The 230686-nt window shown below is 67.3% G+C and carries 186 protein-coding genes, 1 pseudogene and 2 CRISPR repeat arrays (2 of these 189 running past the window's edge); of the genes and pseudogenes, 97 read left to right on the top strand and 90 right to left on the bottom strand.

Going from position 1 to position 230686, the window contains the following annotated elements:
* Positions 1-1044, bottom strand: the 5' portion of a protein-coding gene (locus RYH79_RS16705; RefSeq protein WP_370901437.1) for a cobyric acid synthase. Its footprint begins 771 nt before the window's first position; the window shows 1044 of its 1815 coding nt (coding positions 1-1044); its start codon is at positions 1042-1044; its stop codon lies beyond the left edge, outside the window.
* Positions 1045-1337: 293 nt separating this feature from the next.
* Between RYH79_RS16705 and RYH79_RS16700 the strand changes: the two genes are divergently transcribed.
* Both RYH79_RS16700 and RYH79_RS16695 read left to right on the top strand, forming a co-directional pair.
* Positions 1338-2375 (top strand): ABC transporter ATP-binding protein, encoded by a 1038-nt coding sequence (locus RYH79_RS16700; protein ID WP_370901436.1) that lies wholly within the window; start codon positions 1338-1340, stop codon positions 2373-2375.
* A complete protein-coding gene (locus RYH79_RS16695) occupies positions 2372-3172 on the top strand; it encodes an ABC transporter permease (RefSeq protein ID WP_370901434.1) in 801 nt (266 codons plus the stop codon). Before RYH79_RS16700 ends, RYH79_RS16695 begins: the two co-directional genes overlap by 4 nt.
* Positions 3173-3445: 273 nt before the next feature.
* Here RYH79_RS16695 and RYH79_RS16690 read toward each other — a convergent pair whose 3' ends face one another.
* Positions 3446-4753: a phospholipase C/P1 nuclease family protein gene (locus RYH79_RS16690; protein WP_370901432.1), complete on the bottom strand. Its 1308-nt coding sequence runs from the start codon at positions 4751-4753 to the stop codon at positions 3446-3448.
* 177 nt (positions 4754-4930) lie between these two features.
* Between RYH79_RS16690 and RYH79_RS16685 the strand changes: the two genes are divergently transcribed.
* The 3 genes from RYH79_RS16685 (at position 4931) to RYH79_RS16675 (ending at position 7075) form a co-directional block, all read left to right on the top strand.
* Positions 4931-5920 (top strand): hypothetical protein, encoded by a 990-nt coding sequence (locus tag RYH79_RS16685; protein ID WP_370901430.1) that lies wholly within the window; start codon positions 4931-4933, stop codon positions 5918-5920.
* Positions 5921-6006: 86 nt separating this feature from the next.
* Positions 6007-6384, top strand: coding sequence for a hypothetical protein (locus RYH79_RS16680; protein ID WP_370901428.1), 378 nt, complete (start codon positions 6007-6009; stop codon positions 6382-6384).
* A 211-nt stretch (positions 6385-6595) separates the two neighbouring features.
* Positions 6596-7075: a hypothetical protein gene (locus RYH79_RS16675; protein WP_370901426.1), complete on the top strand. Its 480-nt coding sequence runs from the start codon at positions 6596-6598 to the stop codon at positions 7073-7075.
* Between the two features lie 118 nt (positions 7076-7193).
* Here RYH79_RS16675 and RYH79_RS16670 read toward each other — a convergent pair whose 3' ends face one another.
* Positions 7194-8426, bottom strand: coding sequence for a beta-ketoacyl-[acyl-carrier-protein] synthase family protein (locus RYH79_RS16670; RefSeq protein WP_370901424.1), 1233 nt, complete (start codon positions 8424-8426; stop codon positions 7194-7196).
* A 226-nt stretch (positions 8427-8652) separates the two neighbouring features.
* Here RYH79_RS16670 and RYH79_RS16665 point away from each other — a divergent pair, with 226 nt between their 5' ends.
* From RYH79_RS16665 to RYH79_RS16655, 3 genes are all read left to right on the top strand, one after another.
* Positions 8653-9885 carry an LLM class flavin-dependent oxidoreductase gene (locus RYH79_RS16665; protein WP_370901422.1) on the top strand — a complete coding sequence of 411 codons (1233 nt, stop codon included), beginning with the start codon at positions 8653-8655 and terminating at the stop codon, positions 9883-9885.
* A gap of 105 nt (positions 9886-9990) precedes the next feature.
* Entirely contained in the window at positions 9991-12453 is a 2463-nt protein-coding gene (locus tag RYH79_RS16660; protein ID WP_370901420.1) for an efflux RND transporter permease subunit, read from the top strand.
* A gap of 52 nt (positions 12454-12505) precedes the next feature.
* On the top strand, positions 12506-13060 hold the full coding sequence (locus RYH79_RS16655) for a GNAT family N-acetyltransferase (protein WP_370901418.1): 555 nt from the start codon (positions 12506-12508) through the stop codon (positions 13058-13060).
* On the opposite strand, the gene lanM (RYH79_RS16650) is transcribed toward RYH79_RS16655, so the two are convergent.
* The 4 genes from lanM (RYH79_RS16650) to RYH79_RS16635 all read right to left on the bottom strand — a co-directional run bounded on the left by lanM (RYH79_RS16650) (position 13061) and on the right by RYH79_RS16635 (position 19437).
* Complete coding sequence (lanM, locus tag RYH79_RS16650) at positions 13061-16186, bottom strand: type 2 lanthipeptide synthetase LanM (RefSeq protein WP_370901416.1); 3126 nt, start codon at positions 16184-16186, stop codon at positions 13061-13063. It abuts the gene before it with no gap.
* Positions 16187-16342: 156 nt separating this feature from the next.
* The gene (locus tag RYH79_RS16645) at positions 16343-16477 is read right to left on the bottom strand and encodes a hypothetical protein (RefSeq protein WP_370901414.1); all 135 of its coding nucleotides are present in this window, start codon (positions 16475-16477) and stop codon (positions 16343-16345) included.
* Positions 16478-17660: 1183 nt separating this feature from the next.
* Positions 17661-18434: an ABC transporter permease gene (locus tag RYH79_RS16640; RefSeq protein ID WP_370901412.1), complete on the bottom strand. Its 774-nt coding sequence runs from the start codon at positions 18432-18434 to the stop codon at positions 17661-17663.
* A complete protein-coding gene (locus tag RYH79_RS16635) occupies positions 18427-19437 on the bottom strand; it encodes an ABC transporter ATP-binding protein (protein ID WP_370901410.1) in 1011 nt (336 codons plus the stop codon). Before RYH79_RS16635 ends, RYH79_RS16640 begins: the two co-directional genes overlap by 8 nt.
* A gap of 229 nt (positions 19438-19666) precedes the next feature.
* On the opposite strand from RYH79_RS16635, the gene RYH79_RS16630 reads away from it, so the two are divergent.
* The 6 genes from RYH79_RS16630 (at position 19667) to RYH79_RS16605 (ending at position 24381) form a co-directional block, all read left to right on the top strand.
* Positions 19667-20653 (top strand): quinone oxidoreductase family protein, encoded by a 987-nt coding sequence (locus RYH79_RS16630; RefSeq protein ID WP_370901408.1) that lies wholly within the window; start codon positions 19667-19669, stop codon positions 20651-20653.
* 130 nt (positions 20654-20783) lie between these two features.
* On the top strand, positions 20784-21032 hold the full coding sequence (locus tag RYH79_RS16625) for a phosphopantetheine-binding protein (RefSeq protein ID WP_370901406.1): 249 nt from the start codon (positions 20784-20786) through the stop codon (positions 21030-21032).
* A gap of 3 nt (positions 21033-21035) precedes the next feature.
* Positions 21036-22259: a beta-ketoacyl-[acyl-carrier-protein] synthase family protein gene (locus RYH79_RS16620; RefSeq protein ID WP_370901404.1), complete on the top strand. Its 1224-nt coding sequence runs from the start codon at positions 21036-21038 to the stop codon at positions 22257-22259.
* Complete coding sequence (locus tag RYH79_RS16615; RefSeq protein WP_370901402.1) at positions 22252-22710, top strand: holo-ACP synthase; 459 nt, start codon at positions 22252-22254, stop codon at positions 22708-22710. Before RYH79_RS16620 ends, RYH79_RS16615 begins: the two co-directional genes overlap by 8 nt.
* Positions 22707-23636 carry an ACP S-malonyltransferase gene (locus RYH79_RS16610; RefSeq protein ID WP_370901400.1) on the top strand — a complete coding sequence of 310 codons (930 nt, stop codon included), beginning with the start codon at positions 22707-22709 and terminating at the stop codon, positions 23634-23636. Before RYH79_RS16615 ends, RYH79_RS16610 begins: the two co-directional genes overlap by 4 nt.
* Complete coding sequence (locus RYH79_RS16605; protein WP_370901398.1) at positions 23626-24381, top strand: 3-oxoacyl-ACP reductase family protein; 756 nt, start codon at positions 23626-23628, stop codon at positions 24379-24381. Before RYH79_RS16610 ends, RYH79_RS16605 begins: the two co-directional genes overlap by 11 nt.
* A 145-nt stretch (positions 24382-24526) precedes the next feature.
* On the opposite strand, the gene RYH79_RS16600 is transcribed toward RYH79_RS16605, so the two are convergent.
* Positions 24527-26419 (bottom strand): methyl-accepting chemotaxis protein, encoded by a 1893-nt coding sequence (locus RYH79_RS16600; RefSeq protein WP_370901396.1) that lies wholly within the window; start codon positions 26417-26419, stop codon positions 24527-24529.
* Positions 26420-26911: 492 nt separating this feature from the next.
* Here RYH79_RS16600 and RYH79_RS16595 point away from each other — a divergent pair, with 492 nt between their 5' ends.
* The 3 genes from RYH79_RS16595 to RYH79_RS16585 all read left to right on the top strand — a co-directional run bounded on the left by RYH79_RS16595 (position 26912) and on the right by RYH79_RS16585 (position 32832).
* Entirely contained in the window at positions 26912-29227 is a 2316-nt protein-coding gene (locus RYH79_RS16595) for a hypothetical protein (protein ID WP_370901394.1), read from the top strand.
* A 202-nt stretch (positions 29228-29429) separates the two neighbouring features.
* A complete protein-coding gene (locus RYH79_RS16590; RefSeq protein ID WP_370901392.1) occupies positions 29430-31211 on the top strand; it encodes an L-aspartate oxidase in 1782 nt (593 codons plus the stop codon).
* A 184-nt stretch (positions 31212-31395) separates the two neighbouring features.
* Complete coding sequence (locus RYH79_RS16585) at positions 31396-32832, top strand: cytochrome P450 (RefSeq protein WP_370901390.1); 1437 nt, start codon at positions 31396-31398, stop codon at positions 32830-32832.
* On the opposite strand, the gene RYH79_RS16580 is transcribed toward RYH79_RS16585, so the two are convergent.
* Positions 32736-37028, bottom strand: coding sequence for a PAS domain S-box protein (locus RYH79_RS16580; RefSeq protein ID WP_370901388.1), 4293 nt, complete (start codon positions 37026-37028; stop codon positions 32736-32738). The genes RYH79_RS16585 and RYH79_RS16580 overlap by 97 nt on opposite strands.
* Before the next feature lie 116 nt (positions 37029-37144).
* Here RYH79_RS16580 and RYH79_RS16575 point away from each other — a divergent pair, with 116 nt between their 5' ends.
* The 3 genes from RYH79_RS16575 (at position 37145) to RYH79_RS16565 (ending at position 38521) form a co-directional block, all read left to right on the top strand.
* Positions 37145-37657, top strand: a complete 513-nt coding sequence (locus tag RYH79_RS16575) for a hypothetical protein (RefSeq protein ID WP_370901386.1) — start codon at positions 37145-37147, stop codon at positions 37655-37657.
* An 83-nt stretch (positions 37658-37740) separates the two neighbouring features.
* Positions 37741-37878: a hypothetical protein gene (locus RYH79_RS16570; RefSeq protein WP_370901384.1), complete on the top strand. Its 138-nt coding sequence runs from the start codon at positions 37741-37743 to the stop codon at positions 37876-37878.
* Between the two features lie 157 nt (positions 37879-38035).
* Complete coding sequence (locus RYH79_RS16565) at positions 38036-38521, top strand: cupin domain-containing protein (protein WP_370901382.1); 486 nt, start codon at positions 38036-38038, stop codon at positions 38519-38521.
* A 772-nt stretch (positions 38522-39293) separates the two neighbouring features.
* Positions 39294-40601: a CRISPR direct-repeat array (repeat unit 31 nt; unit sequence GCTTCAACCCCTCGTGGGGTCCTTCTGGAAC).
* Between the two features lie 118 nt (positions 40602-40719).
* Here the strand turns inward: RYH79_RS16565 and cas2 are convergent.
* The 7 genes from cas2 to RYH79_RS16530 form a co-directional block, all read right to left on the bottom strand.
* Positions 40720-40980 (bottom strand): CRISPR-associated endonuclease Cas2, encoded by a 261-nt coding sequence (cas2, locus tag RYH79_RS16560; RefSeq protein WP_370901380.1) that lies wholly within the window; start codon positions 40978-40980, stop codon positions 40720-40722.
* A 552-nt stretch (positions 40981-41532) separates the two neighbouring features.
* A complete protein-coding gene (locus RYH79_RS16555; protein WP_370901378.1) occupies positions 41533-44271 on the bottom strand; it encodes a CRISPR-associated endonuclease Cas3'' in 2739 nt (912 codons plus the stop codon).
* Positions 44268-45053: a type I-B CRISPR-associated protein Cas5b gene (gene cas5b, locus RYH79_RS16550; protein ID WP_370901376.1), complete on the bottom strand. Its 786-nt coding sequence runs from the start codon at positions 45051-45053 to the stop codon at positions 44268-44270. Before cas5b ends, RYH79_RS16555 begins: the two co-directional genes overlap by 4 nt.
* Entirely contained in the window at positions 45053-46057 is a 1005-nt protein-coding gene (gene cas7b / locus RYH79_RS16545; protein WP_370901374.1) for a type I-B CRISPR-associated protein Cas7/Csh2, read from the bottom strand. The genes cas5b and cas7b overlap by 1 nt, the downstream gene beginning before the upstream one ends.
* A 2-nt stretch (positions 46058-46059) precedes the next feature.
* Positions 46060-48216 carry a TM1802 family CRISPR-associated protein gene (locus tag RYH79_RS16540; protein WP_370901372.1) on the bottom strand — a complete coding sequence of 719 codons (2157 nt, stop codon included), beginning with the start codon at positions 48214-48216 and terminating at the stop codon, positions 46060-46062.
* A complete protein-coding gene (locus RYH79_RS16535; protein ID WP_370901370.1) occupies positions 48213-48992 on the bottom strand; it encodes a CRISPR-associated endoribonuclease Cas6 in 780 nt (259 codons plus the stop codon). Before RYH79_RS16535 ends, RYH79_RS16540 begins: the two co-directional genes overlap by 4 nt.
* A 237-nt stretch (positions 48993-49229) precedes the next feature.
* Positions 49230-50669: a CRISPR direct-repeat array (repeat unit 31 nt; unit sequence GTTTCAGGAGGACCCCACGAGGGGTTGAAGC).
* A gap of 168 nt (positions 50670-50837) precedes the next feature.
* Complete coding sequence (locus RYH79_RS16530; protein WP_370901368.1) at positions 50838-51746, bottom strand: DUF7351 domain-containing protein; 909 nt, start codon at positions 51744-51746, stop codon at positions 50838-50840.
* A 99-nt stretch (positions 51747-51845) separates the two neighbouring features.
* On the opposite strand from RYH79_RS16530, the gene RYH79_RS16525 reads away from it, so the two are divergent.
* Positions 51846-53417: a serine hydrolase domain-containing protein gene (locus tag RYH79_RS16525; protein ID WP_370901366.1), complete on the top strand. Its 1572-nt coding sequence runs from the start codon at positions 51846-51848 to the stop codon at positions 53415-53417.
* Positions 53418-53606: 189 nt separating this feature from the next.
* Positions 53607-54581, top strand: coding sequence for a DEAD/DEAH box helicase family protein (locus RYH79_RS16520; RefSeq protein ID WP_370901364.1), 975 nt, complete (start codon positions 53607-53609; stop codon positions 54579-54581).
* Positions 54582-54881: 300 nt separating this feature from the next.
* Here the strand turns inward: RYH79_RS16520 and RYH79_RS16515 are convergent, their stop codons facing one another.
* Positions 54882-55214 (bottom strand): hypothetical protein, encoded by a 333-nt coding sequence (locus RYH79_RS16515; protein ID WP_370901362.1) that lies wholly within the window; start codon positions 55212-55214, stop codon positions 54882-54884.
* Positions 55215-55468: 254 nt separating this feature from the next.
* On the opposite strand from RYH79_RS16515, the gene RYH79_RS16510 reads away from it, so the two are divergent.
* From RYH79_RS16510 to RYH79_RS16440, 15 genes are all read left to right on the top strand, one after another.
* Positions 55469-56902: a hypothetical protein gene (locus RYH79_RS16510; protein ID WP_370901360.1), complete on the top strand. Its 1434-nt coding sequence runs from the start codon at positions 55469-55471 to the stop codon at positions 56900-56902.
* A complete protein-coding gene (locus RYH79_RS16505) occupies positions 56899-57768 on the top strand; it encodes a hypothetical protein (RefSeq protein WP_370901358.1) in 870 nt (289 codons plus the stop codon). Before RYH79_RS16510 ends, RYH79_RS16505 begins: the two co-directional genes overlap by 4 nt.
* Positions 57769-58325: 557 nt before the next feature.
* A complete protein-coding gene (locus RYH79_RS16500; RefSeq protein ID WP_370901356.1) occupies positions 58326-59567 on the top strand; it encodes a Cdc6/Cdc18 family protein in 1242 nt (413 codons plus the stop codon).
* A 744-nt stretch (positions 59568-60311) separates the two neighbouring features.
* Entirely contained in the window at positions 60312-60521 is a 210-nt protein-coding gene (locus RYH79_RS16495) for a hypothetical protein (RefSeq protein ID WP_370901354.1), read from the top strand.
* 583 nt (positions 60522-61104) lie between these two features.
* Complete coding sequence (locus RYH79_RS16490) at positions 61105-62361, top strand: CapA family protein (protein WP_370901352.1); 1257 nt, start codon at positions 61105-61107, stop codon at positions 62359-62361.
* A gap of 232 nt (positions 62362-62593) precedes the next feature.
* Entirely contained in the window at positions 62594-62728 is a 135-nt protein-coding gene (locus tag RYH79_RS16485; RefSeq protein WP_370901350.1) for a hypothetical protein, read from the top strand.
* A gap of 231 nt (positions 62729-62959) precedes the next feature.
* Positions 62960-64909, top strand: coding sequence for a type 2 lanthipeptide synthetase LanM (lanM, locus tag RYH79_RS16480; protein WP_370901348.1), 1950 nt, complete (start codon positions 62960-62962; stop codon positions 64907-64909).
* A 6-nt stretch (positions 64910-64915) separates the two neighbouring features.
* Positions 64916-66187 (top strand): lanthionine synthetase LanC family protein, encoded by a 1272-nt coding sequence (locus RYH79_RS16475; protein WP_370901346.1) that lies wholly within the window; start codon positions 64916-64918, stop codon positions 66185-66187.
* Positions 66184-67494, top strand: a complete 1311-nt coding sequence (locus RYH79_RS16470) for a DUF6895 family protein (protein WP_370901344.1) — start codon at positions 66184-66186, stop codon at positions 67492-67494. The genes RYH79_RS16475 and RYH79_RS16470 overlap by 4 nt, the downstream gene beginning before the upstream one ends.
* A 91-nt stretch (positions 67495-67585) precedes the next feature.
* Entirely contained in the window at positions 67586-68194 is a 609-nt protein-coding gene (locus RYH79_RS16465) for a sporulation protein (RefSeq protein ID WP_370901342.1), read from the top strand.
* A complete protein-coding gene (locus RYH79_RS16460; RefSeq protein ID WP_370901340.1) occupies positions 68184-69266 on the top strand; it encodes an ABC transporter ATP-binding protein in 1083 nt (360 codons plus the stop codon). The genes RYH79_RS16465 and RYH79_RS16460 overlap by 11 nt, the downstream gene beginning before the upstream one ends.
* Before the next feature lie 34 nt (positions 69267-69300).
* Positions 69301-70044, top strand: a complete 744-nt coding sequence (locus tag RYH79_RS16455) for a heme exporter protein CcmB (RefSeq protein ID WP_370901338.1) — start codon at positions 69301-69303, stop codon at positions 70042-70044.
* Positions 70045-70293: 249 nt separating this feature from the next.
* Positions 70294-71166, top strand: coding sequence for an ATP-binding cassette domain-containing protein (locus RYH79_RS16450; RefSeq protein WP_370901336.1), 873 nt, complete (start codon positions 70294-70296; stop codon positions 71164-71166).
* Positions 71153-72817, top strand: a complete 1665-nt coding sequence (locus RYH79_RS16445) for a hypothetical protein (RefSeq protein WP_370901334.1) — start codon at positions 71153-71155, stop codon at positions 72815-72817. The genes RYH79_RS16450 and RYH79_RS16445 overlap by 14 nt, the downstream gene beginning before the upstream one ends.
* A 240-nt stretch (positions 72818-73057) precedes the next feature.
* Positions 73058-75127: a hypothetical protein gene (locus RYH79_RS16440; protein WP_370901332.1), complete on the top strand. Its 2070-nt coding sequence runs from the start codon at positions 73058-73060 to the stop codon at positions 75125-75127.
* Here RYH79_RS16440 and RYH79_RS16435 read toward each other — a convergent pair.
* Positions 75117-75326 carry a hypothetical protein gene (locus RYH79_RS16435; protein WP_370901330.1) on the bottom strand — a complete coding sequence of 70 codons (210 nt, stop codon included), beginning with the start codon at positions 75324-75326 and terminating at the stop codon, positions 75117-75119. The two genes, RYH79_RS16440 and RYH79_RS16435, sit on opposite strands and share 11 nt — an antisense overlap.
* Positions 75327-75625: 299 nt before the next feature.
* Here RYH79_RS16435 and RYH79_RS16430 point away from each other — a divergent pair, with 299 nt between their 5' ends.
* The 3 genes from RYH79_RS16430 (at position 75626) to RYH79_RS16420 (ending at position 78302) form a co-directional block, all read left to right on the top strand.
* Entirely contained in the window at positions 75626-76402 is a 777-nt protein-coding gene (locus RYH79_RS16430) for a transcriptional regulator TbsP domain-containing protein (protein ID WP_370901328.1), read from the top strand.
* Positions 76403-76865: 463 nt separating this feature from the next.
* Positions 76866-77822 carry a hypothetical protein gene (locus RYH79_RS16425; protein ID WP_370901326.1) on the top strand — a complete coding sequence of 319 codons (957 nt, stop codon included), beginning with the start codon at positions 76866-76868 and terminating at the stop codon, positions 77820-77822.
* A gap of 33 nt (positions 77823-77855) precedes the next feature.
* The gene (locus RYH79_RS16420; protein WP_370901324.1) at positions 77856-78302 is read left to right on the top strand and encodes a hypothetical protein; all 447 of its coding nucleotides are present in this window, start codon (positions 77856-77858) and stop codon (positions 78300-78302) included.
* Positions 78303-78372: 70 nt separating this feature from the next.
* Here the strand turns inward: RYH79_RS16420 and RYH79_RS16415 are convergent, their stop codons facing one another.
* Entirely contained in the window at positions 78373-78519 is a 147-nt protein-coding gene (locus RYH79_RS16415) for a hypothetical protein (RefSeq protein ID WP_370901322.1), read from the bottom strand.
* Between the two features lie 44 nt (positions 78520-78563).
* Here RYH79_RS16415 and RYH79_RS16410 point away from each other — a divergent pair, with 44 nt between their 5' ends.
* Complete coding sequence (locus RYH79_RS16410) at positions 78564-79865, top strand: RNA-guided endonuclease InsQ/TnpB family protein (protein WP_370901320.1); 1302 nt, start codon at positions 78564-78566, stop codon at positions 79863-79865.
* A gap of 81 nt (positions 79866-79946) precedes the next feature.
* Here RYH79_RS16410 and RYH79_RS16405 read toward each other — a convergent pair whose 3' ends face one another.
* Positions 79947-80354 carry a PQQ-binding-like beta-propeller repeat protein gene (locus RYH79_RS16405; RefSeq protein WP_370901318.1) on the bottom strand — a complete coding sequence of 136 codons (408 nt, stop codon included), beginning with the start codon at positions 80352-80354 and terminating at the stop codon, positions 79947-79949.
* Between the two features lie 99 nt (positions 80355-80453).
* Here RYH79_RS16405 and RYH79_RS16400 point away from each other — a divergent pair, with 99 nt between their 5' ends.
* Positions 80454-82052 (top strand): S41 family peptidase, encoded by a 1599-nt coding sequence (locus RYH79_RS16400; RefSeq protein WP_370901316.1) that lies wholly within the window; start codon positions 80454-80456, stop codon positions 82050-82052.
* Positions 82053-82483: 431 nt separating this feature from the next.
* Entirely contained in the window at positions 82484-83284 is an 801-nt protein-coding gene (locus tag RYH79_RS16395; RefSeq protein WP_370901314.1) for a transcriptional regulator TbsP domain-containing protein, read from the top strand.
* A gap of 251 nt (positions 83285-83535) precedes the next feature.
* Here RYH79_RS16395 and RYH79_RS16390 read toward each other — a convergent pair whose 3' ends face one another.
* From RYH79_RS16390 to RYH79_RS16365, 6 genes are all read right to left on the bottom strand, one after another.
* On the bottom strand, positions 83536-84348 hold the full coding sequence (locus tag RYH79_RS16390; protein ID WP_370901312.1) for a transcriptional regulator TbsP domain-containing protein: 813 nt from the start codon (positions 84346-84348) through the stop codon (positions 83536-83538).
* A 100-nt stretch (positions 84349-84448) separates the two neighbouring features.
* Positions 84449-85252 (bottom strand): transcriptional regulator TbsP domain-containing protein, encoded by an 804-nt coding sequence (locus tag RYH79_RS16385; RefSeq protein WP_370901310.1) that lies wholly within the window; start codon positions 85250-85252, stop codon positions 84449-84451.
* Positions 85253-85716: 464 nt separating this feature from the next.
* The gene (locus tag RYH79_RS16380; protein ID WP_370901308.1) at positions 85717-86613 is read right to left on the bottom strand and encodes a hypothetical protein; all 897 of its coding nucleotides are present in this window, start codon (positions 86611-86613) and stop codon (positions 85717-85719) included.
* Positions 86610-87572, bottom strand: a complete 963-nt coding sequence (locus RYH79_RS16375; RefSeq protein ID WP_370901306.1) for a hypothetical protein — start codon at positions 87570-87572, stop codon at positions 86610-86612. Before RYH79_RS16375 ends, RYH79_RS16380 begins: the two co-directional genes overlap by 4 nt.
* The gene (locus RYH79_RS16370; RefSeq protein ID WP_370901304.1) at positions 87569-91057 is read right to left on the bottom strand and encodes a hypothetical protein; all 3489 of its coding nucleotides are present in this window, start codon (positions 91055-91057) and stop codon (positions 87569-87571) included. The genes RYH79_RS16375 and RYH79_RS16370 overlap by 4 nt, the downstream gene beginning before the upstream one ends.
* Positions 91054-92823, bottom strand: coding sequence for a DEAD/DEAH box helicase (locus RYH79_RS16365; RefSeq protein ID WP_370901302.1), 1770 nt, complete (start codon positions 92821-92823; stop codon positions 91054-91056). The genes RYH79_RS16370 and RYH79_RS16365 overlap by 4 nt, the downstream gene beginning before the upstream one ends.
* A 143-nt stretch (positions 92824-92966) precedes the next feature.
* Here RYH79_RS16365 and RYH79_RS16360 point away from each other — a divergent pair, with 143 nt between their 5' ends.
* Positions 92967-93839, top strand: a complete 873-nt coding sequence (locus RYH79_RS16360; RefSeq protein WP_370901300.1) for a hypothetical protein — start codon at positions 92967-92969, stop codon at positions 93837-93839.
* 4 nt (positions 93840-93843) lie between these two features.
* Positions 93844-96744 carry a DEAD/DEAH box helicase gene (locus RYH79_RS16355; RefSeq protein WP_370901298.1) on the top strand — a complete coding sequence of 967 codons (2901 nt, stop codon included), beginning with the start codon at positions 93844-93846 and terminating at the stop codon, positions 96742-96744.
* Positions 96745-97183: 439 nt separating this feature from the next.
* Here the strand turns inward: RYH79_RS16355 and RYH79_RS16350 are convergent, their stop codons facing one another.
* The 3 genes from RYH79_RS16350 to RYH79_RS16340 form a co-directional block, all read right to left on the bottom strand.
* The gene (locus RYH79_RS16350) at positions 97184-99025 is read right to left on the bottom strand and encodes a S9 family peptidase (RefSeq protein ID WP_370901296.1); all 1842 of its coding nucleotides are present in this window, start codon (positions 99023-99025) and stop codon (positions 97184-97186) included.
* Positions 99026-99177: 152 nt separating this feature from the next.
* The gene (locus RYH79_RS16345; protein WP_370901294.1) at positions 99178-99882 is read right to left on the bottom strand and encodes a CPBP family intramembrane glutamic endopeptidase; all 705 of its coding nucleotides are present in this window, start codon (positions 99880-99882) and stop codon (positions 99178-99180) included.
* Complete coding sequence (locus RYH79_RS16340) at positions 99879-100466, bottom strand: TetR/AcrR family transcriptional regulator (protein ID WP_370901292.1); 588 nt, start codon at positions 100464-100466, stop codon at positions 99879-99881. Before RYH79_RS16340 ends, RYH79_RS16345 begins: the two co-directional genes overlap by 4 nt.
* Positions 100467-100666: 200 nt before the next feature.
* Here RYH79_RS16340 and RYH79_RS16335 point away from each other — a divergent pair, with 200 nt between their 5' ends.
* Complete coding sequence (locus RYH79_RS16335) at positions 100667-101119, top strand: pyridoxamine 5'-phosphate oxidase family protein (protein ID WP_370901290.1); 453 nt, start codon at positions 100667-100669, stop codon at positions 101117-101119.
* A 204-nt stretch (positions 101120-101323) separates the two neighbouring features.
* Entirely contained in the window at positions 101324-102733 is a 1410-nt protein-coding gene (locus tag RYH79_RS16330) for a carotenoid oxygenase family protein (RefSeq protein ID WP_370901288.1), read from the top strand.
* Positions 102734-103014: 281 nt separating this feature from the next.
* On the opposite strand, the gene RYH79_RS16325 is transcribed toward RYH79_RS16330, so the two are convergent.
* Entirely contained in the window at positions 103015-103662 is a 648-nt protein-coding gene (locus tag RYH79_RS16325) for a hypothetical protein (protein ID WP_370901286.1), read from the bottom strand.
* 445 nt (positions 103663-104107) lie between these two features.
* Between RYH79_RS16325 and RYH79_RS16320 the strand changes: the two genes are divergently transcribed.
* Together RYH79_RS16320 and RYH79_RS16315 are read left to right on the top strand one after the other, a co-directional pair.
* Complete coding sequence (locus RYH79_RS16320; protein WP_370901284.1) at positions 104108-106192, top strand: hypothetical protein; 2085 nt, start codon at positions 104108-104110, stop codon at positions 106190-106192.
* Between the two features lie 46 nt (positions 106193-106238).
* A complete protein-coding gene (locus RYH79_RS16315; RefSeq protein WP_370901282.1) occupies positions 106239-107816 on the top strand; it encodes a sensor histidine kinase in 1578 nt (525 codons plus the stop codon).
* Between the two features lie 131 nt (positions 107817-107947).
* On the opposite strand, the gene RYH79_RS16310 is transcribed toward RYH79_RS16315, so the two are convergent.
* Both RYH79_RS16310 and RYH79_RS16305 read right to left on the bottom strand, forming a co-directional pair.
* The gene (locus RYH79_RS16310) at positions 107948-108739 is read right to left on the bottom strand and encodes an ABC transporter permease subunit (protein WP_370901280.1); all 792 of its coding nucleotides are present in this window, start codon (positions 108737-108739) and stop codon (positions 107948-107950) included.
* Positions 108736-110034: an ABC transporter ATP-binding protein gene (locus RYH79_RS16305; protein ID WP_370901278.1), complete on the bottom strand. Its 1299-nt coding sequence runs from the start codon at positions 110032-110034 to the stop codon at positions 108736-108738. The genes RYH79_RS16310 and RYH79_RS16305 overlap by 4 nt, the downstream gene beginning before the upstream one ends.
* An 840-nt stretch (positions 110035-110874) precedes the next feature.
* Between RYH79_RS16305 and RYH79_RS16300 the strand changes: the two genes are divergently transcribed.
* Positions 110875-112218: an orc1/cdc6 family replication initiation protein gene (locus RYH79_RS16300; protein WP_370901276.1), complete on the top strand. Its 1344-nt coding sequence runs from the start codon at positions 110875-110877 to the stop codon at positions 112216-112218.
* 1533 nt (positions 112219-113751) lie between these two features.
* Positions 113752-114960, top strand: coding sequence for an inorganic phosphate transporter (locus tag RYH79_RS16295; protein WP_370901274.1), 1209 nt, complete (start codon positions 113752-113754; stop codon positions 114958-114960).
* On the opposite strand, the gene RYH79_RS16290 is transcribed toward RYH79_RS16295, so the two are convergent.
* Positions 114943-115290 (bottom strand): hypothetical protein, encoded by a 348-nt coding sequence (locus tag RYH79_RS16290; RefSeq protein ID WP_370901272.1) that lies wholly within the window; start codon positions 115288-115290, stop codon positions 114943-114945. The two genes, RYH79_RS16295 and RYH79_RS16290, sit on opposite strands and share 18 nt — an antisense overlap.
* A gap of 966 nt (positions 115291-116256) precedes the next feature.
* On the opposite strand from RYH79_RS16290, the pseudogene RYH79_RS16285 reads away from it, so the two are divergent.
* The 3 genes and pseudogenes from RYH79_RS16285 to RYH79_RS16275 form a co-directional block, all read left to right on the top strand.
* A pseudogene (locus RYH79_RS16285) lies at positions 116257-116370 on the top strand (universal stress protein); the annotation flags it as partial.
* 127 nt (positions 116371-116497) lie between these two features.
* Positions 116498-117361, top strand: a complete 864-nt coding sequence (locus RYH79_RS16280; RefSeq protein WP_370901270.1) for an amidohydrolase family protein — start codon at positions 116498-116500, stop codon at positions 117359-117361.
* 44 nt (positions 117362-117405) lie between these two features.
* On the top strand, positions 117406-117852 hold the full coding sequence (locus RYH79_RS16275) for a PaaI family thioesterase (protein WP_370901268.1): 447 nt from the start codon (positions 117406-117408) through the stop codon (positions 117850-117852).
* A 90-nt stretch (positions 117853-117942) separates the two neighbouring features.
* Here the strand turns inward: RYH79_RS16275 and RYH79_RS16270 are convergent, their stop codons facing one another.
* The 7 genes from RYH79_RS16270 to RYH79_RS16240 all read right to left on the bottom strand — a co-directional run bounded on the left by RYH79_RS16270 (position 117943) and on the right by RYH79_RS16240 (position 126487).
* A complete protein-coding gene (locus RYH79_RS16270) occupies positions 117943-119106 on the bottom strand; it encodes a phenylacetate--CoA ligase family protein (protein WP_370901266.1) in 1164 nt (387 codons plus the stop codon).
* A 63-nt stretch (positions 119107-119169) separates the two neighbouring features.
* Complete coding sequence (locus tag RYH79_RS16265) at positions 119170-120216, bottom strand: branched-chain amino acid ABC transporter permease (RefSeq protein WP_370901264.1); 1047 nt, start codon at positions 120214-120216, stop codon at positions 119170-119172.
* A gap of 129 nt (positions 120217-120345) precedes the next feature.
* Entirely contained in the window at positions 120346-121299 is a 954-nt protein-coding gene (locus RYH79_RS16260) for a branched-chain amino acid ABC transporter permease (protein ID WP_370901262.1), read from the bottom strand.
* Positions 121300-123420: an AMP-binding protein gene (locus RYH79_RS16255; protein WP_370901260.1), complete on the bottom strand. Its 2121-nt coding sequence runs from the start codon at positions 123418-123420 to the stop codon at positions 121300-121302.
* Between the two features lies 1 nt (position 123421).
* Positions 123422-124288: an ABC transporter ATP-binding protein gene (locus RYH79_RS16250; RefSeq protein ID WP_370901258.1), complete on the bottom strand. Its 867-nt coding sequence runs from the start codon at positions 124286-124288 to the stop codon at positions 123422-123424.
* Positions 124289-124388: 100 nt separating this feature from the next.
* On the bottom strand, positions 124389-125243 hold the full coding sequence (locus tag RYH79_RS16245; protein WP_370901256.1) for an ABC transporter ATP-binding protein: 855 nt from the start codon (positions 125241-125243) through the stop codon (positions 124389-124391).
* Positions 125240-126487, bottom strand: a complete 1248-nt coding sequence (locus RYH79_RS16240) for an ABC transporter substrate-binding protein (protein WP_370901254.1) — start codon at positions 126485-126487, stop codon at positions 125240-125242. The genes RYH79_RS16245 and RYH79_RS16240 overlap by 4 nt, the downstream gene beginning before the upstream one ends.
* A gap of 119 nt (positions 126488-126606) precedes the next feature.
* On the opposite strand from RYH79_RS16240, the gene RYH79_RS16235 reads away from it, so the two are divergent.
* Positions 126607-126996, top strand: coding sequence for a universal stress protein (locus RYH79_RS16235; protein WP_370901251.1), 390 nt, complete (start codon positions 126607-126609; stop codon positions 126994-126996).
* Positions 126997-127101: 105 nt separating this feature from the next.
* Here the strand turns inward: RYH79_RS16235 and RYH79_RS16230 are convergent, their stop codons facing one another.
* From RYH79_RS16230 to RYH79_RS16220, 3 genes are all read right to left on the bottom strand, one after another.
* Complete coding sequence (locus tag RYH79_RS16230; RefSeq protein ID WP_370901249.1) at positions 127102-128580, bottom strand: polysaccharide biosynthesis protein; 1479 nt, start codon at positions 128578-128580, stop codon at positions 127102-127104.
* A gap of 187 nt (positions 128581-128767) precedes the next feature.
* Positions 128768-129004 (bottom strand): hypothetical protein, encoded by a 237-nt coding sequence (locus RYH79_RS16225; RefSeq protein WP_370901247.1) that lies wholly within the window; start codon positions 129002-129004, stop codon positions 128768-128770.
* Between the two features lie 109 nt (positions 129005-129113).
* The gene (locus RYH79_RS16220; RefSeq protein WP_370901245.1) at positions 129114-129920 is read right to left on the bottom strand and encodes a helix-turn-helix transcriptional regulator; all 807 of its coding nucleotides are present in this window, start codon (positions 129918-129920) and stop codon (positions 129114-129116) included.
* Between the two features lie 274 nt (positions 129921-130194).
* Between RYH79_RS16220 and RYH79_RS16215 the strand changes: the two genes are divergently transcribed.
* Positions 130195-131160, top strand: coding sequence for a DMT family transporter (locus tag RYH79_RS16215; RefSeq protein ID WP_370901243.1), 966 nt, complete (start codon positions 130195-130197; stop codon positions 131158-131160).
* A 183-nt stretch (positions 131161-131343) separates the two neighbouring features.
* A complete protein-coding gene (locus RYH79_RS16210) occupies positions 131344-134985 on the top strand; it encodes a DUF4350 domain-containing protein (RefSeq protein WP_370901241.1) in 3642 nt (1213 codons plus the stop codon).
* A 250-nt stretch (positions 134986-135235) separates the two neighbouring features.
* Here the strand turns inward: RYH79_RS16210 and RYH79_RS16205 are convergent, their stop codons facing one another.
* On the bottom strand, positions 135236-135403 hold the full coding sequence (locus tag RYH79_RS16205) for a hypothetical protein (protein ID WP_370901239.1): 168 nt from the start codon (positions 135401-135403) through the stop codon (positions 135236-135238).
* Positions 135404-135527: 124 nt separating this feature from the next.
* On the opposite strand from RYH79_RS16205, the gene purT reads away from it, so the two are divergent.
* Positions 135528-136742, top strand: coding sequence for a formate-dependent phosphoribosylglycinamide formyltransferase (gene purT, locus RYH79_RS16200; protein WP_370901237.1), 1215 nt, complete (start codon positions 135528-135530; stop codon positions 136740-136742).
* A 72-nt stretch (positions 136743-136814) separates the two neighbouring features.
* Here the strand turns inward: purT and RYH79_RS16195 are convergent, their stop codons facing one another.
* Positions 136815-137855: an NAD(P)-dependent alcohol dehydrogenase gene (locus RYH79_RS16195; protein WP_370901235.1), complete on the bottom strand. Its 1041-nt coding sequence runs from the start codon at positions 137853-137855 to the stop codon at positions 136815-136817.
* Between the two features lie 154 nt (positions 137856-138009).
* On the opposite strand from RYH79_RS16195, the gene RYH79_RS16190 reads away from it, so the two are divergent.
* The 4 genes from RYH79_RS16190 to RYH79_RS16175 all read left to right on the top strand — a co-directional run bounded on the left by RYH79_RS16190 (position 138010) and on the right by RYH79_RS16175 (position 141818).
* The gene (locus RYH79_RS16190; protein WP_370901233.1) at positions 138010-138489 is read left to right on the top strand and encodes a hypothetical protein; all 480 of its coding nucleotides are present in this window, start codon (positions 138010-138012) and stop codon (positions 138487-138489) included.
* Between the two features lie 239 nt (positions 138490-138728).
* Positions 138729-140738: an ABC transporter ATP-binding protein gene (locus RYH79_RS16185; RefSeq protein WP_370901231.1), complete on the top strand. Its 2010-nt coding sequence runs from the start codon at positions 138729-138731 to the stop codon at positions 140736-140738.
* Between the two features lie 213 nt (positions 140739-140951).
* A complete protein-coding gene (locus RYH79_RS16180; RefSeq protein ID WP_370901229.1) occupies positions 140952-141524 on the top strand; it encodes an archaellin/type IV pilin N-terminal domain-containing protein in 573 nt (190 codons plus the stop codon).
* 159 nt (positions 141525-141683) lie between these two features.
* Positions 141684-141818: a hypothetical protein gene (locus RYH79_RS16175; RefSeq protein WP_370901227.1), complete on the top strand. Its 135-nt coding sequence runs from the start codon at positions 141684-141686 to the stop codon at positions 141816-141818.
* A 229-nt stretch (positions 141819-142047) separates the two neighbouring features.
* On the opposite strand, the gene RYH79_RS16170 is transcribed toward RYH79_RS16175, so the two are convergent.
* Entirely contained in the window at positions 142048-142221 is a 174-nt protein-coding gene (locus RYH79_RS16170) for a hypothetical protein (RefSeq protein WP_370901225.1), read from the bottom strand.
* Between the two features lie 154 nt (positions 142222-142375).
* Between RYH79_RS16170 and RYH79_RS16165 the strand changes: the two genes are divergently transcribed.
* The gene (locus tag RYH79_RS16165) at positions 142376-143578 is read left to right on the top strand and encodes an MBL fold metallo-hydrolase (RefSeq protein WP_370901222.1); all 1203 of its coding nucleotides are present in this window, start codon (positions 142376-142378) and stop codon (positions 143576-143578) included.
* Between the two features lie 27 nt (positions 143579-143605).
* Here the strand turns inward: RYH79_RS16165 and RYH79_RS16160 are convergent, their stop codons facing one another.
* The 3 genes from RYH79_RS16160 to RYH79_RS16150 all read right to left on the bottom strand — a co-directional run bounded on the left by RYH79_RS16160 (position 143606) and on the right by RYH79_RS16150 (position 144853).
* Positions 143606-143809 carry a hypothetical protein gene (locus tag RYH79_RS16160; RefSeq protein WP_370901220.1) on the bottom strand — a complete coding sequence of 68 codons (204 nt, stop codon included), beginning with the start codon at positions 143807-143809 and terminating at the stop codon, positions 143606-143608.
* A 236-nt stretch (positions 143810-144045) separates the two neighbouring features.
* Entirely contained in the window at positions 144046-144666 is a 621-nt protein-coding gene (locus tag RYH79_RS16155; protein ID WP_370901218.1) for a DsrE/DsrF/DrsH-like family protein, read from the bottom strand.
* A 1-nt stretch (position 144667) separates the two neighbouring features.
* Positions 144668-144853 carry a sulfurtransferase TusA family protein gene (locus RYH79_RS16150; RefSeq protein WP_370901801.1) on the bottom strand — a complete coding sequence of 62 codons (186 nt, stop codon included), beginning with the start codon at positions 144851-144853 and terminating at the stop codon, positions 144668-144670.
* 284 nt (positions 144854-145137) lie between these two features.
* Between RYH79_RS16150 and RYH79_RS16145 the strand changes: the two genes are divergently transcribed.
* A complete protein-coding gene (locus RYH79_RS16145; RefSeq protein WP_370901216.1) occupies positions 145138-145650 on the top strand; it encodes a YeeE/YedE family protein in 513 nt (170 codons plus the stop codon).
* A complete protein-coding gene (locus RYH79_RS16140) occupies positions 145647-146108 on the top strand; it encodes a DUF6691 family protein (RefSeq protein ID WP_370901214.1) in 462 nt (153 codons plus the stop codon). Before RYH79_RS16145 ends, RYH79_RS16140 begins: the two co-directional genes overlap by 4 nt.
* 279 nt (positions 146109-146387) lie before the next feature.
* On the opposite strand, the gene katG is transcribed toward RYH79_RS16140, so the two are convergent.
* The 3 genes from katG to RYH79_RS16125 form a co-directional block, all read right to left on the bottom strand.
* Positions 146388-148523 carry a catalase/peroxidase HPI gene (gene katG, locus RYH79_RS16135; protein WP_370901212.1) on the bottom strand — a complete coding sequence of 712 codons (2136 nt, stop codon included), beginning with the start codon at positions 148521-148523 and terminating at the stop codon, positions 146388-146390.
* A gap of 613 nt (positions 148524-149136) precedes the next feature.
* Complete coding sequence (locus RYH79_RS16130) at positions 149137-149319, bottom strand: hypothetical protein (protein WP_370901210.1); 183 nt, start codon at positions 149317-149319, stop codon at positions 149137-149139.
* Positions 149320-149581: 262 nt separating this feature from the next.
* Entirely contained in the window at positions 149582-150394 is an 813-nt protein-coding gene (locus tag RYH79_RS16125) for a transcriptional regulator TbsP domain-containing protein (RefSeq protein WP_370901208.1), read from the bottom strand.
* Positions 150395-150534: 140 nt separating this feature from the next.
* On the opposite strand from RYH79_RS16125, the gene RYH79_RS16120 reads away from it, so the two are divergent.
* Entirely contained in the window at positions 150535-151779 is a 1245-nt protein-coding gene (locus RYH79_RS16120; protein WP_370901206.1) for a GNAT family N-acetyltransferase, read from the top strand.
* Between the two features lie 83 nt (positions 151780-151862).
* Here RYH79_RS16120 and RYH79_RS16115 read toward each other — a convergent pair whose 3' ends face one another.
* Both RYH79_RS16115 and RYH79_RS16110 read right to left on the bottom strand, forming a co-directional pair.
* Complete coding sequence (locus tag RYH79_RS16115; RefSeq protein WP_370901204.1) at positions 151863-153659, bottom strand: Rieske (2Fe-2S) protein; 1797 nt, start codon at positions 153657-153659, stop codon at positions 151863-151865.
* Between the two features lie 72 nt (positions 153660-153731).
* Complete coding sequence (locus RYH79_RS16110; protein WP_370901202.1) at positions 153732-157772, bottom strand: tetratricopeptide repeat protein; 4041 nt, start codon at positions 157770-157772, stop codon at positions 153732-153734.
* Positions 157773-157958: 186 nt separating this feature from the next.
* Between RYH79_RS16110 and RYH79_RS16105 the strand changes: the two genes are divergently transcribed.
* Positions 157959-158774, top strand: coding sequence for an SDR family NAD(P)-dependent oxidoreductase (locus RYH79_RS16105; RefSeq protein ID WP_370901200.1), 816 nt, complete (start codon positions 157959-157961; stop codon positions 158772-158774).
* 29 nt (positions 158775-158803) lie between these two features.
* On the opposite strand, the gene RYH79_RS16100 is transcribed toward RYH79_RS16105, so the two are convergent.
* The 3 genes from RYH79_RS16100 to RYH79_RS16090 form a co-directional block, all read right to left on the bottom strand.
* Complete coding sequence (locus tag RYH79_RS16100) at positions 158804-160423, bottom strand: hypothetical protein (protein WP_370901198.1); 1620 nt, start codon at positions 160421-160423, stop codon at positions 158804-158806.
* 3 nt (positions 160424-160426) lie between these two features.
* Entirely contained in the window at positions 160427-161272 is an 846-nt protein-coding gene (locus tag RYH79_RS16095) for an ABC transporter ATP-binding protein (protein WP_370901196.1), read from the bottom strand.
* Positions 161273-161480: 208 nt separating this feature from the next.
* Positions 161481-161867, bottom strand: coding sequence for a helix-turn-helix domain-containing protein (locus tag RYH79_RS16090; protein WP_370901194.1), 387 nt, complete (start codon positions 161865-161867; stop codon positions 161481-161483).
* Between the two features lie 294 nt (positions 161868-162161).
* Between RYH79_RS16090 and RYH79_RS16085 the strand changes: the two genes are divergently transcribed.
* The gene (locus tag RYH79_RS16085) at positions 162162-163028 is read left to right on the top strand and encodes a hypothetical protein (RefSeq protein WP_370901192.1); all 867 of its coding nucleotides are present in this window, start codon (positions 162162-162164) and stop codon (positions 163026-163028) included.
* Positions 163029-163165: 137 nt separating this feature from the next.
* The gene (locus RYH79_RS16080; RefSeq protein WP_370901190.1) at positions 163166-164092 is read left to right on the top strand and encodes a hypothetical protein; all 927 of its coding nucleotides are present in this window, start codon (positions 163166-163168) and stop codon (positions 164090-164092) included.
* 127 nt (positions 164093-164219) lie between these two features.
* Here the strand turns inward: RYH79_RS16080 and RYH79_RS16075 are convergent, their stop codons facing one another.
* Together RYH79_RS16075 and RYH79_RS16070 are read right to left on the bottom strand one after the other, a co-directional pair.
* The gene (locus tag RYH79_RS16075) at positions 164220-164834 is read right to left on the bottom strand and encodes a phosphatase PAP2 family protein (protein ID WP_370901188.1); all 615 of its coding nucleotides are present in this window, start codon (positions 164832-164834) and stop codon (positions 164220-164222) included.
* A 174-nt stretch (positions 164835-165008) separates the two neighbouring features.
* Positions 165009-165962: a DUF8108 domain-containing protein gene (locus RYH79_RS16070; protein WP_370901186.1), complete on the bottom strand. Its 954-nt coding sequence runs from the start codon at positions 165960-165962 to the stop codon at positions 165009-165011.
* A gap of 306 nt (positions 165963-166268) precedes the next feature.
* On the opposite strand from RYH79_RS16070, the gene RYH79_RS16065 reads away from it, so the two are divergent.
* Both RYH79_RS16065 and RYH79_RS16060 read left to right on the top strand, forming a co-directional pair.
* A complete protein-coding gene (locus RYH79_RS16065) occupies positions 166269-167954 on the top strand; it encodes a hypothetical protein (protein WP_370901184.1) in 1686 nt (561 codons plus the stop codon).
* A gap of 68 nt (positions 167955-168022) precedes the next feature.
* Entirely contained in the window at positions 168023-169306 is a 1284-nt protein-coding gene (locus RYH79_RS16060; RefSeq protein WP_370901182.1) for a DUF6498-containing protein, read from the top strand.
* A gap of 29 nt (positions 169307-169335) precedes the next feature.
* On the opposite strand, the gene RYH79_RS16055 is transcribed toward RYH79_RS16060, so the two are convergent.
* The 3 genes from RYH79_RS16055 to RYH79_RS16045 are packed head-to-tail and all read right to left on the bottom strand — an operon-like array spanning position 169336 to position 172346.
* Entirely contained in the window at positions 169336-170331 is a 996-nt protein-coding gene (locus tag RYH79_RS16055; RefSeq protein WP_370901180.1) for a hypothetical protein, read from the bottom strand.
* Positions 170301-171152 carry a hypothetical protein gene (locus RYH79_RS16050; RefSeq protein ID WP_370901178.1) on the bottom strand — a complete coding sequence of 284 codons (852 nt, stop codon included), beginning with the start codon at positions 171150-171152 and terminating at the stop codon, positions 170301-170303. Before RYH79_RS16050 ends, RYH79_RS16055 begins: the two co-directional genes overlap by 31 nt.
* A gap of 18 nt (positions 171153-171170) precedes the next feature.
* Positions 171171-172346, bottom strand: coding sequence for a chymotrypsin family serine protease (locus tag RYH79_RS16045; protein WP_370901176.1), 1176 nt, complete (start codon positions 172344-172346; stop codon positions 171171-171173).
* Positions 172347-172577: 231 nt separating this feature from the next.
* On the opposite strand from RYH79_RS16045, the gene RYH79_RS16040 reads away from it, so the two are divergent.
* From RYH79_RS16040 to RYH79_RS16020, 5 genes are all read left to right on the top strand, one after another.
* On the top strand, positions 172578-173297 hold the full coding sequence (locus tag RYH79_RS16040; RefSeq protein WP_370901174.1) for a hypothetical protein: 720 nt from the start codon (positions 172578-172580) through the stop codon (positions 173295-173297).
* A 30-nt stretch (positions 173298-173327) separates the two neighbouring features.
* Entirely contained in the window at positions 173328-175067 is a 1740-nt protein-coding gene (locus tag RYH79_RS16035) for a spermidine synthase (protein WP_370901171.1), read from the top strand.
* Positions 175064-175750, top strand: coding sequence for a DUF2617 family protein (locus tag RYH79_RS16030; protein ID WP_370901169.1), 687 nt, complete (start codon positions 175064-175066; stop codon positions 175748-175750). The genes RYH79_RS16035 and RYH79_RS16030 overlap by 4 nt, the downstream gene beginning before the upstream one ends.
* Positions 175751-175840: 90 nt before the next feature.
* Positions 175841-177973 carry a pentapeptide repeat-containing protein gene (locus RYH79_RS16025; protein WP_370901167.1) on the top strand — a complete coding sequence of 711 codons (2133 nt, stop codon included), beginning with the start codon at positions 175841-175843 and terminating at the stop codon, positions 177971-177973.
* Between the two features lie 77 nt (positions 177974-178050).
* Entirely contained in the window at positions 178051-178599 is a 549-nt protein-coding gene (locus RYH79_RS16020; protein ID WP_370901800.1) for a GNAT family N-acetyltransferase, read from the top strand.
* 280 nt (positions 178600-178879) lie between these two features.
* On the opposite strand, the gene RYH79_RS16015 is transcribed toward RYH79_RS16020, so the two are convergent.
* Together RYH79_RS16015 and RYH79_RS16010 are read right to left on the bottom strand one after the other, a co-directional pair.
* Positions 178880-180022, bottom strand: a complete 1143-nt coding sequence (locus tag RYH79_RS16015) for a DUF7504 family protein (RefSeq protein WP_370901165.1) — start codon at positions 180020-180022, stop codon at positions 178880-178882.
* A gap of 99 nt (positions 180023-180121) precedes the next feature.
* Positions 180122-183064 carry a PAS domain-containing protein gene (locus tag RYH79_RS16010; RefSeq protein ID WP_370901163.1) on the bottom strand — a complete coding sequence of 981 codons (2943 nt, stop codon included), beginning with the start codon at positions 183062-183064 and terminating at the stop codon, positions 180122-180124.
* A 141-nt stretch (positions 183065-183205) separates the two neighbouring features.
* Between RYH79_RS16010 and RYH79_RS16005 the strand changes: the two genes are divergently transcribed.
* Positions 183206-184627 carry a hypothetical protein gene (locus RYH79_RS16005; RefSeq protein ID WP_370901161.1) on the top strand — a complete coding sequence of 474 codons (1422 nt, stop codon included), beginning with the start codon at positions 183206-183208 and terminating at the stop codon, positions 184625-184627.
* A gap of 27 nt (positions 184628-184654) precedes the next feature.
* Here the strand turns inward: RYH79_RS16005 and thiC are convergent, their stop codons facing one another.
* The 3 genes from thiC to RYH79_RS15990 form a co-directional block, all read right to left on the bottom strand.
* The gene (gene thiC / locus RYH79_RS16000) at positions 184655-186133 is read right to left on the bottom strand and encodes a phosphomethylpyrimidine synthase ThiC (RefSeq protein ID WP_370901159.1); all 1479 of its coding nucleotides are present in this window, start codon (positions 186131-186133) and stop codon (positions 184655-184657) included.
* 69 nt (positions 186134-186202) lie between these two features.
* On the bottom strand, positions 186203-186412 hold the full coding sequence (locus RYH79_RS15995) for a hypothetical protein (protein WP_370901157.1): 210 nt from the start codon (positions 186410-186412) through the stop codon (positions 186203-186205).
* 84 nt (positions 186413-186496) lie between these two features.
* Positions 186497-186709, bottom strand: coding sequence for a hypothetical protein (locus RYH79_RS15990; protein WP_370901155.1), 213 nt, complete (start codon positions 186707-186709; stop codon positions 186497-186499).
* Between the two features lie 191 nt (positions 186710-186900).
* Between RYH79_RS15990 and RYH79_RS15985 the strand changes: the two genes are divergently transcribed.
* From RYH79_RS15985 to RYH79_RS15970, 4 genes are all read left to right on the top strand, one after another.
* Positions 186901-187110, top strand: a complete 210-nt coding sequence (locus tag RYH79_RS15985) for a hypothetical protein (RefSeq protein WP_370901153.1) — start codon at positions 186901-186903, stop codon at positions 187108-187110.
* Between the two features lie 91 nt (positions 187111-187201).
* Positions 187202-188515 (top strand): ATP-binding protein, encoded by a 1314-nt coding sequence (locus RYH79_RS15980; RefSeq protein WP_370901151.1) that lies wholly within the window; start codon positions 187202-187204, stop codon positions 188513-188515.
* A 63-nt stretch (positions 188516-188578) separates the two neighbouring features.
* Entirely contained in the window at positions 188579-189310 is a 732-nt protein-coding gene (locus RYH79_RS15975; protein WP_370901149.1) for an SDR family NAD(P)-dependent oxidoreductase, read from the top strand.
* A 341-nt stretch (positions 189311-189651) separates the two neighbouring features.
* A complete protein-coding gene (locus tag RYH79_RS15970) occupies positions 189652-190026 on the top strand; it encodes a CBS domain-containing protein (protein ID WP_370901146.1) in 375 nt (124 codons plus the stop codon).
* Between the two features lie 8 nt (positions 190027-190034).
* Here RYH79_RS15970 and RYH79_RS15965 read toward each other — a convergent pair whose 3' ends face one another.
* From RYH79_RS15965 to RYH79_RS15930, 8 genes are all read right to left on the bottom strand, one after another.
* Positions 190035-190631, bottom strand: a complete 597-nt coding sequence (locus RYH79_RS15965; RefSeq protein WP_370901144.1) for a hypothetical protein — start codon at positions 190629-190631, stop codon at positions 190035-190037.
* Complete coding sequence (locus tag RYH79_RS15960; protein WP_370901142.1) at positions 190624-190884, bottom strand: hypothetical protein; 261 nt, start codon at positions 190882-190884, stop codon at positions 190624-190626. Before RYH79_RS15960 ends, RYH79_RS15965 begins: the two co-directional genes overlap by 8 nt.
* Positions 190881-191081 (bottom strand): hypothetical protein, encoded by a 201-nt coding sequence (locus RYH79_RS15955; RefSeq protein ID WP_370901140.1) that lies wholly within the window; start codon positions 191079-191081, stop codon positions 190881-190883. Before RYH79_RS15955 ends, RYH79_RS15960 begins: the two co-directional genes overlap by 4 nt.
* Complete coding sequence (locus RYH79_RS15950) at positions 191074-191562, bottom strand: PadR family transcriptional regulator (protein WP_370901138.1); 489 nt, start codon at positions 191560-191562, stop codon at positions 191074-191076. The genes RYH79_RS15955 and RYH79_RS15950 overlap by 8 nt, the downstream gene beginning before the upstream one ends.
* Positions 191559-191693 carry a gas vesicle protein GvpD basic region 2 domain-containing protein gene (locus RYH79_RS15945; protein ID WP_370901136.1) on the bottom strand — a complete coding sequence of 45 codons (135 nt, stop codon included), beginning with the start codon at positions 191691-191693 and terminating at the stop codon, positions 191559-191561. The genes RYH79_RS15950 and RYH79_RS15945 overlap by 4 nt, the downstream gene beginning before the upstream one ends.
* Before the next feature lie 334 nt (positions 191694-192027).
* Positions 192028-193365, bottom strand: coding sequence for a carboxypeptidase regulatory-like domain-containing protein (locus RYH79_RS15940; RefSeq protein ID WP_370901134.1), 1338 nt, complete (start codon positions 193363-193365; stop codon positions 192028-192030).
* A 26-nt stretch (positions 193366-193391) separates the two neighbouring features.
* A complete protein-coding gene (locus RYH79_RS15935; RefSeq protein ID WP_370901132.1) occupies positions 193392-194933 on the bottom strand; it encodes an Hsp70 family protein in 1542 nt (513 codons plus the stop codon).
* Positions 194934-195039: 106 nt separating this feature from the next.
* Positions 195040-195762, bottom strand: coding sequence for a nucleotide exchange factor GrpE (locus RYH79_RS15930; RefSeq protein ID WP_370901130.1), 723 nt, complete (start codon positions 195760-195762; stop codon positions 195040-195042).
* A gap of 247 nt (positions 195763-196009) precedes the next feature.
* Between RYH79_RS15930 and RYH79_RS15925 the strand changes: the two genes are divergently transcribed.
* The 5 genes from RYH79_RS15925 to RYH79_RS15905 all read left to right on the top strand — a co-directional run bounded on the left by RYH79_RS15925 (position 196010) and on the right by RYH79_RS15905 (position 200490).
* Positions 196010-197299, top strand: coding sequence for an outer membrane protein assembly factor BamB family protein (locus RYH79_RS15925; protein ID WP_370901129.1), 1290 nt, complete (start codon positions 196010-196012; stop codon positions 197297-197299).
* Between the two features lies 1 nt (position 197300).
* Positions 197301-198077, top strand: a complete 777-nt coding sequence (locus RYH79_RS15920) for a hypothetical protein (RefSeq protein WP_370901128.1) — start codon at positions 197301-197303, stop codon at positions 198075-198077.
* A gap of 89 nt (positions 198078-198166) precedes the next feature.
* Positions 198167-198997, top strand: a complete 831-nt coding sequence (locus RYH79_RS15915; RefSeq protein ID WP_370901126.1) for a hypothetical protein — start codon at positions 198167-198169, stop codon at positions 198995-198997.
* Entirely contained in the window at positions 198994-199689 is a 696-nt protein-coding gene (locus tag RYH79_RS15910; protein WP_370901124.1) for a hypothetical protein, read from the top strand. Before RYH79_RS15915 ends, RYH79_RS15910 begins: the two co-directional genes overlap by 4 nt.
* Before the next feature lie 27 nt (positions 199690-199716).
* Positions 199717-200490, top strand: coding sequence for a hypothetical protein (locus tag RYH79_RS15905; RefSeq protein WP_370901122.1), 774 nt, complete (start codon positions 199717-199719; stop codon positions 200488-200490).
* A gap of 28 nt (positions 200491-200518) precedes the next feature.
* Here the strand turns inward: RYH79_RS15905 and RYH79_RS15900 are convergent, their stop codons facing one another.
* On the bottom strand, positions 200519-200944 hold the full coding sequence (locus tag RYH79_RS15900) for a hypothetical protein (RefSeq protein ID WP_370901120.1): 426 nt from the start codon (positions 200942-200944) through the stop codon (positions 200519-200521).
* Between the two features lie 115 nt (positions 200945-201059).
* On the opposite strand from RYH79_RS15900, the gene RYH79_RS15895 reads away from it, so the two are divergent.
* The 3 genes from RYH79_RS15895 (at position 201060) to RYH79_RS15885 (ending at position 203448) form a co-directional block, all read left to right on the top strand.
* Entirely contained in the window at positions 201060-201974 is a 915-nt protein-coding gene (locus tag RYH79_RS15895) for an FAD-binding protein (RefSeq protein WP_370901118.1), read from the top strand.
* Entirely contained in the window at positions 201971-202813 is an 843-nt protein-coding gene (locus RYH79_RS15890) for a DUF7260 family protein (protein ID WP_370901116.1), read from the top strand. Before RYH79_RS15895 ends, RYH79_RS15890 begins: the two co-directional genes overlap by 4 nt.
* Positions 202814-203262: 449 nt before the next feature.
* The gene (locus RYH79_RS15885) at positions 203263-203448 is read left to right on the top strand and encodes a hypothetical protein (RefSeq protein WP_370901114.1); all 186 of its coding nucleotides are present in this window, start codon (positions 203263-203265) and stop codon (positions 203446-203448) included.
* Here RYH79_RS15885 and RYH79_RS15880 read toward each other — a convergent pair whose 3' ends face one another.
* Positions 203449-205476, bottom strand: coding sequence for a hypothetical protein (locus tag RYH79_RS15880; RefSeq protein WP_370901112.1), 2028 nt, complete (start codon positions 205474-205476; stop codon positions 203449-203451).
* Between the two features lie 184 nt (positions 205477-205660).
* Between RYH79_RS15880 and RYH79_RS15875 the strand changes: the two genes are divergently transcribed.
* Positions 205661-206260, top strand: coding sequence for a hypothetical protein (locus RYH79_RS15875; protein ID WP_370901110.1), 600 nt, complete (start codon positions 205661-205663; stop codon positions 206258-206260).
* A gap of 6 nt (positions 206261-206266) precedes the next feature.
* Complete coding sequence (locus RYH79_RS15870; RefSeq protein ID WP_370901108.1) at positions 206267-206992, top strand: hypothetical protein; 726 nt, start codon at positions 206267-206269, stop codon at positions 206990-206992.
* 20 nt (positions 206993-207012) lie between these two features.
* Here RYH79_RS15870 and RYH79_RS15865 read toward each other — a convergent pair whose 3' ends face one another.
* From RYH79_RS15865 to RYH79_RS15840, 6 genes are all read right to left on the bottom strand, one after another.
* Complete coding sequence (locus RYH79_RS15865) at positions 207013-207576, bottom strand: GNAT family N-acetyltransferase (protein ID WP_370901106.1); 564 nt, start codon at positions 207574-207576, stop codon at positions 207013-207015.
* Positions 207577-207653: 77 nt separating this feature from the next.
* Positions 207654-208955, bottom strand: coding sequence for a hypothetical protein (locus RYH79_RS15860; RefSeq protein ID WP_370901104.1), 1302 nt, complete (start codon positions 208953-208955; stop codon positions 207654-207656).
* Positions 208952-209662: a hypothetical protein gene (locus RYH79_RS15855; protein WP_370901102.1), complete on the bottom strand. Its 711-nt coding sequence runs from the start codon at positions 209660-209662 to the stop codon at positions 208952-208954. The genes RYH79_RS15860 and RYH79_RS15855 overlap by 4 nt, the downstream gene beginning before the upstream one ends.
* Positions 209663-209732: 70 nt before the next feature.
* Complete coding sequence (locus tag RYH79_RS15850; protein ID WP_370901100.1) at positions 209733-210422, bottom strand: HNH endonuclease; 690 nt, start codon at positions 210420-210422, stop codon at positions 209733-209735.
* Between the two features lie 80 nt (positions 210423-210502).
* On the bottom strand, positions 210503-210652 hold the full coding sequence (locus RYH79_RS15845; protein WP_370901098.1) for a hypothetical protein: 150 nt from the start codon (positions 210650-210652) through the stop codon (positions 210503-210505).
* Positions 210653-210708: 56 nt separating this feature from the next.
* Positions 210709-212607 carry a S9 family peptidase gene (locus RYH79_RS15840; protein ID WP_370901097.1) on the bottom strand — a complete coding sequence of 633 codons (1899 nt, stop codon included), beginning with the start codon at positions 212605-212607 and terminating at the stop codon, positions 210709-210711.
* A 576-nt stretch (positions 212608-213183) separates the two neighbouring features.
* Here RYH79_RS15840 and RYH79_RS15835 point away from each other — a divergent pair.
* On the top strand, positions 213184-213366 hold the full coding sequence (locus RYH79_RS15835; RefSeq protein WP_370901095.1) for a DUF8107 family protein: 183 nt from the start codon (positions 213184-213186) through the stop codon (positions 213364-213366).
* A gap of 91 nt (positions 213367-213457) precedes the next feature.
* On the top strand, positions 213458-214288 hold the full coding sequence (locus RYH79_RS15830; RefSeq protein ID WP_370901093.1) for a hypothetical protein: 831 nt from the start codon (positions 213458-213460) through the stop codon (positions 214286-214288).
* Between the two features lie 34 nt (positions 214289-214322).
* Here the strand turns inward: RYH79_RS15830 and RYH79_RS15825 are convergent, their stop codons facing one another.
* Entirely contained in the window at positions 214323-215975 is a 1653-nt protein-coding gene (locus RYH79_RS15825) for a PGF-pre-PGF domain-containing protein (RefSeq protein WP_370901091.1), read from the bottom strand.
* Positions 215976-216252: 277 nt separating this feature from the next.
* On the opposite strand from RYH79_RS15825, the gene RYH79_RS15820 reads away from it, so the two are divergent.
* Together RYH79_RS15820 and RYH79_RS15815 are read left to right on the top strand one after the other, a co-directional pair.
* Complete coding sequence (locus RYH79_RS15820) at positions 216253-217695, top strand: DUF5305 family protein (RefSeq protein WP_370901089.1); 1443 nt, start codon at positions 216253-216255, stop codon at positions 217693-217695.
* Between the two features lie 164 nt (positions 217696-217859).
* Entirely contained in the window at positions 217860-219596 is a 1737-nt protein-coding gene (locus RYH79_RS15815) for a S8 family peptidase (protein WP_370901087.1), read from the top strand.
* A 115-nt stretch (positions 219597-219711) separates the two neighbouring features.
* On the opposite strand, the gene RYH79_RS15810 is transcribed toward RYH79_RS15815, so the two are convergent.
* From RYH79_RS15810 to RYH79_RS15785, 6 genes are all read right to left on the bottom strand, one after another.
* The gene (locus RYH79_RS15810; RefSeq protein WP_370901085.1) at positions 219712-221508 is read right to left on the bottom strand and encodes a right-handed parallel beta-helix repeat-containing protein; all 1797 of its coding nucleotides are present in this window, start codon (positions 221506-221508) and stop codon (positions 219712-219714) included.
* 80 nt (positions 221509-221588) lie between these two features.
* On the bottom strand, positions 221589-223958 hold the full coding sequence (locus RYH79_RS15805) for a right-handed parallel beta-helix repeat-containing protein (protein WP_370901083.1): 2370 nt from the start codon (positions 223956-223958) through the stop codon (positions 221589-221591).
* Between the two features lie 157 nt (positions 223959-224115).
* Entirely contained in the window at positions 224116-225339 is a 1224-nt protein-coding gene (locus RYH79_RS15800) for a LamG-like jellyroll fold domain-containing protein (protein ID WP_370901081.1), read from the bottom strand.
* Between the two features lie 48 nt (positions 225340-225387).
* Complete coding sequence (locus RYH79_RS15795; protein ID WP_370901079.1) at positions 225388-225981, bottom strand: hypothetical protein; 594 nt, start codon at positions 225979-225981, stop codon at positions 225388-225390.
* Positions 225982-226075: 94 nt separating this feature from the next.
* The gene (locus RYH79_RS15790) at positions 226076-228496 is read right to left on the bottom strand and encodes a right-handed parallel beta-helix repeat-containing protein (RefSeq protein WP_370901077.1); all 2421 of its coding nucleotides are present in this window, start codon (positions 228494-228496) and stop codon (positions 226076-226078) included.
* 227 nt (positions 228497-228723) lie between these two features.
* The gene (locus RYH79_RS15785) at positions 228724-229353 is read right to left on the bottom strand and encodes a hypothetical protein (protein ID WP_370901075.1); all 630 of its coding nucleotides are present in this window, start codon (positions 229351-229353) and stop codon (positions 228724-228726) included.
* A gap of 363 nt (positions 229354-229716) precedes the next feature.
* Here RYH79_RS15785 and RYH79_RS15780 point away from each other — a divergent pair, with 363 nt between their 5' ends.
* Both RYH79_RS15780 and RYH79_RS15775 read left to right on the top strand, forming a co-directional pair.
* The gene (locus RYH79_RS15780; RefSeq protein ID WP_370901073.1) at positions 229717-230394 is read left to right on the top strand and encodes a hypothetical protein; all 678 of its coding nucleotides are present in this window, start codon (positions 229717-229719) and stop codon (positions 230392-230394) included.
* 51 nt (positions 230395-230445) lie between these two features.
* Positions 230446-230686 carry the start of a S26 family signal peptidase gene (locus RYH79_RS15775; protein WP_370901071.1) on the top strand. It continues 854 nt past the right edge of the window, so the window shows 241 of its 1095 coding nt (coding positions 1-241); it begins with the start codon at positions 230446-230448; the stop codon falls past the right edge of the window.

The following is a 230686-nucleotide window of genomic DNA, read 5'->3' as shown; positions in this document are numbered from 1 at the left end:
CACTCCGTCGTCGCCGACGACCGCTCGGTCACCCGCGTTCCCTGCCGACACGGCTCCGGTGTCGTCGGCCGACGGCGTCGGGATCGACAGACTGTCCTCGGCCGGGAGCCCGGGGTCGTCGTACGGGATCACGCCGACGACCGGCACGCCGGTCCGATCTTCGATCTCCTCGATCCCCGGCTCCAAGAGCGACGGGTCGCCTCTGAACTTCGTGACGACCGCGCCGACGACTCGTTCGCGGACGTCCGCCGGGAGGAGTTCGACGGTGCCGTAGAGGCTGGCGAACGCCCCGCCGCGCTCGATGTCGACGACGAGCAGTACGTCCGCGTCGGCGAACCTGGCTGTCTCGAGGTTCGCCAGGTCGCGGTCTTGGAGGTTGATCTCGGCGATGCTCCCGGCACCCTCGGCGACGACCACGTCGTTGGCGGCCGCGAGTCTGTCGTGTGCCGTCTCGGCGGCCGCGCGGGCGTCGGTCCAGTGGTCGTCGTAGTAGCTGCCGGCCTCGTAGTGACCGACCGCGACCCCGTCGACGACGAGTTGACTCTCTGCGTCGCCGCGGGGCTTCAGCAACACCGGGTTGCTGTCGGTCGTCGACGCGGTGCGAGCCGCCCGGGCCTGGACGTACTGCGAGACACCGATCTCCCCCCACTGTGTCTGGTTCGCCGTGTCGTCGCCGGCCACGGTACTGTCGTCGGTCGCCGTGTCGTCGCCGGCCGCGGTACTGTCGTCGGTCGCCGTGTCGTCGCCGGCCGCGGTACTGTCGTCGGTCGCCGTGTTGTCGCCGGTCGTGGTGTCGTCGTCGGTCGCGTGGTCGGCAGTCGTCGCGTGATCGTCGGCCGTCGTAGAGCCGTCGGCCGCTCCCGCTGCGATCGGGACCGCGCGGGCGTTGTTGCTCATGTTCTGTGCTTTGAACGGCACGACGGAGCGGCCGCAGTCCGCGAGGTGACGACACAGCCCCGCCGCGACGGTGCTCTTGCCGACGTGAGAGGCGGTCCCGGCGACGAGGAGGGTCCTGGCCTCGTCGCTCGACGAGTCGTCGCTCACCGGTCACCCCACCGACTGCCACGCGTCGCTCCCCGTGTCCGCGAGCGTCTGCCCGTCGGGCGGGCGTGTCGGGGCTCCGAGTCGGAGGCTGTCACGTCACTCGCCAGTCCCGGCGGCCACTTCAGCGTCGTGGTCACTCGGTCGAGACGTGAGCGGGAGAGCCGAGAGCCGAGAGTGGTGCTCGGTGCTCGGCACTCGGTGCACCCGTTTGCGACGACGGCGTCGAGGTCGCGGACGCGACCCCTCGGGTGCCCGGGGTTCTTCACTGTCGAACTGGTACGATGTACCGTACGATGGCGAGCCAGCAGGAGCGAGACGAGTCGTGGTCGGGAGCCGGAGACGGGAGTGCCGACACGACCCGAGAACGACGACAGCACGACGAGCGAGGAGCCGAGCCGGCGATCGCCGTCGAGGGGCTGACGAAGCGGTTCGGCGACGGCGACGACGCCGTCACCGCCGTCGACGACATCTCCTTTTCCGTCGAGTCGGGGTCGGTCGTCGGCCTACTCGGCCCGAACGGCGCCGGGAAGACGACGACCATCAAGTGTCTGTTGGGGATGATCCTGCCCGACGCCGGCTCCGTGCAGGTTGCCGGCGTGGACGTGCTCGCGGAGCCGCGGTCGGCGTACCGTCACGTCGACGCGATGCTGGAGGGTGCACGGAACGACTACTGGCGGCTCACCGTCCGCGAGAACCTGCGGTACTTCGCCACTATCGGCGGCGTGAAGTCGGACGACGTGACCGACCGCCACGACAAGCTGTTGGAGCAACTCGACCTCGCGGACGAGGCCGACACCGCCGTCCGCAACCTCTCGCGCGGGATGAAACAGAAAGTGTCGTTGGCGAGCGTGTTGGCGACCGACGCCGACGTGGTGTTCTTGGACGAGCCGACCCTGGGGCTGGACGTCGAGTCGTCGCTCACTCTCCGCAGCGAACTCCGACGGATCGTCGCCGAACGGGGGCTGACGGCGCTCGTGACGAGCCACGACATGGACGTGATCGAGGACGTCTGTGACCGGGTCGTGATCGTGAACGACGGCCAGATCGTCGCCGACGACGCCGTCGACGGCCTGATGGGCGGTCTCGACCCGGGTGGGTTCCGCGTCGAGAGTCCGGACCTCCAGGGCGCGGCGCTGGCGGCCGTCCGGGACGGATTCGACGTGCGCGAGGTGCGCAAGCGTGGCGACCACACGACCGTCGAGGTGGCGACCGACTCCGACGGGTTCTACGACCTCGTCGACGTGCTCCGCGCGCAGGACGTCCACGTCTCGTCGGTCGATACGGTGGAGTCGGACCTGGAGTCGGCGTTCTTGGAGGTGACCCGCGAGTGAGCGACACTGTCGAGCGGCCACGACGGGCGAGTGTCGTCGACCTGACGCTGGCAGTGTTGAAGCGGGAGTACCTGATCTTCGTCCGTTACCCGGCCGACGCAGTCGGTGGGGTCGTCGTCTCGTTGTTGTTCTTCGGTCTGTTGTTCTACGGCGGGCGGGCGTTCGCCGCCCAGGCGCTGGCCGACTCCATCGAGGGGCTCGTCGTCGGGTACTTCCTGTGGACGCTGTCGGTGGGCGCGTACAGCTCCGTCGCCAACGACATCGGCAGCGAGGTGCAGTGGGGGACGTTGGAGCGTCACTTCATGACGCCGTTCGGGTTCGCGCCCGTCGCGCTCGCCAAGGGCGTGGCCAAGGTGGTCCGATCGTTCCTCGTCTCGGGGGTGATCCTGGCGGTCATGCTCCTGGTCACGGGGACGACCCTGCGAGTGCCGGTCGTCACCGTCGTGGTCGTCGCCGGGCTGTCGATTCTCTCGGTGCTCGGGCTCGGCTTCGCCGCCGGGGGGCTGTCCGTGTTGTACAAGCGGATCGGCAGTTGGCTGGGGCTCCTCCAGTTCGTCTTTCCCGTGCTGATCGCGGCCCCGGCGTTCGAGCTCGGCCCGACGCGGTTCCTCCCGTTGGCGCAGGGGAGCAGTCTGCTCCAACGGGCGATGTTGGAGGGGACTCGACTGTGGCAGTTCCCGCCGGCGGAGCTCGTGACGCTCCTCGGCGTCGCCGTCGTGTACGTCGGCGGTGGGTACGCCGTCTTCCACTACGCCACCCGGCGGGCGCGCCGGCTGGGCGTGCTCGGAGACTACTGACCCGCGTGAGGTGCGAGGCGGGTCGTCACCTCCAGACGGTCTCGTAGCCGGCGTCACGGACGACCACGTCGCCCGAGTCCAGACCGTACTTCTCGCGGAGTTCTGTGGAGTCGCCGCCTGGGTCCCCTCGTGGTACGTTCGGACCGGCTCGTACGCCGTAGTACGCTCTGTGGGAGTTCGACCTCACAGTGACCGACTGTCCGTGTCGACTCTCTCGGTCACGAGACGGAGATGGGCGTCGCGGTGGGGGAGAGCCGCTACCGACGCGACGAGCTACCAGTTGTAGTCGTTGTGGTTGTAGAGGAAGCCGCGGAGGTAGTTGCCGGCCTCGCTCATGCAGTTGTGGGTCTTCTCGAAGACGTTCCGGCCGTTGTCGTTCCACTCCCACGGGCTGTCCTTCCCACCGTTCAGCACGGACTCGAAGATGTCCGGGCCGTACTTGCCGGCGAACGTGGACAGGTCCTTACACCCCTGCGCCACGTCGGAGACGTAGTACGGGTAGCCGGACTTGAAGTCGTCGACGAACGGGTCACCGACGTAGTACACTGCGTCCTCCAGGTTCTCGTTGATCTCCTCCTCGTAGGCGTAGTGGATGTCACGCCGGGGATCGAAGTTGGTCGGATCCGTGTACGTCGGCGAGTAGTTGAGCTGCTCCCAGACGGCGCCGCTGTGGAACGGGACGCTCATGTCCTGGAGGTAGTGAGCGGCGTACCCCAGGTTCCTGGCCTTCTCGGAGGCCGTGTAGGCGTTGTTGGCCTGCTGGACGAAGTACTGTGCCTCGCTGGGGGCGCCGCCGAACTTCGGCGCGGAGATCTCGTAGCCGGCGATGGTGACCGACGGCGGGTCGCCGAGGTAGAAGTGGAACGGCGGGTGCTTCGCCTCGCTGTCGTTGCCGAGTCCGCGCACCGCAGCCCCGATAGCGTCTTCCACGTAGTCCGGAATCGGGACCGGCAGCCAGTCCACCTGGCAGGACTTACACCCGAACTGGTCCGGGTCGTCCGTGTTGCTCCGGAGCGTGTCCCGGTAGCTGTTCGTGATGTTGAACTCGTCGAGGACGTACGCCGCCTGCTTCCGGTGGGTCTTCGCGTACCAGTTCGTCGACACGTCCTGGCTGTCCCCCTCGGCGGCGAACCCGTCGAGCACCGCGCCGGCCGTCTCCGCCACCTCGACCTGCCGGTCGTGGCTCAGACTACTCACACGGCGGTCGGTGAGGTGGTAGGTGTGTTCCTCGCCGGCGCGCGTGGAGGTGACCTCCGACTGCTCGACCGTGTACGTGCTCCGGAGGCTGTCGATGCGGTCACTGTGGGTCTGGACGTCGTCGCTGGCGACCGGGGCCTTCCGGAGCAGCTCGTCGATCCGGTCGCGGTCCAGCGTCAACAGCCACCAGTGGTGGTTGACTGCGTCGTACACGTCGTCGCCGACGGTGACGTACTTCGTGTCCGGATACGGGAGCTCGACGTCCTCCGGTTCGACCCGTCTGTCGTCGGAGACCGCGCCGGTCACGGTCGACATCCCGGTCAGTGCCGCCCCCGCACCGATCGTCTTCAGTACGTTTCGTCTTCGAGTGTGTGGTTCTCGCATTGCACTCAAAACGTGTTACCGAGTGCACTTAAGCATTACCCAAACTGTTCGGATTTATCTTGTAACAGTGCGTAACTGTCTCGGGAGCCGGGAACGAGAGCCCGTCCGAGCGGCACGTCGTCGTCGTCGTTCGACAAAAACAGAAGCTATTCAAGCCATAAACCGAATCCGAAACGTGTGCAACGTCTCACGAGACGGCGGCTGTGCGGTGTGGGAGCGGCTGTCGGGGGGAGTTGGCTCGGCGGCTGTCTGTCGGTGAGTCCCGGCGGCGAGGTGTCGTTGTTCGCCGGCGACGAGGGGCTCGCAGATGTGTTTCTCCTGCGAGAGTCGCTCGGAGCGCCACACGTCGCCCGGCACGTCGAGACGCTCCGGCGGACGCTCGTCGACACCGGCAGCGTGGAGACGCTGGAGACGACGATCGACGGCCGCGTGTCGCACCCGGACACGAGCGTGTCGCCGGCGGTCTCACGCCCCAGGTTCGTCGAGGCGGACGGCTACTACCGCATCTCGCCGACCGAGGCGACTCCGACGACCGTCGACGAGTGGGTGGTCTGGTTCGAACCGGTCGACGCCGCGCCGGACGGCGTCGAGTCGATCGACACCCGCGTGGCCGAGGCGGACCGCTTCGACGCACAGATCCTCCGGCGGGCGAAGGCCACCCTCGGAACGGCGCTGGCGGCAGACGAGACTCTCGGCGACCGCCCGCTCCGCGACCGCGGTTACGTCCTGTTCGATCCGACGACGCCCGAGGAGACGGCGCTGGTGCCGAACCCGCCGTTCGAGCACGCGGTCTTCGAGGGCGAGGAGAACTTCCTGCCGGACGAGCAACCGGTCCGGCTCCGGGTACGGCGAGGCCCCGTCGAGACGACCCGGTACACGAACACGGTCGAACGGGTCGCCGACGACCGCGCCGACTTCGCCGACTACCTGGACGCGAACGTGTTGGACGCGACGTTCGACGCCGACGACCTCCCCGCGGACCGACGGGAGATTCTCGACACTGCCGCCGGCGACGGCTACCGCGAGGACGGTACCCCGTCGGAGCCGTTCCGAACGCTGTTGGAACGTCTCGGGGTCGAGACGTTCGAACACGACGACCGATTCACCCGGACGGTGACGTACCGCTACGCCGGCACCGTCTACGCCGCGACGTGCACTGTCGACTGAACGGGGCGGGGCGGCGCCAGCGCAACCCTCCTGGGTGTGCGACACCACAGACGACTGTGGGTGTTCCCGTCCCGGCGGAACCGACGGTGTACGTCGAACGACACGCGGACTACACGAGCTACGCCTGGGAGGCAGGGGGTCTCGGACGGTTCCTGACGGCCGTCGTGAACGCCGGCGCCGAGACCGACGACCCGACAGTGGCTGTCGACACACGGTCCGTCGCCGGCCGGCAGTCGCGCCCGGTCTCGGCCGTCGACGTGACACCGGACGTGACGTACGTCCGGTTCGAGTCGGTCGACGACTGGCGACTGGCGTGGGAGCGCCGGACGACCCCCGTGGTCACGCTGGACGGGGCCGTGTCACCGGCGCACTGTCGGCGACTCCACCGCGCGACGACCGAAGACGCCGCCTGGCCGTCGGCGGCGTGGGATCGTCTCGTAGAGTTGCTCGACGAGGAGGGGTGAGGGGTACATGACGGTGAGCGGACGGAACGGTGCCAGTCGAGCGACGAACGCAGCCTAGACGGCGGGGGGCTAGCGACCACGGAGTCGGTTGGCGACGGCGTCGTCGTGGACATCGACGAGGGTCGTGTCCGTCGGCCGGGTCGGGTGGTTCGTTCGCGGAGAGTGCGACAGGTTGGAAGACTGCTGCTCCGTCGGTCCGAACCTGTCTCCGGTGCGACGGAGACAGCCCTTCACCAGGGTCGTCGCCCGCGGCGTGGTCGGCGTGAGCGGCTGTGCTGCGTTCGGCGCCGACGGGCCGGCGACCCTCCGCGTCCGAGACTGGCGCGACCCGTCGACGCGGGCCGGGCTGTCGGTGACGCCCGAGACGCCCGGCACACGAGAGTGTCGTGACCCGGAGACGACGGCAGCGGGCGAGACCGTCACGATCACGCCCGAGGAACTGGTCGAGGTGACGACGATCCGACCGGGCGCGTACGCGGCAGTGCTTCCCGGCGGAGGTCACGGAGCGACGCGGTGTCTCCGGCACGAGGGCGAGTCGGCGTACACGTTCGTCGCCGACGAGCAGGTGATGTCCGTGCCGGAGTCGACGAGCGCCGATCCGGCCGACCGACCGGCGGACCGCTCCGTCGACAGCCGTCCGGAGGCGGCGGGGCCACCGTTCGACAGTCTCACAGGTTCGCCCGCCCGGTAGTGGCGGTTTCGGAGCGAACGGGACGGCCGCTCGTCGGGCGTTCGAGCGTGACCGACTCACACAGTGGCTGTCGAGAGGCGTCTCGGCGGGCGCTGGTGAGGACGCCGGTCGACGGCGCTCACCGGTCCGGTGTCTCGAACACGATGGAGCCGTTGGTCCCACCGAAGCCGGCGGAGTTGGAGACGACGGTGTCGACCGACTCGTCGGTCGGGGTCGTGACGACCGGCGGGGTGATCTCCGGGTCGGGCGTCTCGACGTTCGCCGTCGCGGGGACCGTGTCGCGGTCGACGGACAGTGCCGTCACGGCCGCGTCGATCGCACCTGCCGCACCGTACGTGTGTCCGATCGCTCCCTTGACCGAGGTTATCGGAGTGTCTTCTCCGAGAACGGTCTCGACGGCGTTGGCCTCCGCCGTGTCCCCCGCGACCGTCCCCGTTCCGTGTGTGTTGACGTAGTCGACGGCGTCGGGAGAGACGTCGGCCTCCGACAGCGCCATCTGCATCGACCGTTGGAGTCCGTGCCCGTCAGTCGGGGGACTGACTGGGTGGTGTGCGTCGGCCGTCGCACCGACGCCGGTGACACGGGCGTACGGCTCGACACCCCGGTCGCGCGCGTGAGCGGCGGTCTCGACGATCATCACTGCCGCCCCTTCGCCGAGCGCGAGTCCGTCACGGGACTCGTCGAACGGGCGGACGGCGTCCGGTCCGGCGCGGCTCGTGTACGCCCGTGGGGCGGCGGTCATGGCGATACCGTAGTAGTTGAGGACGGCTTCGGCTCCGCCGACGAGCATCACGTCGGCCCGGCCGCGGCGCAGGTCGGTTACTGCGGCGTCGAGAGCGTGTGTGCCGGCCGCACAGGCAGTCGCCTGCGTCCGGTTGGGACCACGTGCTCCGACGGTCATCCCGACGTGGCCGGCCGCGAGATTCCCCAACGACTTCGTCGCGAGGTACGACGACACCCGCGACCGATCCGTGTCGTACTCCGCGAGGATCTCGTCGAGTCCACCGAAGACGGAGGCGACGCTGACGCCCACTCGGTCGGCCGTCCAGTCGGGTCCGTCCGGGTCGAGCGCGGCGTCGATCAGCGCCTCTTCGGCTGCGTCGAGCGCGAACGCGGCGTACCGCCCGGTCGTGCGGCGGTCGTACCCCGACACTGTCTGCGGGTCGAACTCGGTCGCTCTGCCGACGACGTGGACGTCGTACTGCTCCGTGACGGCTGGGTGAACCTCCGTCGGTGGCGTCAGGCGACTGTCTCCGTCTCTGATCGTCTCCCAGGTCGTCGAGCGGCTCTCGCCGCCGGCGGTCAGCAGCCCGACGCCGGTGACGACGGGTGACTCGTCGTCACCGAGCACGGCTTCCCACCTCCAGAGGGGCTCGACAGCTACGTTGCACACACTCACTCCATACCGGTGTGACTAAAGTCCTCCCGTTCCCGGGCACAAACTAATTCGAGTGGTGCGGTCGGCTGCTCGACTGGGATCCTTGGCTCACACGTCACCCGACGATGAGATTCTTCTCTCGTCAGATAAGTGACCTTCTGACAAAAGAAATTTACTTGTGGCAGAGGTTATGTGACCCATGGTGACCATCGGCTGTCACTGTGAAGGGTTCATCGGCTATCCGACCACAGAGTACGACAACGGGTACGTGGGTCCGGACTCGGACCTCGCGGAGCTGCGGGAGTCGCACCGACGAGCGACGGAGACACAAGTCGAGATGGCGGTCGCCGCAGAGGAGTTCGGCTACGACTTCGTCGTCCACTCGGAGAACCACTTCGACCCGCTCGTGCAGACCGCTCCAGACCCGTTGCTCGTCCAGGCGTTCGTCGCTGCGCGGACGGACGAGATTCGGCTGTTGCAGGCGGCGATCTCGCTCCCGCAGCGAGACCCGGTGAGACTCGCCGAACAGGCGGCGACGATCGACGTTCTCTCCGGCGGACGGCTCGACGTCGGCGTGGCGACCGGGTCTGGCGACCGGGAACGAGCGCTGTTCGAACCGGAAGGGGAGCCGGGAGAGATCTTCGACGAGTACGAGTCGTTGCTGCGTGCAGCGTGGGCCGACGGTCCGGTCAGCCACGAGGGAGAACAGTCGACAGTTCCGCCCGCGGGCCTCGACTGGGGTGACGACCTGGAGTACTCCTACTTCGCCGCGGGTGAAGACCGTGATCTCGGGTCGTTCGTGGGGATGGACGGCGAGGAGACAGTGCAGACCGGCCTCCACGTCACACCACTCCCCCAGCAGCGCCCCCGGCCACAGATGTGGCAGGTCACGGTCTCGCCGGACACCGCCGCCGGCGCGGCACGCCGCGGTGCCAACGTCTGTACGTACTGTCAGTACTTCGACGACCTCGCCGAGATGGTCGACCGGTACCACGAGGCGGCTGCCGCGGCCGACTGGCCGGACCGACGCCCGTCGCTCGACGGTGAGCCGTTCGGGCGTGGGTGGGACCCGCAGCGGCGCCGAGGCGTCGTCGCCGAGATACAGTGTTTCGACACGTCCGTGGCGAGCGAGTCGGAAGTCGACGAGTGGCGAACCGGACAGGAGGTGCTGTTGAGCGTTCGACGGTCCAGTGCCTCCGAAGAACAGGCGGCGAGTATTCCCATCGACGCGGACGCGGTAATCGAGTCCGGCGACGCCCCCATCGTGGGTGACACCGACCACCTGGTCGAACGGTTCTCCGAGCTCGCGTCGGTGTGTGACTACGACGACCTGGCGATCATTCCGAGCGTCGTCGTCCCGGGTCTCTCGCGGTCCACCCGGCTGGAGCAGTACGAGTCGTTCGCCGACCGCGTCGCCCCTCGGTTACCGTAGACGGTGATTTGTCGTCAAATACCGAAAAGCTGAATTACTGTTCGAATCTTTTCAGCATACGAAAATACAAATGATCGAATGTAGACGACAGTCGGAGGGTGCATCGTGAGCGTCGTGAGCCGACTCGCGTCGGTCGTCGCCGGCCGGAGCAAGCTGACGGTGGCCGTCACTCTGGTGTTGTTGGCCGGCCTCGCCGTCGGTGCCGCCAGTATTCCGAGCGCCGACGGGGGTTCACTCCAGGTGAACTCGACTGCAGAACAGAAGTTAGACTACATCGTCGACAACTATCCGGTCGGCGGGTCGAACCAGACGGTGTACGCCGTGTACGTCCGCGACGGAGACGGAGACGTCCTCGACCGGGACTCGCTTCGCCGTTCACTCGAGTTCCACAGACGCGTCACCGACAACGAGACTGTCGGGGGGGTGATCCGAGAGGACGGGCAGACTGCGAGCATCGCCGTCGCGGTCACCTCGCAGCTGACCGGCAACCCCGCTGCCAGCTACGAGAAACGGTTCACGGCGTTAGAACGGGCAGACGCCGACCAGATAGACGAGATCGAGCGAGAACTGCTGTCGGCGGAGAGTCGGGCACTGCAGTTGATGCCGAACAGCTACGAGCCCGGCACGGCGACGGCGACCGGGCGACGGATAGTGTTCGTGGTGCCCGACGACTCGCTCGCGTCGGAGGACAGTGGCGGAGCGACCGCAGAACGTCTCGGTGAAGTGTTGTTCGCCGAGCTCCCGGCGACAGCCGAGAGTGACTACTTCATGCTCTCTGGTCCGGCGGGCGACGGGACGTTCTCGCGGGTGAACCAGGACATCCTCGAACTGACCGGACCGATCGCACTGCTGGTGATGATCCTCACCATGATCGTCGCCTACCGTGACCTGGGTGACATCCTCGTGGGGCTGTTCGGCGTCCTCTCGTCGCTGGTGGCGACGGCCGGACTGATGGGGTGGCTGTCGATTCCGTTCGGCACCGCCGGCACCATCGCGGTCATCCTCATCATCGGGCTCTCCATCGACTACAGTTTCCACATCTTCATGCGGTTCCGGGAGAACCACGAGCCGGGTGAGGGACGGCGTGGCCCGATGCGTCGAGCGCTGTCGGCCGTCGGTGTCGCGCTCGCGCTCGTGACCGTGACCACCGCGGTCGGGTTCCTCTCGAACGTGACGAACCCGTTGTCGGACGTGCGGAACCTGACGGCCGCGATGTCTCTCGGAATCGTCGCCACGTTCTTGGTGTTCGTGACGCTCGTTCCGGCGGCGAAGCTGGAGCTGGACGGTCTCAGAACACGGTTCCTCTCGGGGCCGGACAATCAGCCGGTCGGTAACGGGGACCGAGTCGCGGGCGTACTCACCGCCGGTGTCTCCGCCGCTCGGCTGTCCGCGGTGGCGGTCGTCGTCGTCGCGGTCGTCGCCGGCGCCGGTGGAGTGTTCGCGTGGACGCAGCTCGATCAGAGCCTCCAGACGGGGATCAGCGAACCGGACGACTGGTCACAGGAACTACCGGAGCCGTTGGGTGTCGAGCAGTACCCGTTCCTCGAGAACCGTGCGTACGTCGAGGAGACGTACCTCTCGTCCGATCCGGAGTCGCGCCCCACACAGATCCTGATACAAGGGTCGGTGGCCGATCCAGAGGCGCTCGAACGACTCGACGAGAGTCGGGAGGCGGCCGCAGAGAGCCCCGTCGCCTTCCGTCGCCAGGGTGGGCTCGCCGAGACGACCGGACCGTTGACGGAGATGCGGCGGGTCGCAGACGAGAGTGACCGGTTCGGTGACGTGTTCGAACGGGCGGACACGGACGACGACGGCGTCCCAGAACAGAACGTTACCGGCGTCTACGACGCGTTCTACCGTGTCGCACCCGACACCGCGGCGAGTGTCGTCGAACGGGAGGGCGACGAGTACCGGTCCCTCCGGCTGGTGGTGGAGACCGAACAGACGAGCGACGCGGTGGTGGTCGACAACACGATACGAGAGACTGTCCAGCCGGTGGGCGAACTCGACGGCGTGGGCGCGTACGTGACCGGCCGGCAGTCCATCACGGCCGCGCTGTTGCGTGCCGTGATCGGCAGCGTGTTCCAGACCGTCGTGGTCTCGCTCGTAGCGGTGTTGCTCCTGTTGGCGCTCGTGTACAGAGTCGTCGAGGGGAGCGCACTCCTCGGTGTGATCGCGTTCGTCCCCGTCGCGCTCGTGGTCGCGTTGATCTCACTCGGGATGCTGCTGTTGGGCGTCCCGATCACGTTGTTCACCGCGCTGATGATCGGGCTGGTGATCGGCCTCGGGGTGGACTACTCCATCCACGTGACGGACCGGTTCGCGGACGAGGTGACGGGTGACGACGAACCGTTCGACGCGTTGGAACGCTCCCTCAGAGGCACCGGTGGAGCGTTGCTCGGGTCGACGATCACGACCGTCTCCGTGTTCGGAACGCTCGCCATCTCACCGTTCGACCAGACGTCGAACATCGGTTCCGTCGTCGGGCTCGCGCTCGTCGGTGCCTTCCTCGCCAGCGTGTTCGTCCTTCCGTCGCTGCTGGCATTGTGGCATCGCTTGCACGAGTGAGTTTCACTCTTATCCGTCGGTTTTAAGTAGTAGAAATTCCTCTCTCTTTTCGATGCCGGGTGCAACTTTCATCGAGGGGAGACACGTCGAGCTGTGTACCGTCGAAGAAGAGGACATCCCGTTTCTCCGGAAGTACCTGAACCACCCGGAGATACAGCAGTACTACACGGATCTCCCTCACAACGAGGCGCGGGTCAGAGAACGGTACGAGACCATCGACTGTGGCGAGAACGTCGGGCTGCTGATGGTACCGGTCGACGAGTCCGATCCGGTGGGCTACGTGCAGATTGCGCCGATCGACTGGCAACACGGGACCGGCGGGCTCGGGATCTGGGTAGCACCGGAACAGCAGCCGTCGCGGATCAGCGTCGACGCGACGGTCCAGATCGTCGACTACGGGTTCCGACAGCTCGGTCTCCACCGGCTGGAGATCGAGACGATGGAGACCAACGCACCGATTATCGAGGGAGCGAAGGGCGTCGGTTTCACACAGACCGGGCGGAAACGAGAGATGGTGACGTTCGACGGCGAGGAGATCGACGTCGTGTTGCTCGACATGCTGCGTCACGAGTGGGACGGCACTGAAGCGGTCTGGGAGAGTATGTAGTCACTCGACGGCCAACAGCGACGGAACTGTCGAATCGAGTAGTCGGCAGGCGGCGTACCCGACCCCGGGATCACCCAAGAACAGCGTCGGATTGTACCACTGGTCGGTGTCGTACGCGAGCGTAGAGTCGTCGTCGCCGCGTGCGAGGCTGCGTGCGGCCAGCGCCCGCCCGCGACGTGCGAGCAACGGTCGGTTACACAGTTCGTCGACGCGCCGTGTCACGGCTGCGTGACCGAGGTTGCCACAACAGAGGTGGTCACGGTCGTGGAGCTTCCCCGTCTGCATCGACTCCACGGCACGGTCCAAGTCCCGTCGGTACGCCGGTCTGTCGTCGACCGCGATCAGCTCTGCACGGGTGAGCGCGATCCCGGCAGCACCGGCACACCACCCCCGTCGGTACGTCCCGAGTCGGAAGTCCGGCCAGCCTCCTCGTTCGGAGTCGTACAGGTCGCGTTCGAACTGGAGCGCATCTGCGGCCGCCTGCTTGAACCGTGGCGCGTCGACTGTGGCGCCGACTCGCCCCAGCGCGAGTGCGATCCCGGCGATCCCGTGGCCGGCGCCGACGAGTGCACGCTCGGGACCGTCGTGCGTCTCCCAGACGCGAACACCGTCGTGGTCGATCCGTTCCGACAACAGGTGATCACAGAGGTCGACTGCAGTCTGGCGGTGCCGGCTGTCGTCTGTCGCGTCCGCGAGTGTCGACAGCGCCAGCGCGCCGCCGGCAGCCCCCCCGATCAGGTCGTACACGTCGTCGTCGCCGACGAGCTCGGGGACGGTGTCTGCGACCCGCACGGCAGCGTCGAGGAATCGGTCGTCGTCTCGGAGACGCCACAGGTTCACCAGCGCGTACACGAACGAGCCGCGGCCGTGACAGACGCCGAGTTTCTCCGTGGGGAGGTCGTCTGCCCGCACGCTGTCGAGGACCGGCGCGACTGCCTCGTCGGTGATCGTGGCCGCACGCCGTGCCACTGGTCCGGACAGAACCCGTTGTGCGGCTGCCCCGAACGTCGCCAGCCCGAGGCGTCCGCCGTACAAGTCGTCTCGGAGGTCGTGTACGTGGACCCCACCCGGGCGGCCCTCTCGGACGTACCAGCGCGTGGTGCCGTCGTCCGTCTCGACGGCGGCATCGTGGACTCGGTCGACGACACCGGCGACGACACTACGGAGTCGGTCGTCTGTCAATCGCGGGGCTGTCGCCGGCGCCGATGGTGGGTCCGGGAGACGGAGTTCACGAGGCTCGTAGGCCAGTTTGAGGTAGTCCGCCTGTTCTCGGAGTGTCGACTCGCCGAGCTCGGCGACGTGCGCCAGCAGTTGCTCGAACGGCGTCTCTTCGAGGACACCCGGGACGGTTCGACCGCCACAGGAGACCGCCGTGTCGTCCGTCTGGATCGTCAAGCGCGGCACGTCGCCACGGTCGATGGCAGCACGCTCGGCCCGGAACAACGCCGTTCGTCGCTCGTCTGCGGCCGTGAAGTCGACCCGCTTGAGCAACGTCTCGACGCGAACGTCTCGCTTCCCCCCAGAACGGAGGTACTCCGTCGTGACGAGCGGCCGTCGGACACGAGTGTACTCCATCGTGCTGCGGAGGAACGTCCGGATCTCGACGCTCTCGAACCCGGACAACGGGCCGCTCGGGTCGGCGAGCCGGTCGCGTTCCGCGGCGACCACGCTCGCCGCCTGCTCGAACCCCGCGAGTATCTCCGTCCCGTAGTCGTCCGGACCGTGTGGCTGGCCGTCGACCGTCGGTTGGTTCCGGCCGTCGTGTGTCGTCGTGTGATCGAACGTGAGTTCCATCTCGTCGGTGTTGACGGCCTGGAAGTTCCGGGTGGGGATCGACGTCTCGCGTTCCCCCGGGTCGTCGAGCCCACCGACACCCACGATGTCGTCTTCGGCGGTGACGACCGGGAACAACCCCGTCGAGAGAACGGACTCGTCGACGATCTCGGCCAACTCGGGCTGGCCGAACCCACCCTCGTCCGGGTACGCCGGGCGACAGACCGTCTCTAGGTCGATCAACGCGGGTCGTTCGCCGACGGCGACCAGGTTCTGGTAGTTGCCGTCAGTGAACCGGAGCACGTACGACAGGCAGGCGAGCGTTCCGATACGACGGTAGTACCGTTCGACCGCGGCCTCGTCTTCACAGTCGCGTTGTTCGAGCCACTCGACCCAGCCGTAGCCGTCTCGTGTGACGACCGTCGCGCGGTGTGGGAGTGAGAGATCGGTCTCGGTGGCGAGCCACTCACAGAACTCGTCGAACGCTGCGTGCGCGTCGACCGGCCGTGGCTTGTACGCGAGCGTCAGCCCGGAGTCGAACTCGACACGAGAGACACACTCCCCGCCGTCGTGTGGGTCTCCGGTCGCCGAGACATCGACGACTGGTCCCGGCGCCGTGCCCTCGTCGAACCGGTCGGCCAACGTGGCGCGGTCTGCACGGGCGCGTTCCGCCAGCCGTACGACGCGGTCGCGCCACTCGGACACGATCGTCGCCGTAAGCCGTCCGGCGACGGGGTACCGTTCGAAGAACCCGGCGAGCCCGTCTGCGGTGAGTCGGGCCACGAACGCGGAGTAGCGCGGGCGACCCGTCCCCGTCGGAACGTCGGTGACAGAGACGACACCCTCCGCCTCTGGGTCCGCGGCGAGTTTGAACTCGACGAACAACGCCTGTGCGAGCACACGGCGGAGCCGCCCGGCGAGTTCCGCACGGAGATCCGAGACCGCCGACGGAGCGAGCACGGGCCCGAACTCACACGGCTCGGCGGCAAACGACACGATCGGTTCGACGACGTGTGTGAACGGTGCCTCGTCTTCCCGGTCGTCCGACGGGGACAGTTCCTCGTCGAGCAACGAGTCGACGAGCGCGCGGAGAGTGTCGACCCATCCCGCGTCGCTGTCTGGCACTGGGTCGGCGATCGACGCCGTCGGCGACGCGTCGAGGTGTGTCAACCGGGCGGCCCACGCGCCGTCGTCGGCCGGTGCCAGCGACGCTCGCCACTCCTCGCGGAGTGACGCCGAGTCGATGACGGGGGGAACCGAGTCGTCGCTGTCGCCGCCACCGAGCCGGTCGTACAGCGGTGTGGCCCGGGCGGTGAGTGTCGCAGTGTCGAGGGGTATCTCGTCTCGTGACATCGTATCGAAGCTGTTCGTGAAGTGCTCACGAACACGGTAAGTACATTCAGCTACTACGAACGTAAACCTACCGAGTTTTTTGTGCACTAATTCGACACAGACTACAAAAAGGTGTGGGGCGCCCGTCGGAGGCGTCGGCGTCGGGTCGGCCGGTGATCAGATGCCCGTGCAGCCGTCCTTGTCACAGGAGTCGCAGACACAGGAACCGAACAGTTGTCGTTCGTTCGACCCGTCGACTGCTGGGGCGGTCGGTGTGTAGTTCTCCTCGACTCGGGTTGTCGCTTCCGACATACCCCACAGTTACAGTCAGCAATACATAAGTATTTGGTTACAGTAGGTCAGTTTAGGGAGCGTTGGTGGATACCACCGTTCGAAGAACTGAGGTGTCGAACCCGACCGACGCCGGTCGGGAGGGGGCGTTACGCTTGGCAGGTGTCGCTGGTGCAGGAGCCGAACAGCTTCCGCTCGTTCGATTCGTCGACGGTCGGGACGTTCGGCGTGTACTCCTCCTCGACTCGGGTTGTCGTTTCCGACATACCCTACAGTTACAGCTACTAGCGTATAAGTATTTAGCTAGAGTTAATCAGTTTAGGTGGCGCTCAGTGAGCACCGTCGGTAAAAAACTGTAGTGCCGGAGGCCGATCGACGCTGGTCGATCGGAGTTAGTTCTCTTCGCAGGAGTCGCTGACACAGGAACCGGTGAGCTGTCGGTCGTCTGTGTCCTCGACGGTCGGCGTGCTGGGCGTGTACTCCGTCTCGATGTCAGTGTTGATCGACATTGCAACCGTCCATTCCGGAGCGTGTGAGTTAAATCTGGTGGATAAAATCGGAACTTACAGTTCAGTCAGGAAATTGTTCGGGAGGGTGCAATTACTCTCGCTAGTCGTCCACTGTCGTACCGGAGAGAAGTCTGTGAGAGAACCGAGCGCTACGGGTCGCCCTCGGATCAGTCGTTACACGTCCCGCTGATGCAGGAGCCGGTGAGCTGTCGGTCGTCTACGTCCTCGACGGTTGGTGTGCTAGGCGTGTACTCCGTCTCGATGTCGGGGTTGTTCGACATTGCAACCACCAATTTAACTCAGTTGAACTTAACTCTGTCGTCAGCTTCAAAGATTTTGTCGGAAAAAGAGGCAACCGATCAGAGTCACCGGTTCTCGTCGAAGCGGTGACCGGTCGATCGACTGCCCTCTGTGGGAACTGGACCGCCGGTCGGTCGGAGTTAGTTCTCTTCGCAGGAGTCGCTGACACAGGAACCGGTGAGCTGTCGGTCGTCTGCGTCCTCGACAGTCGGCGTGCTGGGCGTGTACTCCGTCTCGATGTCGGTGTTGATCGACATTGCAACCGTCTATTCCGGAGCGTGTGAGTTAAATCTGGCGATTAGAAGTGGTTTTTTGTTATAGGCAATAAAACAGATCTCCCGTCGGAGAGGAGATAGAGTCAACTCGCGACGGAAGAGTCGGCGGCGTTTGGGTGTTCAGTAGTGCCCGACGACACCTCGGGCACGCGCGACGCTCACGAGCCGGAGCATGACGAGGTGGCCGAGTCCGAAGTACCCGACCCCCGTTGCGACGAGAATCGCCAGCTCCGTCGGCGGGAGCTCCCAGATCACGACACCGTCGCGCATCACACGCTGGAGCAGCCAGCTAGACTGAGTCAACGGGAGTAGCTTCAGTGCCGGGATCTGCTGGACCGGCGCCGCCACCAGTCCGATGAAGGCGAACTGGACCGCGTTGAACAGGTTCGAGATTCGCTTGTACAACACTGCTGCGCCACCGAACACGAACCCGACGCCAGAGACCGACGCCACGCCGAACAAGATGATCGGGACGACGCTCGGCAGGTGGACGGACAGCGTCACGCCGGTGGTCAGGACGGCCGCAACCAGGATCACACCGCCGAAGAACGCACCCACGAGCAGTTGTGCGGCGGCGATGAACGTCGCGAGGCGACCGAAGCCGGCGTCACACATCATCAGCTGTTCGAGCGTCCCCCACGAGGCCTCCTTGGAGAAGGCGTTCGCCAGTTCGTTGTAGGCGGTAAACGCCATCGTGACGAGGAAGTACCCGACGACGAGGGAGTCGACGGAGTTGTCGAAGGCCCCACCGGCGACCGTCCGCCCGCCCAGGAACACTAACAGGAAGAATCCGTACAGTGTGAAGAGGTACGCGACGGTGTTGAGTGGGTACCGGTACAGGAGTAAGAGCCGCTTTTTCAGCACTCCGACGAACAGATCGAGTGACTCACGCATTTGCCGTCTTCTCCGAACGGTCGTCCGTTCGTTCCTGTTCCCTGGTCAACTGGAGGTACACTTCCTCGAAGTCGAGCTGTGCGGTCTCTATGTCGGGCGAGGCCGCGTCGTGTTCCGCGATGACTCCGGTGAGGGAGTGCATCGCCGCGGAGTTCTTGATCGAGAGTTCGATCTGGTGTCTGTCACCGATGGCCTCGTGGGTGGACACTCGGAACCGCGACTCGATCGTGTCCAACAGTTCGGCCGGTGGGCTGGTAAGCGTCACCGTCACGGTCTGGGTCTCGAAGAGGTCCATCAGTGAGGCGACCGACTCGTCGGCGACGACCACACCGTCCGAGAGGATCACCGCCCGGTCGCAGATCTCCTCTACGACGGCCATGTCGTGGCTCGACACCAGAACGGTCGTGTCGCGTTCCGCGACGATCTCCTGGAGCTGTCGTCTGAGTTCGAGTGAACTCTCGACATCCAGTCCGAGAGTCGGCTCGTCTAACACCAGCAGGTCCGGCTCCTGTGACAACACCGTGACGATAGACGCCTTCTGTTTCATTCCCCGCGAAAGCTCGTTCACCGTCTTGTCGACGCGGTGGGCGATGTCGAACGCCTCGTACAGCTCCTCGTTTCGCTGTGCGCGAGAGCCCGGAGTGTTTCCCGCCAGTCGGGTGAAGAACTCCACGTTCTCCCTGACGGTGAGTCGCCAGTACATCGTCCGAGCGCCCTCGAGAACGGCCGCAGCCCGGCTCGCCACCGCCTTCGACCGCCCGGTGACGTCTTCGTCCCCCAAGACGACGGAGCCGGCTGTCGGGGTCACCAACCCGAGAATCATCTTGATCAGCGTCGTCTTCCCGGCTCCGTTGTGCCCCAGTAGCCCGGTGATCGAGCCTCGCTCGACGCCGAAACTGACGCCGTCGACCGCCGTAACGGCTTCCTCACCGCTGCCGTACGTCTTCTGTAAGTCACGCACGGTGAGGATATCGGATCTGTCTTGCTTATCGTTCTGACTCACAGAAGGACATTACAATCCTCGAATTTAAAACTACTCACAGAGTACGACTCGGGCGGACGAACCCGCGGTCGGCGGGTGTCTCGGGAGCGCGCGTGAGGGAGTCTGTCGGTCGGCGGCGTGACCACCACACGACGGTCGGTGGGCCCGTGCGTACCCGGATCCGCTCGTAGCCAGTATATTGATCGTTCGATTCACAAGAGCTAAGCGAGCGTAGGTGAGAACAACGACTGTGCGAGCAGTTGTCGCAGACGACCACGGCGGGCCCGAGGTACTGCGGGTGACAGAGCGGGCCGTCTCCGAGCCGGGTCCGACGGAAGTACGAATCGAAGTCGCGTACACGAGTGTCAATTTCGCGGACATCGAGAAACGACGTGGGACGTATCCGAACCGAGAGGCCATTCACTCGCCGGACCCACCGTACGTACCGGGAATGGAGGCTGCCGGGCGCGTCGCCGACGCCGGGAGCGACACGGACTACGACCCCGGTGACCGCGTGTTCGTCGTCGTCGAGCCGGAGTGTTACCGGGAATCGATCACCGTTCCAGCGACGCGCGTCCACAGAGTTCCCGACGGTGTCGGCCTCGAGGTCGCGAGCGGGACAGTTCAGTTCCTGACTGCACACAACGCTCTGTTCGCGTGTGGAGGGCTGACGGCTGGAGAGACGGTGTTGGTCCACGCCGGGGCGGGCGGCGTCGGGACTGCGGCACTCCAGCTGACCGACAGTGTCGACTGTACGGTGTACACTACTGCCAGTACCGAAGAGAAGCGGGAGTTGACGCGAGAGCTGGGTGCCGACCGGGCTGTCGACTACACGACGGAGTCGATTCGACAGGTGGCAGCCGACGAGCTCGACGGCGGGTTCGACCTGGTGCTCGACGGCGTCGGTGGGAAGACGTTCCGACGGAGCGTCCGAACGCTCGCTTCGGGGGGGAGACTCGTGACGTACGGACTGGCGAGCGGTGACGTGCCGAGCGTCGCCGCGCCCCGGCTGTTGTTCGACAACCGTTCGGTCGTCGGCTACCACCTGGAAGACGCCGAGACGAACCTCCCACAGCGAGTGGCGTCGGCACGCGAGGCGGTGCTCGACGGGTTCGCCCGCGACGAGTTGGAACTCGTGACCGACAGGTCGTTCCCACTGCGACGGGCCGACGACGCACACCGACACGTAGAAGACAGGGAGAGCGTCGGGAAGGTGTTGCTCGAAGTGGGCCAGTAGTCGACGAGGACCGACCCGAAGCGTCTGCGCTGTCGTCCCGGAGGGACGGTTTTTGTCGTTCTGTGCCCACAACTGATTGTCGATTTACCGAACTACTTATCAACCGAGAGGATAAATAACTCTCACACACATGCAACTCTCGGACGAGGCGAGCGAAACGGTAGACGAGATCGTCGCAGACGCGTTGTTGGTCGACGAGTCGGAGTTCGACGACGACACGCCCTTCGACGACGACGGGCTAGCTGCGGAGTCGTTGGACATCGTCGAGATGGCGGAGCTCGTCGAGGACGAACTCGGCGTTCACGTTCCAGACGAGGACTTAGAGGAGCTGACGACCGTCGGCGCGGTGAAGTCCTACGTCGCCGAGCGGCGAGACTGACGGATGAACGACGTGGTTGTCACCGGCCTGGGCACGATCACTCCCGTCGGAGGGTCTCTCTCGGAGACGTGGGAGTCGTTGCTCGGTCACGAGAGCGGCGCCGGTCCGATCACGCAGTTCGACCTCGACACCTACGGGTACGACTTCCGAACACGGGTCGGCTGTGAGGTCGCCGCGGACCCGTCGGCGCACCCGTCGGTCGACGAGCGCAGCGCGGGTCGTCACGCACAGTTCGGGGTCGTCGCCGCCAGCGAGGCAGTTGCAGACGCTGGGTTCGACGCCGACGACGGACCGGACTGGGACCCGACCCGTGCCGGGGTCAGCTACGCGAGCTGTCTCGGAGGACAGTTGGAGATCGACGAACACCAGCTCCGTATGCGGGACGGAGGCCGCCCGGACACCCGGTTCTCGATCCAGTCGCTGACCAGCAGTGTCGCCGGTCACGCGAGTGTCGTGTTCGACGCACGTGGACCGAACCGGGCGCCATCGACAGCGTGTGCGGCCGGGACTCACGCGATCGCCGACGCCGTCGACGACGTTCGGCTCGGGCGTGCCGACGTGATGATCGCCGGGGGAGCCGACGCCGGGGTCTGCTCTACCGGGCTCGCGGCGTTCGACTCGCTGCGGGCGATGAGCAGCCGGAACGACGCCCCGACGGCGGCGATCAGGCCGTTCGACGCCGACCGCGACGGATTCCTCCTGGGCGAGGGCGCCGGTGCGCTCGTGTTGGAGTCGGCGAGCCACGCCGCCGAGCGTGGCGCGACGGCGTACGCGGCGGTCACGGGTGTCGGTCGGTCCGCCGACGCAGACCACCTGATCAGGCCGGCCAGCGACGGACGCGGGCTGATCGCGGCGATCGAACGGGCGTTGGCCGACGCCGACCGTTCGCCGGCGGACGTCGATCACGTCAACGCACACGCCACGGCGACTCCTCGTGGTGACGATCACGAGGCGTTGTGTCTCCACGAAGTGTTCGACGATCCGCCGCCGGTGACGGCGAACAAGGGGAACGTCGGGCACACCCTCGGCGCGAGCGGGGCAATCGAGGGGGCGATCTCGGCCGCCTCGATCCACGAGGGGACGATCCCTCCGACGGTGAACCACGAGACACCGGACTGTGGCGTCGACGTGGTCACGGAGCCGCGCGACGCGGATCCGGAGGTCGTGCTCGCGAACTCCGCCGGCTTCGGCGGGACGAACGGCGCAGTGGTGTTCGAGCGTGTCTGAGCCGCCCTCGCCGCCGGTGACCGACCTCCCGAACGTCCGGGTCGAGACGGGCGTCGACACGGTGTCGATCGGACGGATCCGCGGACTCGTCGCCGACGAGGCGACCGGGTTCGTCGACCGCGTGTTCACCACCGAGGAACGGGCCTACTGTGACGGGACCAGACACCCGGCCGAACACTACGCCGCCCGGTGGTGTGTGAAGGAGGCTGCCAGGAAGCTGGTGGACGATCCCGGCCGGGTCGCGTTCCGTGACGTTGCGACCCACCGGACGGAGACGGGCGCCCCACGGCTCGCCGTCGCGGACACGGCGAGGCGAGCACTGACCGAGACGGTGGGTGCACCACCGTCGACGGCTGCCGTCGACACGGCCATCAGCCTGACCCACGACCGCGAGAGCGACACGGCGACGGCGGTCGTCACCGTCGCCGTCGGCGGAGGTGGTCCGTCGTGACCGAGACGGCGCTGCTGTGTCCCGGTCAGGGGAGCCAGACGAGCGGGATGGGAGCGGCCTTCTACGATGCCTGGCCCGAGTTCCGCGAGGCGTTCGCCCGTCTGGACGGGTCACTCGACCTCGACCTGGAGACACTGGTGTTCGAGAGCTCCGACGACAGGCTCCGAGAGACACGCTACACACAGCCGGCGGTGTTCGCGGTCGGCGTCACGGCAGCACGTGCGACCGACCGACGGTTCGACGTCGACCCGACGTTCTTCGCGGGTCACAGTCTCGGTCACTTCACTGCACTCGCCGCCGCGGGGGCGCTCCCCGCGGGTGCCGGTGCCGAACTCGTCGCCGAACGTGGACGGCTCATGCAGCGTGCTGGGGAACGAGACGGCCCGGGGACGATGGTCGCGGTCCTGTTGACCGACCCCGGAGACGTCGCGGAGGTGTGTGCAGACTACTCGGACGTCTCCGTCGCGGTGTACAACGGCCGGCGACAGACGGTCGTCAGCGGCGCGACCGACCAGGTCACGGCCGTTCGGGAGGAGCTGTCGGAGACACACACTGCCAGGTTCGAAGAACTGGACGTCGGCACCGCCTTCCACTCGCCGTTGATGTCCTCGGCGGTCGATCCGTTCGAGGCCGCGCTGGCTGAGACAGCGTTCGAGACTGCGGACGCGCCCGTCGTCTCCGACGTGACCGGCGATCCGTACACGGACGGGAGTCGGGCTCGGTCACAGCTGGCAACCCAACTGACGAACCCCGTCCGGTGGACGGACGTGGTCGCGCACCTCGACGAGGCGGGTGTCGACAGGTACGTCGAACTCCCGCCGGCCGGGACACTCGCGGCGCTCGTCGAGCGCGCCGGTGTCTCCGGAGAGGTAGTGACGCTCGACGAGCCGACGGACGCTCGCGAGGTGTTCGACAGTGTGGCCTGACGGTGACGACACGGTCGCCGTCGTCACGGGTGGAACGCGCGGGATCGGTCGCGCGGTCGTCCACTACCTGGCCGAACGAGGCGTGTCCGTGGTAGCGACGTACTGCGCCGACGAGACGGCAGCCGCACAACTGGAGTCGGAACTGGGGTCGTTCGACACGGAGAGTCGAGTGCACCAGTTCGACGTGGGTGACGCGGACGCGGTCGCGGCGGCGTTCGAGGCGGTCCGCGAGGAGTTCGGACCGGTGGACGTGCTCGTCAACAACGCCGGGACGATGGCGAACGGGCTGTCCGTCCGCCTGTCCGACGACAACTGGGAGCGTGTCGTGCAGACGAACCTCTCGGGGGCGTTCTACTGTTCCCGGGCCGCGCTGGGTCAGATGTTGCGCAGCGACGGCGGGTCGGTGGTGAACGTGAGCAGCGTCGCCGCGCTTCGTGGGTGGTCCGGACAGGCCAACTACGCTGCCAGCAAGGCGGGACTAGTCGGGCTCACTCGGTCACTCGCCCGTGAGTACGGGAGCCGTGACGTACGCGTCAACGCCGTCTGTCCGGGGTACACGGAGACGCAGTTGTTGACGTCCGGTCCGTACGACGACGCCGAGGCGGTGCTCGCCGAGGAACCCATTCCACAGGACCGCCTGGCAGACCCGGAAGAGGTCGCCGAAGTGATCGGGTTCCTCGCCAGTCCCGCCGCCTCGTACGTCTCCGGAGCGGTGCTACGGGTCGACGGCGGGCTGTTGGCGTGACCTCGACGTGCCCGTCCGACTCCCTCCCCGACACCCGGCCGTCGTCGGCGCCGTAGTGCCCGTCCCGGCACCGAACGCAGACGGTCCGCGTCGTCGACACGCCCGCCGACTCGGAGGCGGTGTAGAGAGTCCACCTCCACCGACGTCACCGCGAGCCGGCCACCCCGGCCGGCCCACCCGCCGACCGCGGAACGTCGACGCCGTCACTCGCGTCCGTCTCCGCGGTCGTGAACGTCTCCAGTGACGTCTGGAGCGTGTCGGCCTGCCGAGCGAGTCGTTCGACCTCCGAGACGATGGCCTGCGCCTCCGACGTCTGTCGAGTCGCCGCCTCGGCGATGTCGCTCACGGCCTCGACGGTCTCCTCGCTCCCGGTCTGCACCTGATCGACGACGCTGACGGTCTCCTCGATGCTCGCGGCCTGGTCGTCCGTGGCGCGACTGATCTCCGTCACGCCGTCCGTCGTCGCCGCGGCCTGCTCGGCCAGTGTGTCGAACTGTTCGCCGGCGGCCGTGACGGCCGTCTGTGCGTCGTCCGCGTGGCTCGCCGCCCGAGTGGCCGTCTCCCTCACGGTCTCCGTCTGTTCGCGTGCGCCGGCGATCAACGACTCGATGTCGCCCGCGGCGGCCCGCGTCTCCTCTGCGAGCGACTTCACCTCGTCTGCGACGACGGCGAACCCGTCGCTGCCGTCCGTGTCCGCGCGGGCGGCCTCGATGTTGGCGTTCAGCGCGAGCAGGTTCGTCTGGGCGGCGATGTCGCCGATCAGCGCCGTGATCTCGTCGATTTCGTCCATCCGTTCGTCCAGCGTCTCGACGGTCGCGACGGTGTCGCCGATCGTCTCCCGGACGTCGTCGGCCGCCGCGACGGCGTCTTCGATGGCCGCTCGCCCGTCGTCGGCGGTGCCGGCCATCTGCGTCGCCGTCGTCTCCACCTCCGAGGCCGAGGCGGCGACCTCTTCGACCGTCGCCGACAGCGTGTTCATCTCGTCGGCCGCCTGCGCGAGGTCGTCTCGGTGGGCCGTCACCTGGCGTTCGACCTCGTTGACCGTCCGCCCGACCGTCTCGCTGGTCGTCTCCACCGTCGTCGCGGCGCTCACGGCCGAGTCGGAGCCGTCGGCAACGTCGTCCGCGAACGACTGCGTCTCGACGACCGTCTCGTCGAGCGCCACCAACATCCGGTTGACCGACTCGGCGACGGCCCGCATCGACTCGTCGTCCGCGTCCTCGTCCAACCGGACAGTCAGGTCGCCGTCGGCGGCCCGCGTGATCGTCTCACGGTACGACTCTGCCGTCGACTCCAGACGCTGTTTCAGTGCGGTGATCTCCGCCTCGCGGCGCTCCGCCTCTGCCTGTGCCGTCTCGGCGTCGGCGACGAGTTCGCGTTGCCGTTCTGCCTCCGCCAACTGCTCGCGCGCCTCGCGGCGTGACTGCTCGATCGACTGCCAGTTCGACAGCTCGGAGACGGCCAGCATCGAGACGAACAGACCGTGGATCCCGCCCCAGACCCAGGGGTTCCCGGCACCGGCGGCGTGGTTGTACACCCGACTCGCGTCGAGGACGGTCGCGAACGCCCCGTGACCCAGGACCACGTAGCCGACGCCGGCCGCGAACGGCAGCCAGTCCTCGTAGCTCGCCAACACCCCGACGGCGACGAAGAAGTGGAAGTGGGCCTCGATGTACCCTCCGGAGAACTGGACGAGCGCCATCGACGCCAGCATCCAACCGAACGCCGACAGGAGCGTGCGGATACGCCGCCGCGGTCGGCTACTCCAGGCTGCGGCGACGACGACGGCGAGCAGCCCCAACTCCCCGGCGACCAACCACGTCGGCGTCGCCGGGATCGTCGCCTCCGCGACCGGGAGCGTCCCCGTGAACAACCCCAGCGCCGCCAGGAAGGGGACGTGTGCCGCCAGCGCGAGCAGGATCTTTCGGTGGCGACCACGCCACATCTCGTCGCTCATCGACCGACCGTCCGGCACGTTTCGGAGGAACGCCTCCACGCGCCCCAGGCTCGTTCCTCGACTCACCCCTGTGTCACTCATTTCTACGGGCACCTCGAACCCCTGGTGTTAACCACTATCGGTTCTGAACCCACGCAAAGACAAAACGGTACGAACAGAGGTTTAAAATTCGGAGCCAGACAGATCATGCTGTTCGGTAGTCGACGGAGAGACGTCCCTCGGGGAACTGCGCGAGGCGTTCGAGTGTACAGAGTCGTCGTTCGCGGTCGAGGGAGCCGTCACTCCTCACCGACCCCGTAATCGGCGAACTCTCGCTCCGCCCCGGTCGCCGTCGTGTCCGGGATTAATCGGGGCGTAACGGCCGACAACCGGCTCGATACGCCTCGCAACCGAGTCAATACTAATCGACCCACCGTCTTGGGGACCGTTGTCGATGGACGTCAGCGAGGCGACTTCGTACTGTAGACGTGCGGACAGCAGAGTATCGACGGACCGAGGGTGTTCACGACGGCGTGGCGACGGGCGACGCTACGACGCCGTCGGAGACGACTGTGACAGCTACACGGGTGAGCGATGAAGCGACGCAAGCTCCTGTTGGGGGTCGGCGGCCTGGCCGGGGGTGCCGGTGCGGTCGGCTCCGGGGCGTTCTCGAGTGTTCGCGCACGACGCGACGTGTCCGTGTCGGTCGCTCCCGACGCGAGCGCGTTCCTCACGCTCCGGCCGTCGACGGGGCCGAACGGGGAGTTCGCCGCCGCCGACGGGAACGAGCTCGGGCTGTCGTTCACGGACACGGAGACGGGTGGCGAGGGGCTGGGGACGGACTCGACGTACGAGTTCGACGACGTGTTCGAGATCCAGAACCGGGGGACACAGTCGGTGTACGTCTGGGCGACACCACAGTTCGACGGGTCGGCCTTCGACCCCGGTGATCTGTCGTTCTACGCCAGCGGCACGGGTGACACCCCGCTCCGGGCGACGGCGGCCGCTCCGTCGGTTGCGACCGGCGACACGCTCGCGGTCGGTGTCGCCGTCGACACGGACGGGGTCGACACGGACCAGACGCTGCCCGTCGTCATTCGGGCGAGTGCCGACCCGCCGGGCGGCGGAGGTGGGGCAGACGACGCGGCGAGTGATTCGACACTCCAACGGCGGGTGGACGCGGAGTTTCGGACGCGGGAGGCGTACTCGCGCGAACACCTCCTCGTCACCGCCGACACCAGCCCGCACGCGTCGAACGAGCGGGTCGCCGAGGAGTCGGTCGTCGGGAAGTTCGGGAAGTCACTCCCGCACGACTCGACGACCGGGCTCCCGGCGAGCGCCGCCTACGACAGTCTGGTCGCCGCCGCGGAGTCCGGCGGCGAGACGGTCGGGTACGACGAGATCCCGCAGGCGTTCGAGAACGCGACCGGCGGCGACGTCCCCGAGACGGTCGACCTCGTCGAGGCGGTGGACGCACTCGACTCCAGGCCGCTGGCGCAGCCGGAGACGGCGTGGACGTACCTCGCCGCCGGGAAGTCGACCGGGACCCTCCGGATCGCGACCCCGCCGAGGATCGACGACCCGGAGGCCGGCGCGGAGATGGTCGAGCTCTACTGGCGCGCCCTCACCCGTGACGTGAAGTTCCGCAACTACGACAGCCACGAGGACGTCCAGGCAGCGGCCGACGAGCTCGACGGGCTCGACGCCTACGCCGGTCCGGGTGCCGACGGGACGGTCGACGCCGACAACGTGTTCCGTGGGGTCACGCCGGGCGCGACGACGGGGCCGTACATCTCTCAGCTCCTGTGGAAGGATCGGCCGCTGGGCAGCGGTATCGAGACGCAGCGGATCGAGGTACCGCCACCGGGACGAGAGTACGCGACGTCCGTCGAGGACTGGCTGAAGCTCCAACGCGGGGTCGCTCCCTCGCTCGACGACGATCTCGACGGGATCCGACTCCAGTCGGAGCGTCGGTACGTGATCACCGGGCGAGACATGGCAGAGCGCGTCCACGGCGACCCGCCGTTCAGGCAGCTCCAGAAGGCCGCACAGGTGTTGGTGTTCGGGACGAGCACGCCGTTGGACGCGGGGATACCGTACAGCCTGCAGCCGCTCGACGGGGCCGCCCCGGACGGGAGCCCGCGGACCGCCTCGGCGTTCACCGCACAGACCACGCTCCCGTTCAACGACTTCGGGCCGTTGTACGTGGAGAAGCGAGTCCTGGAGGCGAGCGAGGTGGGACAGAAGGCCGCCTGGCACAAGAAGTGGAACGTCCACCGTCGACTCCGTCCCGAGGAGTACGGCGGGCGGGTCGAGGCGACACGCGACGGGAGCCCCCTCGAGAGTCCCGCAGGTGTCGACCTGTCGTCGTCGCTCCCGGACAACCTGCTCGACTCCGACGCGGTCGCGGAGACGGGCAAACGCTTCGACACCGACACGCTCCTGCTCCCACAGGCGTACGCCGAGGGGTCGCCGGTCCACCCCTCGTACCCGGCGGGCCACTCCGTCGTCGCCGGTGCGGGCGTCACCGTCATGAAGGCGTTGTTCGACGGCGACCACACCTTCCCCGCCGACGAGAAGGTCGTCCCGACGAGAGACGGGCGAGAGCTCGTAACTGCCGCAGAGCTCCCGGAGTCGGGGCTCCGGGCGGACGAGCAGGACATCGACGACGAGCTCACCGTCCGAGGGGAGTTGAACAAACTCGCCTCCAACATGGCACTCGGACGGAACAGGGCGGGAATCCACTACCGGACGGACGGCATCGAGGGACTCCGTCTGGGGGAGGCTGCGGCGATCAGCTACCTGGAGGATCAGCTGAGTCTCCCCCGACGACTCCCGGGCGACGACGTCGAACTGTCGCTGGAGACGTTCGACGGCGAGACGAGGACGATCACTCCGACGGTGGAGTGACGACCGGCGGCGCTGCCGTCTGGGTAGGGGAGAGTCAGACGGTCGTCGTCGAACCCGTCCCGACCGTGCCTCGCCCCAGTGGTAGAGTGACCGGAGACGATAGGAGACGACACGTCTGCCGCTGGCGCCCCGCACGTCCGCGCGTGTGCGCGGTCGCGCACGCGTGCCGCTGGTATATCCCTATCGTGTTCTAAAGGTACATGTGAGTACACCGGAGGACACGGCGAGTGCAGTCGACTACGAGACGGAGTCGGTCGGCGTACTCGTGATCGGAGCGGGCGCGGCGGGCGCCAGAGCCGCTATCGAGCTCGCGGAGCGTGGCGTCGACGACCTGCTCGTCGTCGGGAAGCGCGGGCACGGCGACGCACACACGACGTGGGCGCGCGGCGGTATCAACGGCGCACTCGGCACCCACGACCCGGAAGACGACTGGGCGATCCACGCCGCGGACACGCTGAACGAGGGGCACTTCGTCAACGACCCCGCGAAGGTGGAGACGGTGACGCGAGCGATGCCGGACCACCTCCGCGAACTTGACGACTGGGGGATGTCGTTCTCCCGGACGGACGACGGCGAGATCGACCAACGCTACTTCGGCGCACAGTCGTTCCGCCGGACCGCCTTCGCCGGCGACCACACCGGCGAGTCGTTGCTCGACACGCTCGTCGGCCGGGCACAGGAGCTGGAGGTTCCCTACCGCGAGAACCTCCTAGTGACGAAGCTCGCCGCCGACGGCGACAGAGTCTACGGTGCCGTCGGTGTCGACCTCGACACCGAGGAGCCGACGCTGATCGAAGCCTCGGAGGTCGTGCTCGCGGCGGGTGGCTACGCGGCGATCTACGACCGTCACACCTCCCGCGACGACGAGAACAACGGTGACGGGCCAGCGCTGGCGTTGGACGCCGGCGCGTCGCTGATGGACACGGAGTTCGTCCAGTTCCACCCGACCGGGATGGCCGTCGACGAGTCCGACCCGGAGTGGGCGCCCTGGCGCGGCCGGCTCGTCACGGAGGCTGTCCGCGGCGAGGGTGGTCGACTGTACAACGCCGAGGGCGAGCGGTTCATGGAGCGGTACTCTCCCGACCAGATGGAGTTGGACGCCCGCGACGTGGTCGCTCGCGCCATCGCACAGGAGGTGCGCGAGGGCCGCGGCACGGAGAACGACGGTGTCTACCTCGACATCTCTCACCGAGAGGCGGACTTCGTCCAGGAACGGCTCCCTCGGATGTACGAACGCTTCCAAGACTTGGGCGTCGACCTCTCCGAAGAGCCAGTAGAGGTGGCGCCGACGGCCCACTACGGGATGGGTGGCGTCGCCGTCGACGACTACGGGGAGACGGACGTGTCGGGACTGTTCGCCGTCGGCGAGACGATGGCGGGCGTCCACGGCGCCAACCGACTCGGCGGCAACAGTCTCGCCGAGACGGTCGTGTACGGTGCCGTCGCCGGCGAGCGAATCGCCGCCCGCGACCCGGAGCCGGGGACGGTTCCGGCGGCGGTGCGTGAGTCACTCGTCGAGCCACACGTCGCCGGGCTCACCACGCTGGCCGACAGCGACGGCGAGCACGAGCCGCGCGCGGTGCTCGACGACCTCCAGAACCTCCTGTGGGACCACGCGGGGCTGCTCCGAGACGGCGACCAGCTCCGGGAGGGGTTGGACCAGCTCGCGGAGGTCAGAGATGCCGCCGAAGAGATGGCTGTCGGTCCGCTGGGGAGCCGGTCGTTCGAGTTCGCCGTGGACGTGGGATTCTCGCTGACGGTCGCGGAGACAGTCATGCGGGGGGCGCTCGAACGCGACGAGTCCCGCGGCGCCCACTACCGCACGGACGCCACCGATCCCGATCCGGAGTGGCGCCGGAACATCCACTACCACGCCGCGGACGTCGGCGTCACGACGACCACCGAGCCCGTCGGCGAGCCGAGTGAGACGGTCCAGACGGCACTCGACGAGGGGCACGAGCTCGACTACCACCAGCTGGAGTAGTCGGACGCCCCCTCGCAGCCACCTGCCGACGGGTCGCTCGCAGAAGCCACCGCCGAACGTGCGGGTCCGACCACGTCGGCGGACGGTGGCGACAGGTGGTGGTCGGTGTTCCGGTAGTCCGAGCGGACCGTCTGTCTCCTCTGGGCTCCACACGTACTTCCGGCTGGCGAGCGACAGTCGGGGTGTGTCACAGCCGCCGCGTGCCCCCGGCCACTGGCCGCTCGTCGGACACACAGTCTCGTTTCTCCGGTCGCCGTTGTCGACGCTGGACCGGTGGGGCCAGACGGACGCGCCGGTGGTCTCGGCGTCCGTCGCCGGGCGGCAGGTGGTGGTCGTCACCGATCCACGAGTCGCTCGGCAGGTTCTCGTCGACGCCTCCGAGGAGTACCAGAAGGCGGAGATTCTCCGAGAACGTCTCGGAACGCTCCAGGGCGGGAGTCTCGTCCTGTTGGAGGGAGACGCCTGGCGAGACCGGCGTTCGGTGGTCGGGTCGGCGTTCACCGCCGACCGAGTGTCGACCGTCGACAGCGTCACCGCGGCGTACGCGGACGGGGAGCTGGCCGACTGGCCGACCGACGCGACGGTCGACCTCCAGGCGACGGCTCGTGACCTCACGCTCGCCGTGCTCGCGCGGGCGTTGTTCGGGTTGGACCTCCGGGGCGGCGACACCCCGATCCACGCGGCTGCCGACGACGTGCTCGCCCGGCTCCGGCTGGACTCGCCGTCGACGTACCTCCCGGAGTGGGTGCCGACACCGACCAACCGCCGGTTCCGACGCGCCGTGGCGACGCTGCACGCGCGTCTCGACGAGACTGTCGAGCGGCAGCGTCGCTCCGACGGGAGCCACGACGGTCACCGCGCCCGCGACGACCACGACGACCACAGTGACCGCGGACTCCTCGGGACACTCGTGGCTGCCGGACTGCCGACGGAGACGATCCGGGACGAACTGATCGCGTTCCTGTTCGCCGGGTTCGACTCGACCGCGACCGCGCTGTCCTGTACGCTCGGGCTGCTCGCGGCCCACCCGCGACGACAGTCGTCACTGGCGGCGGCGGTCGACCGGAGCGTCGGCGACAGGTCGCTGGCGGACGCCTCGCCGATCGACTGTGAGCCACTCGACGCGGTCGTCCGAGAGAGTCTCCGGCTGTACCCGCCGCAGTATCTCCTGTTCAGGGAGCCACTCTCCGACGTGTCGCTCGGTGGAGCACAGGTGACCGCCGGGACACCGGTCGTGCTGGCCCCGTGGCTGTACCACCGCGACAGTCGGTTCTGGGACGACCCGGAGACGTTCCGCCCGCAGCGGTGGCTCGACGGCCGAGACGGGCGAGGGAGCGCTGCAGACGACGAGGACGGAGACGGGACCGCCGAGGGCAGGGGTGTCGACGGCGGCGGGCCGGGGCTCGCCGGCGACGACCGCCCGACTGCCGCGTACGTCCCGTACGGCGTCGGCCCGCGCAGTTGTATCGGCCGTCGGATGGCCGACCGGATGCTGCGGACCGCCGTCGCCGCGGTCTGTCGGCGCTACCGGCTCACGCCGGTCGACGAGCTCACCGTCGCCGGCGGCCCGACGCTCGCGCTCGACGGGGGCGTGTCCGTCCGTGTCCAGCCACGCGAGTGACCGGCTCGTCGCGCTGGGAACGGCAGGCAGGACGGACACCACCGAGACGCTCGGGATTCCACAGAAGGGCCCGTACCCGAACGTGGACGAAGGTCACACGAGGCGGTTCGTGTTCGAACGCGTGTCACAGTGCGACGGGAGAGACTCCCGGCGTGTCTCAGCCGGAGGAGCCAGGCACGGCGAGAGTTCCTCGGAAGTCCGTCGGCAGACGGAGACACACGCGTCCCGTCGTCACCCGGGTCGACCGAGATGTCGCCGCCGGCTTGTGTGACGATCATCCGAACCATCCACAGGCCGAGACCCTGTCCGTGTATCAGAGACGTCTCCTCTCCGGTCTCGAGCACCTCTGCCTCGCTGTCCGGCATCCCGGGACCGTCGTCGTACACGTCGATCTCGACCCACCCCTCCTCGGGACGTGTGGCTGTCACTTCCAGTGTGGCGTCGTCAGTCACACTGGCCGCGTTCTGGAGCAGTTCACCGACGGCCTTCTCGACGCTCGTCGGAACCTCGAGTTGCTCGCTGTGTAGATCTGTGTCGACCGTGACCGACGAGTGCCGCTCGCGGACAGTTCCCACGGCCCTGGCGACCAACTTCTCGAGTCGTGCCGTCCGTTGATCCTCGGGCTCCGTCTGGAGCATCTGTCGGATCTCTTTCACTCGTTCGGTCATCGACCGCCACCGGTCGATGATACCGTCGATCCGCTCGAACTGTTCGGATCGCGTCTCCGGGTCGGGCTCTTCGGCCATCAACTCCGACCAGCCACGGACCTTACTCAGATCGTTCCGCATGTTGTGACGCAACACTCGTTGGACGACCTCGAGGTGTTGCCGGCGCTGACGTTGGAGCGTCACGTCACGCCCCTCCGCAACCAGCAACACCACTTCACCACTGTCGTTACGGACGGGCTTCAGCGAGAAGTCGATTGTCGCCAGCCCGTCTGCACCCCGTACCTCGGTCTCGTAGCGGACGAACTCTCCGTTTCTCGCCTGAACGATGGCGGCCTGGATACGATCGTACACCGTCTCGGAGTGGTTCCACCACAGCACGTCCGGGAACTCCCTGCCGACGATCTCCTCGCGTTCGATCCCACCGAACTTCAGTGCCGACTCGTTGGCCTCGATGACCGTCCCGTCGGGCTGGAGTAGTCCCGTGAACTGGAACGTCTGGTTGAATATGCTCTCGAACCGGCGCATCTGTTCTCTCATCTCCGTCACGTCACGCAAGTACAACAGCATCCCGTCGATCGCGTCGCTGTCGAGCATGTTCCGGCAGTGAATCTGGAGATTACGCCACTCGCCGTCGGGCGTTCGGAACCGGCACTCGACTTCTACCTCCGACTCTGCTCCGTCGACGGCGGTGTAGAACGACTCGATGGCCGTCTCACGCTCGTCCTCGTGGACGTAGTCGAAGAGGTTCTGATCGACCAGCCGCTCCGGGTCGCACCCGAGGACCCGCTCGGCCGAGCCGCTGGCGTACGTGATCCGTCCCTCCGTGTCGGCGATCGTCACCACGTCTTCGGACTTCTCGACGAACTGCTCCGTGCGTCGGCGTTGTCGTCGCCGGTCGGTCAGGTCGCGGACGACGACAGCGTACCCCCGGAACTCCCCGTCGTCCTCCAGTGTCGCGTACCGCACGTCCCCGTAGAACTGTGACCCCCCGCGTCGGGTGTACCACCCTTCGTCGGAGTTCTCGCCCGCGACTCGTGCCTGTTGTAACAGCCGCTCCGCGACACTCTGCCGATCCTCGGGGAGTAGTTCCTCGACAGCCATGCCCGTCGCGTCCGTCGACTCGTAGCCGAACAACGACTCGGCACCGGTGTTCCACCGCTGAACCCGACCGTCCCCGTCGAGAACGACGAAGGCGTACTCGTCGAGACTGTCGATCAGCAGCCGGAGCTGCTCCCGTTCTTCGGACAGTTCGGCGCGGGCGGCCTCGCGGCTGATCTCGTAGCTGATCCACCGGCGTAACAGCCCGACGAACGATCTCTCCGTCGGGGAGAACGGTCGGTCACGCGCCGACGGTCCGGCAAAACAGACCGTTCCGTGGGTGTCGTCGTCGACGTGGATCGGTCCGCCGACGTACGACCCCAACGCGAACCGTTCGTAGGCGGGGTCGTCTCCCCACCCCTCCGCCGTGGCGTCGAGGACCGTCATCAGCTCGTCTCGTTCCACCGTCCGCCGGCAGTACGACTCCGGGAGCGGACACGACGCGCCAGGTTGGAGTCCTCCGTGGTCGCCGTGTGCGTGGGTGATCGTCTGCGTGCCACCGTTGGTGACGTCGGTCTCGATCTCGGTGAGGAACCCGTACGGGAGTTCGAGATAGTCGGTGCCGGCCTCCAGCAGGGCGTCGATCTTCTCCGAGCGCGACAGTGACTGGTCCGTCGTCACCTCGTACATTCGTTCGAGCACGTCGACAGTCGCCCGTCGTCGCTGTTCTCGCTCCAGCCGGTCCGTCTCGTCGCGGACCGTACACACCAGTCGGTCGTCGTCGAGCCGCGTCAGCGACAGTTCCGCCGGGAACGTCGACCCGTCCGGTCGAGAGCCGGTGACCATCCCCTGCCACTCCCCGTCCGTGTCCAGCGTGGAGAACGCCTCGGTATCGATCCGTCGAGCCTCCTCGTCGTCGTACAACTGCCGCCAGGTCTCGCCGAGCAGTTCGCTCCGGTCGTCGAGACCGTACATCTCGGCGTGTGTCTCGTCGGCGTACGTGTACTCGTCGCCGTCGAGAATCGCGACGCCGTCGCTGGCCTCCTCGACTGCCCGTTGGAACGACTCCAGCTGCTGACGGCGCTCCGTTCGCTCGGTCACGTCGCGGATCACACCCGCCGTTCCGCGGAACTCGTCGTCCCCGATCACTGCGATCCGGTTCTCGACGACCTTCGGGTCGCCGTCCGCGGTCCGGAGCTCGAACTCGGCGGTGGTCGACCGGTCGTCGCTCGCGAGGAGGCGCTCGATCTGCTCGCGGATCCGAGCGACGTCCGCCTCGTCCATCCCGATCGACGGGGAGTCTCCGACGACCTCTGGACCGTAGCCGAACTCCCGGAGTGCAGCCTCGTTGACGAAGCTGAACCGACCGTCGCGGTCGAGCGCGTACACCGGGTCGTCGACCGCCTCGATGATCGTCTCGTAGCGTTCCAGCTCCTCGATCCGTCGGTGCCGTTCGATCTCTCGGCCGACCCACTCGGCGATCAGCTCGACGTACTCTCGTTCGTCCGGCTCGAACGCCCGGTGTGGTGTCGGTGCCGAGAAGTTCACCGTCCCGTACGTCTCGCCGTCGACTGTCACCGGAACACCGAGGTACGATCGGACGGTGTCCGACGCGAGGTGTGACCGGTGGTCGGAGTTCGCCAGGCCCGGGAACGCGGTCACCGTCGAGTGGTTCTCGACTGTCGTCGCACACACCGTCCGATCCAGCTCGTAGACGGTCCCGACCCCGTGGGAGTCGGTCGGGTCGACGGCCGCCGCCACCTCGTAGTCCGTCCCGTCGACGTGGGCGAGGAGCCCGGTTTCGAGGCCGACGTACTCACACCCGAGCGAGAGGAGCCGGTCGACCGTCTCCGCGAACGACGCGTCGTCGACCGTCGCCTCGTGGAGTCGGCGGAGCGCACCCGTGTCGACATCTCTCCGAGCGTCGGGCGTCCGGCCGTCGTCCGCTTCGGTCTCGCCCGTGTCGTCTCCCGCGGCGGTCTCGTCTGTGTCGTCTCCCGCGGCGGTCTCGTCTGTGTCGTCTCCCGCGGCGGTCTCGTCCGTCTCTCGGGGGTTGTCGGCAGCCGAACGGTCGGTGAGAACGCGTTCGAGGTGTGGGCCAACGGCCTCGACGAGTGCGACGGCCCGGTCGGCGAACCCGTCGGGCACACGAGTGACGACTTCGACAGCGGTCTGGTCGCCGACGGGAACGAGCAGTTCGGTCGTCGACTGCTCGTCCGACCGGGTGTCGAGTGTCGACTCCGTCAGCGGCCCCGTCGGGGGGAGTCGTCGAGACGCGACCGTCGAGCGGTCGGAGTGTTGTGCGTTCCCCACGATTGCCCAGTCGTCGTCGTCCCTCACCCAGACCCGCACCGTCGGGTCGTCGAACGGAATCTGGAGCAGCTCTGTCGTCCGTCGTACTGCTTCCTCCTCCGTCTCCGAGAGGAGGAGTTCGTCCACCCGGGACAGACACTCTCCGAAGTCGGATGAACTGACGTGCACGTTTGCCACGGAACGTGACGACGCGTCCTACCAGTATAAGTGCGACGGCGACACAATACAATCTGACCTCGTATTAAGTCGTACAAGAACGCACGTCTATTTCTACGCTCGGAGGACCCTACGTAGTGGAACTCGCGAGAGCACCGGTCGTCGTCCGCCGTGGCAGGAACGAGTCTCTACGTCGGAACTCGACGATGGAGTACGAGACGGGTGTGTACGGAGAGACGGGTGCCGAGCGTGGGTCGTCGGCAGGTCGGCGGGATGACGGCGATACGGGCGAAGAGACGAGAACGACGACGGTCGTCGTGACGGTCGGTGCGTTGCCGGACGGGTTCGAGAAGGCGAGCGTCGTGGTCGAGACGGAGACGGCCGCGACCGTCCGAGAGATCCAGCCGGCGCTCGTCTCCGACGATCGGACCCGAGTCGTCCGTCGGGCCGACCGCGGCCGAACGACTCGCGTCCAGTTCGTCGACCTCGCCGACGCCGTCGGTGCGACGGCGGAGGCGACGACACGAGCGGTCACGGTCCGCCTCCCGCGTGCACCGGCCGGGGTACAGGAGTTCGCGTTCACCGTCAGCCACGACAGCGTGTCGCTGTCGGAGGTGTCCCCGGGTGCCATCGACGGCGAGGAGTTCTAGGTCGTCGAAGGCGACAGTGGCTCTCGGCGGGTCCGTGTAGGGGAGCCGACCGCTCGCAGTCCGTCCGGGAGCGGTCCGACCCGGTGACCCTGTTCACGCCGACGTTCGCGGCGGCGGTCGACCCCGAGCGTCTCTCCGTCGCGGCCGAGACGCTCGTCGCCGACGACGGGAGCTCCCCGACGGAGCAGTGGAGGGTCCAGGCGACGACGCCGTCGGAGTAGCGCGACGCGAGGACTCTCCGGCGGCGTAGATACGCCCACACGCCCGGTGGAGTCACGCGAACGGAGACACTCCGTGTGGCTACATCCCCCGCCGAGATCCGAGTAGCCGCCCCCTCGCTCGTGAAGGCTTATCGTCGCCGCTCCCGTCCACCCGGGCGTGACCAGGGTGAACGAGGCGACACTGGACTGGGAACGGGTCGACGAGGAACGGACCGGGCTGCGGCGCAAACGGCTGGGACGTGCCGCCGGCGGCGACGAACTGGGGTGTAGTCTGTACGAACTCCCGGCCGGCGAGCAGTCGTGGCCGTACCACTACCACACGGGCAACGAGGAGTCGGTGTACGTCCTCGCGGGTCACGGCGGCGTTCGACTCCCCGACGAGACACTGTCCGTCTCGCCGGGCGACTACGTGGCGCTCCCGGCCGGTCCCGACCACGCCCACAGCGTGTTCAACGACGGCGACGAACCGCTACGGTACCTCGTCGTCTCCACGATGCGGGACCCCGACGTGACCGTCTACCCGGACTCGGAGAAGGTCGGCGTGTTCGCCGGCGCACCACCCGGCGGCGAGGGAGAACGAACCGTCCACGGCTACTACCGACGCGACGACGAAGTGGACTACTGGCTCGACGAAGAGGACTGATCGCCCTCGGAGCGATCCCCCCTAGCGGTAGTTCGCAGGTCGGCCGCCGGGCCACGCCGCTCTGCTGGCGCACTCGAGAGGGGATCCGACCGACGGTCAATATCGTGACGGCGACACCGACCGACAGAGAGTACTGTCGGCAGTCGACCCCTCTGCGGTCGGTCTCACGGACGCGGTCCGCGCGGTCTACGGCCACCTCGCCGGCGAGAACCCCGCCCACACGGTCGACGAGTCCCGCGACCACGTCGACACGCCGGCCACCGACGACGATCCGGGGGGGGTTGTGGCCCCCGTCTTCACCCGTCTACTCGGTGCGCTTGATGACTGACATCGGTAGCCGGTGAGTCGTCCTCAGTCGTCGAGGAGCCGAAGAGAGCTTTGCTCCCGTCGGCCACGCCCCGCCGATGGACGACTCTCGCCCTCCAGAGCCGTTCGGCGGTACCGGCGCGGACGGTGCGGACACGACTGCCGAGATGGAGACACAGAGTCGTCGGCGGTCGTGACAGCGACGCTACGGGCTCGACGTGGCTGGCAGCTGTGCGACTCTTCTACCACCTCGTCGTCGCTGGGGTGTTGCTCGTGGGCTGCTTCCGCGTCGGTGACGAACTCGGGGCGCTCGGGCTCCGGGTGTTCCTGTTGCTGCTGTACGTCGCCGTACGGGTGTCCCTCGTGCCGGCGCGGGTGGTCGCCGGTGACGGTGTCCTCGCTGTCTCCCTCGTGGGGTCCTTCTGGAATCAAGAATGGAATAGATCTGTTCACGCTTCCCGACCGCGCTTCAACCCCTCGTGGGGTCCTTCTGGAACCGGGCACCGCTGTCGCGTGTTCTTCGACTCGTGGGTGCTTCAACCCCTCGTGGGGTCCTTCTGGAACATGAAGAACGAAATCTTCTCTGGGGCCCCCAGCGTGTCGCTTCAACCCCTCGTGGGGTCCTTCTGGAACTTGCACGTCCGTTATGTCATGTTACTGATACGGTTCGCTTCAACCCCTCGTGGGGTCCTTCTGGAACAATAAGGTGTCTACCTCCTCGAACGTACTGGAGGCGCTTCAACCCCTCGTGGGGTCCTTCTGGAACCGTCCAGATCATGGCGAGTGTTCACTGGCGGGCCGTCGCTTCAACCCCTCGTGGGGTCCTTCTGGAACGCTTCGGGGTCGGAGCCTGGACCGGTCGGACCCGCGTGCTTCAACCCCTCGTGGGGTCCTTCTGGAACACTCACGTCTCTCACTCATGGGGAGAGACTCCCCGAGCTTCAACCCCTCGTGGGGTCCTTCTGGAACACAGAGACGACTCCCGCCACTCGCGTCCCCGTCTCTGGCTTCAACCCCTCGTGGGGTCCTTCTGGAACACCTCGCAGATCCGTGCAGGGTGGATGTCAGTGCGGAGCTTCAACCCCTCGTGGGGTCCTTCTGGAACCTGGTTCGTCGTCGTCCTGGCCGTCGTCGATGCGCTCGCTTCAACCCCTCGTGGGGTCCTTCTGGAACCGGTGGGTACGGCTGTGTGACCAGGCCGGCATCCCGGCTTCAACCCCTCGTGGGGTCCTTCTGGAACCGCCCCCCGAACCTCCTGGGGCGTCCGACCACACCAGCTTCAACCCCTCGTGGGGTCCTTCTGGAACGGGTCGACTCCGATCTAGAGCGGGTCGACTCCGATGCTTCAACCCCTCGTGGGGTCCTTCTGGAACAAGACCGTGGTGTGCAAGGACTACTCTAAAGCAAGGCTTCAACCCCTCGTGGGGTCCTTCTGGAACAACACGGTCGTCCCGACGGACGGAACTACCACTACCGCTTCAACCCCTCGTGGGGTCCTTCTGGAACTCGGTGTCAGTCGCCATTGCAACCTAACCAATGGCCTGCTTCAACCCCTCGTGGGGTCCTTCTGGAACACGACGACACCGAGGATACTGACGCGTCGGCGGAGCTTCAACCCCTCGTGGGGTCCTTCTGGAACACGTTCGTGACCTATGATGAGTCGGTTCAAAAGTGGGGCTTCAACCCCTCGTGGGGTCCTTCTGGAACGCGGGCGGCGCGCGAGCCGGCGACGGGCGTGCGCTCGCTTCAACCCCTCGTGGGGTCCTTCTGGAACCATATCGATATACACGGCTACAGCGTCTAATAACCCCGGTTCTCACGCCAGAATTTCATGACCCCTCGATTCCCCCTCAGCCCCCGGGGGGTCGATGACGGAGACCCCCTGCTCCCGGCTACGTGAACCGACTCCCCGGTTCCTCGGCGTCGCCGAGAACAGTGCAGTCGACACTGGCAGCAATCTCGGCGGTGAACACGTACAGAGAGTCGTCGGGCTCCAGTTCGTCGCGTATCTCGCCTTTCACCGTCGCAAGCTGCCCCTCGGTCAACTCACCGTGGAACACCGAGTTCTGGATGTGTTCGAGGTACCGACGGAGTAGCTTTCGGTAGATCCGTGTCCGTTCGGCAGACACGTCGTACGTCACTAGAACGAACATTACCACCACCGCCTCGTCGGGTGGTACGTCTCACCCGTGAGTAGGTGCTTCTTCAATGAGCTTCAATCCCTCGTGGATCCCATCTGGAACCCCCCCGTACCTGATACCCGTCCAGCGACTCGCTGCCTCAACCCCCCGTGGGGTCCATCTGAAACGTTGACCGAGGACGGACGGAAGCGCGTCTTGGAGTTACTTCAACCCCTCGTAGAGTCCTCCTGAAACCACGTACGTATCTCCCCCGTCAGGTCCTAAACCTTGTCCTCACACCGACCAGATTTCGTGACTCCTCGATTCCTTCCTCAGACTCCGGAAGATGGATGATAGAGGGGCCCCCTCGCCCAGCTACGTGGACCGACCCTCCGGTTCTTCGGCGTCACCGAAAAAGTGCATTCGACACTCGCCGCGATCTCGGCGGTGACTGAGACTGCGAGTGGTCTCCCCTTCGTCCGTCACGAATTTCGATCTCTCCTTACCAGTGAGTACCTCCTCGGTTAGATCACCGTACAAGCCAGGCCATCGAACAGCTTCAGTCGATGGGTGCTGCCTGTCGAGTCACTCGGGGTCAGCCCCGTCGACGATTCCGAGGTGTGGATCGAATCCAGCGGGGATTTCGGTTCCGTCGACGAGGAAGACAGGCGAGTCGTAGACCGAGACACGCTCGCTGGCGGGAGTGTCGAGGATCTCTCCAAGTCGGCGCCGACTCACACTGAACTGCAACTGCTGTGCCTCGCCGAACAGTCGTTGTACCGTGTCCCAGGCCTCGTTCTCGACGGCGGACCGGAGCCGATTCATCAGCTCAATCTCCTCGGGGATTCGGGCGAACAAAACCTCGACCCGATCGTCGCGGTTCTCTATCAGCGACGCACTCCGGAGGGTCTGTGAGGCTGCACTGTCGACGGCGTCGACGAGCGAGCGGTCTCCAGGGTCACCCCCATGGATGCGTTCGTAGAACTCTTCCACGACGGGGCCGATCATCGTCGTCTCTTCGACCGTCCGGTCGGCGTAGTCGTACGGCACTGACCGGACTGTCGGTACCAGCCGGTCACCGTCGATAGCGTAGATGACCTCGGAGGGAGGCCGCTCGGATCGAGCCGCTGGCGGCGCTTCGAGTCGCCAGACGGAGACCGTGCTGGGACTCGCGGATTCGAGGCTCCGGTTACACCGTCCACCAGACTGTACGAGCGACGGAACCGGAGCTAAGTCGCGGTACACACGGTCGAAACTGAGATCTACTCCAGCCTCGACGACCTGCGTCGCAGTACAGATCACGCATGTTTCCTCGACTACATCACTCTCGCGGAGGAACCTGATGAGCCGGAGTCGGTCCGGGGGCCGGACCACGGCAGAGAGGTGAACGACGAGAACAGTGTCCGGTTCTGCAACACGTTCGGCAACCCGGGCCTCGAACTCGCTTCGCTCCGGATCGGCGAAGTCGTCCGGGTAGCACTCGTTGTCAGTTACCCACTCGTGGAGGCACACACCGAGTGAGACGACTGATCCGTCTCGGACGTGGAGAGCATCCGTGATCGCGGTGTCGAGACAGCGAGCACTGTCGATGGTGTTGCACACCGCGAGGGCTGTTTCTCCCTCGGACGTGTCGTCCACGAGGAGTTCGGCAGCACCTGAATGGGAGAGTACGCCGCCGGAGGCGCGACCAGACGAGTCGTTCTCGTCGGTGGAACTCGCCGACTCGTCGCGGTCTCGGACTGTCGTCGCCTGGCTGTCAGGGTCGACACCGTCGACTGACGGGTGAACGGTGTACTCGACACGCGGGTTGTCGGCTAGGAATCCTAGAGGACCGTCCCGGTGTTCGACGAGTCGATGAACTTCGTTCTCGGCTTCTTCGTCGAAGATCCGCGGCTGGGTCGCAGTCATCGACAGGACGACCGCGTCGAACTGGTCGACTAGCACGTCCGCCAGTCGGCCGACGACCGGCCACCACTGTACGTCCAAGAGCTGCGGCTCGTCGATCACAACGACGCTCTCCTGTAGCGACGGGAGCTTCGGCGCCTGGTTCGACGTCGGGCCGGCGAGCGACTCGAACAGTTGCACGAACGTCGACAGCACGGTGTTCGCTCGCCACGACCTCCCGAGGAAGAATTCGGCCGGAACGTCCCCGTCGTCGTCTTCCTCCTCGGCCACCAGTTGCGCGTCAATGTCGATCCTCGTCTGTTCTAGATAGTGGTCGACGAGCAGACTGTCCGCCCGCCCGGCACGCCTGTACACGTCTCGGATCGTGTCGGCGGTCTGGTCCACGATAGACGTGTACGGGAGGACGTACGCGAGGGTTCGACCGTCGGCATGGTCTCCCTCCGCGGCGGCCGTAGCCAATTCGAGCCCCGCCCAGACCCCCGCGTGTGTCTTTCCGAACCCGGTCGGGAGCTGGATCGTCCCGAGGAACCCGCCCCCGCTGTCCTCGCACTGGTTCACCGCACGGTCCCGCACCTGTCGTTGGACCGACGTTCGAATCCGGTCCAACTCCGATGTCTGTCCACCGCCACCGAGTTCGTCGATAGCGGTCTCCACGACACCGGGAGACGGGAGTTCGCGCTCGAGTCCGGGCGAGATCTGCTCGGTCGGCGTCCGAGTGTGCGGTCGGAACTCCCGTTCGAGCACGATCGACCTGTCAGCGAGCTTCAGCGCCCCCGTGAGGAGGACGAGCGTCCCGTACGCGGTGTCGGGTGGCCGTCGTTCGACCCTCCCGAGGTCGTACGCGAACAGCCGTTCGTCGAGGTACTCCTCAAAGTCGGCGAGAGAGCCGCCGCCGCCGGAGGCCGTGCGGACGATCCGCTCCGCGTACGCCGGAATCCGGGAGCGGACGTTGTCGACTTGCTCGCCGACTCTGTCGAGGCGGTTGTTCACCGGCGGCCTGTCGGCTGCGTACCGATCGGTCTCGTTCTGTATGTCGGCCGTCGCTCGGTGGTGTGCCACAGCGGCGTGGAACCCGACGCTACACGTAGTCTCGCTGTACCCTCGCCGATCGAGCGCGTAGTGCGCCAACACGGCACCGAGAAGCGAGTGGTACGTATACTGTTCCGGCTTCCCGACAGTCGTGGACCGTTCGTCGAAGTTCGCCTGGAACCACTCGGTGAGTTTCCCGAAGTCGTGAGTCCAGCCGAGCGTCGCCGCCACCGGGCGGAGTGGTTCTCCACCCCGGGTTCGACGGTCTGCTCCGATCAGGGCGGCCGCCCTGCCGGCGACATCCGCGAGGTGCCGGTGGACGAGTTCGGGGCCATCGCCGTCCGGCGGGCGTGACCACAGCTCCGCCGGGTCGGTGAAACGACCGGTCAATGGAACACGACCCGGTCGTCGAGTTCGTCCGAGACGGGTGTCCCGACTGGCACGTCGTCCCCGACGTCGAAGGCACCGCCGTCCTGCCGCATCGTGTAGGTCGTGAACGCCGTCGTCCGGCGTCCTCCGGAGTCGACTGCCTCCATGAACGTCGGGACGCGCTCCCGGAGGAACGTCACTCCGGCCACGGGCCGCACCCGAGAGTCGTCGTCCGGAAGCACCGAGTCGACGGCCCGGTTCGAGGTCTGTTCGAGTTCGTGACGGCCACGGAACGTGACGGTGGCCAGACACTCCGAGAGTCCGAGCGACGGGGTGTACACCGACTGGCCGGCCTCCAGCGTCGCTGCCAACTCTTCGTACGTCTGCTGGTCGTCCAACTGGAGGTAGATCCGGTACGTGACCTCGCGCAGGATCTCGTAGGGATTCCGCTGTCTGGACTGGAGCGATCTGGGATTCACTGTGACGATTCCGGTGTCGTCTTCGAACGGCTCACCGATGTCGCTCAAGTTCTTCGGCGCGGTGGAGAGTTCCGACCGCGGGAGTGACATCGTTCGCAGTTCCGTCTGTGGGACGATTCCGACGGCAGACACGCCCCGCCCGAACGTGTCGTAGTACGTGTCTCGCCCGAGCCCGAGCACTGCCGCGAACAGTCCGGCGACCGTCGTCCGTGGGATGGCGTGGTAGGTCTGGCGGGTGCTGTTTCCCCCAACCTTTCGGAAGTGGGCGACAGGTCCACCGACATCCACGACGAGACACTCGTCTGGGGGGTCGGCTGGTGCCATCACTCTTCGGCGGTTTCGACATCTTGGTAGACTCCGATCGGAGCCACCGAGATGCCACTGACGGATTCGATTGCACTCCCGACGGACTCGTACGTCTCACCGTCACCTCCAGTGACAGACATCCGGCGGTCTTCCTCCACATGGACGGTCTCAATAGCCTCCGAGTGGTTCGACAACTGCTCGACGAACCCGGAGATGTCGACGGCGTAGTCTTTGATCGTTCGGACATCGGCCAGCGGCCCCTCGGTAGACATGTCGAACGTCTCGTCGAGATTCCCGATATGAAAGTCGTCGCGGACGTACTCCACGCGGAGGTACAGTCGGGGCTGCTGTCCGACCTTGCTTCGGGTCATCGTCTGGTTCGAGAGTGCTCGCCACACCAGCGTGTCGAGGCGTTCGACATCGGACTGCGTCAGCCGGGTGTCGGTGGCGGCGTTCTCGTTCACCACGCCGGTGAACCCGACGAGCGCGTACTGTAGCCGCTGATCGGTTGCGAACGTTCCTTGCTCGGCGTCGTCACTGCTGTAGATAACCGTTGTGAGGCGTTGTGTCGCCTCGTTCACCTCGACTGGATTGTAGCTTCGGCCGGTCTGGAACTGCACCGGTCCGACGAACTGGGTGGGAAGGTCTTCCGTCACGTCGGAGTTGACCGAGATCGTGGCACCGAAGTACCGGACATCGGTTGCTGCCTCTAGGAACGCTCGCTCGGGGTCGATTCCCTCGTCCATCCGTGTCGCGACCTCGTCGTACAGGCGCTCGCGGGTCGGCTTCTCGCCCAACTGCGAGGAGTTCTGAATCAGGATCGGTTCGCCGTCGGCGTACAGTTGGTCCCTGATATACCGTTTGAGACGGACATCGGTGACGATCGCCTGGTCGGTTGCCGGGTCGATCCGTGGTCGATTGTCACTACTCAGTGGGTCGCCGTTGGGGTTGCAGTCGCGGGCGTCGTACAGCAGGACGATCTCCGAGCGATTCTCCGGTGGGGTGTAGTCTGTGTCGGACATGGTCACTCTGTGGCCGCCGGCTGATTCGCCTTCGGTGCGGGCTCTTCCTCGCTCTCTTCTTCGTCGGCGTCTGGGCTCGTGTCGGAGTAGCCGTAGGAGATGCCGAGGGCGTAGTGCATCCGGACCTCGTCCGTCGAGAGCGACCACTCAGACGGCTCCGTCCGGTGGAGGAGATCGGTGAGGCGGGTCTGGTACCGGAGATTCATCACACCGGTGTTGTCCTCCATGTCCGAGTAGTCGTTGTTCTTGCCGATCACCTTGTGGACGATCCGCGGGACGTTCCGCTTGGTGACGTTCTCCACGGGGTACCGTCGGATCATCGTGTTGTACCCCTCGCGCATCTGGTAGGCGCTGAGCCGTCCCACCAAGGCTCCGAGGAGGAAGCACGTCTGTCGTTCCGGTTCTTTGAGGAGCGGGTGGTTCTCGATGAACTGTTCGAGCAGGCCGTCGCGGGATGTCGTCTCGTCTGGCATCTGTGTATCGGGGTCGATTGCGGGGAGTGCTTCCCCGTCAAGCGTGTCGCACGCCACGAGTGTACTCCACTGTGCGTGCTGCTTTGCGAGCAGGTAGAACGGGAAGTCACGATTTCGGCTGTCGTCTCCGAGGAGGTCGTTCTGTTTCTCTACGATCCGTCTGACCAGGCTCTCCCGGTACCGTGACGCCGGGATCGACTTCTCGCTCATCAGTGCGACGAGACACTGTACCTGGACATCGTCTGGCCCGAAGATGGGGTCGTTCGAGTTCCTCTGCGGGTTGTACAGTGTCTCGTCGAAGTACTGTCCGGAGAGGACGCTCTCGGGCAGCCGAACGTTCTCGGGGTCAAGCAGTGAGAACCGATCTTGACCGCCGCCAGAGCGGAAGACACCGCGCCAGTCGTCGCTGGCGTGGGGCCACTGCCCGAGAACTTCGACGTGTCGGTCGCCAATCGTCACCGGGCTGAGCCCGTCGATCTCACCACGCTCTGTGAGGATTTTGTCCTTCTCGTCGAGATCTGTCGCAACGACGATCTGATACAGCTTGAGACGGTCGGCGAACCGCGACCGCTCGTTCAGTCTGTCGGCGAGCAGCTCTCGGAACCGCTGGTCACCGTTCAGCGCGGTGTCGAGCAGTCCTGCGAGCCGACGAACATCGTCTGCGTCGTCGGTCGAAGACAGATACGGGAGGTACCTCATCTCGATCCCGACATCCTGGAACCCGTTTTCCCCCGTGACGTAGAGATCGACAGAGCAGGAGGCCGTGTACGCCTGTCCAGCAGCGACGTTCGCGGCCGTCTCCTCGGAGAGCGGCCGGACCTGGTACCCCTCGTCGGGGTCGAAGTTGGGGAACTTCTCCATCTGCTTCCCGTGAAAGTACTCGACGGGAGACCCGGGCGTCGCCCCGAGCGCGGTTCCAACCTTGCCTGTGACGTAGTCTGCCGCCTCGCCAGAGGAGTCGTTCGCCTCTGAGTAGCCCTTCATCCGCTCTGTCTTCTTGGCCACCATCGCTTCGTTGACGATGGGGATCTCTCCGGGGTACCGGAACAGACCCTTCGGCTCTGTCTTGATCTTCAGCGAGACGAGGCCCTCGAAGGACCCCCCAATCGTCTCGACCCGCTCTTCGACGGTCTCCCTCACTCGCTCTACTGCCGCGTCGTCGCCACCGAGCGCACGGAGCTGGTCGATCACGGTCTCGTCGTCAGACTCCTCCGCGGTCCGACTCACCTCGTCGTCGGTCGGCCACCGGGTGAGCCGGTCGGTCGAGTACTTGGCCGTCTTTCCCGCCTTCTTCCCGTTCGCGTGGTGCGGGATCGAGTGGGCGATGATTTTCCCGCGCTTCTTGATCGGCCGTGTGTACCCCACCCGGACCGCTTTCTCCCAGGTGAGTCGCTCCAGGGTGACGAGTTCGTCTGCGAGTTTCGGCTCCTCGCCGCTGAGGTCAACGTGAACGTTCAGCAGCGAGTCCTCTTGGTCGTACAGACCCTGGATCTTGTCGTTGTCCGGGGTCATGTGCGTGACGTGCTCCGCCGGGACATCTCCCGGGACTCGTTCTGTGACGAGCATCGAGTTGATACGCCCGTACACCGCGACCACGTCGTATACCGACGACGGCGGGCGGTCGAGCGTGAGCGCCAGGAGTTGATCGTCCGAGACATCCGCGAGTGGCAGATCCTGAACGCTCATGAGCCCCCAGAGTCCTCCTTGATATTCAGGAAGCCGAAGCCCATCGCGTTCCGCTCGGCGAGCCCGGCGTCTAACGCGAGGTTCAGGTGACGACGGTGATCGTCGTCACGGACTTGGTAGCCGAACTTCCACTTGCTGAGGATCCACGTCTCCTCTTCGCCCTCGGTGACTGTCACGGGAAGCGCGAACGTCTTGATCAGTTCGTAGCTCTCGAACAGACTGTCCGTCACGTCCGACGGACCTGGAAGGTCCTCGGGCGCGAAGTGGCCGTGCTTCCAGTCGAGGTTGTTCTCGACCTGTGTCTCGAACGGATCGATCGTGTGCTCCGGCTTCCAGAACTCCGACTGGTCAGAGTCCACGTCGATCCCGTAGTCGTCGAATCGCCACGGCGGGATTCGGACGAGAACCCCCGTACCGGTCTCGATCACACCTTTCGTCCCGGGCTCGCCCACGTCCGGCGCGAGCACGCTCTGGTCGGTGATCTCGAAGGGCATTTCGCCGACGTTCAGCTCCGGATTGGCGTCGAAGTCGGCGGCAATCTCGCCGAGGAGGTCTCGGTTCGGTGACGCGACGAGCAGCGTCCGTTCGTCTCCCTCCTGCATGTCGTAGGGGGGAAACGGATTCGAGAACACGAGTCCCGTCGGCGCCTCACTGCCGTGTCGGTCGTCGAACGCCGTCCCGTCCAGCGCACCCCACATCCGCCCACGGAGCTTGTGATGGTACGTGTGGTCGTACGCCGCGTCCGCCCGTGCACGGAGCCGGGCTAAGAGCCGCATCTCGTCTCGTCTCCTCTCGTCACTCTAATTGTCACGAGTAACGGTCCAATTGTCTGTCCGAGTCATAAATCTAATCATTGGGTTCTCGACCTGGAGTTCGGTTACTCGAGGGGAAATCACTCAGCTGTCCGTCCACACTTCATCGACCCCCGGGGGTCTGAGGGAGAATCGAGGGGTCGTGAAATCTGGTCGGTGTGAGGACAAGGCTTAGTACCTGACGGGGCAGATGAGGGCATGGTTTCAGGAGGACCCCACGAGGGGTTGAAGCCGCACCGATGCGGGGTGGTTGGAGTGAGCCGGGCCGGTTTCAGGAGGACCCCACGAGGGGTTGAAGCAAGATCACCGGACGAGATGGGGAACACACGCTGACGAGTTTCAGGAGGACCCCACGAGGGGTTGAAGCTTCACCATCGGGCCAGGAAGCCTCGGCGGCGGGGGCGTTTCAGGAGGACCCCACGAGGGGTTGAAGCAGCGCGCCGCCGATGTTCCGAAACGAGTTAAATCCGGTTTCAGGAGGACCCCACGAGGGGTTGAAGCGACCGCTCGATAGAGCAGGTGCTTCGCGGCTGTCAGTTTCAGGAGGACCCCACGAGGGGTTGAAGCTCCCGGCTGTTGCCGCGGCCGGCGGGCGCCCGGCGCGGTTTCAGGAGGACCCCACGAGGGGTTGAAGCGTCCCACACTCCCGACACTGCGCGTCGTCGTGTGGGTTTCAGGAGGACCCCACGAGGGGTTGAAGCATCCGTGCGGGGTTGCCGTTGATGGCCCGAGCCGCGTTTCAGGAGGACCCCACGAGGGGTTGAAGCCCGACGACGACGTACCGCCTTACCGACACCGCAGGGTTTCAGGAGGACCCCACGAGGGGTTGAAGCGCGCCACCGCCGGAGTCAAGCGCCGGCACCGCGTCGATTTCAGGAGGACCCCACGAGGGGTTGAAGCACGCGGGTGATCACTAGTCCCGCGACGGCGACGTTGTTTCAGGAGGACCCCACGAGGGGTTGAAGCCGGGGACGCGCTGGGAGCAGACTGTGGGACCCCACTGTTTCAGGAGGACCCCACGAGGGGTTGAAGCGAGGAGCGGAAACAGGAGTTCCAGGTTGAGACGTACAGTTTCAGGAGGACCCCACGAGGGGTTGAAGCTCGTTGCGCCCCTCGGCGCTCGCGTTCCAAAACATCGTTTCAGGAGGACCCCACGAGGGGTTGAAGCGGTCTCGGAATCTGGCTGAGGATGGACGTATGATCCGGGTTTCAGGAGGACCCCACGAGGGGTTGAAGCGGGATGGGCGCGTGGTTGAGGATGGACGCATGATCCAGTTTCAGGAGGACCCCACGAGGGCTTGAAGCACACTCCCGACGCCGCGACTCGCGTGCCGTCGAACGTGTTTCAGGAGGACCCCACGAGGGGTTGAAGCGACGCCCCGCGCCGCCGTGAGCGACGCGGGAGCGGGGTTTCAGGAGGACCCCACGAGGGGTTGAAGCACCGACACAACACCGATCCCGACGGCGTCGGCGCCGGTTTCAGGAGGACCCCACGAGGGGTTGAAGCATCGCCGGCATCGTCGGCACCGAAAGCAACGTGAGCGTTTCAGGAGGACCCCACGAGGGGTTGAAGCTGGCGAGCGAGACGTTCGACGACCTCGGCGAGCTGCGTTTCAGGAGGACCCCACGAGGGGTTGAAACAACCCCGACAACGTACGGTAGCGCCACCTCCACGATGTTTCAGGATGACCCCACAAGGGTGAAGTGAGGACGTAGTCACGAGAGCGGAGAGTGTGGTCGGAACGCGCCGGCGACGCCAGCACGACGAGTCCCGACCGACGGTGATCGTGGTGAGTCTCGTCGCCGTCCTCACGTCTCGACGTCACAGACCGTGCCGTCGTCGTCGAGTCGAAGTCGGACGCTGTCGTCTCCGACGGAGACCTCGACGGCGACTCGGAGCGGGTCTCGGCTCGCGACGTGGCTCTCGGCGTGAGTAGCGAGCACACGCCGACCAGTCTCGCGGACGTCGATGTCGTGGCGCCAGCACAGCGAGACGACGGCGGGATGGTCGATCACGCACCCCGCAGGCGTGTTCGAGAGCTCGAGCCCACAGCGTTGACAGGTTCCTTCGAACCAAGCCTCGTCGTCGACGGCGAGTTCGGCGTCGACGGGGCCTTCACAGTCGGGACAGACTCCGGCGCGGAACGACTCGGTGTAGAGCGTCCCCCGACGGAACCCCACCCGACAGGCCGTTGCGACGCCGACGCGGTCGACGACCTCCGGGCCCACGTCGAAGGCGGTGGTGTGCGTCGAGCAGTCGATTCGGAGGCGACCGTCGGTGTACTCGACGGTCGCCGGCGTGCCACAGACGGGACAGTCGGCTGTCGCGTCGACCTCCGTCGTCTGTTCGGGGTCGAACCGTTCGGCGACGACGACGGAGAGGAGTCGTCGCCCGACGGTCGACAGCCGGTAGCCCGCGTCCGTTCGCTCGACCGGCCCGCCGACGAGCCGATCCAGGTGGTAGTTGAAGTTTCCCGGGTCGTCGTGGCCCACGCGCTCGCGGAGTGTCGAGAAGGCGAGCCCTCCCTCGTCCGATTCCTCCCGGGCGTACTGCCCGAGTGTCGCCAGGATCGCCGCGCGGTCCGACTGGCCGACGAGGTCGAACATCGCCGTCGACAGCTCCTCCGAGGGCTCACCGCCGTCGGTGACGCCACGCGGCGATTCGAGCGTTCGCCTGCCGCCGTCCGTGCGGTGACTCGGGTCTTCGGAGTCGTCCACGCTCCGCCGTGACGCTCCCACCTCACTCGAAACTGTCGGCCAGCGTATAGTAACGCGCTGCTGGGAGCGTTGAAGTTGGTGTCGCCACTGGCGTAGTGTGTGAACGACGACCGAGACGACGACGGCGAACACGGACACACCAGACACTCTCCAGCCGAGCGCGAGAACGCGGGAGAGGCGAGGAGCGACGCCACCACGGGTTCCAGGACAGGCGACGCCACCACGGGTTCCAGGACGGACGGAGGCACCACGAGTTCCGCGACGAGCGACGGCGCTGCGAGGATCACGACGGGCGACGACGCTGCGAAGATCACGACAGAGACGTTCGACGACCGGACCACGTCGTGGTTCGCGGACGCAGACTGCGTCGGCGCGAGTGTCGTCGTGACGGACGGCGACGATGTCGTGTACGAGCGCGGCCTGGGGTCGTGTGGCCCGGACGGTCCGGCGACGACGGCAGACACACCCTACGGCGTCGGGTCGGTCTCGAAGCCGGTGACGGCGTCTGCGGTCCTGCGACTGGTCGACGACGGGGCGCTGGCGTTCGACGACGAGATCGCCGCGTTCCTCCCGTGGTGGGACCCGCCGGGTGAACCGGTGACGGTCTACGAGCTCCTCACCCACACGTCCGGACTGCCCGCCGACGGTATGGAGATCCTGGCGTTCGGATCGACGCTGGGGATCGACGACGACGGGCGGGTCGAGACCTGGGAGGAGTTCCGGGCGTTCGTCACCGAGGAGTTCGACGCTCGGCGAGAACCGGGGTCGTTCGCGTACTACAACTCCGGGTACGTGGCGTTAGGGGGCGTGATCGAACGAGTGACTGGCGAGTCGTTCGACGACGCTGTCGACCGACTCGTGTTCGACCCGTTGGGCGTCGACGCGACGTACGACGCGGACGCGCTGGCAGAGCCGGAGGCGGCGACACCGTGTCGCTCCGGGCCGGACGGACCGGAGCCGACGACGTTGCCGGGGACGGCGCTGATAGATCCGGCGGGCGGGCTCGTCGCCTCGCCGCGGGCGCTCGCCTCCTTCGTCACCGCTCACGCGACCGGCGAGTTCCCGGTCGAGTCGTCGTTGCTCGACGCGGCCCACCACGGACACGCCGACTGGCGGACGTACGCCGACGGCCAGACGAGCGGCGTCGGCTACGGGTGGGAGACGACGCCGTTCGGGGACGACACGCTCGTCGGCCACAGCGGGTCGACCGGCGTCTCCGGGGGGTACGCGGGGTTCCTCCGCGACCGCGAGGTCGGTGTCGCCGTCGGGCTGACGGGTCGGCCGTCCGCGTCGCCGGTGACGTTCGCGCGAACGCTCCTGGCGGACGCCGTCGGACGCGACCCCATCGGCGTCGACCGGGACCGAGCGCTCGAACGTGCCGTCGCCGGACTCCCCGGCCGGTACACGACGGCGAACGGCGTCCGCCAGGCGACCGTCCGCTGGACCGGGGACCGACTGCAGCTGGAGTTCGACGGTGTCGGGCCGATACCGGCCGAGACCCGGCCGCTGGTCCCGCGGTCGTTCGACCCCGACGCCCCCGTCTTCGAGTCCGTCGACGACGACGGCGAGGTAGAACGGGCCGCGTTCCACGTCGCCGACGACGGCGTGACACTCGACTTCGGGTGGTTCCGGTTCGAACGGACCGGCGACGCCGACAGCGAGGCCGTCTGAGGCGGCGTGTTCGAGCGTTCGGTGTGTGCCGCGCGCAGCCTCGACCAGAACCGTGCCACATCACCTCTGGCGGGGCGCCGACGGCGTGGGCGGCGGGTCGTCGTTCGTCGTCGGGTCGGGTCGCGTTCGGGTGTGCAGACACCTGCCGACGGGGTGCCCGCTCTCTCGGGTCGAGAGGAAAGACAGTACGTGTCATCTATCGTAAAGTCCGGCGTGGAGCACGGCGGTCGGTCCGAGGAGGGTCCGCGGTCGTCTGCTCGGCGTCCAATCGACGACGGGGTGGAGACAGTCGTCGCCAGTCACGGCTGCCGGGTACGACTCCGGCACCCCGGAGGCGTCGACGGCGTACGAGGAGCGATTCGACACCAGCTCCCCGACGTGTCGTTCGAGCCGTCGGCGTCGACAGGGGGGTACACCGTCGCCGTCGAGACGGGGTCTGCGGGTCTGATCACCGACGACCGACACTGTCGGCTCACCGTCCCAGAGGAGGCAGTCGACCCGGTCGACGTCGCCGTCCTCGTCGCCCGGGCGATGGAGTTCCTCTACCTCCGGGCGGGTCGTTACTCGCTGCACTCGGCGACCGTCACCGACGGCGACCGGGCGATCGTGCTGACTGGCGAGCCCGGGTCGGGGAAGACCACTGTCGCGGTCGGGCTGTGTCGGGGCTACGGGCTGTCGCTGGTGGCAAAGGACCGGACGCTGATGGACGGCGACACCGTCGTCGGCGGGGGGAAACGACTGGCGCTGAGTGATCGCGTTCTCCGTGACGACTTCGGGGTCGATCCGACGACGGTCACGCGACACGACACCGCGGGCGACCTCGACCCGGCGGCGCTGGACGTCGACACCGCTCCAGCCGAGACGACGGTCCCAGTCGCGCGAGTGATCCACCTCGACAGGATCGCCACCGCGACGGAGTGGGGGCAACTCGACCGTACGAGAGCTCGGATTCAGTTGTCTCGTCGCGGCGCGTTCTTCGCCCGACTCCACCCGACACTGCTCACCGGGCCGGGGATCACCGTCCCCGTGTTGGAGTCCGACGACGACGCCGCTCGGCGGCTCGGCGCCGTCGAGGAACTGGTCGCGTCCGCGCCCGTCTCGACGCTCGTCGGGCGACTCGACCCCGTCGTCGACGCCGTGTACGACAGGGTGTTCGAGCAGTAACCGACTCGTTCCCGTCTCGGTGCCGGTCGCACTGGGGAGGGCGGCTGTCGAAGGACTCTACTCGGACACGGCGCCGGCACACCGGGCGACGAGTGACGGCGGACTCGGGGCAGATCCCTCGCCGGGGTCGGACAGTCAGCCCGGCGGGACCGGCCGTGCGTGTGGATCTCTCGGTCGAGACTGGCGACGGGCTCCCCGACCCGCTCTGTGTTCTCCGCCGTCGAGCCACGACGACACACTGTGCGGTGGCGAGTCGACAGCAGCGAGGCCGGACCCGCTCGGGAGCGACGACGACAGCCGTCACTCCCAGACAGCGTCGTAACCGGCGTCACAGACGACACCGTCGGTGGTGAGAGTCGCGTCCGTTCTCTGTGCACGGTGGCTGACGACGATCAGTCCGTCGCGGACGCTGAACCCGTGCCCGAGCTTCGGGTACTCGGTCAGTTCCTCGTCGTCGACCGGGGCGACGGAGACGAGACCGTTGCCGATCAGTGCCCGGTAGACGTTCTTCGGCGTCGCCGAGAGCGTGGTCTCGCGGACGTTCTCGTCGCGGAAGACGGAGCACAGCACCTCGGCGAGAGCCGTCCTCGGTGCCTCGACGACGCTCTCACCCACTTCGGTCTCGACGAACACTCGGCCAGCCCGCTGCGGGAGCGCGTCGACGAGGTGGACAGGAGTGCGACGGCGTCGGCGGTGTACGTCGCTATCAGCCGTCCTCGTAGTTACGGTCGCGTCGGTCGGGGACACGCTGACGCGACGCCTCGGCAATCTCCTCGCGTGTCGCCGACACTCGCGTGCTCCGTGTGGCTACACTATCGTCTTGTTCTGTTTTGAACACAGCTATCTATCGGTACTACTAAATCGATACGTGCTCTACTGGAACTCACATGAACTTCACCGAAGGAGAGTCCGGAACACTGAGCGTGATCGACGAGTTCCGGGACACGGTACAACTGGAGTTCGACGCCGACGCGGAGCCAGGACTCCGGTCCGACGGCCCGGGACTGACCGCGTTCACGGAGGTGGGCTACGACCCGCAGGAGCGTCACCACACGGAGACGACGGGCTTCACCGCGCCGCCGGTGGCCGCGACGGTGGTCGACCTCGCCGCCGACGGCCCGGAGCACCGCCAGCTCACCGACGGCGACACCGCGGCCGTCGGCCCGGACACGGCCGTGATCCTCCGAACGCCCGTGCTCGTCCACGTCCGCGCCGACGGGACGGGCCGAGTGCGGCGGACGGCCGAAGCGGTCGAGGTCGAGTTCGACCAGCCGACCGAAATCGAGATCGGCTTCGAGAGTCGCCACCAGGACTCGCCCGGCTCGATCTACGTCGAGGAGAGTCTCGACGGCGTCGCACGCGGGCTCTCCGCGCTCGGGTGTAACACGCAGACGACCACGCCGGACCGCAGCTTCCCGAACGTTCGCAAGCAACCGCCACGGATGCGGTTCCGCGACAGAGAGTCCGTCGACGGCGCGCTCGCGGACTGCCCGGACACGGACACGGAGGTCGTCGTTCCCGGAACCGACGACGACGGACTGGCGCACCTCCTGCCGACGGCCGGACTGCTCCACTACCTCGGTGCCGAGGCGACGGTCGATCCGGACGCGAGCGGGACCCACCTCCGCGTCGGCCCGGAGACGTTCCACCTCGGCGACGACCCCGAGACGACCGACCAGACGGCCTCGGCGCTCCTCCGGACGGTGTTCTTCCTCGACTGTCTCGCTCGAACGGGTGGCCCGTACGGCACGGACCTCGTCGAGCGCGAGCTCCTGGACGAACTCGGACTCGACGCCGTCCGGCTGTACGACACCCCGCTCGCCGAGCGGGTTCGGCGGTACCTCGACACGACGGGCGTCCTCGGCGGCGACACCGGCGGCGGCGACGGAGACGGAGGCAACGCCGGCGGCGACTTCCTCGACCGGCTCCCGGAGTGGCACCTCGGACTCCACGTCGATCCGGAGCTGGAGCGCGTGCCGGCGCTGTCGCACTACCTCGGTCGACTGGCCGACGTGTACAGCCCCAGCGGCGCGCAACTGGAGACGCTGACGGATCGTGGCCGGTGGTCACAGCGGACGACCCGGAGCCGCCAGGGGTACACCGCCGGCGACGTGATGATCGGGCCGGAACAACGTGCCCGGACGGTCGGGTGGCACGGTCCCCGGCGGGCGCTGCAGGCGTTCAACGTCGTCGGGGACGGGCTCCCGCGGCTCCGACCGCTGACGGACGGCGACCTCTCGGTGACGGTCGTCCAGGCGTCCGAGCAGACTCGACACTCGGCCGTCGGGTTGAAGCGCCCTTGCTGCGACCGTCGGACGTGAACAGGAGACGGTTCCTCCGCGGTGTCATTGCGTCGGTGTCCGCGGTGGGCGTCGCCGGCGCGGCCCGCGTGTTCGAGGTCGAGCAGGTCGACTTCGAGGTGATACACGACCGCCCGGAGCGGGCGTACGCGCTCGGACGCGCCGGGGTGGTCGACGCCGAGGAACTGGATCGCTCGGCGGAGACGGCGGCGCTGTCGTCGTTCGCGCCGTCGGTAGCGGAGGCGCTCCGGACGGTCGCCGGGGTGGCCGACAACTGTGGAGACTGCGACGGGGTCGGCGATCCGAGCGCGGTCCGCGAGGCGCTCGCGGGCGTCGAGTGGGTCGTCGGGTTCGGCGACGACCACGCACGGGCGTTCGCGGTCGTGCCGACGCAGGCCGACGGGCCGCCACCCGTGGCCGTCGAGGCGGCGGCCGCGGACGGGCTCGTCGGTCCTGGCGCGCCGGCGACGTTCGCGCTGACGGCGCGTAACCGGAGCGACCGCGCCGTGGTGGTGTTCGGCGGACCACCGGAGCCGTTCGGGCACGTCACTTTCGAAGCGGTCGACGGGCGCGGCTCCGAGTTCGTCCCGACGTTCTTCCCCGACGCGCCGCTGTCGCACCTGCCGCCACTGCGGAGTCTCGCGGTCCAGTCGTCGTTGAGCCACGAACGGTACGACCCCGGTGCGGCGACGACCCGCCGGTACCAACTCCGGGCGACGGAGCGGACCACGGCACCGGGCCGCTACGAGGCGACGGGCTCGTTCCGCTTCGGGACGCTCGTGCCGTCCGTGCTCGACACCGACGGCGTTCAGATCCCGACGACGGCCCCGGCCAGCGTGTGGTCCGTCGAGTGGACGCTCGGCGTTCGGATTGCCTGGGCGTGGTGAGACGGAGGCTCGAAGGACCAACCCCCACCCCACTGTTTCATGTGTTCTCGGGGGAGGGTGGGGAGGGGGGTCGCGTCACCACGGTAAACTGTTGACGAAACTACACTTAACGCCGTTTTCTAATTAGCGTTCGGTGCTGTACGTACTGTGGCATTATAGTCTTTTCTGCCACAGTAATAGTCTGTGAACCCCTCCCCCCCGTTCAGACGAGCAGAACACATGAAACAGTGGGGTGGGGGTTGCCGGCTCTCGTTCCCTCGAGAACCTCGACAACGTGAACCCAAGTGGTCCGTCTCACAGGTGGCGATGAGTCCCGACTGCTGCAGTGTTCGCCGGCACCCGATCCCGAGAACAGATGAAACGGTGGGGTGTTCGTTCGGAGTGTTCGCCCGCCAGCTCGGCGAGGCAGACGCTCGACCGGAAGACAGACTGGACGACCGCCGTCCCCAGGAACAGATGAAACAGTGGGGTGTGTGATACGGTACAGATGAAACACATGAAACAGATGAAAGCGTGGTTGCTGTGGTATTAAGTGAGTTCCCTTCGCGTGTCGACGCATGGAGCCTCTGACCCCGGGCGACGGCATCTTTCACGACGAGGACGCCCTCCGCGACCACTTTCCCGAGCGGATTCTCGAACGGGACGAGAAACTGGCCGAGTACCAGAACAAGTTCAAGGAGGTAGTCAGGAACAAGCGCCCGCGGAACGTGTTCGTCTACGGCCCGACCGGGGTGGGCAAGACGATCGGCACGAAGGCAGTCCTCCAGAACATCGAGGAGAGTATCGAGGCGTTCGGCTACGAGGACTCTCGGTTCGTCGAGCCGAGTCTCCGAACAGTCCACCTGGAGTGTAAGGATCTCAACACCTCGTACCAGGTCGCAGCCCACCTGTTGAATCTCCTCCGGGTGGAGAGTGACGGCGACCAGATCAGCACGACGGGCTACCCAGAAGGCGAGATCTATCGGATGCTGTTCGACGAGCTCCGACGCGTCCCCGAGACGCACGTTCTCATCGCTCTCGACGAGATCGATAATATCGGCGACAACGACAACATCCTGTACAAGCTCCCCCGGTGTAACAACGACAACAGTGCGACGTACGTCGACCCAGTGGAGACGAAGGTCGGGGTCATCGGGATCACCAACGACGGGACGTTCCGCGACTCGCTGGACCCGCGGGCCAAGTCGACGCTCTGCGACCAGGAGGTCCACTTCCCGCCGTACGACGCCAACGAACTCAAGACTATCCTCCAGGACCGGGCGGAGGTCGCGTTCCACGACGGCGTCTTGTCCAACGACGCCGTCCCGCTGACGGCTGCCCTGGCTGCCCAGCGCTCGGGGTACGCCCGAACGGCGCTCAACCTGCTGTACGAGGCCGCCGACAAGGCCCGCTCGGAGGGTGACGGGGTCGTTGAGGCCGAACACGTCCACGCGGCAGAAGAACGGATTCAGCAGGGGGCAATCGTCGAGGAGGTCCAGGGGCTCTCGATGCACGGGAAGCTGATCGCCTACGCGATGCTCAGGCTCGAAGAGGGAGAAGAGCTCCCAGCGAAGATCGACGAGGCGTACGCATGGTACGAGCAGTACGCCTCCGAGGTGGATGTCGATCCGGTCACCTCACGAACGGTTCACAACACGCTCAACGACCTGATGGTGAACGGAATCGTCAATTCGACGGAAGTCAATAGGGGCCGGAGTGGTGGCCGTCACTACGAGTACGAACTTGGCTGTCCGTCCGATGTCCTCCTGAACGGGCTCAGAGGCGACTCGCCAGTGGGATCGCTTGACGAACGACTCTGACGACGACCCGCCCGACGCGAACTGACCCGATTCGACTTGACGTGACCTAACGCTCTCTGACCCGGTCTGGGCCGAACAGACGAAACGGTGGGGTGGGAGGGTAGTGACTGTGGCATACCCTCCGACGACGAACACCGAACGAGGAACACATGAAACAGTGGGGTGAGGGTTGACCGCATCGCCGACGAACGAGCTACAGTCTCCCATCGACGGAACACATGAAACAGTGGGGTGAGGGTTGACCGCATCGCCGACGAACGAGCTACAGTCTCCCATCGACGGAACACATGAAACAGTGGGGTGGGAGTCGACCGGATCGCCGACGGACGAGCTACAGTCCCCGAGAGGTAGAACACATGAAACAGTGGGGTGGGGGTCACCACCTCTCACCGCTCGTCTCTCGTCTCCCTCGACACACCCCTGTCCCGACGGTAGCCGTCCGGACTCGTCGTCGTCCGTTGCTCGCCCACCGCGTTCAACTCCTACCGTCCGCACAGCTCGGCACTTTTCCGCACCGTACGCTCCGTCCAGGTACAACCACGGTCGCTTGGAGCCTCCGAGCGGGGTTCGTCTCGAACGATGTCGTCCGCCGAGACCACGAGGTCGACGAGCTCCCTCGCGTGCTCCAGCCGACCACGAACGCCGAGACCCGCCGAACTCGCGCTCGTCACCGATCTCTCCACGGGCGAGGCTACGAACGGCCGACGCCTCGGCGGGCTCGGGCCGCTCGATGCGCCGCCGGCGGTGGCGACCCCGACGTCGTACCGGAACGCGACGCTCGTCGGCCTACGGACGGTCGAGTCGTCGACCGGGCCGTTCAGCGACGACAGACAGCAGGTGCTCGTCGGGCTGAACGCCGCGCCAGGTGTCGACCACACACTCCGACGGCGGTGGCGCTTCCCCAACGCTGGCGGTGCGTTCGACCACTGGAACGGTACGGCGTATCGCCGCTGACGGTCGCCGACGGCACGGTGTTCGCCGGTGGGTCGTGGCGGCACTCGGACGGCACCCACCGGGCGGGCATCGTCGGGACGGCTCACGCGGTCGGCATCGGACTCGTCGGCGTTCGAATTGACGATTTGGACGGTGAGTGAGCCAGTAGGTCGGCCCATACTCTGCACCGGGATAGACGAGAGACCCTGCGGTCCGCCGACCGGTGGCCCATCACTGTGAAGCCACCACTGGGGACGAGACTACACCTGTGGGCGTTGGCACAGCCGAGTTCCGGACGACGAGACTGGCTGGAGACACTGAACGCCGGTGACGCGGGACAGGCGGGAGTCAGGTGTTCGAACGGAGCGAACGTAGTTTCCTCACGTCGTCGCCGCCTGCGACAGGAGGACATCCCGAGACACCAGCTGAAGAGCGGAGCCTCGCCGGAGTAGGTGTCTGAAAAGCACCCTCCGGACGCTGAAGTGGTGTCGACCACCGCTATTTCACGAGTACCGAAAGTATAAGTTGTGAGATTATCAACGCTGTGATCGTGGAGCACAAGTCGAAGAATCCGGTTGATTCGCAGTTCAGCAACGGGTAACGTATGACACGAGATATCGTTCTCACCGGAGACACCGTTCTCACGAAGCAGTTTTGTAGTAGCTCTCGGCTCAACCTGAGACAGTTGGGCGACACTCTCTCCACAGGAGACGTGACAGTGACACATCTCGAGTCGGTGCCCGAAGGAGAGGCAAACGAGTCGTACCCGGCACATCGGTCGCTCGGAGGAATCCACACCGCACCCGACGATATCGGTCGCCGTCTCGCCGATGTCGGAATCGACGTAGCGACACTCGCCGGGGAGCACGTCCTGGATCACACCTACTCGGGGCTGTTCGCGGCGTGGCGGTCACTCGACGCCGCCGACGTGGCGCACGCGGGCACCGGGTGGGACTTGGCCGACGCACGTTCCCCGACGACAGTCGAGACGAGCGACGGTGACGTGGCGGTGATTTCGGCGGCAGCGACGTTTCACGAACACGCGATCGCCGGTAAGACACGCGGGGGCACACGCCGGCCGGGGGTGTGCCCCCTGCGGCACAGAACGATCGTGGACGACGACCACTGGGAGCAGGTCAAACGAGAGGTCCAGCGCGACGGCTATCACGGGGTCGTTCGGAACGGTGACGAGCTGTTGGTGAACAGGCCCGGAACGAGCCTCCCGGTCGAACAGTACGTCCACGACCCACGGCGGGCGACGGACGGGTGGACGACAGAGACGCTCCCGGCCGACAGACGCGAACTGCGGGAACGTGTCACACGGGCAGCCACCGACGCTGAGACCGTCGTCGTGTACGTTCACTCTCACGAGTACGCACACGGGGGGCCGTTCGACGAACCCCCGGCGTTCGTCCGGTCGTTCGTCGAGACGGTCGCCCGTGCGGGCGCAGACATCGTCGTCGTCCAGGGTTCACAAGCGTTGCGTGGGGTTGACCGCGTCGAGGATGCAGTCGTGTTCTACGGGCTGGGCCGACTCGTCCGCACCAGACCGGGGCGTCCACGACTGCGACAAGAAGAGAGTCTCCTCGGGAGTGGCGACGATCTGTCACCGCTCGACGAGGGGTTCGCAGTCGCCCGCAACCGCAACACTGCAATCATTCCGACCTGTAGCGTCGGGGACGACGGAGTGGAGTCGACGATGCTCGATGTCGTAAAGCGGGACGATGAAGGGGCTCCACGGCTCGCAGCTGACGAGAAGAGACGAGAGACGCTTCGAACAGTTGACGACCGATCCTCTCGGTTCGAGACAAGTCTCTGTGTCGAACTAGATAACGGGAAGGTAGTGTCGACGGACGAGTGAGGGCGCGCTGCCGTCTAGGAGCCGCGACCAGCACCCAGCTTTGTGGTTGAACGCAGAGTGATGTGTGGCAAGTGACACTCCCGGCACGAGTTTTTATTTCTTTTTATATTCTATAAAAATATTACTCACTAAGGTAATAGGCGGGAGATTCATGTTGATATAGTATAGAAAAGGTTTAATCCCTCTCTGTTGTTGGTGAGGATGCGGTGCGGAACGGTAGGTGACACCACACATGTCAGCAACTAGCGCGGACGAACTGGTCGAGGAACTGGACGAAAAGCACACGCTGTCTGCAGAAGACGACATCCCGGAGATGGAGGCAGCCGAGTCCTGCGTCTCGCTCAGCTGTTGGAGCAACACTTACTGAGTAGACGCTAGCTGTATTACATTATTTTGTACGACTAAAAAAGTAAATCCGCAAGCACCGGTAGATAGAGTCGGTACCAGTGTCGTGCGGACCAGTTGCCGCGGTGAGAGCAGGAACGTAGTGAACAGACGCCGACGGAGCCCGGTCGGATACGGGTTCAAAGCATTGCGCAAAAGACTTATTAGTTTTCTACTTGACCTAGTGTAGGACAGGAGTAATGAGACAGAGAACATGAATCCGGACTACCACAAAATAGCGGCACGCGGGGAGTCGCTGACAGAGCGTGTCCGGCACGAACACCGTGAGAGGCGAGCGGAACACACAGAAGAGACACGAGAACTGCTGAGTGAGTTCGGAGAGATAATCACTACCGGCTACTGGAACGGGGAGCGGATCGACCGGGCACGAGCAGCCCGTTACGTCGCCTTCGAACGGTGGCCAGCACCGGAGTCGTTGCCGGAGTGGGTCACACTTCTGGACGACCTGCTGTCGGGGCTCGATCCAACCGACAGCTCGGTTCCAGATCACCTGTCGGATGTTCCGTTCGGGCCCGTCCTCTCGCAGTACGTCGAGACGGCGTGGGAGCGGTTCGACCGGGCGGCCCCGACGGAACTGTGGACGGACGACGCCATCGATGACTGTCAGCGGGTGTTGGCCACTCGACTCGCCGAGGTGCTCGCGCGGGCACACCACGTCGATTTCGTCCGGTACGTCGCACAACGGGACACCGCAGTTGTCCGTGAGGGACGGCTGTCGGCCGACTCGACCGAGTGGTACGACCAGTACATCACAGCAGTGCTCGAGAGCCGCGCCGCAGACTTCTTCGAGGAGTACGCCGTCGGTGCTCGCCTGCTTGTCGAGACGATCGACCAGTGGCACGACAGTTTCAAATCGTTCGCCGAGCGGTTCGCGTCGGACGACGACGCTCTCGAATCGTTGTTGCGGACTGACCCACAGCGGGTGACGGGACTCACAGCCGCCGGCGACCGTCACGACGAGAACGACTGTGTCCTGCTCGTCGAGTTCGACGAGGAGACGGAGGCGGTGTACAAGCCACGGGGGCTGGAGACGGAACAGACGGTCCACGACCTCACTGCCGACCTGGCTGCGGCAGACGTATCCGTTCCGGAACTCCCCGTCCCGTCGTTGCTCGACCGTGGTGACTACGGCTGGGTCGAGGTTGTGACACAGGAGTCACACGACACTGTCGACTCCGTCGCTAGCTACTACAGACGGGCCGGTGCGCTGTTGGCGGTCGCGTACGTCCTCTATCTGACCGACTGTCACTGTGAGAACGTGATCGCAACGGCCGACGGCCCCGTTGTCGTCGACCTCGAAACGATTTTTGAAATGGACAACCGACCGGCAACGGGAGCCGAGACGGACGTTCAGCAGGCGGCTCGCACGACGGTCTTCAACAGCTCCGTTCTCGGGACAAATCTACTTCCACAGGGATCGCTCCCGAGAAGCGTGTCGGGGTACGCTGGGATCGAGGGCCGAGAGACGAGCGCTGAGATGTTGGACTGGAAGAATCTCGGCACCGACGGGATCGATGTCGACTACACGACAGTCAAGGCGGAGCGCGACGACAACTTCCCGACGTACGACGGGCGTCCCATCCCACCGAAGCAGTTCCAGTCAGAGATTGTAGATGGGTTCGAGCAGACGTACGACGCCATCGACGAAACCGCAGACAGCCTCGCGCCGCCGCTCGCAGATCGGTTCGAAGAGATCGAGACTCGGCTCCTCCTCCGGACGACGAGAGCCTACGAGTCGGTCCGACGTGCGGCGCACTCTCCGACGAATCTCAGACACGGTGTCCGGTACGACGCGGAGATCCGCCGTACACTGAGTCTCCGGCGCGACCGGCCTGTGTTGGAACAACAGACATCGATGACCGAACTGGACGATCGCCGTTGGGATCGAATCGTCGCTGCCGAACACGAGGCACTTCACCGCGGCGACGTACCGCGATTCACGACCACTGGCGACGACCCAGGACTCTACTTCGACGGCCGACAGATTGTCGAACACCTCACCGAACGGACGGGCGTCCAACGGGTTCGGGAGCGACTGGAGCAGTTGGGGCCGATGGACCGACGCCGTCAACGCGGACTGATCTGCGCGGCGTTGTCGAGTCCGAGGGTCGTCCCCCGCATCCACCCAGACGGGAAGGTATAACACAAAATGACAGAACACACCATCGACGGACCACGAGACCGACCGACGACGACCCTCTCGGACGACCGACTCCGCTCGGCCGCAGAGGCGATCGCCAGACAGCTCCCCGAGCCAGCGATAGGGTACCCCGACGAGATCGTCCAGACTGTGGGCTACATCGAGGGTGAAAACGGCGTCCACCCGGCGGCCAAGCCCGGCGTGTTCTGTGGCCGACTCGGCGTTGCCGTCTACTTCGCCGCGCTCGCGGCGGTAACGGAGACTGACTCCTACACTGACTCCGCACGCGCGTGGGCGGACCGGTGTCTCCAGACGGACCCGGAGACCGTCTGTGCCCGCCCAGATATCGGCGTCGGGAGCGGTGTCGGGTCGACAGTGTACGGCCTGACGTTGTTGGCCGGACTCACCGGTGAGCCGGTGTACGCCGACCGGGCCAGTGAGGTCGTCCAGGCGATTGACCGGGAGACCGTCGCCGACGACCGACAGTACGACGTTCTGTTGGGAGCCGCTGGGACCGTCCACGGACTGCTGGCGTACTACGAGGCCAGCGGCGACGACACGGCGCTGGAGACAGCACACGCCTGTGGGAAACACCTCCTATCGGAGCGGTTCGAGAAGTGGAACGGCTACAGCGTCTGGGACACGAGCCGGGTCGACGGAGTCGGGAGTGCCGCAGTGGGTGCAGCCCACGGAGTTGGCGGCATCGCTCACGCCCTCTACCGCCTCGGTGCCCACACTGAAGACGAGCGGTACATCAAGATCGCAGAGGAGGCGGTCGCGTTCGAGAACACGTTCTACAGTCCACACGAGCGAAATTGGAAGGCAAACTTCGGCGGTGTGCGTGACTACACCGACTGGTGGTGTAGCGGGAAGACCGGCGTCGGTGCCACCCGCCTCGGAAGCCTCTCGGTACACGGTAGCGACACCCTCCGTCGAGACGCGCGCCGGGTCGCCGAGGCGCTCGATAGTGGGCTCCTGGCTCACGACTCGTTGTGTCACGGAAACGCCGGCGTGTTGGACCTCTTGGTGGGGCTGGCGTCTCACGACGAGACCGCAGATCTCGTGTCGATGGAGCGGCCACGCGGGCTCGCACACGTGGTTCTCGAACGTCGATCGGAGACCGGACAGTACAGCATCACACACGGCGGGATCACCGGACTGTCGAACCCCGTGTTGTTCCTCGGGACGACCGGGGTGGGGTACGGGTTCCTCAGGCTGTTGGAGCCGTCACTCCCGTCGCTCGTCCAGTTCGAGTCGACAACCGTGGGTGGGTGGCCGTGACGAGTGTCGATCCCGTCTCCTGCGGAGAGGTCGTCGAGACTGCACGGCGGCTCGTCGTCGGGACCGACTGCTGGCTCGGCGAGAACGCCGCCCGGTTCGACCCCCTTGTCGGGCAGTCGAGACGCAGAGAGGTGCGTCAGAAGGCGTTCTGTGAGCTTGCAATGTATCTGGACAGCTCGTTCGCTCACGGAGACGACGGCCCGGCAGCCTGTCGGCAGCTTCTCACCGAGCGGGCGACGACACCGGACTACTACAGACAGTTCCTGCGACACCCACGTCAGTTCCCACATCTGGCGTACCCCTTGGCGGCGCTGTCTCGACAGGACGACCTTCCGGCGCGTGTCGAACGGTTGTTCGAGCGGACGGCAACACTCTCGGCCGCGAGACAGCCCGGTCGCCCGGTATCGAGACAGTTGGACTACTGGCACACCTGTCTGGTGTACGGTATTCGGCCGGACGATTTCGACCCGCAAGCCTTGCTCGAACACGGCTACACCAGCTGTCGGATCAACGCCGTCGACGCGGACATCGGAGCTGCCTACGGGATAACACACGAACTGTTGTTCTACCACAACCTCGGGAACGACCGAGCGGAGTTTCCGGACGAACCGTTGTCGTACGAGGCTCCGGACACGATTCTGGGGCTCCTGTTTCGGTTTCTCGCGGAGGATCACGTCGACGCCGTCGTGGAGTTGTTGTTCGTCGGTGTGCTCCAACGTCAGGTACCACCCGGACTGGTCCGGTACGTGCTCGGCTGGCTGGCGGACCGGGTCGGCGGCGACGGGGCACTGCGTTTTCCCACAGACGACCCACTGGAACTGCGGACGTACACCGGCGTCAACCCAGAGCTGTGGGAAGACAACGAGGTGGGCTGGCGGTGTCACTACCACCCGACGATCGTGTTCGGGATGTTGTGTCGGACAGTCGCGCGAGACTGGCACCAGATTCGTCGAGAGTCACCGGCCCGAAACATCACACACGACGCTGTCGACGACCAACTCGACACGCTCGGCACGGCGCTGTCGGCACTGGCCGACTACAGTCTCGAACGCGGTTCGGAGGCGTTGGCCGAACTCGCAGACACACCGATTGTGTCGGTGTACGACGACGTCGTCGACCACGGCGTCGAGTTCCTCCAACGACAGTTGTACGGGCAGTTTCCTGGGTCCTGGGTCGACGAGCGCGGTCAGTTCACCGATGGAGACCGAACCCGTGAGGCGTTTCGCCGAGAAATCCTCGATCCGTTGGACGACCGTATCGAGACCACGCTCGAAGCCGTCCGCTCGGACGAGTCCGACGGCGAGTGAGACGTGATCTCGTTCGGAAGGGGATCACTGTGTCGGCACAGAAGAGTTTCTACCGGCCGATCTTTGTATCTGGAGCTCACAAGCACCTTACATGAACAGAGAGATGTCGCTCGGAAGGGTTGTGGACGGAGACTCGAAGTTGACCGTCTGGCTCGACCGGCGTCGAGCTGAGACGGGGGACACAGCCACAGTCGTGGTCGATTTCGTCGGTCGAAACGTTGTCTGGGAGGTGGAGTCGATCAGTGTTAGTCTGTCTGTCCACTACTTCGGTGTGGACGAAGAGACAGAGACAGCCGAGCTATCGCACGTCGAGGTAGTCGGCACAGAGACATGCTCGCCGGAGCTACGGACGACGCGGACCGCAGATCTTCCCGTCCCGGCTTGGAGTCCGTACACTGTAGGTGGTGTCGGAGTAGCCGTAGAGTCGGAGATACGCACACGAGACGAGACGGTGACGGAACGGAGACACCTCAGCGTCTCTTCTGAGGAGATCGAAGCGGCGTTCGAGACGGTGGTCGAACGCGGGTTCATCCCCCGTGGGTCACGTCTGGTCGCCGTTTCCGACGACGAGACCCCGCCGTACGAACAACAGTTCCCCCTTACGAGCCCAGGAAGCAGGCCGACGGCCGCTCCAGATGAACGACTTGTGTGTCGTCCGACACCGGACGGTGTCGACGTGACACCGCCCGGTGAGTCTTAGTACCTCCTGCAGCCCAGCCAACCAACAAAAACTTTTTAAATATTTGGTTAGGAGTATCTTTGTGAGCAGAACTGAAACCGCTGTGGATGAACCAATAGTATCGGTTCGGGGTCTCAAGAAGGAGTACGGTGACAGTGAAGATTCAGTCATCGCTGTGGACGATGTCTCCTTCGAGATAGACCGCAGTTCGATCACGGGGCTACTTGGCCACAACGGCGCGGGGAAGACGACCGTTATCAAGTCGATGCTCGGCCTCGTTCGTCCGACAGACGGGAAGGTTCAGATCGACGGGTTCAGCGTCGACGACAACCCGAAGCGCACGTTCGCGCGCGTCTCCGCTGTCCTCGAAGGCGCTCGGACGACGTACTGGCGACTCACCGTTCGGGAGAACGTCCGTTTCTTCAGCCGGCTGGCCGGACACGACCCGGCAGAGCACCGGGAGAGACACGAGGAGTTGTACGAAGCGTTCGGTCTCGAGGACAAATTGAATACGACGGTTAACGAGCTGTCACGGGGGATGAAACAGAAAGCGGGGATCGTGACCGCACTCGCACGTCGACCCGACGTGCTGTTTTTGGACGAACCGACACTGGGCTTGGACGTCGAGAGTTCTCTGGAGCTACGCCGGCAGCTAACGACGCTCGTCGGTGAGGGGGGACTGACAGTGATCGTGTCGAGTCATGACATGGAGGTGATCGAAGAAATCTGTAACCGCGTCATCGTCATGTCGGACGGAGAGGTGATCGCGGACGAGTCCGTCGACGAACTGATGGAACTGTTCGACAGACAGAACGTCGCTCTCTCGTTGAGCAGCGCCGACGAGGCGACGCTGTCCCGGATCAGAGACGAGTTCGACGTCGTCGGCGATTCGAAGCGCGACGGACACGACAGGATCGAAGTCTCGATCGAAGACACGGAACAGTTGCACAGTCTACTCGGCCGTCTGGTGGAGGCAGGCGTCTCCGTCACGAACATCGAGACGACGGAAGTAGACTTCAGTGAGGTGTATCTGGAGATCACGGACGGCGACGAGTGGAACAGAGCGACCATCTCTGGCAAGAACGATGCGTGAGGAGGTTCGGACCCGTGGACGACTGTTTCGAGGCGTGATCGGTAAGAAGGCCCTGTTGATGTACAGGTACCCCATCAACACGCTGGCGTCCATCGTGACGATCTACGTGTTCTTCCTGCTGACGCTGTTCGGTGGGCGCGCCATCGGCGGCGGTGCGTTCGACGACTCGCTGGCGTCGATCGTCGTCGGATTCTTCTTGGTCACTGCGTCCATCTCTGCGTACAACAGTCTCGCAAACGCCTTCGCTGCCGAGGCGTCTTGGGGGACGCTCGAACAGCTGTACATGTGTCGGAGCGGATTCGGTCTCGTGGCGGTGTTCACCGCCGTCGCGGAGGTGCTCGTCGCCGTGTTGACCGCCTTCTCGTTACTGGTGGCGATGCTGCTGACGACGGACATCCAACTCCAGTTCAATCTACTCAGTATCCTGATGACGCTCGTGTTGTCTGTCAGCTCCGTCATCGGCGTCGGCTTCGCGTTCGGTGGTGCGGCGGTCGTCTACAAGCGCATCGGGAACGTGTTCAACATCATCCAGTTCGGGTTCGTCGGGCTGATCGCAGCGCCCGTCGAGGCGTACCCCGCGCTCAAGCTCCTGCCGCTGACACAGGGGAGTTACCTCCTCCGGCGGATCATGACCGAGGATGCGCACCTGTGGACGTTCGCCGGGAGTGAGGTGGCAATCCTGGCTGCGACGGGGATCGGGTACGCCGTTCTGGGGTACGTCGTGATGCTCCGGTTCGTCCAGACCGCCCGCGGCCGGGGTGTGATGGGTCACTACTGACCGTAGCAAACGGAAGCCCACCCATTCAGGGAGCCGTCCGTGTCGACCGTCGGTCTGGTGCACTCGGGACCGAGTTCTACGAGGCGACCGGCCGAGCCACGGAACTGTGCTCTGTCGCCAGGAGCGTACCCCAAACTGATCGCTGGCGGCTACCGGCGGTGCCGACGAGCACGAACGACGCCTCGGTTCGTCGCTCGAATTGTGTTCTTCCCGTCACATTTATTACAAAGGTTCGCAAATAAGTCGGTCATGAGACTCGGTATTAAAAACGTCGGGAAGAAGTACGAGTCGGAGACGTGGGGTGTGCGCGACGTTACACTCGAACTAGACGCCGGCGTTCACGGACTGCTGGGTTCGAACGGAGCCGGCAAGAGCACACTCATGCGGATGCTGACGACCGTCTCAGAGCCGACAGAGGGGACCATCCACTGGGACGGAACGGAGATAACAGAGTCACCAGAGACCATCCGGTCGGCCCTGGGATATCTACCACAGGACTTCGACACGTACTCTAGTCTCCAGCTCCAAGAGTACATGGAGTACGTTAGCGCGCTTCGCGGACTCGATTCCGAGACGGCGAGTGCTCGAACGGACGAACTACTCCGTCTGGTCGGACTGGCCGATGTCCGCGACCGTCGACTCGACACTTTCTCCGGCGGGATGCACCAACGGGTCGGCATCGCACAGGCGCTTCTCGGCGACCCGGATCTACTAGTCGTCGACGAGCCGACCGTCGGGCTCGATCCAGAAGAACGCGTCCGGATGCGGAACGCGCTCGCCGACACGCCCGGCGACCGTGTCGTGATCTTCTCGACACACGTCATCGGTGACATCGAGGCCACTGCCGACACAGTCGCCGTTCTCGACGACGGTGAACTGATCACACATGCCGAGACCGAGGCGCTGATCGACCGTGTCGAGGGGCGGGTGTACACGTGCACCGTGTCGGGAGACACTGCCGACAGCCTCCGTGAGGAGTACCCAGTCTGCAACACGGTCAGGCGAGCAGAGGGGTTCGAACTCCGGTTGATCGCCGACGAGCCTCCGACCCCCGACTCCGAGCCGGTGGCGGCGACGTTGGAAGATGCGTATCTCAACACGGTAGACCATGCTGCGGCGTGAGGCACGCCGTGTCTACCACGTCGCGCGAACGGATCTGCTCGCGCGACTCCGCTCCAGAAAGCTCCTCGCGTTTCTGGCGGTCGTCGTCTACTTCGGCTATCTGATCAACGTCGGCACCTTCGGACTGTTCTACTCTGTCGAAGACAGTCTGGTGAGCGGAGCGCTGACCGCCCCGATGACCGGGCTCAACGCCGGTGTCGCCGGGTCGATGGTGACCTTGTTCGGTGGGTTCTACCTGATGCGTGGGACGATCGCCCGAGACGAACACCAGGGTCACGGTCCCCTTCTCGCCACCAGCAACGCCCGGACTCCGGTGTACCTTCTGGGGAAGCTGGGGAGCAACACAGTGATTGGGCTGTTGACCGCGGCTGTGCTGGCAGCCGCAGCCGTTGCGAACCACGCGGTCCACGGAGTCGGCTCGACAGACCCCGTCGCCATCGCCTGGCCCGTGTTCGTCATGGTCGTTCCGCTGGCGGTTCTCGTCGGCGGGGTGGCGATTCTGTTCGAGACGATCGACCTACTCGTCGGGACACTCGGCCGCGTCGTCTACCTCGTGTCGATGGTCTTCGTCGTCGGCGGGCTGTTCGCGCCGTCCGGAACGGCGACACCCGCAGCGGTCCAGACGGGAGCCAGGTCGTTCGACCTTCTGGGCCGGGTGTTGGCCCACGAGTTGACGTTCGACGCCGTTCGGTCTGGCTACCCGGCGTTCGACCGTGGGTTCGTGAGCTTCGGCACCGGTGGGACGCTCGAACAGACGTTCCGCTACGAGGGTGGTCGTTGGCCGGCGTGGTTCTTCCTCCAGCGACTCGGGTGTGCGTCAGTCGGGGTCGTCCTCACAGTCGCTGCGAGTGTGCCTTTCACTCGGTTCCGCGAGACGACACCGGGACCGGTGGCGAGACGCGTCCCGTCGGTGTCCGTTCGCTCAATCCTGCCCACGCTCCCGTCACTCCGAGGCGACGGCGGCGGGTCGGTGAGCCCACCGGATAGCCGTCCACGGATCGACGAACTGTCGCTCACGCCGGTTGAAGGGAAGCAGTCCGGTGGGTTCGGCCGTCTGCTGGCCGTCGAACTCCGCCGGCTCCTCCGTGGACACCCGTGGTGGTGGTATCTCGGTGCCGTGGCGCTCGCGGGGGTGCCGGTGTGGCTCGCAGCCACAGGAACCGACAGTGGCGGCCAGGCGGTGTTGTTGCTGGCAGCGGTGTGGCCGATCTTCGTCTGGTCTCGGATCGGAGCAGAGACCGCCCGCGCCGGGATCATCGAACAGATCCGTGCGTCGCAGTACCCCGTCGGACAACTGTTCGCCGAGTGGGCGGCCGGTTGTCTGATCGGGCTGGCTGTCACCGGGGGCGCGTTCGTGCTGTCGGTCGCTGGTGCCGGCCCAGAGGTGGCTGTCGGACTGCTGGGGACGGTACTGTTTCCACCCTCACTCGCACTCGTGGCCGGGCTGTGGACGGGCTCACAACGGCTGTTCGAGGCGTCGTATCTCGGCGTCTGGTACCTCGGGCCGCTGAACGGTGCGTTCTTCGCCGATTTCGCGGGCATCACTGCGGAGAGTGTCGCAGCGTTCGTCCCGGCCGTGTACGCCGCGGTCGGCTTCCTCGCTGTCCTCACTGTCGCTCACCGCCGAGCGTACGACGGGCTCGTGGGGTGACCACACGACGGTGACGGAATCGGGATTCCACTGGGTGATCGGGGTTCCAGGTGCGTCTCCAGTGCTCGCCCGGACGAGACGTACGTCTTCTGACGCCGGCAGAGCGACCGACACCGCGATCGACGACAGACGCTCCGTGACTCTCGACACGTTTCGCCCCTCTCACTATCGCTCCGCTTTGCTTTGAACACAGCTATTAATCGGTACTACTAAATCAGTGCGTATCTCACTGGATCACACATGAAGTTCACCGAAGGGGAATCTGGAAAGCTAACTGTGATCGACGACTTTCGAGACACGGTACAGTTGGAGTTCGACGCCAACGAGGAGCCGGAGCTCCAATCTGACGGACCGGGGCTGACTGCGTTCACCGAGGTGGGCTACGACCCGCAGAAGCGCCATCACACGGAGACGACCGGCTTCACCGCGCCGCCGGTGGCCGTGACGGTGGTCAACCTCGCCGCCAACAACCCCGACCACCGCCAGCTCACCGACGGCGACACCGCCGCCATCGGCCCCGATACGGCGGTGATCCTGCGAACGCCCGTGCTCGTTCACGTTCGCGCAGATGGCACGGGCCAGGTCCAGCGGACGGCCGACGCGGTTAAAGTCGTGTTCGACGAAGCGACGGAGATCGAGATCGGCTTCGAGAGTCGCCACCAGGAGTCGCCAGGCGCGATCTACGTCGAGAAGAGCCTCGATGGCGTCGCACGCGGGCTCTCCGCGCTCGGGTGTAACACCCAGACCACCACGCCGGATCGCAGTTTCCCCAACGTCCGCAAGCAGCCGCCACGGATGCAGTTCCGCGACAGAGAGATCGTCGACGGCGCGCTCGCGGACTGCCCGGACACGAACACCGAAATCGTCGTTCCCGGCACCGACGACGACGGCTTGGCGCATCTCCTCCCGACCGCGGGACTCCTCCACTACCTCGGGGCCGAGGCGACCGTCGAACCGGACGCGAGCGGCACTCACCTCCGCGTCGGTGCCGAGAGGTACCACCTCGGTGACGATCCCGAGACCACCGACCAGACCGCCTCCGCGCTCTTGCGGACCGTGTTCTTCCTCGACTGTCTCGCACGGACGGGTGGGCCGTACGGCACGGATCTCGTCGAGCGCGAACTGCTGGACGAACTCGGTCTCGACGCCGTCCGACTGTACGACACCCCGCTGGCCGAGCGGGTCCGGCGCTACCTCGACACGACGAACGTTCTCGGCGACGACGGTGACCCAGACGACGGCTTCCTCGACCGGCTTCCGGAGTGGCACCTCGGACTCCACGTCGAGCCGGAGTTCAAGCGCGTGCCCGCGCTGTCGCACTATCTCGGCCGACTGGCGGACGTGTACAGCCCCAGCGGCGCGCAGTTAGAGACCCTGACGGATCAGGGGCAGTGGTCACAGCGCACCACTCGGAGCCGGAAGCGACACACTGCGGGTGACGTGATGATCGGGCCAGAACAGCGCGCCCGAACGGTCGGGTGGCACGGCCCGCGGCGGGCGCTGAACGCGTTCAACGTCGTCGGTGACGGGCTCCCCCGCCTCAAGCCGCTCACGGACGGCGACCTTTCAGTGACGGTCGTCCAGGCGGCCGAGGAGTTCGTCAACGACGAAGAAGTAGCGGACTACTACCGGGAACGAGATCTGCCGATGGACGTCCGCCTGCTGTCCGAGCCCGGCACGGCCGGGCTGCGACGAGCGCTCGAACGGCCGACGGACCTGCTCCACTTCGTCGGTCACTGCGAGGACACCGGGCTGCGGTGTTCCGACGGCACGCTCGCCGTCGAGGAGATCGACGAGTGCAACGTCGAGGCGTTCTTCCTGAACGCCTGCGGATCGCTCGGCTTCGGCGAGAAACTGGTGAAGCGCGGTGCCGTCGCCGGCGCTGCGACGACCCGCGCGGTGTTCGGCGAGACGGCCGCGCAGGTGGGCTGCGACTGGGCCCGACTCGTCGCGCACGGCTGGTCCGTCGAGCGGGCGCTGGACGTGGCGCGATCCGTCGACGATCCGAGCGGGTACGTGAGTGTGGGTGACGGGACGCACAGAGTTGCAGAGGCTGAAAACGGCATTCCGGGAGAGTACCATGTCTCCAGTGATGGGAACGGAGAGAAGATCATCACAATGTCGTGGAACTCACCTGTCAAAGTGGGGGCGACAGTCGGTAATTACCTACAGATGCAGGATCAGCTGTCTTCTTCTGAGACTAGCCAAGAGTTTGGAGACGAGAGATCGAACGGTCTGCTCTCACTATTTCCGAACCCCATATCGCATCAGGGTGCGCTTGTGTGGGACCCGGGAAGGATCACGGATTAGTCGGGCCGGAGTACTCACTCCCGCCATCATCGATCGACACCCCACCATCTGTAGTGAGGTCGAGCCCGCCATCGAACCCACCGTCGGCGGCCGCGACAGGATCGGCGACTGCCACGAACAACACGACCAACAGCAGGGTCGTGAGGAGTCTCGGGTGCCGTGCGACCGTCGCCTGGAGCCGGGCCATCGCGTCGCGCATACTCGTACGTTATCAGATATGGGATTTAAGTCTGTTGTCGCGGACGTTTTTGTTTCGACCTGAGATAAGAGAGCCGCGTCGAGTATATTGTGAGGTGTTACGGATATACTTTCGCCGAGAGAGGACGGATCGCGGTCGGAGAGCGGGTTGGCGGCGGTCGGACGTCTCTCTCGACGGGTCTCACCGCGACCGGCGGCTGATTCTGCCGCCGGAGAGAAATACCACCTCGGAGTTAGACCACGTTCTACCTCTGTCGTGGGAAAATTACTTGACGGGGCGGGACATTACGCCCCAACAGGATGGATTCCATCAGGGGGAAGCCGACGAAACTCTTCGAAGCGGCACTACGGGAGTTGGACGATCCGATCGCCACGCTCCCGTCGGCGGGGCTCTGTCTGCCGTTCTGTCGTGCGCTGGACCGGGTCGGCGACGCCAGCGCCCGGGTGTTGCTCGCGGAAGACGAGGACGGCCGACTGGACTGGCGGACACAGACGGTCGCCGCGGACCACCGGTACGAGGGCCGGCTCGGGCTACGGTCCGCCCGGACGACGGACGCGCTCGTCGTCGGCACGGAGCGAGCGTACGCGCTCGACACGACGACACTCCCGTCGACGGCGGTCGCCAGCCGCCTCGACGGCGAGCGACCGGTCGCCCAGCGGTGGGCGCTGGGCGAGCGCCTGCGGCTCGACGCCCCCCCGCGTTCCCAGCTCGTCGCCGAGACGCGCGAGACCGTGGGGGACACCGCCGCGACGGCTGTCACCAACGAGATCCGACGCGGGCCCGCCCGCCGCCGCGGCCCGCCGGGAATCGACCCCGTGAAGCTCCTCCTGTGGAGCGGTGCCGCCGAGGGCGCCCGGGTCTCCCGTGTGAAGACGGTCATCGAGCGGATGGGCCTCGGGAGTCGCCAACTGTTCGAGCGCCGGCTGGACGTGTTGGAAGACGAGGAACTCGTCGCCACACCGACGATCAACGACGGCGAACGCGGCCGTCCGGAGCGGCAACTGTCCGTCCCCGACGACCTGGGTGTCGCCGACCCGACGAGTCCCCCGGACTGGGTCCGCGCGGCGCTGTTGTGACAGGCGTGTTCAGTCACAGGTAGATTGTCTGTCGAGTTCGTCGGACGGGTAAATCTGAGACACGGCAGGAGGCCGTGTTCGAACTACGAGCCTGGACGCAGATACAGATGACCCTGGCACCGTTCGAGTCACCTCAGTGGTACCGTGTGGTTGCGAGTGTGGGAGGCACCTCGAGAGGAGCCCGTTTGCTAATCGCCTGTGTCGATCGCAGTGCAGATCAAAAACGATTGTCTAGATACTCATTGCGTGAGTCACGCTCTATTAAAACCTTGGATTAGTTGAGACTTGAATATCTTTCTGAGTGTTTGAGCTCTAGAGTACCTGAGAAACATTCAATACAAAAGCTGCGTACTACAGGCATGCGTCCGACAAAAACACGGACAACGTCAGTCGTCGTAGCGTACTCCAAGCAGTCGGCCTGAGTGCCGTAGGTGCCTCGGTCGTAGGCACCGCCACCGACAACGTGGCAGCCGCCGACTACCCCTACGACAAGATCGAGGGGGACAGTGAGGCCACGACTATCAGGTACACTAAGAACGCGGTGTACGACAACTACGTCAAGATGTCGATGGCGTCGACCCTGACGCACCTCGGGTCTCCGTATCTCGACGACGGCACGTATCTTCACAACTTCGGACTGAACACGCAGGGGGCTGCGTACCACACGCAGGACGAGGCCCTCCGGCCGAACATTCGGAACCACTCGATGAGAGCAGAGAGGCTCGGATCGAACGCGGTGCTGGACGGCCGACCGGTCGACAGTGAGTATGTCGGTGCCATCCCGGCAGAGACGAACGACGACATCCAGAAGTTCTTCAGTACTGCTATAAAGTCGACTGCCGGACTACTCAGCGCTAAAATCGGGGTAGTGACGGCTGGTGCGTCGATCATCGGCAGCATGAAGAACATCGGGACAGAGGAGTGTCCGGAGTCGAGCACCTGTGTGAGCTACCAGTGGGACTACGACTTCGACGAGAAGGAAGAGGTGGCACACCAGGCGAAGTTCCAAGCTATAACCGATGGCAGCGAGTACGGCAACATCGAGGTGACTGCGCAGGTGAACGCCGAGGTTGCTATCTCGTTCCTCGCTACGATTGGTCCAGATCAGAACGGTGACGACGAGGGGTACAACTTCATCTCCCCCCGACAGCCTCCCTCGAAGACTAGCTCCGGGGACGGCAGTTCGGCGTACGTCTCTCGTGACGCCCTGCAAGAGTACTTGGACAGTGATCTCAGCTCCAAGTCGGACATCCCGACCCCGGACGAGATGAGCGCCGAGACGGCCGAAAAGTACGGTGTTCGCGAGCTCGAAGAGCCACAGCCCATCGTCGTCGACGGAGAGCGGAAGCGGGTGACACACGTGGTCGAAGATCTCCCCGTTCACACCTTCGCACTGGAACCGAAGCCAGCACAGCGGTGAACCGAGAGTAACTCTTTATAATTTATTTTCACAATGGTAAAGCGCCGAGCCTACCTCGCAGCACTGTGCAGCGGTCCGTTCCTCACTGGCGGGTGTCTGGCGAGTGACGAGCCCGAGTCTCCGTCCGTTCTGACGGACCACCGACTCACGATCACGGAGCGTGGCTGCGGGGACAGGCAACACGACGCCTCGCTGTCGTACGACACTGCGACGAATCAACTCCACGTCGAGGGGACGTACGCCAAGACCGAGGAGTGTGGACCGCTCGGGCTCGGTACCAACAGGCGACCGAACAACGAGAAGGTGGACATCGAGATCTACCCGGTGGACCGAGCCGACTGCCCATCGTGCCGGCGTTACTACGAGTACGAACTGACCGCCACGTTTCGAGACACCCCATCTGGCGTCGCACTCGTCTATCTCGAGACGGACGACCCCTTCGGTGAGTTCCTGGACGTCGAGAGCGAGTCAACCGAGTGACACGTAACAAGCGGAAGCCCACCCCTTTAGCGGTGGGTCTGAGCGACAATCAGATCAACCCGTGAGTGTGCTACGACTCGTCTGGATGTTCCACCGCCTCTAACCCAGCCTCAATCACTTCGCGGTACGCCTCTGTCAGACTCTCTGCATCGCTTTCTTCCTTGTAGTCTTTCACTCGCCCCGCCAGCGCGTGGGTGATGTCGATATTTGGTCTCATCGTCTAAAAGACCTTTAGTCACCAAACGGTAAGAGCCTGTTGTCGTGAGGCGAACCAACACGTTCGCGGTCAGACCGCTCACCGATGCCGACGAGCGACTGCTCCGCGAGCTGCTGGACGCCTCCGCCAGTCTCTGGAACGAACTCACCTACGAACGTCGCCAGAACTTCTTCGACGGCGAGTCCGTCTGGGACACTGCCGATTACCGGAAACAGTGCGTCGGCGTCCTTGGCTCCGCGACTGCTCAACAGATCATCAGGAAGAACAAATCTGCCTGGCAGTCGTTCTTCGCCCTACGTGAAGACGGGGAAGACGCGTCACCTCCCGGGTACTGGGGCAACGAGGACAACGGACGCGAACTCCAGACACTCATCCGCAACGACCAGTACACGCTGGAAACCGGAGAAAGATCACGGGTTGAAATCCCGGTCGGCCAAGATCTGAAGGACAAATACGGACTTGGCTATTACGAACGGCTCCGCTTGGAAGTTGTTGGCGACCCGAAGTGGGACGGTGAGCAAGGCCAACTGGAGATCCAGTACAACGACATCGACGACACGTTCAGAGCCTTTCAGCCTGTCACTGTGCCTGGTTCTCGACAGGATTCACCATTAGCCGAGGAATCGGCTGCTCTGGACGTGGGCGCGAACAATCTCGTCGCCTGTACGACTACGACTGGCCAACAGTACCTGTACGAGGGACGCGACTTGTTCGCCGACTTCCACGAGACGACCGAAGAGATCGCCCGGTTACAGTCGAAACTCCGCGAGGGACGATACAGCAGCCAGCGGATTCGTCGACTGTACCGGAAACGGACACGTCGACGTGACCACGCACAGGATGCGCTTGTCCGTGATCTTGTAGAGCGACTCTACGAGGAAGGTGTGGCGACGGTGTACGTGGGCGATCTCACCGATGTCCTCGAGACGCACTGGCACCCAGAAGTGAACGAGAAGACGCACGAGTTCTGGGCGTTTCGGTCGTTCGTTGATCGGCTTGCCACAACCGCTGAAGAGTACGGGATCACGGTTGAGGTTCGGTCTGAAGCGTTCACCACGGCGACGTGTGTCGAGTGTGGTGAGCAAATGGAGACAGAGCGTCGTGGCGACGTGTTCCGGTGCTCGTGTGGTTACGAGGGCCATGCAGATCTGGACGCGTCACGGACGTTCTTGAGCCGAGAGACTGGCAGAGAGTTCGAGACAGGGTCGATGGCACGGGCCGTGCGCCTCAAGTGGGACGACCACAACTGGTCGGAGCTATCACGCTCTCCCGAGAGGGCAAGTCCCAACGAGGAGCGCACAAATCGGAGTACCAGCGACGGGAAAGTTGCCTCCGTGGGCCGATAGCGAACATCCCCACCGGAGGAATCCCACCCCTTCAGGGGTGGGAGGATGTCAAGCCCGTCTGTACGGGGGATGGTGTGTCTGTCACTCCTCGTCGTCGCGCGGCACGAACACGACTCCACCGACGCCAGCCACGCCGACGGCTGTCCCGAAGCCGGGACCACCGACACTCGACGTTCCCTCGCCAGCACCGGAGCTACTGGGAATGCCCCGAGCCGTGTCCGGCTCGGTGCCGTCTGTCTCCACCACGTACAGATTGTCGTCGTTGTTCCCGACGTACACCGTGTCGTCCTTCACTGCCGGCTGCGAGCCGACATCGTTGTCAGTCTCGAAGGCCCGCTCCTCGTCTCCCGTCGTCGCGTCCGCCGCGTACAGGTTGGTGTACGTACGAGAAGCGTGAGCCTGGCGGAAGGAGACGACAGAGTGCCCGGGAAGTCCACCGGGCTGGACGACTGCCGGTTCCTCGTCGCACTCTGCGGAACGCCCGACCACGAGGTCGGTAGCTGTCGGAGGGTCGGCAGCGAGTCGACGGGTCGGAGTCACTGCAACACTGCGGCACCACTTAATCCGGACGGCGCTGCGAGTGACGGTGTGCAGACACGCGAGCAGTTCGACCGGGAGGCACTGACGGAAGACGTTCGGGAGCTCGTCGACGAGATCGATCGCCACCACGTCGACCCGTTCGTCGGCTACGACAGTCGCGTCGCGTTCCGCGCGAGGGCAGAAGAGACCGTCCGGGACCTCCCCGAGTCGGCGTCGCCGGAGGAGGCGTTCCGCCGGATCGCGCCGCTGGTCGCCGGACTCCGCGACGCACACTCGCGGGTCCACCCCCCGGAGCCCGCCACCGAGACGAGCGACGAGTCGGACGGCCAGACGGCCGACGGCGGCGAGAGCGAGCCGGAGCGGTTCCCCCTCTCGCTCCGGGTGATCGGTGAGGCGTTGTTCGTCGAGTCCGTCACCGACGAGCGGCTCGAACCGTTCGTCGGGCACCGACTCGTCGCCGTCGAGGGCGTCACGACGGCGACGCTCGCCGACCGGCTCCGCCGGTACTACGGCGCCGAGAACGACTACGGCGCTCTCGCCGGCGTCTCGTGGCGGCTCCGGCGGCCAGCCCACGCTGCCCGGCTGCTGGAGCGTGACGAGCCACAGACGGAGCTGTCGATCACGTTCGAGACCGACGCCGGCGAGGAGACGGTGACGATCGAAGCCCGACCGCCGGGGGAGTCGGTCGCGTCGACCACGCCGTCGGTCGCACACCCCGAGGGGAGTGGTCCACGCTTCCGACTGTACGCCGACGGCGACGCGGCGGTGTTCGTCCCCGGTCGGCTCCAAGCCTACAGGGAAGCGTTGGAGATCGTGCTGGCACACGGCGCCGGTGAGATCGAGCAGTGGGCTCGACACGCCTACAAGCGACAGGTGGGGGGAGAGCCGCCGGACGACCCCGAGGAGGCGATCGCCGCACTGCCGTCGATGGCCGAGACGATCCACGACGCGACGGCGGCGATGCAGGCGGCAGACACGGAGACGCTGATCGTCGACCTCCGGGACAACCCCGGCGGCTCCTCTCGGTACGCCACCACGCTCGCGCACGCCCTGTTCGGCCCCGAGGGGCTCGGGACCGCCGTTCGTTCCGTCACGACGGCGAAGCGCCGGACGGACGCCCACCGCGACCGCTTCGGCGACGACTCCCCGCTGGAGACCGAGTTGGTAGACGAGTACGACCTCTCGGAGTACCTCGATCTGCCTGCGTCGGCGGACCCCGTCGAGGTGGGGCTCGAACGACTGCGGGAGTCGGAGACGGCGGCGCAGTTGCTCGACGAGGGCCGCGAGACGATCTACGAGCCCCCACAGGTGGTCGTCGCCGTCTCGGCGTCGACGATGAGCTCCGCGTTCGCGGGCGTGGCGGGGCTGTCCACGCTCGGTGCCGACGTGGTCGGGGTGCCCTCGGGCCAGGCGCCCGTATCGTTCGGCGAGCCCGTCGAGCGGACGCTGTCGAACACCGGGCTGACGGTCTCGCTGTCCGGCTCGTTGTTCGAGTGGGTGCCCGACCCGGACGGGCCGGTGTTGCCCGTCGACGCCGAGCTGACGCCGGAGCTGTACGAGCGGTACGACCGCGCGGCCGACGCCGGGCTGCGGCTCGCGTTCGACCACGCCGACGTCGACGGCGCTCCGCCGGAACCGGTCGAGTAGCCGCCCGACGACCGGGTGTGCACGCTCGATCGACACTCACCGCGCGTCCGCCGAGTCGTTCTCGGTGCCGTCGAGAGCGACGTACCGCTCCGGACACGTCCAGTGGGCCGTCGAGGCGACGGACTCGTCGTCGTGCGTCTCGCGGCGGCATCGGCCCGACGACGACCCGGAGCCGGTTCCGTCCAGCGTCGGGCGACGCCTCCCGTGGTGGACAGGACGACGGGCGGGGAGGGCCGCCGCCGGAGTGTTCGCGTGACTCGTGGCGAATCACCGTGTCGAGTACATCCCCAGAGTGTCGTTCGAAACCGAACGGACGTCCAGAGGGTGCCGAGCGACCGACGCCGAGGCACTCCGAGACAGTCGACTCGTCGTGGATCTGGTTGCTCCCTAAATCAGAAAATTAATCATATTCGAGAGGATACCTCGGCAGTGTGTCGAGACAGCTCTCCGGGCCGACGGACGAGGTACTTCGGACGCTCCTCGACCGGTACCGACTCTCGGTCGCGGAGTCGCCGGTCGTGATGACGCTCCCGGAGTCGGGCGTCGTCGAGTCGTTCCTCGGCGTCGCCAGGGAGGCTCCTCTGCCGACCCCGCTGTCGGTCGTGATCCCACAGCGGGCTGTCGAGAATCTCCCCCAGTCTCGCCACCCGTTTCTCGCCGCCGTCGACGACCGCGAGGGGTGTGCGATCCGGTCTGCGCCGACGTCCGCGACGGTCGTCTCGGTTCCGAGCGAGACCACCGTGGTGGACACCGACCTCCCGGAGTCGCTCGGGCTCACGAGTCCCGGTGGCGCACACGACCGGTACGCCACGCTGTGGGAGTCGGGCGTGGAGGCACGCTTCGACACCCCACCCCACGGACGGCTCCTCTCGGAGACGGAACGCCGACTCGGAGCACGGTCACGGAGCGTCGTCGAGACGGAGTTAGACCGGAGTCGTGCCCGTGGCGACTGGGAGGTCGACGTGGTCTGTCTCGCGCTCTGGGCGGGGGCCGTCTCGAACACGTCCGTCCGGGCGGTGATCGACCTCGTGGAGACGCTGGACATCATGAGTCGTGGGACAGTCGAACGACGACTCGAACGGCTCCGCGACGACGAGGGCCTGATCGACACGCTCCCGCTCAACGACGGCTCCTCCGGTCGCCCCAGCCGACAGCTCCGGATCGGCGACGACATCGACGTCCCCGACCCGGCCGACCCGCCAGACTGGGTCCGCACCGTTCTCTCGGCGTGACACCCTCGCGTCGCTCGACGCGTTCCCGCCGTTCGACGACCGACCCTCCGGCCAACGCCACGCGTCGGTGGATTGCGCCGGGACGGTGGCATCCGACGGAACGAGCCCGACCGAGACAGTGGCATCCGACGGAACGAGCCCGACCGAGACAGTGGCATCCGACGGAACGAGCCCGACCGAGACAGTGGCATCCGACGGAACGAGCCCGACCGAGACAGTGGCATCCGACGGAACGAGCCCGACCGAGTCGTTCAGTCGTCGAACGCCTCGAACACGAAGCGTTCGAGGGACGTGTCCGCGACGGACTGTTCGGCCGTCTCGGTGAGGAGGAGTCGCTGTCGAGGCCGCCCGAGCCCGACTTCGACTTTCTCCGTCGTGATCACCCCTCGCTCTTCGAGAGCGGTCTTGTACCGAGAGGCGCTCGCGGTCGACGCGACGTCCGCGCCCTCCAGCCACCGGCCGACCGCGTAGTTCTGCAGGCCGTGGGAGGCGCCGACGAGCAGCGCCGCCGTCACGGCGTGGAACCGCTCCCGTTCCCCCTCCTCGGCGGCGTGTTCCAAGACGGCTCCGAAGTCGACGGCGAACGCCTCACCCAGTTCCTCCGAGGCAGTTCGAAACACTTCGTCGAGCGGCGGCTCCCTGACGCTGTAGGCCTCGGCCGCCTCGAACTCCGCAGTGATCTCGTCGGACACGTCGCCGACCCAGTCGTCGTCCGTGATCGTGAACAGGTCGACGTAGTCGTCCAGGGAGATCACCACCTGCGCCTCCGTGGGTGTCAGCAACAGCATCGAGAGGGTGTCACACTCGGCGACGCGCAGTCTGAGGAGGTCGTCTCGGATCAACGCCGACGCGCGACAGCCGACCTCGAAGTCGTCCCTGAACTCGCGGAGTGCCTCGTTCCGGCCGAGAACGTCGATCGTCGGCGGATCGGCGGCGGCTTCGAGTGCTCGAACGACACCGGTGAGGACGTCGAAGGTCGGGTTCGACAGTGTCCAGCGCCCGTCGGCCCGGTCGAAGCGAGCCGCGAGTCGCTCTGCAATCGGAGGCGAGTGGTCTCGATCCATCGTCTACCTCGAACACTCCGCCGTGTCTCACTTAGCTGGGGCAATTAAACACACTGTCTCGAAAACGTGATAAATCGGGGTGGGACGAACGGGAGACGGGTCAGAAACAACACTGCTGCAGCAGTGGCTCGATCCCCTCCCTCTCGTACCGACTGGCGTACGGTTCGGCGAGGTGACACCGTTTTCGTGGGCGTCCCCCTCCGTCGGCGACAGAAGACGAGGTGAGCACGCCCCGGTCTTCCAGTCGCCCACGGTGCCGTGAGCAGGTCGCCTTCGACGCGATGTTCCGAGACTCCACCCAGCTCGTGACGTCGTAGAACAACAGGTCCTGTGCGCTGGCGGCCAACAGTGCTACCCTGACCGCGTGGATCGAGTCGGGGTGTGTCGGGTCGTCCGTCAGCGCCACGGCCGTCTCCAGGTCTGCCGCCAGCTCTGGTCCGAGTCGGTCCGCGGCCGACTCGAAGACGCGCGACAGTCCCGGCAGTCGTCCGCCGAACTCGACGGCCGACTTCTGGATCGACGCCGCCTCGTCGGCGAGAGCGGCGACGAACTCGTGGTCGGTCGAGACGCCGAACGTGCGTTCGCCGGGCGTTCGGAGTTCGCTCACGACCACGCTGCTCCCGACCAGTTCCGTCGTCATCGCCTCGACGTCCGCCTCCCAGAGCGACAGCCGGTCGGGGGAGAGGTCTCCCAGACGGGCGTTCGTCGGGAACAGTCTGAGCGTCTCGCGGAGTGTCTTCCCGTCGGCGACGATCTCCAGCGCCGGCGGGTCGTCGAGTTCGGCGACGCCCCGTGCGAGTTTCACCAGCGTCTCACGCTCGGGCGCCAGGACGGTCCATTCGTCACCAGACTCCCCCATCCGCTCTGCGAGCGCCGACGGAGTGATCGGCTCGACGCTGCTCACCGTGACTCACCCCCAGCGTGGCGAGCTCTCGGGGTGGATACTGCGGTGGACATCGCACGGACGAGACGGTCGTGGGCGTGTGCTCGAGGGAACATGCTCTGTGTCGTGGGCGAGAGCACCGAGTCGGCGGGCTGGCCCCGACGTGACGAGTCGTCGACGGCGCTCCGGCGCCCCTCGGGCTCCCGTCGTCGTCCGAGGACGGCAGCACGGATGAACACCCCAGTTTCGAACACGGAGTGAACGCTGTGTGAAACGTCACCCACGGTGTGGTGAGGGAGTTAGTCGGTGGGCCCGTCGTCGTGTATCGGGTCACTCGTCTGCGGCGCAGTGGCGAGCGAGTTCCGGAAGTCCAGCCCAGCCGTCTCACTGGCGGGGCTCGTCGGCTGGAGTGACGAACGACGACGGGAGCTGTCACCACGGGTCCGACGGATTTCCGACGGGATGGAGAGTCGACGACGTGGGGTTCACCCACGGACGGACTCGTCTCGTCCGACGACCCCGAAGTACGACGAGTCGTCGACGACCGCACGCGGGAGAGTCCCGCCGTCGAACCCCGAGAGGTGTCCGAGGTGGATCGGCAGGTGGCCGGTCGCGGGGTCGTCGTCTCTACTCGTCGCACGCAGCCGTCGGGTGACGAGTCTGAGTGTCGTCTCGTCGCCCGTCTCCTCGGCGGTCGTCTGCCACTCGTGGACGGCACGCTCGATCACGTCGGTACGCCCGGGCTCGACATCGTCTTGCGGGACGTTCACCCAGGCGTGACCGGCCTCTGTGATGTAGACGGCTCCGGGGGTCGACCGGTACTGGTCGTACGCGTCGATCAGTTCGGGATGGTCGAACGCCGACTCGAATCGGTAGTCGCCCCAGGTCCAGATCAGCCGCCCGTCCGTTCCGACGGCCCACTGCTCGCCGTGCGAGAACGGGGGACCAGTCCAGACCGACACCTCACCCTCGCCGGGAGCGTCGGGGTCCGTCGGAACGTCCCCGAGATCGACAGCTCCGGAGAGTCGGCCGAGGTACACCGGAACCCACCCGTGTGAGACGGGAGCACGATCGACGTTGTCGTACGAACCGCTGTGGACCTTGGTCAGAACTTCACCACGAGCAGTCACCCTGAAGCTCCCTCTCCCACCGTCCTTCCCGGCGAGGAGCATCGCTCGCCCGAGCCCGGTGGGTGGGTCACCGTACACGGCCAGTCCACGGTGCTCCCACTTCAGCCGTGGCTCGTCGAACTGCCCTTCGGTCACGAGGCTGTACCTCGACCCACGGTACGCAGATGGCCAAGGGTCGAGAGGGTCGAGTTCGACGGACTCCCCGCCGTCGATGGGGACGCGAGTCGACCGGCGCTCGAACGACGCAGTCACGACGGCTCACCCCCGAGTCCGTCGAGAAGCTCGTCGACTGCACCGGCGTCGTCCGACTCCGGTTCGATCTCGTCGCCTCGGTCGTACAGCACACCACTCTCCGATGGGTTCGCCGTGACGGCACCGTCGTGTGGGTCGAGCCCGGCCGCCCACCAGTCGGGGTCGCCCGTCGGAGTGGCGGTCGGATCCGTGGGAACCGTCGGATCGGTCGCTGCCGTTCCACCGACGGAGAGTGGGTCTTCCGGCTGCCGGACGTCGGGGACCCGTTCGACACCGTCCAACAGGTCGGCGAACTGCTCGCTGGTCAGTCCCGCCGCCTCCACGAGGTCGCCCGCGACCGCTCGTGACAGACGAGCGTCGCCGAACCACCGCCGGAGCGTCTCCGGTCCGACGAGTTCGACATCCGTGCCGTCGGCGGCGTCGACTGCGGCGTCGGTGAACGAGCGGTTCGTCACGACCGCGACGCGGGACACCGGGCGACCGACGAGCGGATCGGTGTCACCTTCGACGGTGGAGCGAACTGGTGTTTCGCCGACAGTGTCGTCGCCGACTCGCGGCTCGACGCGGAGTCCGACCGTCCTGTGCTGTCGTCGCCAGAACAGGTCGACTGCGAGGTCGCTGTCCGGGTCGGCTGGTTGGAACGTCCCGTCGTAGCGTGTCAACACCCCGCCGAGGACACGTGCGAACTCCCGGCGGGTCGTGTACTCCACGTCCCCGACGGTGACGCGACGGACCGGTGACTCGCGTCGTGTGTCCGTGTCGACGGCCGCCGCGTCCGTCGTCGTCGGTGGTGCGACGTCGATTGTCTCGACCAACTGTTCGACGAGCTCCACGTCGGCGTCGAACTCCTCGTCTGCGAGCGCGCGGACGAGCCTGGCCTCCGAGACGCCCGCCTCGCGGGCTCCACGCACCGTCTCGGCGACACTCCCGGGAACGAACCAATCGAGCGTCTGACTCATCTGAACACCTCCTTGAGACGGGCGACGACGCCACCACGTTCGACGTTGTGTTCCTCCCCCGTCTCCGCGTCGTAGACGACCGTCGAGACAGACGTGACCCCGACGGATCGGACGATGAGGAACTCGTCGTTTGCGGCGACGGCGTCGGGTTCGTCGTCGACGAACTCCGGGAGTTCGTCTGCCGTCCTCGTGTCGCCGTCGAGCAGTCGCTCACAGGTCTGGCAGCGATTGCCGTCGTCACCGAGTCGTCGCTTGGCGTTCGTCACGCCACACTCGGAACAGGACTCCGTGTGCTCGTCCAAGACGATCCCGTCGGAGGGGACACGTGTCGTCTCGGTTCGCACGTGTTCGGGGCACAACGGCGTCCCGTCCAGTGCAGTCGTCCGGTGGTGGTCCGGGCACAGGGCAGCGTCACAGACTGCACACGACCTCGCGTCTCTCGGACAGAGCGGGTCACCACACTCCGAACACGGGGTCTGGTGGTCCGTGCCGACCGACCGGTCGCAGACGACACAGTCGTCGGCGTGTTCCGAGCAGTGTGGGTCGTCGGAGACGCAGCCGGTGACTGTGTGGCTGGCACACCGTGTCACCCCACAGACCACACAGTCGTTGCTGTCGGCCGGACAGAATGCTCCACCGTAGACTTCGCACCTCGACACGTCGTCGCTACACACCGGCTCTCCGCACTCGTGACAGTACGCTCTGTGGTCGGAACAGAAAACGTCACCACAGTCACTGCACGCCTCGGAGTGGTCACCACAGAGGAGGTCACCACACGTCTCACAGACACGTCGGTCGTCCGGACACACTGCTTCACCGTGTCTTTCACAGGTAGCGGCGTGGTCGGCACACAGCGAGTCACCACAGTCGCTACACACTAGCGTGTCTGCGGAACACAGCGTCTGGTCGCAGACAGTGCACTCGGATCGGTCGTCCTGACAGACGATTTCGCCGCACTCTTCGCAGGAGGTGGCGTGGGAAACACACAGCGGGTTGCCGCAGTCGGTGCACTCCCTCGTGTGCGTCGTACACAGAGCCTGCTCACAGGTAGTGCAGATAGATCGGTCGTCCGGACACACTATCTCACCACACTCCTCACAGGCGGAGGCGTGAGCGGTGCAGAGCGAGTCACCACAGTCGCTGCACACCGCCGTATCTGTGGGACACAGAGTCCAGTCACAGACACTACATTTAGACCGGTCGTCTGGGCACACCGCACAGCCACACTCGTCGCAGGTGGTAGAGTGGGCGCTGCACAGCGAGTCACCGCAGTCGCCACACGCCACCGTATCGCCCGTACACAGTGTCCGATCACAGACGCTACAGCTAGAACGATCGTCCGGACACACCACCCAATCGCACTCCTCGCAGGTGACAGCGTGGTCGGCACACAGCGAGTCACCGCAGTCGATACACACCGTCGTATCCGCCGCACAGAGCGCCTGGTCGCAGACAGTACAGTTGGATCGGTCGGCCGGACAGACCGTGTCACCACACGCCTCGCAGGACTCCCGGTCTGCCGCACAGACGGGGTCGCCACAGTGGTCACACTCGACGGTGTCCGCCGGGCACAGTGTCTCGTCGCAGTGCGTACACCGGGCGCCGTCGACGGAACAGACGAGCTCGCCGCAGTCCACACACTCCCGTTCGTGGTCCGGACAGATGCGCTCCTCACAGGTGTCACAGACGGACGCCTCGGCACAGACGCCGTCGTCGCAGGCGACACAGTCCGTCACGACGCTTGGTCTGTGGATCGCGTCACAGACCGAGCAGCCGGCGGCGTGGGACGGACAGAGCGTCTCTCCCGCCTCCGATACTGCACGGTCGGCTGGACACCGAGTCGACTCGCAGACGGCGCAGTCGGCACGGTGGTCCGGGCACGTCGGGTCGTGACAGCCGTCACACGCGACCGTGTGATCCGGGCAGTGGAACGCCCCGTCCGCGGCGCAGGCGTCGAGCGTCGCCGTCGTCTGGTGGTCGCCACAGGTGACACACGCCGTCTCACACACGGAACAGGCAGTCGTTCCGGCGGCTGTCGCGGAGTGGTGCGTCTCACACGTCGCTCGGCCGCAGACCCGACAGTCCTCACCGCAGTCGACACACGTCGGTCGCGCACAGTACGCACAGTCGGCGGCTCTGTCGCCGGCCCGACAGACGACGCGGTCACAGTCGGCACAGGTGGCGAGACAGTCGTCACAGACGACGTGGCCGTCGGGACACACTGCCGGTGGAGTCTCCGGGCCGAGCGACGCGTCACAGCTCTCACAGGAGACAGTCCCGAACTCTCCAGTCGCTGGCGTGTACGGCACTCTCGTCCGACCGGTCCGACCGTCGACGGTCACCGACAGCTTCAGTTCACCCGTCTCGTGTGTGACGAGTGTCACGCCCGCCGTCGAGACGGACACCTCGACGGCGTGTCGCTGTCGCGCCTCTCGTACCTTCTCCCGTTCCTCCTCGCGGAGTTCGGTCCGGCGTCGGTCGACGGCGGCCTCGACCTCCTCCAACTCCTGTCTCGCGTCGTCGAGCTTCGAACTGTACCGGCTGCGGGTCTCGTCTTTCCGGGCCCGGCGGCGTTTGTCGCGCCACTTCTCCACTTCCGCCTCGGCCGTCTCGATCCGGTCGCCCAACTCCTCCCGCCGGCTCTCGTAGAGGTTCCGAATCTCCTCGACTCGTTCTTCGACTGCCGTCGTCGCCTCCGCTCGGTGTGACGCCACCGTCGGTCCGAGTCGCGCTCGAATATCGTCGACGGCCGTCTCGTAGAACTCGGCGATCAGCTCGTCCGCGTCGTCGGGGACGGGGGCAGGCTCTGCGCCGAGCGCGAGGGGACCGAGGTGCGCGGTCAGACGGTCGGCCAACGCAGGCCGGCTGTCGCCGGTGTCGATGTCGAACGCCAGCGTCGTGAACTCCTCGTGTGGGTACGACCGTTCCCCGTCGATTGCGACCTCGAACGCGAACGAGACTGCCCGTCGCGTCTCGTGTGACTGGAACCCGGCCGGCTCGACGGTCGCCGCCGTCGCGTCCAGTTCGACGGGTGTCGCCGGTGGGAACGAACTCCCGTAGAGCCGGACGTGTGTGACCGGGTCCCCTTCGCGGGCGACCTCCAGGACTGCTTGGAAGAACGGCGTCCCCGGTGCAACGGGGAGCTCGCCGTCCCCAACACTCGTCTCGTCGAACACGAGGGTCGCGTCTACGGCGGTCGCGTCTTCGTCGGCGTCCGTCGTCTGTCGGGCGATTCGGTGGAGTGAGTCGTCACCGCCCGTGTCGACAGTCTCCGAGTTCGTCCGGAACGCCGACAACTCCGGCGGTAGTTCGACGTCCCAGGTGTTCTGGCTCCGCCGGTCGACGTCTCCGCCACGCGTGACGATCACCGACTCGACGAGTCGCCGAACCGCCGGCGTGTCCAGTCGGTGAGTGTCGCCGCCTCGGTCACCGTCTTCGGGGGCAGTGTCGCCGGTGTCTCTGGCGTCGGCCGTCCCGGAACTCACGAACGCGCACCTCCGAGTTCGAACGTCTCGAACACGTCGCTGTTGAAGTCCTCCATCCGCTCTGCGGCCTCGCGATTCTCTTCGAGATCGACGGCCATCTCCTCGAAGTTGTTCTCCAGTTCGGCCTCGTCGTCGGCCTCGCGGAGCCGTTCGAACACCTCCCGTTCGAAGTCGGTGCCGGACTGTTCCATCTTCGAGAGGATGTCGCGCAGTCCGCCGATCGACTGGGTGAACAGGTCGATCTTCCCGTAGAGCTTGTCGAGAACGTGCTCTTCGACCGTGTCGGACAGCGCGAGGTTGAACACGTGGACGTTACGCTCCTGCCCGATTCGGTCGACACGGCCGATCCGTTGTTCCACCTTCATCGGGTTCCACGGCAGATCGTAGTTGACCATGACGTTACAGAACTGGATGTTCCGGCCCTCGCTGATCGAGTCTGTGGCCACCAGGACGCCGCCTTCGTCGTCGAACTCGCCGACGACGGCGTCCTTCTGCTGGCTGGACAGGTCACCGTTGACGACGTGGACCGGCTGGTCGAGTCGGCTGACCGCGTCCGCGATGGCGTCTTGTGTCGGACGGAACTGTGTGAACACGACCGCCCGCGGAATCTCCATCTGCTCGTCGATCTGTTCGACGACGTTCCGGAGTCGACGTTGTTTGCTCGTCTCGCCGATCTCCTCTGCGGTCTCGCGGATCGCCTCGAGATCGGACTGTTCTCCCGGTCCGATCTCCGCGGCGCCGTCGCCACGGAGCCACTTTCGGACCGTCCCGAGGACGGCGTCCGGACTCGAGACGACCTCTTTCTGGAGGAGGAGCATCACGAGGTGCCTGGCGTCACGCTGGCTGTAGTTGTCGCGGACGTACTCCGTCACGGCTCGGTACAGACGGCGTTCGCTCGGCGACGGATCGAACGTGTCCGTGTGCACCTCGCGGTTCGTGAAGCTGATGTCGGTCTCCTCACGGCGGTTACGGATCATCACTCGACTCAACAGCCGTTGGAGTTCGTCTGCGTTCTGCAACTGTGCGTGTTCGCTGTCGGCGACGAACTTCTGTTCGAACGCCCGTCTGGTCCCCAGCAACCCGGGTCTGACGAGGTCGACGAGGTTGTACAGGTCCGACACGTCGTTCTGGATCGGCGTCGCCGTCGCGAAGAACGCCTCGCGGTACTCGACGGTGTCGAGCAGTTCGTACCGCTTCGTGTCGTCGTTGCGGACGCAGTGAGCCTCGTCCAACACGAGGACGTCCCACTGTCGGCTCACGACGTCGTCGAAGTGTGACGAGGTCTTCGCGGTGTCGACGCTGGCGACGATTCGATCGTGTTCGTCGAACCCCTGGAACTCATCGTCGTAGTTGCAGACGAAGTCGAGCTCGAACTTCTCCCGTAGTTCGGCCTGCCACTGAGGGGCCAACTGGGCGGGGGTGAGAACCAGGAAACTCTCGCGCGTCTGGCGCAGCGACATCTCTTTCAACACCATCCCGACCTCGATCGTCTTCCCGAGCCCGACCTCGTCGGCGAACAACGTCCCACGACCCGTGCCCGTGACGGCACGGTGTGCGGCCGACAGTTGGTGATCGAGGAGTTTGATCCGGTCACCGATCTCGTCGACGACGAGAAGATCCTCCGCTCGCCGACTCGCGTCGAACGAGCGAGCCAACAGGCGTTGCGTGTGGTGGGCAGTCTCCCTCCGCGTCGAGTCGACACCGTCGGTCGTCGGCGGGTCGTCCACCGTCCACTCGACGTCTAGTTCTACATCACCAGTTGACATTTAATAAAAGAGGATGGAGCGGGCCGGCTCATGAATCTTTTCACTTCGTGTACAATTTCAGCCAGCCACGGGTTCCGTGTTCTCATCTGAATCTGCATGTTCCCGAACAGCTTATACGACGGGGCGCGTGGGTTCGAGTTATCGTGGTCGACACTCGCGCAGCTCTCGACACCGGTGACCTTTGGCCGGACCACTACCGGGGCTACCGACTCCAGACCAACGCGGACGGCGAGGTGTGGTGGCAGCCGTACCAGGGGACAGAACGCCTCCACCTCGAACCGACGCCGACGGGACTCGTCGACCGGCTCCTCTCGGTCGACCGACTCGGCGGGCGCGTCAGGGTCACAGAGGGGAACGCCGTCGTCACCCGGGTGGCCGTCGACGACGAGTACGAGGACCGTTACGTCGGTGAACTGGAGCTGTCGGGGAAACTCGTCCCTTCGACGGATCCGGAGTACGCCATCCCAGTGCGTCCGGACGGACTCTCGTCGGGCGACCTCTGGCCGTCGGTGTACGACGGCGCGAAGTTCTCCTTCGCCGGTGACCGAGTCTGGTGGCAGAGTGGTGACGATCACCGCCGCCACCCAGTCGAGACGACACCCCCGGAGTCGCTCCGGGCGACTCTACGACGACTGAAGCCAGACGGAGGGTCGTTCCGTGTCACTCCGTGGAACGACGTGATCACGCTCGTCTCCGAGCCACCGGACCCGGACCGAGCCCGACGGCAGATTGCCGACCTCCCGCGTGTCGTCGAGAACGTGATCACGCTTCGACGCGAGCGAGGCGTCGAGATGCTCCCGGTGTACGTCGGGACACTGCCCGAGACGCCACTGGAGGTCGGCGAGAGTCGCTCGCTCACCGACCCGCTGTCGGACTCGGAGCGTGCCAGCCTGGAGTCGTGGGCGGGATCGCTCGGCTCGACCACGGAGACGGACGCCGACCGGCAGAGCGTGGACACCGGCTCGGCCGACGACGATCCGACGGAGTCTCCCGACGACGACCCCGAAGCGTGGTGAGAGCGTGACACGGCGCTTCCCGCCCCCACTGTTCGGGGTCGTCAGAGTTCGTCGACGGGTCGACACGCTGGTGGATCTCGCCGTCGAGACGGAGGGTGACCTCGACCGGGCGGCGTTCACCGAACGAGCCCGCGACCGACTCCGTGACCCCGACGGTGACCGTTACTCGGAGGCGTACCTCCGTCGGACGGTCTCGACGTTCGTCCAACTGGGCGTTCTCCGTGACGACGACGGAATCGGCCTCTGGCAGTTCGGGCACGACTACCACGCTGGCGAGACGGACCTCGAGACGTTCCTCTGGTACGGACTAGTTCGGACCTGGGTGATCGCCGGCGAGTTCCCCGAGGGAATCGACGGGCTCCGGTCGCTCCACCGGGTGCTCCGGAACGCCGACGAGCCACTGCCGACCGAGACGCTCCGGCAGCGTCTCGAACGTGACCACGACTACGGCTTCAACGACGAAGGGCTGCGTGGCTACCCGACGCTGGCGTGTGCGCTCGGGGCTGTCCGCGAGACCGAAGACGGCTACGTCGCCGCACAGCCAGAGACCTGGGCCGGTCGTCTCCGGAACGTCGACCTCCTGCCCGCGTTTCGCCGGTGGCTCCGCCGGGAGGGCCCGAAGACGAACCCACCCTCCGACCGTGTCAAGCGAGACCTGGCGAAGTACTACCTCTACCGGGAGTGCGGCGGGCACGGGCGACACCGGTCGCTGTTCGACACGTTCAGACGAGACTACCTCGCGGATGGACTCGACGGCCGTGATCCGTCTGTCCCGCGGCTCGAACGCGACGAACGGTACGTGACCGTCGAGAACCGTCGCCGAGAGCTTCGAGTGGAACTCGCCGAGACGACACCGGATATCGACGAGTCGGAGCTGAGCGGGCTCGCACTCGACACGCTGGAGACGGCCGTCGCGGCCGACACCCCCGAAGAGACCAGACGGACGGTCGCGGCTGCGGGTGCCGGACTCTCGCGGGCAGACCTAGACAACTGGGTCGATGCCTCCCGAGCGGCGTACAGCTTCCCGTCGGAGTTCGAACTCTACGACTGGCAGCGCGAGGCGGCAGACCGGTGGTTCGACGGTGCCGACGGCGACCCACGACGTGGAATCGCGCGAGTCGTCACCGGTGCCGGTAAGACCGTGATGGCGTTGGCGGTGATCCAACGGTTCCTCGAACGCACCGACGACGCCGTCGTGACTGTCGTCGTCCCAACGCGGGTCCTGATGCGGCAGTGGATAGAGGAGCTGACCGGCACGCTGAACGTGCCGGTGGACGCCGTCGGCTGGGCCGGCGGCGGTCACAAAGACGAGTTCGACGGCGACACGCGTGTTCTCGTCACGATCGTCAACTCGGCAGTCTCCGACGGCTTCCTGTCGGAGACGGTCGCCGAGCGCGACCCGTCCGAGCACCTCCTCGTCGCAGACGAGTGTCACCGTTACACGGGAGACACCTTCTCGGGCGTCTTCGACGTTCCGCGGACCGCCTCGCTCGGACTGTCTGCGACGCCACTGTCCGACCCCGGGAGCGACGAACTGACGCCCGCAGACGAGCGGTTAGTCGCCGCACTCGGTGACGTGTACTACGATCTGACGTACACGGAGGCGGTCGACCGACAGCTCGTCTCGGAGTTTCGCGTCGACTACGTCGGGTTCGACCTGACGGACGCGGAGCGAACGGCGTACGAACGACTCTCCGAGCAGGTGTCGGACGCCGTGACGGAGATCAGACGCCGGTACGCCGACCGACTGTACGAACTGTCGGGGCCGTTCGCACGCCAGCTCACGGCGATTGCCGAACACAGTGACCGGCCGACGCCCGCTATCTCCGACTTCTTCCGGTACACACAACAGCGGCGCGACCTCGTCGCGGACGCCGTCGGTCGACAGGCAGCCACGCTCGCACTCCTCCGACGGGGTATCGAGACCGACGCACAGAGTATCGTCTTCCAGGAACGGATCGAACAGTTAGAGCGGATGGTCGCGCCCGCGGAGCAACGCGGCCGAAACCCGCGGACGGGGGAGGTAACGGACGGAGCACAGCGTCAGCAGTTGTACGACCGCTACCCCGGGCTCGAACGGGTGGATCGAGAACTCGAGTCGCTGTTCTTCGACGCCGACTACAAGCCCGTCATGTACCACTCTGGCCACCGGAACGACGCCTGGAACGAGCTTGCAATCGAGTGGTTCGACGACGATGGGTTCGCCAACACGATGCTCAGTGTGAAGGCGCTCGTCGAAGGGGTCGACGTGCCCGGTGCCGATGTGGGAATCGTCAGGGTCTCGTCCGGGAGCGTCCGCGAGCGAATCCAGACGTTCGGGCGTGTTCTCCGGGCCGGCGACGACCCGACGGACGTCGCTCGGTTGTTCGTCCTGTACGCCCGCGACACTGTCGACGAGAACATCTTCGAATCGTACGACTGGGACAGCCAGCTCGCGGGTGCGGAGGTTCGCCACCAGATCTGGGACACGGACGGCGACTGGGCGGCCGGCGAGTGGGACCCACAGACACCGTTCTCGGAGGCCGTCCGACCGGCGACCCCAGAGGAACGACCACAGCCCGGCGACGGCCCGATCCCGACCGGACCGTTCCCCGGACTCGAGCCGGGCGACTCCTTCCCGGGACGTGTCGAAGGGTACCAGTTCAGTGTCGACACAGACGGTCGCGCCTTCGAGTCCGGCACGGCCGGCCGGCGACTGATCGATGGCCCGGGCGTCGACAGGGTGGCCGACCGTGTCGTCGAGATCAAGGGCGGTGGGAGCGTGGTCGTCACAGACCACGACCACGCCGTCGTCACTACCGCCGACGGAGTGGTGTACGTCGGTGAGCTCGACCCGTCGACGTTCGAGTTCGAGGAGACCGGATCGCTGACTGACGAGGCCGGTGGACTGGAGGATCTCCTGTGACTGTCGGGTGGTCGGTCCTGCGAGCGATACTGCCGGTCGGACTGTCGTCGTTCGGACGCCTCTAGCCGGTCGATGGACGATCCTCCAGTACGCCACCGAGAATCACGTCCGTCGCCGTCGGCGGAGCGATGGTCGCCGTCTCGTCGCTCGCACTCCTGATCGTGGAGCCTCCGGGCGACGTGTGGCCGCTCGGACTCGGGTCGGACTCCCCGTCTGACGCGGACTAACTCGAGCGAGGCGAGCGGGAGCGTGACGACCGACTTCCAGGTGGTGACCGCCGAGGCGCCACGTCACCGCCGAGAAGCTACCACGAGCGACGGCGAGCCACCCCTCACCGTCCGGCGTCGGGCCGTCTGCTGGAGTCGTCCCACCCTCTCGAGGCGGAAGCTCGGAGATGGTATTCCCGATCTCCACCGGTTGTTCTCGTCTTTCGCTCGACTCAGAGGCGTTCGTCGAGGAACTCTGTCACGTGTTCGAGCGCACGGAGTCGCTGTTCCTGGTCGACGGACCCGTGTCCCTCCTCGCCGAGTTCGTGGTAGGCGAAGTCCTCCGGGTCGCTCCACCCGCGGTCTTCGAGTGCGTCTCGGAACTGTCGGGCCTGCGAGATCGGACACCGAGGGTCGTTGACGCCGTGGAGGATCCCGATCGGGGCCTCGACGTTCTCGACGTGGGTGAGCGGCGACCGTTCGCGGTAGAACGCCTCGTTGTCCTCGGGGTCGCCGAGGTACCGCTCCAGCGTCGACTTGAAGTGCGGCATCGACTCCTCGTACAGTCCCGGGAGGTCGGTCATTCCGATCCAGGCGACGCCGGCGGCCCACGGCTCGGGGTGCATCGTGAGCTGGCAGTAGGCGGAGTACCCGCCGAACGATCCGCCGAACACGGCGATCCGGTCGGGGTCGACGTCGCACTCGGCCGCGAGCCACTCGGCCCCACGCCGGACGTCGACCTGTTCCATCCCGCCCCAGTCGCCGTCGATGGCGTTCTTGAACTCCCGGCCGCGGCCGGTCGACCCACGGTAGTTCGGCCGGAGTACGGTGTACCCCTGGCTCACGAGCACCTGTGCGTAGGTGTCGAACCCGTGTTGCGCCTGTGCCGGCGGTCCGCCGTGGACCTTCACGACAGCCGGCGCGGCGCCGTCGGCGACCGGCGTCTCGTACAACAACCCGCCGATCTCCGTGCCGTCCTCGGACTCGTAGCGGACGTACTCCGGGGAGACGAACACCTCCGGGTCGACGTCGCCGTAGTCGGCCGGCAGCACCGTCCGTCGCTCGTCGGTCGCGAGGTCGTACGCGACGAGTTCGCTCCGACGGTCTCCGGTCGTCACGTCGAGGACGACAGTCGAGTCGTCGAGGAACGTCTGGTCGGGCGTGCCGGCGAGCGAGACGACCCCCTCGGGCACGTCGAGTTCGTGGCTCTCGCCCGTCTCGACGTCGTAGACGACTGGCACCTCGGCGGCACGACGCGTTCGGATGCCGAGAACCCGCTCGCCGCCGGGCAGGACGGCGGCGGCGTTCACCACCTCCGTGCCGTCGCTCAGCCAGTCCACGGTGTCGGTCTCGAGGTCGTACACGCCGATCCGAGCGGCGTCCGTGGTGTCGTCGTCGACGAGTAGTCGCTCGCCGTCCGGGAACCAGTCGGCGACGCTCGCCTCTGCGCCCTCCCGACCGACGTCGAGCCGACGGCAGTCGCCGGTGTCCCGGTCGACGACGTACACGTCCTGGTTCTGGAGGTCGTCGGACTCGTTGGCCGCACACGCGACCCGTCGCTCGTCGGGGCCGAGCGGGGCACCACGCGGCGCGACCGGTAGGTCGAACGTCGTCAGCTGCGTCGACTCGTCGGCCGCGGGGTCGAACGTGTAGAGGTTCAACTGCTCACCGTGGTCGGAGGCGTACACCAGACACCCGTCGCTGGCGACATCCAAGAGGAGTGTCTGGCCGTCCGTCTCGACCACCGGCGTCGCGTTCCCGTCCCGAGTGAGTCTGTACACGTCCGTCTGCTCGTCGCCGTCGTCGTCGCGGTGGAAGAACAGCTCTCGCCCGTCCGGGCCGTACGAGACGGCGCCGGTCGGGTTCCGCGGGACGTTCCCGTCGCTCAGCTGGGTCCACTGGTCGGGGTCCGTCGCCGTGTCGGCGGGCGCCACGTACAGCTCCATCCGGCCGGTTCGGTCGTGGTAGAACGCGAACTCTTCGCCGTCGGGCGACACCCGTCGACTGACGAACGTCGGGAGACGGGCCAACGCCTCCGGGGTCACTGCTGCCGTCGTGTCGATCTGTCCGGACATCGAATCCACCGGCCACGCCCAGGTACAAGTATTCCGTGACTACGTTCTCTACGTGCGAAAACAGGTGGGTTCCAGACGGACCCGTTGTCGAGTCGAACTCATCCGTCCGTCGAACTCACCCGTCCGTCGAACGGTGACGGACGCGCCGCGGATCACGACTCGGCGGCGGCTGCAGACTCCGTCCGGTCGTCCGTCACGGCTCGGCGAGCGAGCAGGAGCCCGAGGCCGTCGTGGAGCGCGTGGATCGCGATCAGGGCTACCACCGACGGGACGAGCAGATAGATCCCGACCAACACCGCACCCTGCATGGTGATCTCGACTGTCTCCTCCAGACCCCACCCCCTGTAGTGGACTGCGCCGAACACGACGACCGAGACGGCCCCCGCGAGCAGGTGACTCCCGGTCAGCGAGACGAGTCGTTCGACGAGGAACCCCCGGAACAGCAGTTCCTCCGTCACGCCGGCGGTGACCGCCGTGAGGAGAATCCCAGCCGTCGACCGGTCGCTCAGCTCCTGGATCGTCCCGCCGGCCGCGACGCCGTCGATACCGAACGCGCTCGTCACCCGTTGGATCACCGCACTGGCGGTGAACGTCACCACCACTCCTCCGGCCACGACGGCCACCAGCGCGAGCGGCGGCAGTCGGGTCCCGGTCAACGACCCGAGGCCGGCGCCTTCGACGGCGAACACCCACGCCAGCATCGGGACGAGCCCGAGCCACTTCGTGAGGTTCAGCGTCACCGTGTCGTCGTCGCCGGACCGGTCGGAGGGTGTCACCCACCCACTGAGCTTCCCGACTGCCCAGTCACCTCCGAGGGCGACGACCAGCCCGAGGAGCACGCTCCAGCCGGCAGTCACTGTCGATCACCCTCACGGAGACTCGCCAACAGGGTGTCTTCCAACGCGTCCCGCACTGCCGCGGGGGAGTCGTCGACCGTCACCCGGAGGAACGCGCTGTCGTGGCCGGCCACCAACACCCGGGCTACGGTCGCCGGATCACACTCGCGGAACGCCCCCGTCTCGACTCCTCGGGCGATCGTCTCCCGAAACGCCTCGAACAACGCGTCGTCTAACGCCGCCAACTCCCGGCGGATCGGCTCGCTGTCGAGCGCTGCACCGTGCAGCCCGAGGTAGCCCTCGATCGACGAGGCCGCCTCCGGCTCGTCGAGGCCGGCGATTCTCTCTTCGACCAGCCGTTCCAACCGCTCGTCCGGGTCGGCCGGCAGCTCGGACGACGACGCCTCGAACCGCTCGCGCCGTCGTGCGAGAAACGCCGCGAGCAGCCCCTCGCGGTCGTCGAAGTGGTAGTGGATCAACGACTGGCTGCCGTCGAACTCCGCGGCCACCTTCGCCATCGACAGTTCGTCGTAGCCGTGTTCGCGCAGCGCGGCCCGGGTCGCCGCCAGGATCGCCTCGCGCGTCCCCGTCGACTCGTCGCTCATGCCTCTATTGATTGATCGATCAATCAAAAGCGTTGCGCTCGACGGTTCCCACCGGTGTGTTCGCCCCGGGAGGTGACTGGTCGGCGTCGCTCGACCCGTCTGTCGGACTCTCAGTGGACAGGGGTTGTCGGGGTCGGCCGCTCTCGCCGACGTCAGTGGCTCTCCGAAGGGTCTTTCTCCAGTCGGCGTGCCACCCACGTGTGGAACTACTCGAAGACACCCTCGACGTGTCGCTCGAGGCGTTTCTCGACCGCCCGTTGTTCTGTTTCCTCGGCCAGGTCGCCGACGGCGAGCCCCGTGTCTCGCCGCTGTGGTACCTCTGGGAGAACGGCCGGATCTGGTGTCTCGGCGACACGGTGGGGAAGTCGTACACCCGGCGAGTCGAACGGCGTTCCGAGACTGCCGTCGCGGTCGTCGACTTCGACGTCCGGACTGGCCGGGTCGAACACGTCGGGATGCGCGGTCACGCCGAACTCTCGCCGTTGGAGGAGGGGCGGACGTTCCGTCTCCTCCGGCGGTACCTGGGCGAGGAGACCGACGAGTGGGACTTACGGTTCGCCGACCTCGACGACGAGCGCTGGGCGTTCGTCGAGTTCACCCCCGAGACCGTCGTGGCCCGCGACCAGTCGTTCTCTCCGAGCCTCGACCCGTGAGATCGAGGAGTGCCGGGACCGTCGTTCGTGGTGCTCGGCGAGACGACCCGTCCGAACTGACACCAGAGATACGGGGAGCTCGGAGGAGACCGTCTGCGGGAGACACGGATCGGTGGGGTGACGGCCCTCACACACCGACGGTGGGTACTCCCCATCGTACCGACAGTTCAATAGATTGATACACTGTCGTCGTCTACGATTTGTATGGGGCACGGTTACGGAGTCGGGTTTCGGTCGCTCGCGACGGAGGTGACGGACCACCGTCCCACGGTCGAGGGGGATGTCCCTTCGTGGGTGTCGGGAACGCTCGTTCGGAACGGTCCGGGGCTGTTCGACGTCGGCGACGAGCGACTCGGCCACTGGTTCGACGGGCTCGCGATGCTCCGACGGTACTCCTTCGACGACGGGACGCTCTCGTACTCGAATCGCTTCCTCCGCACGGAGGCCTACACGGACGCGATGGACGGCACCCTCTCCGGACAGTTCGGCACCGGCCGGACGGGCGTCGGGAAGGTCCTGTCGTGGCTGCGAGCACTCGGCCCACCGAAGATTACGGACAACGCCAACGTCCACGTCGCCCGGTTCGACGGCGAGTGTGTCGCGCTCACGGAGGCACCCCGTCGCGTCGCGTTCGATCCCGAGACGCTCGAGACCGAGGGGAGCTTCGAGTTCGACGACGACCTCGGCGAACACGTCGCCGCCGCTCACCTCACTCCCGACCCCGAGACCGGCGCCTGGTTCGGCTTCACGACCGAGTTCGGTCGTACCCCCGAGTACCACGTCTACCGACTCGACCCGGAGTGTCGCTCGAGAGAACGAATCGCGTCGATCGCGGCGGATGGCCCCGGGTACATCCACGACTGCAGCATCACGACCGACCACGTCGTCCTCGTCGAGACACCGCTCGTCATGCCGATCCGCCGTGCGCTGAGCCCGTTCGCCGAGGGTATCCTCGACATCCTCGACTGGCAGCCGGAGCGGGACGCGCGCGTCCTCGTCGTCGACCGCGAGACCGGTACGCTCGTCTCCGAGTCCACGCTTCCGCCCGTCTTCGTCTTCCACCACATCAACGCGTACACGACAGGTGACGAGGTCGTTTTGGACCTCGTCGAGTTCCCCGACCCCAGCATCGTCGACGCGATGCGGATCGACACGCTCGACGGCGACCCCTCGGACGTCGACATCCCGGACGGTCGTCCCGTCCGGTACCGTCTCGACCTCCGGTACGACAGCGTCGACCGATCGGTGCTCCACCCGGTCGGCGTGGAACTCCCTCGGGTCGCCCAGGACGTCGTCGGCCGTGAGTACCGGTACGCGTACGCGCAGGCGACGGACCGTGAGGGCGGGAACGGACTGGTGAAACTCGACGTCGAGACCGGTCGGACACGGGAGTGGTGGGAAGACGGTGTCTTCCTCGAAGAGCCCGTCCCCGTACGGCGGCCGGGAGCCGACGCCGAAGACGACGGTGTCGTCGTCGCGCCGGCGCTCGACAGCCACGCGGAGGAGACGCGCCTCCTCGTCTTCGACGCCGACACGCTCGACCTCCTCGCCGACGCGTCACTCCCACACGTCGAACCCTTCGGCTTCCACGGTCGCTTCTTCCACGAAGCCTAACACGCCGTTGTCCACGCTCTGTCGTGCCTCTCGGGCGAGTGCGACCGAACTCGGAGCCTGTTACCACCGGTCGCCGTCGGGAGGAGAGCGTTCGAGCCAGTCTGCCGGGAGGTCGTCCGTCACTACGGACTCGGACCCCACTTCGAGGGCGGACGATGTGGGCGGACGAAGAGGCGGACGAACGGGCGGGCGACGAAGGCGGATGATGTGGGCGAGTGAAGTGGGGGACGGTGAGGGCGGGCGGTGTGGGCGAGAGAGGGGGGGAGCCGTCGACGGCACACTCAGAGGCCGAAGTGTGTGTCTCGCTCGACGACGCTGTACCCCTGTGCTTCGAGCGCGTCGTCGCGGTACCGGTGTGCGACTCGTTGCTGTGGGACACGTCGGAGACCGAACCGCCGATTCGAGGTGTACTCCACCTCGACGACAGTGTGTCCGTCCGTGTCACTGACCGTCGAACGGTACGTCGCCCAGGGCCGGTCGTTTATGCTGACCTCCGACTCGACCAAGCGGTCTCCGTTCGGTGCGGTGTCGGTCCGCGTGTGGACGACCACGTCGGCGGACTGCAGTCCGAAGAGGTACGAGACGGAGTACGTCGCCACACCGTCGTCTGTGGTGATTTCGTCGGCGACACCCCACTGGAGTGCGAGCACGGGTGGCGTCGCCCCGGTGAACTCGTCGACGACCGCCTCCGGGTCCTCGTCCGTCCGGAGTCGAACTGTCCCCTCGGACCGGAGTACCGGGGCTCGTGCAACGACGGCCAGGCCGACGCCGACGACGGCCGCCGGGAGGAGTGAGGTCACGAGGTACGTGCCGACGAACGCGGACACCGCGAGCACGACGACGAGTGCACTCAGCGGACGCTCCCGTCGCAGGTACTGCTCTACAACGTCGAGCACTTCGCGTGATCGCTCGAGGCTGTCGGAGGGCATCGTGAGAACCACCTCCCGTGGGACAATTAGCTCTGTTGAACTCTCCCGAGACCGCTCGTCACGCCACGACGGAGTGTGTGAAGTACCTCGGGGGCAAGCCCCGAGGCACTCGCCTTGCCTACCTGTAGAGCGAGGTCTCCACAGTGTCGACTCCGCAGAACTCCGACGGAGGCGGACGACCGTTCACCCGCAGACGGGGACACCGAGCCGCCGCCGCCGAAATCCGTTCGGGCCCCGCCCGATGGGCGTGAGACTGCCGCTGTCGCTCGGGTCGGCAGTGAACCTGGCCAGGGGTCTACTGTACGCGTGTTCCCTCGGGACGGAGGCGAGTAACGGCGGTGGCGGGGGTCGACGAGTGTCGCGACGCCACGCCACTCTCGTATCCTTACTGAGAGATGGTTGCTTGTCAAAAAGCATATTTCGACAGTATTCTTAGGAGAGATCGATGACAGTCATCGAGGCCGGTGACTCGGCGATCAGGATCGAGAGCGAGAGTGGCGACTCGCTCGTCCTCGACGTGGACGGCTGGCGGTCGGCGGAGGCGACCGAGACGCCGGGCGTGGCCGAGACGGTTCCGGTCGACGAGGTCGTCTCCGGCTCGCTCACCCGGGTTCGGGCGCCGACAGGCGTTCCCGTGGTCACCTCGCCGGACGTCGACCTGGAGACACACCTCGGCGGGCGGACGGTCCTGACGGCCGCGGGCTACACCCTCTCGGACACGGTGTCGTTGCCGGCCGCGAGGTACCGACTGGCCTTCCAACGGGAGTCGCTGTCGCTGTACCTCGAGTTCGAGGCGGCCGCGAAGGTGGTCGACCGCCCGGGGGGGTCGTGGGTCGTCGGCTTCGAGCGTCCGACGCGGGTGCAGTTGGCCGTTCGAGACACCGCAGACCACCCGCGAGGGGCCGTCACGGCCGCGCCGACGCCGACGGGCGTCGCTCGGGCGCTCGCCACGCTGCCGGCCGGGCTCCGAACGGCCACCCCCGACCGCTCGTTCCCGAGTCTCCAGATCCACCCCCCGCGAATCGAGATCGGCGAGGAGACGGTGATCCCCGACGACGTCGCCGAGCGCGTCCCCGACACCGGGATCGAGGTGGTCGCCCCCCGTCGGATCGACGCCCTGCTCGTCGTCGCCCCGCTCGTCCACTACCTCTGTGCCGACCTCCGGGTGGCCGACCGCGACACCCCCGTCGTCCGGGCGCCTGCTGCCGACTTCGAGCACAGACTGGGCGACGACAACACACCTGCGGAGACGGGCGACGGACTCGACGACACCACACTGCAGCCGAGGAGCGTGTCTGCGGCTGTCGGGAGCGTGTTGGAACGGGTGTTCTGGCTGGACTGTCTCGTCCGGAACGGGGGGCCACACGGCGTCGACCTGGCGATCACAGAACGGATCCGCGACGCCGGAGTCGACCTCGACACGGAGGCACTGTACGAGGCCAGCCCGGCGGCACGGCTGGCGGCGTACTTCGAGACGGGCTACTCGGCCGTCGCGGAGCTGTTCCCACGCTGGCAGGCTGGCGCCGTCGTTCCGCCGACGGTCGAGAGCGTCCCGGCGATGCCCCGACTGGCGTTCGGTCTCACCAAGGTGTTCGTCACCGACGACGACGGGGCCGACCCGGCCGTCGGCGGCTCGGCCGGTGACGCGACCGCCCCGCCGTCGGCACCGCCCGCCACCGGGCCCGAAGACACCCGCGTCGGCTGTCGGGTCGTGACGGAGACGCCGGGGGCGCACGAGGCCACCCCCGGGGCGCTCCGTCAGTTCGAGCGAGCGACGGACGGACCGCTCCAGGTGGTCGTCGCCGATGACCGGACGGACGCGACCGTCCGCGAGCGGCTCGACGTCGACGACTCCGGTGTCACCGTCACGTACCCGTCGCCACCGACACGGGCGCAGCTCCGAGGGGCACTCGACGAACCACCGGACCTGCTCTACTGCGCCGACACCGAGCCGCCGGACGGGCTCGTGTGTCCCGAGGGGACGATTCCGGTCGAGCAGCTCCCGGAGACCGTCGCCGAGGTGGTCGTGCTCGACGCGCCGTCGTCACTGTCGGTCGGGAGCCAGCTCGTCGCAACCGACCGCGTCGCGGCGGCGGTCGTCCGTACCGACGACGGGACGAACGCCCCCCTGGGTGTCGACACTGTCCGCTGGCTGATGGCCCGTGCCCGCGTCGGCGACGCCGTCTGGCTGGCACGTCGCTACGGCACCGCCGGCGCGGACGCTCGCGTCGTCGGCGACCCGTTCCGCCAGCTCCGGGTGCCGTCCGAACAGTTCCCGTCGGCCTACTGGTACGACGGCGACGACACCGGCGACGGGGAGCTCGTCGGGCTGCAGCGACAGGGCGGCCACCTGATCCTCCAGCGCGCCCGTGCGCCGGGGACGATCACACTCGGAGGGGTACCCGTGGACACGCCGCTGTCGTCGCGGGCACTCCGCGAGGGAGTCGTGAAGTCCAGCGTGCCGGTCGTCTACGACGGCCAGGTGTACTGGGACGACGAGGGTCGACGACTCCTCGATCCGCTCGTCTGACTGCCACAACACCGATGTACGGCCAGACTGACATCTACGACGAGACGTGACGGGACCGGACGAACGGGTCGACGGGCTGGCGACGGTGACGAGCCAGTTGGCCGACTGCGAAGACGAGACGGCGGTCGCCTGGACACTCGTGGAGTCGCTGGACACGGTCGTCGACTTCGACGCGGCGGTCGTCTACGAGCGAGGGGACGGGCGGCTCCAGCCGTTGGCGACGGCGGCCGACGAACTCCACACGGGACCGGCGCTGTCCGGCGACGCGGGCGTGGCCGGACGAGTGCTCCGACGTGGCGAAGCCGAGGTGACGGACGATCTGACGACGACCGAGACCGGGCGCGACCCCGGCCGGTTCCGGGCTGCGCTGACCGCGCCCGTCGACGACGACCGTGGGCTCCAACTGCTGTCGACGGAGCCGGGAGCGTACGGGACGGCGGCCCTGTCGGCGGTGCGGGTCGTCTGCTCGCAGGCGGAGTGTGTGCTACAGCGAGTCACCGCCCGGGACCGGGCGCGCCGCGAAGCCGACGAGTTCGCCGTCCTGTTCGAGAACGTCCCCGATCCGACGCTCCGGTACGAGGTCCGCGAGGGGGTGCCCGTCGTGGACGAGGTGAACGCCGCACTGTTGTCTCAGTTCGACACGACCGTCGAGACCGTCGTCGGAGCGCCGTTGGAGGCCGTGGTCGGCGGTGGGACGGTCGACGAGTCACAGGGGCGTGGGAGCGACGACACGCTTCGAGGCCCGGGAGCCGGCGGCACGGACGAGACGAGACCACCGGAGTGGACGGCGGCACGCCGTGGCGAGCGGGCAGAGCGGCGAGTCGACCGCCAGACGGCCGACGGGACGCGGCGGTTCCTCGTCCGGACGGTTCCGGGTCGGCCGGACGCACCGACACAGACCGGGACGGGCTACGTGATCTACGTCGACATCGAGGCGTCGCGGCGACGCGAGCAGATGGCGGTGCTCAACCGGTTCCTCCGACACAACGTCCGCAACGACGTGTCCGTCGTGCGAGCGTACCTCGAACAGATCGAGCGAGCCGTCGACGACACGACCGTCACAGAGTACGCGGCCGCCGCAGTGTCGACGGCCGACAAGCTCCAACGCCGGAGCCGGAAGGCCCGGACCGCCCAGGAACTCGTCGACAGCACGACGAACGAGAACCGGACACGGTTCGACCTAGAACGGATCGTTCGCAAGCAGGCAGCCGCCGTCGGCGAGGAGTTCCCCGACGTCGATCTGACGGTGGCAGTCGAGCCGGACGATCCGCCGACCGTGATCGCCCACGAACGTCTCCCGTTGGCCGTCGGCGAGGTGCTGGAGAACGCCGCGACCCACGCCGGCGACGCGCCGACGGTGAGAGTTACCGTGACCGCGACGGACGCGACCGGGGCCGTCACCGTCGCCGACGACGGGCCGGGCGTTCCGAGACACGAGACCCAGGTGATCGACAGCGGGGCAGAGAGCCAACTGGAACACGGCCGCGGGATCGGTCTCTGGCTCGTCGCCTGGATCACCGACGCGAGCGAGGGTGAACTCACTGTCACGCGACCGGGGGAGGGTGGCACCGTCCTCCGGCTGTCGGTTCCGTCGGTTGACGCCGCCGAGGGGGCGACGAGGTGAGGAGCCAGCGGTCGTGACGCCGTCCACGGCTACTGTCGAAGTCTAGACGGAGTGGACTACCGGATCGACGAGCACCACCGGGAGTAGTTCGGCTCTGCGACGGTGCAGTACGGATCGGTCTCCAGCACGTCTCACAGCTCCGACACACGGAACTGGCGCCGGCCGACGGCCAGAGCACCGACCATCCAGGCGCAGATGATCGCCGCGTTCACCCCCGTACCGAGCAACGGCGTGTCGACGGCCACCGCCAGGAGCGCTTGCTCGTCGGAGATCGCCTGAGCGTACGCGCCGAACGGCGACAGCGTCCCGACGAACTGCTGTGTCGTGCTCCCGAACGGGAGTACTCCGGAGAGTCCGTCGACGACCGCCGGCCAGGCGATCGTCAGGGCCAACACCGCGACGGCGAGCCCGACCGCCCGCCCCCGCGTCTCGACACTTCCGGAGACGGCCATCCCGAGCGCGGCGTAGCACACGACGACGAGCAGCGTGAACAGACAGAAGCCGGCGACTCGGCGCCCCGCGATCGCCGTCGGCTCGAAGACGAGCCAGAGCACGACCGCGAGTCCCGCCAGCCCGGCGACCACGCCCGTCACCACGACCGCCGTCCGGGCGAGGGCCTTCCCCGTGAACAGCGTCACCCGCGTCGTCGGCAGTCCACCGATCATCCGGAGCGCTCCTGTCTCGCGTTCGCCGGCCACCGCGCCGACCGTACACGCGAGCGCCACCACCGGGTACACCGCCGACACCGTCAACCAGGCGTACAACAACGTGGATCGAAACTCCGGCCCGGCGAAGGAACTCCCGGTTATCTCCATGAGACTGCCGAGTACCGGCGTCACGGCACCGACGAGCACCACCGCCGCGGCGAGTCTCGACCGTCGTACCACGAGCAGATCGTGCCGGACGACCGCGGCCAGACTCATCGTGAGTCACCCCCCGTCGTCTGGTCGACTGTATGGTGCCCGTCGGTGGTGTCACCGTCGGCGTCGTCTACGGTAGTGTCGTTACGATCGTTATCGTGCGCGTCGGTGTCGTCACGGTCGGTATTGTGAGCGTCGGTGTCGTCCGCGTCGGTGTCGTTACCGTCGGTGTCGTCCACGACAGTGTCGTCACGGTCGGTATTGTGAACGTCGGTGTCGGTACCCGCGGTGCCGTCGACGAACGCCTCGAACACTCGTTCCAGTGACGGCTCTCCGCGGCGGAAGTCCGCGACGCCGACCGCACGGTCGAGACGCCGCACGACCGTCGCCTTCGTCGCCGGATCGGCACAGGTCACTGTAACTGTCGGGGGCCCGTCGTCGGGTGGCGCTGGCCGCGTTCCGCGGTTCTCGTCGGAGCCCGTCCGAGTCCCTCCGTCGTCGTGTTCGGTCGCCCCGACGGTGGGGTCGTCGCCACGGACTACACCGTCACTGCGAACCGAGTCGTCACTTTGGGTGGCGTCGTCCCCGCGGGTCACGTCGACGACACCACCGACGGTCGACAGCTCCGACAGCGTCTCGTTCGTCGGTCGGTCGTCGGTCGTCACTTGGAGGCGTTCGCCCGCACGGAGTCGTTCGCGGAGTTCGTCGACGGGCGCGACGGCTCGGAGTCGCCCGTCTGCCAGGATACCGACCCGGTCGCAGACGGCCTCTACCTCGCCGAGACGGTGCGACGAGAGGAACACGGCCGTTCCGGCGGCCGCGCGTTCCTCCAGGAGCGCGCGCACCTCGCGGACGCCTCCGGGGTCGAGCCCGAGTGAGGGCTCGTCTAAGATCAACAGCTCCGGGTCGCCGACGAGCGCGATCGCCAACAACAGCCGGCCGCGCATCCCCGTCGAGTAGTCACCCGCCGGCCGGTCGCGTGCCGCGGGCGCGAGTCCGACGCGGTCGAGGAGCTGATCCGGGTCGTCGTCCGTGCCGGCGACGTCGACCGCAGACGCGAGCTGCTCGCGTCCCGTGAGGTTCGGGTACACGCCGCGGTCGTCCGGGAGGACACCGACCCGTTCGCGGACCGCGACGGGTGACGCCAGCGGGTCGCGCCCGAACACCCGGACGCTGCCGGCGTCCGGACGAGCGAACCCGACTAGGAGATCGATCGTGGTCGACTTCCCCGCGCCGTTCGGCCCGAGGAAGCCGAACACCTCGCCACGCTCTACCCGGAGATCCAACTCCCTCACTGCCACAGTGTCGCCGTAGCGGCGCGTCACTCCCTCTGTCTCGACGGCCGGGGTGTCTGACACGGTCGGTGCATGACAACCGACACGGTATGAACTTTCCTCGTGTGTTCCAGTAACTGGTACCGTCGACGCACGGAGGTCGGGTTGTGTGTCCGTCGACGCACGGAGGTCGGGTTGTGTGTGAGTCGATACACAGAGGTCAGGTTGTGTGTCCGTCGACCCCCGTGGTTCGAGGGCGGTTGTGGGTCGATCCCGTTCTGCAGGCAGCTAGAGTGAGTCGTATCTGGTAGTCCGAAGCGAGGCAGGTCACGCCGGGCACCCCCCGTGTGCGAAATGAAAATATCTGCCGTTGGCGCCTCACACCTCCGTAGAAGAGACGTCTCACCCCCCGTGTGCAAGATGAAATTCGGACGAGAACCCGAGTGGCGGTCGGGCCCGTGTGCGAGGCCAAGTTCAGATGAGAACACAGGTGGGGTCGATCCGTGTGCAAGACGAAATTCGGACGGGAACCCGAGTGGCGGTCGGCCCCCCGTGTGCGAAATGAAATCCGGACGGGAGCACGAGTGACAGTCACCCCCCACACCCCGTGTGCGAAATGAAAGTCTGGACTGGGAGGCGGGCGAGAGCCACGCCACCCCCCGTGTGCGAAATGAAAATCCAGGCGGTCGCCGGGCGTAGAGAGCCGTTCGCGTCGCTGGTCGAGGCCATCCGGTGGTGGTACACCGTGTCGAGAACGGGCTCGATTCGGCAGTGGTGCTTCCCCGGAGTCGAGATAGACTTCGCATACGGTGTAGTGGTTCACTCACAGTGAGTGGAGCTAATGCTCCAGTAGTCCAGTATTCGGGAGATTTGATGTCGCACGCGGTCCTGTGGTTATTTATACATCCGGAGTCACCGGTCGGTATGGTCAGCGACGGGACCGAAGACGGGGTCTCCTCACAGTCTATCAAGAGCCGTCTCGAAGAGGGGACGCAGAACACCGTCTTTCGGGACAAGAGCCTGCTCAACCCCGACAGGGTTATCGACGAAGACCGGATTGTCGGTCGTGACCAGCAGTTGGACGACGTCATCAACTCCCTCCAGCCCGCTCTTCGTGGGAGCCGCCCGCCGAACCTCCTCCTGTACGGGCCCTCGGGGACGGGGAAGTCGCTCATCATCAACGCGGTCTGTCAGCAGATCGAGGCGCTCGCGGTGAATCAGGGGGATCGGTTCGGCGTGATCGATATCAACTGCCAGACTATCAGCACCCACGACCGTGCAGTCTATCGACTCGTCGAGAGCGCGGCCGAGTCCGCCGGGGTCGAGCCGGAAGTCCCACAGACGGGCGTCTCGACCGACCACAAACTGAGCCGACTGTACGAGATTCTCGACGAGGAGTTCGACTCGGGGATCATCATACTGGACGAGATCGACCTCCTGACCGGGCGGACGCGAGACCAGCGGTCCGAACCCGGCTACTCCAAGCTCCTCTACCAACTGTCTCGGACGGCGCAGGTCGGTGAGATAGACAGCCGGATCTCTGTCGCCGCGCTCACGAACGACCCTCGGTTCATGGAGGACCTCGACGGTCGGGCAGAGAGCTCGTTCAACCCGGAAGACGTCACGTTCCCCGACTACGACGCGAACGAACTCCGATCGATCCTGACCTACCGGCGAGACGCCTACCGCGACGGTGTCTTGGGGGACGACGTCGTCCCCCTCAGCGCGGCGCACGCGGCACAGGACCACGGTGACGCGCGGAAGGCGATCGACCTCTTCCGGAAGGCTGGGGAGCTCGCAGACCGGCACGGTGACAACACCGTTCTGGAGGATCACGTCCGCGAGGCCCAAGAGGAGGCGGCGCGTGACCGGACGCTGACGCAGATGCGCGGACTGTCGGCACAGAAGAAACTCGCGCTGTACTCAGCAGCGGTCGTCTCGGTCTTCGACGATCAGCTCGACGCGGTTCCGAACACTCTCGGCTACGACGTCTACCAGTACCTCGCCGACCTCGTGGACATCGATCAGAAGTCGCGGGACACTTACCTCCGGTATCTGAGCGAGTCGGAGACGTACAACTTCGTCGTCTCTAAGACAGAGGGCCACGGGTACGGCAGCGGGGTTCACAAGGAGTACTCGTTCGTCGACGACCCGAAGACGGTGATGGAGACGTTGGAGAAGGGGATACGGATGGACGAGATAACGGACAACAAGGAACTGATCGAGTCGGTCGTCGACGCGCAGGTCTCGGAGTTTCTCGAACGGTAGGCGTCGGCGGACCTCCTGCGTGCGAAGTGACATCTGGACGAGATCACGGGGGACAGCCGTTTGGACGAGATCACGGGGGACAGCCGTTTGGACGAGGACACGAGGGACGGCCGTTTGGACGAGGACACGAGGGACGGTCGTTTGGACGAGGACACGAGGGACGGTCGTTTGGACGAGGACACGAGGGATAGTCGTTTGGACGAGGACACGAGGGATAGTCGTTTGCGCGGGAACAGGGGGGCGGCCACCCTCTCCCCCCGTGTGCGAAATGAAATCGAGACAGTGGCAGGGGGGGCGGCCACCCCCTCCCCCCGTGTGCGAAATGAAATCAGGACAGAGGCATGGGGGGTGGCCACCCCCTCCCCCCGTGTGCGAAATGAAATCCGTCGTGAGCGGGGGGAGGGGGGACCAGGAGAAGCCGAACAGACTGGTTTGTGAACAGCCGTTCTCTCCCGTGATCGTGTCGTACTCGTCTGATAAACGGGCCGAACAGTACAGTAGACCGGCCGAACAGTACAGTAGACCGGCCGAACAGTGCAGTAGACCGGTCGAACACTACACGTACGGTCAGTGAATGGGCGATCGGTGCAGAGGCCACGGAACGCGGACGACTACTAGGCGGAAGTCACGGAACTGGAACACCGCTCGGAGAAGGAGCGACGAAGTTGACGCAGACACGTCCCCGCGCCCCGTGTCTGCGTCAAAATCTAGGTACTACGGACACTTTTGAACAACCTAAGTGAAAAAGGTTCGTGTGACAATAGTTTCTTTTCCCTAATCGTAGAAATTCGTCTTTTAGCACCTGATACGGGTCTAATTTCCACTTGCCGCCCTCAGCGGCCGCATCCGCCGCTCTACCCCACCCCCCTCCCTCTGCCCGATTTCATTTCGCACACGGGGGGAGGGGGTTGCGGGCCTCCACCGACTCCCTCGACGCCTCTTTTCGGACGTGTGCGGCCGGCTTCACCGGTGACCGCCGCCGTGTCGTCCCCCGTCTACCCCCCGTGTGCGAAATGAAATCCCGAGCGTTCTCACGTCGCGCCACGACTGCCTGGCTCTCGCGGTGATCGCCTCGGACGAGTTCCGTGATCGCACAGTTCTCCGACGGAGTATCGTGAGGCTGTGTCTGGTGTCCGAGGACCGGCAGCCGGCTCACTCTCCGGAAATCTGGTGTGTGCCCCCCGAGAGTCCCGACGTCGGGCCCGCTCTCGCTGCCCACGCCGCGAGCCGTGTCACGTGCTCACGACGACCGCAAGTCGAGACTACCCGTGCCGGGCGAGGACGAACTCGAGCGAGACAATCGACACCACGACGAGGAACGCCTCCGCAGCCACGGCTACCTTCTCTCGACGGGGAACACAGATACACACACTGGAGACGCGGGTACGGTGAACACCGAGATACAGATGTACGCGGCAGGACGGACGCACACCGGGATACAGACGAACGCTACCGACAGAATCATACGTATCTGTTGGAGAGTGTGGCGTGCCAGAATCGCGTCGACGAGTAGGGTTCATTCTGAATCGATATATGTTCTCAGCACTCGGCGTCGTCGTCGTCGCGCTGGTCGCATCGCTGTTCATGTCCTTCACCGTCGGAGCAAACAGCAACTCTGCTCCGATGGCGCCAGCCGTCGGGGCGAACGCGCTGTCGACCTTACGAGGGGCGCTGCTGGTCGGTGTCGTCGCCGCCCTCGGGGCTATCGCACAAGGTGGCAGCATCTCAGAGACCATCGGCCACGGACTGGTGACCGGCGTGACGATCACCCCATTGGCCGCCACTGCGACGCTCCTCACGGCAGCGACGCTCATCACCATCGGGAACTCTCGTGGCTATCCGATCCCCTCGGCGTTCACCGTCACCGGCGCTGCGGTCGGTGCGGGTGTCGCTCTCGGCGGTGGCTTCGCGGTTGCGACCTACGCCAGGATCCTGGGCTTCTGGTTCGCCATCCCCGTCGTCGAGGGTGTCCTGGCGTACGGTCTCGCGTGGCTGTTGCTGGACGACACAGTCTCGGACACACTGAGCGTCCCACTCCTCGCCGGCGGTGTCGGCTACGCACTCGCCAACATCCAGCTCTCGTTCCTCCCAGCCCCGCAGAACGACTACGGGTCGATCGCGGGCGTCGTCACTCGCCGGCTCGATGTCGCGTCGACAGGGGGTGGCGAGGCCGGAGTCGTCCTCGTCGGGGGCGCGATCGGAGTTCTCGTCGCGGCCACGGTCTACTGGCAACTCCGGCGTGACGTGACGACCGGGATCAACAGGATGTTGATCGCGCTCGCCCTCGTCGTCGTGTTCACCAGCGGCGGCTCGCAGGTGGGCCTCGCCACCGGACCACTAGAATCCGTCTTCGAGTCGTCGCTCGGTCTACCCTCACTGTACTTGCTCGGGCTCGGGGGGCTCGGCATTCTCCTCGGTGGCTGGGTCCGGTCGCCGCGTCTCATTCAGGCAGTGGCCCGTGAGTACGCCTCGCTCGGCCCCAAGCGATCGATCGCCGCGTTCGTCCCCGCGTTTCTCGTCGCGCAGGCCGCGATCGTTCTCGGCTATCCCATCTCGTTCAACAAGGTGATGATCTCTAGTATCGTCGGAGCCGGGTTGGTCGGCGGTTCGTCGAGTTCCGACGGGGTGTCGGCCACGAAGACGGGGTACACGATCGGAGCGTGGGTCGCCTCGATGGTCGGTGGTGGCGTGATCAGCTTCACACTCTACCACATACTCGCTGCGCTACTCGGACCGACGTGATCGTACGTTCTGCAGCGTCACGAGATCCTCGGTCGCTGCGGCCCGCTTCATCTCTGTCCACTCGTCGAAGTCAGTCGTCCGCGCGACGAACGCGTCTCGCTGTTCGGCCGAGAGTCGTTGAACGCCGCCGATCGTATCCTCGTCGCACGGACAGGCCGTACAGAACTCTTCGGCCGAGTCGAACTGTGTGTGGCGGCGAACGAACGTTCCCGAGGCGACCCGCCTACGGGAACGGGGAACCCACGATTCCAGCGCGAGGGTCCGTTCGATCGCCGTTCGAAGACTCGCGTGCAGCGAATCGGAGGTCTTGACTCCGAAGTCAAGAGCCATGTACCGCGATCTCGTCCCACCTAATCCCAGTGGTGAGACGACGCCGATACTGTCTCGGTCTCCCTCCTGGGTTCGAACTCTCCATCGGTCATCTCACGAACCGGACACGACACTGCTCTCACGAACCGGACACGACACTGCTCTCACGAACCGGACACGACACTGCTCTCACGAACCGGACACGACACTGGATCGGCAGTAGACACCGGATAGCAGAACTACTCGACACCAGATCGGAGCAGAACCATTTGAGTCCAAATCGAACCACCAGAAACGAACGGAACGAAGAGGAGGCGCTCCCTTCAGAGTGCCCTCGGGGCGGCATCCTGGAGTGTCGCCGGCGTGACCCACGTGTTCGAAGTCGAGCAAGTGGACTTCGAGACGACACAGACCGTCCGGCCCACCCGTACGCGCTCGGGGTCGCCGACGTGGCCGACGCCGACGAACTGGGTCGTTCGGCCGAGACGACCCAACTGTCGTCGTTCGCGCCGTCGGTGGCGACGGCGATCCGTGCGGTCTCCGGGTTGGCTGACGACTGTGGAGACCGTGACGGAGTCGACGACTCCAGTACGTTCCGTCAAGTACCCGCGGGCGCCGAGTGGGTCGTCGAGCTCCCCGACGACAACGCACGGGCGTCCGTGGTCGTGCCCACGCAGACCGAGAGACTGCCGCCCATCACCGTCAAGGCGACCACTCCCGTCGGTGGGCAACGTCGTTGTGCCGATAGGTACCCTCGAATCCCCCGTGTGCGAAATGAAAAGCCCCCGCGTTCGGTCTCACACCTCCGTCGAGTCGGCACCCCACACCCCGTGTGCGAAATGAAATCTGGACGTGAGTACGAACGACACCCACTCCTCCCCCCGTGTGCGAAATGAAATCTGGACGTGAGCACGGACGACACCCACTCTTCCCCCCGTGTGCGAAATGAAATACCCCGTGTAAGAGCCCACACTGCCGCGAGGTCCTGGGAGCCACGGCCGCGACCGCGTCTCCCGGGTGTTGCTCGGCAGCGTCGCCGAGAGGGCCGTCCGCCGTGCCTCGACGACGGTGACGGTCGTCTGCCGATCCGGACGACTGTGATGGTCGTCCGACGTACTTGGACGACGGTGACAGTCGTCTGGCGCACCTCGACGACGGTGACGGTCGTCCGCCGATCCGGACGACAGTGACCGACAGAGCCTTTCCGTGTGGTGTGGTATCGAATTACGTGCCAGAGTCACAGTCACCGTTCGTCGGTGCGATCGACTGCCACACACACCTGATGCCGCCGCGGCTGATGCGGGCGATCAGAACGTCGCTGTCTGAGTCGATGGGGTGGGAGTTCCCACACCCGGCCGACCGCGAGGGAGTCGAGGCGGTGCTCCGGGAGGCGGGCGTCGCGGAGTACGTCGTGTTGCCGTACGCACACAGGCCGGGCGTGGCACGAGAGCTGAACGAGTGGGTGCTCGACACTGCGGCGGCGTCCGACCGGGCAGTTCCGTTCGCAACCCTCCACGCCGGCGACGCCGACCCCCGAGCGACCGTCCAGGCGGCGTTCGACGCCGGAGCGCGTGGGCTGAAGATCCAGTGTCCGGTTCAGGGGTTCGGCCCGGCGGACCCCCGAATCGAGGGAGCGCTCGCGGCCGCCGCCGAGCGTGGTCGGCCGGCGTTGTTCCACGCCGGAACCGCCCCGGCGTCGCTCGACTCTCCACACGTCGGCGTCGAGGCGTTCGAGCGTGTCGTCGAGCGGCACCCGGAGCTGCGGGTCCTGTGTGCCCACCTCGGGACGTACGACTGGCCGGCGTTCGTCGAGTTGGCCCGAGACCACGACACCGTCTTCCTCGACACGGCGTTCGCCTGCTCGCCGACCGCGGCCGACGCCGCTGCGGCCGTCGGCGTCGACTACGAGCCCGACGACGTGCCGGACGCGGTGTTCGAGGAGCTGGCGGGGCAGATCGTGTACGGTTCGGACTACCCGAACGTCCCACACTCGTACGCCGACGAGCGACGGCACCTCCTCTCGCGGTCGCTGTCGACGGAGGCGACCACACAACTGTTTCGGGGTGCCGCCGAACGGTTCCTCGGACGGTAGCGTTCGCCCGGAGCTTTACACGCCTGGTCGGTGTGTGACGACGTGTGACAGACACTCACGGCGACGGTGAGGCCAACGCCGACGACGACACGGAGACCCGCACGGAGACGGTGCGTCGGCTGTACGAACGCCTCCCACTCCACCGTGCGTTGGACGTGCACGTCGAGGAGGTCACCGAGGAGCGTGCGGTCGTGACGGTCCCGTTCCGAGAGGAGTTGGTCGGCGACCCGGACCGGGGGGTGCTGCACGGCGGTGCCCTCAGCACGACCGTCGACCTCACGGGCGCGGCCGTGTTCGTCGGACTGTGTGGGGCGTACACGCCGACAGTCGACCTGCGGGTGAACTACCTCGAGGCGGCCCCGCGGGCACCGCTGTCGGCGACCGCGACGGTGGAGCGCGCCGGCACCAGCACTGGTGTCGCTCGCGTCGAGGTGGTCGCAGACGACACGGTGTGTGCTACCGGCACCGGCGTCTACCGACTCGTCGACTGACCGCGGCCACCCGTCGCTACACCCGGTCGTCGACTGACCGCGGCCACCCGTCGCTACATCTGTTCGTCGACTGACCGCGACCAGCCGTCGCTACACCCGGTCGTCGACGACACCTGGCTCGTCCAGCTCCGCGACCGTCCGCACCCCGTCGGGGGCGACGAGCAGTCGGTCGCTCAGTGCCGCCCGCAGTCGGTCCGTGTCCGCGTCCCCCTCACAGACCACTTCGAGACGGTCGGTCGTCTCCGGCCGTGATACCGTCACCCGGTACTCTCCGGTGAGATCGTCGAACCCCGCGAGTACCGTCTCGACGCTCTCGGGGTACAGCTTCACCCCCTTCACCTTCAGGCGTTCGTCCGTCCGGCCGACGACCCCGTCCGGGAGGACGACGGTGCCGTCTCGGACCGCCAGGTCTGCGAGGTCACCCGTGCGGTACCGAACCAACGGCACCCCCTCCTTGGCGGTGTGTGTGACGACGAGTTCACCGCGCTCACCCGGCTCCAGTCGCTCACCCGTGTCCGGATCGACGATCTCCACGACGGCGTAGTCGGAACACACCACCAACCCGTCTTCGGCCGCCGTCTCGGCCGCGACTGGCATCGCGTGCCGGGTGCCGAAGTAATCGACGGCCGTCGTCGCGTCTAAGGCGTTTTTCACCGCCGCGCGGCGACCGGGAACGGAGGTGAACGGCTCGCCGGCGCCGAGGAACGTGTCGACGCGCGCACCTGCCTCCCCGAGCTTCAGCGCGAAGCTCGGGTTCCCGACGAGTCCGTCGAGGTCGAACTGCTGGATCGTCGCCGCCGTCTGCTCGGAGTCACCGGGCCCGAGCGGGAACACCTCCGCGCCGAGTTCCTCCAAGGCCCGGTGGAACACGTACCCCGTCCCGAACAGGTCGTAGCCGAAGGTGACGGCGACCCGGTCGTCCGGGGCGACACCCGCCCGTCGCAGCACCTCCGCGTTCGCCTCCGCCTGGTGGCCGATGTCTCCCGTCGTGTCGATCACGGGCCGGAGCCCGTCACCCATCGGCGAGAACGTCACCATCGCCGCGCCGTCGTACGTCGACCCCGTCGGCGGGTCGGCCTCGAAGTCGTCGACCAGGTCCTCGGCGGTCGTGAACGGAACCGACTCGAACGCCGCCCAGGTCTCGACGTCGGCGGGCTGTACACCCGCGTCGGCGAACCGGTCGCGGTAGAGGTCGTGGTCTGCGACTGCCGCGAGCTGTTCCCGGAGCGCCGTCAGTGTCTCCGTGTCGTACATCGTCTTTCGTGGGGTTTGCAGACGGCATAAAACCGGGGGCCGGCGCCGACCGGACGGCGTCGGTCAGTCGTACGCGAACGGCCACTGCTGGAGGTACTCTTTCACCTTCCCGAGCGCGGCGAGGACGCCCCGGGGCTCCACCGCCAACACGACGATGATGATGCTACCGAAGAACACCGGGACGGTCGCGGTGGCGTTGAGCCCGGTCAGGTCTGCGGCGACACCCAGGATCTGCCGGAGGTACTCCTGGACGACGGTGACGACACCGACGCCCAGCAACGCCCCCCAGACGTAGCCGAGCCCGCCGAACAACAGCATCACGTAGTGTTCCAGCGTCAGGCTCAGCGTGAAGTAACCGGGCGAGATGAAGCCGATCTGGTAGCCGTACAGCCCGCCGGCGACGCCGACGGCGAACCCGCCAAGCGCGAACGCGACGAGCTTGTTCCGGAACACGTCCACGCCCAGCACCGCCGCCGAGAGGTCGTTCTCGTGGATCGCACGCAGGGTCTTGCCGATTCCCGTCCGGGAGAGGTTCAACGACAACAACGCGAACACGAGCATCGCGACGAGCGCGAGGTAGTACTTCGCGTTCGTCCCGGAGACCTCCAGGAACGGGCCGACGAGCCCGACGGACGACGGCAACTGCTGTTGTGAGCCGCCGTGGATCCAGGCCGCCTGGCCGTTGTTGAAGAACCACTCGGAGACGAACTGGAGCGCGAGCGTGGAGATGGCGATGTAGAACCCCTTCACTCGGAAGGAGGGGAGTCCGAAGCCAACGGCGACGGTCGCCGCCACCGCCCCACCGGCTGCCAACGCCGGCAACAGCCCGACACCGGTCGTCACGATCCGGCTGGTCGTGTACGCGCCGATGGCCATGAACGCCCCCTGTGCGAGGACGATCTCCCCCGCGTACCCCAAGATCACGTTCAGTCCCAGCACCGCGACGGCGAAGATGTACGCCTGTGACAGCAGCGTGAGCGTCCCTCCCTCGGCCAGGAGCGGCACGAGGAACGGGATCGGCAGCCCGGCGACGAGCGCGATCCGTTGGATACGCCACCGGAACAGCCCCATCCGGGACTCGTAGTCGGTGAAGTACTCACCGCAGGGCACGGCTCCCTCCGTCCCAGCGTGTTCGGCCGCGAGACTCCGTCGTCGCTGTCCGGTCGTCGGCGGTGCGTCTCGGGCGTGTCTCTGCGAGTGTGTGTCGTGTCGGTGGTGTGTGTGGTGTCTGTCTCATCCTCAGAGCCTCTCGATACGTTCGGTGCCGAACAGTCCGTACGGCTTCACGACGATCACCGCCAGCAGGAACAGCATGGGGAGAATCTCGCCGAAGCCGGCGCCGAGGTTCGCCTGGATACCAGTACCCGGGAGGAACACCGCGGTGCCACCCTCCAGGTAGTAGGAGCCGAGCTCCTGGAGCAGTCCGACGACGATCGAGCCGACGAACGCCCCGAGGATACTGTCGAGTCCGCCGAACACGACGGCCGCGAAGATGATGATCCCGGTCGTCTCGATGGAGAACGCCGCACCGCCGCTGGACACCGCCAGCAGAATCCCGCCGATTGCGGTGATCGTGATCGAGATCGTCCACGCGAGCGCGACCGTCCGTTCGATCGAGACACCCAGCGCCATCGCCGCCTGCTCGTCGCTGGCAGACGCCCGGAGGATCGACCCGACGACGGACCGCTTGAAGAAGGCGATCAGTAGTCCCACGACCGCCAGCGCCGCGACGACCGCCATGGCGTACGCTCCCTGGATCGAGGCGCCGAGCGGGAGCGACACGCTCCAGTCGACCGTGAGCGCACTCGGGTACGCCTTGAAGTTCCGACCGAACAGGAACGCGATCGACCCCTCCAGGATCGACCCCAGCGCCAGCGTGACGATGATGATCGACAACACCGGCTCGCCGATGAACGGTCGGAACACGACCCGTTCTAACGCGAGCCCCAAGAGGAGCCCGACGAGGATGGTGACGCCGAGCGCCGCTGCCGCCGGCAGCGCCGTCGGCAGCAACGACGTGGTGCCGAAGATCACGACGCTGTAGGCGCCCACCATCGCGATCTGTCCCTGAGCGAAGTTGAGCACCCCCGTCACCTTGTAGATGAGCGAGAAGCCCATGGCGACGAGTGCGTACAACGCCCCCAGCCCGACCCCGGAGACGGCGATGTCGAAGAACGTACTCAGCTCCGACATCTACTCACCCCTTACCTCCGCGTCGACGACACCGTCGCCGCGTTCGACTGGTCGGTCGGCGTCGACGACGCGGATGGTCCCTCGCTCCGTCGACTCTCGACCGTCCTGGTAGGTGACAGTCACGTCCAGGTCGATCTCGTCGCTGCCGTCGAACAACCCTTCGACGAGGTCGTCGTACCGTTCGACGACCACCTCCCGTCGGAGCTTGCCGGTGCGGGTGAGCTCACCGTCGTCGGCGTCGAACTGTTTGAACAGGACGACGAACCGTTCGACCGGGTGGTCCAGTTCGGCGTTGGTGTCGGCGACGACCTGCCGCAACAGCTCCAACACGGGCGGCTTCTGGGTGAGGTCGTGGTAGCCCGTGTACTGGATGTCGCGTTGGTCGGCCCACTCCGCGACGTTGTCGTACCGGAGGTTGAGCACGGCCGCGAGCTCGTCGCGGCCGTCGCCGACCACCATCGCCTCCTTGACGTACGGGTCGAACTTCAGCTTCGTCTCGACGCTGATCGGCGCGACCGCGGTGCCGTCGGTCAGCTCCAACACGTCGTCCATCCGGTCGAACACGACGACGTGGCCGTCGTCGGTGAGTTCGCCGAAGTCGTCCGTGTGGAGCCAGCCGTCCTCCATCGCCTCCTCCGTCTTCTCGGGCATGCCGTAGTAGCCGGACGTGACGACCGGTCCACGCACGAGCAGTTCCCCGCCGGGCGTGATCCCCACCTCCACGTTCGGGAACACCTCGCCGACGGTCTCGACGTCCACGTCGTCCTCGCGGTGCATCGTGACGAAGCCACACACCTCCGACTGCCCCCAGATCTGTTTCAGCGACACCCCCATCGCGTGGTAGAACTCGAAGTGGTCTTCACCCAACGGCCCACCCCCTGTGTAGACGTTCTTCGCGCGCTTGAGCCCGAGATCGTCCAACACGGGGCGGTACACCGTCCAGTAGGCGGCACGGTGGGCCGCCCGGAGCCACAACGGCGGGTCGCCGTCGCGGTCGCCGACGGCGTAGTCGGCGAACCGCTCGCCGATGTCCATGGCGAGGTCGTACACGCGACGCTTCAACGGTGTGGTGTTCTCGATCTTCGCCTTCACCTCGGCGACCCACCCCTCGTAGCGGTTGGGCGACGAGAAGATGATCTCCGGACCGATCTCGCGGAGGTCTTCCGCCTCGGTCTCCGGCTCCTCTGGGAAGTTGACCGTCCAGCCCCCGACGAACGCGGCCGCCAACAGGATCATCTGCTCGCCCACCCACGCCATCGGGAGGTACGACACGTAGTCCGAGCCCGCCGGCAACGGGTCGATGTCCATCGTCGCCTCCGCGAGGTTGACGAAGTTGAAGTGCGACAGCTGTACCCGCTTCGGCATCCCCGTCGTCCCGGAGGTGGGCGCGAGCATCGCCGTCCGGTCGGCGTCCAACTCGGCGATCCGGTCGCGGAGGTGGTCGCTCGACACCTCGTCGTCGGCCAGCCGCGCCCGACCACGGTCGGCCACGTCCTCGAACGCGACGATCTCCGGGTCGCCCGGCGCCGTCCGCTCGCCGTTCTCGTACCGGAACATCCCCTTGTCGTCCTCGTAGACGATCGTCTCGACAGACGGTACGCTGTCGGCGACGCGGAGGATCTTGTCCACCATCTCCTGATCGCCGGCGTACACGACCCGCGGCTCCAACAGCTCCAACTGCTTCCGGATGTCTTCCGGCAGCATGTCCTCGTAGTTCGGTGCGGCCATCCCGCCCAGCGACTGGGCCGCGAGCCAGGTCCAGAGCTGTTCCGGACGGTTGTAGCCGATGGTGAAGACGATGTCGTCCGTGCCGAACCCGAACGTCTCGAGCCCGAGCGCGAACGCCTCCACCGTGTCGTAGTACTCCCCCCAGGTGTACTCCTGCCAGATCCCGAACTCCTTGCGACGCATCGCCACGTCGTCCGGGTGGTCGTCGGCGTGTTCGACCAGAATCTCCGGCAGGACACGGTCGGTGACCACCTCGACCGACTCGTCGCGTGGTGCCGACAGCACGGACTCCACCGTCAGCGAGTCGCCGTCGTGTCGTCCGTCGTCGTCGACGCTCGTCTCGCCGGCCGCCGTCTGTGACACCACGTCGTCGTCGGCGTCGTTCGCCGCCACGTCAGTCCACCCCCGTGTACACCCGAGCCACGTCCGGGTCGTCGGTGACGGCCTCCGGCGGCCCACGCGCCAACACCCCGCCCTTCTGGATCACGATCATCCGGTCGGAGACGGCCGTCACCACCTCCAGGTCGTGTTCGATCATCACGAGCGTCAGCTCCTCTTCCTCGTGGAGGTCCGTCAGGAACCGGATGATGTCGTACTTCTCGTCGAACGTCAGGCCGCTCATCGCCTCGTCCAACAGGAGGACGGACGGCTCCAGCGCCAGCGCCCGCGCCAGGTCGACGCGCCGTTGGACGCCCAGCGGCAGCGTCGACACCGGGGTGTGACGGTACTCCCACAGTTCGAGGTAGTCGATGATCTCCTCGGCCCGTCGGACGTTGTCCGCTTCCGTCTGGCGACCGCTCCCGTAGAACGTCAGCGCCGCCGCCAGCGACGGCGACTGCGCCACCGCTCGGATCGTCGTGACGTTCTCCAACACCGTCTCCGTCTCGAACAGCTCCAACCCCTGGAACGTCCGGCCGACGCCGGCACGAGCACGCTCGTGTTCCGGAGTGTCCGTCAGGTCCTGGCCGTCGACGTACACCCGTGCGCCGGGGTCGGGGTCGTAGAAGCCGTTGAGCACGTTCAGGAGTGTGGTCTTGCCGGCGCCGTTCGGCCCGACGATAGACACCCACTCCCCGTGGTCGATCCCGATGTTCACGTCGTCGACGGCCGTGATCGACCCGAACGTCTTCGTCGTGTCACGACAGCCGATCGCCGCCTCCTCCGGCGGTACCGCCGGCCCTTCGCGGAGCCGCGCAGCCGTGGCCGAGCCGTTCGTCCGTGCGCCGGTCGCCTCGGCCTCCGGCCCGCCGTCCGTGCTCACGGCTGTCCCCCCGGCACACCTGCCGGTGTCTCGACGCCGAGCCGCGTCGCCGTGGTCGTCTGGTCTGTCCGGTCGTGTGCGTGTGTGTGTACGTCCTGCATCAGGTCCACCGCTTTCTGATCTTGTAGTGTCGTACGTCCGTGTATCGGGAGTCGTCGCCGGAGGTGCCGAGGTAGAACTCCTTGATCTCCTCGCGCTCGACGAGCTCGTCGGCCGGGTCGTGGAGTTCGACCTGACCGTTCTCCATCACGTACCCGTAGTCGGCGACCTCGAGCGTTCGCTTGGCGTTCTGGTCGGCGACGATCATCGTGATCTCCTCCTCGCGGTTGATCTCGACGAGCGTCTCGAAGATGTCCTGCACGAGCTTCGGTGCCAGCCCCAGCGACGGCTCGTCCAACAACAACAGGTCCGGCCGGTGGATCAGCGCCCGCGCGACGACGAGCATCTGTTGTTGCCCGCCGCTGGCGTAGCCCGCCTTCAGGTCGAGAATCTCCTCCAACTGTGGGAAGTAGTCGAACGCGATCTCGTAGTCGGACTCGTCGAACTGGAGCCGTCGACCCTCCCTGTAGAGCCCACACCGGAGGTTCTCCTCGACGGTGAGGTCCTCGAACACCCGACGACCCTCGAGGATGTGGGTCACGTCGCGGTCGACCATCGCCGTCGCTCCGGCGTTGGTCGTCTCCTCGCCGCGGTAGTGGACGCTCCCGCGGGTCACCTCGCCGCGTTCCGACCGACCGATTCCGGAGATCATCTTCAGGATCGTCGACTTGCCGGCGCCGTTCGGTCCGAGTAAGGCGACGATGTCGCCTTCGTCGACCGTCATCGAGACCCCCTGGACCGCCAGGAAGTGGCGGTCGTAGACGATCTCGACGTTGTCCAGTTCGACGACCGGCTGGTCGGCTGCCGTCTCTGCGTCCACCGTGTCCGCCCCGGTGGACCGCTGATTCGTCGTCACAGTCCGATCCAGTCCTCCCGACGGGGCAGTTCGACGGTCGTGTCGAACGCCAACTCGCCGTCAGTCACCTCGAAGATCCGGCCGGTCATCGTCGGCCGACGGTCACCCTCCACGAACGTGTACGGCTGCGACAGGTCGCCCATGTTGTCGTCTTCGATCTCGAACATCGCCTGTCGGGCGTCCGAGCCGCTCGTCGGGTCGTTGCCTGCCTCGATGACGTTCTCCATCCCGCGGGCGACGAGCAACGCGTGGATCACCCCACGAACGTAGTTGAGCTGTGCGACCTCCGGGTCGTCCATGCTGCGACCCTCGCGTTCGAAGTTGGCCTCGATGATCTCCGCACCGCGCCCGCCGGCGTCCAACGCTCCCTGGAACGTTCGGAAGGCGTTGACGTACCTGGTCCCCTCGAACAGTTCCGGCGACTCCGAGACCACCCGCTCGTCGACGGTGTAGGTCAGCCCACAGACGGTCACCTCCGGGTAGACGCTCTGGCGGTCCTGGAGCAGCACGCGCATCGGTGCCGACGTGTTCTGGTGGATCAGGTAGTCGACGTTCGCCTCCTTCGCCTGGCGGAGCTGTGTCGTCGCGGAGTTGGCCGTCAGCGGGAGGTTGATGTCCGGCGCGACGTCTAGGCCCAACTCCTCGGCGTACTGCTTGCCCCCCTCGACGGGCGACTCTCCGAACGGGGTGTTCGAGAAGATGAACGCGACCGTGGCACCGCCGTCGTTGTCGGCGATCCACTTCAGGTGTGACCGCGCCTGACTCGTGTAGTCCAGGTTCCCGAAGAAGTTGTACGGCGCCTCCTCCGTCAGGAGGTTCGCCGAGTACGACGCCGACACGTAGACGATCTCGTCTTCCGCGACCGATCCCGACAGCGCTTCCGTGTCGGCCGTCCCCCAGCCGATCATCATCGGGGGCTCCGACCCGGACGTGTACTGTTGATACAGTTGCTGTGCCTGAGGCACCTCGTACGCGTAGTCCTCGTTCGGGTGGTCGATCTCCCGGTCCAACACGTCGTTCTCGTTGAGGTACTTGATGGTGTCTCGGGACCCGAGCGCCGTCGGTCGCCCCACGTCGGACGTGCCGCCGGACTCGTCGTACAGTCCCGGTACCGTCACTGCGCCACCGTCACCACCGCCGCCGCCGCCAGTACAGCCTGCGACTGCGAGCCCCGTCCCACCGACTGCAACTCCACGAAGGAACTGTCGTCGTCGCGTCTGACGTCTGTCACCTGTGTCTGTCATGGCTCTCCCTTGTGGGTAGTTCACAACTGACATAATTGTTTCCGATGCATTCACTCCGTTTCGTACGAGAGTTACGGTCCCCCGGAACACTGAAGTACGGGGTGTGTGTGACGGTGTCTATGTACACGTTCGTCGTCGGGGTAGACACGGACGCCGACCGGGCACGGCGGCAGGCGGAGACGATCACAGAGCTCCCGCTCGCCGCCGAGTCGGTTTCCGTCGTCCTGCTCCACGCCTTCCAAGAGAACAGCGCCGGCGGGACCGTCGAACAGGTCAAGCCGGTTCGAGAGGCCCGCGAACGACTCCAAGACGCCGGGTTCGACGTCCAGGCAGAGGGGTACGGCGGCGACCCAGCGACCGCGATTCTCAACGTCGCCGACAGCCACGACGCCGACCAGATCGTCGTCGCCGGCCGCAAGCGGAGTCCGACCGGCAAGGCGTTGTTCGGCAGCACGACCCAGGAGGTCGTGCTCGGCACCGACCGGCCCGTCCTCGTCTGTGACGGGTGACGCTGCGCCCTCCGCTCTCGTTCGGTGACTCGCCGACCCGGAGCCGGTGTGCCGGCGCCGAGACGAGACGTGCCCTCGTTGCTGTCAGTCCGTCGGAGAACGGCCTCACCCGCGTGCGACACCCAGTCGGCTCCGTCCGAGCCGGTAGGCACGCCGTGCGGCCTGCCTGGTGCGCGAGGAGACGACGACGAGGAACGCGACGAAGCCGACGAGACACGCCGTCGCGCCGCCGACGGCGACGACCGTCGGTGCCGCGCCGACTGCTCCGAGCGCGGCCGTCGACCCGGTCGTCACCCCCCACGCGACCGCCAGCCCCGCGGTCAGTCGGAACACGAGCGGCCGGTCCCACGGCACTCGCCCGAACGTCTCGCGGGCGTAGTACGCGACGAGCCCGAACACGACGACGTTGAGGAGCGCGTAGCCGGCGGCGCCGGCGACGGCCCCGTACTGCCCCCCGAAGACGGCCGTGACGGGTGTGCTACAGACCAACCCGTAGAGCTTCGTCCGGAAGCTGAAGTCGGGCCGACCGGCCCCCTCCAGAGCGTGTGACAACAACGTCCAGAAGCCACGGAGGAGGTTGACACCGCCGACGGCGAGTACGGTCGTCGAGAACACCCCCTGCACGGACGGGAACGCGAGCTGTGCGACCGATTCGTGTGCGCCCAGCAGGTAGCCGAGCACGACGAACGTGGCGCCGGTGCCGCCGGTGGTCGCGGCGTCGAGGTAGGCGAACGTCTCGTCGCCGGCGGCGGCGTCGCCGCTCACACGCGTGAGCAACGGTGAGGACAGCCGCCAGGAGATGGTCGCCCCCAGGTCGGCGAACCGGTCGGCAGCCTCGTACACCCCGACCGCGACCGGCGAGGCGACGACACCCAACACGAGCGTGGGCATGTTGAACGCGAACCGGTCGAGGATCTGGTCCGGGACACTCCACCGCGCGAACGACCAGGTGCGTTCGAGTTCGTGCCGGCCGGGGAGCTGCGGGCGTTCACCCAGCCAGAACAACACCGGGAGGAGCGTCACCCCGCGGGTGCCGGCGACGACCAACATCACGTCACCGGCCGTCGAGACGAGTGGGTTCAACGCGAACAACAGTCCGAACCGAAGTGTCGCCTGGGCGGCGTTGAGCCAGGTCTGGTAGCTGGGGTAGCCGACCGCGCCGAACAGACTGTCGGTGACGACCGAGACGGTCGTCGAGACCGCGAGCACCGCCGCCGGGAACAACAGCGCTCGGTCGAACGCCGTCGTCCGGGTGACGAGGTCGGCACCGACGAGAGTCGCTACCCCCACGACCGAGAGGTAGCCGACCGCGAACAACAGCGTCAGCCCGAAGTACGCGGGCACCGCCTCGCCACGTTCACTCCCCACCTTCTGGAGCGCCTGACTCACGCCCCGCACCGGCCGCAACAACAGTGCGATGGCGATGGCGGCGAAGAAGTACCGCCCGGTCGCGGCCGGGTCGGTGACGAACGCGTAGACGACCCCCGTGAGGACGAACAACGTCGTCGAGAGCAACGCGCCGCTCCCGGTCCGCAGCGAGGCGTCCAACAGGTCGACCTCGTCGCCGTCGCGTCTGTCTACCACAGGAACACCAGGGGCGCCAGCGACTAAACCCCCGTGTCCCGCGGGGTGTCGACACACCAGTTCCGGTGTCTCGCCCGCCGTCTCACGCCGCCTACACGTACTGCAGGCCAGCAGGTCAGATCCGAGGCGTGCCACGGTCGTCGCCGTGTGGCACCCGGCAGTCCCACTCCCCGGTCTGTACCTCGGGTCACTGGCCGCCGGTCGGACGTACGATTCCGCCCCTTCGGTCGCCGACGGCGCTGGCGGCGTTGGTAGCGTCGAGAGCGTCGCCGACGGCGCTGGCGGCGTTGGTAGCGTCGAGGGTGTCGACGGCGCTCGCAGCGTTGGCGACGTCGGCGACCCTGGTGGTGTTGGCAGTGTTGGAACGGCGACGTCGAACGGACGCGCCCGTGGTCGAGGTGTTCGCCGGCGAACGGAGTGTCACACTCGTCGCCGGCCCGTCGCTCGTCGCCGGCCGCGACGGGGGCGTCGTGAACGTGACCCGCACCCCGGAAGCGTCCGACGTGGCGGCGCCGGTCCCGTCGGTTCCACCCTCACTCCTCTGTCGTCAGTTCTTCGGCCCGTTCGCGGTCGACGGTCGTCGCCGTTCGCCAGTAGTGGTCGAAGCTCCCTTCCGCCCAGTCGAACACCGCCTCGTCGGTCGTCTCCAGCGCGGCTTGGAGCAGTCCCTCCTCGTCGCGCAACAGGAGGTTGACACGGTCGTCGGACAGCAACACGGCCAGCGGGACCCCTTCTTCGCGGATCCGCAGTTCCGCGTCCTGGTGGTCGATCAGCTCCAGCGTCCGCTCCCAGGCGGACGGCTGGGCGGCGAGGCCGGCGTACGCCCGTCTGGAGAACACGCCCGTGAACGTCTGGTCGCCGTCGATCACGCGGCCGTGGACCTGCGTCAGCGTCTCCTCGTTGAAGGTGTGTGAGAACGCCCGGAGTGCCGCCGCGTCGTCGATCAGCGCCGTCGTCGTCTGGAGCGGCGCGTTCGGTCGCGTCCGGGACGGCTCCGTGATCTCCGCGTCCGCGAGCCGGCGGAGGTCGAACTCCATCGCGTGAGTCGGGAGGTACCGGATCACGTCTCGCAGCGTCTGTTCGGCCGTCAGCGTGTCCAACAGGTCGCCGAACGCGGCCGCGACCAACTCCCCCGTCGCCGTGGCGACGTAGCCCGTCCCCTCGTGTCTGATCCACGACCGCTCGTCGAAGTCGTCCAGGATCCGGCCGAGCGTCGCCTGCGACACGTCGACCGCCTCCGCCAGCGCCGCGCGGCTGTGCCGTTCTTCGGCCAACAGCCGCAACACCGCGACCCGGTTGTCCGACCGGGCGAGAAACTCCGCCTCCTCGATAGCGTCCATACGGACTGTACTGTCGAGAGAGGGAAACGACCTTCGGGGGCGGTAGCCGGGACGGGACAGCCCACCCGAGCGTCGCCTGCGCCCCCCACCGAGTTCGGCTTTCACCCCGTGAAATCCGGTCACGACGCGCAACGTCGCCGTCGCGTGCAACAGTTCACGGCGTCACTCACGTACGTGTAGCCCCTACGACTGACGTGAGCGAGACGCCGATTGAGACGACACGGGCGGACGGAGCGATCGGGCGAGAGCGGCGCTTTCGGCGGGTGATTCGGTAGTGTCGCGTCGCCGCAGTCTCGCAGCCTTCGCCGTCACCGCACTCCTGTTCGGCGGGACGTTCGTCGCCGCGAAAGCCGGATTGGAACAGCTCCCGCCGTTGTTGTTCCTGGCGCTCAGGTTCGACCTCGGCGCGGCCGTGTTGGCGGGCTACGCCGCCGTCCGGCTCTCTCGGTCGGAGCTTCGACCGGAGACCGTCGGCGACGTGATCGGGATTCTCGCCACCGGCGGGCTCGTCGTCGGGCTGACGAACGCCCTCCTGTTCCTCGGCCAACAGACCACGACCAGCGGGGTCGCAGCGATCGTGTTCAGCCTCAACCCGATCCTCACGGTCGCAATCGCGGCGTGGGTGCTCCCGAACGGCCGACCGACGTTCTTGGGTGTCGTCGGCACGCTCCTGGGACTGGCGGGAATCGTCGTCGTCGCCGGACCGGAGGCGGCGCTGACGGGTGACGCGGGCGGCGTGTTGCTGTTGGCGGCCGGCGCAGTCAGCATCGCCGTCGGGACGGTCCTGCTGCGGTGGGCCGAGCCGACGCTGTCGAGCACGGCCCGCACGGTGTGGGGAGTGCCGTTGGCGGCGCTGCTGTCACACGCCGCCAGCGTCGCCGCCGGCGAGTCCGTCGCCGCCGCGACGTTCGGTCCGACGGCGTTGCTCGCGGTGGCGTACGTCGGCGTCGGCTCCGGTGCGGTCGCGTACCTCGCGTACTTCGCGCTGATCGACGGCGTCGGCCCACAGCGGGCGAACCTCGTCTTCTACGTCGTCCCGTTGGTGTCGACCGTCGGCGGCTGGGCGCTCCTGGGGGAGTCCGTCGGCACGACCACACTCGTCGGTTTCGGAGTCGTCGCCGCCGGCTTCTCGATCGTGCTGGCCGACGATCTCGGCGCCGACGGCCTCCGGCGGCTCGTCGGGCGTGGTTCGGGCGGGACGGAGAACGCCCCCGACGCGGACCCGCCACGGGCGGACTGAGCCGTCGGCAGGAGTGTCGACTTCACGACGAGTTGGATTCGGATGTGAATGTGTTTCACACCACTCTATATAGGTATTGAACAGATTTCGAACGTTCAACCGAGACGTGAGATGTTTCTGGCGGCACACAACGAGGTAACACCCGGTCGAGTGGTGAGACGCGGTCGAGAGATCGCGGCTACCATGAAACGACGAACGATGCTCGGGTTGGGCGCGGCGGCCAGCGGTGGCCTCGTGTTCGGGACGGGCGCCTTCACGACTGTAACGGCACAGCGTAGTGTGAACGTCTCCACGGCGGACGACGGCGACGCACTCCTGGCACTCCGGCCGGGAGACGAGAACGGCGCGTACGTGGAGACGGACGGCGGGACGGCACGGATCGACTTCGGGGAGGGCGGACTGGGGGACGGCGTCGGTACGGACTCTCGGTACACCTTCGACGACGTACTCAGTGTTCGGAACCAGGGGACACAGCCCGTGTTCCTGTTCACCGAGGTGACAGACGACTCACTGGGCGACGGGAGACTCCAACTGTTCACCGAGAGCGCAGACACGCCGTTGACGGCGGCGAACGCAGTCGAACTGGGGACCGGTGAGGCCGTCTCGGTCGGTGTGTTCCTCGACACGACGGGACTCGACACCGGCGAGTTCGACGTCGACGTGACGATCAGGGCGACTGCCGACCGGCCGGCCGGTGGGTCCGGCCCCACGCAGCCGGTGACCGACCCGATCCAGCCGCTGCAGCTCGACTCCGTGTCGAGTCTCCTAGCCTCGTACGACGACAGTGGCGACGGAGCGACCGGCGAGCCGCTGACCGACGACTCGGTGATCGTCGCAACGGCAGAGCCGACGGCGACCAACGTCGACGAAGACGGCGACGGCGACGCAGTGTCGTACCCGGAGGGGACGCCGATCCCGATCGCGGCTCTCGACGGCAACGTGTTCGCGGTCACCGGGCCGTTCGTCGCGTCCGACACTCGGTTCGGCGACTTCGGCAACGAGGAACTGTTCCTCAACGCGTTCGACGAACTGCTCGGTGGGAGCGGGACGGTGGTCCACGACGAGAGTCACGGACAGTTCTACTCGTTGTCCCCGAACGGCGGCGACGACTTCCAGTCGTTCGCCACGTACGCCGAAAATAACGGCTACAGCTACGGGAAGGAGGGGGACGACCTCACAGCAGTGTTGTCCGAACCGGACCCGGCCGACGCAGTCGTGATCACGTCACCGTCGGACGGGTTCACCACCGACGAGTTGGACGCACTCTCCGAGTTCGTCGCCGCCGGCGGCACGGTGTTCCTCCACGACCAGTCGGACTTCAGGAACTTCGACGCGACAGACAACCTCAACGAGATCGCGGAGGCACTGAACGTGTCGTTCCGGTTCAACGACGACCAGGTGCTCGACGACGAGAACAACACCGGCGCATCGTTCGTCCCGACGACGACTGCGTTCAACACGGATCGGTTCCCGAGACTGTTCGACGACCGTTCCGGGCTGGGGATCGATATCGATCCGACACAGGAGTACGAGGTGGCGGTGACGGAGGTGACGGACGGCGACACCGTCAACGTGGAGTTCCAGAACTTCCTGAACACCCCGTCGGACACGGTCCGGATCGTCGGAATCGACACGCCAGAGACCGGCGATACGGACGAACGCATCGTGGAGTACGAGGGGATCACCCCCGACCAGGCGAGCGATCTGAAGGCACTCGCCGAAGACGGCGGCAGTATCGCCGACCAGGGGGCCACGGCGTACGCCGAAGACGACCTGGCCGACGAGACGGTGACACTCTCGTTCGACCCGAACGAGCCGGTTCGTGGTGACTTCGGTCGGCTGCTCGGCTTCCTCGAACTGCCGAACGGGGACGTGTACAACCGCGAGATCGTCGCGGACGGCTGGGCACGCGTCTACTCCTCCGGGTTCGCCCGACACGACGACTACTGGGACGCGGAGAACCAGGCACAGGCGAACGGCAGTGGGATCTGGCAGTTGTCCGACCCGGGGAGTGTGCCCGAGTCGGGTGACGATCCGGTCTCGACGTTGTTCTTCCCGGAGCCGGTCGCTGTCTCCGGCGGGACGACCGCCGTCGAGAGCGAGGCGGGCGACCCGTTGGCCGCGTTCGACGACGACGCCAGGGTGGCCGCCGTCGGTGGCCCCCTGATCGACGAAGGGTTCGAACCGAGCGAGACGGGCGACGGCGAGCCGACGAACGACGGGACCCAGGTGTACCCGTTCGTCACGAATCTGTTGGATCGGCTCGCCGACGGCGGGCTCACCGACCGGGTCGTGATCGACGGCGGTCACGGTCAGTTCGGGGCGGACTTCGGGCTGTCGAGCGAGGACGTCGCGTACTACCAGCGATACCTGGAGGGACAGCCGGACGGGGCCGACGACACTGGCAGCATCGCGCTGGAAGGCACCAACACGCTCACCGACGACGCCGGCCCACAACTGCTGGCGAACGGTGATCTGGCGTCGGACGCACTGATCGTCACGACGCCGACGGAGTCGTTCACCGACGCGGAACGGCAGGTCGTGGCCGACTTCGCGGACGCGGGCGGTGCGGTACTGCTGATCGGCTCGGCGGCCGACACCGAGGCACTGTCGAACTTCGACGCGCTCGTGTCCGACCTCGGCGCGGACGTCGGGTTCACGACGAACGCGGTGACCGACGGGACGAACAACCTCGGTGGGGACGAGACGCTCCCGACGACGACCGCGTTCCCCGGCCCGGACGGGTTGTTCACCGCGTTCACGCCTGGCCCGGGGACGGGTGTGATCGATCGGTTGGTGTTCGACTCCGGGTCTGCACTCCTGAACGCGGACACCGGCGCGGACGACGCAGACCGGGCGCTGACGGACGACTCGATCGTCGCCGTCCGTTCGGAGCCGACGGCACGAGTGGGCGACAGCGACGGTAACGGCGACGCCGTCGATCCGTACGACGACGACCCGGGCACGGACGACGAGATTCCGCTCGTCGCGGTCGAGACGACCGGGTCGGGGACGGTCGCCGGGATCACGGCTCCGTTCCTCCAAGACGGCACGGACTTCTCGGCAGTCGGCAACGAGTCGTTCGTGCTCAACCTGTTGGAGGAGTACGTCGACGACGGAACGGTGTTGTGGGACGAGAGCCACGGTCAGTTCTACACACTCGACAAGTTCTCCACGTTCGAGGGGCTCGCCGAGGGGGCGGGCTACACGGTCGAAGCGACGACCGACCTGTCGGGAGCGGACGCACTGGTCGTCACGTCGCCGTCTGCGTTCACCAGCACGGAACTGTCGGCGCTGTCGTCGTTCGTCTCGAACGGCGGTGTCGTGGTGTTGGTCGACCAGTCCGACTCCAACGACTTCGACCAGACGGCGAATCTGAACGCGGTGGCCGACTCTCTCGGCGTCGGCTTCCGGTTCGACGACGCACAGGTCTTCGACGACCAGAACAACACGGGCGACGCCTTCACCCCGACGACGACGAACTTCGACACGACGACGTTCCCCGAGCTGTTCACCGCCGCGGTGTCGATCGAGGAGGTGGACGGAGAAAACGAGTACGTCGTCGTCCGCAACGACCGAACGGAGCCGGTCGCGTTGAACGGGTGGACGCTGTCAGACGAGACGGACAAGACGTTCACCTTCCCGTCGGCGACGCTCGCAGCGGGCGAGCGGGCGGTCGTCACGACGAACGAGACGCCCGCCGGGACCGCACCGTCGGCGGCGCTCACGCTCAACTGGGACAGAGGGTTCGTCTGGAACAACGACGGCGACACGGCGACGATCCGAGACGCGGACGGGACCGTCGTGGACGTGTTCGGCTACTGAGCCCCTCCCTCGTGTGAACTACGGCAGATTCGGGCTGTCGGGTCGGTCGAACGCCGCACGCGACCGGGCTGCACTCGCGGCGTACGGGACTCGAGCGTAACCGGCCCGCCCCGAACGCCGACCCCGACACCGCGGCGACACCGCCTCCGTGATCGACAGTGGGGAGACGACACCGATGGCGGAGGCTACGAGTAACCGGTGTCGGCGGCTCGGCGACGGCACGTCGGCTGCCGTCGGCCCCGCTCTCGGCTCACCTGGCTTCGGCGTCTCCGACGTCGAGTCGTGCGGTGACGACGCCGGCGACGAACAACACCCCGCCGACACCGAACGCGACGAGTCGCGCGTCGCCGGAGAGGAAGACGAAGCCGGCGGCGACCGTGACAGTGGCGACGGCGTGGAAGACGGCCGTGTAGTTCACGCGGACACTCGACTCGCCGAGAGTAAGTATCCTCTCTTCGTCGGTCGAAGCAGCGCGAGCGACGCGCGTGTCGGCCCGACGCGGGAACCGTCGAACATATATCGGCTCCCGCCGAGACTCCCCTGTGACACTCCACCACGGCCCGTTGGGGACGCCCGGCGGTGCGAACGCGACGCGCCTCCTGTTGCTCGGCAGCGGCGAACTCGGGAAGGAACTCCTGTCGGCGGCCCAGCGGCTCGGTGTCGAGACGGTCGCGGTCGACCGCTACGACGGCGCGCCGGCGATGCAGGTCGCCCACCGCGCTCACACTATCGACATGACGGACGCCGACGAACTCCGGCGCGTCGTCGAGGCGGAAGACCCGGCGTTGATCGTCCCCGAGATCGAGGCGGTCGCCACGGACGAACTCGGACGGCTCGAGTCGGCGGGGTACGACGTGGTCCCGACCGCGGAGGCGACCCGGCTGACGATGGACCGCGAGTGGATCAGGGAGTTCGCCGCCGAGGAGGTCGGCGTCCCGACGAGCGACTACCGCTTCGCCGACTCCGAATCGGCATACCGGGACGCGGTTGAGGAGATCGGGCTCCCGGCGGTCGTGAAGCCGACGATGTCCTCCTCGGGTAAGGGCCAGTCGGTCGTCCGCGAGGAGTCGGAGGTCGACGCCGCCTGGACGGCCGCGACGGAGGGCTCCCGCTCGGACACCGGTCGCGTGATCGTCGAGGAACTGGTGGATCTCGACTACGAGATCACGCTGCTCACCGTCCGGCACGGCGACGAGACGACCGTCTGCCCGCCCGTCGGCCACCGCCAGGTCGACGGCGACTACCGCGAGAGCTGGCAGCCACACCCGATGGCCGACGACGCGCTGGCGGACGCCCGCGAGATGGCCCGCGCGGTGACCGACGGCCTCGGCGGCCACGGCATCTTCGGCGTGGAGTTCTTCGTCGCCGACGGCGAGGTGTCGTTCAGCGAGCTGTCGCCCCGACCACACGACACCGGGCTCGTCACGCTCGCCACCCAGTCGCTGGATCAGTTCGAGTTGCACCTCCGGGCGATCCTCGGGCTGCCGATCCCCGAGGTGGAGCTGGAGCAGTCGGGCGCGAGTGCGGCGGTCGTCGCCGACGAATCGATCGATCTGCCGGAGTTCGACGGCGTCGACGACGCACTCGCCGACCCCGCCGTCGACGTGCGGCTGTTCGGGAAGCCCGACGCCTACGACGGCCGCCGGATGGCAGTCGCCGTGGCGGACGCGGATGACGTGGAGACGGCGCGAGAACGGGCGAGTGACGCGGCCGAGAGGATCGAGGTATTTGAGGGAGCGACGGACGGAGAGGAGTGAGGGAAGCGGGCGTGAGGGAGTGAGGTGACGGGCGGCCGAGAGTGACGCGACGGGTGAGTGTGACTCTCCGCCCTACGGTGTGATCACGGCTCGTCCGTCAATCTCCCCGTGTTCCAGCCGCTCGGCGACCTCGTTGACCTCGCCCAGGTCGTAGCGGCTCGTGTGGAGGCTCACGTCCCCTCGCTCGACGAGCGCGACCAACTCCCGAAGCTCGGTGTACCGACCGACGATGTTGCCCTGGTAGGCGAACTCCCCGTCGACGAGTGCCTGGGCGGGCTCGTGAATGTGGCCGCCGTAGCCGATGACGTGGTGGTCGCCGCCGGGAGCGCACACGTCCGGCGCGAGCGCGGTGGTCTCGTCCGATCCGACGAAGTCCAACACCTGCGTCGCGCCGCGACCGTCGGTGAGGGCGCTGATCTCGTCGGCTACGTCCGCCGTCGTCGGGTCGACCGTCGCGTCGGCACCGAGATCGGCGGCGAGGTCGCGGGCGGACTGCTTGACATCGACGGCGACGATGTCTGCGGCGCTCGTGGCGTCGAGACACTGGAGGCCGATGCGGCCGAGTCCGCCGACACCGATCACGACCGCGGTGTCGCCCGGGACGAGCGCGCCGACGGCCTTCTTGACTGCGTGGTAGGCGGTGATCCCCGCGTCGGCGTGGGGGGCGACCGCGACAGGGTCGACACCGTCGGGCAACGGCACGACCGACCGCTCGCCCGTCGCCAACAGGTCCGCGAAGCCGCCGTCCGTCGTCAGCCCGTTGAACGCGTCGTTCTCGCAGTACATCGTCTCACCCTGCCGGCAGTACCGACAGGTGCCGCACGTCTGAACCGGGTGACAGACGACCTGGTCTCCCTCAGAGACGGTCCTCACGTCGTCACCGGTCTCGACGACCGTCCCGGCGTTCTCGTGGCCGAGTGTCATCGGCAACGGCTGCGGGACGTACGACTCCCACATCCCCTCGACGATGTGGTTGTCCGTCTGGCACCACCCCGCCCCCGCTACCTCGACGATCACGTCCGAGCCGTCCGTCACCTGCGGCGCGTCGACCTCGTCGATCGACAGCCCCGTCGACACGTCGTCGGTGTACTCGTGGAGTCGCGCTGCTTCCATGCGACGTGATAACGTGTCGCTGGGTCATAGTTCTTCAGGTTCGACCGTGAGGAATCTGCGGCCCGGAGTGACGACGGACAGCGAGCGGTCGGCCCCGTCGGGACGGCAGTTACAAGTCGACAACCGCCATCCGTCAGTGTAGAGGCGTCCTCCCGTGGGTGAGACGGCAAATCGCGTCCAGGTGCGACTCTGCGAGGAGCTGCGGAGTCGTGCGGCGGCGTACGACTGGGCGACGGAGGTAACGGCCGCGTCGACGCCGGTCGACGTCGCCGGTTCTCACGACGACACGCGGGTGTTGGTCGAACTGGAGTGGCGCCGCGCGGACCCGGCGGACAACACCGCGAAGCTGTTCCGTCACCTCCACGAGGGGACTGTCGACGCCGCGACGGTGATCGTCGTCCAGTTGTTCACTGGGTACTACGACCTCGCTCGTGGCGGTGTGTCGTCGAAGCGGCTGAACGCGGAGTTCGTCGGCGGACGCGCCGCCGACTCGGACTCTCGCGTCCGCTACGAGCCGGTCGATCTGGCGATCGACCCACCGAAGCGGGGCGGTGACCTCCCGGACGACTGGGAGTCGGCGGTCGCCGGCGTCGCCGACGCGGTGTGTGCGGCCGTCACAGCGGCACGAGAGTAGCCGTCACCGCCGGACGACGACACTCACGACTCCACCACGGGCGTCGCCACGTCGCCGCCGACGGTCACGAACGGCCACGCACTCGTCCCCACCACACAGCGTGCCGACATCACAACTGTTTCGTCGCCGAGACGCCGAACACAGATCTCGGTGAGAGACGCGACAGCCTGGCCGGCGACGGCTACGAGACGGCAGTGGGGTGGGGTCGAGTGGAACAGCTCGGGTGGAGGTGACTGGGCGTGAGTGACGGCCACGGCGGCTTCGAGAACGTCCGGGAGAACGTCGACGGCCACCCGATGGTCAGTCTGCTCCGGTACGCGACGCGGTACTGGCCACGACTGTCGATCGGGATCCTCGCGGCGATCGTGACTCGGGTGTCGCGGCTGATCCCGCCCATCGTCGTCGCGACGGCGATCGACCGGATCGTGCTCGAAACCGGCAGTCCGGGACTGCTCGCGGACGTCGGGTTACTTCCAGGTGCGGCGATCGTCGGGGAGAGCGCCCGACTGATGCTGCTCGAACGGCTGGTCGTGATCGCCGTGCTCGCGTATCTGCTACGATCGGTTGCACGGTTCGGCTCGCGGTACCTGCTACAGTCGTCGGCACAGAAGGTCCAACGCGACCTCCGGAACGACACGTACGACCACCTCCAACGGCTGTCGATGGGGTTCTTCGCCGACCACCAGACCGGCGGGATGATGTCGATCCTCAACAGCGACGTGAATCGACTGGAGCAGTTCCTCAACACGGAGTTCAGACAGGCGATCCGAGTCGTCGCCACCGTCGGCGGGATCTCGGCGGTGTTGTGGTACTACTCGCCGACGCTGGCGCTGGTCGCGCTCGCGCCGGTGCCGTTGGTCGGGATCGCGAGCGCCCTGTTCCTCCGGGCGATCGAGCCCCGGTACAAGTCGATCCGGGAGACCGTGAGCCGACTCAACGCTCGGTTGGAGAACAACCTCGGCGGCGTGGCGGTGGTGAAGGCGTTCGACCGCTACGACTTCGAACTCGGCCGTGTCGAGGCACAGAGTGAGACGTACCACGACGAGCAGGTGGGTGCGCTCCGTCTCCGGCGAGCGTTCTTCGCGGCGCTCCGGTTCACCACCGGCGTGGTGTTCGTGATCGTGCTCTACCTCGGTGGGCGGTCGATCGTCACGTCGGCTCCGGGGGAGGCGCTCGTCTCGACGGGTGCGTTCGCGGCGTTCTTCCTCTACCTCCGTCGGCTCTACTCGCCGATGCGCCGGATCGGGCGGTCGGCCAACAAGTACCAACAGGCCAAGTCCAGTGCCGAGCGCGTGTTCGGCCTGCTCGGGCGAGAACGGACGCTGACGACCCCCACGGACCCACACAGACCGGCGACGGTCGAGGGTGCCGTCGCGTTCGAGGACGTCTCGTTCGGCTACACCGACGACGAGACGGTGCTCCACGACGTCTCGTTGGACGTGGAGCCGGGCGAGACAGTCGGCTTGGTCGGCGAGACCGGTGCCGGGAAGTCGACGCTGGTCAAGCTCGTTCCGCGGTTCCACGACGCCGACGCGGGCCAGGTGACAGTCGACGACGTCGACGTCCGGGAGTACGACCTCCAACGCCTGCGCGGGGAAGTGGCGGTGATCGAACAGAACCCGTACCTGTTCTCCGGCACCGTCGCAGAGAACATCGCGTACGGCGACGACGAGATACTGGCCGCCGAGACGGACGACGAGATTGCCGCCGAGACGGACGACGAGATACTGGCAGCCGAGACGGACAGCGTGTCCGACACGGCGCCGGGGCAGTCGAGCAGAGCCAGTTCGTCGGACCGGCCGCCACACCGCGAGGAGATCGTCGCCGCCAGCCGGGCAGCCGCCGCCCACCAGTTCATCCGGGAACTGCCGGACGGGTACGACACACAGATCGGCGAGCGAGGGGTGAAGCTCTCCGGCGGCCAGCGCCAACGGCTCGCCATCGCCCGTGCGTTGTTGAACGATCCGGCGATCATCGTCTTCGACGAGGCGACCAGCGACGTCGACACCAAGACGGAAGAGGAGATCCAGTCCGGCGTCGACCGACTGATCGCGGATCGAACCGCGTTCGTCATCGCACACCGGCTCTCGACCGTCGAGAGCGCCGACCGAGTGGTGGTGTTGGACGACGGTGAGATCGTCGAGAGCGGCACCCACGAGGAACTCCTGGCCGCCTCCGGCGAGTACGCCTCGTTGTGGGCCGCACAGTCGGGAGAGGCCGACCCGTTCGACCGCGTCGAGTCGGACTGAGACACTCGACCGGCAGGAGCTGTCACACACCTCGGGCTGCCCAGCTCTCGACTTCGAGTGAGCACGCCTGTGGCTCGCTACAGAGTCCTTCGACCGCCGAACACTGGAGTGGATCTGCAGAGCGGCGGTGATCGAGACCGAATACACCCCGCAAAGTTCTTGCGTACTGTCATTCGCCAAGCTTACACAAAGGTAGAGCGTACTCCGGTACACATGAAGAACCGCGGCGTGTCACCAGTCGTCTCGGTGATCCTACTGGTGGCAATCGTTGTGATTCTCGCTGCGACCATCTCCGCCTTCGCGCTCGATTTCGGCAACGACGTGAACACCGAGCCGCCGTTCGTCGCCCAATCGAGTGGGGACGTCGACCCAGCCGACGGCGGCGCCGGCGGTATCCTGACAGTGACACACGAGGGCGGTGACCCTGTCCAGGTGAGTAACATCGAAATCGTCGTCGACGCTACCGATGCCTGTGGACAGCGAGCACGTGTGGTGAACTTGCCAGCGGATTACAGCTACGGCGGCGATCAGCTCGACGACGAGAACTTCGTGAACGGTGACAGTTCTATTCTCGTCAAGGGACACCCTTTCGATCAGGAGGAGTGGAACATCGGCCCTCTCGGAGACCACACTGACAACGCGTTCGAAGTTGGCGAGTCGTTTCAACTCCGGCTCTCGGGTGACCAGGACGACGGCTGTCCGGTCCAGGAGGGTGATCGACTCCGAGTGGCAGTCGTACACACCCCCTCCGAGACAATCGTGATCTCACAGGAGCTCACAGTGTGACACCTCCAGTTGAGCGAGGCGTGCAACGACGTGGGTACGAGGTCCACGGAGACCACGACGCACTGAAGCCGTCGGTGTCCGACTGTAGCTGTCCTACCGGGCGAACGCCTCGACGGGCTGGGAAACGCTCAATCTGCCCCGAACTCGGGAACGTCGAACGTGAGAGAGACGGACACTGACAGTGTCGCCGTCGACCGAAGCGGAGACGACGACTGTCGGGTCGTCGCCGCGACGCCCACGCGTCCGGTGCTCGCGGTGACGACACTCGTCACGACTCGCCTCCCCGGGGAGTGAGCGGGCGACCGCCGACACGACCCGGTCGGAGGCTCACGGACTGCACACGACTGACCGTGCACCCGCGACGGCAGACCGCGGGACGATTATTGTATAGCGGCTACAAGTTCGTCGTGCCCGGGGGTCGGCCCCTCGAATCCTCCCCAGCCGACCGTCGGGCGTGCTACTCCACGGAGTCGCCGACCGACGGGGCTCTTCCCACCCATCTCGACCGTTCGTCGGCTCGTCTTCACTCTGCGGCGGCGGCACCGCCGTCGTCGTCGCGGCGGGCGAGGACGATGCCGGCGACGAAACAGACGACGCCGAGTCCGATCAGCCCGACCCGCAGGGGCGTCTGTTGGACGAGAATTCCGGCTACGAGCAGGACGGCGAACACTCCGTGCAGAACTGCTGTCTGGTTCACAGCGAATCGTAGAACGCCGCGTGCAAGAGCGACACGGTCCGGCCCGTCCGGAGTGTCACGACGTGGGCACACCACGCACACTCACGTCGAATCTGAGAGTATTGCAGAAGATACACAACTCCTAAGTGCACGCGTCGTCGACTGTGTCGTAGCCGTGAATCAGGACGACTTCCCGACGCCGCCGGTCGAGGCGGAGACGCTCGCGCCGACGGAACTGAAGCGACGGATCGACGACGGAGAGCAAGTGACCGTGTTGGACGCCCGCAGCCCCGCGGACTTCGAGGAGTGGAATCTCGGCGGACCGGGCGTCGAGGTCGAGAACGTCCCGTACTACGAGTTCGTCGGCGAGACGGTCGACGAGGAGCTGCTCGCGGAGGTGCCGACGGGCGATCCGCTCGTGGTGTTGTGCGCCAAGGGGTACGCCAGCCGGTACGTCGCCGGCGAACTCGCCGCCGCCGGCCGGGCGGTCGTCGGCCTCGCCGACGGGATGGAAGGGTGGGCAGAGATCTACGAGCGTCACGAGGTGACGCGCTACGACGGTCCGGGGACGCTGTACCAGTACCAGCGGCCCTCCTCCGGCTGCCTGGGTTACCTCCTCGTCTCCGACGGAGAGGCGGCCGTGATCGACCCGCTGCGAGCGTTCACCGACCGCTACCTCGCGGATGTCGCCGCGTCGGACGCCGACCTCCAGTACGCCCTCGACACCCACGTCCACGCGGACCACGTCAGCGGCGTCAGGGACCTCTCCGAGACGAGCGAGACGGACGTGACGGGCGTGATCCCCGAGGCGGCCGTCCCGCGCGGGATCACCTACACCGGCGCCGTGACGACCGCCGCAGACGACGACCGCTTCGCCGTGGGCGACGCCGAGATCGAGGCCCGCCACACGCCCGGTCACACCTCCGGGATGACGTCTTACCTCGTGGGAGGCTCGCTGTTGGCGACCGGCGACGGGCTGTTCGTCGACAGCGTCGCTCGACCGGACTTAGAGGAGGGAGACGACGGTGCCCCGGAGGCCGCCCGCGAGCTGTACGAGACGCTCCACGAACGGATCCTCCCGTCGGACGACGACCTGTTGATCGGCGGCGCACACGTCGGGGACGACGCGACGCCGGCCGCAGACGGCAGTTACACCGCCCGTCTGGGTGAGCTCGTCGACGCGATGGCGCCGCTGTCGTACGACGAAGGCCGCTTCGTGGACACCGTCCTTGCGGACATGCCGCCGCGGCCGGCCAACTACGAGGAGATCATCGCCACCAACCTCGGCCAGCGCGAGACGGACGACGAGGAAGCGTTCCAACTGGAGTTGGGCCCGAACAACTGCGCCGCGAGCCAGGGCTCGCTCGCGGACGACTGACGCCCCCCCACTCGCCGTCGGCGTGTGTCACCGACGCCTCTCTCTCGTGACCGCGACCGCGACCGCGAGCAACACCGCCAGGAGAATCACGACGACGAGCGTGTCCGCGGTGAGACCGTACGGCTCCGCGAGACGACGATCGATCGGCGACGGCGACCACAGCACCCCTGCCCCCAGCGTCGCCGTCACGGCTGCCGCCGCGAACAACGCCGAGACGGCCTTCGCGTTCACGATCACCGCCCCCGGCCCGTCGTGTTCTGTCTCCGTGTCACGATGGTCCCAAGGACTATAAGAATATAGTTACGCGGAGGTTTACGACCGTCTCCGGGCCGTCTCCCCAGTTCAAGCAGAAGTTGAGCCGTCGCAGTCCCCGACTGGCGTCCGTGGCGGCCGACGACGACTGCGACCGACGACGACCGACGACGACTGCGACCGACGACGACCCCGAGGGCGACCGGCGGAACGGTTCAGACGAGCAGTTGCACGTCGGCGTCGGCCATCTCCTGAAACGCCGTCGCGGCGCCGACGCCGGTCGTGACCCCGTCGAAGAAGTCGTCTTCCTCGTAGTCGAACAGGTCCATCGTCATCTGGCACGCCTGGAGGTCGACTCCGGTGTCGAGCGAGGTCTGGATCAGCTCCGCCACGGTGGCGACGTTCTCGGCGTCGATCTTCCGGCGCATCATCCGGGTGGCGACGGCGTCGACGCCCGGCAGGATCCCGACTGCGTCCGGCACCCCGAGGTTCGGGTTGCCGACGGGCGACAGCGAGAGGTCGCCGGCGTGCTCCTCGTGGAGCACCTCCAGCCCCCAGAACGTGTAGAAGACGGTCACGTCGTAGCCGAACGCGGCCGCCGTCGACGCCAGGATCAACGGCGGGTAGGCGCCGTCGAGGGTGCCGTCCGTGGCGACGATCACCACCTTCTGGCTGTCCTCCCTCGCGGCCTTCGCCGCGGCCGCCTCCTCGCGCACCTCCGCCAACTCCGTCTCCAGCTCGGTGACGCGAGCGGCGAGCTCCGCCCGGCTCGGGGTCGACTCGCCGGCCGCGCCCGCCTCGGCACCTGACTCACCTGTCGGTGTGTCGGTACTCACGTCACGTCCTCCGGACGAAGTGGCGGTAGACCCCGTCACTCTCGGTCTGATCGACGAGTTCGACGTCGTCGGTCGACTCCGCCCAGCCGGCGATGTCGCTCACGCTACCGGGATCCGTGGCGACCACCTCCAACACCGCCCCCACGTCGAGGCCACCGACCGCCTGCTTCGTCTCGACGACCGGCATCGGACAGTTCTTCCCCTGTACGTCCAGCGTCTCCGTCGCGTCGACTGTGGAGCTCACACCTCCCCGTTCCGGCCCTGGGATCAAAACACTGTCGACTGTCTTGTACAGTTTCCACTAATCTACAGTACCCAATATCTCCGGTATGTGGCGCTCAAGACCTGTAAGAGGTCAAGTGAGATCCAGAAACGGCCGAAGAGAGTTGCAGATGTGAAGCCTTATTGCACATCAGCACCGAGACAGACACAGATGACTCGAAGCGACACGCGGCGAGGGGTGACGGCACAGTGACGGCAGTGCTCGCGCAGGCCGGCATCGACGCGCTGGCACGCGGGACGGGGTCGTTCCCGAACGGCGTGACGCGGTACGCCGTCGGCGGCCTGCTCGTCGCGGGCGGGATCGCCGTGGTCTACGCCGCGACGGCGATCGTTCCCGGCAACAGCACGTTCCTGGAGACGACGCTGTCGTACGTCTCCGATCGGTCGCGGTTCCAACGACCGCGGTTCGTCGACTCCCGCGACTGGCGTGTCGTGTTCGCGGCCAGCGTCGTCGCCGGCGGCGCGATCTGGGGGCTCGTGTTGGACCCCGGCGCGTTCACCACCGCCGTCCAGCCGTGGCGGCTGTTCGTCGGGGGTGTGCTCGTCGGCGTCGGCACCAGGATCGGGAAGGGGTGTACCGCCGGTCACGGCGTCTGTGGGCTGGGGTCGCGGTCGCGCACGTCGCTCGTCAACGTCGTGTTGTTCGTCGGCGTGGCGATCCTGACCGCGACCGTCGTCGCCGCCTCGGGGGTGTCGCCGTGACGGACCGTCACCCCGCGTTCTACCCGTCGGTCGTTCTCGGCGGGCTGATCCAGGGGTTCGGACTCGCCTACAGCGGTATGGCCCGCCCGGAGGTCGTCTTGGACTTCCTCCAGTTCGAGGACCTCGGGCTCGTGTTCGTGATGGGCGGGGCGGCGGCCGTCTCCGCCGTCGTCTTCGTCGTCGTCCCGCGACTCCGCGACACCGCGCCGCTCACTGGCGACACGTACGGCCGCCGGCTGAAGTCGATGGACCGCAACGTCGCCGTCGGTGGCGTCGTGTTCGGCGTCGGCTGGGGGCTGTCCGGGATCTGCCCGGGCGCCGCGTACGCCAGCCTCGGCGTCGGCAACGTCACCATTCTCTGGGCGCTGGCTGGCATGTTCCTCGGTGCGTACCTCCAGGGCGCCTGGCGGTCGCGTGACGCTGGCAGTGACGCGCGTCCGGCGCCGAGTGACGACTGAGTGGGTATCGTCCGAGAGAGAGCGCCGTCGCCCTGGCGGACGTGTTCCGTCCGGCCGCGGGCGTCCGCCGTCGCGGCCGTGTCCCGGCGCGCGACGACGTGGCGTCGTGGGGTGACTCTAGTCGGTCGCCGGGAAGCGTGATGGGGTGAGAGAGAGCGTTCCCGGCAACTGAACGAACGTTCGGTCCGGTCAAGTACGTTTCGGAGCGTCTCTCGGCGTGAACAGCGGTTCGTGGCTACCGTACGAAAGAGACGAGAGTCGCCAGGCCCGTTGCTGCGACTACTCCAGGTCGAAGCGGTCCAGCGTCATCACGTGGTGCCAGGCGTCGACGAAGTCCTCGACGAGCTGTTCTTCGCCGTCCTCGGCGCCGTACACCTCGGCGATAGCCCGCAGGCGAGAGTGCGAGCCGAAGACGAGGTCCGCGCGGGTCGCCTCCCACCGGAGCTCACCGGTCTCGCGGTCGAACCCTTCGAACAGCTCGCGGGCCTCCGTCACCGGCTGCCAGTCGATGTCCATCCCCAGCAGCTCTTGGAAGAAGTCGTTCGTCAGCGTGCCCGGCTCCTCGGTGAACACACCCATGTCGCTGCCCTGGTGTGTCGCACCGAGCGCGCGCATCCCGCCGACGAGCGCGGTCAGGTCCTGCGGCGTCAGGTCCAACAGGTCTGCCTTGTCGACGAGCAGTTCCTCCGCGGGCTTGTCGGCGTCGTCCGCGACGTAGTTGCGGAAGCCGTCCGCGGTCGGCTTCAGCGCCTCGAAGGAGTCGGCGTCCGTCTGCTCGGCCTCGGCGTCGACACGGCCGGGCTCGAACGGGACGGTCACGTCGTAGCCCGCGTCGGCAGCGGCCTGCTCGACGGCCGCGTTGCCGCCGAGGACGATCAGGTCTGCCAGCGACACCCGCACGTCGTCCTCGCGCGAGGCGTTGAACTCCGCCTGCACCTCGCCGAGCGTGTCCAACACGCCAGCCAGCCGCTCCGGCTCGTTGACCTCCCAGCTCTTCTGGGGCTCCAGCCGGACTCGGGCGCCGTTGGCGCCGCCGCGCTTGTCGCTGTCGCGGTACGTCGACGCCGACGCCCACGCGGTCTTGACGAGTTCCTGGACGGTCAGGTTCGTCGACAGAATCTCCTCTTTCAGCTCCTCGGCTTCCTCGTCGCCGACTCGGTCGTACTCCGCGTCCGGCAGCGGGTCCTGCCAGATCATCTCCTCGTCGGGCACCTCGTCGCCGAGGAACCGCGAGGGCGGCCCCATGTCTCGGTGAGTGAGCTTGTACCAGGCCTTGGCGAAGGAGATACCGAACGCCATCGGGTTGTCCTGGAACCGCTCGATCACCTCCCGGTAGTCGGGGTCGCGCTTGAGGGCGATGTCCGTCGTCAGCATCATCGGCGTGACGGTGTCGTCGTCGTGTGCGTCCGGGACGGAGTCTTCCAACTCCTCGCCCGTCGGTGTCCACTGCCACGCGCCACCGGGACCCTTCTCCGGCTCCCACTCGTAGTTCAGGAGGTTGTCGAGGTAGCCCGTGTCCCACTCCGTCGGCGACTGGGTCCAGGGGCCCTCGATTCCGCTGGTGATCGCGTCACCGCCCTTGCCGCTGCCGTGGTCGTTCTCCCAGCCCATCCCCTGTTGCTCCATCGGGGCCTCCTCGGGCGGGTCGCCCAGGTTCTCGTCGGCGTCGTCTGCACCGTGGACCTTGCCGAACGTGTGACCACCGGCGATCAGCGCCACCGTCTCCTCGTCGTTCATCGCCATCCGGCTGAACGTCTGGCGGATGTTCTTCGCCGACAGCTCCGGGCTCGGCTGGCCGTCCGGCCCTTCGGGGTTGACGTAGATCAGCCCCATCACGGACGCCCCCAGCGACTCCTCGATCTGCCCGGCCTCCTCGAAGCGGTCCTGTGTGTCCAACTCCGCCTCCGGGCCCCAGTCGACCGTCTCCGGCTCGAAGGCGTCCTCGCGCCCGCCGGCGAAGCCGAACGTCTGGAACCCCATCGACTCTAAGGCGACGTTGCCCGCCAGGATCATCAGGTCCGCCCACGACAGCTTTCGGCCGTACTTCTGCTTGACCGGCCACAGGAGCCGTCGCGCCTTGTCCAGGTTGGCGTTGTCGGGCCAGCTGTTGAGCGGGGCGAACCGCTGGGCGCCCTCCGCGGCGCCGCCGCGGCCGTCACTCGTCCGGTAGGTGCCGGCGCTGTGCCAGGCCATCCGGATGAACAGGGGGCCGTAGTGGCCGTAGTCGGCCGGCCACCACTCCTGCGAGTCCGTCATGAGTTCTTCCAGGTCCGACTTCACCGCGTCGAGATCCAACTTCTGGAACTCCTCGGCGTAGTCGAACTTCTCGTCCATCGGCTCGACGTCGCGAGCGTTCTGGTCGAGTGGGTCGAGGTCCAACGCCTCGGGGAACCAGTCTCGTGCTGATTGACTCATCGACCCACTGTTGGTTGTTTCCAAGGAAAAAAATTCTGATCTGGGTCGCAGCTTCCGTAGGGAACAACCGCTCTTTTCGGAAACCCGAAGAGAACCGGAAGCAGTCGCCCGCCGACGAGGTGGTCGCCGCCGGCACAGACGCGGGACAGTGTGGGGACACACCCGTCTCCGTCCGGACGGCCTGTCGGCCGTCTGTGAGTGTCGCTCCGTTGTCGGGTGGCGTAACAGTCGGTGTGTCGCCGTCTCGTCCGACTGTCGCCGGACTGGTGGTGTTCGTTACCGAGACGGACGGACGGTGAGTACGAGCCGCGGAGTCGCGACACGTCCGTCCGCGCTCTTCCCGGGAGGGGACCCCGGGAAGTGGACAGGATGTCTGACAGACGTCGGCGCAGGTGACAGGCCTGCGTCGTGTGCAGTGCGGTGCGGTAGCCGCACTCGGACTGTAGCACCGAACTGGATAAAGTGAACCTGTTACCGCAAAACGTGCCATGTTCGGGCACCGTATCTGTCGATGGATTCAGCTATCTATCCTACTCGGCTGTACATATGGATATTCGTTTAGTAAGTTTGCTCGGCAGAACGGGTCGACGTGTCCGACGAGGCCGTCAGACGCTCACTGTGCGAACACACCGACGATCACGAGTACGGTCAGAAGCACGACCGCGGAGACGGCGAGTTCGACCGACAGCCCGTCGACGGAGAGATCACCGCCGAACAGGAGCGCCAGCGGCACGCCGACGACTGCGAGGATCACCACACCGAGGGCGACGACGACGTACCCGTCACCGTTGGCCACGACGACACACCTCCGTCGACTGTCCGCCCGAGACACGATCGAGGCTCGCTCGTCTGTGTTCGTCACCCATCGGTACCACGTCGTCCGTGGTGACAGACAAAGACTCCGGTGGCACTCCCCGACAGTGTCACAGTTCGTGGCGGCGGACGACAGTCGACCCGTCGGTTGGGTCGACCGGGTGCCGTCGGTCGTCGATAGCGGCGACGACCTCGTGCAGTCGTCGTCAGTCGTCGATAGCGGCGACGACCTCGTGCAGTCGTCGTCAGTCGTCGATAGCGGCGACGACCTCGTGCAGTCGTCGTCCGTCGGCGTTCGCCAGCGACTCGTCGACGAGCCTGAGCCGTTGACGCGGACGGCCAACGTCGGCGGGGACCTTCTCCGTCTCGACGAGGCCGGCGTCCTCCAGCCGTTGTTTCGCCCGGGAGACGGTCGCCTTCGAGGCGACGCCGGCGTCTTCCGCCCACGCGCCGAGCGTGTAGAACTGTCGACCGTGGGCCGCGCCGACCAACACGAGCAACGAGACACCGTCCGTGAGGTCGCCGCCGTCGCCGTCGTCGGCGGCGGTAGCCGCGGCGGCCAGGTCGGTCGTCAGCTCCTCACCCAGGGTCTCGGCGGCGGCGTCGAGCAGAGCCGTCCGGCCGGGCACCCGCAGCCCCATCGCCTCCGCCTCGTCGAACAGGCTCTCGTACTCCCTCCAGAGGGTCTGCGCGCCGGTGTTGTCGACGGCGGCGATCCCCGCGGCCGCGTCGCCGCCCGTCGCCAGCGCGAACGTCGCGTCCGGTCCGACGACGACCGTGTCGCCGTACTGATCCGGCAGCGTCCGCACGTCGTCGGCCGGGTCCGTGACCACGTCCGCGATTCTGGTCGACAGGAAGAAGTCCCGCCTCGTCTCTCGTAGCAGTTCCTCGTGTGCCAGCAGCCGGACGCCAGTCGGCGACACCTCTCGCCGCCCGACGCGTCCGACTGCCGCGACCGCGTCTCGCGTCGGTGCGACGACGATCGGCCGCTCACCCGCCTCTCGAAGCGCAGACGCGATCACTGCTGCCGTATCCTCTTCGTAAATATTTGCCGACATCTCCTGGCTGTCTCTCCTGAACGCTAGCTAGAAATAAGTACCGGGAACTGAAACGCTCCCCTCGGGCCACCCGGGGGAAAATCTTGCTGGAGGGTCACACGCAGTCGGTAGTTTCACCACGGCTCGCGGCGAGACCCGGTATGGTATCGGTACGAACCGTCCCCGCGACGGACCGTGAACAGTTCGACCGAATCCTCCGGTACGCCTTCGCGCCACAGCGTGGCCCGACGGACGGCGACGACCGCGACGGCCGTGGTGGCGACTCTGACACCACCGGCGGTGACTCCGACGACGACTGGCCGCCGTCGCTGTGGGAGCCCCGTGGTGTGTACGACGACGACACGCTGTGCTCGACTGCAAAGCTGTACACCCCGCCGGCGACGATTCGAGGGCGGGAGACGAGTGTCGCCGCCATCGGCGGCGTGGCGACACTCCCGGAGCACCGGACGCGAGGCCACGTCCGGCGACTACTGGCCGACACGGTCGAACGGTACCGCGCCGACGGCGTCGAGTTCGCCGCGCTGTGGGCGTTCTCGACGCCCTTCTACGAGCGGTTGGGGTGGGCGACGGCGTACAGCTACACGGAGGTGACGACGCCGCCGGCGGAGCTCCCGGCCCACGACGCGGCCGGCGACCTCCGTCGACTCGACGCCGACGACTGGCAGCGTCTCTCGCGGGCCGCGGCCCGCAACGACGAGGGGGCGACGTTCACCGTCCGGCGCACGGAGACGTGGTGGCGAGAGAGGGTCTTCGACGACGAGGGGTGGCAGGACGTGCCGTACTGCTACGGCTACGAGCGCGACGGCGACCTCGTGGGCGCCCTGCTGTACCACGTCGACGGCGGCGAGACGACCACGCTCCGGGTTCAGAACCTCCTGACGGCAGACGAAGAGGCTCGCCGGGCGCTGCTGTCGTTCCTCGGCAACCACGGCGCACAGGTGGAGTCCGTCCTCCTCCGGGGGGAGCCGGACGCCGAACTGCTGACCCGGTTGGACGACCCCGGTCCGGCGTCGTGTGAGCTCCGCCGCGGCCCGATGGTCCGTCTCACCGAGCTGTCGGCGTTAGAACACTTCGCGTGGCCCGGTGCCGTCGACTGCCGGCTGGCCGTCACGGATCCGTTGGGTGTCGCCGACGGGCTCGTCCGTCTCCGAGTCGCCGACGGCGAGGCGACGGTCGAACGGTTGAACGACGTGAGTGAGGGAACGGAGAGTGACGACGCGGACGCGACCGTCGGCGTCGGCACGCTCTCACAGCTCGCAGTCGGGACACACGACGTTGCGACCGCTCGCCGAGTCGGTGACCTCTCCGTCCGGACGGACGGGGTCGCAGCCGCGTTGGACGACGTGTTCCGGCCGGGTGCGGTCCGACTCCGGCAGTTCTTCTGAGGTCTGCCGTCGTCCGTCGACTCCGGCGGTGGGGTCGTCACCCCGGCACCCGTTCTCGGTCGGTGTGTGACGGACCCGCCCGGTCAGTCGTCTGCGGTCGCCGTGTCGGCGCCGTCAGTGTCGTCTCCGCCGTGGACGGTCTCCCCGCGCAACAGCCGCGCGGCGATGGAGAACGTCTGTTCGCGCTCTCGGCGCGTCGGGAAGTGGGCGGCCGCGTACCGCGCGACGGCGACGAGTGCGTCGCGCGCCACCGGCCCGACGGTGCCGTCGTCGTAGTGGTGGTCGAACTGCCGGAACCCGGCCTCCAACACCTGGAACGTGTGGAATCCGGTATCTTCCTGGACGACCGCCGCCCCCAGCGTCTGTTTCAGCTCCGCCGGGTCACCGCCGGCGGCGAGGAACTGGGCCGCGGCACTGCCGGCGGCGTTCACCCGTCCGCGGGTCTCGAACGCCTCTCGGAGTTCGTCGAGACACGCCTCCGGGTCGCCGTCCGGGTCGGGGTCGGGCTCGGGCGCCGGCGGCGTCGTCAGGAACCGGTCCAAGTACACGTTGACGGCGGCGTCGAACACGCCGCGGTACAGCTCTCTCGCGTCCGTGCGCTGTGTCGCCCGGTGGACGGCGTTGGCGTACGTGAACGTGTGTAAGACGGTGTCCCAGTCGGAGAACTCGTTGCCGGTGCCGAACAGGACGATCCGTCGCGTCGCGGCGCGGGCGACGGCGCCGGCCAGTTCCGCCGGCGTCGCGCCTCCCTCGATCGCCGTCTCCAGCGTCTCGAACACCTCGTCCGGGTCGTCCGACAGGAGCCCGGCGAGCGTCGCCTCGTCGGCCGTCCACGACTCGTCTGCGCCGGCGGCGACGAGGTCGTCCAACCGGTCGAACGACTCCCGGCACCGCCCGGCGAGGTCGACCGGCTGGCGCCACGAGGAACGCTCCTCGGCCCGGTCGGCCGTCGCCAGCCCACGGACGAGCGACGCGAGCACGTCGTCGGCGTGCTCCCAGCCGATCAGGTCCAGCGCCTCCGTCGCCTTGTTGACGAAGTCGAACGTGTGGCCGCGGTCGAGGTAGCGGTGGTCCGTCGCGGCCGTCGTCAACATCCGCGTCAGCTGTTCGGGCGTGCAGTCGGACGCGACCGCCGTCCGGAGCACCCGCTCTGCGCCGTCCGGGTCCCGCACCTCCACGTTCTCCCGGAACCACGACAGCAGTCGCTCGAACGGCACGTCACGCGCCGTGAACTCCTCCTGCTCGAACTTCGGGGGCTGGTCGGCGCAGTCGTCGGCCACGCTCCGGAGCCCCTGGAACAACGCTCGCTTGCGGTCCGTCGGCGCCAACTCACCCTGGACGTTCGCCAGCGCGACGAGGATCGTCAGCCCGGTCGACCACCCGCCCTGGCGGTACTGCGTCCCGAACGTCACCCCCTCCCGGACCGCCTCGGTCGGGTCCACCCCGACGTCGATCAGCCCGACACTCGCCTTGGCGACGACGAGGTCGAGATTCTGCTCCAAGCCGTCGCCGAGTCGCTCGCGCCAGTGTGTCGCCGGCGGTACGTCCCGCTGTGGAGACGGGTCGACGTACACCGTGCCGTCGACGACCGTCGTCGGGTAGGCGTCCACGTCGTCCGCCCAGGGATCGAACGTGTCCCCGCACGACAACTCGAACCGGGCGTGGTGCCACTCACACGTCAACACACCATCCTCGACACTCCCCTCCGTCAGCGGGAACCCCATGTGCGGACAGCGATTGTTCACCGCCCGCACCTCGCCCTCGTGGTGGAACAACACGACCGCCGTCCCGTCGATCTGGACGAGTTCGCGTCCAGACTCCGTCAGCGTCGACAGTTCGACTGCCTCGTGGTAGCCGTCCGGCACTTCGGTCTGTGACATAGCCGTGCCGAGGACTGACACGACTGACCGACGTAGTTCCGGCGGCCGTGTGGCGAGTCACGAAACACGGTTTCACGACCGCTCGAACTGCCGGCGGACCGGCTCCGGCGCCGTCTCCACGACGGCCCGAGCGTCCCGGGCCCAGCCGTGGAGCCGTGTCGTCTCCCCGTCGACCGCCAACTGCGAGAGAGCGGCCTCGGCGGCCCGCAGCGCCGGGTCCGGACAGCCCAACTCCCGAAACGCATCGTGTGCCGTCCGGAGCCTGTCGAGCCCCACCGCCGTCTCGCCACGGGCCAGCGCCGTCCGTCCGGCCAACAGGTCCAGACTCGCCTCGAGGTACGGGACGGTCAGCTCCGACGCCAGTGTCTCGGCCGTGTCGACACAGTCGGTGGCGCGGTCCGGTTCGTCGGCCGCGAGCGCGACCCGCCCGGCCTCCAGACTGACACGCAGCGACAGCCGCGGGTCGTCGGCGGTGTCGGACAGCCGGTGGGCGGCCCGTACCGCCGCCCGCGCGGCCTCTGTCTCGCCGGCGACGCGAGCGGCTGCGGCCCGCAGCCGGCGGGCGGTCATCCGTCGGCGGCTGTCGTCGTCTGCCGCCGCCAGCCGGTCTGCCTCGTCGGCGTGTTCGGCGGCCGCCGCCGGCTCACCCTGTCGGAGACGGGTTTGGGCGAGCCCGCCCCGTGCCAGCGCCCGGCCAGCGGGGGAGTCGAGGTCCCGGGCCAACGACAGCGCCGCCCCGAACCGCTCGGCGGCGTCGTCGTACCGCCCCTGGAAGTACGCCACCTCGCCGAGATTGGCCCGGGCGTTCACCTGGCCGTAGCGGTAGTCGATCCGTTCGCGCAGACGGAGCGAATCCTCGAAGTACTCCCGCGCGTCGTCGTACGCCCCCCAGTGGAGGTGTGCGATGCCGAGCCCCTCGTAACACTCCGCCTCTCCACGGGTGTCGCCCGTCTCGCGGCGAATCGCCAGGCTCTCGCGGCAACGCTCGGCCGCCGTCTCGTAGTCGCCGCGGTCCATCTCCACCATCGCCACGTTGTACAGTCCCTGGGCGGCACCGCCGTCGTCGCCGATCTCGCGGTCGATCTCCAGCCCCTGGCGGAAGTAGTCGGCCGCCGCCGCCTGGTCGTTGCGAGCGTACGCCACGACGCCGAGGTTGTTGAGCCCGGCCGACTCGCCGACGCGGTCGTCCAGGTCGCGGCGGATCTCCAGGCTCGCTCGGTACCGCGCCTCCGCGTCCACGTGTCGGCTCTGGTCGACCGCGACGGTTCCGAGCCCACTGAGGGCGTCTGCCTCCCGCGCCGGCAGCCCCTCCCGGCGAGCGACGGTCAGCGCCCGCTCGTACGTCTCGCGAGCGGTCGCCCAGTCGCCGTCGACACGGTCCATCGCCGCCAGCCGTAGTCTGGCGTCGAGTTCGTCCGCGGTCGCGCCGACGGCACGCTGTCGGCGCGAGGCGGCGCGTGCCGCCTCCTTCCGTCCCCAGTTGCGCTGGACCGTCGCCAACTCGTTCGACAGTCGCCCGCCGACGGTCGTCCCCTCGTCGTCCGGCCGTGGCTCCGGCCCGGCGGTGTCGACCCGGTCGTCGTCGCCGTCGAGGTGCGCGACCCCTGCGGCGTCACTGTCGACCTCACCACCCTCGGTCCCGTCGAGAACGGCGAGACCGGCGGCGGCGACGGCCTGCGCGCGGTCCGGGTCGCCGGTCACTCGAAGCGCCCGGGCGAAGTCCGCGGCGAACGTCGTCGGGAGGTTCGTCACGTCGCCGGCGCGATCGCGTGCGGCTCGGTACCGTCCCACGGCCTCCTCGTACGCGTGCGACTGGGCGGCCCGACGACCGGCACGCCACTCCCACGCCGCGGCCGTCGCGGACGCGCCGAGGGCGGCGTGGTGGGTCGCCAGCCGCCCGGCGTGTGGGGCCAGGTCGTCGTAGACCGTCCGGATCGCCCGAATCGCCCGGCGGTGGAGTGTCCGCTCGCGCTCCGGCGACAGCCGGTCGCGCACCCGTTCGCGGACCACCCGTTCGCCGAAGGCGAGCCGTGCCTCCGTCCGGTGCCACAGCCCTCGGGCGACTAGGTCGTCGATCCGGGCGACGAGCTCCGACTCCCCGAGGTGTGTCGCGGCCCGGAGCTCGTCGAACGTAGTCTTCCCCAACACCGCACCGGTCTCGATCACCGTCTCCGTCTCCGGGTCCAGCTCCGACAGCCGGGCGTCGACGGCCGACTCCAACGACGCCGGCACGGCGATCGCCGAGAGATCGCTCGGTAGCGCCGCCGTGTCGCCCGTCCCGTACCTGTCGGCCAACTGGCGTGTCACCGCCTGCACGAGCAACGGCACGCCGTCCGTCCGGTCGTGGGTGGCCGCGGCCAGCGACGGCGGCACCCGGTCGACGGACAGCCCGGCGGCCAGCAGTTCGCTGACGGCCTCGCGGTCCAGCCGTTCCAACGCCACCACCTCGCCACGGCTCTCGGCCACTCGGTCGAACACGTCCTGGAGCTTCTCCGGCGGCGCCTCGTCGGCGGCGACGCCGGCGGTCGCGAGCACGAACAACGGCTGCCCCCACTGACCCACCTCGGCGACGAGGTGTTCCAACAGAGCCAGCGACTCCCGGTCGGCGAGGTGGAGCTCCTCCAAGACGAGCAGGACGGGGCTGTCGGCGACGGCGTCGCGGACGGCGTCCGTGACGGCCGAGAACAACGCCCGTCGTCGCCGGACGGCCGTCTCCGGGTCGTCGGCCCGCAACGGCTCCGGGTCGGTCAGCGCCGCGGCGGCCTCACCGCCCAGCGAGCCGTCGAACGCCTCTCGGAACACCGTCAGCGGCTCCGTCGTGGCCGGGCGACACCGCCCGCCGATCACGCGGGCGTCGCCGGCGGCGACGGACCCACGGAACCGGTCGACGACGGCCGTCTTCCCGACACCCGGCTCGCCAGTCAACAGCACCGTCTGGCCGCCGACCCGGGAGACGTCCGTGAGCGTCTCCGACAGCCGTCGCACCACCGGCTCCCGCTCGCCGACCAGCTCTTCGCGCACCCGACCGACGGCGGTCGGCTCGTCCGTCTCGTCACCCGCCCGGACCGGCGAGCCGTCACCCGCCCGGTCGACGGCGTCGAACGCCGTCTCGAACTCGACGCCGAACAACGACCCCTCGCGGGTGGTGTGAGCGATCAGCTCCGCGCCGGAGGCGTCGACGAGCCACCGGACGAGCCACAGGCCGACGCCGCTGCCGTGGTCGAACGGCGTCTCCGTCCCGCGGCGTAACACGTCGATCTCGTGGTCGGAGATGCCGCCCGCGGTGTCTTCCACGAACAGCGTCTGTCTGTCGCCGCGGTCTTCCGCCCAGATCTCCACCCGCGGCGTCTCGTCGGCGGGGGCGTGCTCGACCGCGTTCGCCACCAGCTCCCGGATCGCGGCGTCCACGTCCGTGTGTGCCACTACCTCGCGCGGCTCGTCCAGCGCGACAGACACCGTCACGTCCGCCCCGTCTGCGGCGGCGGCGACCGCGTCGTCGACGAGCCGTCGGAGGTCGACCCGTTCCAGTCGGTCGTGACCGACCCGTTCCTCGAACGCCCGCGCCTTCTGGCTGTGTGCCAGCAGTCGTTCGGCCCGGCGACGGATCACCGCACCGTGGTCGGCGACGGCGTCCGTCTCGGCCACCACCTCGGCGTGGCTCTGGATCACGTCGAGTTCGTTGCGGACGTTGTGGCGCAACACGCGGGTGAGGACGCGCCGTGTCGTCTCCAGTCTGCGCCGCTCCCACTCGCGGCGGTCGGTCCGCCGGAACACACACAGACAGCCGTCACCCTCCGGCCGTCGGGAGGCGTTCAGCTCCGTCCGCCGCCGCGAGCCGGCGCGTGTCACCAACGGGACGGACAGCCGCGCCTCCTCGCGTTCGCCGGCCACGACCGCTCGGAGCCGGTCGTCCACCGTGCCGCCGGGCGCCAACAGGTCTCCCAGCGACCGTCCGGTCAGCGTCTCTCGGTCGTAGCCCGTCAGCTCCGTCAGGGCGTCGTTCACCCGGACGACACGGAGTTCGCCGTCCAGCGCACAGACTGGGTCCGCGAGTGACCCTACGACGCCGTCGAAGGCTCCAGACGAGTCGTCTCCCCGGCCGGTGTCTCCCATTCGGCCGACGGTACGAGTTCCAACGGGTTGAATCCTGTCGGACTCTCGTCGACGAGACGACCGTCTCGCGCCCCCTTCCCCGTCGCTCGTGTCGTCTCGCCCACCGCTCCGTCCGATCGACGGGACCCGACGGTCGAGTCGCCCGACGGCCGGCGGTTGAAGTGGGTGCGTCCCCACCGACAGACGATGGCCGACACGACCGACGCGGACGCGGCACTGGTGACGGGCGCCTCCAGCGGAATCGGGGCGGCACTGGCGTTGGAGGCCGCCGCAGACGGCTACGACCTCCTGTTGACGGCGCGCCGCGAGCAACGGCTCCGCGACGTGGCACGGGAGGCCGAGTCGGAGTACGGTGTCACGACGACGGTGTTGCCGCAGGATCTCTCGGACCCCGACGGCGTCGCCCGGCTCCACGACCGAGTGCAGGCGACGGACCACACCGTGACGCGGCTCGTCGACAGCGCCGGGTTCCCGACGTACGGCCCGGTCGCGGAGTCGGACCCGGAGACGCTGCGCTCGGAGGTCCGGGTGAACGCCACCGCGACGACGGAGTTGGCGGCCCGCGTGGTCCCCGGACTCGTGGAGCGGGGTCGTGGCGGCGTAGTGCTCGTCGGCTCGGCGGCGGGCTACTACCCGGCGCCGCGGGCGGCGACGTACGCCGCGACCAAGGCGTACGTCAACTTCTTCGCCCGGGCACTGGCAGCCGAGCTGGAGCCGGAGGGGATCACCGTCTCCGTCGTCTGCCCGACGGCGGTCGACACGGAGTTCGTCGAGCAGGGCGGCATGGCCGACAGCGGCGTCGCAGACGGGCTCACTCACGACCCGGTGGACGTGGCCCGAACGACCTGGGAGCGACACCGGGCCGGCGACCGCGTGATCTTCCCCGACTGGAAGGACGCCGCCGTCTGTCAGTTCCCCAGGCTGCTCCCCCACCGCACGATCACCGACTTCGGCGCCGACGCCTTCGACGCCGGCACCTTCCCGTTCCTCGCGGACGACTGACTCGCGGGCGGCCCCCGAGTCGCCGGCGACTACTCCGGTTCGTACCCCCGGATCCGTCTGACGGCCGCCTTCGAGCACACGACGGCGACGACGGCGGCGAGCAGGGTGGTGGCGCCGAGGCCGACGACGGCCGCGAGCTCTGCGGGGACGGCGAACGCCGTCTCGCCGGCCGCGAGCGCCCGGAGACCGACGAGTGCCGGCAACGAAGTCACTGTCACGGCGAGGAGCACCGCCGCGGCTGCCTGGGCGGCCGGCGTCTGGAGGTCGTGGTTCGCCGTCGGGGACGTACCGTCGTAGCTGGGGAACACGGCGCCGAAGGCGAGCGAGAGGGCGACGGCGGTCGTCGTCCCGACGACGGCGACGAAGACGGCGACCGCGGTCGACCCCGCCGGATCACCCTCGACGGCGGCCGCGACGACGACCGCACCGGCGGCCAGAACGGCCGACGGGAGCCAGACGGCGAGGCCGTAGCCGTGGACGAGGTGTCGTGGCCCCTCCGGGGTCGTCATCGTGTACGGGAGTCCGACGCCGTCGTTGGCGATCGGGTTGATGCTGGGCGTCACCCCGGCGGCGGCCGGGAGGTACGTCGCCACCGCCGCCGACACCGGGACGCCCACGATGGGCGCCACGTCGATCGCGGCGCCGACGGTGATGCTGGCCAACGCGAGCGTGTACAGCAGCTGTCGGGGTCTGCGCCGCACTCGGAGCCAGACGGTGACGGCGACGCCGGCGGTCTGCCGGCCGACGACCCGTGCGAGGGGTGCGACGAGCCGTTCGCCCAGCCCCAGCGACGAACCGGTCACCTCGACCGTGTCGCGCAGGCGGAGCCGACGCCGCGGACCGGCAGCGACCACGATTGTGACCGCGGGGACGACCACGCCGGCGGCGAGCGCCACCCCGGCGTGTGTCGCCGACCCGGGCAGCCCGGCGGCGAGGAACACCACGTCCGCGAACCATGTCACCGGCGTCCCGGAGAGCGCGTCGCCCGTCCGGCGGAACGACGTAATCGCAACGACGAACCCCCCGAGCACGAGCCCACCCAACAGCCGTCGAATCCGGTAGACGAACGCCGACTCCGCCAACGCCCACCGTCCGACGGTCGTGACGAGGAGCGTCACCGCAGTCGCAGACAGGAACAACGCCGCCACCGCCGCGACGCCGAGGGGGATCACGAGGAGCCGACCGCTCCCGACCGCGAACGCGACGACGCCCGCGAGCGCCGCCGGCCCGGCGAGTCGCGCTCCGACCGCGGCAGACCCCACCAACTCGGCGGTGACGGTCGACACCGGCTCACGGCCGAGTGCGTACAGTTCCAGCCCGTTGTCCACGTCCAGGTCGGCCTGGATGTCTCTGATCGTCGTGAGGTACACCGTCGCGACCACCAACAGCCCGGTGGCAATCCGGACCTGCCCGCGGAACGTCGGCTCCTCGCCGGCGGCCACCTGGCGCCCGTACTGGTAGGCCCCCGGCTCCGACCACACGGCCGACAGCCCGGGGACGGGGACCTCGCCGACGACGGCGACGGCACCGAACACCGCCGGCACCGCGAGCAACAGGATGGAAAACGGCTCCGAGAACAACGCCCGGCGTTGTCGCCGAAAGTCGATCCGGATCAGTTCCAGCGCGGTCCGGAGTGAGAACCCGCCCATCGGTCACTCCTCGCCGTCGGTCGTGGCACCGGCACTGGCACCAGTGGTTCGCTTCGGCTCTGTCCCGTCTCGCTCGAACCCCGTCGTCGTGCCGTCGGCAGTCACCTCGAAGAAGGCGTCTTCCAGCGTCTGGTCGCTCGTGTCGTCGACGCGCGCCTTCAGCTCCGACGGCGGCGCCTCCTCCAACAGTCGCCCGTCCGAGAGGACGCCCACCCGGTCGGCGACGCTGTCGACGACCGACAGGACGTGACTCGACAGGAGGATCGTCACGTCGTCGTCGGCCAGTCCCGACAGCGTCTCTCGCATCGTCCGGGCGGCGCGGGGGTCCAGCCCGGAGGTCGGCTCGTCCAACAGCAACACGGTCGGGTCGTGCAACAACGTCTGGATCAGTCCCAGCTTCCGACGCATCCCCTTCGAGTAGGAGTCGATCCGGCGGTCGCGGGCCTCCTGGAGCCCGAACCGGGCGAGTAAGTCGTCGATCCGTTCGGTCGCGTCCGGCACGTCCCGGAGCCGAGCGGCGTGTCGGAGCTGTTCTCCGCCCGTCAACTCGTCGTACACCGGGGCGTCCTCTGGGAGGTAGCCCAGCTCCGTCACCACACGCTCGCGGTCGGCGATGTCGTGGCCGGCGACGCGAGCGCTCCCCCCGGACGGCTCCGTCATCGTCGCCAACATCCGCATGGTCGTCGTCTTGCCGGCACCGTTCGGCCCGAGAAACCCGTAGATCGACCCCCGTGGCACCTGCAGCGAGACGCCGTCGACCGCGGTCGTCTCCTCGAACGACTTCGAGAGATTCGTCGTCTCGATGGCGTAGCCGTCTGTCACGACCGACGGAAGTGACTCACACCTCATATAATTTTCGCAGCGTTCGCTTTCGGGAAATCACGGCGATCACCGCGCGACGCGACCGAGCAGCGCCGCCGCCAGGAGGTGCGTCGGGAACAGCACGACGACGGACAGGTGGCCGACGGGAAAGTCCCCGTCAGTGGCGATTGCGGGCGGTGATCTACAGCCTCGGTGCGACTCACCGCTCGGGGTATCACTCCCGGTCGCCCGCGGGCTACTCGGAGAGAACGTCGTCCGGCACTCCGATCTCCTCTGGCTCGGGCGCGTCGACCTCCTCCGGCGCGGTGTTCCGGGTGCTGACGGTCTCGACGACGGCCATCTGTCGACTCGTCAACACCATGTCCTCGATCTCGTCGACACGGTCGGGGTTCACGAGATAGTGCCCAGAGAGCTTCTCGATCAAGTCCCTCTCACGGAGTCGCTGGAGGACTTTGTACACGCTGGACTGCGGGACGGGCGTCTCGGCCGTGATCTCTCTGGGCTCGTAGCCCGTGTCCGGATCGCGGACGAGGAGCGCGAGGACGGACGCCTTGTGTGAGCCCGGAGCGGGGGCCGAGTTCACCTCACCGGGTGTCTTCAGTTCGTCTCTCGACTGTGGCACACGTCACACGGGGTCGGGCTGTGTTGTGTATCTTACGGAACGACAATCTAGTCGACTTGAACGATCAGATCATCCCTCCTCAGTCGGTAGCCGGGACCGGCCTCACCGCGGTCTCCTGGCGTGGGAGACCGAACACACCCGGAAGCGTGTGCTCGAAAAGCCCGGGTTTTCTCTCCCCGCGTCTCGTGTAAACAGGTGTTTCGTGCCCGTGAGCAGACGCCGTCTGTTCAGTAGTGGGCCGACCCATCGAAAGCGATATACTCCACGGCTCGATACGCTCGGCACGCACTCGAAATGGACGACGAACAAATTGATTTTGTGATTCTCGCGGTTCCGGTGGCGCTCGCCGTGGTCACGGCTGTCGTGCTCGACGCCGGGATCAGTGTGGTCGGCGTGTGGCTGTTTCTCGACCTAGCGACGGTGTGGCTCCTGTACGGTGGTGTTGCGATGGTCACGAAGCCCGAAGAGACGGTTCAGGCCCGTGGGAACCTCTTCTTGCCGGGGCCGGTCGGGTGGATCGACGACCGTTTCGGAGCGGACTCCCGGGTGTCGCTCCCGGGGATGCCATCGATCTACCCGAAGAACCTCCGGTTCGCCGTTCCGGTGTCGATCCTCATGTCGATTGTCGTGCTCGGGGTAGGGACCGGCGTCGCCACCGACGGGGGCCTCGGTCGGCGGAGCGGCGGGACCGTCTCGGAACTGCTCGGCGCGCTCGCCGTGCTCGAACGGCCGGCCGTCGCGGTCGTCGGGGCGGCCGTCGTTCTCGCACAGGTGGCCCGCTTTTACAGGAGCCACGTCGCCACCGGCAGACACGAACGGCTGACGGCGTACATGGTGCTCGACATGCAAGTGACGTACATGCTGCTGTACGCCTTCGGACTGTTCCCGTTCGCCGTGTTCGTGTTTGTGACTGGCCTCGTCGCCGACTCTCTCGTGGCCTCAGCCATCGGCGAGTTGACGGCACTCCTCTTGTGGGTCGTCGTCGCTGCCGTCACTGGCGGGGCTGCCAAGCTCGTTCTCGAACGGTCCCGTGTCCGGGGGGAACGACGGCCGGGACTCGACGGTGAGGAGTCCACGGCGAGACTCTCACCGACGCCCCCGCCGGAGGGAGACTCTGGTGACGGATCGACGCCACAACCCAGCCGTTCGAACGGCCAGTAAACGAGTCGTTCTCACGAGAGAGCCTGGTCCGTCGGAACGACCCAAATTACACTCGCTTGTCGGGATGGTCAGTGTCAGCTTGAGATCAGAAACAGAGTCTATGATTTATTTTCAGTCTTGATAAGTATGCACATTTCATGATCTTCAAAATCTATGAATGCCGGGAATGCATATCAGTGGCTGCGATGGAAGACAACAGAGACAAAATGTCACAGGAGCGTCAGGACACCACCAGACGGGACGTACTCGCAGCGTCGGGCGGACTCGGCGGTGCAGTGATCGGTCTGGGCGGCATCACCGGACAGGTTGCAGCAGAGAGTGACGAGTTGACCGCAGACGAACTCGAAAAGTCGCTGCGCGAGTCGCGCCACGTTGGCCTCCGTCGCAAGTACAACGACCGACGGGAGGAACTTCTCGGCGGAGCCGACTCGCTCCGCGAAGTCGACGAGTCCGTGACGATGGGTGAAGACCACCCAGACATCTATTTCGGTGAGTTCAGAAACGCACGACCGCCGTCCGGTGAGTACTACAAGATCTCCCAGCCCGGTGCGTACCAGGAACGGGACGTTCCAATCACACTCGATCAGAGGTACCAAAGTCAGTACTCCAACACCTTCACTGTCGGCGGGAAGCTCGGCTGCGCCACTTTGGACGGCGTGGAACTCTGTTCTTCTGTAAGTGCCGGCCTGAAAGTATCGGGGACGAGCGCAATCGAACTCAGCGGATCGTTGTTCATGGACCTCGTCTTCTCGTCCGGGAACACCGAGGTCACGCTGGGACTGGCGGGGCTGAGTTTCTCCGTCGGACCGGGGAAGTACGATGGCTTCTGTGTCGATGTCGGTACCAAGCTCCCTGGGAAGCTTCCCGCCGGCTCCGCCGAAATCTGTGGGGAAGTCACCTACGAGACGAGGAACGGAGGGGAGGACGCCCGACTCGGGCTCGCCGTCGGAGGCGCGGATGTCTGCGCCAATCTCTGCTCGCCGATCGACTGTTCGGTCTGTGTCACCCTCGTGAAGGTTGGTATTGGGTACAAGACAGACTGGTTCGACAATCCGCTTCAGTAACCTAGGCCGTCAGAACAGTTGACTCCGGCGGCTATCACGACCGCCGAAATCCGAACTGACCGCCGTCGGGGTCACACTAACCCGTACCCCGATCACGGCGAGGACCATCGCGGAGAGCCCGCTGCGGTCACACTTGATACCGCACGATCCGCCGAGCCACCACGACGGCAGCGAGCCCGATCACCACACCCACCACGGTGTCACTCGCGTAGTGAGTCCCCAGATACACCCGAGAGACGGCGACGACGACCGCTAAGAGCGCCACGGGGCCGAACGGGATCTGCTTGGAGCGGCGGGCGACGGCCGCGTAGACGGTCACGGCCGCGGCGTGACCGGAGGGGAACGAGTGGGCCGTCAGCCCGCCGTCGGTGACACAGACGGGCGACGGTGGGAACGGTCGGCCGACGAGCGCCATCAGCGACGCGACGACGACACCGGACACGAGCAGGGCGACCGAGCCGACTCGGAGCTCGCGCCGCCAGCCGGCGAGGTAACAGACGCCCAGGAAGACCAGCGCGGCCGTCGCCGACCCCAGCCCGGTCGCGGAGGTGAACACCTTCGTCACGAGTGGGTGACGAACGCCGGCGACGAACTCCGCGATCGCGGTGTCGGCGGCGACGATGGCGGCGAGCAGTCGCTCCAGCGTCCCGACGATCAACGGGAACGGAGTGACGCCGGGCGAGACGAGCGAGGCCGTCGAGACCAGCGAGACCAGCGACGTCGGAGTGTCGAGTGGGACCACGAGAAGACACTCAGACACCGGGAGAACTTGTAGTTTCGCGACTTCTGGCGGCGGCGTGACTCCAGCCGGCCCGACGCCGCGTCCCGACCGAGACTCCCAGGACGGCGTGGAACTGGAGACGACAGGGAACCGAAAACGACGGAGAACTGGAGACGACGGAGAACTGGAGCCGCTCTACCGCAGCGCTTCGCGTCGCTCCGACTCCGACAGCGACACGCGGCCGACGTGAGTCGAGCACTGTTCGCACTCGTAGGCGGCGCCGCCTTCGTCGAACGTCCACACCGGGACCCCGAACAGGTAGAAGGCGTCGGACTGTCGGCGGACGATCACCGCGTCCGCGTCGGCCCCGCAGTTCTGACACCACTCCTCGTCCGTCGGCGCCTGCCAGGTGAGTCGGTGGCGACCGAACAGGAGGCCGGACTTCGCCTCCGACTCGGCGGTCTGGATCAACGCCTCCGGCGGAATCGGTTCGCGGTGGAGCTCGTTGTCCGTGCCGCTGTCGGCCGCGGTCGTCGCCTCCAGGTACGGCCCGACGGACACTCGGTTGTCCCGACCGACGAAGAACGTCGTCACGTCGGCGTCGCTCCCCTCCACGGTCACCTCGTTGCCCCACCCGACGACGTAGACGGTGATGTCGTGGGCCGCCTTCTCGATGGTCACCTCGTTGCGGGCGCCCAAGACCGCGACGCCGTCGCGTGGGTCTCGTGCCGTCTCCGTCTGCTCCCACCCCGCGACGGACACCTCGTAGTCGTCTGGTGGTTTCGTCGGTGTGGCCTCGTCGTCGTGGAACACCCGTTCCGCGCCGGGTGCCGACAGCGTCGCCGCGCCGGCGTCGGCGACGAACACGTCCTCCACGTTCCGCACGACGAGGTCGCCGTCGACGTCTCGGACGTAGCCGTCCTCCTCGCCCGCGACCGCCGTGTCGACGGTTCGCTCGCCCGGGGGGCCGCCGCCCTCGGCCGGCACGTCCGTGTAGACGTACTCCGCGTCGTCGACGATCAGTTCGCCCGTGACCGCGCCGCCGTGGACGTACACGTCCGCCGTCTCCGAGAGCCCGACCGTTCCGGCGTAGCCGTCGAGTCGCACGTCTCCACTCACCCGCTCCGGGTCGACTGTCCAGTCGTTCACGTCCGTCCTGCCCGCCCGGAGTCACTTGAATCTCCGTCGTGTGTCTCCGTGGCTGGGGGTGGTGTGTGGAGTAAACCGGGGGTCGTTCCAGTAAAGTTGAAATTCTAACAGAATCGTGTTTGTTACTGAGCTGACGATTTGTCTTGCGCTAGATACTTAGCTTAGCACATTAACGACAATTCTTATTACCCGGTGCAGTCGATGTGCAAGCACAGAACGGTAATCAGTTCTAACGGTGGCAGTCTGTCGAAGCCAGACACAGACTGGACGGCTGTAACGGCAGATGAGTGAACACGATCGATCACAATGGAAATCAACAAGATCGACATCAAGACGTTCGGAGAGTCGCAGAGATACGAGGAGCCACGGCTGGAGCCACGCGGTAAGACACACGTCATCCACGGTCGGAACAAGGTGGGGAAGTCGCTGACGTTCTCGGCCGTTAGTCACTGTCTCACCAGTGAGCGCTGGGGCAAGACCGCGGGCAACGGTGCTCGTGTCGAAACGAGGTTCTCAGACGGTACAGAGTACGACGCGAACAGCAGTGGACACGTACTCACAACGCCTGGTGGAGAGGAGTTCGAGGCTGGAATGGCTCGAAAAGAGCGGGGGGAGAGGCTCAGTGGCCTCCCCTTCCGTGAGTACTTCTTCTTCCCCTCAGAGGTCAGTGACCTCCCACTCTCAAAGACAGGCGAGGACGAAGTGATGAACCTCGTCCGCAGAGCTGTCGCGCCAGAGAAGTACGACGAGATCGACAGACTCCGCGGTAAGAAGGACGACAAGAAGGACGAGATCAGAGACCTCGAAGGAGAGAGATCGAGCACCGAGACCAGCCTGGAGAGGTACCGCTCGAAACTCAAGGACCTCGAAGAGAAGCTTGCGGAGGAAGAACGGATCGTGGACCTCTACGAGGACGGTCTGCTTGAGGAGATCCGCGAGACGTTGGCAGAACACGCAGAGTTGGACGAGAGGATCCAGGTCGCCTACGAGGAGCGCCAGGAGTTGGAAGAGGAACTTCAGGAGGCTCGCCACCGCCGCCAGCGCCTCGAAAACGACTCCTCGAAGCCGTCGCCCGAGGAGTTCGACCTCGGTTGTCGGGTGTGCGGCGGTTCCGTGTCGGACGAGACCGCGCAGAGCCGGATCGACTCTGACTGTTGTCCGCTGTGCGCCCGTGAGGCGAGCTTCGACACGCTCCTGTTGCCGGACGAGGACGACGAGGCGACAGAAGAACTGGACGAGCAGATCGCAGAACTGGAGGAGGACCTACAGGAGGTCGAAGAGCGGATCGAACGACTCCAGTCGGAACAGCCAGGCCTGGGAGAACTGGACGATGAACTCCTCCGTCGGCTGAACCTCCGCAACCGGAATGTCGATCGACTCGTAGAGAAGGCGCGCGAGGAGGCCGAGGAGCTTCGCCAGAAGATCGAGCGGTGCGAGACCGAGATCGAGACGGATGAAGAGCGGCTGGAAGAGATCCCCAGAGAGATCGAGGAGCGGGAGGCACGAGCCGAAGAACTCGAAGAGGAGTTCCAGTCGATCCAGCGGGAGGTCAGAGACCGAGTCATCGACTTTCAGGAGCGCTGGACAGCCAACTTCGAGACGATGGCTCCGTCGCTCGCGGAGGAGATTGGTCTGAACGCCAACGACGGCATCGTCGTCGCTGGCGACCCAGACCGCAGCTACCACGCGCAGGACAACGGACTCGGAGACGCAGAAGAACAGGTCCTGTGCCTCTCGTTCGCTGTCACGCTCCACGAGACGCTCGGTGATCGGCTCCCGCTGAACGCGCTCGTCCTCGACGAGCCGTTCGACCACCTCGACGATCGGGCGACTGGGGAACTGCTCTCGTTCGTCACCGAAGACGACGACCGCCAGTACATCCTCACGACCTCCGATGACACGATCGTCGAGGCTTTCCCGGAGGATCAGCGGCGGGAACTCGAACGAGACCCTAAAAAGGTCACACTGGGTGAGAGCACCGACGACGACTGACACCCATCCAGAGACGATCGGCTGCCGAAACCGACCCACTTACGCGACCCCCCACCGAACCGCCGTCGGTGCCTGCCCTCCACCACTCGCTGCGGGCGTGGCTCCGCGACGACCCCCGTCGCCGTCGGCTGCTCGCGCTCGCCGTCACGAACCTCCTGCCCGTCGTCGGCGTCGTCGCGCTCGGCTGGAGCGTCGTCGACCTCCTCGTGTTGTACTGGCTCGAACTCGGCTTCGTCGCCGTGTTCACGCTGGTGCGGGTGCCGTTCGCCGGCCCGCCCCAGAGCGTCGACAGCGACGCGACGATCCTGGGCCCGTTGGCCGCCCGCGGAGCGAACGTCCGGCTCCCGGTCGTCGGCCGTCGCCTCTGGATCGCGTCGGCGCTCACCTTCCCGTTGTTGCTCGCGGTGTTCCTGTTCGTCTGGGTCGCCACCGGCGGCGTCCTACTGGCCCCGTTCGGCACGGAGCCGGTCGACGCCCGAGCGATCGAACGCGTCGGCGTCGTCGCCGTGCTCGTCGTCGGGACGGATCTGGCCGGGAGCATCGCGGACGCCGTCGACGGCGGCGACCGGACGAGAGACCCGCGTCGGGCCGCCCTCGGCGCCGCGGTCCGACTCACCGCGTTCTTCCTCCTGGGCCTGTTCACGCTGGTAGGTGCCGCCACGGTGACCCGTGGCCCCGAAGCGACCATCGGCTCCGTCGACCCGGACGTGGCCGAACTCCCGTTGCTGTTCGTGATCCTCGCGGGCAAGTCGCTCCTCGACCTCGCGGGGCTGTACGGCGACCGAATCCGTGCGTCCGTCGGCCTCGACGGCGACGGGGACAACCGAGCAGACGACGCTTCGTCGGGCGACACGCCAGTGTCTGACGGCGATGTCGCTACCGCCGCGCCGGACGCCAGACGGATCCGCCCGGCGTCGTGGAGTCGCGTCCTGGGTGGGCTGACCCGTCTCGCCGACGGCGGGGTCCCGACGCTCGCCGTCCTCGGGGGGCTCGCGGCGGTCCCGTTCGCCATCGGCGGTGTGTGGTCGTTCGTGGTCGGGATTCTCTCCGTGACGGCGCTCGTCGTGGCGGGACTGTCGTGTCTCGACCACTGGCTCCGTTTCGGGGCGGTGGTGTACCGCGTCACGGACGACGGCGTGACCGCGCGCGACACGCGGTTCGAGGCGACGCTGTGGCGCGTCGCGCCGTGGGACGAGACCGGACTCCGGGTGGAACGCGACCTCGTCGACCGCCTGCTCGACACGGAGACGCTCGTCGTGGAGTGCCGCGAGACGAATCACCGACTGCCACACCTCTCCAGCGTCGACCCCGTGGTGGCTGTCTTCGACCGCGAAGTGGAGCGGGAGGAGTGAGATGGTGTCCGGGCGAGTGTGGTGGCTCACTACCGCCCGTCGAGCCACAGCCCGCCGGCCGCGAGGGTGAGGAGGAGGGCCGCCGGGAGCGCGACACCCGGAAGAGCGCCGTCGTACTGGAGCGCGGCGAGGCCGGTGATCCACGCGCCGGCCGCGAGGACAGTGGTGCCGTACAGGGAGTCCGTCGAGACGAATCCGTAGGCGGCGAAGCCGAACAGCAGGAGAACCGGTGCCACCTCGCTCCAGGTCCTGGGCACGAATGGAACGGGTAACACCGGCGTCACCCCCGAGACGAGGCAGGCTACGACGACCGTGTACCCTGCAATCAGTGAGACGACGTACCACCGCCGTCGTTCGAGTTGGGCACTGAGCGACTCCTTGTCAGTAGCTCGACTGTCGTCGACTCCGGTTGTGGCGGCAACACCGTCGCAGACGATAGATCCAACTGCCCACACTGCGATTCCGGCGGTGAGTACCGTCGTGGAGGGGAACTGAAAGTAGAACGGGATTGGCCCGTCGACAAACGGTAGCAGCTGGAGCGGCCGTGACCGGAGCGAGAGGCTCACGTCTCCGAGCAAAGCGAACGCGACTAATGCGAGAACACCCGCAGAGGTTATCTGCTTCGTCTTGACAATCCTGTCGAACGCAGTGTAGAAGCACATCGCCGTCCCGTACGATAAGAAGACCCGTCGCGCGTTCAGGTTCCCGACGAGATACGACACCGCGAACCCGGAACCGTACGGTCCCGTCGAGGCCGGGAGTAGCAGTCCGAGGAGAAAAACGGCTGTGCCGACAACCGTGGCCGCACGGACGAGCCAGTAGCCGATCGTTGCCACTCGGTCGCCGATTGCTCGTGAGTTCGTGGTGAACGGCTCCAGTGTGTCGAACACCGTCGTTGCCTGTTTCGTCTCGATTAGTACGATACTTGTGGTTGTGGCGGCGGCGCGATGGTCCGGTTCGGGCTGTTTCGTTCGCTTCCGCCAGTCTCGTCGTCTCAGTTGTCCTGCGACCGTCCGTCGAGCCACAGCCCACCGGCCGCGAGCGTGAGCAGCACGGCCGCCGGGAGCGCGACGCCCTGGAGCGCGCTGTCGTACTGGAGCGCGGCGAGGCCGGTGATCCAGGCGCCGACGGCGAGGGCGGCAGTGCCGTACAGTGAGTCCGTGGAGACGAGTTCGTAGACGACCGCGCCGAACGCGGTGAACAGCGTCGCGGTGTGGGGCGTCACAGTCGGCAGCAGGGAGTGACTCACGAGCGAGCCGAGTCCAACGACCAAGCACGCACCCACGAGCGCCCCCCCAGCGAGCCGTGCGACAACTGACCGGCGTCGGGTCGCCTCGTCGTCACGCGAGACGGAGTCACCGCCGTCAGACGCGACTGCCCGAGGGTCGTCGTCGACGAGCAGTCCGGCGTTCCACGCCACGGCAGCGGCCGTGAGCAACGCCGCGAACGGAACCCGAACCGTTCCTCTCGTCAGTTCGTCGATCAGCGGAACCCACTCCCCCAGTGGCCCAGGGTTCGGGACGAAGACGTAGGTGCCGACGGACGACAGGAGTCCGAACAGCGCTGTGCCGGTGACGAATCCGAGACGGTCCGTGCGTGCTGCTCGTCCCACTGTCCAGTAGAACGCCAGCAGGATCGACTGGAAGACGAACACACTCTGTGCGTCGCCTGTCCCGGTGAGATACGCCAGCGGAACGACCTCGGCGGAGACGCCGGGCTCGGGAGCGACGTAGCTGGGCGTGAGGAGCGTCACGACGACGAGTGCGGCGCACACCGTCCCGACACCCCGCGTCAAGAGGCGCCCCAGCGTGATCGAGCCTCGTGCGACCGTTCTAGTCGTGGTCATCAACTGTCTCGCGTCCGTTCACCCGTCGTAGGGGTTCCCGCCGAAGGTGATTCCCTCCTGTTTGTTCATCGCGTTCGCCGACGAGCCCTGTGCGTAGCCGTTGGTATCCGTTCGTCTAGTTGCGATATGCAAGAGGTAGAGGTCGTCGGGGTTCGATCCGTCGTCGAGGTGTCTGTACACTGGACCGCCCGAGTCACCAACCTTCTGGTCCAGTGAGGTGACGATCTGATTCTCCTCGGTGACCGAGCCGTTGCAGTAGCTAACGTCACCTCGGATCTCTTCGATGGTCCCGATTGTTTCACACGTCACCCGCCCACGCTTCCGAACGGTGGCGCCTGCTGCAGACTGGAGGTAGTCGATTCCGTCACCGGTTACACGCCCGATGATCCCACCAGACGACTCCGCTGTAATGTCGTAAGTGAACTCGTCGTAGTTCGGGAACCGTAGGTCGAGCAACGCAGCGTCGAACTTCTGATACGCCTGCGCGACTCCGCCGAGCCAGTCGACCCCGTCGTTGCTCGAACGCCCCCAGCCGTAGCTCCCGTCAGTGATGTCGGTATTTTCACACGCGCCGTTACTTATCGGGTGCCGTGCCGTCATCATGTACTTCGTACCACCCTTGTAGACTCTACAGCACAGCGTCCCGCCCTGTACGGTACTCGGGTTGCTCGTGCCGAGGTCTTCGAGCCCCTCGAACGTCATTCCTCCGATGTACTCACTCTTCCCGTTACCGTCGCTGTCGTCTGCCGATCCAGTGTAGCAGTCAGTCTGCTGCGGCCGTTCTGCCTCCACCGCCCGCACCGGAATCCCCTCCACAGAACTCGGCACCGCGTCCAACGCACCGGCCTGCTCCGGCGTCGCCGCGACCCGAACGCGCTTCCCGCGGAGGCCACCGACACTCCGGTCGTCCGTCTCGATCCCGACCGAGTGGACGCCCTTCTCGCCGAGGTGCTGACGCTTGAGTGCCTCCTTCACCTTGATCGCCTGCTCTTTGTGACGGTACCACCGCTTGCTGACCGTCACCGTCTCCTGGCTCTTGCTACCGGTCGCCAGCGTCGTGATCCGCTTCTCCCGTCCGCTGTCGCCGACGACGGTCGCCGGCACGCCCGCGAGCCCGGACACCGTCGCGCCCCCCACCGCTGCAAGTGTCTGTCGCCGCGAGACGCCGTTGCGAGTCTGGGCCCTGCCCTGCATGCGTGGGCTCCAGTCTAGAACAAGAGTATCTAAGTCTAATTATTTGCGCTGACAAGAGGTGTTCTAGCAAAAACCAATTCGATAACTGACGGAGACGCGCTGACTGCGATCACGTAGTCTACGTAAATGGAATAGTCACAAATCGTTTGCGGATCTAGCACTCGGCGGTCACACCACAGCCACTGACACGGTGAGAAAGACACTTGAGAGAAGCCGAAGACAAGGTAGCGTATGGACAGACGCCAGTACCTCCGCGCTACGGCGGGCGCGGCGACGGCAGGGCTCGCCGGCTGTCTCGGCTTCCTCGGCGGCGACCTGTCCCCGCCGCCCCGGCGCGCACAGGTGTTCGCCGACGTGCGGGTGCAGGACGCCGCCGTCGTCGTGGAGTTCGCCGACCGAATCGAGGTGGAGTCCCGACAGAGCGTAAACGCGAGTCTCGACGGCGTGTACGACCTCGCGCCGGTCGGAGTCGCGAGCGCCCAGAAGGGTCGCGGCGGTCGCGGTGGTCGCGGCGCGACCGGTCGCGGCACCGGCGGCTACGGCTCCGCGCCGAAGGGGCGTCACGGCTGGGCCGTCTGGCACGGCTACGGCGGCGCCAACCGGTGGCGGGACAACCACGACGACGAGCTCCGGATGTACCCCGCGCGGGTGGACCGGCTCGGCTTCGCGTACCTCGGCCCGACGGCGGAGTACGAGGACGACCCCCCGGGCCCCGAGCCGGTGCCGTGGGACAGCACCCGCGACGACCCGGAGCCGGGCGGGACGGTCCGCGCGCCGCTGTCGAAGTTGACCGACGCCGACACCCCCCGCGAGGGCTGGTACCGGCTCGGCGTCCACCTCGTCCACGCGAACGGCGGCGCGGACTTCGGCTGGCAGGCGGCCGACGCGAAGGTGGACCGCGAGGGGAACTGGACGATGGAGAAGGCCTGGCACGTCAGACCGCAGGTGTGAACACGCGCCCGTCCGGGACCCAGTTCGACGATGAGTGACACGAACGCGGTCCGCGAGCCCGTCTTCGGTGTGGTGACGGACCGACGGGTGAAGTTGGCGTTGACGTTCGTGGTGGCGTTCTGCTCGATCGCGTACGAACTCGTCTACTCGGAGCTGTTGACCGTCTTCTACGGCGGGACGGTCGTGCGTTACTCCGTCACGATCGGGCTGTACATGTTCTCGCTGGGTGTCGGCGCGGTGTTGTCCTCGCAGCTGGGCGACGCGGAGTCGAACTTCCTCCGGACGGAGGTGTACCTCGCGGTCGCCGGGCCGCTGGGCGCCGGCTTCGTGATCGCACTCAACTCCTTCCCGGGAGTGGTGTTCCCGGCGAAGGCGACGGTGACGCTGGCGCTCTCGCACCTCCCGATCCTCGTCGTCGGGCTCCTGTCCGGCTTCGAGATCCCGTTGCTGGAGTCGTTGGTCGACGAACGAGACGGCTCCGGGCTGGCGCTCGTCGGCGGGCTCCCCAGGAGAGCGGTCGTCGGGACGCTGTCGACCCTGTTCACGACGGAGCCGGCCGACAACGACCCGCTCTCGGAGGTGTTGGGCGTCGACTACCTGGGGAGCCTCGCCGGCACCGTCGTCTACGCGCTCGTGTTGTACCCCGATCACGGGCTCGTCGTGAGCGTACTCGCGCTCGGGCTCCTGAACGCGCTGGCGGCGGTGACGTTCGCCGGCTGGACGCTGTCCAGGTTCACCATCCCCCGAGCGCGGCCGACGGGCGGCCGCTGGCGGGCCGTCCTCCTCGTCGGCCTGCTCGTCTCCGGCAGCTACGCCGGGCTCGTCGCCAACGGGGAGACGGTCGACCGCGTCGTCACGGGGTCGTACGTGGAAGACGACATCCGCGCCGACTACGCCCCGGGTCAGGTGGAAGTGGACCTCCGGAGCTACCAGACGACCGCCTACCAGCGGGTGACCGTGTACGACCGGACGGTCGCAGACCGGGCCGGGACGGAGCGGTGTCTCCGACTCGACCACGCGATCCAACTGTGTGACTCCTGGGTGGAGTCCTACCACGCCGGGCTCGTCGACGTGCCGCTGTCGGCGTACGGGACGGAGAACTACGCCGACCTCGACGTGTTGTTGATCGGCGGCGGGGACTACATCGCCGTCGACAACCTCCGCGAGTACGGCGTCGCCGTCGACCAGGTGGACATCGACGGGGAGTTCCTCCAGATGGGCCGCGAGCGGGAGTACCTCCGGCAGTTCAACGACGGCGCCTACCGCTACGACCGGCTGAACACGACCGTCGGCGACGCCTTCCGGTTCCTCCGCGGGAGTGACCGCGAGTACGACCTGATCCTGTTGGATGTCCCCGGCGCCCGGAGCGACGACTCGTTGTCGCTGTACTCCCGGGAGTTCTACGGACTGTTGTCCGACCACCTCACCGACCGAGGCGTGGTCGTCTCCTGGGTGTACTCGAAGTACAGCTACCCCGTCCACCACCGGGCGTACGTCAACACCGTCCGGGCGGCCGGCTTCGACCGGTTCGCGCCGTACTACGTGTACGAGGACCCGGACGCAGACGGCGATCGAGAGCGGGCCGAGAAGTTCTACGTGCTCTCGGACGGACCGACGCCGACGTTCGAGCTCTCGCGTGCGCGGTCGCCGTACGTCGACCGCCACAGCGACCGGATCGGCCCGGTGCGGTGGCGGCCGCTCGTCCGCTACCGCGGTGTCGACCCGAACAGCGTGTTCGACCCCAACTACGACATCGTGATCGGATCGTGACCCGGAATCTTCCTCCCGCCGGCACGGCGGGCACGACGGACGCGACGGACCCGACGAACGCGACGAACGAACGGGGCGACGACGGCGCAGGCGACGCCGACGACGCGGGCGACGACGCGCCGGCGACGGCACGCCAGCGACTCCAGTTCCGTCAGTCGGCGACCCCGCCGGCCGTCGAGCCGACGGTGTACGCCGAGACGACGACTCGGCTGTTGGGCGAAGCGGTCCGTCTCCGCGTGATCGGCAGTTCACACGCCGTCGCCGCACCCGGACTGGACTACTACGAGCTGTCGTCGTGTGAGGCTGTCGCAGGCGCGGCGTCGGTGGCGTTGGAGCCCGACGGTCGACGGCGACGCTTCCGGTTCGAGGGGGAGACGGTCGTCGCCGAGACGGTCGTCGAGCCGCGGCCGCTGGCGGCGTTCCCCGACGACGAGACGTTCGTGCTGTCACACGAGTTCCCGCTGGCCGACGGGGACGACACCGAGGCCACCGGCGACCTCGACGGCAGCGACACCGACGACTCCGGCCACGCTACCCCCGCCGGCGGCTGCGCCGGTCCGGGGGCGGTGACGACGCTAGACCCGTTCGACGGCGGATTCGAGACGTACCACACGTACCCGGAGTTCGACCTGGCGCTGTACACCCGGACGACACTAGAGCGCGTCGCGTCGGGGCGAGACTGACGCCGGGGCCGGGTCGACGCCGTCCCCGCCGTGTCTCGAACGCTGGATCGCCTCGGGAAGATTTTGTACAGTCACGTACACGGTAGGGGTATGCCAGGACAGAGCGAGCCGTCGGCGCCGACCACCGACGGTGTCGACCCGTCCGTGTTACGGCTCTCGCCGGCCGAGCGAGAGGAACGAGGGATCACGCCGGCCGACGTGTCGGCGGCGCTCCTCGCGGTCGCCCGCGAGGGGAGCGGCGAGCAGAAGGACCTCCAGGGCGTCACCCTCCCGGCAGTGTCGCTGGACCGCGTGACCGTCGAGCCCGCCGACCGCCACCCGTTGGACCTACGCGGAGCCGAGATCGAGGCGTTGTCGGCCGAAGAGGCGGTGGTGGACCTGCCGATCCGGTTGGACGACGCCGACGTCGGTCGCCTGACGCTGGACGAAGCCCGGATCGGTGACGACATCCACGGTCACGACGCGACCGTCGGCGAACTGTCGGCCGTCGACGCGGTGATCGACGGCCAGGTCGAGTTCGAGCGGACGGCGTTCGAGGGGCCCGTCGACGTGGACGGCGCAGAGTTCGCACACGACGTGTCGTTCGACGAGAGCCGGTTCGAGGGGTCGGTGTCCGGCCGAGGGACGACGTTCCGGGGGGACTCGAACCTCCTAGACGACAACACGAGCTTCACCGACACCGTGTTCACGGAGCCAGTGACGTTCCGGCAGGCACAGTTCGGTGCCGTTCACTTCGAACACTCGACGTTCGAGGCGGACGCGCAGTTCGAGTCGGCGACGTTCGACGGCGACGCGACGTTCGACGACGCCCGGTTCGCCGACCGTGCGGACTTCGACGAGATCCGCGCCCGGGAGGACGCCGGCTTCGAGCGGGTGGTGTTCGACGGTGAGGCACACTTCCGTGGCGCCGTCGTGGCGGGTGGTCAGCGAACGCTGGAGGACGACCTCAGCTTCGTCGACGCTCACTTCGACGCGCTCGCGGACTTCGAGGCCGTCGCGTTCCGGTTCGCTCGCTTCGATCGGGTCCAGTTCGCGGGCCGCGCACGGTTCACCGAGGCGGAGTTCGACGGCGACGCCCGGTTCTGCGAGGCGCGGTTCGAGGGCGAGGCCGTCTTCGAGGAGGCGCGGTTCCGCGAGGACGGCAACTTCACCGACGCCGCGTTCGCGGCCGAGTGTGACTTCGTCGGCGCGGCGTTCGAGGGGGGCGCGAACCAGACGGAGGAGGACGCTCGCTTCCACGGCGTCCGGTTCGAGACGGACGCGACCTTCCGGGGGATCCACGCGCGGTCGGGCAACTTCCGCGAGACGGCGTTCGGTGGGGTCGTCGACTTCACGGAGGCGTCGTTCACCGACCACGTGGAGTTCGCGCCACGCGGGATCGACACGGACGTGTACGTCGACTTCACCCGAGCGACCATCGTCAGCGGCCACGTCGAACAGCCCTCCGAGGAGTGGGTACGGTACGACCTCACGCTGGCGAGTCTGGGCGACGTCCGCCTCGTCGCCGACGAGACCGACCGCCGGGAGCTGTTGGACTACTTCCGGTTCTGTCGGACGGAGTTCACCGAGTTCGACGGCCACGAGTTCGACTTCGGCGAACACCGGGCGTACCTCGACCGCAACGACTGGGTGATCCACACGTTCGACGAGCCGCCGGACCTGTCGCCGGAGTACGCCGCCGAGATGACGCCCGACGCCGCCTCGACGACGTACCTCAAGGCCAAACAGGCCGCCAGCAACGACGGAGACATGGAGGCGGCCGGCTCCTTCCGGGTGAGGCGTCAGCAGTTCATCCGTCAGCAGAACGCCGAAGTCGCCCGGGACGGCGACGTGGACCTCTGGCCGCGTCTCACCAACGTCGGCCGGGTGGTGGAGAACCGCCTGCTGGAGCTGACGTGTGGCTACGGCGTGCGTCCGTTCCGGATCGGGGTTGCCTTCCTCGGTGCGCCGTTGTTGTTCGTCCCGCTGTACGCCTTCGGCGGCCAGCCGTTCCTCACGGGAGCGGGCCAACTGTCGTCGCTCGGGGAGCTGTCGACGGCCGCCGGCCGGGCGACGTTCTTCGAGGTGATCCACTTCAGCTACGTCTCGTACACGACCATCGGCTACGGCAACATCGGGCCCCAGGGAGCCGTCGCACGGCTGCTCGCCGCCGGCGAGGCGTACCTCAGCGTCGTCCTGTCGGCGTTGTTCGTCTACGCGCTCGTCAAGCGGTCGGAGCTGTGACGACGGCGGCTGTGACCCGTTCGCAAGCCCTCGTGGGACCGACGAGAACATACTGCTCGCGCCCCTGTAACGTGACAGTGAGACAGATCGAGATCCGCGAGCCGGTGCCGGGCGACGAGGAGCCGTTGGAGGACCTGATCACGGCCCACTTCTCCGAGGGCGCCTCCTACGGCGTCGATCTCTCCATCTCGGACCCGACCCGACACGTCCGGGTCGCGGTCGACGACGAAGAGGTACTGGGCGCGATGGGGGTGAACTGTCTCGACGACGCCGCGGCCGTCGCCGAGGAGATGTACTTCTTCGACGACCCGGAGGGGATCCCTCCGGCAGACCGGTACGGGCTGTTGGAGATGGGGTACGTCCGCGAGGACGCCACCGGCCAGGGGCTCGGCAGTCGACTCTTGGAGACGGTAGAGCGCATCGGCCGCGAGTGTGACGTGGACTCGTTCGTCGTCGACTCCTGGTACCACGGTGGCCCGGACTCCCCGCAGAAACTGCTGGTTCCCAACGGCTACGAGACCGTCCGGACGACACCGATCGAGCGCCCGGCCGCCGAGTGCCCGAAGTGCGAGGTGGAGTGTACCTGTGAGGGCGCCATGGGCGTGCGGCCGGTCGACGGAGACTGACCCCCCGGCATCTCGGTCGCTGTCCCCCCCGAAACGCGTCTCCCCCGACGAAGACGGACGGCAGACCGGAACTTTCCGCCGGTCGAGAAATTTCGAGGAGTCGGCGAGACACGAAGTCTGCCTGACACCTTAGAGTTATTACACGGTGGGCCGAACGTGCGGGCCGCGGCGCGACCGGCGACTGCCGACTCGGGGGACCTGTCGGCCTGCGGCGGCCAGTCGGGCCGCTGCGGGCGTACCAGTTCGTTCTCGACTCCCGTCTCACTGCGGGAGCGAGCGATCACTCGACGGCCAGCGGCAGCCATCCGGTCGGCACGTCACGCCGACTGCGGACTCGGGCCTCCGGTCCGTGTTTCCTCTGGCGGGTCTCGACCCGGTAGTCGACCGTCTGGAGCACAGTGCCCGTCTCGACGGTCACCGGTGTGCCGTGCCACACGCCGCCGGCGTCCCACCCCCGGAGCTTCCCGGCGAGGACGTGGAGGAACTGACCGACGGCACGCGCCGACTGTGAGAGCCCGAGGTGTGTCAGACTGTGGAACCCGAACACGACGTTCTCGTCGCGGCGTGGCTCCGTCGTGGCGACGATGTTCGACCCGAGCGTCGTCAGATCCGTGCAACTGTCGAGCGACACGACTCTCCCGTGGCCACTGTGGCTCGGGGTTGCACCCGCCGTCGTCGCTCCGGCAGTATCCGGCCGCTCGTCGGCTGCCGTCGCGTCGCCGACACCGTCGGGCACCCTGGCGCCGGTGCAGTCCAGCACCGTCGTCTCGCCCGTCACTGTCGCTCGAAACTCCTCGGTAGCCCGGGTCGTCGACACGACCGTCGCCCTCTGGCCGGCGTCGAGGAGGTAGTCGAACACGGCGTCGGCGGCCGCCGTCGCCGTCCCGCCGACGCTGACGAGGTCGGTCGGGCCGACGCCGGCGTGTGAGCACAGCTCCGGGACGGAGAGCCGCCCCTCGTCGACGACGGGCGTCACGAGACTCCCGCCGTCTGGAAACGTCAGCCGGCCGTCGGCGTGGAGCGTCACGACGAGCCCGTCCCAGACGAACCGGAGGTGGCCGGAGGTTACGGACGGGGCGAGAGCGTCACCGACACCCCACCGGGAGTCCCTGGCGCCGGACAGCATCGCCGTGGCGAGCGTGAGGTCGACGGCCTCCCCCACCGGCGTCAGCGCGTCGGGGTCGACGCCGCGGTGGGCGGCTGCCTCGGCCGTCAGCCGCTCGGCGACGGCTGCCTCCGCCTCCGATGTCGCTCTCGACTCGTCCGACGCCGAAACGCCGTCGAGTGCGACCTCGAGGGACGTGTCGCCGTCACGGGTGGCTCTCTCGCCGTCGCCACTCTCTCCGGCGTCCCCGTTCGTCACTCGACGCTGGCTCCCGTTGTCGCTGCCGGGACGTTCTGGGCCTCTCCGATCGGAACTCATACGAGAGGAGACGCGTCCGGGGCTAACGTCTGTTGTGCCGGACAGGTGCGTGTCGAAACCTCACACCTGACGTGTGAGGTACGGTCGACAGGTCGCTGCTCAGTCGACCGGATCGAACAACCGGGCGAGGAGCTTCTGTTCTGCGGTCCGGAGGTGTTGATGGACGGTCGACCGACTCACGTCGAGCCTGTCGGCCAGGCCGTCGCCGGTGATCCCCTTCGGGCGGTCGTAGTACCCGCCCGCGAAGGCAGTCGACAACACCTCGCGCTGGCGGTCGGTCAACGCCGACAACAGCGCGGTCGAACTCTCTCCTGTCTCGCCCGCGGGTCGCTTGGCGACGAGCCGACAGTCGGCGGCGACCGTCGACAGCTCACTACGAAGTGTCGCGAGCCGGTCGCCGTCGACGCGGACAGTCACGGTCGACTCCGTCGTGTCGATCTCGACCCGCGAGACGACGGCGTCGTGACGGCGGACGACGGTGAGGAACCGGCCGGGGTCGCGGTCTCCCGCCGGCATCAGCTTCGCCCGGAACGGCCCGCCGCCGTCGCCGTCGAACACGGTCAGGTCGGCGACTCCGGGGGTGGCCCGGAGAGACTCGCCAGCCGGTCCCGTCACCGTCCCCTCGACGACGACACCGCCGTCGTCGGCGGGCGTGAGGTCGGTGACGGTCAACGACACCTCCTCCGGCAGCACAGGGACGAACGGTCGTTCGTCCACCCACTGGAGGTCGGCGACGACAGTCGTCTCGCCGCTGCCGTCGGTCACGTCCGCCAGCCGAGCGCCAGCGGTCCGGGCCGCCTCCGTGAGGTACGTCCGGAGCTCTCCGTCGAAGGCCGCGGTCGACTCGGCCACGACGGACAGACACCCGCGGACGAGCCCGTCTGCGGCCACCGGTACGGCGACTGTCGACTGGAAGCCGAAGGTGAGGAGCCGGGCCGACCAGTCGGCGTAAGTGGTGTCTCGGGCGGTACTGTCGACCGTGACGGGCTCGTCGCGGCGTGCGGCCGCCGTGCCGGGCGTCTGACCCGTCTCCGTCCGTGCCGGGCCGCCGTCGTGAACGACGGCCGTCGGCTCTAGTCGCCCCGGACCGGAGTGCCACTCCGAGGCCCAGGCGTCGTCGCCGACGGTCGCCGCGAACTCAACGAGGACGTCGAACACCCGTTCCGGGGTCATCGCCTCCCGGAGACGACGCTGGACGCGCCGAAACGCGACGGCCACTCGTTCGTTCGACCGGAGCCGCACGTTGGTCTCCCGGAGCTCTTCGTTCAGCCGTTCCAGCCGGTCTTCCTGCTCCGTTCGGCGGAGCGCAGCCGTCACCGTCCGTGCTGCCGTCTCCACGAACTGTACGTCCCCGTCCACACGGTCGTACCCCTCGACGACGAGCAGTCCGTACTCGTCCAACGGCGTCGCGGTCACGGGTACCGGCCCACTGTCGAGTTCCTCGGTCGTCTCCCCCGTCGCTCGCTCGACTTCTCCGTCGCCGCCCTCTGTCTCGCCGCCGGTCGTCGTCTCGCGCCCGCCGAACGCTCGCCACAGCGGATCGTCGCCGGGGGTGACCGGCGTCGGCTCCGCCTCGCCGGTCGTGTCGACGGGAACGAGTCGGCGTTCGGACGCCCGGAACCGATACACCGTGACGGTGTCGGCGTCCAACGCCTCTGCGGTCGCGGCCGCCGCCGTGCCGTACACCGCCTCCTCCGTGTCGGCAGACAACAGGAGTCGACCGACCCGTTCCAACGCGGCCAGCCGGCGTTGTCGCCGCAGTGCAGTCTGCGTCTCTCGGTGGTCGGTCACGTCCGTCGCGACGCTCAACACTGCGGGCTTCTCGTCGTCGGCGGGGACGAACGGCACCTTCCAGGTGTCGAGAACCCGTTCGTCGCCGTGTGCGTCCGTCACCGTCTCTCTCGGCCGGTGGATGGCCTCCCCGGACTCCAACACCTGGCTGTCGTCGGCGTGGAACGCCGCCGGTTCGTCCGGTTTCGGCGAGAAGTCGGCGTCGGTCGACCCCTCCAGCTCGGAGACGCTGCTGTCGTACACCTCGGCGACAGCCTCGTTGGCCATCACGAACTCTCCAGCCTCGTCTCTCGCGAACACCAGGTGCGGGATGTAGTCGATCACCTCCCGGAGCTGGCGGCGTTCCTCCGACAGCCGTCGGCGAGTCTGCTCCAGCTCCGCCTCCCGCGACAGCAGCTGGAGCCCGGTGTCGACGTGACCGGTGACGATACGGAGCAGCTCCCGTTCGTCGGCGTCGAAGTCGTCCACTCGCTCGGAGCCGACGAGCAACACGCCGTGGTCGCCCGCCGGGACGGCCACCTCCGACCCCAACACCGTCTCGTCGGCGTACGTCCCCTCGGCGCCCGCGAGGTCGGGGTGGTACTGTAGTTCCGCCTCCTCGAACGCGCGCCACACGAGCCCCTCGTCTCGTTCGAACGTCGGTATCTCGACCGGGAGCTCAGTCGTCGCCGGCGAGATCTCGACCGGACACAGTCGGTCGGTCGCCTCGTCGTAACGCCAGAACCCGGCCAGGCTCCGCTCGACGACTTCGTCGACGACGGCCAACAGCTCCGACACCACGGTCTCTGTGTCGTCGGCGAGCATCAACGACTCGACACGGTCACGGATGGCCACCAGTCGGTCGCGCCGTTGCCGCCGGTCGGTCACGTCCCGGTTGACACAGATCAGCCCGTCTTCCAACGCCGTCAGCTCGACGTGTTGCGGCACCGCCGTCCCGTCGGCACGCCGTCCGACGAGCTCACCCGCCCACGATCCCGTCTCTTCGAGCTCCGGAAACACCACCGACTCGATCTCCTCGACCCGATCCTCGTCGTACAGCTGTCGCCAAGCCTCACCCAGAAGCTCCGACGGCTCTCTGTCGAAGATGCCCGCGTGGGCGTCGTTCATGTACGTGTACACGCCGTCGTCGTCGAGCAACGCGATCCCGGTCAGTGACGCGTCCATCGCCCGCGCCTGCCGTTCGAACCGCCGGCGCTCCCCGCCAGCCAGCCCACCCGGCTCGGGATCCGCCTCGGTCTCTCCTCTGCTCATGGCGTGGAGTCGCGCGGTGGTGTATTCAAAGCTGCACATTATTACTGTAAAGAATATACGGATTCGCTGCAGTCGTCTCGGTTCCACCGTCGGGTCGGGCGCTCCACAACACCTATGCGGAGTCTGACCGAACCGGGGAGCGTGACGAGAGCGACGGACGACGGCACGGCCACGGAGGTGTCGTGGACGCTCCTGGACCGCTCGGAGATCGTCGACGCCTACTGGGAGACGGTGGCGCCGGCGTTCGCAGCCGACGGCCACGACCCGGAGACGGAGCGGCCGAGCCACGAGTGGCTCGCGGACAACGACTTCCGCGGGCTCGTGTACGCGCTCCGGGAGTACCACGACCGCTCGTTCGGGGAGTTCTGGGCGGACGACCTCGGGCTCACGACGGAGCCGGACGGCTACGACTGGGGGACGGGCCACGCGGAGACGGTCGCGCGTCTGGAGTCGTTCGTCGACTCCCGGCGCGAGCGCGGGGGGCTGGCGGAGTCGTCCGTCCGGACCGCCCGCTACCGGCTGTCGGACTACGTCGAGGCGTACGTCGCGGTCAACGACACGGGCGACCTCCTCTCGCCGGTCGCACCCGACAGCGACACTCCGGACCACGAGGCGGTAGAGGCGGCCTGGAACGCCGTCGACCGACTGGACCGGGAGCTCGCGGACCGGACGACTCGGCGCGTGTTCGAGGCCGTCGACCGGTGGTACGACTACCTCCGTCTGCGCCGTCGCGTCCGGCTCAACCCCGTGACCGGCGTCGACCGCGAGTACAACTGGAGCCGCGACGACGGCGAGACACCGTCGAACCCGGCGCTGTCGGCCGCTCACGTCGGCCGGCTGTACGAGGCGACCGACGACCCCGCCGAGCGGCTGCTCGTCGTCGCCTTGTGCGCCTGGGGGCTCCGTTCGGGCGAGGTGGCGGCGCTCCACCGCGACCAGATCGACCTCGCGGGCGTGTCGGTGGCCGGCGCGGACGAGACCGGGGGAACGACATCCGACGACGACGCGGGGACGACCGCCGCCGACGGCGGTCGGGCGACAGTCGACAGAGACGACGACGGTGAGGGAGACGACGACACCGACACCGTCCCGGCGGTCACCTTCGACAGCCGGAAGAACGGCCCCGGTCGCGTGTCGATCCTCTACGGACTGGACGCGGTCACGGACAGGATCGAGACGCTGTCTGCCGAGCGAGACGACTGGAACGGCTACCTCTTCCCGTCGAAGCGGTCACAGACGGGCCACCGGACCCGCCAGACGATCCTCGCACGGTTCGACCGCCTGGCCGAGCGGGCGGGCCTGCCGGCGGAGATCGGCGGCCGCAAGCCCGTGCCGCAGATGGCCCGGCGGTTCTGGTACGACCAGTTCGCGGCGACCCGGGAGGAGATCCTGTCGAGCGTCGGCGAGATCGCCGCCGAACAGGGGTCCGCGAGCGCCGAGGTGGTGTTGGAGGAGTACCTCTCGCCGGAGCGTCGCCGGCGGCTCCGCCGCGAGGGGATGCGCGACCGCCTCGCCGCGGCGTTCGACGGGGGGACCGACGACGCTGGCGACGACGCGAACTGACCGGCGACGCCGACCGAACGCCGTCGCTCAGTCGTCTGCCGACTCCGTCGACTCCGTGGACTCCGTCTCCGGGTGGTCGGCGGGGGTGAACCGGACGCCGTCGATCTCGATCTCGTCGGGGACCCGACTCGTGTCGTGGGTGCCGACGGGCGGCTGGTTCGTCTCTGCCGCGGGAGAGGCGTCCAGATCGGTCGCGCCCTCCAACGCGGTCGTCTCCCCGTCGGCGTCGCGGGCGTCCTGGTCGATCCGCATCGAGCAGAACTCCGCGCCGCACATCGAACAGAAGCGGGCGTCCTCGTAGTTGTCCCCCGGCAGCGTCTGGTCGTGGAACGACCGCGCTCGCTCGGGGTCCAGCGCCAGGTCGAACTGTCTGTTCCAGTCGAACTCGTAGCGTGCCTCCGAGAGCGCGTCGTCCCAGTCGCGGGCACCTGGCTGGCCGACGGCCACGTCCGCGGCGTGGGCGGCGATCCGGTAGGCGGCGAGCCCGTCGCGCACGTCCTCGGCGTTCGGCAGGCCGAGGTGTTCCTTCGGCGTGACGTAACACAACATCGCCGCGCCGGCGCGAGCGGCCTCCGTCGCACCGATGGCGCTCGTGATGTGGTCGTACCCCGGCGCGACGTCCGTCACGAGCGGCCCGAGGACGTAGAACGGCGCCCCGTCACACACCTCGCGCTGGCGTTCGACGGCCGTCTCGATCTCGTCCATCGGGACGTGGCCCGGTCCCTCCACCATCACCTGGACGCCGTGGTCCCAGGCACGCCGAGTCAGCTCCCCCAGCGTGTCGAGTTCGGCGTTCTGTGCGGCGTCGTTGGCGTCCGCGATACAGCCCGGCCGGAGCCCGTCGCCCAGCGAGATCGTCACGTCGTGTTCGGCCAACACCTCGCAGATCCGGTCGTACGCCGTATACAGTGGGTTCTGCTCGCCGTGGTCCTCCATCCACCGCGCGAGGATCGACCCGCCGCGGGAGACGATTCCGGTCTTGCGACCGTCCGTCAGCGGGAGGTGTTCGGCGAGTACGCCCGCGTGGATGGTCTGGTAGTCGACGCCCTGTTCGGCGTGTTTCCGGATCACGTCCACGAGCAGGTCCGCCGACAGCTCCGTCGCGCCGCCGGCGCGCTTGACCGCCTCGTACACCGGGACGGTGCCGACCGGCACGGGCGAGTGCTCGACGTTGGCCGTCCGGACGGCGTCCAGGTTCGAGCCCGTCGAGAGGTCCATCACCGTGTCCGCACCGTAGTGGACCGCGGCGTGGAGCTTCTCCAACTCCGACTCGATCCCACCCGTCTCCTCGCTGTTGCCGATGTTGGCGTTCACCTTCGTGGAGAAGGCGCTGCCGATCACCATCGGGTCGAGACTGTCGTGTGCGTGGTTCGCGGGGATCACCGCTCGCCCCGCGGCTACCTCCGACCGGACGAACTCCGGCTCGCAGTTCTCACGCTCCGCGACCCGCTCCACGGCAGCCGTCACCTCGCCGTCGACCGCCCGCTCGCGTTGTGTTCGCGCCATCGACTACGCAGTGGTACCACAATGTAATAGAACTTGTGGGCCGTTGCCGGATCGACCGACCGCGACCACTCACCCGACCGCCGCGATCCCCCCGACGACCCCGACGACGCCGACGGCCACGAGGACCGGGTAGAACACCGCCGCCAGCGCGACGTGCGCCAGGACCGCGGCGACGACGGTCACCGTCACCGATCCGTGCCCCCCGGGTCGTCGTGCCCGTGTCTGTCGCTGCCCGTCGGTCGTCGACACGCCGTGTGCGTGGGTGCCTGGTGTCGTCACGTACGCTCGTTCGGTTCGCCACGCAGTAAGTGTAATCTGAACGACATTTCTGTTCGCGCGGAAACAGAAGCGTCGTTCTGCGGCTCACGCCGCCGCCGCGACGCCTAAGACCGCGCCGACGGCGCCGACCGCGGCGACGCCGGCAGCGCCGGGAAACAGCAGCGTCGCCAGCGCGACGTGTGCCAGGACCGCGGCCGCGACAGTCGCCGCCACGGACCCGCGCCGACCGGTCTGTGCGTCGGTGGTCGTCTCGTCGACTGTCCCGTGTGCGACCGTTCCGTAGTGTGACCCGTTCATCGTACCTCTCTCTACAGGTGCCACCCCCCTCACTGGTCTGGGCGACTGTCCAGACGGGCGTCGTCCGAACGGTCTCACAGTGCAGTCCCCCCGTCGGCGGTACCTCCCCTCCGTGTCTCACAGTGCAGACACTGGGTGAGTCGGCGTCACGAGCCACTGGAGTGAGGAGGGAACGGGTCGTCGAGGGAGGTGTGAGCACGGAAGCCCAGGGAGACGACGGAGGAATCGTCTCACGACTGACCTGCGCGGAGATGGACCACGACGACTACGTCGCGTCTGCGACAGCGCTCACGGTCGTCGCCACCGTGACGTTCGACTCGGGTCCGTACCTCTCGGGGGCGATGTTCGTCGCCGCGATCGGGTTCTGGGCCGCCGCGGCCCGCGCCGGCGACGAGGAGTGACCCGACTCCCCCCGCGAATGTGTCGTATCTGACACGATTCCACAGTATCTGAACGCAACACTCTCTATCTGTCGGGTCAGAGTTGCACGGTATGTACTACGGGCCCGACTCGGAGGACTCGGTGGCGTTCGTGTTTCGTGCAGGTGCCGACGAGCCGACGGTCGGGGCGTCGTGGTTCGACGGGACGGTGCCGCCGGGGTCGGTCGCCGACGAGGTGCGAGCGCTGACGGCGACGGCACACGTAGACGGGCGGGCGGCTCGCAGCGTGGAGTGGCCGACGACGCCGGCCGACCACCCCGAAGAACGGACACAGGTGACCCTCGTCGGCCGACCGGACGAGCGTGACGAGGGAGTCGTCGTCGTCGGCCTGACGGCCGCCAGCCCGGCACAGACGGACTACGAGGCACGGGCGACTGCGATCGAGGCGTCGATGGACGGGATCGCGGTGTTGGCGACCGACGAGACGTACGACTACCTCAACGACGCCCACGCCGCGGTGTACGGCTACGACTCTCGGACCCCGTTCTACGGGGAGACGTGGGAGATGTGCTACGAGCCAGCCGAGTGTGAACGGTTCCGCGAGGAGGTCATACCAGAGCTGTACGAGACGGGCACCTGGCGCGGGGACGCGACCGGGCTCCGCCGCGACGGGTCGACGTTCCCACAGGAGCTGTCGCTGAGTCTCACTCCGGACGAGCGCGTGGTGTGTGTCGTCCGGGACGTGACGGAGCGTCGGGAGCGAGAGGCGAAGCTCCGGGCTCGCGCCGAGCGTCTGACCGAGTTCTCCCGGCTCCTGGCACACGACCTCCGGAACCCGCTGGCGGTCGCGCGGGCGAACGCGGAGTTCGTGGAGATGGAGCCGGAGAACAGCGAGGAACGCCTCCGGGCGTTGTCCAACTCCCTAGACCGGATCGACGAGCTCATCTCCGACGCGCTGGGGTACGCCCGCGCCGGCGACAGCGTCTCACAGGCGGAGCTAGAGAACCTGTCGCTGTCGCGTGTCGCGTCGATGGCCTGGGACACCGTCGAGACCGGCGAGGCGTCGTCGTCGCTGGAGTCGGGTGGGTCGTTCGAGGCCGTCGAGTCACAGTTACGCCAGGTGTTGGAGAACCTGTTCCGCAACGCCGTCGAACACGCCGACGAGCCACCGACCGTCTGGGTCGGGGAGCTCCCGGACGAAGCGGGCTTCTACGTCGAGGACAGCGGCCCCGGGATCGCCCCCGCGAACCGGGACCGGGTGTTCGAGGTGGGCTACTCCACGAACGACCACGGGACGGGCTACGGCCTCCCCGGCGTCGAACGCATCGCCGTGGAACACGGCTGGGAGATAGACGTGACGGACGGGCGGACCGGCGGCGCCCGCTTCGAGATCCGGACCGATCCACCAGCGACGGACGAGGCCTGAGCCGTCGGGCCGCGCGACCGCCGAACCGAAGCCGACAATACGGTGGTACCACGAGGGTATCGGGTGCGAGTGTTAGTCACTGGCGGCAGTCGAGGGATCGGACGCGCGACGGCAGAGCGACTCGGCGGCGACCACGACGTGGCGGTCGGCGACCGGGAGTCCGCAGACGCGGCGGCGACCGTCGCCGAAACTGTCTCGGACGCGGGGGCGACGAGCGTCACCGTCCAGGCGGACGTGCGCGACCCGGACGCGGTCGACGAGATGGTCGCGGCCGCGGCAGACGGGCTCGGCGGGTTGGACGCCGTCGTCGACAGCGCCGGCGTCGTCGACCCGGCCCGGACGCCGGAGACGACCGACGAGCAGTTCCGGCGCGTGATCGAGACGAACCTGACGGGCTCGTTCTCCGTCGCGCGGGCGGCGCTCGAACACGTCGCCCCCGGCGGCGACGTCGTCTTCCTGTCGTCCGTCGGCGGCACCGCGGGGACGGTCGACGCGAGCTACGCCGCGAGCAAGGCCGGGCTCCACGGGCTCACCCGGGCGCTGGCCCGAGAGTACGGCGAGGAGGGCGTCCAGGTGAACGCGGTCGCTCCCGGCCCGGCGGAGACGGACATGAACGACGAGATCCTGACGTACCTGGAGTCGGTCGACTTCCGCGGTCACGAGAACGTCGACACCCACCTCCCGCAGTACGCCTGCGAGCCGGGAACGGTCGCCCACACCGTAGAGTACCTCCTGGAGAACGACTACATCCAGGGCCAGGTGCTCCCGGTCGACGGCGGGATGCAGTTCCGGTGAGGCAGACCGACTCGCTGGCGGGTCGACGGCCTCACTCGTGAGTCCAGGTCGCTTCCCCTCGGCTCGGTGCCGTCACGTCGGGGGGACTCGCCAGGGCGCCGTAGCCGGGGCGAAGTCGTTCCGGAAGGCGTCGAACTGGCGGAGCCGACGGTCCCGGAGCCGACGAGACCTGCGACCGCGAACCGACGGGCGGAGCGGCGATCGCACAGGAACTGAACTGTGGGCCGTGTCGTCCACAGGATCAGCCGGTGTGGACGTATCGTGAGAGTAGTTCCCCGCCCCCGACCACGTCGCGTTCCGTTTCCCCGCCGTTCAAGTCCCGGGCGGGTGCGGGTGAACGTGTGTCGAACCCAGTCTCGGAGTACCAGACCACTCCCGTGTTGACCGTCGAGCCCGACGAACCTCTCTCGGAGGCCGTCCGAGCGATGGACGCCAAACAGATCCACTCGTTGGTCGTCGTCACGGACGACTGTCTCGCAGAGGGGGTGTTCACCTCGACCGACCTCCTGCGGGCGGTCGCGGACGACACCGCCCTCGAGGCGGCCACCGTCGGCGACTACATGACCGCCGACGTGGTGACGGTCGCGCCCGACGACGACATCCACGAGGTCGCCGCCGTGATGGAGGACCACGACATCGGTCACGTTCCGGTCGTGAGTGACAGCGTCGAGGGGATCGTCACGGAGTCGGACCTCCGGCAGTTCCTGGCGAGCTAGTCCTCGCCTCACGACCGTCGCTTCGGGTCGCTCTCGATCCACCGCCCCGGCCACGTCGTCGCGGTACCACCGTCCGTCTCCGGACGGTCCGTCCGCTCCAGCGCCGCCGCAATCTCCGCCGGCGTGAGATCGAGATCCGACGGCCTGGCCGTTCTCGTCGTCCCGGTCGAGTCCGTCGCCCCGGTGGTGACGGTGTCGTCCGACTCCCCCTCGACTCCTTTCGACTCGCCTGCATCCGCTGTCTCACTGTTCTCTCTCGTCCCCACAGTCCCACTGTCCTCTCTCGTCCGTGCAGTCTCACTACCTTCTCTCGTCCGTGCGGTCTCACTCTCTCCCCTGTCGGCTCGCTCCCGCTCGCGGCCACCTGGTCGATCGGTCCCCCCGTCGCCCGTGCCGGCGGTGCCCGGGCGACCGGTGTCGACGGGAGCGCCGAGGCCGTGAGACGCGACCGTGTCCGTGTCGGTTACCTTCGCTCGGATCTCGACTTCCACGGGCTGCGTCTCCTCGCCGCACACCGCCACGTCCGCGTTCACGACCACTCCGTCGCCGAGCAACGCCTCCAGCAACTCCGCGAGTTCCTCTCGGGTCGCTTCCGAGTCACTCACTGTCGTCACCTCCGTCGCCGAGCCCCGACCCGACGGTCGTGTACCCACCCTCGACTGCGAGCTGCACGGCCGACACCCGGCTCCGGATCGTCGCGTCGGCAACCCGTGCGTTCGGGTCACCGACGGTCACCTGGCCGATCTCTCGTCCGTCCGCGAGCACGACCACCTCCGCGCCGTCGCCGCCGCGGTCGGGTGTGTCGAGACTGTCGCCGCCGTGGTCCCTCCGGTCGTCGCCGCGGTCTCGGTGAGTCACCGCACCACCTCCACCCGGTCGTGGGGTCGCTCGTGGGTCGTCTCGGCCGTCACTGGCCGGCCCGCCGACGCCGTCTTCCGCTCGTGGGACGTCTCGCGGCCGCGTTCGCCGGTCTCGAACGGCAGTCTGTTCTCGCGTGAGGCGTCGGGGTGGCTCCCGCCGACCGTCTCGGTCGGTCTGCCGGCGCGGTCACTCACGGCCGACCGCCTCCGGAGCCGCTCGGTCTGCGCTGGCCACCGACAGCCGCTTCACCAGCAGCGCGAACACGAGGAGTCTGTTGACCCGCCGGTCCACCGCCGCCAGCTCCGCTCGTGGCTCCGCGAGCGTGTACATCTTCCGTCGCGTGAGCTCGTTCACCTCGACGGCGCCCTCCTCCGCGAGGTCGTTGAGGTGCGGGTACACGGTGCCGGGGCTCAGCTCCGTCCCGAACAACCGCTGCACGTCTCCCAGGAGCTGTTTGCCACACGCACCCTCCCGGCTGGCGATCAGCAACAACAGGATCTCGTCGAGGCAGACGAGCACCACCTCGTCACGCACCTCGTGGAGCCCCTCGCCGCCGAGGGTCTGTTCGTCCGTCGCTGTGCCGTCAGTACTCCCGAGCAGTGTCTCTGCCTCCGGGACGGGGACCGGGTCTTCACCCTCGATCTCCGCCAGGAGCTCTGCTAGTAGTCTGTTCATTGGACTATCTCCGTGCGTGTGATCTCGCGGACCGCACCCGACCCGTCGACGCCGATCCCGAGCACCGGCGTCAGTGGGAACTCCCCGTACGGAACGGCCGCCTCGCCGCGCCGTGTGATCTCGATGTCCATCTCACGCCCCGTGTGGTTACACTTGACACACCCTGTGGTGGTAGGGATACCCGGATCTTCTCGGGGAGTTGGAACAAGAGCCGGAGTCGTGGGGCTGGTTCGTCGCTCGATCCAGAGAACTACACACCCGTCAGACACTGTCGGCAACTGCGACGCCGCCATCCCGACGACGGTCCCCTCCCCAACACCGTTCAGTCGAGCGGCCCGGCGAGATCGACCGGGAGCGGGCCCGCGAGCGACGCTTCACACGCCCGAGTCGTCTTTGCGACGGCGTCTGGAGTTCCGGGCCCGCGTCGCCACACAACACTCGCGGGCCCGTCGTCGGGGTCGCCCGTCACGACGATCGCTCCCGGTCGACGGTGACCCGCAGTTCCCCCGACTCGAACCCGCCGGCCTTCCGCGCCGTGACGACGTGTTCGCCCGGCGGGAGCCGGATCGCCGCCCGACCGCGGTCGTCCGTCGCCGTCTCCTCACCGGCGGCGGTCACGGTCGCGCCCGCCACCGGGCGCCCCCACTCGTCTCTGACGACGACCCGGCCGACGGGCTTGCGCGCCGTCGGCCGGTCGACGACGGACAACGCCAGCGTCGTCCGTTCGGGCGCGACCGTCAGCGTACGCTCGGCGGGGTCGACCCCCGGCTCCGACGCCGTCGCCCGCAGCGTGTACGACCCCGGCACCGGGACGGACAGCCGCGTCCGCCCCGCGCCGTCCGTCGTGTCGGCGACCAACGACTCCTCGCCGCGGCGGACGGCGACCCGAGCCGCTTCGACCGGGCGTCCGGCCGTGTCGCGGACGATCACACCGAACGACGTGTCCGGCCGGACGGTCGCTGGCGCCTCCACCGACAGCGCGTCGCCGGCAGGCTCGACCGTGACGACCGTCGTCGCGGGCTCGTAGCTCCGGTCGGAGGCGTCGTCGGTCGCGGTGACCCGGAGCTCACCCGGGCGAGTCGGCCCGAGGGTCACGGTGCCGTGAGTCGCGTCGTGCGTCTCTCCGCGGTCCGTGTGGACGGTCGCCCCGCGGACGAGTCCGCCGTCGGACTGTCGCCGAACGGCGACTTCGAGGCTGTCGCCGACCGCCACCCGTGTCGCCGAGCAGTCGAGACACAGCGCCACCGTCTCCGGCACCACCGTGACGGTCGTCCGCGCGACCCGGCCGTCCGCCCGGGCGACGACCGTCTTCGAGCCCGGCTCCGTCACAGTCACCGTCGCGCGGCCGTGGGCCACCGACGCCGCGGCGTCGCCGACGACCACCTCCCCGTGGTCGAGCCTGTCGCCGGTGGCCTCCCGCACCTCGACCACCACCGGCTCGCCGACGACCACCGTCTCCGAGCGTGGGAGTACCGACAGCGTCGGTCGTTCGTCGTCTGTGTCGTCCGCTTCGTCGTCGGGCCCGTCCGCCTCGTTGTCACCGTCGTCCGCGTCGTCGCCCGTCTCGCGGTCGAGACGCAGACGCGGCGGCGGGAACTCACCGTCCGAGAGCAACGCCTCCTCGGCCGCCCGGACGGCGTGGAAGCGGTCGCGGACGGCACGCTTCTCTGGCTCCGGGTGGTGGTCGGGGTTGAACTGTGACTTGGCGTGAGCGGCCGCCAGCTTCACCTCCTCGTGGGAGGCGTCCGGCGGGACGCCGAGACACTCGTGGGCCGTCTCTGCCGTCGGATCGGGGTCGGTCACGGATCGATCACCGGGTCGCGGTCGTGCTACAGGACGGTCGGCAGGTCCTCACGGACACGCCGGAGTTCTTCGTCGGTCGCAGCCTCTTCTCGCGTGATCTCGACGCCGTCCTCGATGCCGGACTCCTCGCCGACGGACTCGTCCCAGGCCCGCGGTCGGAGCACGCCGCTCTCGTCGAGCTCGAGTTCGACGGCGATGTTGGGGACACCCGCCGGCGCGTCGCGGATGTTGTCCAACACGAACGACTCGATCAGCTCGTTGTCGCGCGCCCGGTCGGCGTCACCCTGGTACACCTCGATGCTGGCCTTCTCCTGGCCGTCCTCGACGGTGCTGTAGCCGTCGCGGGTCGCCCGTACCGGCAGCGTCTCGTTGTTCTCGATGATCCGCGAGAAGGAGCCGTCGTGGACGCGGATCCCCAACGGATCCGGCGCGACGCCTAAGATCCCGCCCCCGTCGGCGCCGTCCGCGTCCGGGTCCAGTCCCGCTCGCGAGGCGATGATCTCCGCCTGTTTGGCGGCGCCCATCGCCACCGCCTCGTCCGGGTTCACCTCCTTCGAGGGCTCCTGGCCGAAGAACTCCGAGACGGCGTCCTCGACGTGTGGCATCTTCGAAGCGCCGCCGACCAACAACACCGTGTCCACGTCGTCGACTGCGATCCCGTCGAGCTCGTCGAACAGGTCCCCACACACCTCGACCGTCTCGTCGACCAGATCACCCGTCACTTCCTCGAACGTCTCGCGGTCGACGGTCAGCTCCAGGTTCGTCTCCGGCCGGATGAACGGCACCCGCACTTCCGCCTCCGAGGCGTTCGACAGCGTGTGTTTCGCGGACTTGACGGCTTGACGTACCCGTTCGCGTTCCTGGTGGTCCTCGCGCACGTCGATTCCGGATTCGGCTTCGAACGCCTCGGCGACGTGATCCAGCAGTCGCTCGTCGAAGTCGTCGCCGCCGAGCCGCTGGCGGCCGTCCGTCCCCTGCACCTCGTACAGGTCCGCCTCCGGCACGATCTCGACGACGCTCACGTCGAAGGTGCCGCCGCCGAGGTCGTACACGGCCACGGTCTCGATAGGGTCGTCGCGCTCCCGGAGCCCGTAGGCCGCACACGCCGCCGAGGGTTCGGGGAGGAGCCGTAACACGTCGACGCCGGCGTACTCCGCAGCCCGTTCCGTCGCCCGCCGCGCCGGCTCCGGGAAGTCCGCCGGGACCGTCACCACCGCCTCCTCCGGGCGCGAGCCCAGCGACTCCTCGGCCGTGTCCAGGGCCTTCCGGAGCACGAGCGCCGAGATCGTCTCGGGGGTGTGTTCCGTCATCGTGTAGCTGTCGTCCGGCACCTGGTAGGTCGCGTCCGTCCCCACGTCGCGTTTGACAGACTCGAACGTCGCTTCCGGGTCCGTCTCCAGGTAGCCCGTCACGTCGTTGCCGACGATCACCTCGTCGTCGCCCTCCGTGAACGCGACCGCCGAGCGGGTCGTCCGCTCCCCGCGGAAGTCCACTACCTTCGGCAGGTCGCCGACCTGCTGTGCGGCCACCGTGTTCGTCGTCCCCAGGTCGATTCCGATGGCTGTCATCGAACTGGTATCCCCGGGCGCGAGTCTTATACCCACCGCACGGGCCCCCGATCACGCCCGGACGCCGAGACCGTCCGAGCCGCGGACCACTCTCGAGCGGCGACTGTCACTCCGCGACGTACACCCTCGCCTTCGAGACCACGTCGCCCTCGACGGCGAAGCCCGGGGCGTGAACCTCGACGATGGTCCCCGACGGAGCGTCGGCGGCCACCGTCCGCTCGACCGCGTGACGCTCGCGGTCGAGTTCCGTCTCGGGCCCCGGGTCCAGAATCGCCACGTCCTGGTCGGCGAGCACGGCCTCGAACCCGGAGCGCGTCATCTCCACCCCCTCGCGCAGCGCCTCGGCGTCCGTCGTCTCGTCTCCCAGTGCCCGCCCGAGCGGGGCGTACACCTCTGCGAGCAGCCCCTCGACGAGGTCGGCCGTCAGCCGCCGCCGCCGCTCCGCCAGTCGTTCCTCCTGGGTCTCGATGTAGTCGTCCACCTCCTCGCGTTTGGCCTGGAGCTGCCGCTCCCGCTCGGCGACCGCCCGGCGGAGCCGTTCCACCTCGGACTCCAGCGTCTCGACACGCTCGCTCGGGGGGGTGCCGTTCGTCGTGTCGTCGTCGTCGCTCGTGTCGCTGCCGCCCGTATCGTCGTCAGCGTCGCTCGTGTTCCCGTCACTCTCGGCCCCCTCCACACGCTCCAGCCCGGCACAGAGCCGTTCCGCCTCCGACTCCGTGAGGTGGCCGCGGTCGACGAGCTCGACTAGCTTCTGTCTCGTCTCGAGGTCGCTCGACAACGGGCTGTCGCTCGCCGCGTCGGTCCCGTCCGCCTCGTCGCTCGTGGTCAACTCTGCCGGTCGTTACCGAGGCGAGGACATGAATCCGGTGGTGTGGGGGACCGAGAACTGTCGGCGCTCCCCCGTCGCCGAGAGCCGTCGGTCCCTCCCGTCGCCGCGAGCCGTCGACGCCCCTCGTCGCCGCGCTGTGCGGGACGGGTGCGGACGACGACCGAGTCGGCGGTCACCCACTCACCGTCCGACTCCACCGCAGAGCCACTCCCGCCCAATTTAAATCCCTCCCGACGGAGACGAGACCGTGACACGACAGCCGACGCGTCGTGGCCTCCTCGCGGCCGGGCTGACGGCGGCGACGGCGGGCTGTGGCGGAGTGGTCCCGGACGCGGACGACCCCCCGACCGAGACGGAGTGGCCGACGCGGGGCGGCGACCCGGCGGGGAGCTACCACACGACCGCGAGCGGCGCACCGACGGACGACCCGGAGCTACTGTGGCGGGCGACCGCAGACGAGATCTCCCCCGGCCAGGAGCCGATCGTGTACGGCGGTCGGATCTACCCCGCGCAGGACACGCCGGTGAGGGTGGAGACGGCGACGGGTGCCGTGGACCGCGACGGCGTCTCGTTCCGGTCGACGCCGGCCGTGGCCGTCTCCGACGGCTACCGGAACGCGACGGTCGTCGGGCTCCGCAACACCCACGCGAGCGAGACGCTGCTGGGGCCGGAGTTCCTGGGCGCGTTCGTCGCGGTCAACGCCGACCCCGTGGCCGGTCCCCGGACGCGCTGGCGGTGGCGCTACCCCGGACCGCCCGGGGCCGTGACGCCCTGGGACATGGACTCCCCGGTCGCGCCCGTCGCGGCCGGCGACCGCGTCCTCTTCGGCGGCCGGTTCTACGTCGAGAACGTCACCGAGCGGCGAGCGTTCGGCGGAGTCGTCGCCGTCGACACCGGGAGCGGCCGGACGCTGTGGCGACACCGCGAGACGGACGACGGCGATCCGGTGCCGTTCGGGCGCCCGTCCGTCTACGACGGCCGGGTGTACGTGGGGTCGCTGCGTGGCACCGTCTACGGCTTCGAGCTGGCAGGGGGACGGCGCGTCTGGACCCACGGTCTCGACGACGACGTTCGATCGCCGGCGGCGGTCGTCGGCGCGCCGGACGCGGTCGTCACCGTCACGCCGAACGCTCTCGTCGGGCTGGACCACGCCGACGGGACGCAACTGTGGCGCACACCGTTCGAAGGGCGCTTCGACCCGGCGACGCGCCAGGCGATCACCGTCGGCGACGGCTCGGTGTACCTCCCGATCAACCCCGGTGGCGGCAACGAGACGGCGCTGTCGGCGTTCGACGCCGCCACGGGCGAGCGCCAGTGGCGCGTGGTCGTCGCCCGGCTGTCTGGAACGCCTGTGCTCGCCGACGGGCTGTTGTACTACGGCGACGGGGGCGGTGTCGCCGCACACGCGGCGGCCGACGGCAGCCGACAGTTCCGGACGGACGTCGACGGCGCGGCGGCGCTCGGGACGCCCGCGATCGACGACGACGCGCTGTACGTCGTCGGCGACGGGACCGTCTACGCGCTGGGAGGGACGTAGCGTGGTGCGTTCGGACTTCCTCCTGTTCGTCCGCGACGCCGTCACGACGCTGCGGCGCCGGCCGCGCCTGGCCGTCCCGTTTCTGGTCGCCGCGGTCGTCGGCGCCGTCGCCGACGCGCTCCGGCTCGTCGGTCCCCTCCCCGTCCGCGTCTCCACCGCCGTCTCGGGGGGGTGGACGAACGTCTACACCCAGCCCGCCCCGGGCGTGGTGAGCCCCGTCTGGACGACACCGTGGGCGACGCTCGGGCTGGCGCCCGCGTCGCTCGCGTGGTTCCTCGTGGCCGCCGGCGGGACGGCGGTCGCCGGCGCGGCCGCGACGACGGTCGTGATCCACCGCGCGCCGTTCGGGCCGACCGTCGACGGCTCGCTGCCCCGCCGGGTGGCGTGGGCGGCGCCACAGATCGCCGCGTTCGAACTGCTCGTGGTCGCCGCCGCGACGGCACTGACTGCCGTCGCCGTCACTCGCGGCATCCTGGCGCACGGGCTGTTCTTCGTCGGGACGTTCCTCGGCGGGCTGACACTGCTCACTCCCGCCGCGCTCGTCGAAGGCCTGTCGTTGCCGCGTGCACTGGCCCGCTCCATCCGACTGACCGGCCGCCAGCCGTGGACGTTCACCGTCACGCTCGTCGCCGTCGGCGTCGCCGCGAACACCGCCGTCAGTCTCCCGGCACTGCTCGGGCTGCCGGTGGTCGTCGGGACCGCGCTCGGCACGCTCGCCGTCGGGTTACCGTTCGCGTTGGTGGTCGCCGCGGCGGTCGAACGGACCGACGTGGAGTGAGTGGGTGTCGACTGTTGTTGAATGTCATCACCAATTAATATACGAGAAAGAACAAAAGGTATAAGAAGACAGGTGGTCTTCTACGAAGTGTGGGATCGATCTATCATACTGTCACCGACGGCGGTGACGAGTGTGCGGACAACAGGCGCGCGTACGTTCGCCTGTATCCCAACAGCTCGTCGGTCGAACAGTACGTACAGGACACGTCGTCGACGCTCGTGAGCGCACTCCAGACCGCACTGGAGGAACTGCTCGCGCACGGTGCGATCAACTACTACAAGATTTACCGATTCCACGCAGACGACTACTACTACCCGTGCGTGAGCACGGACGGTGACATCGGGGGAGCGTTCAGGGAGTTCTTGGACGGGTCTGCGAGCCCGGGGTGTCCGAACCCGAACGGAACCGGTGACGATCTGTTCTCGGTGATCGGCGCCCACACGCTCGTCCACAACGGGGAGTGTAAGACGGAAGAGGTCTCGGGCGGGGCCGGCGACGACTGTGGTTCGAGCACGGAGGGCTCTGCATTCTCGACGGGCCGGATGTGCTGGACGAGCGCGACCTGTTCCACTCAGTCGAGCAAGGTCAAGGCCGGTGCCGTTCAGGAGCCGCTCCACCAGTTCATCATGTGGACCCACCCGGACGTGAAGTCACGACTGTACGATCACGACGGGGGCGGAATCGACCACATCGACGAACACTCGCTGGGTCGGATCAACAGCGCCTACGAGGTCACGCCGATGTTGGCGTACCACGAACTGGAGTTCGACCCGTCGGAGACGTGCAACGGGAGTGCGTCGGACTACGGTGACACGTACACGGCGAGTCTCTCCGAGTGTACGAAGAAGGCGGTCGAGGACATCGCGTACGACTCGACGTGCAACGACCAGCCGACGCTCGAAGGGGGGTGTTCGTCGTGACCGACGGCGTCGGTCGTCGCGAAGTTCTCCGTTCCGTCGGCGCGGCCGGCGTCGGCGGTGCGGTGATCGGCGGCGCGAGACTCGCGGAGGCGGAGCCGACGGGCCACGCCCCGACGCGAACGGTCGACGTCGGGGTTCAGTACGAACTCCCAGACGGCCCCGACTACTTCGCCACCGAGGTCGACGGCGACTACCTCTACACCGTCGAACCCGGCGAGCGGGTCGTCGTCCACCGTCACGTTCCCGATCGGGTCGACGACCTGTTCGAGCAGCAACACACTGTCTTCGGAGCGGTCGACGTACACGCACCACCGGAACGAATCTCCGGACCGAAGGTGCAGCGCGTCCCCACCGAACTGTCACGGAACCGAATCGTTCGGCGGTCGGTGAGTCTGGCGGAGCCGATCAGACCGCCGACCGTCGTCGCTCGCGCCCGCGGCCCAACGCAGGAGCCGATGGTAGTCGTCGAAGGCGACCGGGTGACGCTCTCGTCGGGAGAACGGCGCAGGCTCGAACTCGACCCCGTCGAACTGACCGTGACCACTCGACACGAGACGGACGAGGTGGTCGCCGTCGAGGGTGTCCCGGAACACGAGTGGGGGGTGAAGACGGAGTTCGACTCGACGACGGTTCAGGCGGTACCGACGGTGACGCTGAAGAACCACGGGAAACTAGACGTAGCGAAACTCTGAACTACTACTCTATCCGAGCTAGATCCCGTGAACAGAAGACGACTCCTCCGTCTCGTGGGCGCAGCAGCGGCGACGAGCGCCGGCTGTCTCGGCGGCGGGAGCAGTCAGTCGACCACGACGGAGTCCCGGCGAACGAGTCACACGACGGAGCGGGACACCCAGACGTCGACGGCGCAGGCGACACCGACGGAGACTGACAGGTCGGCGCCGACGGCGACGGAGCGCGACACCCAGACACCGGCCCAGACGGACGCCGCCACCGAGCCGACGGCTCCGACCGACAGCCCGACCGAGGAGTGGACGCCGACGCCGGACCTCTGTTTCGGCGAGGGGACTCGGTACCCCGCGTTCGGGGAGCCTGTCGAGATCGACACGTTCGAACTCACGGCGAGGCGAGCGACGCTGACACAGACGTACGGGCTCGATCACACGGAGGAGACGTACCGACTCTCCGACAGACAGTACGTCATCACGGAGTTCGAGGTGACGAATCTCTCCCACAGACGTGACGAGTGGACCGAAGTCCGGACGTTCGAGTACGTCACTGCCGACTGTGGGCAGTACGACGTTCTCGGCTCGATTCCGTGGCCGGGACGCGACCAGCCGGTCTACGAACTCGAACGGGTCGGCCACTTCAAACAGGGGCTCACCAGTGGGTACGCACTGGTCCCTGGCGAGACCGGTCGCGTCTGGTACGTCGGGTTGTTGCCAGCCGAGTTCTCGGCGACCGAGATCGAACTGGCGTTCTACGGCGAGGACGGTGCGTTTCCGCTCCGTTGGCGACTGGACGAGGGTCGTTGACGAGGGTTCGGGTCGCTCGCAGTCGGTGTCACAACCGATCCAACGCGTCGTTCACGTCGAACTCCTCGGTCGTCGTCTCCCCGTCGTGGCCGAGCGTCGTCTGCGTGCTCTCGTCGGGGTCACTCCCCGCGTCGGCGTCGGCGGACTCGTCGCCCGCGCCGTCTCCCTCGGTGCCGTCGTCGCCTCCGTCGTCGTTCCCGACGGACGCGACCCGGACGTGATCGTGGTCGGTCGCGTCCGTCGTCACGGTCGCGTCGTACCAGTGTGTGGCACTGCCGACGGCACCGTCCGGGTCCGGGTCGACGGCGACGACCCCGTCGACCTCGACTTCGAGGGCGACGGCGATCATCTCGAAGTGGGTCCACCCGTCCGGGAGCACTCGCGGGAGGTTCGCGGTCTCGTAGGCCCACGACTCGACGGCCAGCGTGGCCGGCTTCGTCTCTGTACGTGTCACGTCCGTGCCAAGGGCGCCGGCCGTATCTCTCCTGCGGTGCGGCGGCGCCGTCGCCTCACCCGTCCCCCCACGACCGACCGAAAGACACTCGTGTCTTTAGGCAAGCCTAAAACGTATGGACGAGGAGACGAGCGACCGAGCGTGGGACGCCGTCGTCGTCGGCGGTGGTGTCGCCGGACTGACGGCGGCGACGTTCCTCGCACGGGCAGACGAGGCGACGCTGGTGGTGGACGCCGGGGGGTCGATCCTCCGTCGTAACGCACACCTGGAGAACTTCCCGGGGTTCCCGGACGGTGTGGACCCCAGACGACTCCTGAGTCTCCAGACCGAGCAGGCCGCGACGGCCGGCGCGACCCACGCCACCGGCCGCGTGACCGACGTGACCGCGGTCGAGGACGGCTTCCGGGTGACCGTCGCCGGCGGCGACCCAGAGGACGGCACGAGCGACGCGGGCGACCCGAACGACGAGACGGACGACGGTAACACCCGCGACGTTGGCGATAGCGACGCGACCGACGCGACCGACGCGACCGACGCGACCGACGCGACCGACGGCGACGCAGGCGACGAGCCGAACGACACGACAGTGCTCACGACGAATCGGATCGTCGCGGCGACGAAGAACGCGGTCGGCTACCTCGACGGCGTCGGCGTCGATCTCCGGGAGCACGGGAAGACGTTCGTCGAGACGGACGAGCGCGGCCGGACGGGCGTTCCGGGGTTGTACGCGGCCGGACGGCTGGCGGGCAAGCCACACCAGGCGGCCGTCTGTGCCGGCCACGGTGCCGAGGTCGCGGTGACGGTGTTGGAGGACTCCGACGAGCCGTTCTACCACGACTGGGTGACACCGGCCGGCTACTTCACCGACCGCGGCCGCGAGGTACCGCCGGGCTGTGAGGAGATCGACGCCGCAGAACGCGAGCGCCGGGGGGAGACCGCCCGGACGGCGACCCGCGAGACGTTCGCGGAGCCACACCCGGAGCCACAGGAGACACACCCGTCGTTGGAGCCGCGGGGTGACGAGACGTGACAGACGGGGCCGGCGTCCGGACGGAGATCGACACCGCCCGCGATCGGGTCGCGGCCGAGAGGGAGCGCACGAAACGGAAGCTGTCGGCGTTAGACGAGTTCCGCGACCGCGTCCAGTCGTTGGAGCCGGCCGACCCGGGCCAGCCCGGCTCCCCCGACGGGCCGGGAGTGTCGCCGGCGACGCCCGGCGGGGGCCTCGGCGGCGTCGGGACGGACGTGGACACACGCGCCTCGGGCGGCGGCTGTCGCACCGTGCGACGTGCGTTCGCCGACTGCCTCGGCGACGCTGCGGGCGACCCGGGTGACAGCCACGACACGGTCCACGAGGCGATCGCGGCGGAGCTGTCCGACGAGGTGGCCGTGGCGCTCGCGGCCGCCGACGGCGGCGGTCGGCTCACCCCACAGCTCCAGCGGGGCGTGCTCGCGGAGGCGAGCCGCCGACGCTCGGAGCTGTCGGTGATGGAGAGTGCACTCCGGCGCGAAGACGAGAGCCTCGCGACGGTGACCGAGCCCGTCGACACGACCGTCGACTGGCTCCGGGAGCACGACCCGACGCCGCTGTCGGAGCTGTCGTTCGACGAGTTGGCGCGCTGGCACCGGACGCTCTCGGCGTTCCGCGACCGACTGGACGAGACCGTCGCCGAGCGACAGAGGTTCTTAGACGAGACGACCGGCGAGAACGGCACCGTCGGGATCAGACACGCCGACCTCGTCGCGTACCTCTACGACGGTGACGGGAGTGACGACACGCACCCCGTCTTGGTCACGGTCGGACGACTGGACGAGACGTGTGCAGAAGCACAGCGGGCGCTGCGTGAACACCTGGTCTGTCGAGTGTAGCCACACCCCGTCGGCTCCGGACCGTGCCGCCTCGGACGGTGTCGACCCGTCGGTCGGCCGATCGCCCCGCCGGCCCGCTGTGTTCACTTCCTCGTGTGGACCATAAAGTTGTTTACGCCACAGACACAACTACGGCTAAGAATGTACGCGCAGGCGAGAGACGGTACGATCCACCACGTGAAGTGCGACCGGGTGCCAGACGACGCGACGGTTCACGTCGCAGTCTCGCAGTCCCCTTCCGGGGAGTGTGAGTGCCACGAGCTGTTGTGAGGGCTGTCGAGGGTCCGGCTCTCCACGGACGAAGCGACGGTCGCCGGTCCGGCAGAGATCCGACCGTCTCTCGTCACAGACCGAGTGTCCGACCCGAGATCGAGTAGAAGAACTGTGACGGCTATTAGAACTACTTCCGATACGGTAAATACTATGTAGGTTCGGAGCCCGATGCGTGTATGGCACGCAACAGCCTGTTCACAGTGGCTTCGGCACTCGCACGTCGACCGCGGCTCGTCGTCTCGTTGGTCGTCCTGGTTCTGCTGGCGACACAGGGAGCAGTCGCCGAGTCCGGTGACCTCGTGGCGTCTCCCGCGGAGTACGGGGACGCGGACCTCGGACCCGACTCGGGCGGGTCGTCGTAACTACACCCAGGACTGGTCGTTCGGCCACCTGAGACTCCCGTCGACGGTGACGGGACTGTCTAGCTGATCCAGTAGCTCGTGGAGTTCTCTGCGGTCGAGTTCGTGAACGCTCCCGTCGCCGGGGACTCGGCAGCCGTCGTTCAGGTCACCGCTCATCGCAGCGCCGGGCAGGATCGGTTGGTCGTGGACGATCTCGACCCGGTAGCGACCGTCGGTCGGGCTCTCGACAGTCACCGTCGGCGGGAGCTTCGCGTCGCTCAGCGCGATCACCCTCGTGCCGTCCCCGATCGCGACGTACTCGTCGCTGTCACGAGGCGCCTGTGCCCGCTCGAGTGCGGACGCGACGGGCCACCCCCGAGCGACGAGCCTGGCCCAGTCGCGGCCGACCTCACGACTGTCCAGCGAGTAGATGATGTCTCGGGTGACGACGCCGGCGGTCGCCCCAGCCTCGATCAGGCTGCGCCCGATGGGGTGCGTCTCGCAGGCGTCGAGGAAGAACGCGGTCGTCTCCGTTCCCGACAGGGTCTCCGGCAAGAAACCGCCGTCGACACAGGACAGTCCGGCGTCGGCGTCCGCGTGCCCGATGAAGTGAACCAGATCCGGGGACGACTCGAACGTCGACGCCAACTCGTCGACCGTCGGCGAGACGAGGCGGTCGACCGTGATCTCGAAGCTCCCGTCCCGTCCCTCGAAGGCGGAGGTCGCCGCCTCTAGCTCGGCAGTCGTGTCGACGAACTCGCCGTCGTCTTCCTCGAAGTGGGAGGCAACCACGATCTCCAGTCGTTCACCTTCGTCGCTGCCGCCCGACGGAACGACACTGTGACCAGGTTCCACGGTGTCCGGGAGCAGGACGAACCCCTCGGTGGGGACGTTCGGAGCCAGCCAGCCGTGTGTCCGCCCGGACACGGACGCCGGTGTCACATGAGTGATCGACGACGTCATGGGCTCGTCGTCGTGGGCCATCGGCACGTCTTCCGTCTCACCGTCGTGTTCGGCGACGGTGACGACCGGCCACCGGTCTAGCAACGGGAGGAGCGACCGGACGTTCTCCAGGCTCGGCGCGACGGAGACGGCGAAGTGCCACTCCGGGAACTCGTCGAGGACGGTCGCCGGCTCGACGACGTCGAGGTACCGACGGAGTCGGCTCGCGGGCGACTCCTCTAGGAGTCGCTCCGGATCGAGCCCGTAACTGTCGAGCAGACCGAAACGAGCTACCTCTCGCCCCTCCCTGTGGCCACACCGCACGAGCCTGTCGAGCCAGAAGACGTACTGTAGCAGTTGCTGTGGCGTGTACTCCCCGTTCCGACCGACGTCGAACTCCTCACCGTTCAGTTGCAGTGTCGGTGCTGTCGTCATCGGTCCGACGCTGACGGCGCCACGGAGGTAGTAGACGAGTGGTGCCGCCACAGCCATCTCCGCGAGGTCGGCCGGGAGGCGGAAGACGACCCCCGGTCGGCGGTCGGGCGACAGTTGCTCGGGTATCTGTCGGTGGTCCGTCCACTCGACCGGCGCAGGAGTCGTGTCCTCCCGCGGCGAGGTTCGCAGCGGGCTTCGCTCGGTGCCACCGTGAACCACGGACAACGCCTCGGCGAAGCCACGTATCGACTCGGGAACTCGCACGGTCGGTCGGGTCGTCCCGCTCAGGGCACCGATCCAACAGTGGAGTCGTCCGAGAGCGTCGACTTCGATCTCCTCGCCGTCGGTCTCGACTGTGACAGCCGCGGCCGGTGTGTCCACCCAGCAACGGAGCGGTGTCTGTGCGTCGACCCGGAGTCGGATCGGCGACTCGTAGTCCGACGCGGCCGTGCTGCTGTCGTGCGTGCCGATCCGTCGTCCGGTCTCGTCCAACACCGCGATCGTCGCCAGCGGGAACCGCAGCGACTCCGGCGACAGCCGCAACACGTCGTAGTCGTCGGTCGACACCGGACGAGGGGACACCGACCCGCCCTCCCACCCCGGCGCACGCACCCTGACCGCGCTCCCCCCGTCGCCCGCGGCGACCCCTTCGTCAGTTAGACGACAGTTCACGTTCGGCCTACTCCCTCGGTATCGTAAGTATCTCACGCCGGCGCTGTCGCCGACGCGATGCGTACGTTCCGAATCCCTCACAATTATATGGGGTCGGGCGTCATTTGGCTGTGTGGACGCGGTGGTTCAGAATGAAAGTTAAAGGAACAACGGCGTCGGCGGGACACGAGATGGAGGGCCGCAGATGTCCGTGAGGAGCCTGCTCGGGTTTCGTACGGAGCAAAACGAGGAGGTGACCGGCAGCCTCGTGTCTGACTCGGCCGAGGCCGCGCCCGACGACGGGTGGATCTCCGACGGCGGCGTGACCCAGGAGCAAACCGGGCCACAGTCCCGACGCGACTGGCTGTTACTCCTCTTGTACGCGACCGACACGGACGGCGATCACGCTCCGGTTTCCGGTCTCCCGACGCTGTCGATGTCGTTGTTCGTCCTCCAGCGGAACTTCGACGAGTTCCTCGACACCCGACTCCCGTTCACCTTCGAGTCGTCGGAACTCGGGCCGACCGACGGCGAGCTGGAGAGTGTCGTCTCCGATCTCCGCGGGGAGTACCTCACTCGCAACTCGCTCCCGGAGTCCGACGGCCAAATCGACGAGTACGAGTACGCGCTGACGGAGGAGGGGAGAGACTGGGCAGAAGATCAAGTCGACTCCCTCTCCGATCAGGAACGGAACGAACTCTACCGTGTGAAACGGCAGGTCGCGCTCGGCGACACTGGCGACCTCGTCACCTACGCCTATCGGAAGGACAGCAGTATGTTCGAGGGCAACCTCGTTCGGCGATAACACTCGATGGTGGAGCTGTCGGTCGTCGTCGGGGGAGTCTCTGTGATCGTCGGGATCGTGTACGGAGGCGGTCGTACGTACGCCAGCGAACGCGAGTATCTCGACGAAGAGTACAGCGGGAGCATCGGCGTCGCACGGGAGCGTCTCGAACACGAGGCGCTCGACCCGTTAGAGGGAGTTGTGACGACAGTCGTGGAGTTCGAGGTAGACCGACTAGAAGAGCGGCTCGACGACGAACACGGACAGACCGACGGCGGACGCAGTGAGTCGGTGACGTCTGGCGATCCGGGTTCGATCCTGGCAGAGGCACTCGACGAACACAACACGACGGAGATCTCCCTGAAAGACGTGATCGACTCCGACGAGTACGACTTCGACACCGACGTAGGCGGCGAGGGAGAGCTGTTAGAGCGGCTCACCGACGAACTTCGGGATCCGATGCAGCGGCGGCGACGGCTCGACGAGATTCCGAGCGAGCACACCACCTATCAGCGGCGCGCGCGCTGGTCGTACTACGCCAGTGGTCTCCTCCCCTTGCTCGCGGTCGGGAGTGTGGTTGCCTGGCAGTTGGCCAACGCTGGTGCCAAGCTTCTCACCGTCGGGGCCGCGGCAGGAGTAGTGTCTCTCGTCGTCACGGGCGGTCTCTCGTTGTGGTACGAAGAGAAGCAGGAGGGACTCAACGACGAACTCGTCGAGATACTGCGCGAGACGGACGCGCTCGTCGACGACTGACCTGCTTCACCACCCCTCCGTCACTCCCTGACCGCGCGCGCCGCGTACACGGTGAACGCCGTCTCCGTCGTCTCGACGAAGCCGGCCCGGCGGAACAGTCGTCTGGCGTCCTCGTTCGTCCGGGCGACGGACAGCCAGATCGACGAGACGGCCGTCTCGCGGGCGTGAGCCAGGCCGCTGCGGAGGAGCTCCGTCCCGACCCCGGCCTCGCGGTAGTCGGCGGCGACGAACAGGCCGAGCTCGTGTTCGCCCGAGCGGTCCGGCACGAGCGCGAGGTGTCCGACGGCCGTCCCGTCGTGCCAGGCGACGACGGACGGCCCCGACAGCACGGACGACAGCCACTCGTCTAGGGCGTCGTCGTCGGCCGGCGGGACACCCTGTGAGCGGTCGGCCGCCTGGAAGCTGTCGTGCAGCGCACGGACGGCCGCGCGGTCGCTCGGCTCGTAGACTCGGTAGACGACCTCGCGGTCGGTGCGGTCCGTCGCGGTGTGGGGGAGGTCGACACTCGTTCCTGCGGGGGGCTCGCGTCCGTCGACCCCGGTCGACGGTCCGTGCGTCGCCGTCTCCTCGGTGTCTCCGTTCATACGCGTACGCTGGCGCCGAAGCGTCTTAAACTGACCTTCGAGGTTGTTCTCTTTCTCGAAGGCCGTATAAGGCAGTATTAGGTCTCGCCCGTGTCGCGGAGTCGGGCGGCGACCCGCGGACACACCTCCAGCGCGGCCGCGGCGAGCCCCGACGCGGCGACGCTGGCTGCGACCGGGCGGTGGAGCCGTCGGGGGTCGATCTCGCCGTAGTCGTCGAGCTGCTCCAGTCCCGCGTCGGCGTCGGCGAGTCGGTGACCGGCGTCGACGAGGATCGGTCGCGCCAGCGCCGGGACCTCGGTCGTCTCGACGGCCGTCGTCAGGACTGCGGCGGCGTCGTTCCGCACCTCGACCGCCCACTCGGCGGAGTCGACCCGATCCAGGTCACCCTGGTCGACCTGGGTGTGGAGCCAGGACAGCGCCGACAGCGCCGACAACGAACGGGTGGCGTCCACGACGGCCGAGGCCGGACCGGGAGACTCGTCGAGACCGACCTGCTCTCTCCGGGCGGCGTAGTCGAGTTCGTCCAGCGCCCGCCGGGCGAGCCGCCGGTCGTCGCCCGTCGGCGCCGGCGGGACGGACTCACGTTCACGCCGAACGCGGTCGAACAGTTCCCGTGCGACCGACCGGATTCGGTCGTGGTAGTCCGTGTCGCCGCCGGCGGCGGCACGGGCGGCGAGGTGGCGGACGTCCGACAGTCTGGCGCGGGCCGCTTCGGCCGCGGCGGCGTGCTCGGCGACCCGGAGGAGCTCCGACTCGGTGTGTGGCTCGTCGGGGTCGGTCGCGGCCTCGAACCCCCACTCGACGGCCGCGTGACAGGCGACAGCCGTCACGGGGTCGCTCGCGACGTACGTGTGCTCGGCGGCGGCGTCTCGGGCGTCGGTCCGGACCGCCGCCAGCCGCTCTCGGACGGCCGCGAGCGTCAGGGAACCGTCGGCGAACCGCCAGCCCGCGGCGGCGTACGCCGCCCGTCTGCGGGCGTACCGGAGTCGATCCAGTGCGATCCGCTCCGAGCGGGCGGTCTGTGCGTCCCCCAACGCCTCGCCGGCGTCGACGGCGCCGTCGGCCACCGCCGCCCGAACGGCACCGTTCGGGACCGTCTCCGCCGGCACCGGTGTCGGGAGCCGTCCCAACAGCGCGAGCGTCCGGTCGCGGTGACCCCGGAACTGCGCCGGCGCGACGGTGACCGGGTACGTCTCGACCACGGGTGGCCGTGGGTCGCCGTCGTCGTCCGTCGCCGGGTCGTCGACCCGGATGTCGGCGGCGTCCAGCCGGCGTTCCTGCCAGGGGAGCCGGAGGTCGTCGCCGCCGCTACAGCCCGCCAGCGCCGTCGCCGCGAGCGTCGCCGCCACCCCGCGACGGGTGTACGTTCGTCGGGTCACGCTCCCTCCGTCGTGGATTCGGCCGTCGTCGCGGTGTCCGTGTCACTGTCACTCTCACCGTCGGTGGCGTCACGCTCTTCATCGGTGGCGTCACGCTCGCCGTCGCCGTCACGCCGCGACCCCCGACAGCTCCCGCCGCTCAGCGACGTGGACAGGCTGCTCACCCTGCCGATGCGACCCGGCAGGCGGATCAGCCGCGTCTCGAACACCCGGGTGTCGGCCGGGCACGCCTCCGTGTACGGCTTCAGCCGACGGCCGTACTCCGTGTTCACGCTGCCGGTGCTCCAGCCGATGGAACACAGCGTCACGTCGTAACAGGCCAACACCTGCAGCGTCTGGACGTACACGGACTCGCTGTCGAAGTCGGTGGCGTCGAGAAACGAGCGGACGGCGTCGTCGTCGGCCGCGGCGGTCGTGGCGACGGTCGCGGCCGTCTCCCGGTCGGCGACCACCTCCGAGTCGACAGTCCCGCGGCGTCGGTCGAACTCGGCGGGCTCGCCGCCCTCCGAGAGCGTGATCGGCGGGCGGTCGTCGTCCGGTTCACCGCGGACGACCAGTGTCGGGGGGTCGGTGAGCTGCCCGGCGTCGGGGCCGGCGGGTGTGTCGTCCTCGCCGACCGTCGCCGTCTCCGTGTCGGTGCTTCCGCAGCCGGCGCCGACGGCCAGGAGGCCGACGACGCCGAGGAGGCGGCGTCTCGTGGGGACCATTCCGGTCGCTCGATTCCGGCGGTCGCGGCAAAAGTCCGGTGGTCGGGTGTCGACGCCCGTGACGGAACCGTCACCGACGACGGATCGCCGTCCACCGGTCGACGACCAACTGCGGTTCGCCGTCGTACGTCGCCGTCTCCGCGCCGACGAGTCGGACGGACTCCCCCTCGGACAGTCGAGGGTGATCGCCGCCGGCCCAGACCACGAACCGGCAGCGGTCGTCGTCTCCGCCTCGGAACCGGCCCAGTTGGGCGACGTTGTCGTCGTCGCTCGACCACAGCTCCGCGACCGTCACGTCGACGGTGACGCCGGTGCCGTCCGGCTGGGCGAGCGCGCCTGCCAGGTCCAACGGCTGGAGCCGTCGGCCCCGAGCGTCACGCTCCGTGCCGCCGGCCAGCGACAACAACACGGGGACGACGAGCGCCAGCCGGAGGAGTCGCAGCCAGAACGGGCGAGCGTTGCGACGCTCGTACTCTCTGGCACGGCCGGCGACGGTCTCGTTGTTCGGGTGTTTCTCTGCGTGACAGCTCGGACACAGCGCCTGGAGGTTGTCGAGCGCGTGGCTCCCGCCGTCCGCCTTCGGGACGACGTGGTCCACCTCCAGACGCACGTCGTCGACACGAGTGCTCCTGACGCCGCAGGACTGACAGCCGTTGGCGTCGCGCTCGAAGACGCGCTTGCGCCGCGCCGGCCAGTCCGGCGGGTACTCGTCGGAGGGGTGATCTGCGTACGCAGGATCGTACGGTTCGCCGTCGGTCACACCACGGGCAACGACAGGCAGGGGTGTAAGCCTGTGGCCCGGGGCGACTCACCGGAGAGTAGCAGGGATTCGGAGGCGACTCACCGGAGGGCGCCGGCGAAGAATCCTGCGGCGCCGTCGTCGCCGTCGAGTTCGACGAACCGACGACCGCCACAGTCGTCGCACGCGCTCGGTGGGTCGACGGCGGCGTACACCGTCCCACAGTTACGGCAGTCGAAGCGTCGGAGCACGAACGTCTGTCGGGCCCGAAGCCGCCTGAACCTGTCGCAGGGGCCCGACGGGCGGGCTAGTCGTCGAGCGACGCGACGGGCGCCTCCTCGGTGCCGATCCGACGGTCGAGGAAGTCGTCCAACAGCTCCAGCGAGCGAATCTTCTGGTCGATGTCCGAGGACCCGTGGCCCTCCTCGCCCAGCTCCTCGTACTCGAAGTCGCCGTCCGAGCCGGCCTCGAAGCCGGACTCCTCCAGCGCGTCACGGAGGATACGGGCCTGCGACACCGGTACGCGCGGGTCGTTGACGCCGTGGACGATCAGGAGCGGACAGTCGAGGTTCTCGACGTGCTCGACGGGACTGCGTTCCTCGTACAGCGTCGGGTTCTCGTCGGGCGTGCCGAGGTTCTTGACCATCAGCTCCGTCCGGAAGTGCGGCATCGTGTTCTCGTACATGTCGACCAAGTCCGAGAGGCCGACGGATGTGACGGCGGCGTCGTACAGGTCGGGGTACTGGACGACCTGCCAGTTGGTGGAGAACCCGCCGTAGGAGCCGCCGTAGACGACGATCCGGTCGTCGTCGATCCAGTCGTACTCCGAGAGGACGTGCTCGACGCCAATCGCGACGTCGCCCTGCTCTGCGCCGCCCCAGTCGTCGTACAACGACCGGACGAACTCGCGGCCACGGCCGGTGGAGCCGCGGTAGTTCACCTGGAGCACGGAGAAGCCACGCGACAGCAGGAACTGCGTCCGGTAGCTGAACCGCCGTAGGTCGCGTGCCCGCGGGCCACCGTGGGGGTTGACGATCAACGGCGACGGCCGGACGCCGGAGTCGAACAGGAGCCCCTGGATCTCGTACTCCTCGGCCGGCTCGTGTTCGACCGCCCGTGCCGGCGTCTCCGGCACGCCGTCGGAGTCGAACCGGATCGTCTCCGGCTCGACGAAGTCCGACGGTGAGAACGGCCCGTACTCCGCCTGGAGCAGCTCCGTCGTCTCGTCGTCGTCGAGGTCGTACGTCAACAGCGTCGCTCGCGTGGAAGCGGCCGTGTGGTAGACGACCTGACGGCCGTCCGCCAGCGGTTCACCCAGCAGTCCCGACACGCCCGGATCCAGCTCCAGTTCCGTCGCCTCGCCGGTCTCGACGTCGTACACGACGGGTACCTGAACGGAGTCGCGGGAGCGATCCGCGACGAACCGCTCGCCGTCGGCCAGGAAGCGGTCGGGCGACTCGTCGAACCCGTCGCCGCCGAACCAGGTCACCTCGTCCGTCTCCAGGTCGTACACGCCCGAGCGACCCACGTCGGTGGTGTTGTCCGACACGAGCAGCCGTTCGCCGTCCGGGCCGAAGTCGACCGGCGCCGTCTCCGCGCCGGTGTCGCCGATGTCCAACACCCGTACGTCCTCGCCGTCACGGTCGGCGACGTACACGTCCTGGTTGTCGTAGTCGTCCGTCTCGTTGGTGGTGAACGCGATCTGCTCGCAGTCCGGCGACAGCAGTCCGCCGCTGGCGGCCCGCTCGTAGTCCGTCAGCTTCGTCGTCTCTCCCGTCGGCACGTCGTGTCGGTAGAGGTTGAGCTGATCGCCGGCGCTGGAGGCGAACAACAGCGTCTCGCCGTCGTCGCCGACCGCCTGGAGCCGACACTGTCCGTCCATCTCTACGACGGGCTCCGTCTCGCCGTCGAGGTCGATCTGGTGGATGTCGTGTTGCTCGTCGCCGGCCTCGTCGCGGTGGAAGAACAGCCGGTCGCCGTCCGGGTGCCACTCGAACCCCGCCCGGACCGCCCGCGGCACCTCGCCGTCGCTCAGCTGCTCCAGGTCGCCCGTCTCCGGGTCGAGGAGGTGGAGCTCGTTGCGCCCGGTCACGTCGTAGTAGACGGCAATCTGCTCGCCGTCCGGCCCGACCGTGGGCGCGAGCAGCGACGGGAGAGACGCCAGTTCCCGCAACACGTCGTCGGTGTCTGTTGTCTCGGTTGACACGTAAACTGGATGGGGTGGGAGGCATTTTATGTTACTGGTAGGAGTACTCGTGTCGAAACACGGGAGCGATACTCGGGACAGTGCCCGTCCGCGTCGGTATCCCCGCGTCGACCGTCCGCTTCGACGCCGTCGCGGCCGTCCGTCGCAGTCGTCCGTCCCGCACGTCTGTTACGATTATCTGCTACAGCTATCTGTTATGTACGTCTGTTACTACTACCTGTTATGGCCTCATGTTGCAGAGGTCCGTCCCCACTGTCTGCCGGTTCGTCACGGGTTGCGGGGGCGCCACCACTGTCTCGACCCGTCGGCGGGTCACCGGCGACGGAAGCGAAAGTGGCGAGTCACCGCCGACAGACATCGAGACGGTGAGTCACCGCCGACAGACATCGAGACGGTGAGTCACCGCCGACAGGCATCGAGACGGTGAGTCGTCGCCGACAGGCATCGAGACGGTGAGTCACCGCCGACAGGCATCGAGACGGTGAGTCACCGGCGACGGACACCAAGACGGATCAGTCGTCCCAGACGGTCGTCGGGGCCGCAAGCTACGTGTCGACGGACGTCCGACGTTCTGGCGTGGACGCGCTCGACGACGACGACGGGGTGTCGCTCTCTGTGACGGCCGCGTTCGCCGTCTGTTTCGCCACCGCGGTGGTGTGGGGGCTGCACCTGCTCGACGTGGTCGCGTTCGGGGTCGTGAACGTCGCCGCCGCCGCGGCGGTGGTCGCCGCCGCGGTCGTTCTCGCCGGCCGCGAGTGAGTTGCCCACCCGCCGAGCCGGGTTTCGAGGTGAGACCGAAGTGGTGACACGGGGCCTGGAATCAAGTGTCGCCGGCCCCCAGCCGGGGGCGATGGACGACGCTGTCGAGACTGGGTTCTGGCGGCTCCTCCGAACCGGCTCACGCCCGGTCGATCTGGTCGGACTCGTCGCAGTCCCGGTGGTGCTCGTCGCCGTCTACGCGCTCCCCACGGGGGTCAAACGAGGACTCGTGTTCGACTACACGCACCCGACGCTGTTGTCGGCGTACACGGCCCACTTCGTCCACTTCGATCCGACACACCTGCTCGTCAACCTCGGGAGCTACCTCCTGTTGGCGCCGACGGCGTACGCACTGGCCGTGTTCGCGGGTGAACAGGCTCGGTTCCGTGTCGTGTTCGTCGTGCTGGTCACGGCGCTGCCGGTGACGCTGTCGGCGCTCAACCTCGCGGTCGTCCGTCCGCGGATCGGCTACGGCTTCTCCGGGCTGTCGATGGGGCTGCTGGCCGTGACCGGGCTGTTGGTCGTCGAGTACACCGCGCAGACGCTGTCGGCCGGGTGGTGTTCCCGCGCGGACGCGCCGCTCGTCTTCTTCGTCGAGGCGACGCTGATCGCGTTGGCGGTCCGGCCCCACACCACCGCCACGCTGGCCGTCGCCGCCGGCGCCGCCGTCGTCGCCGCCGGCTACGCCGTCGCCGTCGGCCGCCGAGCCCGCGCGGCCGACTCGTTGCTCCACCCGACCGCCCGCCGTCCGGGATTCGCGGAGCTGGCCGTCGTCGCCTGTGTCGCGCTCGCCGGCTTCCCGGCCGTCGCGTTCCCCGCGAACCCGACCGGCGACGGCACCGTCCTCAACCTCTACACCCACCTCCTCGGGTTCGCAGTGACCTTCGTCGCCGCCTACAGTCTCCCGGAGATCGACGCCTGACGGGGTCACGGGACGGCTCGCTGCCGCCGCCCGGTCACGACCGCGAACGGTACCACGCCCCCAGGCCGACCAGTAAGATAGCGCCGACCAGGAGTCCGAACTCCGTCGCCGGGAACCCGAACGGCTCTACGACCGGTCGCTCCGTCGCGGCAGTCGGCGTCGCCGACGAGGGGGTCTGGGTGACCTGTGGTGTCCGGGTTTCCGTCGGTGTCACCGCCGACGAGGGTGTGGCAGTCGGTGTTCGGGTCTCGGTCGGCGTCTGTGTCTCGGTCGGCGTCTGGGTCGCCTGCGGCGTCTGGGTCTCGGTCGGCGTCTGGGTCGCCTGCGGCGTCTGGGTCTCGGTCGGCGTCTGGGTCGCCTGCGGCGTCTGCGTCTCCGTCGGCGTGGGTGTCGTCTGGGGTGTCTGCGTCGGGGTCACTGTCGCCGTCGCGTTCGACTGCACGTCGACGGTGACCGTCGCGGCGTCGGTCAGCCCGGCGTAGTCGACGGTGACGACCCGCAGTTCGTAGACGCCCGGCCGATCCGGGGTCCACCGAAGCGTCGCGTCACCCGTCACGCGTTCCACCGTCCCGTCGCCGTCCGTGTCCCAACGGTAACGCACGACGCCGGCGTTGTCCGTCGACCCGCTCGCGTCGACGACGACGGCTTCGCCGGCGGCCGCCGTCTTCGGTGCCGACACCGCCGCCTCCGGGGGACGGACCCGACTCGACGGGACACCGGCCCTCCCTACCGACTGGTCGTCGGGGACTCCAACGACCGCGAACGTCGAGGCCCCGGGCGAGCGAGCCCGGAACCGGATCACGTCCGCCCCGCGCTCGACGACTCGCGTCGGCAGGCGAGTCCAGGCACCGTCGTGGTACCGAGCCAGCCGGACGTTGCTCGGCTCGATTCCCATCGCCACCAGCCGATCGCGGGCGACGGCGATGCCGAACGTCACGCGGTCGAACGTCGACTCGGGAGTGTCGTGGTCGACGCGGACGTAGCCGACCGGCTCGCCGGTCGTGTTCGCCGGCGCTGCGTCCGCGTCCACCGCAGACCGGTTCGCCCCGGTCTCGACCGTCAGTGACAACGCCGTCTCGCGGTTCGTGCTGGCGCCCACGGACTCCACCGTCACGTTGCCGTCGTCACCCGAGACGTTCACGTCAGCAGTGACGGATCCGTCGGGGCCCGTCTCTGGGACGGTCACCCGGACACCGTCGGACATCTGCTCGACGGTCGCGTTCGGATCACTGTCGTTGGCTCCGGGGACGAGCGCGTGGACGGTCAGCTCCGAGACGGCGACCCCGTCGTCCGCGTCGACGACCACGCCGACCGAGAACCGGTCGCCGCCGGCGACGCGACACGGGTCCGACCGGTCGAGTTCGCAGCCGGCCGCGAGGAACGACACCGACTCCGAGTCGTCCGAGAGCCACACTCGGACGCTTTCGTTGCCCGTGTTGGCGACGACGAACACCCGTCGGAGCACCGTTCGCCCGTTCGTGAGCGCACTGTCGACGGTCACCTGCAGCTCGCCGTCACCGTCGAAGCCGGCGTACGCCCCGTTCGGGCCGTCCGCTGGCCGCAGTTCGACCGCCTCTGCGGGAGTCATCAGACTGTCACCCCCGTCCAACACGACGGCGCCGGTCGCCGTCATCGCGGACAACGCGGCGACGACGGCCACCGCCGCCACCAGACGCCGTCGCCTCACGACGGACTCACCACCGACACTCCAACCTGCATCGTCACGTCGTTCGTCTCCCGGGGACTTGGTTACGACCCACCTCGCACCACCTCAGCCACCGCCGGAAGCCTTCAGGCCGGGTCTGAACGGGGTGAGACCGACCCCCCGACGCCCTCCAGGGGTCCGTAGGCGGCGGTTGAACGCCGTGCCCCTCGTCGCAGGCCAGGCCAGACGCGGCGCAGACGACCCTTTCCGTGCCCGCGACCGGGAACTATTTTCTGTGTGGCACACACCATAGATTACTGTGAATCGTTTCTGGTTGGTACTCCGGCGGACGGTCGGGAGGTGGTTCGGGGTCGTCGTGGTCGGGTTGGTCGTCCTCGCGGCCGTGGGCGGCTGGGCAACGTACACCGGGCACGTCGACCCGGGGACGCACACGGAACGAGAGACGGTCGCGGCGTGGTCGCCGACGGACACCGTCCGGCACAGCGCCCGCGTGACGAAACTGAACCCCGTGTTTCCGCGCAACGTCACGTTGGAGAACCGCTCGGCGTATCTCACGCGAGCGTCACCGAGGTTCAGAGCCCAGTTCGCGCCCGGCTACACCGCGACCGACGACGGTAACGTCACCACGACGGTGGTCCTGTCGGTCGTCCGGCGCGCGGTCGTGACCGGCGAGGGCCCCGGGGCCGACGAGCAGACGCTCTGGCAGACGGAACGCCGGCTCCGGACGGAGCGGGGCCGGCTCGCGCCGGGCGAGCAGCTGTCGGCCGAGACGGAGCTGAACGCTACTCGGCTGGACGGCGAGACGGACGCGCTCGTCGCCAGCCTCGGCGGGTCACCCGGCGAGGTGTACACGGAGGTACGCGCCGAGATTCGGCTCGTCGGCACCGTCGCCGACAGACCGGTCGAGACGACGTGGACCCGTCGGCTCCGCGTCGAGGTCGCCGACGGCGTCTACCGACTCACGCCCGTCGGGGCGACTCCCGGGGGTCGAGAGTGGACGCGGACGGTCGTCGTCCCGAACGACCCCGGGCTCCCCAGGCAGGTCGGTGGCCCGGTCGCGTTGCTCGTCGGGCTCGCCGGACTCGCCGTCGCGGTCGTCGGTCGACGCGCCGGCGCGTTCCGGCTCGATCCCGTCGAGTCGGAGTGGCTGGCCTACCGGAGCGACGCCTCGGAGTTCGGCGAGTGGGTGATCGACGCCGAGGTGCCACGGACGCTCACGGACGGGACCGTCGCCGAGGCGAACTCGCTTTCCGACCTGGTGGATCTCGCAATCGACGCCGACGAGGCCGTCCTCCGGGGTGACACCGGCGACTACTTCGTCCGGTACGGCGAGGTAGTGTACGTCTACAGCCCGCCCGAGCCCGAGGTCGTCCGAGCGCGCGGCGGGTTCGACCTGGGCGACGGGCTGCCGTCGGTCGGTCTGTCCGGCACGAACGACGAGCAGGCCGACGGACGAGCGTCGCGTGCCGACGGGGGTGGCGCCGGGGCCACGCCGTCGTTCGAGGAGACGACGACCGACGGCGACCTGGAGGAAGAACTGCGCGATAGCGACTCGGACGAAGAACTGCGCGATAGCGACCCGGACGAAGAACTACGAGACGGCCACCCGGACGACGGCGACACCACGGTCGACCCGTCGGAGAGGAGTAACGGCGACCCGACGGACGCCGACGCGGAAGACGAGCCCGACACCACCTGGGAGGGCGAGCCAGGCGACGAGGGCGACGAGGAGCGCTCGTAGACCCGCGAAGTGAGGGCGTGACGCCGACAGTCGCCGCGATACCTTCTTCTCGCGGCGATTGTTCGGCGTCGGCCGTGCCGCCGACACGCTCAATCACACGTTGATCGAGATTCTGTCACTTCAGAGAGATAATTACTACAACGGTTCCGGCCCACAACTGGGTCGTGAGTGACAGACAGCTCGGCGGTGTGAACGGTCCGTCTGGGAACTTCTCGACGCGATCGGTCTCGATGGAGACGAGCGACGACCGGTTCATCGTTAGCGTCGACGACGACCCCGACGCCGACACCGTGTCGATGGGGGAGATGTCCGGTTCTAACTACACGATCGTCCACGACCTGAGCGAGGAGATCGGCTACGTCGTCGTCCAGGGTGACGAGTCGTGGATGCCGGCGGAAGCGGAGTTCGTCCGGGACCGCGTGATCCAGATCGACGATCCGGTGACACAGTTGTCGCCCGACGAGGTGGCGAAGCCGGACGGACTCGACCCCCAGTCGATCCAACAGTGGGACAAGCTCGAACAGAACGCCGGACAGATCCCGGCAGACGCGGGCTCGGGTGCTCGAATTGGAATCGTCGACTCCGGTGTGATCGGTGCGAAGGCGGGCGACGGTGTACCGGAACACCCCGATCTCCCCAGAGGCTCCAAGGTGCTGACGGGTTCCGGTGAGCCGAACGACGACGGCGTGTTCGAGGGACCGTCGTACAACTTCACCGGGGACGGCACGGGCCCTGGACCGGTCACGGATCCTCACGGGACGGAGTGTGCCGGCACTGCGGCCGCGGCCGACAACGGCACTGGTGTCGCCGGGATCGCCCCTGGTGCAGAAATTGTCGACCTACGGGTGTTCCCCGCAGAGGGTGGTGCCGCGACGGGAGACATCCTCGCCGCGATGGTCGCCGGAGCGACCCCCAGAGACGAGACGGTGAACGTCACGGTCGGCGAAGTCGTCGACGACTCGATGCCGCGAGAGGTCAGGGGCTCCGGCTGTGACGTGCTCAACCTGAGTCTCGGACTGCCGCCACTGGTGCCGATCCCGGAGGGACCGCTCCCGTCGCTTCCGAGCCCTCTCATCGCGGTCCCGCTCAGGACGATCGCCTTCTTCGGGGGTATGTACACCAGCGCCGCGCAGTACGCGCTCTCGGAGGGCACACTCCCGATCGCGTCGGCCGGCAACAGCGGTGTCGGGCTCGGGATCCCGTTGTCCGACGACAGACAGGTGCCCAGGCTCCAAGACCCCGAGATCGACGCTGCGCCGGTAACGTTCCCGGCGAACGCGGAGGGGTTCGTGAGTGTCGGTGCCACCGGCCCCATCGGCTACGGCTGGTCCGCCGACGGCGACGGGGTATTCTTCCAGACAGAACTCCCGGAATACGAACCGGCCCAGTACTCGAACTACGGGACGAGCGATCCGACCATCGCCGGCGGGACGGCCGTCGACGTGACGGCCGGGGGCGGGAACTTCGACTCCGGCGCGTTCGCGTCCATCGACGCGATCGAGGCCGGTGATCCAATTTTCGACCTCCTGTACACGACCGCGTTCACTGGAGACAGGAGAGGCGGCAGCCTCTCACCGAACTTCACTTTCACTGCCGGCACGTCCTTCTCTGCGCCGAACGTGGCCGGACTGGCGGCCCTCCTGTACGGATTCGGCGACGATCCGACGCCGGAGGCGGTCCGGACCACCATCGAAGAGTCTGCAGAACAGCTCCCCGTCGGTCGTGCCGGGCAGACGGCCGCCGCGAGCGTCGGGACCCCCAACGCGGCGACGGACTCCGTGTTCGACGGCGACAGCCCCTCGGCTCCCGGGCGGGTCTCCGGTCGTCTCGACCCGGCCGACCACCGCGGTAACGGCCACATCGACGTGCTGGCCGCTATCGAGCCGTTCCTGCAAGGGTAGACGGTCCCGTCCACGCGTCTCCGTCACCGCGACGAATCCGTCGGTGACGGCACTTCTCTCGTTCGACGAGCGGGGTCGAGAGACGTTCGTCAGAAGAGCTCGACGGGCCCTGGTCTCAGTTCCCGTCGGCACCGACGCCCGAGACGGGGGCTCCGGCGGTCCCACCGGCGACGCCCTGTGAGGTGCCGGTCCCGTTGTCATCGAGGAAGACGTTCGAGAGCTGCACCTCGGTGCCGCCGTCGGTGTCGTCCGTCGACACACCGAAGCCGGCGTTGTCGATCACGTTCGAGTTGCTCACGGCGACGTTGGTCCCCGTGGCGGCGCCGTCGAAGACGGCGACACCGGAGAACCCGCCCGCGCCACCGTTCCCGTCCACCGACGCTCGTCTGATCTGGCCCTTGGCGACCGCCCCGGCGAACTGGTTACCGAGGACGACGCCGGTGCCGTCGTTTCCGTCGGCGGTCACGCGCTCGACGACCGGGGTGTCGAACGCCACGCCGTTCAGGTCGATCCCGTTGGCACCGTTGTTCGACGCCTCCACGTTCTGCACCGTCACATCGGACGCCGAGTCGCCGAACACGATCAGGCCGCTGTCGCCGTTGTCGCTGACGGACACGCCGGTGACCTCCACGGCGGAGATCTGCCCGTCGGCGTACCCCGTCCCGACGGCGAGACCCGTTCCGCCGTTGTCGTCGATCACCGACTCGCTCACCGTTACGGAGCCGACGTCGTCACCGAACACGTCGACGCCGAGCCGCTCGTTGCCCTCCACGAGGACGTCGTACAACTCCAGCTCGGAGCCGCCCCCGAAATCGTCGACGTCGACGCCACTACCGCCGTTGTTCCGGATCCGCGTGAACTCGATACGTCCGGAGATTCCGCTGGCGTCGATCCCGGAGCCGCCGTTCCCGTCGATCACGCTGTTGCGGACATCGAGCCGCTCGACGGACTGGAGTGAGAGTCCCGCCTGCCGGTTGTCCACGACGGCGACGTTCTCGAGCGTGACGGCCGAGACCGAGTTCGTGGTCCCGACGGTGAACACACCGTCGCCCGTGTCGGAGTTGCCGCCTTCGGCGCCAGTCACCCGAAGGTCCTGCAGAGTGACGGAGTCGGCACCGCCGCGGACCTCCACCTGGTCTTCGAGGACGGTGTTCGACCCCGGGTCGTTCCCGGAGCCGTCGCCGCGGAGACGGAGGTCGGTCACGTCGCCGACGACGACCGGGCCGTCCGTCGCGTACCGTCCAGGGTCGACCTGGATCGCCGACTTCTGTACGGAGCCGTCCTGGATCGCGTCGACCGCCGGCTGGATGTCGTCGAAGTCGCCACGCCCAGACTGGCGGCTGACCAGCACTGCGTCCTGTGGCGTCTCGCCCGCGGTGAAGCTCTCGTCGGGACGCTCGGCCGTCGCGTTGAACGTCGCCGTCGCGGTCACGTCACTCTCCAGCGCGCTCGTGTCGACGAACGCGCCGACAGTCTGCGCCTCCCCCGGAGTCAGCTCCACTACCTCGTTGGCTCGATCACGCAGTTGGACCGTCGGGTCACTGTCCGGGTAGAAGTACAGTTCGTCGTTCGACACGCCGCCGGAGACCCGCACGAACAGGAAGATCGACTGTGTCCCCTGGTTCCGCACCTGCAACAGCCCGTCGAACCGGTACGTGGAGTCCGTGCCGAGACCCGACCCGCCGGTGTCCGTCGAACTGAAGTCGAGACCCACGGTCCCGTCGGAGACCGTGGCGAACGCGTTCGCGTTCGGGCCCGTGCCAGGTTCGAGGCTCAACAGAGCGTCACTGTCGTCTGCGACCTGTACCGACACGTCACGCTGTGCGCGCACGCTGGTGAACGCGCCGGAGCCGACCGCTCCGGCCGCACCGGCTGCCGTTCCCATTCCGAGTAGGAGTTTGCGTCGTTGCATGTCAGTCTTCCCCGAGACGGGGACGCCCACCGACGGAGTCGAACCGCCGTGCGCCAGCGTGGGTCGTGATGTTGCTCGTGTCAGTTGCTACCTACCTTGACACTGGCCGAGACACCACCGTTGTCCTCCGAGAGGGCAGTCTCCTGACCCGACACAGTGCTCTCGCCGTTCAAGTCCTCGAACCCGTCGCCGTTCCGTTCGACCGCGAGAATCGCGTCGTCACCACTGAACCCGCTGATGTCGTTTTCGCGGATCGATCCCTGGTCAATGTCACCGTCCACCGGCTCCTCGAACAGGACCACGGGTGTCCCCCAACCGCTGACGACGTTGTCCAGAATGTCGAACTCCGTCGTCGGGCGCCCCTGGGTGCTGACCAGCACAGCCTGTCCCTTCGTGTTCCCGTCGAGAACGTTGTTCTCGATCCGGTAGTTCGAGCCATCGCTGATCAGGATTGCCTGTGGATTTTCTTGATCCGACGACCGTTGGTCGAACACGTTGTTCGACACGACTGTCTCGCCGGTCCCGGCGGCGTCGATACGGATTCCGTGCGGGCTCGCCGGTGAGATCGAGACCTCGTTGTTCCGGAACACCAGTCCCTCCCCGGGGTTGACGTAAACTGGCTTGCCCTCCTGCAGGTCGATGTCGAACCCTTCGAACCGCACGTCTGGTGCCTGGATCTCGACACGGCTTCCTGTCGCTTCGATTGTCGGCCGACCGAATACAGATTGGATCGTGAGCGACTTGTCGACCGACACCGCGTCGTACGCCGTGTCGGACGCTCCGACGGCGAGCGTCTCTCCAGCACTCGCGGCGTCGACTGCGTCCTGGAGTGCGCTGCCGCCGCCGGAGACGAGTCGGAGGTCACCCGGGAACAACACGTTCTCTGTCACCTGAACGGACGGCTCGAACGTGTTGGCCTCGGCCACCGCGTTCAGGTCGAGCACACCACCCGTGTCGAGCACGAACTGCTCTACGTCCGGACTATCTGCACTGAACGTGTTGTCGGTGACCGACACGTTCGACGCAGAGCCTGTGACGATGAGGTGAACGGGCGGGGCGAAGTTGCCGGGTGTCGTCGTCTCGATGTTCGAGATGTCGTTTCCTTTGATCGTCACATCCGATGGTCCCGTTGTGCTGTTGCCGCCCTTCGACAGGGCCAGCACCTGCGTGAACCCACCGGGGTCGTTCGTTCCGGGAATGTCGCCTTCGGTGTTCAGGTCACTGATCGTGTTGCCGACGATCTCACCCGACACGTCACCGTTGAATCGGACGGCGACTGCCGAACGCGTGTCTAACACGTCAGTGATCGTGTTGTTGGCGACGCGCACGTCGTCGATTCCACTGTCGATTCCCTCCTGCTTACGCTGCGAGTTGATGTGAATCGCCTGAACGGCACCCTGATCTTCGTCGGTCCCGCTCAACTGGGCGATCTGGTTGTTCTCGACCCTGACACCACTCGTCGCCCCCTCCGCGTACACTGCCATCGGATTCGCGTCGTCGTTTTCGGTTCCGAGTCCGGTGATGACGTTGTCGACCACCGAGACACCGGTGTTGCCAGACTCGACGTGTACGCCAACAACGCCCGCGTTGTCATCGGGACTGGTGTCGAGGCCCTCACCCGAGTTCTGAACGTCCAATCTGCTGATCGTCACGTCGTCCGACTTGACGGTGAACGTGTCCGAATCCTGCCCGACGACAGTTGCCGCATCGCCGTTCTTGGGGTCTGTCGTCCCTCTGATCGTGATCGGTTTGTCGACGACGACGGACTCCTCGAAAGTTCCCGGCTCCACGAATACAGTCGTTCCGTCGACTTCCTCTACGGCCGACTGAATGGAGTCGAACTCTCCGTCGTTCCGATCTTCAGTGACGACCGCTGCGTCTTCACCGCTCCCGTCTCGTGGCTGTGAGCCACTAGGAACGTCCACGTCGGCGTTGATCGTCGTCGAGAGAGACTGTTCACCACTCACTGCCTCCGTGTCCACGAACAGTCCCAACGACACTGACTCCCCGACGGGGAGCGTCAAGACGCTGTTCTCGCCGTCGTTGAGCTCCCGGTCGGCGTTCGACTGCGGGTAGAAGTACACGTCTCCTCTCGTGAGGTCGTCGTCTGCGTCCGAGAAGTCGAACGTCACCCAGGCGTACACCGTCTGTGTCCCCTGGTTCGTGAGCCGCAGGATGTCGTCGAACTGGTACTCCGAGTCCGTCCCGAGCCCGGAGCCGCCAGCACTCGTCTCCGAGAAGTCCAGTGCGACCGTCCCGTCGGTGGTCGTCTCGGCGAACGCACTCGCGTTCGGCCCGTCACCCGTCTCGATGCCCAACAGCGCGTCCGCGTCGTCCGCCACCTGCACTGTCACGTCACGCTCTGCGGAGACGCTGGTGAACGCACCGGTTCCAACCGCTCCTGCGCCGACTGCGGTTCCGATTCCGATCAGTAGTTTGCGTCGTTGCATACTCACACTACCCCTTCTCGGGGAGACCCACCGGCGGAGTCGAACCGCCGCGACACGGTGACTCCGTGTCGGGGGTCTCCGGCACGAACCGGAGACGCCGTCCACGGAGTCCGCGTCGTGTCTCCGAACGTGGAGACACGTACACCAGCGTGGGCAGTCACTTCGTCGCGTCGTACAGCGCCGTCACCTCTCCTGGATCGAGTGCCCGATCGTACAGCCGAACGTCCTCGACACGTCCGTGCCACGAGTTCCCGCCGCCGTCCTTCGACCCGATCACGAACTGTGAACTCGACGTGCCGAACGGCCCCTGCGTCTCCCCGACCACCGAGCCGTCGACGTAGAACCGTCCGCGACCGGATCTGTCGTACGTCAGCACACAGTGGTACCAGACGCCGGTCTCGGGCTCCGGACCGAACAACGTCGCTTTGTTGCCGTCCGGCTCTCGGTTGAACTGTGTGTACAGTCGCCCCTCCGGACCGTGATACCCGATCAGGTAGTCACGGTTCCTGGCGCGCTGCCACTTCGAAACGGCCAACGGGTACTCGGTCTGGTCGAACCCGGCCGCGTTCGCCCAGACAGCCAGCGAGAACGGACTGCCCACACCCAGACGTGCCGTGGTCTCGACGAACTGGTCTTCCTCTGGGAACTGGACTGCACCGCCACTCTTGCCGGCCGCAGCCGTCACCGCCTCCGGAACCGACCCGTCTGCTCCGCCGACGACGTCCTCGGCGACCCCTTCCCCGACTCGATCCAGTGGCCAGTGTGCCGCAAGTCCGCCCGTCGGCCCCGGGATCGTCGTCCCGTCGCCGGCAACGACCGCACCGGAAGCGGGGTTCGTCGCCGCAGCGTTGATCGTCACCGTCAGGTCTAGCTCTCCAACCGCGACACCCGTGGTGTCGAAGAACACGCCGACCGAGACCGACTCGCCGACCCCGAGGTACGACACGTCGTCCTCGCTGTCGCGCAACACGTCCCCGGCGTCTCCGTTCGGATAGACGTACACGTCCGGGTTCGGACCCGTCGTCTCCAACGCGGACTCGTCTGCTCCCGCGAACGTCGCCCAGACGTAGACCGGTTGTGTCCCACGGTTCGTCACCCGGAACACGTCGTCGAGCTGGTAGGTCGAGTCCGCCCCCAGCCCGCTACCACCCGCCTCGGTCGCGCCGAACGCCAGCGCGAGCCGGTCGCCGGCCGCGGTCGTGGCGTACGCTCGCCCGTTCGCCGTGTCGATGGGTTCGAGTCCGACCAGCGCGTCCTCGTCGGCGGCCGTCTCGACGGAGATCGTCCGCTCGGCGACGACACTGGTGAACGCACCCGAGCCGATTACGCCGCTGACTCCTCCGACCGCGCCGAGTGCGGCGAGTAGCGTTCGCCTGTTCATTCGAGACCCACCAGCGGAGTCGAACCGCTGTACGCCGAACGTGGGTTGTTACACTGCATCGGCCGTGAGCTCGAGCCCGTCGATCAGCACCTCGTCGGCGGAGATACCCCGCGTGTCGATCAGGAGACTGACGTAGTACGAGTGACCGACTGGAATCTGCCGACTGCCGCTGCCGCGTGGCTGTTCTCCCTCGAACAGGAGGTCCGAGTCGATCCCGGTCGGGGCCTCGGGGTCGAGCGTGTGGAACACGTCGAGTTCGGTGAACCCGCCTCTCGCTTGGTTCACTCCGAACACCACCGCGTCGGGGTAGGAGCCGGTCTTCTCGCCGGTGAGTTCGACGGTGCTCGTCCCCCGATTCTCCACTCGAAACACGTCGTCGAGGACGGTCAGCGCGTCCGGGTTCACACCGGGACCACCGTCGGCGCCGGTCACGTCCAGCGACAGTGTCCCGTTGGCCGCCGTCGCGTACGCGCCGTTCGGGGTGTCGGCCGGTCGGAGCGCTAACAGTGCGTCCGTGTCGCTCGCCACGGACACGTCCACGCCTCGGTTGGTACTGACGCTGGTGAACGCACCTGTACTCATCGCCGTCGCGCCGCCGACGGCGACCGATCCGAGGGCCGCCAGCATCGTGCGTCGTTGCATTGGTGTTCACCCCCTCTCGGAGAGACCCACCGACGGAGTCGAACCGTCGCCGTGTCCGGTCGTGGACACGGACGACCCGTGTGAGCTGTGTCGGCTACTCTGTCGCCTCCGGGTCGGCCGGCGGCTTCGGACCACGCCACTCCGTGTCGGTCGACGTGCCCTCGGCCGAGGCCGTCGAGAACCCCACCGGTTCACCCGCCTCGTTCCAGTTCGGCCCGGGTTCGGTCGACCAGGGGTCGGCGTCGACCAGTCCCTCGGTTCCGGTACTGTTCGTTCCCTCACCGGGGCCATCGTCGTCGCCCCACCAGTTCCCGGTCGCGTCGACTCCCGTCTCGCCCTCGTTGGCGACCCCGACCAGATTGGCGACGATGTCGTTGCTACTCACGGTCAGTGTGCCGGCGTCTGTCCCGGCAACGGAGACACCGTCGTCGTTCTCTGCGATCAGATTCTCTCGGATCGACACCGCCGACCCGGAGAAGTGGGCGATTCCGGCACCCTCCTGCTCGCCTTCTTCGGTCACGAACTCGTTGCCGGTGACGGTGTTGTCGAGCACCCGTGCGCTCGTCCCGACCACACCGATCCCGACGGCACCGCCACCAGAGCTCCCGTCGAACGTGACCCCTTCGACGGTCGGCGTGGCTCCACCGAACGCTCCACGCCCGGAGACGAGTGCACCGTAGAACGAGTAGTTCTCGACGGTGCAGTCCTCGACGAGCACGTCCGACAGCGACGGGACGAACAACCCGTTGGTGACACCACTCACGACCACGTCACGTAGCGTCACACCCGGCTCGAACGCCGCGAGACCGTAGCCGAACACTTGGTCGGTCACCTCGAACGTCTCGAAGGTGACGCCGGGGTCGAGGATCTGAACCCAGCCGTCGACCGTCGGTCTGTCGTGTCCGACGAGCGTGACGTTGCCGAGCGGTGCCGACCCGGGGCCCGTCCCGGCGTCCTGTGACCCGATCTGGAGCCCCGGGTTGCGGCCGTAGCTGTCTGTGCCGTACGTCCCGTCGGCGACGTCGATCCGAGCACCCCGCTCGGAGACACCGAGTGCCTCCGAGATCGTCGGCAGGACTGCCTGCTGGTACGGCGCTACGTCGTCAGGTCGAATACTGCCCGGCGTGACGCTGTCTGTCCCCGCTGCTCCCCCGAGTCCGTCGGCGAGGAACTCGTTGTCCGTGACGAACTCGTCCAGCGCCACGTCCCCAGTGATGTCACCCAACCGGAACTCGGTCCCGCCGAAATCGTTGTCCGCGAACGTCGTCTCGTCGCCTGCCGCCTTGACCTCCGCGCCGAGCCCGACGTTCTGGACGGTGTTCTCCTCGAAGCTGTAGTCGCTCCCGTCGGCCTCGACCCCGAGACCGACTCCGAGGAACGGGCCGTCGTCGGCCAGCACAGAGTCGACGGTGTTCGCTCGAACGTCGACCGCACTCGGCACGATGTCGTGGTTCCCGGTGGCACGGATCGTGACACCGAACCCGTAGCTCGTGACCTCCTGACCGAGATCGGCGACACGGTTGTTCTCGACGACGGCATCCTTGACGTTCCCCTGAACGCTGATCCCTGCGACACCACCCGAGACCGTGTTCTCGAGCCCGCGGACCTCGTTGTCGCGTACGGTCACGTCTTCGACCGGGTCGTCCGCGTCGCCACCGAAGGCGACGATCCCCCCGACGCCGTAGAAGCCGCCCTCGTCGGTTCGCTCGAACCCGTCGACCAAGTTGTCGACGATCGAGACGTTACTGGCCGACCCGCTCACGCGGATCGCCTCGGCCTCGGTCGTGTCCGTCGCTGCCGGCGGCGAGACGGTGAACCCGTCGACGGTCACGTCGTCGGCTTCGACGAGGATACGCCCCTCGACCACGACTTCACTGGAGCCGGTCGTGGTGAGTGTCAGGTCCGGCTTGCCGATGGCGACGGTCTCCGGGTACGTTCCGGACTCCACGAACACGGTCGTCCCGGTCACTTCGTCGATCGCGTTCTGGATCGAGTCGAACTCCCCGTCGTCGGGATCGGTAGTCACGACCGCCGCCTCGTCGCCGCCCGCGTCACGTGGCTGTGACCCACCCGGAACGTCCACGTCGGCGTGGATCGTCCCCGTCAGCGACTGGTCGGTCCCGACGGCGTCGGTATCCACGAACAGCCCGAGCGACACCGACTCGCCGACCGGGAGCGTCACGACGCTGTTGTCGCCGTCGTTGAGTCGCCGCGACGAGTTCGACTGCGGGTAGAAGTACAGGTCGTCGCGGCTCAGGTCAGACTCGGAGAAGTCCAGCCTCACCCACGCGTACACTGTCTGTGTGCCCCGATTCACGAGCTGGAGTACGTCGTCGAACTGGTACACCGAGTCCGTCCCGAGTCCGATCTCCGATCCCTTCGAAAAGTCAAGAGAGACAGTCTCCCCGTCACTGTCGGTGAAGGCTCGTGCGTTCGGCCCGCTCCCGGGTTCGATACCCAGGAGTGCCTCGCTGTCGTCGGCGACCGAGACCGAGAGGTCTCGGCTCGCCTCCACGCTAGTAAACGCCCCTGTTCCCACTGCGCCTGCCCCAGCTGCCGTTCCGAGTCCAATTAGTAGGCTACGTCGCTTCATACAGTGTCCCCCTCTCGGGAAGGCCCACCGACGGAGTCGAACCGTCGTCACACGACAGGTGCCGTGTCGTAGCCCTCGACAGCGGGAGAGGCGCTACGTGCCAACGTGGGTGTGGTTCCGACTCGATCCTCCCTCGAGCGACAGTCTTCTCAGTTCGTCTTGTCCGTCTCCTCCGCTACGATTGTCATCTCTATCGGGTCGTCAGAGAGATCCTCCGGCGTGTTGACCCGACAGCTAACGTTCTCGAGCCGACTGCCGACGCCGAGGATCACCGGGTTGCTCGCCGAGAAGCCGGCACCCTGGTCTTGATCGCCGTCGTTGTCCGGATCCGGGTAGGCCGAGTTGCCAGGGTCGCGAACGCCCCCATCGTCGTTACTGTCCGGCCCTTCGGCGAAGAACGCGATGCCACCAGGCTGGTCCGGGTCCACGTACACCTCGACCGTCTGGGTCCCCTGGTTCACGATGTCGAACAGGTTGGAGAACTTGGTGCTCGCGTTCTGGTTGAGCCCTGTCGCGCCCTCGTCGCTGCCGGTGAAGTCCAACGCCAGCTGCCCGTCACTCGGTAGGGTGACGTAGTCACCTGCGTTGGGGGTGACACTGCCCCCCCCATCCTCACCAGTTGTCGCCTTCTGGAAGGCGAGCAACGCGCTCGAGTCGCCAGCGACCTCCACGCTGATGTCCCGATTCGCCTCCACGCTCGTGAATGCACCCGTACTCACTGCCGTTGCGCCGCCGACGGCGGCCGATCCGAGGGCCGCCAGCATCTTGCGTCGTTGCATCGGTGTTCACCCCCTCTCGGGGAGGCCCACCGGCGGAGTCGAACCACCGAACTCGGTCGGCCCGTCGTCGGCCCGACCAGCTCACCCTGCGTGGGTCACCGGGTCGCCCCGGCTCACACTGACACACAACGAGCGGTACCCACCTTGTAATGAGCCGAGTGAGACGACGCTCGCCGAGCCAGCGGTTCGGTGTCGGAGCGCCTGTACGACCGAACGGAGTGTCAGTGAGCGGCGAACTACGATTCGAGAGCCGTGAACCACGGGCTGAGAGCCGCGAACGGACGCCCTGAGACGGTTCAATCGTGGGCTGTGGCGCTCTTGGCGGCGTGTTACTAATGAGGCGGGCGCACACATGGTGGCTAGATGACACGCTGGCGACGATTCGTGCTGTTGGGGGTCGCGGTACTCGGACTCGTGACAGCGACGAGCGGGTACGCAGCGGTGTCGACCGACCGGTCCGTCGGTATCGATATCGCCGAGCGAGGGCAGGGGTACGTCGAGACGGAGGCGTGGTCGGACGGGGAGCCCCCGTCGGTCGCCGCCGGCAGCGAGGCGGAGACGGCCGTCCTCCGGGTCGCCAACCGGTTCGGCTTCGGTGCCGACGTGACGGTCACCGTCGGCGAGGTCGTGGGCGGGAGCCTGACGCTGGAGGACACCACGCAGTACGTCGCCGGCGGCGGGAATGAGACGTTCCGCGGGACGGTGTCGTGTAACGAGTCGACCCGTGGGGCGGTCGTGGTCCCGGTGTCGGTGAGCCTCACGGCCGACGACGAGGGCGTCGGGGTGGAACTCGACCGAGAGATCCGGTTCACGTGTTCGGCGCCAGCGACCAACGACAACGCCAGCGATAATGCTAGCGACAACGCCAGCGACAACGCCAGCGATAACGCCAGCAACAACGACGACAGCGACGACGCCAGCAACAACGACGACAGCGACGACGCCAGCAACAACGACGACAGCGACGACGACGACAGCGACGACGACGACAGCGACGACGACGACAGCGACGACGACAACGACAACGACGAGGAGGGCTGATCGACCGTGCGCCCGCTCCAGACCCTCGGGACGGCTCTCGAGGTTGCGTTCGTGCTCCTGGCAGTCGCGCTCGTCGTCGGCCAGCTCCTCGGCCAGCCGGTGCTCGTGAGCTACGTCCGCACGGGGAGCATGGAGCCGACGATCGACGCCGGCGACGGGTTCGTCCCGTTGCCGACGGCCGTGACCGGCCCGCCGGAGGAGGGCGACGTGGTGACGTTCCGTGCCAGACAGCTCCAGGGTGGTGGGCTCGTCACCCACCGGATCGTCGACCGGACGGACCGCGGCTACGTCA

It is taken from the genome of Halobaculum sp. MBLA0143 (assembly GCF_041361465.1).
GTDB lineage: Archaea > Halobacteriota > Halobacteria > Halobacteriales > Haloferacaceae > JAHENP01.
This window is presented reverse-complemented; position numbering and strand designations above follow the sequence as displayed.

Coding starts and splice junctions, on each gene's coding strand:
- lanM (WP_370901416.1), bottom strand. CDS start 16,186: ATGTCACGAGACGAGATACCCCTCGACACTGCGACACTCACCGCCCGG.
- RYH79_RS16340 (WP_370901292.1), bottom strand. CDS start 100,466: ATGAGCGACGAGTCGACGGGGACGCGCGAGGCGATCCTGGCGGCGACC.
- RYH79_RS16645 (WP_370901414.1), bottom strand. CDS start 16,477: ATGTCGGAAGCGACAACCCGAGTCGAGGAGAACTACACACCGACCGCC.
- RYH79_RS16035 (WP_370901171.1), top strand. CDS start 173,328: ATGAGTGACACGAACGCGGTCCGCGAGCCCGTCTTCGGTGTGGTGACG.
- RYH79_RS16115 (WP_370901204.1), bottom strand. CDS start 153,659: ATGTCACAGACCGAAGTGCCGGACGGCTACCACGAGGCAGTCGAACTG.
- RYH79_RS16050 (WP_370901178.1), bottom strand. CDS start 171,152: ATGACCACGACTAGAACGGTCGCACGAGGCTCGATCACGCTGGGGCGC.
- RYH79_RS16100 (WP_370901198.1), bottom strand. CDS start 160,423: ATGGGCGGGTTCTCACTCCGGACCGCGCTGGAACTGATCCGGATCGAC.
- RYH79_RS16015 (WP_370901165.1), bottom strand. CDS start 180,022: ATGAGTTCCGATCGGAGAGGCCCAGAACGTCCCGGCAGCGACAACGGG.
- RYH79_RS16010 (WP_370901163.1), bottom strand. CDS start 183,064: ATGAGCAGAGGAGAGACCGAGGCGGATCCCGAGCCGGGTGGGCTGGCT.
- lanM (WP_370901348.1), top strand. CDS start 62,960: ATGAATCCGGACTACCACAAAATAGCGGCACGCGGGGAGTCGCTGACA.
- RYH79_RS16490 (WP_370901352.1), top strand. CDS start 61,105: ATGACACGAGATATCGTTCTCACCGGAGACACCGTTCTCACGAAGCAG.
- RYH79_RS16500 (WP_370901356.1), top strand. CDS start 58,326: ATGGAGCCTCTGACCCCGGGCGACGGCATCTTTCACGACGAGGACGCC.
- cas2 (WP_370901380.1), bottom strand. CDS start 40,980: ATGTTCGTTCTAGTGACGTACGACGTGTCTGCCGAACGGACACGGATC.
- cas5b (WP_370901376.1), bottom strand. CDS start 45,053: ATGGCACCAGCCGACCCCCCAGACGAGTGTCTCGTCGTGGATGTCGGT.
- RYH79_RS16150 (WP_370901801.1), bottom strand. CDS start 144,853: ATGCCGGTCGTCGAGACGAAGCAGGCGGTCGGTGGCCTCGACGTGGGG.
- RYH79_RS16600 (WP_370901396.1), bottom strand. CDS start 26,419: ATGAGTGACACAGGGGTGAGTCGAGGAACGAGCCTGGGGCGCGTGGAG.
- RYH79_RS16365 (WP_370901302.1), bottom strand. CDS start 92,823: ATGTCAACTGGTGATGTAGAACTAGACGTCGAGTGGACGGTGGACGAC.
- RYH79_RS15935 (WP_370901132.1), bottom strand. CDS start 194,933: ATGACAGCCATCGGAATCGACCTGGGGACGACGAACACGGTGGCCGCA.
- RYH79_RS15780 (WP_370901073.1), top strand. CDS start 229,717: ATGACACGCTGGCGACGATTCGTGCTGTTGGGGGTCGCGGTACTCGGA.
- RYH79_RS15800 (WP_370901081.1), bottom strand. CDS start 225,339: ATGAACAGGCGAACGCTACTCGCCGCACTCGGCGCGGTCGGAGGAGTC.
- RYH79_RS16435 (WP_370901330.1), bottom strand. CDS start 75,326: ATGCGCGACGCGATGGCCCGGCTCCAGGCGACGGTCGCACGGCACCCG.
- RYH79_RS16540 (WP_370901372.1), bottom strand. CDS start 48,216: ATGAGCGTTCAGGATCTGCCACTCGCGGATGTCTCGGACGATCAACTC.
- RYH79_RS15950 (WP_370901138.1), bottom strand. CDS start 191,562: ATGAACAGACTACTAGCAGAGCTCCTGGCGGAGATCGAGGGTGAAGAC.
- RYH79_RS16465 (WP_370901342.1), top strand. CDS start 67,586: ATGAACAGAGAGATGTCGCTCGGAAGGGTTGTGGACGGAGACTCGAAG.
- RYH79_RS16095 (WP_370901196.1), bottom strand. CDS start 161,272: ATGAGGTGTGAGTCACTTCCGTCGGTCGTGACAGACGGCTACGCCATC.
- RYH79_RS16105 (WP_370901200.1), top strand. CDS start 157,959: ATGGCCGACACGACCGACGCGGACGCGGCACTGGTGACGGGCGCCTCC.
- RYH79_RS15990 (WP_370901155.1), bottom strand. CDS start 186,709: ATGAACGGGTCACACTACGGAACGGTCGCACACGGGACAGTCGACGAG.
- RYH79_RS15945 (WP_370901136.1), bottom strand. CDS start 191,693: ATGGACATCGAGATCACACGGCGCGGCGAGGCGGCCGTTCCGTACGGG.
- RYH79_RS16110 (WP_370901202.1), bottom strand. CDS start 157,772: ATGGGAGACACCGGCCGGGGAGACGACTCGTCTGGAGCCTTCGACGGC.
- RYH79_RS16085 (WP_370901192.1), top strand. CDS start 162,162: ATGGACGACGAACAAATTGATTTTGTGATTCTCGCGGTTCCGGTGGCG.
- RYH79_RS16640 (WP_370901412.1), bottom strand. CDS start 18,434: ATGCGTGAGTCACTCGATCTGTTCGTCGGAGTGCTGAAAAAGCGGCTC.
- RYH79_RS16415 (WP_370901322.1), bottom strand. CDS start 78,519: ATGAGACCAAATATCGACATCACCCACGCGCTGGCGGGGCGAGTGAAA.
- RYH79_RS16300 (WP_370901276.1), top strand. CDS start 110,875: ATGGTCAGCGACGGGACCGAAGACGGGGTCTCCTCACAGTCTATCAAG.
- RYH79_RS16040 (WP_370901174.1), top strand. CDS start 172,578: ATGGACAGACGCCAGTACCTCCGCGCTACGGCGGGCGCGGCGACGGCA.
- RYH79_RS16195 (WP_370901235.1), bottom strand. CDS start 137,855: ATGGAAGCAGCGCGACTCCACGAGTACACCGACGACGTGTCGACGGGG.
- RYH79_RS16430 (WP_370901328.1), top strand. CDS start 75,626: ATGGATTCCATCAGGGGGAAGCCGACGAAACTCTTCGAAGCGGCACTA.
- RYH79_RS16475 (WP_370901346.1), top strand. CDS start 64,916: ATGACAGAACACACCATCGACGGACCACGAGACCGACCGACGACGACC.
- RYH79_RS16240 (WP_370901254.1), bottom strand. CDS start 126,487: ATGACAGACACAGGTGACAGACGTCAGACGCGACGACGACAGTTCCTT.
- RYH79_RS16080 (WP_370901190.1), top strand. CDS start 163,166: ATGATCTTCAAAATCTATGAATGCCGGGAATGCATATCAGTGGCTGCG.
- RYH79_RS16220 (WP_370901245.1), bottom strand. CDS start 129,920: ATGGACGCTATCGAGGAGGCGGAGTTTCTCGCCCGGTCGGACAACCGG.
- RYH79_RS16510 (WP_370901360.1), top strand. CDS start 55,469: ATGAACTTCACCGAAGGAGAGTCCGGAACACTGAGCGTGATCGACGAG.
- RYH79_RS16310 (WP_370901280.1), bottom strand. CDS start 108,739: ATGAGTCTGGCCGCGGTCGTCCGGCACGATCTGCTCGTGGTACGACGG.
- RYH79_RS15865 (WP_370901106.1), bottom strand. CDS start 207,576: ATGAACGGAGACACCGAGGAGACGGCGACGCACGGACCGTCGACCGGG.
- RYH79_RS16445 (WP_370901334.1), top strand. CDS start 71,153: ATGCTGCGGCGTGAGGCACGCCGTGTCTACCACGTCGCGCGAACGGAT.
- RYH79_RS15870 (WP_370901108.1), top strand. CDS start 206,267: ATGGTGGAGCTGTCGGTCGTCGTCGGGGGAGTCTCTGTGATCGTCGGG.
- RYH79_RS15830 (WP_370901093.1), top strand. CDS start 213,458: ATGGACGACGCTGTCGAGACTGGGTTCTGGCGGCTCCTCCGAACCGGC.
- cas7b (WP_370901374.1), bottom strand. CDS start 46,057: ATGTCCGACACAGACTACACCCCACCGGAGAATCGCTCGGAGATCGTC.
- RYH79_RS15855 (WP_370901102.1), bottom strand. CDS start 209,662: ATGGTCCCCACGAGACGCCGCCTCCTCGGCGTCGTCGGCCTCCTGGCC.
- thiC (WP_370901159.1), bottom strand. CDS start 186,133: ATGGCGCGAACACAACGCGAGCGGGCGGTCGACGGCGAGGTGACGGCT.
- RYH79_RS15895 (WP_370901118.1), top strand. CDS start 201,060: ATGGACGAGGAGACGAGCGACCGAGCGTGGGACGCCGTCGTCGTCGGC.
- RYH79_RS15805 (WP_370901083.1), bottom strand. CDS start 223,958: ATGCAACGACGCAAACTACTGATCGGAATCGGAACCGCAGTCGGCGCA.
- RYH79_RS16180 (WP_370901229.1), top strand. CDS start 140,952: ATGAAGAACCGCGGCGTGTCACCAGTCGTCTCGGTGATCCTACTGGTG.
- RYH79_RS16025 (WP_370901167.1), top strand. CDS start 175,841: ATGCCAGGACAGAGCGAGCCGTCGGCGCCGACCACCGACGGTGTCGAC.
- RYH79_RS16120 (WP_370901206.1), top strand. CDS start 150,535: ATGGTATCGGTACGAACCGTCCCCGCGACGGACCGTGAACAGTTCGAC.
- RYH79_RS15875 (WP_370901110.1), top strand. CDS start 205,661: ATGTCCGTGAGGAGCCTGCTCGGGTTTCGTACGGAGCAAAACGAGGAG.
- RYH79_RS16045 (WP_370901176.1), bottom strand. CDS start 172,346: ATGCAGGGCAGGGCCCAGACTCGCAACGGCGTCTCGCGGCGACAGACA.
- RYH79_RS16665 (WP_370901422.1), top strand. CDS start 8,653: ATGGTGACCATCGGCTGTCACTGTGAAGGGTTCATCGGCTATCCGACC.
- RYH79_RS16595 (WP_370901394.1), top strand. CDS start 26,912: ATGAAGCGACGCAAGCTCCTGTTGGGGGTCGGCGGCCTGGCCGGGGGT.
- RYH79_RS16375 (WP_370901306.1), bottom strand. CDS start 87,572: ATGAGTCAGACGCTCGATTGGTTCGTTCCCGGGAGTGTCGCCGAGACG.
- RYH79_RS16210 (WP_370901241.1), top strand. CDS start 131,344: ATGAAACGACGAACGATGCTCGGGTTGGGCGCGGCGGCCAGCGGTGGC.
- RYH79_RS16620 (WP_370901404.1), top strand. CDS start 21,036: ATGAACGACGTGGTTGTCACCGGCCTGGGCACGATCACTCCCGTCGGA.
- RYH79_RS16125 (WP_370901208.1), bottom strand. CDS start 150,394: ATGTCGGCAAATATTTACGAAGAGGATACGGCAGCAGTGATCGCGTCT.
- RYH79_RS16535 (WP_370901370.1), bottom strand. CDS start 48,992: ATGCGGCTCTTAGCCCGGCTCCGTGCACGGGCGGACGCGGCGTACGAC.
- RYH79_RS16440 (WP_370901332.1), top strand. CDS start 73,058: ATGAAGTTCACCGAAGGGGAATCTGGAAAGCTAACTGTGATCGACGAC.
- RYH79_RS15810 (WP_370901085.1), bottom strand. CDS start 221,508: ATGCAACGACGCAAACTCCTACTCGGAATGGGAACGGCAGCCGGTGCG.
- RYH79_RS15980 (WP_370901151.1), top strand. CDS start 187,202: ATGTACTACGGGCCCGACTCGGAGGACTCGGTGGCGTTCGTGTTTCGT.
- RYH79_RS16485 (WP_370901350.1), top strand. CDS start 62,594: ATGTCAGCAACTAGCGCGGACGAACTGGTCGAGGAACTGGACGAAAAG.
- RYH79_RS16320 (WP_370901284.1), top strand. CDS start 104,108: ATGACAGTCATCGAGGCCGGTGACTCGGCGATCAGGATCGAGAGCGAG.
- RYH79_RS16450 (WP_370901336.1), top strand. CDS start 70,294: ATGAGACTCGGTATTAAAAACGTCGGGAAGAAGTACGAGTCGGAGACG.
- RYH79_RS16065 (WP_370901184.1), top strand. CDS start 166,269: ATGGAAATCAACAAGATCGACATCAAGACGTTCGGAGAGTCGCAGAGA.
- RYH79_RS16390 (WP_370901312.1), bottom strand. CDS start 84,348: ATGGATCGAGACCACTCGCCTCCGATTGCAGAGCGACTCGCGGCTCGC.
- RYH79_RS16690 (WP_370901432.1), bottom strand. CDS start 4,753: ATGCGAGAACCACACACTCGAAGACGAAACGTACTGAAGACGATCGGT.
- RYH79_RS16420 (WP_370901324.1), top strand. CDS start 77,856: ATGGTAAAGCGCCGAGCCTACCTCGCAGCACTGTGCAGCGGTCCGTTC.
- RYH79_RS16270 (WP_370901266.1), bottom strand. CDS start 119,106: ATGTACGACACGGAGACACTGACGGCGCTCCGGGAACAGCTCGCGGCA.
- RYH79_RS16330 (WP_370901288.1), top strand. CDS start 101,324: ATGGGGCACGGTTACGGAGTCGGGTTTCGGTCGCTCGCGACGGAGGTG.
- RYH79_RS16655 (WP_370901418.1), top strand. CDS start 12,506: ATGCCGGGTGCAACTTTCATCGAGGGGAGACACGTCGAGCTGTGTACC.
- RYH79_RS15785 (WP_370901075.1), bottom strand. CDS start 229,353: ATGCAACGACGCAAGATGCTGGCGGCCCTCGGATCGGCCGCCGTCGGC.
- RYH79_RS16235 (WP_370901251.1), top strand. CDS start 126,607: ATGTACACGTTCGTCGTCGGGGTAGACACGGACGCCGACCGGGCACGG.
- RYH79_RS16325 (WP_370901286.1), bottom strand. CDS start 103,662: ATGCCCTCCGACAGCCTCGAGCGATCACGCGAAGTGCTCGACGTTGTA.
- katG (WP_370901212.1), bottom strand. CDS start 148,523: ATGAGTCAATCAGCACGAGACTGGTTCCCCGAGGCGTTGGACCTCGAC.
- RYH79_RS16295 (WP_370901274.1), top strand. CDS start 113,752: ATGTTCTCAGCACTCGGCGTCGTCGTCGTCGCGCTGGTCGCATCGCTG.
- RYH79_RS16625 (WP_370901406.1), top strand. CDS start 20,784: ATGCAACTCTCGGACGAGGCGAGCGAAACGGTAGACGAGATCGTCGCA.
- RYH79_RS15795 (WP_370901079.1), bottom strand. CDS start 225,981: ATGCAACGACGCACGATGCTGGCGGCCCTCGGATCGGTCGCCGTCGGC.
- RYH79_RS16290 (WP_370901272.1), bottom strand. CDS start 115,290: ATGGCTCTTGACTTCGGAGTCAAGACCTCCGATTCGCTGCACGCGAGT.
- RYH79_RS16350 (WP_370901296.1), bottom strand. CDS start 99,025: ATGTCCGGACAGATCGACACGACGGCAGCAGTGACCCCGGAGGCGTTG.
- RYH79_RS15885 (WP_370901114.1), top strand. CDS start 203,263: ATGGCACGCAACAGCCTGTTCACAGTGGCTTCGGCACTCGCACGTCGA.
- RYH79_RS16260 (WP_370901262.1), bottom strand. CDS start 121,299: ATGTCGGAGCTGAGTACGTTCTTCGACATCGCCGTCTCCGGGGTCGGG.
- RYH79_RS16700 (WP_370901436.1), top strand. CDS start 1,338: ATGGCGAGCCAGCAGGAGCGAGACGAGTCGTGGTCGGGAGCCGGAGAC.